A 230686-nucleotide genomic window follows, 5' to 3' on the forward strand; every position below is an offset into this window, starting at 1 on the left:
GCCAATTATATTAAAGAACGTTTGCACGGACATTACAACAGTTTATACACTGGAGAAATGAACAGAGCAGCTCACGAAATGATTATTGATTGTCGTGATTTTAAACAAAACGGAATTGAAGTAGTAGACATTGCAAAGCGTTTAATGGATTATGGTTTTCACGCACCAACCGTTTCTTTCCCAGTTGCTGGAACCATGATGATTGAACCTACAGAGTCTGAATCTATTGCAGAATTAGATCGTTTTTGCGATGCTATGATTTCTATTCGTGAAGAAATTAAGAACGCAACAAAAGAAGATGAAAACAATCCTTTAAAAAACGCTCCTCATACGCAAGAAATGTTAACTGCAGATGAATGGACCTTACCATACACTAGAAAACAAGCGGCATTTCCTTTACCTTATATTGCTGAAAATAAATTTTGGCCTACAGTAAGAAGAGTTGATGATGCTTTTGGAGATAGAAACTTAATTTGTTCTTGCAACCCAATTGAAGATTATATGTAGAATACACAGTATTCTTTTTAATATTTTAAAAACCGTTTCTTTTAGAAACGGTTTTTTTATGTTTATAATAACCTAGATGTCTTTTATCTTTTGTAGTTCTTTTCCCCCTCATTCTTCGGAATAATAGAACGAATGCCTTTTCGAAATGAGCTTTTTTTTCTGAAAATAATTAGGAATCACTAAAACCTAAAAAGACAGTTAAGAAACCTTGCTAAATTAGAAATGATTAATATCATAAAAACCTATAAATAGTCTATTTTACTTAAATTTAAAAGCATTATAAATTAACTTTAGCAGCTTAAATTTAACTTATAAAAAACACTATAAACTGTCCATTTTCCTTACTTTTAATACTATAAAATCAAAAAAATTATGGAACATATATATAGTAAATGGCATCATCCTTACAAACCAGCTGCAAAATATAAAAAGAAAGTCGCATATTTTAGTATGGAGTTTGGTATAGATCAAGCTTTTAATATTTACTCTGGAGGACTCGGTTTTTTAGCAGGCTCTCACATGCGTTCTGGACTTGAGTTAAAACAAAATATGATTGGTATTGGTATGCTATGGAAATATGGCTATTATGACCAAGCAAGAAACGATGACCAAACATTAAAGACTGAATTTAATGAAAAGCACTTCGATTTTTTAGAATATACAGGTATTGAAGTAACCATTAAGCTTCACGACAATCCGAATGTAAAAGTAAGAGCTTATGTTTTAAAACCAGAAGTTTTTGGTACCGTACCAATGTATTTTCTAAGCACAGATGTAGATGGAAACGATCACTTATCTAGAACCATCACAAATCATTTATACGATCAAAACCCAGTAACAAGAATCTCACAAAGTATTGTATTAGGAATTGCTGGCGCTAAGGTTGTAGAAGCTTTAGGAGGCGCAGATACCTATCATTTAAATGAAGGACACGCTTTACCTGCCTTTTATTATTTAAGAGATAAAGGAGTAACCAAAGAGCAAATGGTATTTACAACACATACACCTGAAAAAGCAGGAAATGAAGAGCGAGATGCACGTCATTTAAACAGATGTGGTTTCTTTGGTAGAACCTATTCAGAACAAGAACTGCAAACCGAAATGGTAAACGGAGGCATGATCAACTATACGATTTCTGCGCTGCGAATGGCTAGAAAAGCAAACGGAGTATCTAAACTGCATGCCATAGTTGCCAATGATATGTGGAAAGATTACGAAGGAATCTGTGAAATTATTCCGATTACGAATGCTCAAAATCAAAAATTTTGGCAAGATGAAACCATCAAAAAATCTTGGCAGAAAGACAATGCTACCGCCTATAAAAAGAGAAAATTAGCTTTAAAAAGTGAACTTTTTGACGAAGTATATAAACAAACCGGAAAAAAACTAGATCCTACTGTTTTAACAATTGTTTGGGCAAGACGTTTTGCCGCCTATAAAAGGGCCGATTTACTTTTACATGATTACGATCGTTTTAAAAAATTAATTCATAATGAGAAGTATCCTGTACAAATTATCTGGGCAGGAAAACCATATCCGTTTGATTATGGTGCTATAGACACCTTTAACCACTTGGTACATCAATCTAAACAAGAACCCAATTTAGCCGTACTTATTGGTTATGAAATAGATTTGTCTAGAAAGTTAAAATGTGGTTCTGATGTTTGGTTAAATACTCCTAGAATTACGCGTGAAGCTTCTGGTACAAGTGGTATGACAGCTGCAATGAATGGTTCTGTAAATGTTTCTACGGATGATGGTTGGATTCCTGAATTTAAAAAAGACGAAGAAAACTGTTTTGTATTACCTGCATTAGATTATCAAAAACCAACCTACGAGCAAGACAAATTAGATACTGATAATTTATACAATATTTTAGAAAACAAAGTACTGCCTACATATTATGATGCTCCTAAAAAATGGCAGAAAATAGTATTTACTGCCATGAATGATGTAATCCCTGAGTTTACAACTCAAAGAATGGCAGCTGATTATTACAAGAAATTATTTTAGAAAAACTTAAACTCAATTCGCCAAAGATTTATTGAAAAAAGCCCAAACAATTAACTGTTTGGGCTTTTTTTAATTCATATCACTTTACTTATACGCTTTCCTTTAAAACATTTGAAATAATCATTTTTGCATGGATTCTTGAGTTTTCTATAAACCACTTGTGCGTATCCATTCCACCACAAATAACGCCAGCTAAATAAACACCATCAATATTGGTTTCCATTGTTGCTTCGTTATAAGTTGGTATTTTCCTTTTATCCGCAGAAAAGCCAACACCTATTTCATTTAAAAGATTAAAGTTTGGTTTATATCCTGTTAACGCCAAAACAAAATCGTTTGCCAAAGTTTCTTCTCCATTTGCTGTTTTTATAACAACAGAGTCTTTAGAGATCTCTTTAACATTCGCATTATAAAAAACATCAATACTTCCTTCTTTTAATCTATTGATAATATCTGGTTTTACCCAGTATTTTACACGTTCACCAACTTCTGCCCCTCTAATAACCATAGTAACTTCTGCTCCTTTTCTATAACATTCTAAAGCAGCATCTACAGAAGAGTTACTTGCACCAATAACGACTACTTTTTGTCCAGAATAAAAATGCGGATCATTATAGTAGTGAGAAACTTTAGGCAAATCTTCTCCAGGAATATCTAACGTATTCGGAATATCATAAAAACCAGTTGCTATAATTATATTTACAGATTTATAAGTATTTTTTTCAGAAACAACAGTAAACTCATTTTCTGTTTTAGAAACAGAAGTAACTTTTTCAAACAGCTTAATATTTAATTTATTTGAAGTTGCAATTCTTCTGTAATACTCTAAAGCTTCACTTCTTCTTGGCTTATTTTCTTTACTAATAAACGGAATTTCATCTATCTCTAACTTTTCTGAAGAAGAGAAAAATTGCATATTTACTGGATAATTGTATACAGAATTTACAATAGGCCCTTTTTCTAAAATAACATAACTTAAACCCTTTTTTTGAGCTTCTAATCCGCAAGCAATACCAATAGGACCGCCACCAATAATAACAATATCTAAAATCTTCATAAAACTGTGTCTTCTAATTATGTATACTAAATAGTTTCTAAGCTACTGATGTTAAAAACCAGGAACTAAAATGTTCTTAAAAAAATTAATAATAAAAAACTCCAACAATTGAATGTTGGAGTTTTAAATATATTGAAAATTCTAAAAGAATTAGTCTTTTTTGAATTTTGCGTATTTTGTTTTAAATTTATCGATACGTCCTGCAGCATCAATAAGTTTAGATTTACCAGTGTAAAATGGGTGAGATGTTCTAGAGATCTCTAATTTTACTAAAGGATACTCAACACCGTCAACTTCTAATGTTTCTTTAGTGTCTACAGTAGAACGTGTTAAAAATACATCTTCGTTAGACATGTCTTTAAATGCTACCATTCTATAATTTTCTGGATGAATTCCTTTTCTCATTTTATTATATTTTAATACTTTAATGTTATGTTTGCATGAGTGAAGTTGGTAAAGCTTACTCTTATCTCTAAATAGTTGTTTTTTACTATTTTGAGGATGCAAATTTAACTATATTTTTTAATTAACAAATAAATATTTCGTTTTTATTTGGTCTAACAACCACAATAGTTACTTTTACACCTAATATTGTTGATGAACAGCGGTTTTCATCACTTTTTTTAAAAGTAAAAAGACTAAAAATAAATATAAAAAATCACAAAAAAATGAAAAAGAATACACTACTTGTTACTTTTTTAGCGTGTTTTCTGCTAATTACATCTTGTTCTGACGTCTATAAATTTAGCTTAGATCATAAAAAACAAGTGCCTTTAAATTCTAAGATTGAAGTTACTTTAAAAGAAGATGAAAGCAAGCCTATAAATAATGTCCAATTTTTTATAAATGGAAATGAAGTTTCTTCTGAAGGAAACAATATTTCTATCAACACAACTGAATTAGGCGTTGGAAAGCACCAAATTTCTGCCTTAATTTTTTATGCTGAAAAAACTAAAAAAGAAAATAGTTTCTTTGAAGTTTTAGCAAACAAAGCACCTGTTGTATATGATTATAAAATTATAAATGAATATCCGCATGATAAAAACGCTTACACTCAAGGTTTAGAATATCATGATGGCTTTTTATATGAAACAACAGGACGTAGAGGAGAATCTACCTTAAGAAAGGTAGAAATAGAAACAGGTAAAGTTTTACAAAAAATAGATTTAGATAAAAAATATTTTGGTGAAGGTGTAACCATTTTTAAGAATAAAGTCTATTGGTTAACTTGGCAAGCCAAAAAGGGCTTTGTCTACGACTTAGAAACTTTTAAACAAGAAAAAGAATTTACATATAACAACAGTAAAGAAGGTTGGGGTTTTACTCATAACGGAACCCAATTGATTAAATCTGATGGTACTTCTAAAATCTGGTTTTTAGATCCAGAGACATTGCAAGAGCAAAAATCAATTCAAGTTTACACCAACAAATATGAGGTAGGTGACCTAAATGAGTTAGAATTGATTAATGGAAAAATCTATGCAAATAAATACCAGCAAAATGCAATTGTTATTATAGACCCAAAAACGGGTGTTGTAGAAGGCATTGCAAACTTAAAAGGCTTGCATACAGAAATGGAGAAAACACAAAAATTAGTTCCTCAAGATGAAGTTTTAAACGGTATTGCTTACGACGAAGAGAATAACCGTCTTTTTGTAACGGGTAAACATTGGGGTAAATTATTTGAAATTGAATTGATTAAAAAACAATAATTGAACTCATAAAAAGTTCTATTATTATATAAATAAAATGTTAGGTCGAGCGCAGTTAAAGCCTAATAATTAACTTCTCGACTGCGCTCGGGAAGTCAGAAATTTAAATTATGCGTTACTTTATTACATTTATTATTTGTGTCGTTCTTGTTTCTGTAAGCTCTTGTAGAAAAGATTTTAATACCACACCAAGTTTTGGGGCATTAGAATTCTCTAAAGACACCGTATTTTTAGACACCGTATTTACAAATATTGGTTCTGCAACTTATAACTTAAAGGTTTATAATCGAGGAAGCAACGCTGTTACCATTCCTGAAATAAAATTAGAAAACGGAACCAATTCTAGTTACCGATTAAATGTAGACGGAATACCTGGTAAAGACTTTAAAAACATTGATATTCTTGCAAAAGATAGTATTTTTATTTTTGTAGAAACCACAATTGACGCTAACAATGTTGTAAACCCATTATACACAGATAAAATTTTATTTGATACTGGAAGCAACCAACAAAATGTAGATTTAGTAACTCTAGTACAAGATGCAAACTTTATTTATCCTGGTAAAGATGCAATCTCTATGAAAATTGATAGCTTAACTTTAAACGGAGAACCAACAACTTTAAAAGGTCGTTTTTTAACCAATACCGAGTTAACTTTTACAAATGCAAAACCAACTGTTATTTATGGTTTTGCCGCAGTACCTGCAAACCAAACATTAACTATTGAAGCTGGTGCAAAAGTTTATTTTCATGATAACTCTGGTCTAATTGTCGATGATAAAGCAACTTTAAAAGTAAACGGAACACTTTCTGAAAAAGTAATTTTTGAAGGAGACAGACTAGAACATTCATTTAGTGAAACTGCAGGACAATGGGGAACTATTTGGATGCGTGCAGGAAGTAAAGACAATGAAATAAACCACGCCATTATTAAAAACGGAGTTATTGGTGTTTTAGTTGATAGCATTGGCTCTACCTCTACTCCCACTTTAAAATTACAAAACACAGAAATTTACAACCATTCTAGTTATGGAATTTTAGGTAGAGAAACAAATATTGAAGGCAACAATGTAGTTATTGGTGCTGCAGGTCAAGTTTCTTTAGCGGCAACTATTGGAGGTACGTATAATTTTACACATTCTACTTTTGCAAACTATTGGAACAATGGACTACGTCAGTTACCTGCTGTTTTAGTCAACAATTTCTTTGCATACACCAATGAAATTGGACAAGAAGTTATTGAGACAAGAAACCTACATGCTGCTAATTTTACCAATTGTATTTTTGATGGAAATAACAACATAGAATTTATCTTAGATAAAGTTGATGGAGGCGGTACTTTTAACTATAACATTAGCAATTCTCTAATTAAATTTACAGATAATAATGATTCTTATAAAGACAATGCAGAACTAGATTTTACAAGTTCTTTTTACCAAGACAATATTATAAACGGAAACGTTCACTTTAGAAATACTCAAAATAGTGATTTTATAATTGGAGAAGAGTCTGATGCAATTAATAAAGCAAAAGCAACCTCTTTCACTACAGATATTTTAGGCATTGACAGAAGTACAAATCCTGATATTGGTGCCTACCAACATGTTATTTTTGAAAAAGAAGATTAACGTCTTTTCTCAGAATTTTATCCTAATAATTTTAAGTAAATTACTTCTTTAAACTTTTACAAATGAAAAATGTAGTTATTACCGGAACAAGCAGAGGAATTGGTTTTGAGCTAGCTAAACAATTTGCAGAAAACGGACATCAAGTTTTAGCGTTATCTAGAAACACAAAACCGCTATCAGAGTTTAATCATAAAAATATTACTTTAATTTCTGTTGATTTATCTGTGAATTCAGATTTAGAAAAAGTGACAGATTATATTAAAAATAACTGGCAACAAGTTGATATTTTAATCAATAATGCAGGTAAATTAATCAACAAACCATTCACAGATTTATCTTCGGATGATTTCTTAGAAGTCTATAAAGTGAATGTTTTTGCCGTTGCTGAAATCACTAAATTAATGATTCCGTTTCTACAAAAGGGAAGTCATGTGGTAACGATTAGTTCTATGGGAGGAATTCAAGGAAGCTTAAAATTCCCTGGTTTAGCAGCATATTCATCCGCCAAAGGCGCAGTAATTACTTTATCAGAATTATTAGCAGAAGAATACAAAGAACAGCAAATATCATTTAATGTTTTGGCTTTAGGAGCTGTACAGACAGAAATGTTAGAAGAAGCTTTTCCAGGATATGAAGCACCTACATCTGCCACAGAAATGGCTAATTATATATTTGACTTCTCTTTAACAGGGAATAAATATTATAATGGAAAAGTATTACAAGTCTCATCTACAAACCCGTAAAAGTTTATAAATTGAGTTCAGATTATCAAAATTACGTTCCTTTAAAAGCAATTCCGTTTATCGAATTTCTAATAAGCGAGCATTCTTTTACCCTAAAAATTGTAAATCAAAGAGAAACAAAACACGGTGATTTTAGGCAGTTACAAGACGGAAGGTTTCAAATTACAGTTAATAACAACCTTAATAAATATCAGTTTTTACTAACTCTAGTTCATGAAATTGCACATCATGTTACGCATCAAAAATTTGGAAGAGTACAACCACATGGAAAGGAATGGAAAATGGTTTTTCAGCATTTAATGCTGCCTTTTTTAAGTCCAGAAATTTATCCTATGGAAATGCTACCGTTTTTAGCAAGGTATTTTAAAAACCCAAAAGCAAGTACAGATGCAGATGCAGACTTATCTTTAGCTCTAAGAGGAAATACTGCAGAAACTGGCAAGCATTTTATTTTTGATATTCCTTTTGGTAGTTTATTTGTATTTAAAAACACCATCTACAAAAGAGGTAACAAACGTAGAACTCGTTTCGAATGCATGAACATGAGTAATAAAAAAGTATACCTATTCAATCAGAATGTAGAAATAGAATTTTATAAAAACGGCTAGCGTTTATTTACCTTACTAATTCCTACTAAATAATAATTTGTTTTAATTAATAATGATAATCGAAGCTGTCTAAAAAGCTTTTTCAATCTGAATTTATTTCAAAGAATCCAGATACTAAAACGAGTTCAGTGTATAACAAGATTTAAAACTTTTTAGACAGCCGCTTTCAATTTACTTTTCTCTTTTAATAAATAACGTATCTAATTCCATTTCTTTTTGTAACCAAGTACGTAATTGTCCTTCTTTTACACGAATAATAGTATCTGACACCTTTAAATTCCATTTAACCGTTGCCGTAGGAATTGTATCTATATTAATAAAATCTTTTGAAAATAAAACTTTAGAAAACCCTATTTCTTCAATTTCATTATATAAAATTTTAGCCTCTTTGGAAATTCTACTAAAGGCAATTGCTTTTTTATTATTATGAAGCGCATCATTTTCAATTCTTATATTTAAACCAGAAATAATACCTTCTAACTCAGTAATCTTGTCTTGAAGTTCTTGTATTAATCTCTTACTCTCATTTAATTCTTCTCTCTTCTCCTTATAAGCTGTTGTTATTAATTCAAAACTTTTAGTATCACTACCTTTAATGCTAATTTTCACTTCCTTTAAACGATCATATCTTGGATCATTAATCAAGCTACTTTCTAACATATTTTTTTCGACAGCAGTTACTTCATTAAAAAAATTAAGTTTTAAAACCTTTGTATCAACATCGTAATCTTTATCAATTAATTGATAGTTCTCAATAGTCATTACTTCATTTTTAACAAAAGTTTTTAACTGTGCATTTACCCTACTTTCTTCTAAAGCGTGTAAAAAAGTATAAACAGCAGGAATCATAACAGCAATACCTACTACCGTTGCAATAGTAGCATAACGTTTTCTTCTTGCTGCATTTGCATATTTATGCATTGGAAAACTTAACAGCTTTAATACGATAAATGTTGCTAAAGCAATAAAAATAGTATTAATTGTAAATAAATACATGGCTCCTAATGCATAAGTAAAACCAACAGGATCTCCAGAAAAACCTTTTGCTAAACCAAACCCTGCAGTACACAAGGGCGGCATTAATGCGGTAGCAATAGCAACTCCAAAAATAACAGAAGCTACTGTTCCCTTTTTTGTTCTTGCAACCATTAAAGCCAAACCACCAAAAAAGGCAATTAATACATCTCTAATATCAGGTCTTGTTCTTCCTAATAATTCGGATGTATCTTCACTTAAAGGAAAGAAATAGAAAAAAACAAATGATGCAAGCAAACTTAAGGTAATCATTGTTGCCAAACTGACTAATGATTTTTTAAACACCTCGATATCATTAATAGCAAATGCGCTTCCTATACCCAAAATAGGCCCCATTAAAGGAGATATTAACATGGCTCCAATAACAACTGCAGTAGAATTAGCATTTAACCCTATAGAAGCCACAAAGACCGCAAAAATAAGAATCCAAGCAGTAGCACCTTTAAAAGGTATATCTGCTTTAATAGCCTCCATGGTAGCTTCATGATCTGTATCATGTCTAAAATCTAAAAGTTCGGTTAAATATTTTCTTATACTAAAGAGCAACCCTCTAGCTTCATCCTTCATTCCCTGCTTAGATTGATCTACATTTTCCTCAGCTCCCTTATTTTCTTCCATCAAATTTAAGTTTCAATTATTGTTGGAAAGATACAAAAATTTAAAATTGACAATAAAACTGATTATAATATTTTTTTGCATAAAAAAAGCTTCACATTTCTGTGAAGCTTTTAATCTAATGTGACCGGGCTGGGGCTCGAACCCAGGACCCTCTCCTTAAAAGGGAGATGCTCTACCAACTGAGCTACCAGGTCATTTATTTTTATCTTAATGACTAAAAAGATATTTTTACTAATTAGAGAAACGACTTTCTCTTTTCAATTACTTGAATAAAAAACTTCACATTTCTATGAAGTTTTCTAATTTTTTGTGACCGGGCTGGGGCTCGAACCCAGGACCCTCTCCTTAAAAGGGAGATGCTCTACCAACTGAGCTACCAGGTCAATATATTTGCTTTTAAGCGGCTGCAAAGATATACTTTATTTTAGATAAAACAAATCTATTTATATTTTTTTTCATTTAAATATGCTTCTCTTACTTTCTTAAATAAATTAGAAGAATACACAAAGTCTACAACTGCTTCATTATCAGTTTTAAATATATCTTCACTGGTACCTTCCCAAGCTTTTTGACCTTCTTTTAAAAAAATTATTTTTTCTCCAATTTCCATGACAGAATTCATATCATGTGTATTAATTACGGTTGTAATTTTATATTCATCTGTAATTTCTTGAATTAAATTATCAATTACAATTGCAGTTCTTGGATCTAAACCAGAGTTTGGTTCATCACAAAAAAGGTATTTAGGGTTCATAACAATTGCTCTAGCAATAGCAACTCTTTTCTGCATACCTCCAGATAGTTCTGCTGGTAACTTTTTATTAGAATTTTCTAGATTAACTCTATTTAAAACAAAATTTACGCGCTCTAGCATTTCTGCTTGCGATTGATCTGTAAACATTTTTAATGGAAACATTACATTCTCTTCTACCGTTTGAGAATCGAATAATGCACTTCCTTGAAAAACCATACCAATTTCTTGCCTCCATTGCTGCTTTTCATTTTCTGTAAATTTGGTATTTATTCTACCATCAAAAGAAATAGTTCCTTCTTCTGGTGTATGCAAACCTATTAAAGATTTAATAAAAACCGTTTTACCAGAACCACTTTCTCCAATTATTAAACTGGTTTCTCCCGGAAGAAAAGTGGCTGTTATACCTTTTAATACTTTTACCTCTCCAAAACCTTTGTGTAAATTATCTACTTCAATCATATTTTAGGTTAAAAGCATTTGAGTTAAAAAATAGTTCGCTATTACAATTAAAATAGTCGTCCAAACTACAGCCTGAGTACTTGCTTTACCCACTGCTATAGAGCCTCCTTTAACATAATAACCATGATAAGAAGGTACTGTAGAAATTAAAAATGCAAAAACTAACGTTTTAATAATTGCATATGATAATAAAAAAGGATCAAAATCTGTTTGAATACCTTCTATATAATCTGCTCCAGAAAAAAGACCAGATAAAACACCAGTAACCCATCCTCCTAAAATTCCTAAAAACATTCCTAATGATATTAAAAAAGGATAAAAGAAAACAGTTGCTAGAACTTTAGGCAATACTAAATGGCTTAAAGCATTTATCCCCATTACTTCTAATGCATCAATTTGTTCTGTAACACGCATTGTACCTATACTAGATGTTATATAAGAACCTACTTTACCTGCTAAAATAATTGAACAAAAAGTTGGTGCAAACTCTAAAATAATAGAACGCTTTGCAGCAAAACCTATTAAAGATTTCGGAATAAAAGGGTTGTCTAAATTTAAAGCCGTTTGTAACGCAATGACACCTCCAATAAAAAAGGAAATAAACATAATAATCCCTAAAGATTTTAGACCTAATTCATCTATTTCTTTTATCAAAGCTTCATAAAAAACTTTTCTTTTTTGCGGTTTTTTAAAAACACGCCCTAACATCATAAAATATTTACCAATATGTTCTAGGCAACCCATTCATTTTAATTTTATGCTAAAGTATTAAATTATCATTAATACTAAGTTAAATTGGCAAAATCAAAACAAAATAATTACTTTTGACTTATTAATATATACATGTACTTATGAAATTCAAATTACTTTTTAGTTTTATCTGCTTATTTATTTTTTTAGGAAATAGCAAACTAACAGCACAAAATGAAAAACCTAAATTGGTGGTTGGTATTGTTATTGACCAAATGAGATATGATTATTTAACTAAATATTCTGACAGATACGGAAAAGATGGATTTAATAGAATTTTACAAAATGGCTTTTCTTTAGAAAATGCTCATTATAATTACATACCAACTTACACTGCAGTTGGCCATACCTCTATTTACACAGGGACTACACCTAGTGAACACGGAATTATCTCTAACAATTGGTATGACAAATACCAAAAAGAATCTATTTACTGTGTAGATGACAACAACTATAAAACTGTTGGTAACAATGGTAAATATGGGCAGAAATCACCAAAAAGACTTTTTACATCAACCGTAACAGACCAATTACATTTGGCTCAAAATATGCTTGGTAAAACCATTGGAGTTTCTATTAAAGATAGATCTGCAATTTTACCTGCTGGTCACACAGCAAATGCTGCATATTGGTATGATGGAGGTAATTTTAATACTTGGATTACAAGCACATTTTATATGAATGAACTCCCTAAATGGGTAAAAGAGTTTAACAGCAATAATAAAGCTGATGAATATCTTAACGCACCTTGGGAAACACTTTATGATATAAAAACATATACAAGTAGTAGAGCCGATAATAATATTTTTGAAGGAAAATTAAAAGGACAAAAAACACCAACTTTTCCAAAAGATTTAAAAGCCTTACGTTCTAAAAATGGTAATTTCGACTTAATAAAAACAGTACCAGCTGGTAATACTTATACAACAGATTTTGCTAAAGCTGCAATTATTGGTGAAAATTTAGGTAAAAGTGAATACACAGACTTTTTAGCGGTTAGTTATTCTTCTACAGATTATATTGGTCATAAATACGGCGTTTCTGCCATAGAAACAGAAGACACTTATTTACGTTTAGATAAAGATTTAGCAGATTTATTTCAATTTTTAGATCAACAAGTAGGAAAAGATAATTATACCTTATTTTTAACTGCAGATCACGCTGCAGTGCATGTACCTGCTTATTTACAGTCTTTAAAAATACCTGCTCATTATTTAGAGATGACAAAGTTTAAAGAATTTATTTTAGAAACGACTAAAAAGTATTTTAATTCTGTAGATTTAATTGAAAACGTTTCTAATTATCAAATATTTTTAGATAAAGATACAATAGAGTCTTTAGGTTTAGAAGTAAACACTGTAGCTCAAAAACTAGCTGACGAAGTCCTTAATTTTGATGGAATATATAAAGCTGTAACCGCAAGAACTTTACAAACAACACATTTTTCTTCAGGAATATTAAGTTCGCTTCAGAAAGGTTATAATCAAAAATTATCTGGAGATGTTTTAATGATTCCTAATCCAGCTACTTTAACTGGCGGAAGAACTGGTACTAGCCATGGATCTGGATATTCTTATGACACACATGTACCAATTATTTTCTATGGAAATGGTATAAAGCAAGGTTCATCTTCAAAAAGATATAACATTACAGATATAGCACCAACAATTGCTAACTTATTAAGTATAGAATCTCCAAACGGAACAAACGGAGTTGTAATTGATGAAGTTTTAGAGAAATAAAACAACGTGTAAAATGGTTTTTTAAAGATCATTTTAAAACAAATAACATTTTAAAACAAGCCCGAAGTTAAACTTCGGGCTTATTTTTTTATATCTTAAACACAGAACTATTTTGATGTCTTTTTATCGCCTTTTTAGAAAGTACAATTCCAATAATTAAAGAAATAAAGGCTCCCACGGAAATCCCTGGAATAAAGTTGATAAACAGAAAAAAGTCATATGCACCATGAAACAGCGTTGCAAAAAACAAACCTGTTAAATTTAAAACAATTCTATTTTTAGAAAACTTAGCTTTTCCCATAAAGTACCCCATTAAAATGGCAAATGTAGCATGTGCAGGAACCGCTGTAAAAGCTCTTAATATTCCTGTTGAAACTCCATGTTGAAAAACATACAAAACATTTTCTAAAGTTGCAAATCCCATAGAAACCATTACAGCATATACAATTCCATCAAAAGGCTCATTGTATTCTTTATTTCTTTGCGCATAATATTTTACAATTACATATTTAGAAAACTCTTCTACCAAAGCAACCACTATAAATGCCTTTATAAACTGCTGAAATATATTGTTTGCTTCTGTAACAGGCAGAAATCTAGCTGCAAAACCACCAAGAATTACGGTAATCAATACACTTGCAGTTGCACCTAAAAGAAAATTTTTAAATAAAAAAGGAATTGGTTCTTTTTCAAACTTGTCTTTAAAATAAATATATAGTATAATAATAGTTGCAGGAGCAATAGCAAGAAGAAGTAAATGCATGGAGAAATTTAAATAGTTTTTTTTTTATAAGATGAAACAAACGCAAAGTTTTGAAAAGAAGATTTTTACAATTCCTTTACCAACCTTGCGTTTGCCTAGTATTTTTGTGCTTAATTATTTGCTAACTTTATTTTTTAGGCAAGAAAACTTCAGCCATCATGCAACGTGCACTTCCTCCTCCACAAAATTCAATAGTATCTAATGGACTAGAAATAATTTTACAATGATTGTTTATTTGTGCTTTTTGAGATTGTGTTAAACAATTAAAAGCAGCCTGACTCATTACTAAGAAATGCTCATTATCTTTACCAAGAACCTCTAACATATTCCCTGCAAAACTGTTAACTTGTTCCTCTGTAATATCAATTACTTTTTTACCATCTTCTTTTAAATGCTTCAATAGATTTTTACGCTCTGCCTTATCATCAATAGAAGCCAAACACACTATAGCCAAAGTTTTTCCAACACACATCATAACATTGGTATGATAAATTGCTTCTCTTTTACCATTTACTGTTTGATTTGCCGTAAAAACTACTGGTGTGTATTCAAAGTCTTCACAAAACTCTATAAACAACTCTTCATCTGCCCTAGGGGAAAGTGCGCAATATGCCTTATTATTACCTCTATCTAAACAGATACTACCTGTTCCTTCTAAAAAAACGCCCTCTTCTTCTGCAGAAGTATAATCTACAATATTCTCTATTAAAAAACCTTCTTTCTCTATTTGTTCTAAAATATCCTCACGTCTTTCTAATCGTCTATTCTCTGCAAACATGGGGTAAATAGCAACAGTACCATCTTTATGAAAAGAAATCCAATTATTAGGAAAAACTGCATCTGGTGTATCCGTTTCCTTTGCATCAGAAACAACAATTATATGAATACCAAAACTGCGCAATTTCTCTACAAAAGCATCAAACTCATTCTGTGCTTTTACGTTAATAGTAGCTGGCAATGCATCATCAATATTATGTTGATAGTAATTATTAACAGCAGTTTGCTCATTCATCCTAAAATTAGCAGGACGAATCATTAAAATTGTATTTGTCGTTTGATTCATTTAAATGATTTATTTAAAACAAAATTAGACTTTTTTTTAATCACTATAGATTTGAATCATTTTATTTTCTGATATACCATCATTCTAAAAGTTTACTAATGTATTTTTATTTATTTTTACTTCATGAAAAAAACACTTTCCTTTTTTATATTCTTTATTACTCTTTTTTCTTTCGGACAAAATCTTCCTGATGGTTTTGTATATTTATCTGATGTTGATAAAACAATTCAAAAAGAATTACGCTATTTCAGTAACAATAACTTTATAGGAAAACCGATTGATGGGTATCACAAAAACTGTATTATAGTTACCCAAGCATCTGCTAATGCTTTAGTTAAAGTACAAGAAAGTTTACTAAAAGAAGGTTTGAGCCTAAAAATATTTGATGCATATAGGCCTCAACAAGCAGTGAACCATTTTGTACGTTGGGCAAAAATTTTGGAAGATACTTTAATGAAAAAACAATATTACCCAAGTGTACCAAAATCTCAATTATTTAAAAGAGGATATATTGCATCTAGATCTGGGCACTCTAGAGGAAGTACTGTTGACTTAACCATTGTAAGTACTAAAACAGGTAAAGAATTAGATATGGGAAGCTCATATGATTTTTTTGGGATACAATCTCATTACATACCTAAAAACATCAGCAAAGAACAACAAAAAAACAGGTTGTTACTCCGTAATATAATGACACAAAATAATTTTAGACCTTATAAAAACGAATGGTGGCATTTTACTTTAAGAAATGAACCTTACCCTACTACCTACTTTAATTTCCCTATAGAATAATCAGTTTTAACAAAATAGAAACAACTTCACTAAGAATCGGCATTATATTTGCATAATTTCTTGAAAGTATTATATAAAATGAAAACAAAAATTAATTCCCTTCTTTTTTTCACAATTTCATTATTCTCTGTTTTACAACTATCTGCACAGTTAGATTCTAATTCAGGAACCCAAGAAAAAGGCAAAACAAAAGGCCTTGTTTTAAATAATTCTAAAGAAGTAACAAAGCCAAATGCACTAGAATTAGAAGGAAACGATGGTTTTAAAAATGCTTTTGATAAAGAAAATGATAAATTAAAAAAACAAAAAGAAGAAAATGACCTGAATAATAAAGGCATTTTAACCATAGAAAAGCAAAGAGAAGAGACTTTTTTAAAAGCATTTAAAAAAATAAACGGACAATATCTTTATCCTGTAATAGACCAAGATTTAGGTAGTTTTAGAACAGATTCTAAAAGCGTTAACATTATATGTAGAGATTTTCAATACCCAGACGGAGATGTAGTTACTATACTTGTAAATGATATCCCTGTAATTCACAACATAACGCTTAAGCGAAGTTATCAAAAGTTTAACATCCCTTTAGAAATTGGAATTAATAAAATTGCTTTTAAAGCGCTAAATCAAGGTTCATCCGGACCAAATACAGCTGCTTTTAAGGTCTATAATGATGAAGGTACACTACTCTCTTCTAATGAGTGGAATTTAGCAACTGGTGCTAAAGCCACGATAGTAATAGCTAAAGACAAATAATCCTCTTAAAATATTTTGTTATATTTTAAACTAATCTAGTTTTTTTATTCTATCAAAAACAGTTATTTTTGTGACTGGTTATTAAAAGAGTAAATTTTAATAGTCTTAAAACAAACAATATCACTAAAAATGAAAAAAATCACCAAACAAACCTATTTAGATTGGTACAAAGACATGCTTTTTTGGCGTAAGTTCGAAGACAAACTTGCCTCTGTTTACATTCAACAAAAAGTTAGAGGTTTCTTGCACTTATACAATGGACAAGAAGCAATTTTAGCAGGTGCATTGCATGCAATGGACTTATCTAAAGACAAAATGATTACGGCTTATAGAAACCACGTACAACCAATTGGTATGGGAGAAGATCCTAAACGTGTAATGGCAGAATTATATGGAAAGGCAACTGGAACTTCTAAAGGAATGGGTGGTTCTATGCATATTTTTTCAAAAGAATTCCGTTTTTATGGAGGTCATGGTATCGTTGGAGGTCAAATTCCTTTAGGTGCAGGTCTTGCTTTTGGTGATAAATACAATAATACTGGTGGTGTAACATTAACATGTTTTGGAGATGGTGCTGCAAGACAAGGTTCTTTACATGAAGCTTTTAATTTAGCTATGTTATGGAAATTACCTGTAATTTTTATTTGTGAAAATAACGGTTATGCAATGGGTACTTCTGTAGAAAGAACTGCAAACCATACAGATATTTGGAAACTTGGTTTAGGATATGAAATGCCTTGTGGACCAGTTGATGCTATGAACCCTATTAAAGTTGCAGAAGCTATAGACGAAGCTTTAGATAGAGCAAGACGTGGTGACGGACCAACTTTCTTAGAAATGAAAACATACAGATATAGAGGTCACTCAATGTCTGATGCACAACACTACAGAACGAAAGACGAAGTAGAAGAATACAAAAAAATAGATCCTATTACGCAAGTAAAAAATATTATTTTAGAGCAAGGCTATGCTACTGCAGAAGAATTGGCTGTTGTTGACAAAGAAGTTAAGGTAATGGTTAAAGAATGTGAAAAATTCGCAGAAGACTCTCCTTATCCAGAAACTCAACAAATGTACGATATGGTTTATGAACAAGAAGATTATCCTTTTATAAGTTAAGATATGGCTACAATTATAAATATGCCCAGACTAAGTGACACCATGGAAGAAGGTGTTGTGGCAAAATGGTTAAAAAATGTTGGAGATAAAATTGAAGAAGGAGATATTTTAGCTGAAATAGAAACTGACAAAGCAACAATGGAATTTGAGTCTTTCTACGAAGGAACTCTTTTATACATTGGTATTCAAGAAGGAGAAACTTCTCCTGTTGATGTTTTATTAGCTATTATTGGTGAAGAAGGAGAAGACATTTCTGCAATTATAAACGGTGAAAGCTCTGAACCTGCAAAGGAAGAAGCTGCTACCGAAGAAGTAAAAGAAGAAACAACAACTAAGGCAGATACTGCAGATAGTGTTGCTATTCCAGAAGGTGTTCAAGTAATTACAATGCCTCGTTTAAGTGATACAATGACTGACGGTACTGTGGCAACATGGTTAAAGACAGTTGGAGATGAAGTTTCTGAAGGTGATATGCTTGCTGAAATTGAAACAGATAAAGCAACAATGGAATTTGAATGTTTCTACGAAGGAACCATCTTATACATTGGTGTACAAGAAGGAGAAACTGCACCTGTAGATAGTTTATTAACTATTATTGGGCCTGCCGGAACAGATGTTTCTGCATTGGTTGCTAACGGTGGCGCTGCATCAGCTCCTGCTGAAAACACACCTGCTCCTGCTGCTAAAGCTCCAGAAAAGGCTGCAACAAAACCTGCTGCTAAAGTAGAAGAAGCTGGGCCTGTTGCTACTTCAAATACTTCTAACGGTCGTATTTTTGCATCTCCTTTAGCTAAGAAGATTGCTTCTGATAAAGGAATTAATTTAGCAGATGTTAGTGGTTCTGGTGAAAACGGAAGAATCATTAAAAAAGATATAGAAAACTATACTCCTGCTGCTAAAGTAGAGGCTGCTCCTGCTGCTGCAAATGTAGCTGCTGCTAGTGTAGAAAACTCAGAAGAAGTTAAGAATTCTCAAATGCGTAAAGCAATTGCTAAGTCTTTAGGTAACTCTAAATTCTCTGCTCCTGATTTCAGTTTAAATATTGAAGTTGATATGGACAACGCAATGGCTTCTAGAAAAATAATAAATGCAATACCAGACACTAAAGTATCTTTTAACGATATGGTAGTTAAGGCATGTGCAATGGCATTAAAAAAACATCCACAAGTAAATACTTCTTGGTCAGAAGCAAATACAATTTACCACAGTCACATACACGTAGGTGTAGCGGTAGCGGTAGATGATGGTTTATTAGTACCGGTAATTAAACATACAGACGGTTTAAGTTTAACTCAAATTGGTGCTGGTGTAAGAGATTTAGCAGGTAAAGCTAGAAATAAGAAATTAACTCCTGCAGAAATGCAAGGAAGTACTTTTACTGTTTCTAACTTAGGTATGTTTGGTATTGGTAGCTTTAACTCTATTATAAACCAACCTAACTCAGCTATTTTATCTGTTGGAGCAATTGTACAAAAACCAGTTGTAAGAGACGGACAAATTGTTGTTGGCAATACAATGAATTTAACTTTAACATCAGATCACAGAACTGTAGATGGTGCTGTTGGAGCTCAATTTTTACAAACATTAAAAACATTTATAGAAAACCCGGTTACAATGTTAGCTTAAGGTTTACCTTAAATATTACAATAAAAACCATTTCAATATCTTTTTGAAATGGTTTTTAGTTTTTATAAAAAGAAGAATTATGAAACAAAAAACTACATTATTATTCGTATTAGTATTGGTAATATTTAATACAACCTTTAGTCAAGAAAAAATAAAAGGAAATAAACTAATATCAAACGTAAAAACAGCTTTACCTCCTTTCCACACCGTGGTGGTAAATAATGATTTTAAAGTTGAGTTGGTAGTCTCTAATATTTCATCATCAATAGACATAGAAACAGATAAAAATCTACACGAATATATCAGTTTTAACGTTACAGACTCTATCTTAACAATAGCAACTGATAAAAAATTAAAAGCAAAAAAATTAAACATTGCTGTAAATTATAAAAATGCATTAAAAGAAATCATATTAAATGACGATGCCGAAATAGAATCTATAGGTACCATAAAAACCACCTCTTTGTTACTTAAAATAAATGATTACGGAATAGCTGATTTAGCAATAAAATCTGATAATTTTAAGCTGTTAAATAGTAATAAATCTCGCATTCAATTAAGATCTAAAAGCAAATTAAATATAGACAGTAAAGATGTTGATCTAGATTTAAGCGAATCTTGTAAGGTAGATATGATCATTAAAACAGAAAACTTAAACACTAGAATGATTGGTAATTCTGGTTTAAATATTGAAGGAACTGCAAATCTATTTAATGCAATTACATTAGAATCATCAGAATTAAAGGGTGCAAAATTAAGTGTTATAACTTGTACAAGTACTATAAAAGACTCAGCTGCTATTATTGTAAATGCTTCAGAAAACATTACAATAGAAGCATCGGATAAAAGTAAAACAGAAGTATATGGTGATGCCCAAATAATTTTAAGTCAGTTTACAGGTAACGCTAAACTGTTTAAAAAAGAATTATAATACAATTTTAATTGCAAGAAAAATAAGCTCGCAATATGTGAGCTTTTTTAATATAATTATTTCTGATGACCACCTTAGAACAAAAACTTAAAAACCCTGTTTGGTACTCATTAAATGAAACCCATAACACCTCTTTATTAAAGTATGATGGCGTACAATTTTATCAGCCTAATACTTGCTCTTTTGGAGCTTTTTTTGATTCCGAAAAAACACCTATTGCTTTAACTGAACATTCTAAAATTGTCGAAAAATTCTTTTTAGTTTCTGAAAATGGTATTCCAAAAATAGATGACAACTATGTAATTCTTGAGAAGAAAATTAATGGATGCCAAATGGTTTTAAACAATCTGATAGATATAGATATTACAGAAAATATTGTTTTATTAACGAACGAATACATCGATGAAGTCTATAATTTAATTTGGTTGGTGATGCCTGGTTTTTATCAAAAGAAAGGTTTTGAAATGGGAAAATTCTTTGGTATCTTTAAAGATAATAAACTAGTTGCAATCACAGGCCAAAGAATGCAAACTGATGATTTTATTGAAATTAGTTCTGTAGTTACTCACCCAGATTACACAAGAAAAGGTTTTGCCAAACAACTCATCTACCACACAACTAAAGAAATTCTAAAAGAAAAAAAACTTCCTATCTTGCACACCAATAAAGGTAATGCTGCAATTCCTCTTTATGAGAAATTAGGTTTTAAATTAACTAGAGATATGAATTGGTGGCTATTCCGCCGAAAATAACACACTTTATAACTTTACAAGATGCCAAAAAAAGGGAAAGGAAAAGCTAAAAATTCCGTTAACAAAGCAAAACACACTAAATTAATGAATCAGAAAATTAATAAGGTGAAACTAGAAAAGCAATTAAATAAAGAACGTTTAAAAGCAATCATTAAAAAAATGAATGATGCAAAAAAGGATAAAGAATAAAGTAAAGTATTTTTTAAGTATAATTGCATCAGTACCTTTATTACCTTTTATATACTTCCAAGGAAAAAACATCAGAAAAAAGGTACCAAAACTTCCAGAAGCTAAAGAACCAAAAGGATCTACAAATGGTCCTTTTAATAAAACTTTAAATATACTTTCAATTGGAGAAAGTACTATTGCAGGAGTTGGTGTATATTATCATAAAAACGGATTTACAGGATCTTTATCAAATACACTTTCTATCAACTTAAAAAGCAATATAAACTGGCGTGTATATGCTAGAAGTGGTTATACGGTAGCTCAAGTTTGTAAAAAAATTATTCCTAAAATAGAAGAAACAACTACAGATATTATTGTTGTTGGAATGGGAGGCAATGATGCTTTTACTTTAAATTCTCCTAAAAAATGGGCTAATTCAATAGAAAATCTTATCACTTTATTACAAAACAAATTCCCTGATACTCCAATTTTCTTTACAAACATGCCTCCTATAAAAGAATTTCCTGCCTTTACAAAACCAATAAAGTTTGTAATAGGTAATTTGGTCGAACTTTTAGGAGAAAGACTACAAGTTATAACAAAAGACAAAAAGAATGTTTTTTACTACAATGAAGTAATTACCTTAGAAAAATGGAGTAAAAAGTACTCTTTATCGAATAATAATTCCGAAATTTATTTTAGCGATGGTGTGCATCCATCTGAATTGACTTATAAAGTTTTGGGAGAGGAAATGGGGAATTTTATCACAAAAAAAATCCCAAGTTAAATACTTAGGATTCTTTTATCATACTTTCCTAAACTTCAATTTAGGATGTTTTTTAGTAATTTCTTTCTATTTAGGGTCTAAAATAAGATCAATCCTTTTTATCAAGTCCCGTAAATGGTATTTAGAAATAGTATTTATAGAACTATTTAATGCTCTATTTGCATCTCTTTTTATTCTATTAAGCTCACCTCTTACTACCGGTTTAATATCAGAAATATCTGCATCAACAGCTGTAACTTTTAAAATACCAATATTTATAAAGCCTTGTTTTTTAGCATCCATTAAAGAAGCTAATTTAATAATATAAGTTCTTTGAAGGTTTCTTCTGTAGGTATCTATCGATTTTCTAGAATAAAGCTCTGTAAATATACCTTTTCTAAAATCTGTCATTAAATCCATAAACGTATACGCTTTGTCCCCGTTTAACGCTTCATTCTCTAATAACCTAGCAATTCGACCTGTTCGCATTACTCTATTAAAAGAAATAATTTGTAAATCTCTAATTTTAACATCAGATCCAGAAAATTGAATTTTATCTAAAATATCTGTATCTAACAACCAAGTTGGCGTTGTAAAAACCTGATTTATTAGAAATTGTACTGCTCTTTTCTGCTTATCTTTAGTTACATAGGTATAAACAGCTCCTTCTTGTTCTGCAGTTTTAAAGTTTTCATAAACTCCTCCAATATTCGAAGAAACATGTCCAATATATCTGTTAAATTGGCTTGTTAATTCTTTGTACATGGTTGCTAATTCATCATAATTTTCACCTTCTTCTGTTGTCCACTCCTTTAACTTAGGCATTATTCTCTTTAAATTTTTAATACCATATAAACTCGCTTTCATAGCATCATCACCTAAATCTTCTGTTAGAGAACTTGGATCTAAATTATTTAAAACTTGCTGACTTCCAAAGCGATATACAGGATCACCAGCATGCTTTAAAATCCACTTATTTAATGTTTCCTTTTCACCTTTAGCTGTTGTGTTTAAAATTGGTCTATATCCCCAAGAAATAGAGTATTTATCATAAGGACCAATTTCTGGCATAAGCGCAACCCCTTTATCTTCTGGCTGTGCAACATAGTTAAAACGTGCATAATCCATAATTGAAGGAGCAGTACCAAATTTTTTTGTAAAAGTTGCAGAACGTAACGAATCTACAGGGTAGGCAACAGAACTCCCCATATTATGTGGCAAACCTAAAGTATGTCCCACTTCATGAGAAGAAACAAAACGAATTAAACGCCCCATTGTTTCTGTTTTAAAAGAAGTACTTCTTGCTTCAGGGTTAATTGCTGCAGTCTGAATAAAAAACCAATTACGTAATAATGTCATTACATTATGGTACCAATTTATATCTGATTCTAAAATTTCACCAGATCGAGGATCACTTACATGAGGGCCATTTGCATTTGGAATAGGAGAAGCTAAATATCTTACCACAGAATAGCGAATATCTTCTGGACTCCAATCTGGATCCTCTTCTTTTGTTGGCGGAGTTTTTGCTATAATTGCATTTTTAAAACCTGCAGCTTCAAAAGCAACTTGCCAGTCCTCAATTCCTTGTTTAATGTACGGAACCCACTCTTCTGGCGTTGCTCTATCTACATAATAAACTATTTGCTTTTTCGGCTCTACTAGCTCCCCTCTTTTAAATTTCTCGATATCTTCATCCTTTACTTCCAATCTCCATCTATCTAAATAAGTAACTCTCTTACTTTTTTGAGCTTTTAATCCATAGTCTGTTTGTCCACGTGAAAACCAACCAACTCTCTGATCAAAATACCTTCTACGCATAGGCTCTTTTGGTAATAAAACCATAGAATTACTCATTTCTACAGATATAGCACCTACGGTTGAAGCTGTTGCTGGCGCTTTATTAGCAGTATACGTTTTTACATGTCTAACCTCAATATTTAGAGGATAACTATTCAACCTTTGAATATAAGAACGGTCTTTCTCTAACCTTGTAATCTGATATAACTTTCTTTGAGATACAGGGAAACCAATTGTTTTAACATCTTCTGTAAACAAAGCTGTTGCATCTATAACAGTAGCGGTAGAATCTTTGCTAAATGCTTTAATTGGAAATGCAAATAAAATAGGTTCGAAATTAGAATTTACAACTGCCTCATGTACCGGTAAAATAGAATCTGCAACTACATTATGAGAAACAACACGTAGTAATATTTTTTTACCTTGCTTTTGCCATCTTAATACTTGCGTGTTTGTTTTACCTCCACCAAAACCAATACCACTTGCAGTTTTAGCTATTCTTGTTACCATTAACACTTCTCTATTCAGTAAAGAGTCCTCTATTTCAAATAAATATTCTTCATCTTTTTGATGTACTTTAAACAAACCTTCATCTGTTTTATGTTCTTTAGTAACAACTTTATCATAAGCTAGTATGCCTCCTTTTTTAGATTTCGGTTTTACAGTATCTTTAGAATCTTCTTTTTTCTTTTTTTTCCAAAACTGGGCTTTTACCTCTCCTGAAAAGGCAAAAATAAAGGTCAATAAAAGTAAATTTGATATTATTTTTTTAATCATAATAAATTATTTGTTTCTGTTTTTCTAATTATGTGTATTAAAAAATAGGTCTATTATTTTTTCTTATCCTATTTCTATGTAAGTAAAATAAATGGTTATTCGTACCCCGGATTTTGATCGTCTAAATTAACTTCTCCATTTCCTATAATTTCCTCCTCAGGAATTGGTAAAATGTATTGATTGCTAGATATTACTGAAGATTTTAAAGACATAATTTTATCAAAACGAATGGACGCAGCCCAAACCGAACCATTTTCATATGCTAATTCTTTTACATATTCTTCAAAAATATCATCTTTTAAAGCTGCTATAGTTGATGCAGGAGAATCTCCTGTACCGGCTCTATTTCTAATAATATCTAATGCCGCTTTACTATTTAATAAAGATTCACCACTATTAGCCAATCCTTCTGCTTTTATCAAATACATTTCTGCTAAACGCAAATAATACGTTGGTCTAAATGTAGAAGTTTGATTTACTTTATTAATAGCTGTGCCACTATACGTAAAACTTTCTCTTGGATCTCCTGTTATTAAAGTCTTAAACCACCCCGTAGAAATTGCTCTACCAGAATAGAAGCGCTTTCTGTTATTCTGATCTATATCTGAATTAACATCTCTATAGGTCATTAAAATCATTTCTGTAGAGCTTATGCCCTTCGTAAATGCTTCTTCAAACGTTGGTTCTAAAGACCTAGTACTTTCTGTAATTACCATATCTGCAACAGAAGCAGCTTCTGAGTACTTACCATTATAAAGTAAAACTCTAGCTTTTAATGCTTTTGCCGCTGTTTTTGAAGCTCTGTAAGAAACAGAAAAGTCTGGTGCAGTTGCAATGGCTTCTTCTAAGTCTGAATAGATCTGACTATAAGACTCTAACACGGTACTTCTAGCTTTAGATCTTGTAACAAAATTAGATGGGGATGTTCTAAGTACAATACCATAAATACTTGATTCATCCCAATATTGTCCAAAATAACGAAGAATATCAAAACTTGCCATTGCTCTCAAAAATTTAGCCTCACCAAGAACCTTTGCTCTATTGGCCTCCGAAATTTCTTCTTCAGATAAAATATTTGCTTGCTCAATAACATTATTAGCCTGATTTACTACTTGATAAACAATATTCCAATAATTTTTAACGACTGTGTTTTCAAAATCGACAGTATTGTCTCTAATATCATCATTTGCAGCTCCAAAACCACTTTGTGACATTGTTCCTACTAAAGCACTTGGCATTGTTTCAAATTCATGATAATAATAAGATGTTGTTCTAGAAACTATGGTACTATAAACCCCATTAAGGAGCGCTTCTAGATCTGTCTGGTTTTTAACCACATTTTCTGGAACTAAATTATTTGGCGGATCATTATCTAATACCTCTGTTAATTCACAAGATGTGGTAACAAATATGATTGTAATTAGTATATAATATATTTTTTTCATGTTATGTATTTTTTATTAAAATCCAATTCTAACTCCAGTTGTAAAAACTTTTGCTAATGGATAACGGTTATTATCTCTTCCTGAACTAATATCATTATTATATAAATTAGAAGCTTCTGGGTCTGCACCAGGGTAACTTGTAACTGTCCATAAATTTTGAGCAGAAAACTGAAGAGACAAACTTTTAATATATTTAAATTTATCTAACACTCTTTTAGAAAACGAATATGATAAATTAACATTCTTTAGACGAATGTAAGAAGCATCATATACATAATGACTAGATATTCTATCATTATCATTAGGGTCTCCGTAAACAATTCTTGGAATTGAACTACCTGTATTTTCTGGTGTCCATGCATTTAATACTGAAGTTACTTTATTCTCTCCAATATATGTACTTGAAAAATTGGTATCTCTTGCAAGGTTAAACGCTTGTAAATCGTTACCAACAGAGTAGGTAAAGAAAGTAGATAAAGTAAAGCCTTTATATCTAAAATTAGATGAAATAGAACCAAAGAAATCTGCTTGAGCATTCCCTATTACTTCTTGATCTAAATTTGTAATAATTCCATCAGGTACTCCATTGGGCCCAGTTAAATCTTTAAACCTTAAGTCTCCTGGTGATGTATTTGCTTTTTGATAGATTCCTGTTGAAGATGCTGTATTTAAAGCATCAATATCTTCTTGGTTTTGAAAAATACCTTCCGCTCTATATCCATAAATTAACCCTATAGCACTACCTTCTTTTAAAATTCCTCCACCAGGAAAACCTGTTAAAAAACCATCTTCGTTTTTAAAGTCGTCTACAATTCTTACCAACTTATTTTTATTAGAAGAGACGATTAAACCCATATCCCAACTAAAATTATCATTCTCAACTATAACGCCATTTAACTTTAGTTCTAAACCTGAGTTTCTTGTATCTCCAATATTTGCAATTGTTCTACTCTCTCCAGAACTTCCTGGAGAATACGTGGTAAACAATGCATCTATAGTCTTTTTAGTATAGTACCCCATTTCTCCTGTTAATTTCCCTTTAAAAAGAGAGAAATCTAAACCTAAATCAAATTGATTACTTGTTTCCCATTTTAATTTATCGTTTCCTAATTGAGATAAAATAATTGCAGATTCTCCTCCATAAAAAGAAGTATCAAACAAAGTTCTCCATGCATAAGGACCAAAATCTTGCTGCCCAGTTTTACCTATACTTGTTCTTAACTTAAGCTCATCTATAAAATCTGCATTTTCTAAAAAAGATTCTTTAGACAACCTCCATGCTAATGCAGCTGAAGGGAAAAAAGCATATCTATTGTCTACAGCAAATTTAGATGAACCATCTAACCTTCCTGTTAGTGTTACATAATATTTACTTGCAAAATCATAATCAAATCTACCAATATAAGATTCTAAACCATAATTTGTACTATAAGAGGAACCACCTGTAGAAACTGTAGCACTAATTACATTAGATAATACATCATTAGAAAAACCTGTTCCAAAAGCTTTTGTAAAATCACTTTTTTGCTTTTCAAAAGATACTACAGCCAAACCTGTAAGATGGTGCTTATCATCAATATTCTTCGTATAAGTTAATTCATTCTGAAAAAGTGTACTAGAAATCTCACTTCTACTATCTTGTGCGTAACCGTCTCCATCTCCACCTGTTCTTCTCCATCCACCTGTAAAAGTAAATTTTGGATAAAAACTATATTGATGGCCTGCATTATAATTTACAGAAACTGATGTTTTAAATTTTAAATCTTTCATCAATTCTAATTCAGAGAAAAATGAACCTAAAACAAATAAAGTTGAATTGCTATTTTTTGATTTAGAAAGTGCTACTGGATTTTCTGAGTTATATTGTGGAGAAAACGTATAGTTACCGTCTTCATCAAACACAGGTAAATCTGGTCTAAAGCTATAAGATCTTTGGGTAATACCTCCATCTACAGATTCTTGATCAGAATAAGAAAGTGAAACCCTAGAACCAAACTTCCAAATATCACTTACCTCTGTATCTAAATTTAAATTAAAAGAATAACGATCAAAACCAGAACCTTCATAAACTCCTTCTTGCTGATTAACTCCTAGCGCAGTATTATATTTTGTCTTTTCAGTACCTCCAGAAACATTAATATTAAAATTTGTAGACATCGGGCTTCCCGGACCAACTTCATCTTCCCAATTTGTATCTGTATCACCAAAATAAGAACCATCTAAAACACTTGCGGTATAAGCGTTATTTGTAGTCCCTTCTGAAACAGCTGTGGTCCATACATTTTTAAATTGTGCCGCATTTAAAACATTTAGAGTTTGAGCATTTTGAAAACTATTTGTTAAACTAACATCAAAAACAGGTTTTTTATTATAACTACCTCCTTTTGTTGTAATTATAATAACCCCATTAGCAGCTCTAGACCCATAAATTGCAGCTGCAGAAGCATCCTTTAATATACTTATAGATTCTATATCTGCTGTATTAATATTACCAATTGGAGTACTAATACCTTGTTGATCTAAAGACCTACCTAAGTTCCCTCCTTCAGTCCCTCCAACAGGGATATTACTTGATGTTACAACAGGAATCCCATCAATCACATATAATGGTTGGTTTGACCCTAATAAAGAAGTTGTTCCTCTAATCCTTATTCTAGCCGCCGCACCTGGTTGCCCATTTGCACTAGTTACATTAACACCAGCAACCTGCCCTTGTAAAGCATTGTCTAAATTAACTGTAGGTGCCTGAGAAACTATTTTCTTCATATCTACAGTACCAACAGAACCTGTTAATTCTTCTTTTTTTACTTTCCCGTAACCAATAACTACAATTTCATCTAATCCAGTTTCGTCTTCTTGCAACAGAACATCTATTTTTGTTCTGTTTCTTATTACGACTTGTTTTTCTCTAAAACCAACGTAAGTTATAACTAGCGTTGTTGCTTTGTCTGTTAAATTAATAGTATATTTTCCATCAAAATCTGTACTTGTAGCAATTTTAGTTCCTTTAATTAAGATAGTTGCTCCATATAGTGGAGTACCATATTGATCTGTAATAGTACCTTTAACTGTTTTTTGCTGAACTACAATTTTGTTTGACACTTTAAATGTCGTTGGATTTTTTAAATCTTCTCTAAGTATAACTTGTTTATTAAATGTTTCAAATTTTATATTAGAGTCTTTAAAAAGTAATTCTAGTATTTTTTTTACACTTACCTTGTCAGCTTTAATATCTATTTTTTCACTTAAATTAAGTTCTGAATTTTTAAAGAAAAAATTAATATCTGTTTTACGTTCTATCTCCTCAAGAACATCTTCTATAGTACTGGATTTTAGTTCTAAAGATATCTTTTTACTTTGTGAATACGTGTCATTTGCATTCATTTGAAACAAAGTAAATAAGAGTAGTATTCCTGTGAGTTTCATTTTTAAATCAAATTTAAAAGAGATTGTGTATAAGCCACAAATCGTGCTAATTTTTTTCATATTTTTGTTATGATTAAAAAGTTGGTTTCTAATTTTTTAGTTATTCATTTTCGAGGAATGTTGCCGCATTTCTCGATTTTTTTTAGCTATATGTCAAGTCATATGTATCAGGTTAAGGGTTAATAATTATTTGATTGTTATTTTTTGTATACTTAAAGTTGAGTACTTTATTTATTGTATTTAACACTTCTTCAATAGATTCTACTTCAAATCTTCCTGTGAACCGTACGTTTGTAAAGTTTTTAGTATTATCTATAAACTCAACTCCATAATGTCTTTCTAATTTTTTTAGAATAACACTAAATTTTTCATTTTTAAATAACAGCACGTTATCAATCCATGCTATATGGCTATCTATATCTACAAAATCAACCTTCATTTTATGATCTATTTTAGAATAAGAAGCTATTTGATCGGGTTTTAATTTACGCTCTTTGTTGTTGTTTGATTTATTATAAACTCCAACACTACCTTCTACTAAAACAACGTTTACCTTTTCTTCATTCTCGTAAGAGGTAATATTAAATTCTGTTCCGTAGACTTGTGTGCTTACTTTATTTGTATTTACAATAAAAGCTTCTTCTTTGTTTTTTGAAATTTTGAAATACCCTTCCCCTTCTAAATACACTTCTCGTTTTTGTCCTTTCATAAATTCTTCAGGATATTTTAAAGAAGATCCTGAATTTAGATATATTTGAGATCCATCTGAAAGTACAAGTTGAAACTTTTTACCATAAGGAACAGATAACTCGTTGTAAGCTAATTCTTTAGATTTATTAATCTTATCTTTTGTAAAATAGATTAATTTATTTCCTTTTAATGTTGCTATTTTATCTTTGCTTCCTCTTAACGTATCGATGTTATTTTTTATCTTAAACGATTTTATAGAACCATCTGATAATCTAATTTTAACAAACTCTTCTTTTCTACTGTTCTCTTTTAATTTTGTAGAATTATAAACATAAAAAACGGTACTAATAACACCAATTAAAATTGCAGCGTATTTTAGCAACATAAGCAAGCGGTATTTAACTGAAGTCTTTAAAAACTTAGTATCTTCTTTTTCCACTATTTTACCTTTTAATTTATTCCAAACAATATCTTCTTTTAATTTTAATGAAACTTCTTCATCTTTAGAATTCCAGGTTTCTAAAAACTCTTTATCAAGCTCTTTTATTTGTTTTCCCTTAAAAAAATCATTTAAAATAGAAATTTCTTCAGGAGAACATTCTCCCTTCAAAAATCTTTCTATCAATCGATTTATTTCCATAGCTTTATTGTGAATTAAATTTCTTGTACATATATAATACACTCCTCAAAATAAGAAGTACTAGTTTTTATTTAAAAAAAAATAAAGATTTAACGTTTTTAACAAGTTTTAATCAATAAAACAAGCTTTTTATTGATTTTACAGCGTTCAAAAAGAAGATATTATAAGCAATCTTTCTTAAGAAAACTCATTGCAGAATTTAAATGAGATGAAACTGTATTCTTAGAAATATTTAATGAAGTTGCTATTTCATCATATGTCAGGCCATCAAAACGATACATTTTAAAAATAATTTGCTGTTTTTTAGGAAGCCTACTTACACTTTTATTAATTTTAATCAGCCTATCTAGAGAAAGATCATCTGCTTGAATTGCATCATTTACTTTTTCGACTTTAAATTTTGACAATAATTTTTGCCGATTCACCTTCTCTCTTAACAAATTAAAAACCAAGTTCTTAGATATTACAAATAGTTGATGTTCTAATGAAATTTCGACACTAATTTTATCTCTATTTTTCCATAATTTAATAAACACCTCTTGTACAACATCTTCTGCATCTACACCATTACCAGCGTATTTTTTAGCTACAGAATATACTTTTTTGAAATGCAAACGGTATGCTTTCTCTAAAGCATTTTTATCACCATTTATAATTTCAACTTCTAAAGACATCTTAAAATTTATATGAGACTAAATTATAAAAATTAATTAATTTTAAGATAATCATTAATTACTTATTTTTATTTAAAAAATTATTCAAGCAATCTTACTAAATTATTTAGTTTTTAAACAAAAAAAATCCCAAGTTAAATACTTAGGATTGTACATAAAACTGTTAAGTTTATTATTGGTCTATAGAACCTAAAACGCGTTTCATAAATGTATTTAACGCTTCTTTTTTGGGTGTTCCGTCTTTTACCATTTTATCAACCTCAAGAGCACCATACATATTAGAAATCAACTCGCCAATAACATCTAATTCTTCATCTTTTAATGACGGAACTTCTGTTAACGCTTCTAGAGTTTCAATAGTTTCTAACACATAATCTTGATCGTTTTCTTCGATAAAATTAGTAAGATGTTTAATTACTGGTAATTTCATAATCTAATTAAATTACTTCGTTAACTAATTCTTTTAACACCTCAAACTTGTTTGTTTGTGTTTGATTTTTAAAACTACCACCTTCAAAAGTTGCAAAAGTTGGTAAGTTACTTACATCTGCTAATTTTCTACTTTCAGGAAATTTTTCTGCATCTGCAATTACAAAAGTTACGTTTTCATTTTCTGAAGCTAACTTTTTAAATTTTGGTTTCATAATTCTACAATTCCCACACCATGTAGCAGAATATTGTACAACTACTTTATCATTTCCATTTACAATTTCTTGTAAATTATCTTCTGTTAATTCTTGTACCATTTTAATTATGAATTTAAAATTATGAATTACGAATTTAAAATCCGTAATTCATAACTTGTAATTAATATTTAGTGAGAAGCTAAATAAGCTGCAGTTCCTTTTGCATTTGGAGACATAGCATCTTTTCCTTCTTCCCAGTTTGCAGGACAAACTTCACCTTTTTCTTGTACATGCGTTAAAGCATCTACTAAACGTAAATATTCACCTACATTTCTACCTAAAGGCATATTGTTAATACTTTCGTGTTGTACAATACCATCCTCATCTATAATATAAGTAGCTCTATACGTTACGTTATCTCCTTCTACTTGGATTGTTTGAGAAGCTTCATCAAAAGTTTCACTTGTAATATCTAAAATACCTAAAATTGATGATAAGTTTCTATTACTATCTGCTAAAAGTGGGTATGTAACACCTTCAATTCCTCCATTATCTTTTGCTTGACTTAACCATGCAAAATGTACTTCTGGAGTATCACAAGAAGCACCAATAACAATAGTATTTCTTTTTTCGAACTCACCTAAAGCTGCTTGAAAAGCGTGTAACTCTGTAGGACACACAAAAGTAAAGTCTTTTGGGTACCAAAATAATACTACTTTTTTCTTATTATTAACCGCTTCTTCTAATACATTAACTTTAAATGTATCACCCATTTCATTCATTGCGTCTACATTTAAATCTGGGAATTTTTTTCCAACTGCTGTTGCCATTCTATATAAGTTTTATAATTATTAATGTTCAATTTATTACTGATGCAAAGATAAAAATAAAGCAAAAAAAAAGGTAGCGTTTTAATGGTAACTTTCGATATTGCTATAGTTTTTAATTATACATAAAATAAAAATAAATAGATTTTTGCTATTCACAAAAATATCCCTAAGAAAATTCGTATTTTTAAATAATTACTTTGAATAATTTTTAACTATATTAAAATAAAAACAATAGATAAAAATTATCTAAAAACATATTATAGTTTTGTCAAAAATTAAAACATAAAATTTAAAATATATACATAATGGAAAACTTAAAACACGGCTCTGGAGACATTTCAAAATGCCCATTTCACGGAGGAAACACAACGAATGAAACAAATAATGATTGGTGGCCAAATTCTTTAAATTTAGATATTTTACATCAGCATGACACAAAGGTAAACCCATTTGGTAAAGAAATTAATTATCATGAAGCTCTTAAAAGCTTAAATGTTGAAGCTCTTAAAGAAGATGTTACTAAGTTAATGACAGATAGTCAAGAATGGTGGCCAGCAGATTGGGGACACTACGGAGGCTTAATGATTCGTATGGCATGGCACTCTGCAGGTTCTTATAGAATTAGTGATGGACGTGGTGGTGGTGGAACCGGAAACCAACGTTTTGCTCCTTTAAACTCTTGGCCAGACAATGCGAGTTTAGATAAGGCGAGACGTTTACTTTGGCCAATTAAGAAAAAATATGGAGACAAATTAAGTTGGGCAGATTTAATAATTTTAGCGGGTACTATTGCTTATGAATCTATGGGGTTAAAAACCTATGGTTTTGCTTTTGGTAGAACTGATGTTTGGCAACCAGAAAAAGATACCTATTGGGGTAATGAAAAAGAATGGTTAGCACCTAGTGATGAACGCTATAATGATGTAGAAGATGCTAGCACTATGGAAAACCCATTAGCAGCAGTACAAATGGGATTAATTTACGTAAACCCAGAAGGTGTAAACGGAAAATCTGACCCAGCAAAAACAGCGCTACACATTAGAGAAACTTTTGCACGTATGGCAATGGATGATGAAGAAACGGCAGCTTTAACCGCAGGAGGTCATACCGTTGGAAAAGCACACGGAAATGGAGATGCAAGTATTTTAGGCCCAGAGCCAGAAGCTGCTCCTGTTGAAAACCAAGGTTTTGGTTGGTCTAACCCTACCGGATCTGGTGTTGGTAGAGATACTGTAACAAGTGGTATAGAAGGCGCATGGACAACAGAACCTACAAAATGGGACAATGGCTTTTTCGACCTTTTATTTGGATATGAATGGGAACTTACAAAAAGTCCTGCAGGTGCTACACAATGGGCACCAATCAATATTAAAGAAGAAGATAAACCTGTAGATGTAGAAGATCCTTCTATTCGTTTAAATCCAATGATGACAGATGCAGATATGGCTATGAAAGTAGATCCTATCTATCGTAAAATCTGTGAAAAATTCAGCAACGATCATCAATATTTTTCAGAAACTTTTGCACGTGCTTGGTTTAAATTAACACACCGTGATATGGGACCAAAAGCTAGATACTATGGCCCCGATGTACCTTCTGAAGATTTAATTTGGCAAGACCCAATTCCTTTAGGAAATAAAGAGTATGATGCAAACCTTGTTAAAGAAAAAATTGCAAAAACAGATCTAAGTATTGCAGAGTTAGTTGCTACTGCTTGGGATAGTGCTAGAACTTATAGAGGTTCTGATATGCGTGGTGGAGCAAATGGTGCTCGAATTCGTTTAGCTCCTCAAAAAGATTGGGCTGGTAACGAGCCTGAAAGACTAGCAAAAGTTTTAAATATTTTAACTCCTATTGCCACAGAATTTGGAATTAGTATTGCAGATACTATTGTCTTAGCTGGTAATGTTGGTATAGAAAAAGCAATTAAAAACGCAGGCTTTAACACAACTGTTCCTTTTACTCCGGGTCGTGGTGATGCTACTGATGAAATGACAGATGCAGACTCTTTTGAACCTTTAGAACCGGTTGCAGATGGATATAGAAACTGGTTAAAACAAGAATATATTGTAAGTCCAGAAGAACTGATGTTAGATAAGACGCAACTTTTAGGTTTAACCGCTCCAGAAATGACCATTTTAGTTGGAGGAATGAGAGTTTTAGGCACTAATTACGGCGGAAGTAAACATGGAGTTTTTACAGATAATGAAGGTGCTTTAACCAATGATTTCTTTGTAAACCTAACAGATATGGCAAATACTTGGAATTCTGTTGGCGAAGGTCTATATGAAATTCGCGATCGTAAAACAGATGCTTTTAAATGGTCTGCAACGAGTGTAGATTTAGTCTTTGGTTCTAATTCTATTTTACGTTCTTATGCAGAAGTATATGCACAAGATGATAATAAAGAAAACTTTGTAAATGCATTTGTAAACGCTTGGACAAAAGTGATGAATGCTGACAGATTTGATATCAAATAATTAATTTAAAAAGGGTAAGCTTTTTTATAAGCTTACCCTTTAAAGAATACCCTACTTATGAATATCTTAAATACTTTTTTTGAAGCAATTCAAACTGTAAACATCAATGTAATAGAAACACTCTTAAAAAGGTTTCCTAAACTTGCTAATGCAAAAGATAAAAGAGGTTTTACTCCTTTAGTTTTTGCTACCTATTTTGATAAAAAAGAAATTGCAGCAACCTTAATTCATCACAATGCAAATGTAAATCATAGAGATGCAAAAGGAAACACAGCTTTATTAGGTGTTGCCTTTAAAGGAAATGTAGAAATAGCTGAACTTCTTTTAAAGAATAACGCAAATATTAACGCGAAAAACAACCTTGGATATACATCTTTAATTTTTGCAACCATATACAATCAACAAAAAATGGTGGCCTTTTTATTAGAACAAAATGCAGATTCATCACTTAAAGATAAAGAAAACAAATCTGCTTTAGAATATGTTAAAGAAAAAGATTTTACAGAGATTATTAGCTTATTAGAAACTAAGGAAGCTACTTACTTGCAAACATTTTAATATCGTTTGCAGAGACTTCCTTTTCTCCCAATATAATTAAACGTTCTACAACATTTCTTAATTCACGAATGTTCCCTGTCCAATCATATTCTTGCAACAATTTAATTGCTGCAGATGAAAATGATTTTTTAGGAGTTCCTTGTTCTACAGATATTTTTGCAGTAAAAAAATCTACCAATAAAGGGATATCTTCTCTCCTATCATTTAAAGACGGAACTTGAATTAAAATAACTGCTAATCTGTGGTATAAATCTTCTCTAAATCTGCCTTCTTCTATTTCAACTTTAAGATTCTTATTTGTAGCTGCAACAATTCTAACATTTACCTTTATATCTTTATCAGAACCTACACGCTGAATTTTATTTTCTTGTAAAGCCCGTAATACTTTTGCTTGTGCAGACAAGCTCATATCTCCTATTTCATCTAAAAAAATAGTTCCTCCATTTGCAGCTTCAAACTTACCGGCTCTATCTTTATTTGCCCCCGTAAAAGAACCTTTAACATGCCCAAATAATTCGCTTTCTATTAATTCTGATGGAATTGCAGCACAATTTACCTCAATTAAAGAACCTTTAGATCTATCTGATTTTTCGTGTAACCAATGCGCAACCAATTCTTTTCCTGTTCCATTTGGTCCTGTAACTAAAACTCTTGCATCGGTTGGTGCTACTTTTTCAATCATCTCTTTTATCTGAGATATTGCAGTACTTTCACCAATCATTTCATAGTTTTTACTAACTTTCTTTTTTAATCTTTTATTCTCTACAATTAAAACTTTTTTATCCAAAGCATTTCTAACAGTATTTAAAAGTCTATTTAAATCTGGTGGCTTAGAGATATAATCGAAAGCTCCCAAACGCATTGTATTTACAGCAGTATCCAAATCTCCATGACCAGAAATCATAACAATCGGAATTTCTGGTTTTATTTTCTTAGCCTTTTCTAATACCTCAACACCATCCATTTTTGGCATTTTAATATCACATAAAACCAGATCATAGTCGTTATTCATAATCATTTCTATTCCTAACAAACCATCTTCTGCTTCTTCTACATTATAAGATTCATTTTCTTCAGAAATGATTTTTGTTAAAACCCTTCTAATAGCAGCTTCATCTTCTATAATTAATATTTTTGACATTATATTTTAAATTTAATACCTGTTCTTAAATAAAACGCATTTACATCATCTAAAGTATATACATTCTTTCTGTCTTTATCTCTTAATACATTGCTTAATCTTACTGTGTATCCACTGTACGCAAACAATACTAAATGTTTTGTAAATTGATATTCATACCCCAAACCTGCCACCAATACAGATAAAGATATATTGTCTGCTTCTTTATTATCTATAATTATTGGCGTTTTTAAATGTGCAAAATAACCATCTAAACCAACAAAAGATTGTAAACTATTTACTGGGTTTATTTTATATTTTAAATTCATTTTAGGCACCCCAATTGTATAAGACCATTTATCATCTACTTGCCTAAAGTAATTTATTAAAGGTAACGGAAAAGGAACCCCCGCAGTTGTGTTGTAGGTTAAACCTAACGTTAATCTATATGGTTTTGCTAAACTTTTATCTTTTGTTCTGTCTTTTATAAAGAAAAGCCCTCCGTTGATAAAAAAGTCTTCATTTGTTATTTTTTTGGTTAAAGTTGCCGCTAATCTTGGAGTAAAACTATAAGCAACTCTCCAATTATCACTTATTTTATGCGTAAAGGCTAAATTAAAATCAATAACATTAATATTTTCTAAAAGTGATGTATCAAAAGGATATTCGTCTTTTAGGTTTAAAAAAATTCTATTAAATTCTGATCCAATGATTAAATAACTGTCTTCTTTAATTTTAATTGGATAATTAAACAAAGCTCTAAGTCTAGTATACTGATCATCCGATTTTTTTTTAGGAATAAAAGAATATTCTATCCTAGCTAAATCTGTTAATTGAGCATTTGCTAAAAAGCTTATAAATAATATTAAAACAATAAGACACTTCTTCATTTTTTTATATTATTTAACCTGTCTACTTACCTCAGAATACACATGAACATCTCTTTGAGGAAATGGAATTGAAATATTGTGTTCTCTAAAGAGTTTATCTATTTCAAAACGAATATCACTTTGCGTAAATTGTGTTTTAAAACTATCTGCTAGTGTAAAAACTACTTTAAAATTTAACGAACTATCTCCAAAATCTTCAAAAAGAACAGAAACTGGTGGACTAATTAAAACACTTGGGTGAGATTTTGCCGCTTTAATCAATAACTCTTTTACCAATTGTACATCGCTACCATAAGCAACCCCCACTTTTACAGATTCTCTTGTTGTATTTCCGTTTTGCGTCCAATTATACAAACTGTTGGTTAAATATAAATGATTAGGAATTATCATCACTTTATTACTTAACGTTACTGCTCTTGTAGTTCTTAATTTTATTTCTTCTACTCTACCAACTTTACCGTCAAGTTCAATAACATCTCCGGCATGTACAGATTTATCAATCATTATAAATATACCAGAAATAATATCTTGAAATAATGTTTGTAATGCCAAACCAACACCAATTAAAAGTGCAGCAGATGCGGCAAAAAGTGCCGTTAAATTTACACCCATTTTATTCATCGTTACTAAAAAAATAACGACATAAATAATCCAACTGAAATAAGAAAATATACTTCTAATTTTTAGTTCATTCTCTGGTAGTAATTTTCTGTTAACTATTTTTTTTAACAACTTTAGCACTACAGAAGCAGTTGCCAAAGTAATTGTCAAAACAATAATATCCATAATACTTAAGCTAAAAGTATCGGTTATTTTATAGTTCGCATTTAAAAAGTCTAAAATTTCTCTCATTTAAATGCTTATTACCCTTTATATTTTAGCCATTTATACAAATCTTTATAGGTAGGTTTTTTACCATACATTAAGATACCTACTCTATAAATTTTAGCAGCTAACCAAACCATAAAAACAAAGGTAACCAACAATAATGCCATAGAAATAGCCAATTCATACCAAGAAACTCCAAAAGGGACTCTCATTAACATTACAATAGGACTTGTAAATGGAATATGTGAAAATAGTACCGCAATAGATCCATGAGGATCGTTTATAACGGTTGCAAAACCAACATACACCCCTAAAATTAAAGGCAACATAATTGGCAACATAAATTGTTGTGTATCGGTCTCGTTGTCTACTGCCGCACCAACAGCTGCAAATAAAGAACTGTATAACATAAACCCCCCTAAGAAGTAAAAAATAAATAATACAAACATTTTTAAAATTGGTAGTTTTAAAATTTCTTGTACAATCATCTGCCCTTTATCTCCAGCAGTGGCTTGCTTTACAGCTTCCATTTGTTCTGGAGAAACTCTTGCAGATTGTACTTCTACCATATCTACTCCAAATACAGAAGACGCTACTATAGAAATTACAAAAAGTATAATTCCCCATATTAGAAACTGCAACAATCCTGCTGAGGCATTTCCTAAAATTTTACCCAACATCAGTTGGAATGGTTTTACAGACGAAACAATAATTTCTATAATTCTACTTGTTTTTTCTTCAATAACACTTCGCATTACCGAAGTACCATAAATCATTACAAACATCATTAATAAATAACCAGCAATGGCACCAACACCAATTTTTAACCCGTTAATTAATTTAGAAGATTCTTCACCAGAAAAATTATACATTTTAATATCTGTATTAATCTTAGAAGATTCTATTTTTTCTATATCAATACCAAAATTATTAAGTTTTACATGCCTAATTTTTGTTTCAATTTTATTTTCTATAGAACTCACAACAGACATCCCTGGAGAGTCGGTAGAATAAAATTCTATAGATTTTGCTAACAATTCTAAACTATCCTGTTTCGGAATTATTAAAGCTCCATAATAATTACCTTCTTCTACTTTATTCTTTGTTTCTTCAATTCCTAAAGCTGTATAATCGGTATAATGAATGGTTTTAGAATCTTTAAAATCTTCTTTAGAGAATAATCCAGAATTATCTACATAGACAATTTCCTTTACCTTCTCATCATTTTTTTGCATCAGAAAATAAACCAAGGCTCCCATACCAACCATTAACAGCGGACTTAAAAAAGTCATCATTATAAATGATTTATTACGAACCTTTGCAATAAACTCTCGTTCTATAATTAGTTTTAATTTACTCATTTTCTTAACTGTTTTTATTTATTGCTTGAATAAAAATATCATTTGCACTTGGTATCAATTCTACAAAATGCTGTACTTCTCCTTTACTTGTTAAAAAAGATAATAAATCGTTTGCAGAATTCCCTTCTGTCAATTTTACATTCATTGTTAAACTATCATTCAATAATTTAAAATTTGATGGAGAAACTTCAAAGTTTTCTTTCAATTTCGCCTCTACTTCCTTAGGGTGATCGGTATTTAATCCTACTTGAAAAGTATGTGTTCTAAACTGACGTTTGATATCATCTAACTTTCCGTCTAAAATTTTATTCGATTTATCAATCAAAGCAATTTCATCACACATTTCTTCTACCGATTCCATTCTGTGGGTAGAAAAAATGATTGTTGCTCCTTCATCACGAAGTTGTAAAATTTCTTTGGCTATTAATTGTGCGTTAATAGGATCGAACCCAGAAAAAGGTTCATCAAAAATTAATAATTTAGGATTGTGCATCACCGTTACAATAAATTGTACTTTTTGCGCCATTCCTTTAGACAGTTCTTCAATTTTCTTGTTCCACCAAGCAGAAATATCAAACTTATCAAACCAATATTTTAAACGTTTTTTTGCTTCGGCCTTACTTAATCCTTTTAATTGTGCTAAATAGAGTGCTTGCTCCCCTACTTTCATAGATTTATACAAACCACGTTCTTCTGGTAAATAACCTATTTGAGCTGTATGATGTGGTGCCAATGCTTCGCCATCTAAAATGATAGAGCCGCTATCTGGCATTGTTATTTGATTGATGATTCTAATTAAAGATGTTTTTCCTGCACCATTAGGGCCTAACAATCCAAAAACACATCCTTTAGGTATATGTAATGAAACATCATTTAATGCTCTAAAATCTCCATAATTTTTTACAACATTATTAACTTCTAATAAATTTTTCATTGCCTCTTTATAATTTTTCTGAAAGTTCTCAGTAATCACAAACTTACATATTTTAATAATATTAGTATAAAAACTTCATAAAACGTTACAATATAATTTAAAAGACTTCAATTAATTATTACAATAAGACTACTCTTTTAAACCTAATTACTATATGATTACCTCCTAAAACAGAAAAAACTAAACCAAAATATCTATATTTTCTGTTAAATTTTACTATGCATGCATAACTTTTTCTGAATTTACTATGCATGCATAATAAATTTTTATATATTTGACATAATGGATAAATACAAATCAATAGATCACGAACTTAGGGCAACGTGGCAAGCTGTTGCAAAAGTATATAATGAGCAAGCAGTAAAACACGATAGCACAATGGCAACTGCTTTTGTTTTATTAAATATTGATAAACAAAAAGGAACCCCATCTACGGCTTTGGGGCCTTTAATGGGAATGGAGCCAACAAGTCTTTCTAGAATTTTAAAAACAATGGAAGATAAAGGTGCTATTTGCAGAGAAAAGAACCCAGAAGATGGTAGAAGTGTTATAATTAAATTGACAGACTATGGTAGAGAAATGCGTAAAGTATCTAGAGGCCATGTTATTCAGTTTAACGATACAGTAAGAAATAATGTTTCTGAAAAAGATTTAGCAGGATTTTTTAAGGTAACATCAACAATTAATAAATTAATTGCAGATAAAGATATTTATGAAAATGTCAACAATAAAGCAGTTTAACAAAAATGACTAAAGACTGAATGACCTAAGATAATTAGACTGAATGCAAAAGTCTTACGTCTTACGTCTTTTTAAATCATACGTCAAATAATTTTAAAACAAATGACTAGAAGAATTAAAAAAGTAGCAATAGTTGGCTCTGGAATTATGGGAAGTGGAATTGCATGTCATTTCGCAAACATTGGAGTTGAAGTTCTATTATTGGACATTGTGCCAAGAGAATTAAACGACAAAGAGAAAGCTAAAGGATTAACCCTTGAAGACAAAGTTGTACGAAATCGCTTAGTAAATGATGCACTTACAGCTTCCCTTAAATCAAAGCCCTCACCTATTTATAATCAGAAATTTGCAAACAGAATTACCACTGGTAATTTAGATGATGATATTGCAAAGGTTGCTGATGTAGATTGGATTATGGAGGTGGTTGTTGAGCGATTAGATATTAAAAAAAATGTTTTTGATAAACTAGAGAAATACAGAACTCCCGGAACTATTATTTCTTCTAATACTTCTGGTATTCCTATCAAGTTTATGAATGAAGGAAGAAGTGAAGATTTTCAAAAACATTTTGCAGTAACTCACTTTTTTAATCCTCCTAGATATTTAAAACTTTTTGAAGTTGTTCCTGGTCCAGATTGTAAACAAGAAGTTACAGACTTTTTAATGATGTATGGTGAAAAATTCTTAGGAAAAACATCTGTTTTAGCGAAAGATACGCCTGCATTTATAGGAAATAGAATTGGAATTTTCGGAATTCAATCTTTATTTCATCAAGTAAAAGAATTAGGTTTAACGGTAGAAGAAGTTGATAAGTTGACAGGGCCAGTAATTGGTCGTCCAAAATCTGCTACTTTTAGAACTGTTGATGTTGTTGGTTTAGATACTTTGGTACATGTTGCTAATGGTATTTATGAAAACTGCCCTAATGATGAAGCGCATGATTTATTTAAGCTTCCTGGTTTCATCAATACAATGATGGAAAATAAATGGTTAGGAAGTAAAACAGGTCAAGGTTTCTACAAAAAGACAGTTGTTGATGGTAAGAAAGAAATCTTAACATTAGACTTAGACACTTTAGAATATCGTGCTTCTAAAAGAGCAAAATTTGCAACTTTAGAACTTACGAAAACGATTGATAAACCAATTGATAGATTTAAAGTATTAGTTGGTGGTAAAGATAAAGCTGGTGAATTCTATAGAAAAAACTTTGCAGCCATGTTTGCGTATGTTCAGAATAGAATTCCAGAAATTTCTGATGAAATCTACAAAATTGATGATGCAATGAAAGCTGGTTTTGGTTGGGAGAATGGTCCTTTCGAAATTTGGGATGCCGTTGGTGTAGAAGCAGGAATAGAATTAATGAAAGCAGATGGAGTAGCACCTGCAACTTGGGTTACAGAAATGTTAGCTGCTGGTTCTAAATCTTTTTACTCTGTTAAAGAAGGCGCAACTTATTTTTATGATATTCCTTCTAAATCTCAGGCTAAGAAACCGGGTCAAGAATCGTTTATCATTTTAGATAACATTAGAAAATCAAACGAAGTTTTTAAAAACTCTGGTGTTGTAATAGAAGATATTGGAGATGGAATTTTAAACCTAGAATTTCAATCTAAAATGAATACCATTGGTGGTGATGTTTTAGCAGGTATTAATAAAGGGATTGATATTGCACAAAAAGATTTTCAAGGTTTGGTTATTGGTAATCAAGCAGCAAATTTCTCTGTAGGTGCAAATATTGGTATGATTTTTATGATGGCTGTAGAGCAAGAATATGATGAATTAAATTATGCTATTAAATATTTTCAAGATACTATGATGCGTATGCGTTATTCTTCTATACCAACTATTTCTGCTCCTCATGGAATGGCTTTAGGTGGTGGTTGTGAAATTTCTTTACACGCAGATAAAGTGGTTGCAGCAGCAGAAACGTATATGGGATTAGTAGAATTTGGAGTTGGTGTAATTCCTGGTGGTGGTGGTTCTAAAGAAATGGCTTTAAGAGCATCAGATTCTTTTCAGAAAGGAGACGTAGAGTTAAACATTTTACAAGAAAACTTTTTAACTATTGGTATGGCAAAAGTATCTACTTCTGCTTACGAGGCTTTCGATTTAGGTTTACTTCAACAAGGAAAAGATGTAGTAGTTGTTAATAAAGACAGACAAATAGCAACTGCAAAAGCACATGCAAAACTAATGGCAGAAAGTGGGTATACACAACCTGTAAAACGAAACGATGTTAGAGTTTTAGGTAAGCAAGCTTTAGGGATGTTCTTAGTAGGTACAGATTCTATGCAAGATTCTAAATACATTTCTGAACATGATATGAAAATCGCCAATAAACTAGCATACGTTATGGCTGGTGGAGATTTATCTGAACCAACATTGGTTACAGAACAGTATTTATTAGATTTAGAACGTGAAGCGTTTTTATCTCTTTGTACAGAACGTAAAACATTAGAAAGAATTCAACACATGTTAAAAACGGGGAAACCTCTTAGGAATTAAGTACTAAGTATACAGTATTAAGATTGAGCAACTTTAACAAAATGATTTCACAGAATAATACTTAATACTAAAATCGAAATACTATTATTATGCACAGATTTGAAGATTTAAAAATATGGCAGAAAGCAATGGATATAACAGAGAAATGTTATATCGCTTCTGAAAATTTTCCTAAAGAAGAAAAATACGGATTAACATCTCAACTTCGAAGAAGTGCAGTTTCTATACCTTCAAATATTTCTGAAGGAGCTGGAAGAAATACAAATGGAGAATTTAAGCAGTTTTTAGGAATTGCAAATGGTTCTTCTTATGAATTATTAACTCAATTATATTTATCAAAAAGATTAAATTTAATTACTGAAGAAAATGTAAGGCCTATTATTAATGAAATACTTGAAGTAACAAGAATGAATTTTTCTCTTCAAAAATCATTAACCAAATCTTAATTCTTTATACTAAAATCTTAATACTAATGACAAAACAAGCATATATAGTAAAAGCATATAGAACCGCAGTTGCAAAAGCTCCAAAAGGTGTTTTTCGCTTTAAACGTGCAGATGAATTAGGTGCAGAAACCATTCAGCACATGATGAAAGAATTACCAAATTTAGACGTAAAACGTATAGATGACGTAATTGTTGGTAACGCAATGCCAGAAGGTGCACAAGGTTTAAACATGGCACGTTTTATTTCTTTAATAGGATTAAATTCTGTCGATGTACCTGGAGTTACTGTAAACAGATTCTGTTCTTCGGGACTAGAAACAATTGCAATGGCAGCAGCTAAAATTCAAGCAGGAATGGCTAGTTGTATTATTGCCGGTGGAGCAGAAAGCATGAGTTCTGTACCAATGACAGGATTTAAACCAGAATTAAATTATGATACCGTAAAATCTGGTCACGCAGATTATTATTGGGGAATGGGAAATACTGCAGAAGCAGTTGCAAATCAGTTTAAGGTTTCTAGAAAAGACCAAGATGAATTTGCCTTTAAATCTCATATGAAAGCTTTAAAAGCACAAGCAGAAAATCGTTTTCAAGATCAAATTGTTCCTATTGAAGTGGAGCAAACTTATCTAGATGAAAACGGAAAGAAAGCAACAAGAAAATATACCGTAAATAAAGATGAAGGTCCTAGAAAAGGAACTAGCATTGAAGCTTTAACAAAACTGAGAGCAGTATTTGCTGCTGGAGGAAGTGTAACAGCTGGTAATTCATCTCAAATGAGTGATGGAGCTGCCTTTGTTATGGTAATGAGCGAAGAAATGGTAAAAGAATTAAATCTAGAACCAATTGCAAGAGTCGTAAATTATGCTGCTGCTGGTGTAGAACCAAGAATTATGGGAATTGGGCCTGTTGCTGCAATACCTAAAGTTTTAAAACAAGCAGGTTTACAACAAAACGATATTGAGTTAATTGAATTGAATGAAGCTTTTGCTTCTCAATCTTTAGCTGTAATGCGTGAGTTAGATTTAAACCAAGATATTGTAAATGTAAATGGTGGTGCCATTGCATTAGGTCATCCATTAGGTTGTACAGGAGCAAAATTATCTGTACAATTATTTGATGAAATGCGCAAGCTCGATATGAAAAACAAATACGGAATGGTAACGATGTGTGTAGGTACTGGTCAAGGTGCTGCAGGTGTGTTTGAATTCCTTTCATAATAAAAGTATAACTATAAAAAAATTGAAGAAGTAATAGAAGAATTCCAAAAGATAACAATGGAATTTCAGAATTGCCAACAAAAGCAGTCTATTTTTATATTCTTTCTTCTATAACCTAATAAAACAATTAACAAAATGGCAGAATTATTAAGAGGTGGTCAATTTCTTGTAAAAGAAACAAACTGTGAAGATATATTTACTCCAGAAGATTTTTCTGAAGAGCAACAAATGATGAAGGAAGCTGTGATGGAATTTAATGATCGAGAGATCATTCCTCACAAAGCTCGTTTTGAAGCAAAAGATTATGCACTTACAGAAGAAGTAATGCGTAAAGCCGGTGAATTAGGATTTTTAGGAGTAGCAGTTCCTGAAGCTTATGGAGGTTTAGGAATGGGATTTGTTTCTACCTTACTAACTTGTGATTATATTTCTAGTGGAACAGGTTCTTTTAGTACGGCATTTGGTGCACATACCGGAATAGGTACAATGCCAATTACATTATACGGAACCGAAGAACAAAAGCAAAAATACGTTCCTAAATTGGCTACTGGAGAATGGTTTGGAGCTTATTGTTTAACGGAACCAGGTGCTGGTTCTGATGCAAATTCAGGAAAAACTACCGCAGAATTATCTGCTGATGGAAAAACATACAAAATTAACGGTCAAAAAATGTGGATTTCAAACGCAGGTTTTTGTAAATTAATGATTGTTTTTGCCCGTATAGAAGATGATAAAAACATAACTGGTTTTATTGTTGAGTTTGATAAAGAAAATCCAAACGGAATTACATTAGGAGAAGAAGAACATAAATTAGGTATTAGAGCATCATCTACAAGACAAGTATTTTTTAACGATACAGTGGTACCTGTAGAAAATATGTTAGCGGGTCGTGGCGAAGGTTTTAAAATTGCCATGAACGCTTTAAATGTTGGTCGTATTAAATTAGCGGGTGCATGTTTAGATTCTCAACGTAGAATTATTTCTCATGCCGTAAATTATGCAAACGAACGTAAACAATTTAAAACCCCTATTTCAGATTTTGGAGCTATTAAAGTAAAACTAGCAGAAATGGCTACCAATGCTTATGTTGGTGAATCTGCAACTTATAGATCTGCAAAAGATATCGAAGATAGAATTGCGTTAAGAGTGGCTGCAGGAAATACACATCAAGAAGCAGAATTAAAAGGTGTAGAAGAATATGCTATTGAATGTTCTATTTTAAAAGTAGCAGTTTCTGAAGATGTACAAAACTGTGCTGATGAAGGAATTCAGATTTTTGGTGGAATGGGATTCTCTGAAGAAACACCTATGGAATCTGCTTGGAGAGATGCAAGAATTGCTCGTATTTATGAAGGTACCAATGAAATTAACAGAATGCTTTCTGTAGGTATGTTAATTAAAAAAGCAATGAAGGGACATGTCGATTTATTAGGCCCTGCAACAGAAGTTGCCAATAGTTTAATGGGGATTCCTTCTTTTGAGACACCAGATTTTTCTGAGTTATTTTCTGAAGAAAAATTAATGATTTCTAAATTAAAGAAAACATTTTTAATGGTTGCAGGTGCAGCACTTCAAAAATATGGTCCAGAAATAGAGAAGCACCAACAGTTATTAATTGCTGCTTCAGATATTTTAATAGAAATCTATATGGCAGAATCTGCTATCTTAAGAACAGAGAAAAATGTAAAACGTACTAGTGAAGCAGCACAATCTGTACAGATTGCAATGTCTAAACTATACTTATATCATGCAGTAGATATTATTGAAGAAAAAGGTAAAGAAAGTATTATTTCTTTTGCTGAAGGTGATGAGCAACGTATGATGTTAATGGGCTTAAAACGTTTTACTAAATACCAAAACTATCCAGATATCGTAGATTTACGTAACGAAATAGCAGAAAAAGTAAAAGCAGAAAATCAATACTGCTTCTAAAAATCTCTTGATGTCAAATTGAGTTTGTTAAAGTTACCAAATTCTTTTTCAAACTCAACTGACTATCAAAAAAGATAATTATCGTTTTTATATTATAGTTAGTTGTTGTTTTAAGAAACCATCATATTTATGATGGTTTTTTTATGCTTAAATTCTTAATAAAATAATTAAATTAGATTAATTTTGAGGTTCTTTAGGCTTACATAAAAATATTCCATAATGAAAAATAAAATTATTATTTCTCTTTTTACTGTCTTTATCTTTTTAGGATGTAAAACTCAAATTACAACTATAAAACAAAAAAACATCCGTAAAACATCTCTTCAAGATCATGCTATTCAAGCCGTATTATGGCAACAAAATGCATCAGAATATAAAGCACTCACTTATCAAGCATACAATTTAGCACAACTTAGGTTAGATCAAATTCTGGCTAATAATAATTCACAAAAACCAATTGCTATTGTTACAGATATAGATGAAACTCTTTTAGATAATAGTCCTTACTCTGGTAAGCAAATTGAATTAGATGAAAATTACACTTCAGAAAGATGGGCAGAATGGGTAGCACAGAAAAAAGCCAATGCAATACCTGGGGCGCTCGCTTTTTTTAATTACGCTAAAAGTAAAAATGTAGCTGTATTTTATATTTCTAACAGATCTGCAGAACAAACAAAAGAGACAATAGAAAACTTAAAGTTAAAAGGGTTTCCTTTTGCTGATGAAACTCATGTACTTTTAAAAACGAACAGCAGCGAAAAAGGAACAAGAAGAAGTATTGTTAACCAAACCCATGAAATTGTATTACTACTTGGAGATAATTTATCTGACTTTTCATCTATATTTGAAAATAGCACTACTACAAAAAGGAATAAAAACACTGATAGTTTAAAGACTTTCTTTGGAAATAAATATATTGTTTTACCAAATCCTATGTATGGAGATTGGGAAACAAAAGGGGTTTTAGAAGGAAATTATAATTGGACAAATTCTCAAAAAGATTCTATCCGTCGTAAAAAAATCACTTCTTATTAAATTGATTTTTAGATCAACCTTATAAAAAGTGATTTACATCCCCACTTAAAAATATTAATTATCAACAGAATACCTATTAAACAAACTTCTTTGTATTACTTTTTTGGCATTACTTAGAAGTTTTTCAATTTCAGGAATCGATTTTTTCTGTATTTCTGCAATTTCTTCAATTTTTAATTTCTGATTTGTAAATAAATAGAAAACAATGCGCATAGCAGCTGGCATATTGTGCAACACTAATTCTATATGCTCATTTACTTTATCTTCACCTAATTGCATATCTAATTTATCTACCAAATCTTTCTCATCATTTTCTACAAATACATGGTCTAAATTATACTCAACCTGTTTATAGGCTACATCATCTAACTCTTCTAGCAACATCAAATCTCCATCACCGTCCGTACTAAACTCCTCTTGCATTTCATCCCATTCTAGCTTAGAGTAATCATCAATATTCTTAAAAAACAATTCATTAAACTCCTCCTCAACAATAACATCTTCTAACAAATCATTTGTTTTTTTAAACAACCATAAATAGAAATTACTTTCACTTTCTACCTCATCAATAGCATCGTAAATGGTGATAAAAAGCTGATCGATAATATCGTCTGCTTTGTATTTCTTTTTAGAAAAGTGCCCCTTTTTTATAGCAGTATTCAATCTTTGGTTTACATACTTTCTAATTTCTGGTAAGATTTTTAAGACCAATTCATTAAAAGAGGTTTGATTTGCTTCTTTTTTTAATTCTACTAAACTAGAAAATGACTTTGTTACAAACAGACGAAACTCGGTTTGGGTTTCAAAATAAGAAATGCTCGTTTTCATAATAAAATACTTTAGAGATATTTCTAAAGGTGCAAAATAAGTTGTAAAAATAAAATGATAAAAGTCAGTTAACCTTTAAAACCATCTATTTTATATAAATCTAAGTTTCATCTAATTAAATGAAATTAGGGTTTAAAAAAATCCAATAAAAATTTAATAAATTTTTATTGCACTACAATCCATTTAATATCAGTACTTTTGCACGCAATTTGAAAACACACAAATGAAACGTATTAAAGAATATAAAAAACTTTTTAAAGTAGAAGGACCTATCGATTTAAAAGATTTAAAAAAGGCTTATAGAGGTTTAGTAAAAGAATGGCATCCAGATAAGTTTACTGATGAAGCTAAAAAGGAGGAAGCAGACCTTATGAGTACTCAAATTATTGATGGGTACCATTTCTTGGTAAGTATAGCTCCAGAAACTAAAGAAGCTAATTTAGATGCTTATAAAAAAACGATAACAGAATTTCAGGTTGCAGATTGGCACCACAAAAGTATGTTATTAGAAGTTACTTTTACAGACGGAAATAAATACGAATACTTTGGTGTTAGTAAAATACTTTTCGGAAAATTTGTAAACGCAAAATCAATGAACAACTTTGGTAAAAGAAATATTTTTAATTCTTTTACTTACAGAAAATCAATGAAAGCTTCTGTAACTGTTTAAAGACTTTTCTTATAAAAACAAAAAAGAGATTGCTATTTGCAATCTCTTTTTTGTTTTATATAAAACGTACTTATTTCTGATTTAAAACTAAATTAAAATGAATATTTATCATTTCAGAAACTACAATTAACCCTAACATCTTTTTGGGTGCTTTGATATTAAAATCTTCTATATTTAGATTTAAATTTCCCGAAACTAAAAACTCATCATCTTCTTCAATCGTTACCGGAACTTTGTATTTTTTAGAAACACCAGCAATTGTCATTTCTACCAATGCCTCTGTTATTGTTTCTTCTTTTTCTACTTCTTTTAAGTTTAATAAAATTTTTGGAAATTCTTCTGATTTTAATAACTTAAAAAAATCCTTATTCATTACCTTGTTACCACAATCAAAACCAGAATTTTTCAATTCTAAAACAGCCTTTTCAAAATAAACTTTATTTCCTACCTTTTTAAAAGACAATGGAATTGTTTTATCAACTTCATAGAAATTAAAATTACATGCAAACTTATTTACATTTGTAGAACCTAAAATTTCTAATTTACTTTCTGACGCTATTTTAATTATTGTATTGTTATTTAATACATTTATTTTAGTGAAAGAAAATAAGATTAATGAAATTATGATTAAAATAATATTTTTACTCATAGTTTTTCTTCTTTCTGATTATCTTAACTATTTAAAAAAACAAACCCCTTATCTTTTTTACATTTCATAAGGGGTTTGTTAAATTATTAAAAAATAATTTTTAGGTAGGTAACTTAAAAACTAATTGCTGCTTCTAAGATTACTCCATTAAATTTACCTTCGTTTAAAGTGCTTGTTGCTCCAAAACCTTCATATTTTTGATTCACATATTCCATTTTCATTAAAATATTGTTTGTCATAAACCAACCAGCAACTAATTGAGATCTTTTAATTGCAATATCTCCATGTGTCATGTCTTCTGAATCTACAGCATTATAACGGCCACCAATATACAAATTTTCGTTTTTTCCAAATCTATAAATAAGTTCTGCAGCAAGTTGATTTGCTGTTCTGTCTTCTAATTCTGCTGTTGCTTTCCCAGAAGCTGTTTCTATAGTTCCAAAGAATTCTAATCCTTTATATTTTATAAATGGATTGAACATAATTGCAGAAATACTATTTTTTAAATTTGGGTTATATCTACCAGATCTAAAGTCGTCTCCAGCTGCATCTGCAGCAATCATTACACCATAATATCTAGAACCTGCTCTATCCGCAGCATATAAATAAGAATTTGGTACATACCCTGTGTTATAAATAGATCCTGTAATTCTTACTCTTAAATCTGAATTGATTTGTTTATCATATCCTAATTTTGCTAAGAAAGAAGCACCTCCAGAACTCCCTTCCTCATATATCCCAGGGCTTAACTCTTCTTCTGATTTATCTACAGATTGATTTAGTTTACCATTGGTAATACCTAACATTCCTATAAAACCATTCTTTTGAACAAGTACCTCTGCTCCTACTTCTGTTGTATAAGAATCCATAATTAAATTTCCAACAAATGGGTTGTGCATCGTTTGTGCATTATCACTTCTTCTAAAGTGAGCATCACCATAATTGTTTTCCATATGACCTATTTTTATAGTAGTATAGTTCATAAAGTCTTCCATGAAACCTTCTTTAATGAAATCTAATTTATCTATTTGAAAATACCCTCCTTTTACATAAGTTTCATGATGATGACGAGATGATAAAAAAGTACGTAAGTGCATTCTAACTCCATCATATAAAGCAACATCTATATCTAAATTTGCAGTTGCCAAATTAAAGTTAGACCCAATTGGTTGTAATCTTACGCTTTCTGAGTTTTCATGACTTATTCCTTGAAACTGAAGCGTAGAAGCTCCTCCAAATCGAACCTTTAAGCCATCAAAACCAGACTCTGTAGTTTTTGGTGCTTCAAATACATTTACACCTCTTTTATCTGTGTATCTATAATTATCTAAATCTCTATTACTCTGAGCTGAAACTCCTATACTTCCTAAAATTAAAGCTGTTGCTAACGTTTTTTGAAAAATTTTTCTCATTACTTTTGAATTTGAATTGAATTTGAATTTGAATTTGAATTATTTTAAAATTGTATTGAATTTGATTGTTACCTCATCACCTGTTTTAATAGTACCTAGTAATGCTGTAGGAGGAGAAACTTTGTAATCCGTCATTTTTAGTGATTTTTCTCCTACAAGTTTTACTGTTCCTTCATTAATATTTAAATTAAAATCTAATGAAATTCTTTTAGTAACTCCTGCTATCTTTAAATCTCCCTTTGTTTTTACTTTGAAATTTCCATCTTTTAAATCTGTAATTTCTTCTGTACTTACAAGTTGAAATTCAATCGTTTTATATTTTTTGGTATCTAAAGCTTTATAAGTGTTTTTATCCATTCCGTTTTTTCCACTTTTTAAACTTTCTACTTCAACTGTAAAATTTAGTTTTTTAATTTGAAGTTCATTTGCAGTTTCTAAAGAGATAACTCCAGATTGGTTTTCTGTTTCAATTTCCCAATCATGAATATTTGAAGTCCCATAAACTAATAATGAAGAATTTTGAGTATTTACTGAAAACTCTTGAGCATTAAGCTTAATTGATGTACATAAAAACATAGCAAACATTCCTAAAATCACTACGTTTAATCTTTTCTGATAAATCATATTTCTATCGTTTTTTAATTATAATGCAAATATATTTTATTAAAGAAGCTCTATATATGAGGAATATCATCCTTGTAAAAAACAGAAGAGAGGCTACATAAATGTAGCCTCTCTTTTTTAAAAAATTGTATTTCCTATTGTAAATGTACTTTATTCTAATGCACCTAAATAACGTTCTGCATCTAAAGCCGCCATACAACCTGTACCTGCAGCTGTAACTGCTTGTCTGTATTCTTTATCCTGAATATCACCAGCAGCAAATACTCCTGGTAAATTTGTTTTTGTAGATTTCCCTTTGGTAATCAAATACCCTGTTTCATCCATATCTAAAACACCTTTAAATAAGTCTGAATTTGGTTTATGACCAATTGCAATAAAAACTCCAGTAACTGCAATATCCGTAGTTTCTTTTGTTTGATTGTTAATTGCTCTTACACCTTCTACCACATTAGATCCTAAAACCTCATCTATCTCAGTATTGTATAAAACTTCAATATTTTTAGTTTTATTAACCCTATGTTGCATCGCTTTAGAAGCTCTCATAAAATCTTTACGAACTAAAATAGTAACCTTACTACAAATATTTGATAAATATGTAGCTTCTTCTGCAGCAGTATCTCCTGCACCAACCACAACAACATCTTGTCCTTTATAGAAAAATCCATCACAAGTTGCACAAGCTGAAACTCCACCACCAATTAAACGCTGCTCACTTTCTATCCCTAAATATTTTGCAGTAGCTCCTGTAGAAATAATAATTGTTTCTGCTTCAATATGTTTGGTTTCATCTACAATAACTTTATGAATTCCACCAACTTTATCACTTAAATCTACCTTTGTAACCAATCCAAAACGAACCTCTGTACCAAAACGCTCTGCTTGCTTTTTAAGGTCTTCCATCATTGCGGTACCATCTGTTCCTTCTGCATATCCAGGAAAATTATCAACTTCAGTTGTAGTTGTTAATTGACCTCCCATTTGCATTCCTGTATACATTACAGGTTTCATGTCTGCTCTGGCTGCATAAATTGCGGCTGTATATCCGGCAGGACCAGAACCAATAATTAAACATTTTATTTTTTCTATTGTATCTGACATTTTAAATTTCTTTGATTATGGATAACAAAAATATTCATTTTTATTCCTTTAGACCACTATTGTTTATAAGTTTTAACAATGGAAAAATAGGTTTATAACATTGAAATATTATTTTGGAAGTAATTTAATAATCCCTAAATTTTCTACACCAACATATATAAAACCATCTAAACCTTGTTCTATAGAGCGAACTCTCCCAATATCTTTTAGCATTTTTACTTCTTTAAAAACTTTATTTCCTTTTAAAACACATCTGGTTAAATATTGAAACTTTAAAGAGCCTATTAATAAATTACTTTTCCAATTACCATATTTATCACTGTTTATAAAAGCCATACCACTTGGCGCAATAGAGGGTGTCCAATAATAAATTGGGTTCTCCATATTAGGTAAACTAGTGTTATCTGTAAATTTAGTCCCACTATAATTAACACCATAACTTACTTTTGGCCAACCGTAATTCTTACCTTTCTTAATAATATTTATTTCATCACCTCCTTTTGGACCATGTTCATGAGACCAAATTTCTTTTGTTAAAGGGTTTATTTCCATCCCTTGCGGATTTCTATGCCCATAGCTATAAACGGCTTTTTTGGCATTACTAATATTTATAAAAGGATTGTTTTTCGGGATAGTACCATCATCATTTAATCGGTATATTTTACCGCCATCTTTTGTAAGATCTTGCGGATACTCGTCTCTATTACCTCTATCTCCCACACTAAAATACACATGGTTTTCTTCATCAAAAGTTATTCTAGAGCCAAAATGTTGTCCTTTAGTAGAATTAGGACTCGCTTTATACAAGACTTGTTGATCTATTAATTGATTGTTTTTTAATTTTGCTCTCATTAAAGTTGTATTCCCTCCACTCCCTTTTCCTTCGGATGAAGCATAGGTAAAATAAATCCAATTATTTTTTTGATAATTAGGATGCAACTCAATATCTAGAAATCCTCCCTGACCTCTATGGTAAATTTTTGGGACACCTTGCACCTCTCTTTTCACACCATTTTTAAAATGAATTAACTTTCCTTCTTTTTCTGTAATTAATAAAGCATTGTCTGGTAAAAAAGTAAAACCCCACGGATTTGTTAAATCTGGCACAATTAACTCATACTCTTTACTTTGAGAAAACCCAAATACAATAAAACTAAAATAGACGAAAATGATATAAAAAGATTGCTTCATTTTTTTAAAAATAAAATTAAAATTTCAATAAATATATAAATATTATTCTATATTTGCAGTCGCAAATTGATTTATCAATTTTCGGGGTGTAGCGTAGCCCGGTCATCGCGCCTCGTTTGGGACGAGGAGGTCGCAGGTTCGAATCCTGCCACCCCGACTTAAATTAATACCAATAGAAACTAAAACCTTGTAAATCATATGATTTATAAGGTTTTGTGGTTTTTAAGCTATCATAAGAATTGAATCAATATGGTTTAATTCGGTTCACAATGCGGTTCACAATGCGGTTCACACATTTAAAATTGTAAAAGTGTGAACCGTATAAAAACTTAAAAACCTGTAATTGAAATAGTTGATTTGACTTTCGTCTAAATAATGTTTAATTTAAAGACGACAACTATGAAAACACAAACCAATTTCAACCTATTATTCTGGGTTAATGCTTCACGTGCTAAAAACAATTTAGTTTCAGTTTATGCTAGAATAACAGTAAATGACAAAAGAGCTAACATTAGTTTAAAAAGAAAAGTAGCAGTTTCTGAGTGGAATTCTAACAAGGGAAGAACTAGGGGAACTAAACAAGAATCACGGTTATTGAATCGTTATTTAGACAATGTAAAAAATAGAATTTATGAAGCCCATCAAGAATTAGTTAAAGAAAAAGCTTTCATTTGTTCACAAAGCATCAAAGCTCGTTTTTTGGGAGAGGATAATGAAGAGTACTCATTATTAACATTAGTTGATTATCACAACACTCAAATGAGTGAGTCATTAACTTATGGCACATTAAAAAACTATTTTACAACTCAAAAATATATCAAGTTATTTTTAACCAAGAAAAGAAAAATTCAAGATATCTATTTAACACAATTAACTTATCGATTTATAGTTGACTTTGAAAAGTTCTTACGTTCTTATGTTCCAGAAGACCATCAAAAACAAATGGAAAATAACACGGTTATGAAACATATTCAAAGGCTGCGTAAAATGGTAACATTAGCTTATAAAATGGAATGGATTGACAAAGATCCTTTCATAAAATTCAAGCCTACTTATATTAAAAATGAACGCGAATTTTTAAGAGAAGATGAATTACAAGACATTATAGAAAAAGAATTTAGCATAAAAAGGTTAACCCTGGTTAAAGATTTGTTTATTTTTAGTTGTTATACTGGCTTGTCATATATTGATGTTATGCAATTAAATGAAGATAATATTGCTTTAGGAATAGATGGTGGCAGATGGATTATAACGAATAGACAAAAAACACATAATAAAGTAAAAATACCACTACTCCCTATTGCCGAAGAATTATTAATTAAATACAAAGATCATATTAAAACAAAGAAAACGAAAACACTTTTTCCAAACATTTCAAATCAAAAACTAAATTCTTACTTGAAAGAAATTGCTGATTTATGTGGAATAAAAAAGAATCTTACATTTCATATCGCTAGACATACTTTTGCAACAACTATTACATTAAGCAATGGAGTGCCTATTGAAACGGTTTCAAAATTATTAGGTCATACTAAAATTGCAACAACACAAATTTATGCAAAAGTTATTGAGAGAAAGGTTAGTGAAGATATGGCTCTATTAAAAAATGTAATATCGAAAAAAGAAACACAAAAAAAACATCAAATATTATTAAAGGAATTTACTAATATCTACAACTTAGGTTTATGTAAGTTAAAAAGTTAATGGGTGTAAATTTTGTAAAGTTATGCTAAATTGTAGAAGAAGAATAAGTAATTAGTACTAGAAACTTAAAATATTCAGAACTTAACCCACAAATTTCACTAAATTGTCTACCACATAAAACTTAATAATAATTAGATTTAGATAGTTTTTACCCATTAATTATTTTTGAAAAAAAAATCTAATAATACCATTTTGAAAAATCGTAAAATATTTTTATCCCTATTTTTAATCACTACTTTTTTTTATAAGATATGTGGTCAAACACAGCCAATATTTCAAAAAATTGATGAAGCTCAAGGTTTATCAAGTTCAAGAATTACAGGAATTATAAAAGAAAGTAATGGTTTTATTTGGATTAGCACTCAAAATGGTTTAAACAGGTTTGATGGATTTAGCGTAAAAATATACAACAAGCAAAATAGCAATATAGAATCGAACGATATTTCAAGTCTGTATTTAGACAGCAAAAATAGAATTTGGCTAACAACTTATGGAAGTGGGTTAAATTTATATGATAAAAAAAATGATAAATTCATTTCTTTTAAAAATTCTTTACGAGATGATTCTTCTGTTATTTCTAACAGAGTTAATACTATTATTGAAGACACCAAAGGTCATTTTTGGATTGGCACAGAAAAAGGATTGTGTTTATTTGATTATGATTTAAAAAAGTTTGTGAGTTATGCACATCCACAGAAAAAACAATTAAATATTACTAGTATTTATCAAGACAAAAAAGGAAACTTATGGTTAGGCACTTTTGCAAATGGTTTATTACTTTTTAACACAAAAGACAACGAATTTAAAACATTAAACAACGAAACTGAACAAATTACCAGTGCAATTAATGTAATTACAGAATTAAATCCTGATGCCATTTTGTTAGGAACTAAAGGTAGTGGTTTATTAACCGTCGATTTAAAAACCCAAAAAGTAGCTGACTTTTTTTACAATAATTTAGCTTTAAGCAATAAGGTTAAAATTATAAGATCTTTAAAAAAAGACAATAAAAATAATTTGTGGATTGGTACAGATGGCTATGGTTTGTTTGAATTACAATATCCAAATAGCAAAGAACCTATTGTTAAAAACTACATGTTCAATTCACAATTATCATCATCTTTAGCTGGTAATGCTATATATGTAATTTCCGATGACGGTGATTCTAATATATGGATTGGTACTGCTTGGAATGGAATTAGTGTTTTAGATAAAAAAAATCAAACAGAGATTATGGTTAGCGACTTTGTTGGTTTAAACCCAAATCCAGTTTTATCTATTTTTCAAAATGACACTAAAATATTCCTAGGTTTAGATGGTAATGGCTTAAATGTGTATAATAAAAAGACTAAAAAAATTCAACTTTATGATAAAGACAAAATCAAAGCCAAATACATCCAGAAGATAATTCAAACAAAAGACAACAACATCTGGATAGGTACTTTTGATAATGGTCTTATTAAATTTAATGAAAAAAGTGAAAAAGTAATAAAATATACCAATCATTTTAACGACAATCAATCATTGAGTTTTGATGATGTAAGAGATATTATAGAAGATGAAAAAAATAATTTATGGATTGCAACTTGGGGTGGTGGTTTAAATTATTTGGATGTAACTAATGGTAAATTTTCAAGGTTTAAATTACCAAATAACAATATTGTATCGATCTTAAAAGACAAAAATAAAATTTGGGTTGCATCTTTTGGTGGTGGTTTAAATCTTTTTGATAGTACTACAAAAAATATTAAAACTTTCAGTTATAAAGAGCTAGACTCAACAACTATAAGTAGCAATAATCTATTTTCTATCTTAAAAGATACTAAAGGATATTTGTGGATAGGGACTTCTGGTGAAGGTGTTAACAGAATGAACCTCAAAACAAATAAAGTAGAACGATTTCAAAATTTAGAAAACATAAAGTATAGAACCATTACCTCTATCATAGAAGATAATGAAAGTAATATTTGGTTTGGTACTAAAAAAGGAATTATTAAGTACAGTTATTTCACCAATACTTTTACTACTTATAATAATCTATCGGGTGATTTTCATATTAATTCTACTTTTAAAGATCAAGTAGGGTTTCTTTATTTTGGTGGAATTAATGGAGTTTTAAAGTTCGATCCAAAAGCAGTAACAAATACTGATTTACAACCAAAAGTTAGCATCAGAAATTTTAAAATTTTTAACAAAGAAGCCACTATTGGAGATAAAGGAATTTTAGATAGAAATATTGTAATGACTAAAGAAATTACCTTAGAGCACTTCCAAAATGTTATTACTTTCGAATTTTCTGCTTTAAAATTTCCAACCGCTAAAAATTGTGAATATGCTATTAAAATGGAAAATTTTGATACAGATTGGAGAGCTATTGGTAAAGACAGGACTGCTACTTACACTAATTTATCTCCAGGAGATTATATTTTTAAAGTAAAAAGTAAGGAAGTTAGCGCAAACTGGGGAGACAGTTTTACATCACTCCAAATAACAATTCAAAAACCATATTGGTTAACTTGGTGGGCATTTACGCTATACTTTTTGCTGTTTTTAATTTTTATATATTTCATAAGAAAATACATTATCGCTTGGGGAAAACTAAAATCTAGCTTAGAGTTAGAAAAATTAACTCATGAAAAAGATAACGAACTCTATAATGCAAAACAGCAATTTTTCACTAATATATCGCATGAAATAAGAACACCAGTTACTTTAATATTAAGTTCTATCAATCGATTATTTGACAACGATAAAACTAAAGACAACAAGCAAATTAAAGCAGCTCATACTATTAGTAGAAATAGTAATTTACTTTTAAGATTGGTTAACGAGCTTTTAGATGTTAGAAAATTAGAAACTAACGATATTGCTTTAAATGTCTCTAAAGGTGAATTTGTTGGTTTCGCAAAAGAAATTTATTTGTCTTTTTCAGACATTGCTTCCGATAGAAATATTAAGTATCGTTTTAAAACAGATGAAAGTACTATTTATTTGTGGTTTGATAATAACCAGTTAGAAAAAGTCATTTTTAATTTACTATCTAATGCTTTTAAATTTACAAATGATAATGGAGAAATAGATTTTAACATAGAAACCAATGATAAGGAGGTAATATTTATCGTAAAAGATACAGGAATTGGACTTTCTGTAGATGATAAAGAAAAAATTTTCAATAGATTTTATCAAGTAAAATATACTCATACCAAAAATAATAAAGGTTTTGGTCTTGGTTTATCTATTGTAAAAGATGTTATAAAATTACATAAAGGAGAGATAAGTGTTTCTAGTGAATTTAAAAAAGGAAGTTCTTTTGAAGTAAAATTATTAAAAGGAAACAATCATTTTAAAGACAGTTTAGAAGTAGAGGAAAACAATTTATTTGAAGAAAATGCCGTAGAAAAAATTCAAAAGAAAATTTTAGATAGAAAAGACAAAAAAGAAACTATTTTAATTGTTGAAGATCATGAAGAAATTCAAGAATCTTTAAAAGAACTTCTAGAAAACGAAAACTACGCTGTTATTCAAGCTTTTAATGGTCTTGAAGGATTACGATTAGCAACTACCACAACTCCAGACCTTATTATAAGTGATGTTATGATGCCAGAAATGGATGGACTTGAATTATCTAAAAAAATAAAACGAAATAGTACAAAAAGTCATATTCCAATTATCATTTTAACTGCAAGAACATCTACCAAAGATAAAATGGAAGGTTATGAAACAGGAGCTGATGAATATATAATAAAACCTTATAATGAGGAGTTTTTAATAAATAGAATTAAAAACCTTTTAGAGAGTAGAAAATTATTAAAGCAAAAATTTAATAACACTACTCTATTGAATCCAAAAGAAATAACAGTGAACTCTAAAGATCAAATATTTTTAGAAAAACTATATAAGTCTCTAGAAGAAAACCTACAGTCAAATAACCTGAAAGCTCAAATTATTTCTAAAAATTTAAATATGAGCCATTCTTCTATGTATAAAAAAATAAAGTCTTTAACAGGTCTTACTTATATGGAGTTTATTAGAGATTACAGATTATCAATTGCAAAACAACTAATAGAAGAAATGGGCTATTCAGTTTCAGATGCATGTTACAAAGTGGGCTATTCAGATAGAAAATACTTTAGCAAGCTATTTAAAAATAAGTTCAAACAAAATCCTTCTTATTATTTAAAATCTTAAATAGCAAACCTACATCAAATATCTTACCCTAAATATATGCTATTTTAATCTTTTTTATGAGTTATTAATACTCATTTACTGAAAATGACCCCTGTATAATTTTACGGATTATAATTACTTGCACTAGTAAAGTAAGCTATTTTTTTTACGAAGTAAAAATCTATTAATTTTAAAATTATATTAGCAATGTCTATTTTCTCAAAAAAGAAAAGTTTTTTTAATACCAAAAAAATACTTTTACCTTTATTATTCTTTTTTTCCATAGCAATTTCATATTCTCAAGAAATTGTTGTTTCTGGTTCCGTTAAAGAATCAAAAACAAATAGTCCAATTCCAGGAGTTAATATTATTATTAAAGGAAAAACAATAGGAATTACATCAGATTTTGATGGTCTCTATTCTATTAAAGCGTCCTTAAATGATATTTTAGTTTTTAGTTATTTAGGTTATGCACCTAAAGAGATTAAAGTTACATCAGCAACTATTAATGTTTTTTTAGAAGAAGATACCCAAAGTTTAGATGAAATTGTTATCATAGGTTATGGTACAACTACTGTTAAAGATGCAACAGGAGCTGTAACTGCAATAACCGAGAAAAACTTTAATAAGGGAAACATAACTACAGCAGAAAATTTATTAAATGGTAAAGTAGCAGGATTAACAATTAATACTGGTGGAGAACCAGGTGCAGGTTCTACCATTAGAATTAGAGGTGGAGCATCTTTAGGGGCATCAAACGATCCTCTAATCGTAATAAATGGTTTGCCTGTAGATAATAATGCTATTGGTGGTTCTCGTTCTATTTTAAGCTCAATTAATCCTAATGAAATAGCATCATTTTCAATTTTAAAAGATGCTTCTGCTACTGCAATTTATGGTTCTAGAGCATCAAATGGTGTTATTATAATAACAACTAAAAAAGGATCTAGAAATCTGAATGTGAATTTAGATATGAATTTCGGTATCAATACACTTCCTAATAAAGTTGATGTTTTTTCAGGTGATGAGCTACGTAATTTAGTAAGTAGTGTAAACCCTAGTTTAACTCCTTTGTTAGGCAATGCAAATACAGATTGGCAAGATGAAATTTATAATAATAGTGCAACTTCTATTATAAATGCTTCTGCAAACGGAATGTTACTCAATAAAATACCTGCAAGAATTTCTATAGGAAGAACTTTTCAAGAAGGATTGCAGTTAACATCTATATTTGAAAGAAATAATGCCTCTTTTAATCTAAACCCTAATTTCTTAAACAACAGTTTAAAAATTAGTGTTAATGGTAATGCCTCTTTTGAAAAAAATAGATTTGCATCAGGTCAAGCAGCAAATGCATTAACTTTCGATCCTACACAACCTGTTTATGATGAAAACTCACCATTTGGAGGTTACTTTCAGTATTATACAGATAATAATGATGGTGTAATTAATGAAGATGATTTAACTGCATTAGCTCCATTTAATCCTTTGGCAGAATTATTACAAAGAAGAAGTATAAGTAATATTCAGCGTTTCTATGGGAATGTTAAAATAGATTATAATTTTAATTTTTTACCAGAATTATCTGCAGTTTTAAATGTAGGTATGGATAAACAAAATGCTGATGGTACAGTAAGGGTTTCTGATAAAAATCCTTTAGCTCAAAATGATGGAAGTTTGGTAGGTTCTTATTCAGAATACACAAACAGTCAAAATAACACACTTTTAGACGGATATTTATCTTATAATAAAGAATGGAATAATTTTAATGTTGATGGAACTGCTGGGTATTCTTATCAAAAATTCACCAATAAAAGATATGTAAGTGGCGAATTGTTAGATGATGGTCCAGATTCTGAACCAGTAAACAATGTAGATCCTAATTTGGTACTAATTGGTTTTTTTGGTAGAGCAAATTTTTCATTTTACGATAAATATCTAGTTACACTTTCTTACAGAAGAGATGGTACATCAAGATTTAGTAAAGAAAATAGATGGGGTAATTTTCCATCTGCAGCAATTGCTTGGAAAATAAAAGAAGATTTGTTTCCAGAATCTGAAAACTTATCATCTTTAAAATTAAGATTAGGTTGGGGTATTACAGGTCAACAAGATATTGGTAGAAATAATTTAGATTTATTTTTATCAAGATATATAAGAGGTTTACCAAGTTCTCAATATATTTTTGGAGATACTACAACACCTGTTGGGATACCACAATTTAGAAATGAAGAACTAAAATGGGAAGAAACTACAACGTATAACATAGGTTTTGATTATGGTTTATTTAACGATAAAATTACAGGTTCTTTAGAAGGGTTTTATAAAGAATCTAAAGATTTATTATCTAATGCAGCTATTTCTGATGGTTCTAATTTTAGTAATTCTGGTTTTCAAAACATAGGGAATTTCACTTCTCAAGGTATTGAATTTTCAATTGGAGGTGATTTAATTACCAATGATGATGGTTTAAATATCGATTTTAATTTCAACACTACTTTTATCAAAACAGAAATTAAAAAGCTAGCATTAGATCAAGATCAATTAGTTGGTGGCGCAGATGGTGGAACAGGAAATACAGCCCAAATTCACAGAGAAGGTTTTACACCATTTTCATTTTTTGTATATAAGCAAGTTTACGATAGCAACAACAATCCTATAGAAGGAGCTTATGCAGATTTAAATGGAGATAATTTAATTACAGATGCAGATAAATATATTCATCATAATGGAGCTCCTTCTGTAACATTTGGTTATGCCTCAAACTTTTACTATAAAAACTTTGATTTATCTTTTAACTTAAGAGCCAATATAGATAATTACGTCTATAATAATGTAAACTCCTCTAGGGCTCAATATGATTTGCTAGAGAACAGTTCTGTTGTTGCAAATTTACCAACATCAGTATTACAATCAAATTTTAATACCACAGAAAACGTAATACTTTCTGATTATTATATAGAGAACGCTTCTTTTTTAAGGATGGACAATATAACTACTGGCTATACTTTTAATGAGATTTTTAGCAATAAATCTTCCATCAGATTATCAGCAAGTGTTCAAAATGTATTCGTAATTACAAATTACTCAGGTTTAGATCCAGAAGTATTTAGTAATGGAATAGACAATACTATTACACCAAGACCAAGAACTTTTACCATTGGTGCAAACATAAAATTTTAAATAAAAAAAGATGAAAAAAAGACAATTATTATTAATAACAAGCTGTTTTCTACTTCTTTTTATAGTAGGATGTACCAATGATTTAAACATACTTCCAGAAGATGAAAATACTTTTTTGGTCGATGATTTTTACAATTCTCCAGAAGCTTACAAACAAGGTTTGGCTGGTGTTTACGGTAATTTAACCTTAACAAGTTCTCAAGGTCCAGGAGAATCTAATATTACTGGTTTAGATGCTGGTACAAGTCAATATGGAAGAGGATTATGGAATTTACAAGAATTAACTACAGATGAAGCAAAATGGACTTGGGAAAATGATCCTGGTTTAAGAGATTTAAATAGAAATATTTGGACTTCAGAAAACGTAATTTTAAGAGGCTTTTTTGGAAGATGTATGACACAAGTGTCTTTTGCAAATGAGTATTTAAGACAAACTTCAGATGAAATATTACAATCTAGAGGTGTTTCTGAAACCTTAAAAAATGAAATCGTTATTTACAGAGCAGAAGTTCGTTTTTTAAGAGCTCTTGCCTACTATCATATGATGGATTTGTTTGGAAAAGCAGGCTTCATTACAGAGGAAGATCCTGTAGGCGCATATCAATCACCACAATATGACAGATTTGAATTATTTGAATATATAGAATCTGAGTTGTTAGCTATTTTACCAACTTTAAAAGATCCTTTACAAAACGAATATGCAAGGGTTGATAAAGGTGCAGCTTGGATGTTATTAGCAAAAATTTATCTAAATGCAAAAGTATATATACAAGAAGATAAGTATGCAGAATGTTTAGAATATTGCGAAAAAATTATTGCTGGTGAATATATCCTAGCTCCTAATTACTCAAATATATTTAAAGCAGATAACAATTCTAACAATGCCAGAAATGAAATAATTTTTCCAATAATTTCAGATGGAATCGTATCACAAAATTATGGTCCAACAACAGTCGCTGTTAATGGTCAAGTTGGTTCTTTAGAAAGCAATGGATCTGAATTTGGTGTAACTTCTGGTGGCTGGGGAGGCGCTTTGCGTGTAACTCGTCAATTTTCTGAAACGATGTTAAATGGTAATTATAATGCTGATGACAGAAATACCATTATAAGTGCCAACAGAACCATTGAAATAACAAACATTAGCAATAATGGAACTGGATATGTAATTACTAAATGGTCTAATAAAACTTCTTCTGGGGCAAATGGTTCTGCGAACGAAATTGTTGATACTGATTTTCCATTATTTAGATTGGCAGATGTGTATATGATGTATGCAGAATCTGTAGTTAGAGGTGGTGGTGGTTCTACAGCTACAGCCGTAAATTACATAAATCAGTTAAGAGCAAGATCTAATAACAACAATACTATTTCATCATCAGATTTAAATCTAGACTTAATTCTTAAAGAGCGTTTAGTGGAATTACATTGGGAAGGTCATAGAAGACAAGACTTAATCCGTTTTAATAAATATACTGGAGGTAGTTACAACTGGTCTTGGAAGGGTAATTCAGTTTCTGGAATTCCTTTAGACAATAGCAGAAGTGTTTTTCCAATTCCTAGTGCAAGTTTAGCTGCAAATCCAAACCTTACTCAAAATCAAGGTTATTAAATTAAAAATTATATAAAAATGAAAAAATTACTTTTAAAATCTTTAGCAATAATTATTCTTATCACATTTTATTCATGTGAAGAAGAAAACGCTCCAATTTTTGTTGCACAACCAGATGTAGATGGCATTATATTTACAAATTCTTTTGCATCAAATTATTTAATTTCTGAGGCTACAAAAGAAAATATTGGAGATCGATTAATCTGGGAATCTGCAGATTTTGGTGTAACCACTAACGTTACTTACGAGATTCAAGGTTCTATAGATCCTACTTTTAGTACGTTTACTATTATTGGTACTACAAATGAAAACAACTTTCCAGTTACCATTTCTAATTTTTTAGATTTTGCAAAAGAATTGGGTTTAGATGCAGATCCAAGTACCACAGATAGTGCTGGTTTAGCAAATAATGTTGGTCAATTTTTTGTTAGAATCAAAGCAAATGTGGGTACAACAGATAATTTAACTACATATTCTGAGTTCGAAACCATCAACATAACTTGGTTAGAAGATATCCCAACAAATACATGTAATTCTTTATATGTTTTAGGGGAAGGTATTACTGATATTGGATGGAACTTTCCAGGAATAGAACTTACTTGCGACACGAATGTTTTAAAAGCTAAAGCAAGATTAGGAAATGCTAATTTCAGGTTTTTTACAACTGTTGGAGATTGGGATTCTGGTTTAGATTACAAATACTTTGAAAATGAAGGGTATACTATTGATGCAAATTTAGAAAATGCAGGAGATAATTTTAGTTTTATAGGTACTCCTGGTATTTACACCATAACAATTGACGATGCTAACAAAACCATTCAATTAGAAGCATCATCTTCTCTTTGGGCAGTTGGAGATGCTGTACCTGGAGGTTGGAGTTTTAGTGGAGAAACTGTAGAATTTACAGAAAACACTCCAGATATATGGTCTGCATCTATAGAATTAAACAACAACATCTTTAGATTTTTCCAAACATTTGGCACTTATGATACCAATAACAATTTTCAATTTTATATAGATCAAGGGTTTACTATAGATTCTAATTTTGAAAGTGATGGTGGACCAGATGCAAATTTCAACTTTATAGGAACAGCAGGAACCTATAATTTAACTATAAATGCTGTAGAAAAAACGATTACACTAAATTAATAACCATAAATAGAGAGAGGCTATTCTACCTCTCTCTATTTTATTTTAAACTTCAAATTATGAAAAAAAAAATACTTTTTATTGCACTATGCATTTCTTCTTTTTTAAATGCACAATCAATTAGCTTTACTTCTGCAGCGTTAACAAATGCAGAAATAGGCAGTACAATTACTGTAGATTTCACATATTCTATATCTGCAGATGGTTATATTTATTCTGCTATAGAACTTCAAGATGATTTTACCTATCAATCTACTATTGTAGATGCCGAATTAAATCCAGCAGTTGCTGGCACAGATGTTACTGGCTCTTTTACGTTTACAATTCCAGAAAGTACAACACCAACAAGTGATTTAACAGGAAACTTAAATTATAAAATAAAAATTGAACTAAAAGATGCTAGTTTTAATTATTTAGCAGGACAATTCCCTGATACAGAAATAAATATAACTTCATCAAATCTTAGTGTTGATGATTTTAATAAAACTTTAAGTGATATAGAAGCATATCCTAATCCTGCTAAAAATAAAATTTATTTTCAGAATTTAAATAACGATGTAGATTATAAAGCATTTATTTTTAATATTTTAGGGGAAAATATAATATCAGTAAATCAATTAGAAAATGGCATTGATATTTCTAGTTTAAATGATGGTATATATTTGTTATCAATTAAATCAAACAATAAGGTAAAGAATTTAAAATTCATTAAAAACTAATTTAATAAAAAGGAAAAATTATAGATGAGCAAACAGAATATTTTAGTTATTATTTGCATAAGCTTTTTATTTTTAAGCTGTAAAGAAAACAAAACTTCGGTTATTGTTGATAAAATAAAATTTAATAACAATTGGGCGTTTAAACGTATTGAAAATCAAAATGTAGATAGTTTATTTTTTGAAAAAAAAATAGATACTAAAAATTGGGATGCTGTTCAATTACCACATACAACAAAGGTTGAGCCAAAAATTGTAAACAATCAATGGCAAGGTATTTCTTGGTATCGTAAAAATTTTAAGCTTACCAATGAAATGAAAAATAAAAAATTATTTTTCAAATTTGAAGGAGCAATGAATATTGCTGAAGTTTGGGTAAACGAAAAAAAGCTTATCAAACATCAAGGTGGCTATTTACCTTTTATGATAGACTTTACAGAGGTAGCTGATTTCGAAAACGAAAATACAATTGCAGTTAAGTTAAATAATGAAGACAATCCAGTTACTGGGCCAAAACCACTTAAAACATTAGATTTTAATACGTATGGTGGTATCTATAGAAATGTTTGGTTAATCGCTAAAAATTCACTGCATATTACAGATCCTATTTACGCTAATAAAAAAGCTAGCGGAGGTATTTTTGTTTCTTATCCAGAAGTATCAGAAGAATTGGCTAAAATTAAAATTCAAACTCATGTTAAGAATGAAGATTTGGGTAAAAATTCATTCATCATAAAAAATACTTTACTTAAAAATGATGTAGAAGTTATTTCTTTTGAAAGTAAAGAACAAATTTTAAACTCAAATCAAGAACAAGAATTCGTTAATAATTTAACGATAGATAATCCAGAATTATGGTCGCCAAATTCACCAAGTTTATATCTTTTAAAAACAGAAATTATTCAAGATGGTAAAACTGTTGATAAAGAAATTACTAGAATAGGTATTAAAACTGTAAAGTTTATTGACCAAGATTTGTATTTAAATGGGAAAAAAACTTTCTTGAGAGGTGTTAACAGACATCAAGAATATCCTTATATAGGGTATGCACTTTCAGATAATGCAAATTATAGAGATGCCAAAAAAATAAAAGAAGCTGGATTTGATTATGTACGATTATCTCATTATCCACAAAGCAACTCTTTTATGGATGCTTGTGATGAATTAGGTTTAGTTACTATTGATGCTATTTTAGGTTGGCAATATTTTAGCAAAGACAAAGAATTTCAAGAGCATGTTTTTCAAGCTTCAAAAAATTTGATACGAAGAGATAGAAATCATGCATCTGTATTAGCTTGGGAAGTTTCTTTGAACGAATCTTGGATGCCAGAATCATTTATAGATAAACTAACCCAAATTGCGCACGAAGAATATCCAGGAGATCAATGTTTTACTGCAGGTTGGCAATCTTATGGATATGATATTTACTTACAAGCGCGCCAACACAGATTGCAACATTATGACTCTACTTTAACAAAACCATACAATGTTTCTGAATATGGAGATTGGGAATATTATGCCATGAATGCTGGTTTAAACCAAGATGATTGGAGTGGTTTACTGCAAGAAGAACGTTCTAGCAGACAATTAAGATCTGCAGGAGAAAAAGCATTATTGCAACAAGCAAGAAATATTCAAGAAGCACATAATGACAATTTAAAAACGCCAGCATTTGCTGATGGTTATTGGGTGATGTACGATTATAACAGAGGATATTCTAACGATTTAGAAGCCTCTGGAATTATGGATATTTTTAGAGTTCCAAAACCTTCTTATTACTTTTATCAAAGTCAGAGAAATTACAACGATCCCTTTGGGAAACCTGTTTTATATATTGCCAACAATTGGCAAGAAAACAGCCCATTAGAGGTCTCAATTTTTAGTAATTGTGATGAAGTGGAGTTGTTTTTAAATGGCAAAAGTTTAGGACGTCAAAAACCAGATAGCAATCGAGTTTCAGATAAATTAAACCATCCACCATTTACATTTTCTATAGCAAAATTTGAAAAAGGAACATTAGAGGCGAAAGGTTATATTGATAATGAAATCATAATATCTGATAAAAGAGAAACTCCAGGCAAAGCATCAACAATAAAAATTAAGATTGATGATGATTATCAAAATTTAAAAAATGAAGATACAGACGTATTTTTTGTCCATGCTTATGTTACAGATGATAATGGTATTCTTGTAGCTGATTCTACTGATAAAATTCTTTTCAAAGTTGATGGTAAAGCAGAAATAATAGGTGAAGAATCTGTTATTGCAGAAGCAGGAATTGCATCAATATTAGTAAAAACAAGTGATATAAAAAACGTGAAAATCGAAGCTAATTTTCATAATTAAAAAGACTTTTAAAACTACTCAAAAAATGATATCAACAAAAAAAATAACACTAATTTTATCTTTAGTATTTCTATCTCAAACAACATTTAGCCAAGAATATATGGTGGGTGCAGATTTATCATTTGTTAAAGAAGCAGAAGATAAAGGATTTTCTTTTAAGGAAAATAACATCGTAAAACCAGGATTAGACATTTTTAGAGAACATGGTTATAATTGGATACGATTGCGATTATTTAACTCTCCAAAAGAGCTTCCAAACGATTTAGAATATACAATTTCTTTAGCTAAAGAAGCAAAAAAGAAAGGCTATAAATTTTTGTTAGATTACCATTATTCAGATACTTGGGCAGATCCACAAAAACAATTTGTACCAAAAGACTGGGAAGGAAAAACCCAAAAAGAAGTAGAACAGTTGGTCTATGAATTTACCAAAGAAACTATGATTGCTTTTAGAGAAGCAAACGTATATCCAGATATGGTACAGATTGGAAATGAAATAAGTAATGGAATGATTTGGCCTTATGGAAAATTACCAGAAAATTGGGATAATTTAGCTGCTTTACTAAAAGCAGGTATCAATGGTGTTTACGCTAGCATTGGTAACAATTCATCACCAAAAATTATGATTCATATTGATAAAGGTGGTGATAAAGAATTCACTAAATATTGGTTTGATAAATTACATACATACAATATAAAATATGATGTAATTGGCCAATCTTATTATCCTTGGTGGCATGGAAGTTTGCTAGATTTAAGAGAATGTTTAAACTTTACAGCGTTAACCTATAAAAAAGATATTGTTCTTGTAGAAACAGCTTACAACCATAGTCCTGCAGAATATATTAATAAAAAACCTCCTTTTCCTGAAACTGCAGAAGGGCAAAAAGAATTTTTAGAAGAAGTAAATAACATTATATTAAACATACCAGAAAACAGAGGAAAAGGTCTTTTTTGGTGGGAACCTGCAGCACCAAACAAAGGTTTTTCTTACAGAACGTATTTTGATGAAAATGGAAATGTGAAGCCTGTAATAAATGTTTTCGATAAATATGTTAGACATTAAAATACAACTAAAACTTATGTGTGTAATGAATAAATTTTTGTTTACAATAGTATCTCTTTTTTTTACCTGCTTACTAACAGGTCAATCTATAGAAATTATTTCTTATGGAGAAAACCCACTAGAAATTAATCCTTTATTAGGTAGTAATTTGAACATCAATTATAAGTATACAAGTGAATCTGGTTCTACAGGCAATCATATTTATATTGGCTTAGAAATTTTAGATGAAAATAACATCTATCAATCTACAGTAAAAGAAATTACGCTTAACAACCAACCTGTTGGTAATAATACCCAAAATTCGGTATCGTTTTTTATTGGGAGTATAAATACCTTATCAGAAAATTTACCAAGTGGAAATTACTATCAAGTAAAAGCTATTTTATACGCAAGTGGTGGTTGGTCAGAAAATGCATCAGCTGGTTATTGGAATACTCCTGCATTAGTTTTACAAGATACAAGCAATACTGTTTTAAGTACAAGCCCTATTGCTAAAGGCGCAGACATTAGTTGGATGACAGAAATGGAATCCAAAGGTTTTGAATGGAAAGATAACAATGGAGTAAAAAAAGAATTGTTACCATTACTAAAAGAATATCAACTAGATGCTGTAAGATTAAGAGTTTGGGTAAACCCAGAAAATTCTGATGCAAATGGCTGGTGTGATATTGAGGATTTACTAAAAAAAGCAGAAAAAGCTAAAGCAAATAATTTAGATATCATGATCTGTATTCATTATAGTGATTGGTGGGCAGATCCTGGAAAACAAAATAAACCTGCAGCTTGGTCTAGTTATTCTGTTTCTCAATTAGAAACGGCTGTAGCAAATCATACTACAGATATTTTAAACGCATTAAATGTAAAAGGAATCATACCAAAATGGGTTCAAGTTGGTAATGAAACGAGTGATGGAATGCTTTGGACAACAGGTAAACCTTCAACAGGTGGTTTTGCAAATTATGCTAAATTTATAAATGCTGGTTTAAATGCAGTTAAAAGTTTTAATACAAATATAAAAACGATACTACATCTTGCAACAGGAAATGATAATCCCTTATTTAGATGGAATATTGGAGGTTTAGTAAATAATGGTTTAAATACGAATAAACTAGATATTATAGGTATGTCCTTATATCCAAATGAAAACAATTGGAAAAATATGGTAGATGACACATACAATAATATGGTAGATTTAAAAACTCGTTATCAAAAAGATGTTATGATGGTAGAAATTGGGTTTAATGCAAATCAATCAGATATATCTCATCAATTTGTAAAATATATGATTGAAAAAACAAAACAAGCACAAGGTTTAGGTGTTTTTTATTGGGAACCAATCGCACATAATAATTGGAATTCATATTCCAAAGGTGCTTGGGATTCAGATGGAAGTCCATCTATTGTTATGGATGCTTTTAAAAATGAAACTACACTAAGTGTAGAAAATTTAATGGATAGAAATCAACAAGTGTTTTCTGTATTTCCAAACCCTAGTAATCATTCAATTACCCTAAAATCATATATATTAAACATAAAATCAATCAAAGTTTATGACATTAATGGTCGATTAATTAAAAATATTAAAGAAGAAAGTACTACTGTAACTATTGATATCTCTGAATTACTAACAGGTATTTATATCTTAAAAATCAATAATTCTAAATCAATAAAATTTCTTAAAAAATAATTATGCAAATACTTACATTTTTAGGATTTACAATTTTAGTAGCGGTAATTTCATATATAGCAACAAGAAAAACGACAGAAACGTCTTCAGATGGGTATTTTTTAGGAGGTAGAAGTTTAACTGCAGGTGTAATTGCAGGTTCATTATTATTAACAAATTTATCTACAGAACAAATTGTTGGGTTAAACGGATCTGCATATACGAGTGGTTTATCTGTTATGGTTTGGGAAACTTTAGCTGCGATTGCCATGATTGTTACAGCTGTTTATTTATTACCAAAATATTTAAAAAGTGGTCTAACAACGGTGCCTGGTTTTTTAGAAAAAAGATTTGATGTTACTAAAAAAACTCTAACATCCATATTATTCTTAACAGGTTATGTAGTTGTTTTGTTACCCGTAATTTTATACTCAGGTTCTTTAGCTACAAGTGGTATGTTTGATGTACCAAGTTTAATAGGTGTTACACATTGGACTACCTAATAAAAATGGGACTAATTTTTTAGGCCGCATTGTTGATAATTCGTTTTAGTTTTAGTTCCATTTCTAATGGTGTTAAATAATCCAGGCTTGAATGAATTCTCTTTGTGTTATACCAAGTAATGTATTGGCTTACTTTGTCAAATAATTGCAAGTAAGATTTAAATTTAAAGCGATACAGCCATTCGTGTTTAATAGTCTTGAAAAAGCTTTCCGCTACTGCATTATCCCAACAGTTCCCTTTCCTGCTCATGGATTGTGTTATATTGCTATTGAAAGAAAAGATATTAGTCATTGTATTAGCTGAATATTGAACCCCTCTGTCAGAATGAAATATGAAGTTATTTGAAATATCTCTTGTTCTTCTAGCATGAACCCAGGCTTTTAGTACTGTATTTTGAACCGTCATGTCTTCACTTAACGCCCATCCTACTACTTTTCTGTCAGCTAAATCTATAATAGTTGTTAGGTAATTCCAGCTGTTATTTACCCTAATATAAGTAATATCTGACACCCATTTTTCTCCTATTATTGAACTTGAAAATTCTCTATCCAGTTCATTTTTAGCCAATGGAAAGCTATGCTTGGAATCTGTTGTGTTTACAAACTTTCTTCTTAAAACACTTTTTAGTCCCATTTCTTTCATCAATATTGCGATATAAGAACGGCAATAATTCAGGTCTTCTCGTTCTAACATTTTTTGTATTCTACAGCTTCCATAAATCTCTTTACTGTCTTCAAAAATTGCCTTAATCCTTTCTTTTAGGAGTATTACGGAGTTTTTAGCTCTTACTAACCTCCTGTTCTTAAGCCAATTGTAATATGCATTTTTACTGACCCGCATACATTTACACATCTTCTCAACCACAAAATCTGTTTCATTTGATAATATGAATTGATATTTTATTGGTCGCTCTTGGAAAAGATGCTTACTGCCTTTTTTAAAATATCACGCTCCATTTTCACATCACGTAATTCTTTACGCAGCGCTTTAAGTTCTTGCTCTTCTTTAGTAAGTTCCCTTTTCGTGGAAAAGTCTCCAGATTTAGCCTCATAATCCTTTTTCCAACGACTTATAAGGCTGGGAGCAACAACATAGTCCTCGCTAATTTGTTTTGCCTTGATTCCTGATTGCAATAGTTCTACTATTGTAACCTTTAATTCGTTATCGTATCTTTTTGCCATAATTCAAATATATAATTTATGACCGTAAAAATTCGTCACATCTAAACTAGACAATCCATTTTGATAATTCTGATATTAACTCTTTATTTTCTGCAACATTAGTTATGTTACTATTTTCTTGCGGATCTGTTTTACGATCAAAAAAGTTCTCTGGTTGTAAAATCTCCTTTTGTTTTTTGATTACTACCAAAATAAATAATGAAACCTGTAATTTAATTTTCATCATAATTTAATTTATATTTTTAGGTAAAGCCCCTTTCCATCCTTTTGATAATTGAATAGATAAACTTTTTATTATTTCAGTTTTATCAGAAACCCCAGCAACATTTTCTGTTTCGTTAGGATCTACAAAATGGTCGTACAATTCTGTAGCTGCAAAATCTCCTTTTTCTTTTTTCACATTATCCCAATGATACCACTCTATATAATGGTATTGTTTTGTTTGCATTGAATACCCCATATATTCTTGCCCATCTTTAGATACTTTTGGTCTTCTTCTAAACTGAGTAAAAACAGCATCTTTCCATTCTAAATCCGGATTTTCAAAAACAGGCATTAAACTTGTTCCTTCAAAATAATCTGCTTTAGCAACACCTGTTAAATCGCATAGCGTAGGAAACATATCTACCAATTCAGAAAGTGCTTCAATACGTTTTCCTTCTTTCTGATATGCTCCTTTTATAATTAACGGCACATGAGTATCAATATAAAAATTAGTCATTTTTCCACAACCGTTATGATCTCCTAATTTCCAACCATGATCTCCCCAAAGAACAATTACTGTATTTTCATACAAACCACGTTCTTTTAATCCTGCTACCAATTTACCTACGCAAGCATCAATAAAACTTACACTTGCATAATATCCCCTTTTTAAAGAATCTGCATATTTCTCTGGTAAAGGTTCATCTTCTGGACGACCAATTTTGGTTGGATTTGTATATGCTCGTAATTCGTAATTTGCATTTGCAGACATTACAGGTGCATTTTTTGGTAACTTCGGATTTGCTGCAGGAGAAACTGATCCGGCAGGATATAAATCCCAATATTTTTTTGGAGCTACAAATGGTAAATGTGGTCTATAAAAACCTAAGCCTAAAAAAAAGGGTTCTTTTTTATCTTTAATTCTATCTATGGTTTTTAAAGCCAATGTTGTTTGCAGTGCATCATAGTATAAAGAATCTGGAGCGTCTGCACTTTCTATAGCAGGACCTCTGTTCCAACCATCACCATAAACTTTTCTTCCTTTTCTTTTCTCTAATAAACTAGCTCTTTTTACTTTTTGATCTTCTAATGCTGCTTCTGTATAGTAATAAGTTTCGGCATCTCTTTTTGCATACTCTTTAGTATTATAAGGAAAAGGCTTTAAATCCGGCTCGTCCCAAGAAATAGAATCTGGCATATAATTATGAAAAATTTTACCAATATTTACCGTGTAATATCCTGCCTTATTAAAGTATTGAGGCATGGTAACAGCATCGGGATTTATCTCTCTAAATTTATCGCCTAAATGCCAAACTCTTGTAGAATCTGGCCTATAACCCAACATAGCACTTGCTCTTGATGGCGCACAAACTGCCGCCTGTGCATGTGTATTTAACATTACCATAGACGTTGCTGCTAAAGCATCAATATTTGGTGTTTTTATTTCTTCATTTCCATAAACTCCTAGATCTGCTCTTAAATCATCTATTGATAAAAAAATGATATTCGGTTTTTGTGCAAAAACTTCTTTTTCTTTTTGATTACAAGACGTAAATAGAAAAGATAAAGAAATAAACAATAGTAAAATTCTCATATATTTTGTTTGTATTAGTACATTATTATAAGTTCTATCTATTTAAAACATAGACAAAAAACTTAAAAAAGCATCGATTAGAGACTTTAAGTTTCTTAATTTCCTTTACCTAATAGTTCAATCCACTGAGTTGTATACCCTGTATTTCTAACACCATTAGAATGTCCTTTTTTTCCTTCCGGAACGGGTAAATTAAACTTATAAATTTGATTTTCTGGAATCCCTAAAGCATCATACGTTTCTTTAATAACTTTTGCATTCGGTTCTTTTGCATGATATGTTCCGTACCAAAGATTATCAGGCGTTACACTTTTATTAGAATACCATGTTGCTATCTTTTTTCCTTCTGAATAATCCCATCCTCCAGAAAAGCCTACAACTCTTGCTACTAAATGTTCTTGAGCAATAAAAGCAGCCATTCCACCACCTTGAGACTGACCAGAAACAGCAATTTCACTCCATTTTGGAGCTCCATTCTCTAAGTAATAACTCCAATTTCCATTTTTATCATTATCAGAAAGATAAATTAACAACTTCGTTAATCTACTTACAATAGCATCTTGTGGTTCATCTTTAATTAATGAAAAATCATTATTACCATATATACGTCTTGTTCTAAACTCGGCTGTACAATTAGAGTTTTCTAACAAATTTGCTCCTCTGCATATTTGAGCAACTGCAGGTCTATTTATATAAGATATATTAATAACACGATATCCTTGAGAAACCGCAGTAGCAAATAATTTACGAGGTCCTCTTTAAGCAATTCCACCAGTTCCTGGCATAAAAAACAAAAGCTTTCCTTGTTTTGCCGCCGGATTATAAACAACTAGATGTGGCGAATCTGCTTCTTTAATTGTAGCATCTGTAATAGCTGGTTTTACATTTAGAACTTTATATTCTTTTGGAAACCCTTTAGAAGATTGAGCAAAAGTAAAATTGTAGCTAAGGAAAATAAAAGCAAGGGGAATTAAAAAAAACTTCATTATTTATTAATTTTGAATTAAATTTTAAAAATGGTTTAGCAATTTCCTTTTTCTTTAAGTATTTGACAAACTAACAATAGTTGTCATCGATTTATAAATATGCATTTTTATCAACAAAAACTCATTTTAAGCGAACTTTATTTAACGAAGTATTTAATTCGTTAATTTTTCTTTAGTAATTTTTCGTAAATTTTCTTCAATAAACTTTAACAAATGTTGTAATGAAGGGTTTTTGTTATTTTTATTCCAAATCACAGAGAGAGACGTTCTTTGCGTCATTTTATCTAGTACTATAAATTTCACTTTCTTATTATCCGTTAACGTTAAAGATGCTGGTACAATAGAAATACCCAAACCATTTTCTACTAAACTATATATAGAAGCTGCATGTATGGTACTATGAGAAACGATGGGAGAAAAACCACTATCATCAAAAAGTTGCATTACTTTTTCGTAATAAGAAGGGCTATCAGAAGAATCGAACATAATAAATGGTTCTTTTTCTAATTGAATTAAACTTTTAAAATTGTCGCTATTCAGCGGATGTTCTATGGGCAGCACCAAACAAAAAGGTTCTTTTAAAACTTCGCAAATCCCTAAACCAGTTGGCACTCTATCTAAACGAACAAAACCAACATCAATTTCATTAGAAAGCAATTGTTCTATTTGTTGTTGGTTGTTCATTTCCTTTAAATTAAAAACAACATTTTCATATTCTTCCTTTAACCTCAACAGTAATTGAGGTATTATTTTTTTCATGGCAGAACCCACGTATCCAAAATTCAAATTTCCCTCAATACCGTTATTTACCAATTTTGCAAAATCTAAAATTTCGGTCAACTCATTTAAATTACGAGTTAATTCTTTTCTTAAATATTCGCCAGTTTTTGTTAACTCAACTTTTCTATTATGACGATCAAATAGCTTTACGCCTAAATCATCTTCCATATTTTTAATCTGTCTTGTTAAACCAGGTTGAGAAATATATAATTTCTCTGCCGCCTTTCTAAAATGAAGTGTTTCTGCAACAGCTAAAAAATAACGAATGTGTCTATATTCTATTTGATTACTCATAGTTATCAATTGTTAGTAATTATAATATCAAAAGACATCAAATATAAAGATAACTTTGTATCAAAATACAAAATCACTATGTTTTTATACGGAATAGATAGACTTACAGTCGATAAAGTTATTGCCATTGCCAACGGAAGTTTAAAAGCTATTTTAAATGAGGAAGCAATCGACAACATCAATAAATGTAGAGAAAAAGTTGAAATTATGGCAAGTTCCGACAAAGCCATTTACGGAATTAACACCGGTTTCGGGCCATTATGTGACACACAAATATCACCAAAAGACACTAGTAAATTACAAACAAACCTACTGATAACGCACGCTGTTGGCGTAGGTGAACCGATACAGAAAGAACTCTCTAAAATAATGATGATTTGCAAAGTACATGCATTATCTCAAGGTTATTCTGGAGTTCGATTAACACTTATTGAGCGTATTATTTTCTTTATTGAAAACAATATTTTACCTGTTGTACCAGAAAAAGGTTCCGTAGGTGCTTCCGGAGATTTAGCGCCTCTATCTCACTTATTCTTACCAATAATTGGCGAAGGAGAATGTTGGGTTGGCAATACTATTATATCCACCAATAAAATATACGAAACACATCATTTAACACCATTAACACTCCAAGCAAAAGAAGGTTTAGGTTTAATAAATGGCACACAATTTATTTTAGCGCACGCCATTAAAGCATTACAAAGAATGGAGTATTTACTCGATTTAGCAGATTTATCTGGAGCAATGGTTTTAGAAGGTTTTCAGGGAAGTGCTTCTCCTTTTAGAAAAGAATTACACGAAATAAGACCTTTTGCAGGAAGCATAAAGGTAGCAAAACGTATGAGAATGTTTTTAAAGGATTCTCAGAATGTAGAAAACCATTTCGAATGTGATAGAGTTCAAGATCCGTATTCTGTAAGATGTATACCACAAGTTCACGGAGCCTCTAGAAATGCATTTCAGCACTTAAATGAATTGGCAGAAATAGAAATGAATTCTGTAACAGACAATCCTATTGTATTAAGTGATACAGAAGCTATTTCTGGAGGAAATTTTCATGGACAACCTTTAGCAATGGCGTTAGATTACACTTCTATTGCTGCATCAGAATTAGGAAACATTGCAGACAGAAGGTGTTTTTTACTTTTAGAAGGCAAATATGGCTTACCAAGATTACTTACAAAAAGTGGTGGCTTAAACTCTGGTTATATGATTCCGCAATACACAACAGCAGCCTTAGTTACAGAAAACAAATCGTTATGCTTCCCTCCTTCTGCAGACAGTATTCCTACATCTTTAGGGCAAGAAGATCATGTTTCTATGGGAAGTATTTCTGGACGAAAATTAAATCAAATTCTTAATAATGTAGAAATGATTTTAGCCATAGAGTTAATGTACGCAGCACAAGCAATGGAATTTAGAAGACCTAATCAATTTTCTACCATTATTGAAGAAAATTTTAAAATTGTAAGACAAAAAGTAGCGAAATTAGAAGAAGACCGCATACTTAAAGACGACATTAATGAAATGATATTGTTAGTAAGAAATAAGGCATTCATTGTAAAATAATTTAAAGATGACATTTAAAGAACAACTACAAGAAGGAATTCCGGCTACTTTACCAAACAAGAAAGAATATCCTAAAAACGTAAATAGAGCACCAAAAAGAAAGGATATTTTATCTTTTGATGAAAAAAAATTAGCCATTAGAAATGCATTGCGTTATTTCCCAAAAGAATGGCATCAAGAACTTGCGATTGAATTTGCAGAAGAGTTAAAAAATTATGGCCGTATTTATATGTACCGATTTAAACCCAATTACAAAATACACGCACGTTCCATAGAAGAATACCCAGCAAAATCGACGCAAGCAGCAGCAATTATGCTCATGATTCAAAATAACTTAGATCCTAAAGTTGCCCAACATCCAGAAGAATTAATTACTTATGGTGGCAATGGAGCTGTTTTTCAGAATTGGGCGCAATACCTATTGGTAATGCATTATTTATCAGAAATGACAAATAAACAAACGTTGCACATTTATTCTGGGCATCCGATGGGCTTATTTCCTTCTTCTAAAAAAGCTCCAAGAGTAATTGTTACCAACGGCATGATGATTCCTAATTACTCAAAACCTGACGATTGGGAAAAATACAATGCTTTGGGCGTTACACAATACGGACAAATGACCGCTGGTTCTTATATGTATATTGGGCCACAAGGAATTGTACACGGAACAACAATTACCTTAATGAATGCCTTTAGAAAAGTTTTATCAAAAGAAGAAACATCAAAAGGAAAAATATTTTTAACCGCTGGTTTAGGCGGAATGAGTGGCGCACAACCAAAAGCAGGAAACATTGCGGGTTGCATTACGATTGCTGCAGAAGTAAACCCAAAAGCCGCTACAAAAAGACATCAACAAGGTTGGGTAGATCTTTTAATTGATGATATCAATGATTTGATTAAAAGAGTGAAAATTGCACAACTAAAAAACGAAACAATTTCCATTGCCTATATTGGTAATGTGGTAGAAATATGGGAACGTTTTGATGAAGAAAACATTTTTATTCACTTAGGTTCAGACCAAACTTCTTTACATATTCCTTGGACGGGTGGTTATTATCCTGCAGGAATTTCTTACAAAGAATCGAACCGATTAATAAGTGAAGAACCTTTACTTTTTAAAGAGAAAGTACAAAAATCTTTAAGAAGACACGCAAAATCAATTAACAACCACACCAAAAAAGGGACTTACTTTTTCGATTACGGAAATGCCTTTTTATTAGAATCTTCTAGAGCCGGAGCAGATGTAATGTCAGAAAATGGAATCGATTTTAAATACCCTTCTTATGTGCAAGACATATTAGGGCCTATGTGTTTCGATTATGGTTTTGGTCCGTTTAGGTGGGTTTGTGCATCTGGAAAAGCAGAAGATTTAGATAAAACAGATAAAATTGCAGCCACGGTTTTACAAAAAATTATGGAAAATTCTCCCAAAGAAATTCAATTGCAAATGCAAGACAATATTACTTGGATTAAAGATGCAAAGAAAAACAAAATGGTGGTGGGTTCTCAGGCTCGTATCTTATATGCAGATGCAGAAGGACGCGCTAAAATAGCCACCGCTTTTAATAATGCTATTAAAAATGGAGAAATTGGACCGGTTGTTTTAGGTAGAGATCATCATGATGTAAGCGGAACAGATTCTCCATTTAGAGAAACGTCTAACATCTACGATGGAAGTAAATTTACTGCAGATATGGCAATCCATAATGTTATCGGCGATAGTTTTAGAGGCGCAACTTGGGTTTCTATTCACAATGGTGGCGGCGTTGGCTGGGGAGAAGTAATAAATGGCGGTTTCGGTATGTTATTAGACGGCTCTAAACAAGCCGAAAAACGTTTAAAAAGCATGTTGTTTTACGATGTAAATAACGGTATTGCGCGTAGAAGTTGGGCTAGAAATGATGAAGCCATTTTTGCCATTAAAAGAGAAATGGAAAGGTCGCCCAATTTAAAAGTAACTTTACCTAACTTAGTACAAGACAAACTATTAAACAACTTATTTTAATGGCTACATTATTTAAAAATATAAAAGAATTAATTCAAGTTAGAACAACTCCAATTTCTTTTGTTTCTGGTGATGAAATGAATATTTTACCTACTATTAAAAATGCTTTTTTAATAGTAGAAGATGGCTTGATTGCTAATTTTGGTGAAATGAAAGAGTGTCCGATTGATGATTTTACAAACGTGATTGATGCTACCGGAAAAATGATACTACCTACTTGGTGCGATTCTCACACACATCTCGTTTATGCAGGTAATAGAGAAGGCGAATTTGCCGATAGAATTAGCGGTTTATCTTACGAAGAAATCGCAGAAAATGGAGGCGGAATTATAAACTCTGCTAAAAAACTACAACAAACTTCAGAGGATGAATTATACAAACAAAGTGAGGTTAGATTAAAAGAAGTTATTCAACTGGGAACAGGAGCCATAGAAATTAAATCTGGCTACGGATTAACAGCAGAAGCTGAGTTAAAAATGCTTCGTGTTATTAAAAAATTAAAAGAAAATTACCCTATAGAAATAAAAGCAACCTTTTTAGGCGCACATGCAATTCCTTTAGAGTACAAAGAAAATAAAACAGGGTATATCGATTTATTGGTAAACAATATCATTCCTAAAGTAGCCCAAGAAAAATTGGCAGAATATATCGATGTTTTCTGTGAAACAGGATATTTCTCTGCTACAGACACCAAAAAAATTCTAGAAGCAGGAAAAAAGCATGGACTGACTCCTAAAATTCATGTCAATCAATTTACGGCTATTGATGGTATTCAGGTAGGTATACAATTCAATGCTTTATCTGTAGACCATTTAGAAGTTATGAGAGACATAGATATTGAATCCTTAAAAAAGACCAATACAATGCCTGTTGCATTACCAGGTTGTTCTTATTTTTTAAACATTCCGTACACACCAGCACGTAAAATGATTGATGCAGGTTTACCAATTGCTTTAGCATCTGATTTTAACCCAGGTTCTTCTCCTTCTGGTAACATGAATTTTGTGATTGCTACAGCATGTATTAAAATGAAAATGACTCCGCAAGAAGCAATTAATGCAAGTACTATAAATGGCGCTTATGCCATGGGGTTAGAAACTAAAACTGGAACAATTACCAAAGGAAAATTAGCGAATTTAATTTTAACCAAACCTATAAATTCTTATGCCTTTATCCCTTATTCTTTTGGAAGTAATCAGATTGAAAAAGTATATTTAAAAGGAATAGGAATCGATGGATAAGTTAAATATGACATACCAGCTTCCTGAAAAAAAATTCTGGACGGGCAGAAAATCAAACCCAGCATTAGAAAATCAATATTGGTATCAAGAAATTGAACTGCTTGCTATTAATGAGGCTGATAACAAACAAATTGACATCGCCTTAATTGGTTATGCTTGTGATGAAGGTGTAAAAAGAAATTTAGGCAGAATTGGCGCTAGTGAAAGTCCGAATGTTATAAGAGAGCGTCTGGCTAAACTCCCCATCCATTTTGAGGCTAAAAAAATTGTAGATGTTGGTACTATTGTTTGCATAAATGAAGATTTAGAAACGTGTCAATTAAGCTTTGCAAAGGCGATAAAAAAACTAATTTCTAATGGCATTTTTCCGATTGCAGTTGGTGGCGGACATGACATTGCTTATGGTCATTTTAAAGGTATTTATGAAAGCGTAAAATACGAACAAAAAAAGAACATTGCTATTATAAATTTTGATGCTCATTTCGATTTACGCCCAGTAGAAACCAAACCAAACTCTGGAACTCCTTTTAATCAAATTTTAAATGAGTTTAAAAATGTAAGTTATTTTCCTATTGGAATTCAGCAACAATCTAACACCAAAGAACTTTTTAATATTGCAAAAAGTAAAAATGTAGATTTTGTTATTAATTATGATTGTGAAACTAATTCAGAAAACATAAATGCTATCAAGAAAAGGCTACAACCAATTATTGATAAAAACGATTACCTATATATTACCATAGATATGGATGGTTTTTCATCTGCCTATGCACCTGGAGTGAGTGCTCCATCACCTTTAGGTTTTACCCCTAATTTTATTTTTAAAATACTTCACTATTTATTTGAAACAAAAAAAGTAATTTCTTGTGATATCGCAGAACTAAATCCATCTTTAGATATAGACAATACAACAGCCAATTTAGCTGCTAAACTTGTAGATTTTATTGTAATGGAACAAACAAAAAACTCCCTTTCATCAGATTGATAAAAGGGAGTTTCGTATTCATTTATAAATAATAGTCTTTATTATTTTGCCAACATTTCTTTAGTTGCCACCGTTCTAAAACCAATATGATCTGACCCTGAATTTGGCTCCATTCCCATTTTTGCAGAAATTCTAAAACTTGCACAGTAAGACGCATGACATAAGAAAGAACCACCTTTCATAACATACTCTACTTGGTACGGATTACTTGGTGTATATGATTTATCTGCTCCTATAGGATTTGTAAGTACAGCCGATGGATTTAAAGTTTGATAATAATTTACATTAAACAAATCTGACGTCATTTCCCAAACATTACCAGCCATATCATACAAACCAATATTATTTGCAGGATAAGATCCTACTGGTGAAATATATTCAAATCCATCTTCAGAAACATTTTCTGTTGGAAATTTACCTTGCCATGTATTTGCATTCGCATTTAAATCTTCAGCCTTATTTCCCCAAGTAAAAATATTATCCTCAAATTTACCTTGTGCAGCAGATTCCCATTCTGCCTCAGTAGGCAACCTTCTGTTAGACCATTTGCAATATGCTAAAGCATCTTCTTGAGCAATATGCACAACAGGATAATTGTCTTGCCCTTCTATAGAACTTCCTGGTCCTTCTGGTTGTTTCCAATTTGCGCCAATTTGCCATTTCCACCATTGTCCGTAGTTATCCATAGAAACAACTCCTTTGGCATGTTTATTAAAAATTAAACTTCCTGGTTGTAATATGGAGTCTGCAGGTTTTACTGTTCCTGCTGGTAAATCTTTTTTAATTTCATCCCAATCTATCGGTCTTTCTGCAACCGTAACATATTTAGTAGCATTTACAAATTTTCTAAATTGCTTGTTAGTAACTTCATGAACATCTATAAAAAATCCATCAACCTTTACTTTATGAGCTGGTTTTTCTCGCGGCATTGCATACTTATCTTCATCTTTAGCTCCCATTAAAAAAGTTTTTCCTGCAACCCATACCATACCTTCTGGAGCTTTAACGTCTTGGGTTAAAACTTCATTTTGTTTGTTTACCTTTTTGTCTGTTGTTGATTTCTTTTTATCACAACTACTAAAAATAACTGAGGACATTAGTACTGTAATTATTAATACTTTTAAATTAAAATTCATCTTTAATAAATTAGGATTTAACGCAAATATAGATATTCTATTGATGTTTATTTTTATAATTTAAAAGTCATCAATTTATTTTAACAAAAAATTATTGTTCAACAATATCGCTATTAAGTTAAACAAACGTATATTTACATAAATATCAAAAGATTATGGCTCGAAAGAAAAATATTACAAAAGACAACTTAATATCTTGGTACATGGAATTTGTACTAGAGAACAACCATCAACCAAAATCTGTTTATTCTTTTGCCAAAGAAAACAATTTTGAGGAAGCTGATTTTTATAAATTTTATAGCTCTTTTGAAACTGTTGAAGAAGCTATTTTTTCTGAATTTTTTAATCATACTATAACCATTTTAGCGAAAAGCGAAGATTACGAAAGCTTTGACGCAAGAAACAAATTACTAAGTTTTTATTTTACTTTTTTCGAAATACTAACCGCTAATAGAAGTTATGTTGTGTATGCATTAGAAAACAGTAAAAAAGATTTTAAGAAACTAAAATCATTAAAAAAATTACGAGAAAATTACCTCAACTATGTTAAGAATATTGGCATAGAAAAAATAGACTTAAAACACGAAAAATTAGAAAAAATTCAAGAGAAGTCTATACAAGAATCTTCTTGGTTTCATTTATTAGTAACCATGAAGTTTTGGTTAGATGATGTTTCTCCATCTTTTGAAAAAACAGATTTATTTATTGAAAAATCTATCAATGCTCGTTTTGATTTAATGGACATAAAGCCTTTACAAAGTATTATCGACTTCGGTAAATTTATTATCAAAGAAAAAGTAAATTTTAACTAAATAGCTTATGAAAACAATTGATTCTATACCAACTTCTAAAATTCAGAGAGCTTCTAAATTAGTTACTACTGGAGCTAAAATTGGCGTGAATTATCTTAAATATTATGGAGATAAAATCACAAAAACAGAAGAAGAAGCCAAAGCTAAATTAAATGAAAACAATGCAGAAGATATTTATGATGGCTTAAAAACATTAAAAGGAAGTGCTTTAAAAGTAGCTCAAATGTTGAGTATGGAAAAAAGTATTCTACCACAAGCGTATGTAGAAAAATTTTCGCTTTCTCAATTCTCTGTACCACCACTTTCTCCCGCTTTGGTAACCAAAACTTTTAAAAAATATTTTGGTAAAAACCCGAATGAAATTTACGATAAATTTAATACTGTTTCTGTAAACGCAGCTAGTATTGGTCAGGTTCATAAAGCAGAAAAAGACGGAAAAGAATTGGCTGTAAAAATTCAATATCCGGGTGTTGCACAAAGTATTGCTTCAGATTTAGCTTTGGTAAAACCTATTGCTATTAAAATGTTTAATATTAGAGGAAAAGATTCTGATAAATATTTTAAAGAAGTAGAAAATAAATTGGTTGAAGAAACTAATTATATTTTAGAAGTAGCACAAAGTAAAGAAATTGTTGCGGCCTGCAAACACATACCTAATCTAAAATTCCCTGAATATTATGCTGATTTATCATCAGACAGAATTATAACTATGGATTGGATGCATGGTGTGCATTTATCTGAATTTTACACAGACAAACAAGAGGTTGCTAATAAATTAGGACAGGCATTATGGGACTTCTACATGTTTCAGATTCACAAGCTACAAAAAGTACATGCAGATCCGCATCCTGGAAATTTTTTAATATCACCAGAAAACGAATTGATTGTAATTGATTTTGGTTGTATGAAAACCATACCGAATGATTTTTATATTCCTTATTTTGAATTGGCTAATAAAGAGAACATTTCTAATCCTACTTTTTTTGAAGAAAAACTATTTCAATTAGAAATCTTAAGAGAAGATGATTCTAAAGAAGAATTAGATTTCTTTAGAGCGATGTTTCATGAAATGCTAAGTTTATTTACACAACCGTTTCATCAAGAAACTTTCGACTTTTCTGATGAAGTATTCTTTGGTAAACTTTCTGACTTAGGTGCTAAATACGCAAAAAGCACTGAGCTTAAAGATATGAATGGAAACAGAGGTTCTAAACACTTTATCTACATTAACAGAACCTTTTTTGGTTTGTATAATTTAATGCATGATTTAAAAGCAAAAGATATAAAAATAAATAATTTTAAATCGCTCTAATGGCTTTTTTCAATAACAAAAACATCCAAGAACTAGAACATCTATATAAAATAAACCTTATAAATAGTTGTTCTGGTTTTAAATCTGCTAACTTAATAGCATCGATATCCAATACTGGTATTACCAATGTTGCTGTATTTAGCTCCGTAACACATTTAGGATCCAATCCACCAACTTTAGGTTTTATTTTAAGACCTACAACTGTACCAAGAAACACTTATAAAAACATAAAAGAAAATGGTATCTTTACTATCAATCATATTTATGAAGATATAATTGAAGATGCACATCACACATCTGCAAAATACCCAGAAGAGATTTCTGAATTTAATGTAACCAATTTAGAGGAAGAATTTAAAGGAAGTTTTAAAGCTCCTTTTGTAAAGAATGCTCCCGTACAAATGAGCATGAAGTTTATAGAAGAAATACATATTCCTTCTAATGATGTATTGCTGATTGTAGCTCAAATTGAAGAATTATACGTAGATGATGAATTGTTAGAAACTGACGGAATCATCAATCTACCTAAAGGAAACATTGTTACAATTAATGGTTTAGACACATATGCTGTACCTAAATTCAAGAAAAAATTACCGTATCAAAGACCTAAATAAAACCTATGAAAATTCTTGTAACAGGTGCAACTGGCTATATTGGCAAACGTTTAATTCCGTTATTATTAAATGACGGACATACTGTTATTTGCCCTGTAAGAGATAAAGAAAGAGCAGAAAGCTATTATAAAAACCAAAAAAAAGTTCAATTAGTTGAAGCTGATTTCCTTGATAAGAATAGCCTAAAAAACATTACAAAAAATATTGATATTGCATATTATTTAATTCACTCTATGACTAATTCTGCAAAAGAATTTCATGCTTTAGAAGAAAAATGTGCATTCAATTTTAAACGTTTTGCAGAAACAACTACTATAAGACAGGTAATTTATTTAAGCGGAATAACTAACGACACCAAACTTTCTAAACATTTACTATCTCGTAAAAATGTAGAAATCACTTTGGCTTCTGATACATACTCTTTAACCACTTTTAAAGCAGGAATTATTGTAGGCTCCGGAAGTTCTTCTTTTGAAATAATTAGAGACTTGGTAGAAAAATTACCAGCAATGATTGCGCCTAAATGGTTAAACACCAAAACACAACCTTTAGCAATTAGAGATGTTTTATCTTTTTTATACAAAGCGTTAGATAAAAAAGAATTATACAACACATCTCACGATATTTTTGGCCCCGAAATACTTACTTACAAAGAAATGCTATTGCAATTTGCTGAAGTAAGAAAATTAAAAAGGTACATTTTAACAGTACCCGTAATGACTCCTAAACTATCCTCTTATTGGCTCTATTTTGTAACCTCTACCTCTTACAAACTAGCAAGTTCGTTAGTGAACTCGATGGGTGTAGAAGTTATTGGAAACAAAAGCAACATTAATGCAATTTTAGATGTAAGCCCAATGTCTTACAAAGAAGCCGTAAAATTAGCATTTAAAAAAATTGAACAAAATAGCATTATTTCTAGCTGGAAAGACTCGTACATCAGTAGCGGAAAACTAAAAAACTTTGTTCACGAATTTGTGAACGTACCAGAATACGGGTGCTTTAAAGATCACAAAACTAGAGTTGTAAAAAATAAAAAAAGAACATTAGATAGAATCTGGTCGATAGGAGGAGAAACCGGCTGGTACTACGGTACTTTTTTATGGAAAATTCGAGGATTTTTAGATCAATTTTTTGGAGGTGCAGGATTGCGACGAGGAAGAAGACACCCTACAGAATTAAACGTTGGTGATGCCTTAGATTTTTGGCGAGTAATTTATTCTGATAAAGAAAAAGGAAAACTCTTACTCTATGCAGAAATGATCATGCCCGGTGAAGCTTGGTTAGAATTTAAAATTGATGGAGACAAACTACACCAAACCGCAACATTTAGACCTCATGGTTTAGCAGGAAGACTCTACTGGTATGCAGTAATGCCTTTTCATTGGTTTGTTTTTAACGGTATGATTAACAACATTAATAAATAAAAGGAACACAAACATATCTCTTACCAATATTTAAACAAGACTTATTACCCTTCTAAAAAAGGATTCAATCTTACAGAATTTAATCTAAATAAAAATAAAACTACATAAAACATTAATTTTGTTTAATTATTTAGATTATTTATTAAACATTTATTATATTTGAAATATCAATAGAAAGACTGTTAACATAAAACATAGTTTTCTAACTTATCTTTTTAAAGAATAGAAAATGGTCGTTTATTTTAATCTGATAATAGTTATTGAAAGCTATAATTAGATTAAAATAACAAAAAGTTACTTCTATGCAACTATAAGATAAATCTATGCATAAAGCAATTAAACGGCACACCTATTGATTGTATAATACAAATGACCTAGGAAGACAGAACCACATTTAAGGCAATAAAATATCAATTCAGTTTAAAAGAACAAGAAGTGATCAATTTAATGCAAATAGAAATGAAGCCTAAAAAGCTTTGTAATGTGGAGAAAAAGGTTAAAAGTAGAAAAACAAAACATTTAAAGTTAAGAAGTTTCCAAAAAGGAAGATTTAAATGTTCAATACAGAAAAATTAAATTATGGAGTTAATTAAAAAAGCGTTAGAGTTTGAAACAAGAAAAATGAGATTTCCAACTACAAGCGATCGTGTTTTAGCAGCTAGAGAAGCAAAATCTTTGATTTTAAGCTTAAATGAGGTATATAAAAAAAATAAAGATTCTGAGATTATGGATATTATGAAACGTTTAACTCTTATAAAACAGAGAATAGAGAGACGTTTAAAGGGAAAACCGTTAACTGCATAATAATTACAGATTTCTCTTGTTTTTCTAACTTTTATAATTATATTCACAAATTATAGATTAAAACAGAGAAACACAGAATGAATTTATTAGAAAGAGCGGAAGAATTTGAACATAGAAAGTTCTCATTTAAAACAACTAGTGATAGAATTGTAGCTTCTAGAGAGGTAAAAGCCTTAATATTAGAGCTAAATGAAGTATATAAAGCAGAAAAAGATCTTGAAATAATGGATCAAATGAAGCGCCTTACAGCAGTTAAACAAAAAATTGAAAAGCGCTTGAAAGGAAGACCTTAAAAGCAAATGAATAAAATTTTAGTTATTGGAGGAAGTAAAGGAATTGGAAAAGCAATTATTGATAGCTTAATTGAAGAGCATTCAATTATAAATATTAGTAGAACTGCTCCTTTACTTTCTCACACTAACCTCAATCACTTTACTTGTGATATCCTTACAGATGATTTACCTGAAATAGACACAATAGACACTTTAATCTATTGCCCAGGAAGCATCAACTTAAAACCAATTTCTAGACTAAAGTTAAATGATTTCAGAGAAGATTTTGAAATCAATGTAATTGGTGCTGTAAAAGCAATTCAACATTATTTACCCTATTTAAAAAAAGGGAATAAACCATCCATATTACTATTTAGCACTGTAGCTGCAAAATTAGGAATGCCTTTTCATGCAAGTGTAGCTACCGCAAAATCTGCCGTAGAAGGATTGACAAAATCTTTAGGAGCAGAATTAGCACCTTTAATTCGAGTAAACGCCATTGCACCAACTGTAACAGATACAGATTTAGCATCGAAGTTACTACGAAATGATCGGATGATAGAAAATATCAAAGAACGTCATCCTCTAAAAAAATATTTAGATCCAAAGGAAATTGCAGATTTGGCTACTTTTTTAATTTCAGAAAAAGCGAGCTCCATTTCTGGTCAAATTTTTGAATTAGACTGCGGAATTGTCAGTTTTAAAATATAAATAAATCAAAACCATATGAATATTTACGATATAGAGATTAATAGTCTCCAGAACTCCCCTATTCTTTTGTCAGATTTTAAAGGCAAGCATATTCTTTTTGTAAACGTTGCTTCTAAGTGTGGTTTTACACCTCAATACAAAGATTTAGAAGAGCTATATAAAACATATCAAGACAAAATAGTTGTTATTGGTGTCCCTTGTAATCAGTTTGGAAAACAAGAACCAGGATCTTCTGCAGAAATTGAAGAATTTTGTGAAGTAAATTATGGCGTTTCTTTTTTAATTACAGAAAAAATAGCTGTAAAAGGAGAAGACCAGCATCCTTTATATTCATGGTTGACATCAAAGAAGCTAAACAATAAAAAAAGCTCTTCTGTAAAATGGAATTTTCAAAAATACTTAGTCTCTCCAGAAGGCGAATTAGTTGATTATTATTTTTCAATTACAAAACCTTTGAGCTCAAAAATAACAAAACACTTAAAATCATAAAATTATGTTTGGCTTATTTAAAAAGAAAAGTGAAATAGAGAAATTGAAGAATCTTACAAGAAGATAATGGAAGAAGCCTTTAAACTGCAAGCTATCAATAGAACTAATAGCGATAAAAAATATCTAGAGGCCGACAACATTTTAAAAAAAATTGAATCATTACAATCTAAATAATTCATGTTATGAAACAAGCAAAACTTACGATATTATTTTTAATAATCAATTTTGGAGGACTAGCCATTGGAAGTTGGTTAATGAATAATGGTCCACTTTCTGACTGGTACACCAACCTTAACCAAGCTCCTTGGACACCACCTGGAATTGTTTTTGGAATTGCTTGGACCTTAATTATGATTTGTTTCTCTATCTATTTGGGTAAATTATTTACAATCAATTACAATTCAAAAATACTTTCATTTTTTATAATTCAATTTATCTTAAATGTAAGTTGGAACTATATTTTCTTTAACCAACACCTAGTTCTAATAGGCTTAATAACCATTGTATTATTAACAGCCACCCTATTTTATTTCTTTTTTAAACTAAGCCAGAATACTCAGTTTTACAAATACCTACTACTACCCTACATGATTTGGTTGTGTATTGCCACCTCATTAAACCTATACATTCTAATCTATAATTAAAATGAAAATCTATACATTCCAAAGAAAACAAAAACTGCCAATTACAGTAGAAAAAGCTTGGGAGTTTTTATCGAGTCCAAAAAACTTAAAGACCATTACTCCTACTTATATGAGTTTCGATATTCTTTCTGGTGCAGAAAAACCCATGTTTGCAGGTCAAATAATACAATATATTGTCACCCCAATTCTTGGGATAAAAACAAAATGGGTTACCGAAATAACACACGTAAAAGAAAATGAATACTTTGTGGATGAGCAACGTTTTGGTCCTTATGCACTTTGGCATCATAAACATTTTATCAAAGAAATTGAAGGCGGTGTAGAGATGGAAGATATTATAGATTATAAAGTTCCTATGGGAATTTTAGGCCAAATGGTCCATCCAATATTAGTTAAACCCAAACTAGAAGAAATTTTTGAGTACAGACAAAAAAAATTAATTGAACTTTTTGGACAATACTACCCACCAATTAAATAGATTTTTTGGATTTATAGAAATAAAATAAGGATAATAAATGAAGACAGAGATAAACATTTTTTGGTTTAGACGAGATTTACGGTTAGATGACAACTGCGGATTGTACCATGCATTAAAATCAGATAAAAAAGTACTTCCAATTTTTATTTTTGATGAAGAAATTCTAAGCAAACTAGACAAAGACGATGCTCGAGTTTCTTTTATTTATCAAGAAATAGAAAATATCCATAAAAAATTACTCACAATAGGAAGCGCATTAGAGGTACATTATGGGAAACCTCTGGAGATTTACAACTCTTTATCAGAAAAAAATATAATTGACACTGTTTACACAAATCATGACTATGAACCTTATGCTATTAAAAGAGATTTAGAGGTTCAAGAATTTTTAGCATTAAAAAGCATCCATTTTAAAACGTATAAAGACCAAGTAATTTTTGAAAGAAATGAAATTGTAAAAAAAGATGGAACACCGTATAAAGTTTACACACCATATTCTAAAAAATGGTTAGAAGCTTTTCATTTTAAGGGAATTCAATTTTATCCTTCGGAAACACTTTTAGAGAACTTTATAAAAAACAAAAATCAAACTATTTTAAAACTAGATGCTATTGGTTTTAAAAAATCTACTATAAAAGTTGCTTCTTATAAAATATCTTCAGAGTTAATTGATACTTATGAAGAAACTAGAAACTTTCCGGCTAAAGACAGTACCTCTAAACTAGGCACACATTTACGTTTCGGAACCGTAAGTATCCGTAAAATGGTTGAACAAGCATCAAAAAGCAACGACATCACTTTCTTAAAGGAATTAATTTGGCGTGAGTTTTTTATGCAGATTTTATGGCATTTTCCACACACCGTTAAAGATAGTTTTAAACCAAAATACGATAGAATTCTCTGGAGAAATAATGAGGAAGAATTTAAAGCCTGGTGTAACGGTGAAACAGGTTACCCTTTAGTAGATGCAGGCATGAAAGAATTAAACCAAACAGGTTTTATGCATAATAGAATTAGAATGCTAGTAGGAAGTTTTCTATGTAAACACTTATTAATAGACTGGAGATGGGGAGAAGCCTATTTTGCGAAGAAACTGCACGATTACGAACAAGCCAGCAATATAGGGAATTGGCAATGGGTTGCAGGCACAGGCGTAGATGCCTCTCCTTATTTTAGAATCTTCAACCCAACAACTCAGATTAAAAAATTTGATAAAGATTTAAAATATATCAAAAAATGGGTTACAAACTTTCAAGAACTCACATACCCAACTCCAATTGTAGAACATAAGCTTGCTAGAGAACGTTGTTTAGCAACCTATAAAAAAGCATTAGTAGATTTTTAATTTAAATAATGTTTTTCTATTTAAAATAAAACGAACACAACAAACAGAAAAAAAGTACGTTTTTGAACTATGTAATAGAAATATTAGTCATAAAATTTTTCTATTCTATGTAAAATTATTCTTGTTTTAAAAGCTTCAAATTCTATTTGAAGCTTTTTTATTAAAAAAAAGTGAAATTTTATTTGGTAGATACTAATAATTGCCTTTAATTTGCGCTCTCAAAATAAAAGCCGATGTAGCTCAGCTGGCTAGAGCAGCTGATTTGTAATCAGCAGGTCGTGGGTTCGAGTCCCTCCATCGGCTCAATTTATTAAAAAGTCTCAAAAATATTTTTTTGAGACTTTTTTTATGTAAAAGACTAAAAACCAGTCTATATAATAATTTAATTTTTCTTTTTAAAAAAGCGAGTAATTAAAACTAGCTCTTTTTTTAAAATAGAAACTATTTAAGATTAAATAAATCCTAAATATTTGTAAATTCTTTATTATTTTAGACAATTAATTATCTAAATCATAATTACATGCTTATTATTGGAATTGCTGGAGGTACTGGGAGTGGAAAAACTACAGTTGTAAATCAAATAATTAAACAACTACCTACGGATGAAGTTTGTGTAATATCTCAAGATTCATACTACAACGAAACTGTAAACCTTTCTTATGAAGAAAGATCAAAAATTAATTTTGACCACCCAAGAGCTATCGATTTTGATTTAATTGTTAAGCATTTAAAAAAATTAAAATCAGGAAAAACAATAGAACAACCTGTTTATTCCTTTGTAACACACAACAGAACTACAGACACCATAAAAACTCACCCTAGAAAAGTGGTTATAGTAGAGGGTATTTTAATTCTAAACAACGAAGCATTAAGAGAATTATTTGATATAAAAATATTTGTACACGCAGATACAGATGAACGCTTAATTAGACGTATTAGAAGAGATATTACAGAAAGAGGAAGAGATATTGACGAAGTTTTAAATAGATATCAAGATACTTTAAAACCAATGCACCTTCAATTTATTGAGCCAACTAAAAATTTTGCAGATATTATTATCCCTAATAACAAGCATAACACCGTTGCAATTGACGTTGTTAGAACAGTAATTAACGATCGTTTATAATCTAATATGACTTTAAACAAAATTAAAAATAATAAGGCAGTAAAGATTCTAACAAATGTTTTTGTTTTAATCTTAATTCCATTTTTAATTTGGATGTTCTTTTTTGATGAAAACTCTTACTTAGTACATAGAAAATTTGACAACGAAATTAAAGACTTAGAAAGTACCATTTCATTTTATAAGAAGAAAATAGCAGAAGATAAAGCTACCATAAAAAAGCTTCAAGACTCTATTCAACTAGAACGTTTTGCAAGAGAAAAGTATTTAATGAAAAAAGAAAATGAAGAAATTTATTTAATAGAATTTGATACCATAAAATAACAAATGAAGACTCCTCTTTTTGATGATTTTCTAAAAACGACACCTGCTGCTTGGAAAAATAAAATTCAAGTAGATTTAAAAGGTGCCGATTATAATGACACATTGTTATGGAAAACTCAAGAAGGTATTGTTGTAAAACCTTTTTACACCAAAGAAGATCAATCAAGTCTTGAAATAGAAACACCAAAAGAAGGATTCAATATTTGTGAAACTATTTTTGTTGATGACGAAAAAATAGCAAATTTACTAGCTATAGACGCTTTAAAAAGAGGTGCAAATTCCCTACAGTTTACAGCCAATAAAACATTTAACTATAGAAAACTACTTCTTAATATTGATGTAAAAACGACTCTTATTTACTTTCAATTTTCATTTTTAGACGATTCTTTTCAACTTGAGGTTTCAAAATTTATAAATTCAGAAAAAACATATTTTCAAACAGATATAATAGGAAACTTAGCAGAAAGTGGTAATTGGTTTTTTAATTTAAAAGAAGATTTTATAAAGCTAGAAAGAATTCAAAAAAACACACCAAATTGCATTGGTATTTCTGGAGACCTATATCAAAATTGTGGCGCTACAATTACACAACAACTCGCTTACACATTAGCTCACGCTAATGAATACCTAAACAAATTTGGAAGCACAGTTGTAGAAAAAATAAATTTTTCTTTTTCTGTAGGTAGCAATTATTTTTTTGAAATTGCAAAATTAAGAGCTTTTAGAGTTTTATGGTCTGCACTTATTAAAGAATATGACACCGAAAATTTAGAAGCTCATATTTTTGTACAACCCAGTTTAAGAAACAAAACTATTTATGATTACAATGTCAATTTATTAAGAACAACATCTGAATGTATGAGTGCTATTTTGGGTGGGTCAAATACCATTTCTAATGTTTCTTATGATGCTATTTATCAAAAATCTAACGAGTTTGGAAAACGAATTTCTAGAAATCAATTATTAATATTACAACAAGAAAGTTACTTAAGAGAAGCTCAAAATTTTGCCGAAGGCTCTTATTATATAGAATCTATAACCCAACAATTAGCAGAAAACGCATTAACACTTTTTAAGCAAATAGAAAAAAGTGGTGGTTTTTTAAAACAACTAAAAAACGGCATCCTTCAGAAAAAAATTAAAGAAAGCGCATTAAAAGAGGAGAATAGTTTTATCGAAAAAAAAATTATACTTTTAGGTACAAATTTACAGCAAAATAAAGAGGATAAAATGCAACAAAAAATAGAGTTGTATCCTTTTGTTAAGCAAAGAAATATAAAAACTCTAGTCCCCCCATTAACTAGAAAACGACTTTCAGAATCATTAGAAAAAGATCGATTACATTCTGAAAAAAGTTTAAAAAACCTGAAAAATGGATAGAAACAAACAAATTCTCTTAAAACAGAAAAGGCAAAATGAATTAAAAATTGAAATACAACAATTAAAAAAGAAACTCCCTAAACTTATTTTAGGATTTATTTTTTTTGTTATTATAAGTCTTTATTTTTTAGAAGACAAGTTTTATCATTTTTTTGGAAACAGTGTTAACTTTATATTTGGCACCGTGATGCTATTATGTGTTTTCTCTTTAGCTTTTATCTTAAAGAATTACATTAAAATTAAGAAAAGGCAGAAAAAAGTAAAAAACATTGGAGTTGAATTGTATAAATTAATGAAATTAGAAGAGGGCAACCCTAAAAATGAGTAGAAAAGAAGTACAACATATAAAACTTAAAAATTCAGCCAAAAACACAAAACCTTCTTTTAATCAAGAAGGTTTTGTAGCTGGTATTGCGCCAAATTTACGTGGACCATATTCTACAATGTACGTTAGAAAACCATGGACTATTAGGCAATACGCAGGTTTTTCTACGGCTGAAGAAAGTAATGCTTTTTATTTAAAAAATTTAGAAGCAGGACAAAAAGGTTTATCTGTTGCTTTTGACTTAGCAACTCATAGAGGCTATGATTCTGATCATGAACGAGTACAAGGTGATGTTGGTAAAGCCGGTGTTGCTATAGATTCTGTAGAAGACATGAAAATTTTATTTGACCAAATTCCGTTAGATAAAATATCTGTTTCTATGACTATGAATGGAGCTGTCTTGCCCATTTTAGCTTTTTATATTGTTGCAGCAGAAGAGCAAGGTGTTGCTTTAGATCAATTATCCGGAACTATTCAGAATGATATTCTAAAAGAGTTTATGGTTAGGAATACCTATATCTACCCTCCTGCTCCATCCATGAAAATTATTGCCGATATTTTTAAATTTACAAGCATTAAAATGCCAAAATTTAATTCTATTTCTATTTCTGGTTATCACATGCAAGAAGCCGGTGCCACAGCAGAAATAGAATTGGCATATACTTTAGCAGACGGTTTAGAGTACATTAGAAAAGGAATTGAAGCAGGAATGGAAATAGATTCTTTTGCACCAAGACTATCTTTCTTTTGGGCAATTGGTATGAATCACTTTACAGAAATCGCAAAATTACGAGCCGCAAGAATGTTATGGGCAAAAATAGTGAAGCAATTTAATCCTAAGAATCCAAAATCGTTGGCTCTAAGAACACATTGTCAAACAAGTGGTTGGTCTTTAACCGCACAAGATCCTTTTAATAATGTAGCAAGAACTACCATAGAAGCTATGGCTGCGGCATTTGGTGGTACACAAAGTTTACATACCAATGCGTTAGATGAGGCGATTGCCTTACCTACAGATTTTTCTGCAAGAATTGCAAGAAACACACAAATACACTTACAACAAGAAACATACATAACCAAAACAGTAGATCCTTGGGCAGGAAGTTATCATTTAGAAAAATTAACAGAAGATATTGCCAACAAAGCTTGGGAGCTAATTAGCGAGATAGAGGAACTTGGTGGAATGACAAAAGCCATTGAAAAAGGAATTCCTAAAATGCGTATTGAAGAAGCTGCAGCTATAAAACAAGCAAAAATAGATAGCGAAAGAGATGTAATTATAGGCGTTAATAAATATCAATTAAAAAAAGAAGATCCTTTACAGATCTTAGAGGTTGATGACGAAGCTGTGCGACATTCTCAAATTAAAAGATTAAATCATCTAAAAAGTACACGAAATAATACAGCTGTTAAAACATCAATAGACGCATTAACAGAAGCTGCAAAATCTGGAGAAGAAAACCTATTGGACTTAGCTGTAAAAGCCGCTAAAAACAGAGCGACTTTAGGAGAAATTTCTGATGCTTTAGAAATTATTTTTGGAAGACACAAAGCAGTTCATAAAACAATTTCTGGCGTGTATAGCAAGGAAATAAAAGACGACAAACTCTATAAGGAAGCGGCAGAACTGTCTGATAAATTTGCAGAGTTAGAAGGAAGACGCCCAAGAATTATGATTGCAAAATTAGGGCAAGATGGTCATGATAGAGGCGCAAAGGTAGTAGCGACTGGCTACGCAGACTTAGGCTTTGATGTAGATATTGGTCCACTATTTCAAACACCACAAGAAGCCACAAAACAAGCCATAGAAAATGATGTTCATATTTTAGGAATCTCCTCTTTAGCTGCAGGACACAAAACCTTAGTACCACAAGTTATAGCAGAATTAAAAAAATACGGACGAGAAGATATTATGGTAATTGTTGGCGGAGTTGTACCCGTGCAAGATTATCCATTTTTATTAGATGCTGGAGCTTCGGGTATATATGGTCCTGGTACTAAAATATCTAAAGCAGCCATAGATTTGTTAACCATTTTAATTGATGGTACCGCCTAATAAAAAACACCTTTTATATAAATATATTTTCGTTATTGGTAACATTTTCTTTTGGAATTTCATTAAAAAATTCAGCAACCTCCGTATCTTTTGCTCCTCCATAAGATGCTAAGAAAGTTCCTTTAAAATCATTTTTTGTTACAATAATATATAAAATAGACATATCTGCAGGATTACTCATTCCTTCAAACCGATGTTCTGCGACAATAAAAACCTCACTAGGCTTGTACTTACTTTTAGTATTGTTATCTATTAGCAAGTTCTCTAAAACTCTAAAATTACTTGTATAGCCTTTTTCTTCGTATTTTTTAATTATTTCCAATTCGTTTGTATCAGTATTCATATTATATCAGATTTAAGTTCATCACAAAATAATAACAATTATAAATAGAAATGTACTGCTAATCAATTAGATTTTAACTCAAACCAAAATCTTAAAAACTCTAATGAACTCCTTTTTCTACGATACGAGCTAAACTGATACTTACATTATCTTGATCTTTGTATAAAAACAAAAATCATGGCAATCTTAGGAAATATTATTAAAGGAATTATCAACTTAACAGATACACTATCATCAGAAACAAACCACATTGAAGCTCAAAAAGAGGTTTTAAAAAACTTACTTGAAACAGCCAAAGAAACTCAATTTGGTACTTATTATAATTTTGAAGACATACTTACATCAGAAAATACTCAACAAATATTTGCAGATAAAATACCATATTTCGATTACAACTCTTTAAACGAAAAATGGTGGCATAAAATTCATAAAGGTGAAGAAAATGTAACGTGGGTTGGGAGTCCATCCTATTTCGCTCTAAGTTCTGGTACAACAGGAAAAACGAGTAAAAAAATTCCGGTTACGGATGAAATGATTGCTGCCATAAAAAGTTCTGGGATTAAACAAGTGACTTCTTTAAATAACTTTGATTTACCTGTAGATTTCTTCGAAAAGGATATTATGATGTTAGGAAGCTCAACAGATCTTGATGAGAAGGATGATCATTTTGAAGGAGAAATAAGTGGAATTAGTGCTAGCAATATTCCTTTTTGGTTTAAAGGCTATTATAAACCCGGAGAAGAAATTGCAAAGATTGAAGATTGGGACGAGCGTGTACAACATATTGCAGAAAATGCAAAAACTTGGGATATTGGTGCTTTAAGCGGAATACCTTCTTGGATAGAATTAATGATGCAGAAAGTAATTGATTTTCATCATTTAGAAAACATTCATGAAATTTGGCCAAATCTTCAAGTGTACACTTCCGGTGGAGTTGCTTTTGGTCCTTATGAAAAAAGTTTTAAAGCCTTATTAGGAAAACCCGTTACGGTTATAGACACTTATTTGGCTTCCGAGGGATATATTGCTACACAAGTAAGACCCGAAACCGATGCAATGCAGTTAAATACCGAGAATGGTATTTATTTTGAATTTGTTCCTATGAATCCAGATTATATAAATGAGGATGGATCTATCAAACAAAATGCACCTTCTTTAACTTTAGAACAGGTTGAAACAGACACCGATTATATTTTAATTATAAGTACCGTTAGTGGTGCTTGGCGTTATTTAATAGGTGATACCATTAAATTTACAGATGTAGAAAAGGCAGAAATCAAGATTACAGGACGTACTAAATTCTTTTTAAATACTGTTGGTTCTCAATTATCTGTTAATAAAATGGATGATGCTATTAAGCATATAGAAGAAAAATTCTCTACAACAATCACAGAATACACCATTTGTGCAAAACGATTTGAAGATGGTGAATTTTATCACTCTTGGTATTTAGGTTCCGATTTAAAAGATGACAATGATAAAATTGCAACAGCTTTAGATGATTTTCTTAAAGAAGCAAATAATAATTATAAAGTTGCAAGAAAAAAAGCATTAAAAGGTGTTAAGGTTGCCGTAATTCCTGTTGAAACATTTCATGACTGGAATGACAATAACAAGAAAAAAGGTGGACAGGTAAAAATGGAGCGTGTAATGAAGGAAGAAAAATTTGCCGATTGGGAAAAATTTGTTCAAAAAGCATAATTCAAAAAAAACTAAAAATTAACTTTTAAACTTACTAAAATGAAAACTTCCGATATTATCATACAATCTTTAGAAAATGAAGGCGTAGAATACATCTTTGGCTTACCTGGTGAAGAAAATTTAGACGTTTTAGAATCCATCAGAAAATCTGATCAAATAAAATTAATATTAACAAGACACGAACAAGGGGCAGGCTTTATGGCTGCAACTTATGGTAGATTAACAGGTAAACCAGGAGTTTGCATGTCTACCTTGGGTCCCGGAGCAACCAATTTAATGACACCCGCAGCTTATGCGCAATTAGGAGCAATGCCAATGGTTATGCTTACTGGTCAAAAACCAATAAAAGAAAGCAAGCAAGGTAGGTTTCAAATTGTAGACATTCTAGAAATGATGCAACCACTTACAAAATTTTCTAAACAAATAACGTATGGTAAAAATGCAACTGCTATAATTAGAGAAGCATTTAGAATCTCTAAAGAAGAAAGACCAGGTGCTGTACATATAGAAATTCCGGAAGACGTTTCTCAAGAAACTGTTGAGAATCCGCAGTATTTTAATGTGAATAGCGCTAAAATTCCTTCAGCAAATACAAGCTCCATATTAGAAGCAAAAGAGATGATTCTTTTAGCAAGAAAGCCTTTGTTATTAATTGGAGCTAGTGCAAATAGAAAAAGAGCTAGTGAAGCTTTAACGAATTTTGTAGATCAATTAGGAATTCCTTTTTTTAACACACAAATGGGAAAAGGAATTATCGATGAGAGAAATCCGCTTTATTTAGGAACTGCAGCACTTTCTTCAAATGATTTTTTACATGAAGCCATAGAAGCAGCAGATTTAATTATAAATGTTGGTCATGATACTATAGAAAAACCACCATTTGTTATGAATGCAGATGATAGTAGAAAAGTGATTCACATTAACTTTTTTGCAGCAGAAGTTCATGAAGTTTATTTCCCTCAGTTAAATGTAATTGGAGATATTGCAACAAGCATTCATCAATTAACAAAAGAGCTAAAATCGAATGCAAGAAAATGGAATATTGATTTTTTCTTAAAAGTGAAAAATAATGTATTACGTCATCTCTCTAAATATAAAGAAGATAATCGCTTTCCTATTCTACCGCAGCGTTTGGTAAAAATTACTAGAAATCTTTTACCAGAAGATGGAATTGTAACTTTAGATAACGGAATTTATAAAATATGGTTTGCAAGAAACTATCCCGCTTATGCACAAAACACCTTACTTTTAGACAATGCCTTAGCAACAATGGGTGCAGGTTTTCCTTCGGCAATTATGGCAAAAGAGTTATATCCTAATAAAAAAGTGGTTTCTATAAATGGTGATGGTGGTTTTATGATGAACTCTCAAGAATTAGAAACTGCCGTAAGAATGGAGTTAGATTTGACAATTATTATTTTAAATGACAATGCTTACGGAATGATTGAATGGAAACAAGAAGGAGAAGGATTCCCTAAATTTGGTTTAGAATATAAAAACCCAGATTTTATAAAATATGCAGAAAGTTTTGGAGCTATTGGCCACAGACCAGAGTCTGTATTGGAGTTTGAAGAAACTTTAACCAAAACATTAAACTTAAAAGGAGTACATGTCATTGATTTAGCCGTGGACTATTCATTAAATCATGAAATATTAAATGTATTGCTTAATGAAAATTCTAAAAAATAAAAGATTATGAAAACAACAACCAGTATCAATCCCGCTACAGAAGAAGAAATAGCCAATTACACCAGAATATCAGAAAAAACAACAAAAGATAAAGTTGCAAAAGCAAACGAAACTTATAAAACTTGGAAAAAAACAAGTTTTGATGAACGCTCTAAATTGATGCACAAACTTGCTACTATCTTTGATAACAACAAAGAAAAATATGCACAACTTATGACTGAAGAAATGGGGAAAGTAATTGACCAATCTCGTAAAGAAATAGAAAAATGTGCTTTAATATGTAGATATTATGCGGATAACATTGCAGATTTATTAGCTGATAAAATAGTAAAAACAGAAGCTAGTAAAAGTTATGTAACGTTTCAGCCATTAGGAGTTACTTTAGCTATAATGCCTTGGAATTTTCCTTTTTACCAAGTAATTCGTTTTGCCGCACCTGCGGTAATGACCGGAAATACAGGAGTACTAAAACACGCATCTAATGTACAAGGTTGTGCTTTTGCTTTAGAAGAAGCCTTTGCAGAAGCAGGTTTTCCTGAAGGAGTTTTTACAAACTTAAACGTATCATCGGACGTTATAAAGCCAATTATTGAAGATAAAAATATTGTTGCAGTAACATTAACAGGTAGTGAACCTGCAGGACGTTCTGTTGCTAAAATTGCAGGAGAAAACTTAAAAAAGACCGTTTTAGAATTAGGCGGAAGTGATGCTTATATTATTCTAGAAGATGTAGATTTAGAAAAAGCTACAGATTTAGCAACATTTGGACGCTTGCAAAATAACGGACAAACTTGTATTGCAGCAAAACGTTTTATTGTTTTAGAAGAAGTTTATGATGATTTCTTAAAACTATTTGCTAAAAAGATGAAAGCGGCAAAAATGGGGGCTCCAACTGAAGAAGATGTTTATTATGGTCCTATGGCACGAACAGATTTACGTAATGAAATTCATGAGCAAGTAGAAAAAACGATTGAGCAAGGAGGTAAACTAATTTTAGGAGGAAAAATTCCTGATAGAAAAGGTGCCTATTATCCGGCAACAATTTTAGCTGACTTAAAACCTGGAATGACAGCTTTTGATGAAGAACTTTTTGGACCAGTAGCATCTGTAATTAAAGCAAAAGACGAAGAAGAAGCGATTGAACTTGCAAATAATTCTACTTTTGGCTTGGGTTCTGGTGTAATTACAAGTAATTCTAAAAGAGGAGAAAATATTGCTTTACAATTAGAAGCTGGAAACAGCTTTGTAAATAAACTAGTTAGTTCTGATCCAAGGTTACCTTTTGGAGGTATTAAAAACAGTGGTTATGGTAGAGAACTTTCTAGCTACGGAATTAAAGAGTTTGTAAATACAAAGTCTATTTGGATTGATTAATTTTATCAGAAATTAAAACAACATAAAAACCATCACTTATGAGTGATGGTTTTTACTTTTAATTAAGAATATTTATTTAATATTCTCTAAATTTTCTTCCAATTTATTTCTATCTTCAACCAAAACCATAATTTCTTCTGGAGATAAATAGTATCTTTTAATTCGATTTTTATATGCTTCTGTTATATCAGCATGATTCAATATAAAATTTTTTGTTTTTATGATATACGATTCCATTTTGTGTTTTACAGCAAAACTATCTGCGGCTCTTTCTGCTTCAATAATATGAGTATCTGAAAACAAGTATTTAAGTCCGAACCAAATTAAATTTAACTTACTTCTATTTTGATAGTCCATAATATGACCTAATTCATGACCTATCCAACCAATAAAAATATCTTTAGGAATATTTCGTGTAGAAAATTCCTTATCAGAAATTTTAAATTTCTCACTAATTAAAATTAAGAATTTTCTATTTCTTTTTAATTTAAAAAAACTATCAAAAGTAGGTCTTGCTTGCATGGTAGATTTTTTAATATTCTTTTTAAACTTAAACTCTATGGGTATCTTTTTTAACTGCGGATAGTAATTTAACGCAGTTTCTACTTCATCTTTTATAGAATTAGGAATTACATGGTATTTAGACATAAATTTTATGATTTTTTTAAAACTTTAATACATAAATATACCCATATCTCGAAGTCCATTTGTGCTTTTATGCTTAAATTTGTAGCTCTTTTAAAAAAAGCATTTCATACAGATGAAAAAAATTATTAGCATTCTCTATTCAACTCGTTTAATGGCACTTTTATTTATCCTTTTTGCAGTTGCAATGGGAATTGCCACATTTATAGAAAACGATTATGGCACACAAACCTCAAAAGCTTTAGTTTACAATACCTGGTGGTTTGAATTAATAATGCTTCTTTTTGTCATTAATTTCTTTGGAAATATTTTTAGATACCGATTACATAAAAAAGAAAAATGGGCAGTTTTAATGTTTCATTTGTCTTTTTTATTAATCTTGATTGGTGCAGGAGTAACTCGTTATATTGGTTATGAAGGCATTATGCTAATTAAGGAAGGAGAATCTACCAATAAATTTTTATCTGAAACTACATATTTAAATGCAATTGTAGATAATAATAAAGTACAGAAGCCAGAAATTAACAAACCGATGTTATTATCTGCTTGGGGTAAAAACTCTTGGTCTTACACAGATCATTTTAAGACTGAAGACACTGAACAAGATTTTAGTTTTGAACTTGTAGAATATATTCCTTGGGCAGAAAGAAAATTAGTAGAAGATGAAAATGGAACTGATCATTTATTCTTTGTAGAATCTTCTGAAGGAACGCGTCATGAACATTGGATTCAAAAAGGAACAATTCAAAACATTCACGGAGTATTGGTTGGTTTCAATGCAGAAAGCGATAACCCATCTATAAACTTTATAGAAGAAAATGGAAACTTAAAAATGGTTTCTAAAGATTCTGGTGATTGGTTTCGAATGGCAGATCAAAAAAGAGGAAATATTGTAAAAGACTCTGTTCAAAACTTTCAATATTTAACCTTACACAATGTTTCTGGCTTACAGTTTGTAATTCCTAAACCTGCAGAAAAAGGTATCATGAAAACTACTAGCGGTCCAAAAGACGATCAAAAGTTAGATGTTATTGTTGTAGATATTAAGAGTAATGGACAAACAGAAAGAGTTGAATTAACAGGAGGTAAATTTAATTCTCAGGGTTCTAAAGAAATTACAGTTGGAGGATTAAATTTTAGATTATTATATGGTGCAAAAATTTTAGAAACACCTTTCTTAGTAAAGTTAAATGACTTTCAATTAGAAAAATATCCTGGTTCAGAAAGCGCTGCTTCTTATGCTAGTGAAGTAACCGTAATAGATGCAGACGAATCTTTTGATTATAGAATTTTTATGAACCACATTTTAGACCACAAAGGCTATAAGTTTTTTCAATCTAGTTACGACTTATCTGGCCCAGTAGAAGAAACACACCTCTCTGTAAACCATGATTTTGTAGGGACGTTTATCACTTATTTAGGGTATTCTTTCTTATATACAGGTTTAATCTGTATTCTTTTTGCTAAGAACACAAGATTTGATCATTTAAAAGAAAGTTTAAAAAAGATTAAAAAGAAAAAATTGACTCTATCTATTGTAGCAACGTTACTTCTTTCTTCTTTTAGTTTTGCACAACATGCTCCGCATGAAGAGAGTAAAATTACAAACCAGCAAATAGACTCTATATTACAAGCTAATTTAGTAGACATTCATCATGCTGAGAGTTTTAATAAATTAGTCATTCAGGATGCTGGAGGAAGAATGAAACCTGCTCATACCTTTGCTTCTGAATTGGTTAGAAAAGTAAGTAAAAAAGAGACTTTTAAAGGTATGAAACCTAGCCAGGTTTTATTATCTATTATAGAAAGCCCAAGACTTTGGTATGAAGTACCCGTTATTTATTTAGAAAAAGGAAATTCAAAAATAAGAGAAGTTTTAAGTCTATCTGAAACTACAGAATATGCTCGTTTATCAGATTTTATTACACCTACTGGTTCTTATAAAATAAAGAAAGATGTTGAAGAGGCACAGAAGAAAAATGTAAAAAATAAATTTGAGAACGATTTACTTAAAATTGATAAACGTGTAGGTTTATTATACAGTGCTATTGGAGGTGGAATCTTACGTATTTACCCAATTCCTAATGACGACAACAATACATGGGTTTCTCAACCAGAAACGTCAACGGCAGGTTTTAAAGCTACAGACTCTGTTTTTGTTAGACAATCATTGCCTGTTTACATTCAACTTTTACAGGAAGCTAAAAAAACAAATGACTATACAAAAGCAGATCAAATTTTAGATGGTATTAAGAAATTTCAGAAGAAATTTGGTGCAGAAGTGTATCCGTCAGAAGAAAGAATTGATTTAGAAATTACTTATAATAAATGGGAAATCTTTACGAAGACTTCAGTATTATATATGATTTTAGGATTGTTATTAATCTTTATTGAAATTTTAAAAATATTTTATTATAAATCTAAAGCGTTAAGTTTTATTGTTAAAGGACTTATTGTTTTAACAGTTTTAAGCTTTCTATTTCATACGTTTGGTTTGGCATCAAGATGGTACATAAGTGGTAACGCACCTTGGAGTAACGCTTACGAATCTATTATTTACGTTTCTTGGGCAACCATGTTATTTGGTTTATTTTTAGGAAAAAAATCTACTTTAACCATTGGAGCAACTACTTTTTTAGCTGCTATTATTTTATTCTTTGCGCATCAAAACTGGTTAGATCCTGCTATTGCAAACTTACAACCTGTTTTAAACTCATGGTGGTTAATGGTGCATGTATCTATTATTGTTGCAAGTTATGGACCTTTCTCATTAGCCATGATTTTAGGTATTGTTACTTTAATACTTATCGTATTTACGACCGAGAAGAATAGAAAAAGAATGGACATCAATATTAAAGAGTTAACCATTATTAACGAAATGGCAATTACTGTTGGTTTGGTTATGTTAACTATTGGTAACTTTTTAGGAGGTATGTGGGCCAATGAAAGTTGGGGACGTTACTGGGGTTGGGACCCTAAGGAAACTTGGGCTTTAATTTCAATTATGGTATATGGTTTTGTATTACACATGCGCTTAATACCTGGTTTACGTAGTAGGTTAGCGTTTAGTTTTGCTTCTGCTTTTTCTTATTTAGCCATAATGATGACCTATTTTGGAGTAAACTTCTATTTGTCTGGTTTGCATTCTTATGCAAGCGGAGACAAAGCTGTAACACCTAGAGAAGCTTATATTTATATTGGAGCATTAGTTTTACTTACTATTTTAGCTTCCTTTAAATACAAGAAATACTATAAAAAGTAATACATAATTTAGCAATAAAATGTACTTTTGCATCTGATTTAATAACAATAAAAAACAATATGTTTCATAAAAATATAAAATTAATTTTAGCAGGTTTAATTTCAGCTTGGGCAGTTTATCAATTTACCTTAGGAAATATAATGAACGGAATTTCTATCTTACTTTTGGCAGGAATTTTTGTATTATTTTATTTTAAAAACGAATTTATTTTACTTGCTTTTTTACAATTACGTAAGCAAAATTTTGAAGGAACTAAAAAATGGTTAGGATATATTAAAAACCCAGAGGCTGCATTAATTGTTAAGCAACAAGGTTATTTTAATTATTTACATGGTATTATATTAAGTCAAACGAATATTACACAAGCAGAAAAATTTCTACGTAAAGCTGTAAAATTAGGTTTACCTATGGATCATGATTTAGCCATGGCTAAATTACAATTAGCGGGTATTGCAATGACAAAAAGACGTAAACGTGAAGCAACCATTTTAATGGGTGAAGCTAAAAAATTAGACAAACACGGTATGTTAAAAGACCAAATGAAGATGATGAAAGATCAAATGAAAAAAATCTAATTCTTTTATTTTACTGATATAAAAAAAATCCGCTTTTCAGCGGATTTTTTTATGAACTATATTTACTCTATTTGAACTTCTGATAACCTTTAACAGGGAAGCTAACAAAATTGTCTAGCCCTGATTGAACGGTTTGTTTGAGCTCTTTTTTATTCCTTTTTCTGGATAAAAAAAGCGAGTAGTGAAAGTAGGAAATAGCTTCAAAAAAAGAAGAACAACTCCCTGCTAAAACTAAATCTCTTTCTATTTTAACCTCGTTAAACTTAGGTCTTTATTATACTTTACAATAAATAAGCCTTTGTTTTCTGAGATCCCTCCAGACTTACCCGTATAATCGAATTTACTTTCTATTCTAAAAGAAGCACCGTCTTTAAAAGTATCTTTTAAGTCGTCTCCGGAAGCCAATCTAATTAAAACATCGTAAGTAATATCAAAACCTTTGGTTGCAGCAAATGAAGGCAACGCGTTGTTTTTACCAGCATATTGATTGTTAAATTGCTGTGTGGAAACCGAAGCCTCACTTACATACTCATCACTAACATAGGTTAAATTAACTTTTGCTAACTTTAAATTTGCAATTTTATCAAAAGCTTCTCCTTTGTTATATGTAAATAATTGAACGTTTGTATTCTCTGGTAAGCTAATTAAACTATTTATAGCATCTGCCACTAAAATAGTGTTATTAGACGTTAAAACAACCCAATTTGGTTGATTTGGTTTTAAGATTTGTAAAAAACGATTTTTAGCAATATACCCATTAGTAGGTTTTAAAATATGGACAACAGAAATAGAATCATGAGATTGAAACGACTGTTTCATCACATTATTAGAAATATTTGACTCGTACTCTCCGTCTCCCACTAAAATCAAATTCCCTTTTGTAAAATTATCTTTTATATAAGTAGTTAATTCATCTCTAAAAACTTTTTTCTCTGGTGATGTTTTAATCAATTTTGAAGCAGTAAATTTAGATTGCTTGGTAGAATAAAAAGGAAAAACAACAGGTACATTTAACCTATTCGCCACCAATTCTGCCTCTTCCGAATACAAAGGACCAATTACTACATCATTCTTATTAAGGTTGTTTTCAGACAAAATTGTTTTAATCTTTGTACTATTACTTCCTGTATCAAAGACATTTAATTCGATGTTAATTCCTTGACTCCTTAATGAGTCTACGGCAATTTGTGCACCTAAATAAAAGTCTGTAACCATATCTGCCAATTTGCTCTTCTGAAAAATATCTTTTGATGTAGAAGATCTATATTCATCAGCTCTAAAAGGTAGTAATAACGCCGCTTTTAAATGAATTTTAGTATCAATTACATCTTCATAGATATTGTTTTCGATAACTACTTCCCCTTCTTCAATGGCTTTTATTTTAATAATCTGTCCCACTTTTAAACCTTCTGATAAAACAGGATTAAGTGTTGTCAACTCTTCTTGAGTCACATTATAAAAACGAGTTAAACTATAAAAAGTATCTCCTTTTTTTACTTCATAAACAACAAAGTTTTTCTTAAGTTCCTCTATAAGCTCGTCCTTTTTTTCTTTTAAAGCGGCATCTTTATCCATTCCTTCAATTACAACATCCTCTACCACATTATCTTGGGTAGAAGTTGTTGCTTTTAATTTTTTATTAGGAATTACAATAACAGAATTTGCTTCTGGATTTCTACTCACATTTGGGTTTAAACGAAGTAAATCTTTGGTATTCATATTTAACCTCTGCGCGATCCCCTTCATTGTTTCGCCCTCTTTCACTTTATACTGAACGTATTTATTCTGTTGACCGCAAGAAACGGTAAACGTTAAAATACACAGAAATACAAAAAACTTTACATGTTTCATATACATTATTCCCATTCTATAGTTGCAGGTGGTTTTGAGCTAATATCATATACAACTCTGTTTACACCTTTTACTTGATTTATTATTTTATTAGATGTTTTTTGCAAAAATTCATAAGGTAAATTTACCCAATCTGCCGTCATTCCATCTGTACTTTCTACAGCTCTTAAAGCAACTACTTTTTCATACGTTCTTTCATCTCCCATAACTCCAACAGAATCTACAGGAAGTAACATCGCACCTGCTTGCCAAACTTTGTCATACAAACCGTCTTCTTTTAAACCGTTGATAAAAATAGCATCTACTTCTTGTAAAATTCTTACTTTTTCTGCTGTAATATCACCCAAAATACGAATTCCTAAACCAGGTCCTGGAAAAGGATGACGCCCTAATAACTCTGGATCTATCCCCATAGAAGCACCTACTCTTCTTACCTCGTCTTTAAAAATCATTTTTAAAGGTTCTACTATTTTCAATTTCATATAATCTGGTAATCCTCCCACATTATGATGACTTTTGATTGTTGCAGATGGACCTCCATTTACAGAAACAGACTCAATAACATCTGGATAAATAGTACCTTGAGCTAACCAAGTTACATCTGTAATTTGATGTGCTTCATCATCAAAAACTTCAATAAAAGCATTACCAATTGCTTTTCTTTTTTTCTCTGGATCTGTCAAACCTTCTAAGGCTTTCAAAAAACGTGCCGATGCATCTACACCTTTAACGTTTAATCCCATGCCTTCGTATCTTTTTAATACAGTTTCGAACTCGTTTTTACGTAAAAGTCCGTTATTTACAAAAATACAATATAGGTTTTTACCAATTGCTTTGTTTAATAAAACTGCTGCTACAGAAGAATCTACACCTCCAGAAAGTCCTAAAACTACTTTATCGTTACCAACTTTTTCTCTAATTTCGGCTACGGTACTTTCTACAAAAGAATCTGGTGTCCAAGTTTGTGCAACACCTGCAATTTTAACTAAAAAGTTTTCTAATAATTGTTTACCATCTTTAGAGTGGTATACTTCTGGATGAAATTGAATTGCAAAAGTTTCTTCTCCTTTTATTTTATAAGCCGCATTTTCTACGTCTTTAGTACTTGCCAATAACTCTCCGTTGGTTGGCAATTCTTTTATAGTGTCTGAATGACTCATCCAAACCTGACTTCCTTCTGAAATATTATCAAAGAAAGTTTCTCCACTTTTTATATAGGATAAATTTGCTCTACCATATTCTCTCGTATTAGAAGGAGCTACTTGTCCGCCTGTAAAATGAGCCAAATATTGTGCTCCATAACAAACTGCTAAAACAGGTTTTTTTCCTCTAATTTCTGATAAATCTGGATGTAAAACATTTTCTCCCCTTACAGAGTTTGGGCTACCTGACAAGATAACTGCTTTAAATTCTGATTGATTTTTTGGTGGATGGTTATAAGGATGAATTTCACAATAAATGTTTAATTCTCTTACTCTTCTCGCAATTAACTGTGTGTATTGCGATCCGAAATCTAAAATAAGTACGTTGTGTTGTTGCATGCGCAAAAATAATATATTGATTTGAAATTAAACGCAAAGGATGCAAAGAATTTTCGGAAAGTGTACAAAGAAATAAAGATTACTGTAAAACAGTGTATCTCAATAATTTTTGATGTAATAATTTTTAATTCCATGTGTATACATGTAAAAAATATCCAAAATTATCAAACAAAGAAACCTAAAAAGAAGTCAAAGACAAAAAACACAAAGATTTTTTAACTAAATGAGGACATACAATTCAATTTTACTAATTGAATTTAATAAAAAAAAAAATCATAATCACATAGAAAATTGTGGTATGAATACATTAAAGAAGAAACATTATTCTCCCAAAGAAAATTACAACTATTTAAAAGTCGTTTGGTTTTTCTTTGGGAAATTTCGTGAAATAAATGACCTAAAAACGATAAACGATTGCATTTATATTCATTCCTGCACCAACAGAAGCAAAAATAACAACATCACCTTTATTCACTTCTTGATTTTCTAATTTACCTTTTAAAACCAAATCTAATAAAGTAGGTACGGTAGCAACAGAACTATTACCTAATTTGGTGATACTTAATGGCATTATTCCTTCTGGAACTTTCTTTTTAAACAATCTAAAGAAACGTTTCATAATGGCTTCATCCATTTTTTCATTAGCTTGGTGAATAAATATTTTTTTCACTTCATCTATTTCAACACCACTTTTATCTAAAGCAAATTTCATCGCCGCAGGTACATGAACCAAAGCAAACTCATAAATTTTTCTACCTAACATTTTAATATACTGCACATCTTGGTTTGCTTCTTTATTAAAAGAACTTCCGTAATGTAGATAAAAGGCTTCGTCTTTTGCAAAAGTTTGTGTTGCATGACTTAAAATACCAACATTCGTTTCTTCTGTAGCCTCTAAAATACAAGCTCCAGCTCCATCACTAAAAATCATAGAATCTCTATCATATTTATCTACAACTCTAGACAAGGTTTCAGAACCAATAACCAAACATTTTTTAGCCATACCAGCTTTAATAAATGCATGGGCTTGTATGGTTGCTTCTATCCAACCTGGGCAACCAAAAAGAATATCATACGCAACACAATTAGGATTTTCAATACCCAACTTATGTTTCACTCTTGTAGCCAAACTTGGCAACATATCGCTTTGTACTCCATCTACTTTTACATCTCCAAAATTATGAGCGATAATTATATAATCTAAATCTTCTTGATTGATATTAGCATCCTCAATAGCTTTTTGAGCAGCAAAGTAAGCCAAATCAGAAGAGGCGTATTCTGGTTTAGCGTAACGCCTTTCTTCAATACCAGTAATTGCTTTAAATTTCTCTATAATTACATCATTATCAGAGTCAAAAGTTGAACCATCCTCGTTTAAGAATTTTTCATTTAAGAAATCTTTATTTTCTTTAGTTATAGAAGGAATAAAAGTACCTGTTCCTGTTATTTTTGATGAAATCATAATTGATATTAAATATTATTTTGCTTAAAAAAATATTAGCCCTCTAAATTACAAATTTCACAATAAATAAAATTAAAATATCTTACAAAAAACGATATTCAAACCTACTTTTATAGAAAAATTATACAAAGAGAGAAATTATACGTATTCTATTGATAGACGCCTAGTTTTAACTCCATTACAGTAGCAATAGACCTTGCTCTATTCTTCATATTCTGTGCCCTTTCCCCATCAAAATTAGCATCAATAGTTTCAAAAAAATACGACATCCAAATACTAAAATGCTCTTTATTAAAAGCAACAAAAACATTTTTATCTAGATGTTTTTTCATAACATTATTAGAATACGAATTTGTATCAAAAAGAATATCATTCCAAAAGTCTGAAATCACCTCTAAATGTTCTTCTAAATGGTTTTTCGCAACAATTTCTTCGAAAAAAGGAATCATCTTTTTATCTGCCAATAGTAAATCGTAAAATTTTGTAATGATAAATTTTATATCATCTCTTGAAGAAATATCTGGATTCATTTTTTATTTTTTAGAGCGACTAAAAGGTGCTTTCAATACTATAAATGTATCTAAAATTACAATTTATTTGCATTGAGAACTAAGGTAACAATTATTAAAAGAATTAACCTTTAACTACTTTGAAAATAAACGCTAAGTCTATTAAAACGAACCTATGTTAAAAACAATTATAAATAGGTGCTATCAAAAGAAAAAGGTAATAATGAAAGTAGTGATTCTGTAACGACAACTTCACCTACTTCTCCCATAAATAGAACTTGAAATGGTGTTTTTTGATTGATTTCGTATTCAGATAATGTTTGTCTACAAGCTCCACAAGGTCCTATTGGTTTGTTAACTTTGGTTATTGTAGAACTTGCCGTAATTGCTAATTTTACAATTTTCATATCTGGGTAGGCAGAACCTGCTTTCCAAATAGCAACTCTTTCTGCACACATACCAGAAGGGTAAGCGGCGCTTTCTTGATTGTTTCCTAAAACAATTTCGCCATTATCTAACAATAAAGCAGCACCTACATGAAACTTAGAATATGGAGCATAGGCTTTATTTCTAGATTCAATTGCTTTCTGCATTAACATCTTGTCTTCTACAGAAAGTTCTGAAATATCATTATAAACAGTTGCCGATGTTGAAACTTCAATTTTTCTCATAAAAATCTATTGGTCAAAAAAAGCAGCCTTATTTGACTGCTTTTAAATATTGTTATAAAATTACTAAAAATAATCGACTTTTAATAATCGTCAAAAACTTCCCCTAAATCAAATGATAAAGAAAAACGTAAAGAGTTTTCTAACGGATTATTTACATCAGAAGAATTAATTAAATATGATAAATCTACATTTAAAGCATTGGTTTTAAACCCACCACCTAATGTAAAATATTGTCTATTTCCTTTGTCTTGGCTTTCATGAAAATAACCACCTCTTAAAGCAAAAGCATTATTGTACAAATATTCTGCACCAAATGCATAGGTAAACTCTTGTAATTCTTCACTAAATCCTCCAGGAGCATCTCCAAAAGATTGAAAAATTCCACTAACCCAACCAACATTATCATCTTCTCCTTCTACAATATCTCCATTAGTATCTCTAATTGGTGGAGTTGGTACTAATAATTTTGTGAATTCTATGTTGGTAGAAATGGTGTTATAATCATCTAATATAAAATCGAATCCACCACCTAATTTTAGGTTGGTAGGAATAAAATCTTCACTTCCTGGACTGTAAGAAACCTTCGGACCAATATTAGCAATATTAAAACCTAATCTGTAACGTCCATTAAAATCTCCATAATTTTCTTCGAAAGATTGGTAATATCCAGAGATATCAACTGCAAAAGAATTTATAGGTCTTAAAGTACTATTTGTTCCATTAAATGTTAAGTTAGATCTCACATACTTTAACCCAACCCCCATAGAAAATGTTTCACTTAACTTTAAAGAATAGGCACCTGTAAACGCTAATTCATTCGGGTTAATAGAACCATTATCTGTACCATCTGAATTTGTTAAGTCTATCTGACCTAAAGAAAAATATTTTAAATCTGCACCCCAAGCTGCATTTTCACTAAAACGATTCATATAAGAAGCACTTCCGGTAAAAATATCATCAGTTAAATTACGTAACCATGGAGAATATGTAATACCTGCTTTTACCTGCCTATTACTAAAGGTCATTTTTGCCGCATTATGAAAAAGAGAAAAAGCATCTGCAGATGTTGCTACACCTACATCTCCCATACCACCTGCTCTAGCATCTGGTGTTATTAACAAGAAGGGTACTGCAGTAGTAATACCACCAATATTGTCTGTGTTTATTTCTGTTTGCGCACTTGTTTTAATAGTTACAAACGCACATAATATAAAATAGATTCCTAATTTATTCATTTGTTTTCTTTATTCTTATTTTTATTTGACAAATATCTAATTTTTATTGAAGTATTACTAATTTTTCATATTTCTCTGAAACAAGGTTACTTGTAGTTGCTTTTACTTTTAACTTATAAACATAAACTCCCTTTCCTATTTTATTTCCAAAATCATCTAAACCGTTCCAAGAAACGCTTCTTACTAAAGTTTCTGCATTGGGTATATTCTGGTTAATGGTTTTTACTAATTTACCAGAAACCGTAAAAATCTGTACTTGTACCTCTAAACTTTCGTTTGGTTTATTGTGATTAAACCAAAACTCGGTATAATTTACAAAAGGGTTTGGGTAATTTAAAACATTTTCTAAATTTAGTATCGCATCACTAACAACCACAAAGTTTAACGTTAGTTCAGATGAATTATTATACGTGTCCCATGCTTTTATTTTTAAAGTATGTGGCCCTACTTCTAAATCTCTTAATTTATAGGTAACTTTTCCTTGCGTAAAATCGTTTAATTCAGTTTCATAGAAGTCATTTAATATAATAGGATTGGTCGTATCACCATCTAAAACCCCCACAATATCATGATCTACAGCGGTAATAGAAGTATTAATTCCGCTTAAATCAGATAAAACAGCAATTAAATTGGGTGATGCATTTGTGTTGCCTCCATCTATAAAAGACTCATCATTCATATAGAGTTTTATTTCTGGACCAACCGTATCATCTGGGGCATTTTCATTGATACCACCAACAATTACATCAAAATTAGAACCCGCTTTATCTAAAATTCCATTTTCCGCATAAAAACTTAATTTTCCATTACCATAAGCTATTTTCACATCCTTAGGTACAATAAAATCGAATTTAAAAACACCATTGGTTACAGTAGATTTACCGCTAAATAACTTACTATCTTGTGTATCAAAAGGCACTTTACTTCCGTTCCCATCATTTGCCAAGGTAGTTTTCTCTATTACTTTATCGAACACAACCGTAGATAAAGAACCATTAAAATCAGTTAAAACAGCATCTAATTCATCTACCACAACACCTTCAAAACTTACTTTAGACAATGCCTTTAAAGTATCTATTTTTGTCGGAATAAAATCAATTCCATTCATTTTAGTAATTCGAACACTTAGTTTAGGGATGGCAAGTTTCATTGCTGGATCTCCAAAAGAAAAAATAAAGAATTTCTGAGAGCTCGAAGATCTATTTTTAGCTTCTAACAGTGCTTCTGCAATCGATAAGTTTTTCGGAATCCCCGCTTCATCATACTCTAATAAAACCTTAAGCAGATCTTCATTAAAAGTTTGCCCTGTACTAATATAAACCTCTCTTGTTGTGGTAATCATACTTGCAGCTCCACCATTGGCATTCCACAAAGTAAGCTCACCGGCAGTAATTCTATTAGGATTATCGAATCTAGAAAAATCACAGGTAATTGTTATTAAAAGAGGTAATGTATTGGGGTTGTTAAAACCTTGTATTTGGGCTTTGTCTAAAATCTTTTCTTCAGCAAAACCATCCTCTCCTCCATGACCAAAATAATCGAATATTAGTGTTCCTTTTTCTATGGCATTGGTAATAGCCTCATTTACTTCTGGGTACCGTTCTCCTCCTGAAGAATTTTCTTGCACAAAAGCATCTGCATAAATTTTATTGATATTAAAACTAGGTTTATTGGTTTTTATAGATTCTGCAATTCTATCTAAACCAGGTTGCAAAGATGCGTCACTAGAAGCTTTATCAATATCATCCGCTAACATTGTAATGGTATTTCTCCAGTCTCCAAGCGAAGTTTCACCGTAATAAGATAAAATTTTATCTACTACATCTTTAGCTTGTGCTAAAGTATAAACTGGAACTCTACTAGAAACTACATCTATAGTATGATTCTGTCTTGTAGGAGTTTCAATACTATATATTGTTGGGTTCATAGTCCCTTCATGATCCTCTAACATTACATAAAAGTCATCGGTAACCCAAGAAGTCGCTAGGTTAAAACTTAAATCAGACAGTTTTATAGGTACAATATTATTGTTACTGGTAATTCTATCTTTATAATCATAAGAAGCATCCCCAAAAAAGCACACATATTTTAGTTTTGTCTCTTCGGATGAATTGTTTGTATACATATGTTTTAGAAAATCTCTTATTCCGGTGATGTCTTTAGAACCTGAAGAGAACTCATTATAGATATCATCTAAAATGACCACTTTTGTCGTTAATCCAGAGTTTTCTTGATGATAATCTGCCAATCTTTGCGCTTCAGTAGAAAGTGTTGTATTTGTAATTACAATATAGTTAAGGTCTTTTAAATTGTGTAAATTCTGATTAGCAACGCGCCCATTTTGTAAAGGTTTAGGCGTATAGTAATCATTCTGATTCAAAACTTGGTATTCTACCAACGATCCTCCATTAGCAATAAAACTAAAACTAGCAGCAGTACTCTTATTTTGTATTATTTTGGGTGATAAATGATCTGATACTTCCCAAACCTGAAAAATACTTGAATTATTTTGGATTTGATACTCCACAGTACCTACAGTATTTGCTTGCTCGAAACTTCTAAAAGAAAATTGATTTTCGGCTGCAATCAGTTCTTTCTGACCAACAACTTCTATATAATCTAAAAAAGCAGTTGCTGATGGATTTCCATTATTATTATACGTAATAGAAACATCTACTATATCTGAAGCGCTTAAAACATTTCCCGTCTTTAGAGAAGTTCTTGCTTTTTCTGTAGTGTTAGCAGGAGAAAAATTAAGACTATAAAGGTCTTGGCTGTTTACTTTTACATTCATTGCAGAAGTAGAAAGAGATGTAGAAACACCTCTAACGGTAACCGAAATTGTTGATCCAGCAACAGCGTTGGGAAATGGAATTTTAAAATCTTGAGTATTTTCTATGTTAAAATCTGTATTAAAAAACCATTGTGTACCTGCAGCAATTAGGTTTTTTTCATCCTTTTCATAAAAGATATAATCATCAAAAGTCACTATTTTCTTACTAGCAGCAGTTGTTATGGGTACTTCTTCTTGTATTCTTTTTCCGTCTTCATCAGATACAGTAATAAAGTAATATGCTTCATCCGAATAAATATTTTGCCTATGTGTTGCAGTTCCACTTGTTGAATTTACAATCCAATCATGCGGACCTTTGGCATAAAAAAGGATATAATCATTCGAGTCAAAAGAACCATCATCTTCACCTTCTATATATATGGCATTTTCTTGCAAATCATCATACCTAGCATCAGAATTTAAAACAGGTAAAAGACAACCTCCGTTGCCATAAATGCTTATTTTCTTAGGGTTTAAACCATTTGTAGAGATTCCTATTTGTTGTAATAAACTTCTATCAATTTTAAAGACACCAGTAGTATCAACAGAAAACTTAAACCAATCTCCTGTAGAAAGTACAGAATTGGTGGTTTGAGCGGAAATTACTTGAATTAAAAAAATAAAAAAAAGGGTTACGTAATGTTTTCTCATAATAGTATTCAAATAACGCTAATATTTTACAGATATTTTAAGTCTGACAAAGATAAACTATACTAAATTTAAAAAGCAATCGTTTAATTAAATGTAGGAAGAAAAATGCAGCGTTAAATTTTCTCTTTTACTTGTATGAATGTAGAATTATTGTAAATTGCATCGCTATAATAAAAACCTTAAACTAATTTTTAATTAGGAAATGAGAAACGTATTAAAAATATCTTTAGTTGTACTATCAGCCTTAAGCTTGGCTAGTTGCAGTAGATCAACTTCAGGAAAATCGACACTTACCGGATTGCCTTTTAACAATGCTAAGTATGGTAACTATATAAGAGGAAATGAAACTGCCGGACAAGAAATTCCTTTAGGAATGGTTGCAATTGAAGGTGGTTCGTTTACAATGGGACAAGTACAAGATGACGTTATGTTTGATTGGAACACGACTCCTAAAAAAATGCATATTCGTTCATTTTACATGGATGAAACAGAAGTTACCAATTCTGAGTACTTCTTATATGTACAGAATACAAAAGATGTTTTTCCTCCTTCAGAAGAAAAATACAAACACATTTACAACTCCGTTTTACCAGATACTTTAGTTTGGAGAAAGAGTTTAGGTAATACAGATATTTTATCTGAAAACTACTTAAGACACCCAGCTTATTCAGATTATCCTGTAGTTGGGGTTAGTTGGTTACAAGCCAACCAATACTGTAAATGGCGTACCAATGCTGTTAACTTAAAAAAGTTAATAGATAAAGGATACATTAAAAATATTTTTGAAAACGATAGTATTAGAAATTTCTTTGACACAGATGTGTTCTTAGCTGATTCTGATAATCTTTTTGATGGAGATACTACTGTTTACAAAAGAGGAATTAGAACAGGCGGGTCTGCAAAAGGTGGAAGAGATTCTTTTCAAGGAAGAAAAATTACACAAGCAGACGGTGTTTTAAGCCAGAAATACAGATTGCCTACAGAAGCAGAGTGGGAATTTGCAGCAAAAGCTAATATTGAAAATAGAGAATACAACAATATTAGAGGTAGAAAAAAATATGCTTGGGATAGTAAATATTCTAGAGAAACTAGTAAGAGATATAAAGGAGACCAAATGGCTAACTTTAAACAAGGAAAAGGGAACTATAGTGGTTTGTCTGGTTGGAGTTCTGATGGTTCTGACATTCCTATTAAAGTAAAATCATATCCACCAAATGCATTCGGACTTTATGATATGTCTGGAAATGTTGCCGAATGGGTATCTGACGTTTACAGACCTATTATTGACAATGAAGCAAATGACTTTAATTATTTTAGAGGTAATATTTTTACTAAAAAAATGATTGATAAAGATGGTAAGGTTGTTATTGTCAATAGCAATAGTTCTGCAGAAGTAGAATATGACACATTACCAAATGGTATAATAACTCCAAAAGAGTTACCTGGATCTATTAAATACATTCCTATTACAAAAGATGATGCTACTTTAAGAAGAAACTTTTCTGTTTCTGACAATACAGATATTGGTGATGGAGACTTAAATTCTTCTAGATTCTATGAAGATGAACAAGATCAGTTTGGTTCTAAACCAAGTATGTACAACTCTCCTAGAAACCCAACAAAGGAAATTGATCCAGAAACGGGTAGAGAGATTTTGGTAAATGATGATCAAAAAAGAACTACTTTAATTAGTAATAGAACAAGAGTATACAAAGGTGGTGCATGGTCTGATAGAGAATATTGGTTAGATCCAGCTCAAAGAAGATATTTACCTGAATATATGGCTACAAATTTTATTGGATTTAGATGTGTTACGGATAAAGTTGGTCCTATGTCATCTTCTAAAAATAAGAAAGCAAGAAATTCAGCGAGATAATACACAATTTATTAAAAAACACAACCTCACTGTATGTATTACAGTGAGGTTTTTTTTATTTTTAAAAGATGAAAATCGAAGACATTTACCAATTATATACAAAACATTTTCTTGTAGATACTGACACTCGAACTATTAGAAAAAACACCATATTCTTTGCTTTAAAAGGAGATAACTTTAATGGGAATGCATTTGCCATAGAAGCTCTAAACCAAGGAGCATCTTATGCAATTGTTGATGAAGAAAAATACAACAACCACACTAATATTATTTTAGTTGATGATGTTTTAGAAACACTTCAAAAGTTATCAAAACACCACAGACGCGTATTAAACATTCCTATAATTGGTTTAACAGGTAGTAATGGAAAAACAACTACCAAAGAATTGATAAATGCTGTTTTATCTACAACTTATAAAACCACAGCAACAAAAGGCAATTTAAACAATCATATTGGAGTACCACTTACACTACTCTCTATGACTCCTAAAACTGAAATAGGAATTGTAGAAATGGGCGCAAATCATAAAAAAGAGATTGCCTTTCTATGTACTATTTGTGAACCCGATTTTGGATACATTACCAATTTTGGAAAAGCACATTTAGAAGGTTTTGGGGGAATTGAAGGTGTTATAGAAGGTAAAAGCGAATTATATACGTACTTAAAAGAGCATCATAAAGTTGCCTTTATAAACCCACAAGATGTCTTACAAGTTGAAAAGACAAACAACATACAAACTATTCCTTTTAAGAAAGACTTGCAATTTATAGCGGTAAATCCGTTTGTAAAGTTATCTTATCATTCTAACATCATACAGAGTAATCTTATCGGGAAATATAATTATACAAACATAGCCATTGCTTGTACGATTGGGCTACATTTTAAGGTTTCTGATACAGCTATAAAAAATGGAATAGAAGACTATACCCCAGAAAACAATCGTTCTCAAATCATCAAGAAAACAGATAATAAAATTATTTTAGATGCTTATAATGCAAATCCTTCGAGCATGAAAGCTGCCTTAGAAAATTTTGATGAAATTAAAGAAGCAAACAAAACCGTTATTTTAGGTGATATGTTCGAATTAGGGAATACTAGCTTAGAAGAACATCAAAACATCGTAGATGTAGTAGAAGGTCTACATTTTAACAATTGTTTTTTTGTTGGCGAAAATTTCTATCAGACTAAAACAAAACATCTTTTATTTAAGACGTTTGAAGAGTTGTTAAGCCACTTAAAAAACAATCCTCTTAGACATCAATCAATACTGATTAAAGGTTCAAGAGGAATGCGTTTAGAAAGACTATTAGATTGTATTAGTTGATATTATTTATATGATATTCTAATAAGTTATCAATAGGTCTTTGTATGACATCTGTAATTACCAAATTATTTTTTGCTGCCATTTCTTCTAAAATATCTCTAAAGTAATGTGCTATAGAACCAATAAAGTAAATTGGTGTGTCTATCGTTTTGTTGTATGGTAAAATTCTATATTTAAAAAACTCTTGAAAACCTTCGGTAATTATTTTTTTTATATATTTTTCTTCTTTAAAGTCGAACATAAATTTAGCAAAAGAAGCTAAATACATATTAGGGTTTGGTTCTCTATATAAGTTTTTCTTTATATAATCTGGATCCAGATCAAATTCTTCTTTAAATTTCTCAGCAATTTCTGCTGGCATATTCTTATAGAAATAATCGATAATCAATTTTTTACCAAAGTAATTACCACTGGCTTCATCCATTAAAATATACCCAAGAGAAGGTACTAACATTTCCATGTTTTCACCATCATAATAACAGCTATTAGAACCTGTACCTAAGATACATACTAATGCTGGTTCTTTACCAGTAGCTGCATAAACAGCGGCTAACATATCTTCTGAAATAACAATTTTTGCATTTACAAAGATAGACTCTAAAATAGTTTTTAAAATCTGAATAGGCTTAGGAGTACCACAACCCGCTCCATAAAAATGAATCTCTTCTACATCATCTTTAACATTGATTAATTGAAACATGTTAATGATTCTGTTATAAAGTTCTTCTGCTGGAACTATAGCAGGATTTAAACCAAGTGTCCTTGTTCTAAAAGCCTCTTCTTTATTTTTATTTATAGCAATCCAGTCTGCTTTTGTAGAACCACCATCTGCAATTAAAATCATAATTATTTTGTTTTACCCAAAGATATTACAAGTAAAATTCATACACAATAGGAAATCAATATTCAATCGTTTTCGTATTAATTATTTTTTATTGAAATGGAATAAGGTTTATAAAGCATATTAAATTATTGTAAATTTGTAATAAATTTAATGACATGATCTTTTTTAAAAAGAAAGGAATCCCTTTAATCGATTTTTTCCCAAAAGGTTTTATAGATATTCATTCTCATTTACTACCAGGAATAGATGATGGTGCAAAAAATTTAGACACTTCTATTGCATTAATCACTAAGATGCGTTCTTATGGTATTAAAAATATCATTACAACGCCTCACGTGCTGGGAGATCTTTATCAGAACTCTTCGGATACAATAAAAAACAAACTTAAGGAAGTACAAGAAGAGTTACAAAGAAGAAATATTACAGATGTTTCTATACACGCCGCTGCAGAATACATGATGGATGAGCAGTTTTCTGAATTATTAGAAAAGAATGACATTCTTACATTAAAAGACAATTATGTTTTAGTAGAGATGTCTTATTTCAGTGCTCCCATTAATCTTTATGAAATTCTATTTGAAATACAAGTTAAAGGATACAAGCCCGTTTTAGCACACCCAGAGCGCTATAATTTTTTTCATAATGACTTTAACCATTATTATAAATTAAAAAAAGCAGGTTGTTTATTTCAGTTAAATTTATTATCCCTTACCGAGCAATATGGAAAAGGAGTACAAAAAATGTCTGAAAAGATTTTAAAAGAAAATTTATATGATTTTGCTGGAACCGATGCGCATCATAAAAACCATTTAGAACTTTTAAAAAAGATTGGAACTAAAAAGAATTTAGAAAAAATTAAGCATCTCTTAAGTAACAATAAAAAATTTAAATAAAAAAAAGCATCCAAATTGGATGCTTTTTTATTAACTTAATATTCTTTTATACCAAGGTTTCTTAACTGTTTCCACATAAGAATTTCCATAGCCATAGCCATAGCCATAGCCATAGCCATAACCTCTTGTCATGTCTGTATCATTTAAAACAATAGCCATATTTGGTAATTTCTTCTCATTGTACAATGTTTGAGCTACATTTAACATGCGTTTGTCTAAATAATTAGCTCTAGAAACATACAAGAACATATCTGCATACTTAGAAACTAAAAGTGTATCTGTAACTAAATTTACAGGAGCAGTATCTACAATAATAAAATCATAATCTTTCTTAACCTCTTCAAACAATTCTTTTACCTTAGAACTCAATAAAAGCTCTGCAGGGTTTGGCGGAATCACACCCGATGCAATAATGTCTAATCCTTTAATTTCAGGTATTGAAAATTTAATATCTTTTAAGGATAAACTATCATTAGTAATAAAATTGGTAACCCCTTTTCGTTCTGGAATCCCTAAGTATTCGGTAACTTTAGGAGCCCTAAGATCCAATCCTACTAATAATACTTTTTTATTCGATAGCGAAAGCGCTGCAGCAAGGTTAATAGATATAAATGATTTTCCTTCACCACTTGTAGTCGAAGTAATAAATATTGTTTGTCCTACATTGCTATCTCTATTAGGTAACATAAAATCTAAATTGGTTCTAATCAACCTAAAAGCCTCTGCCGTACTTGTTCTTGCATCATTTCCAATAACAATTTTCTCATTAGTTTCAGAATGTGGTACATCTCCCATAAAAGGCACAGTAGTTAATTCTTCCACATCTTTACGAGTATGAACTTTAGTATCTAAAAGATCTTTAACATAAATAATCATAAAAGGAATTAATACCCCTAAAAGTAAAGCTCCTAAAAATATGATTTTTCTTTTGGGAGAAACTGGTATTCCATCACTATAGGCAACATCAATAATTTTTGCATTTGGCACCGTTACCGCTAATGAAATAGCAGTTTCTTCCTTTTTCTTTAACAGGTATGAATACAAACCAGAAATAATTTCTTGCTCTCTACCAATGTTTATATACCCTCTTTCTAAAACAGGTATTGCAGATACTTTAGAGTTTATTTTGTTTGCTTCTCTGCTAATTTGATCGTATTGTGTTTCTAGTGAAGTGATTAAATTTGAAATACTATTCCTTAAATTTATTTTTAAAGAATTAATTTCTTTTTGATATTGTATTATTTGTGGGTTTTTATCCCCAGCATTTACACTTAACCGATTCTTATAAACTACCAACTCATTATACGCTTTTATAGATTCAGCAATAGAACCTTCAGAAAATCCTAAGTTTTGAGGTAATGTTTCATCTTTATTCGATTGCTTTTTTATATTATTTAAAACACCTTCAGCAATATTCAATTGTGTTTTTATATTAATTAATTTTTCATTATTCAAAGAAGCAGTTTCTAACGCTAACTCTCCCTCAGTGGAGAGACCAGTAATATTATTATCAATTTTATAATTCTTTACTCGATCTTGAATATCATTTAAATCTTTACCAATGGCATACAAACGCTCATCAATAAAGATTTTAGTTTTTTGAGAAACTTCACTTTTATCCTTAATCGCATCATAGTTGTATTGCTCAACTAGTTCATTTAAAAAATCTTCTGCTTTTTGTTTTATTGGCTGCTTAAGAGACAAGTTTAAAACACTAGAATTCTTATCTACTGCACTCACATTGACATCCATCTTATAGGCATCAATTACTTTACTTCTTTTTAAAATGGTTACATAAATTTTATGCTCTTCTTTAAAATTAAAATTTTCTGTTTTTATAACTTTAAAACCATTGATACCTGAATTTATAATTTCATTAAACTGATGATCGGAAACAAAGTTATCTTCTGCATCTTTTAATTCAAATTTATTTTCTGAAATAATATTAACAGTAAAAGAGGTGTCTTTTCTTTGTTCTATTAAAGATTCGTTATCGGTGTCATATATTACTCTAATAGGACTTTTGTGGTAAACCTCTGTTCTTTTCACTCTACCTTCTTGAAAATAAAGAGTAGTTAAATTTAATGTATCTACTACCGTTCCAATAATTTTACGCGATTTTAAAATCTGAATTTCGTTATCCGTATTGTTCGCAGAACCTCCACCAACAATTCCCATATCTTTAAAGGCTTCTAGTTCTTTTGAAATGCCTGACTTTTGATTGTCCTTTATCAATATAGAAGTGGATGCACTATACTGAGCTGTAGAATATCTTAAATACAAAAAAGCAATAATAAGTGAAATAACACTACCTAATACAAACCATTTCCAATGAAACAAATATTTCTCTAATTCTTCTCTAATATTCAAAGTATCAGAATTTTCATTACCATTAAAAACAGTATTTTCTTTATGTTCTTGCATTTTTTTATCTTGTTAAAATAGATACTAAAGTAATAATCAAACTTGTAACGGATATGAATAAAGTCGTGTTCGAATTTGAGGAAGCAGATTGGATTCTTGCTTTATTGTGTTCTACATACACCACGTCATTTTGTTGCAGATAAAATACGGGAGAAGTCAAAGTTTTATTAGACAATAAATTGACTCTATATTTTACTTTCTTATTATTTTCTTCTCTAACCACCAACACATTGTCTCTTTTCCCAGAAATATTTAAATCTCCAGCCAAACCTATAGCATCTAAGATGCTTACTCTCTCATTAGGAATGGTAAAAGTCCCTGGGTTTTTCACATCACCATATACTGTTATTTTAAAATTGGCTATTCTAATATTTATAGTTGGGTCGGCAACATAGTCTGGAGATAATTTTTCTTTTAATAATTGTAGTGCATCCTCCCGAGACAATCCTCCTAACTTTAATTTCCCTAACACAGGAAAATCTATTTCTCCCTTACTATCAATTAAATAAGATTGTTGTTGAGGCGTCCCTACTACTGAATTTGTTGTTGTAGCATATGTTACAGCAGGTAAATTAAAAGGTTTCGTTGCTTCAATATCATCTGAAGACACTGTTATCTGCAACAAATCATCTGGCTTAAAAATAGTTTCAAACTGATTACTTACCTTAGATTGTTCAATTTCATCAAATTGAAAATATGCAATGTCTTTGTTTGAAACACAAGACGTTGTTATCAATATTAAAAAAAGGATCGTTATTTTAACTCTAATCATTTATGTGTGCTTTTTTTTGCGAAAATACTATTTTATTTTAACTTCTTTAAGTTTAACATCTAATATCTCAAATTCAGAGTTATTAGAAACATATTCAGGCACTAATGTCTTCATTAATGCTACAAGCTCACTATTGTTTAGTTTATCAAAATTAAGAGATAAATCATCAATTTTAATTTTAACTATAGAATTATCAATCTTTTGCGTCTTCGCAATCATTATTTTATCATGGTAGGTTTTTGTGGTATTCTCTCCATCTGCTAATAACTCTTCATATAATTTTTCACCAGGTCTTAAGCCCGTTACTTTTATATCAATATCTTCTGGGTATCTTAATCCAGATAAGTAAATCATCCTTTTTGCAATTTCAAAAATCTTCACTGATTTCCCCATATCAAAAATATAGATCTCTCCTCCTTTCCCCATCGTACCTGCTTCTAAAACTAAGCTACACGCTTCTGGAATGGTCATAAAATACCTCGTAATTTTCTTATGAGTTACGGTTAAAGGACCTCCATTTTCGATTTGTCTTTTAAATAAAGGAATTACAGAACCATTAGATCCTAAAACATTTCCAAATCTAGTAATGGTAAACTTCGTTTTTTTAGAAGTTTTACTTACGCAACTAATATATAATTCGGCAATACGTTTAGAAGCTCCCATTACATTGGTTGGATTCACCGCTTTGTCCGTAGATACCATCACAAATCTTTCTATGCCATATTCATTAGACAAATCTGCTAAATTTTTAGTACCTAACACATTTACTTTAATCGCCTCGTAAGGAGATTTTTCCATTAAAGGCACATGTTTATAAGCTGCCGCATGAAAAACTCTTTGAGGCTTGTATTTTTTAAAGATACGCTCTACTTTAAATCGGTCTCTTACATCAGATACAATAGCCACAAAATTAGTAACACCTTTCTGAATTAACTCTTGCTGTAAATCATACAAAGGTGATTCTGCCTGGTCTATTAAAATAATCATTTTACAATTATATAAGCTTAACTGCCTAGAGATCTCACTACCAATAGAACCTGCTGCACCAGAAACCAACACTACTTTATTATTCACCTCTCTTTGTACGACTGGGTTGTCTATAATAATAGGAGCTCTATCCAATAAGTCTTCAATATTAATCTGTCTAATTTGATTTGCATTTAAGTCTCCATCAATCCATTTAGATAAAGGAGGTACTATTTTTACATCAATATCTAAATTTATAAACTTATCTGTAATGGCTAATAATCGATTTGGTTTGATATTCTGAATCGAAATAATAACCTGATCAACGGAATGTTTTTCTATAAATTTTTTATTTATTACATTAGAATTAAAGATCAATACTCGATCAATTTTCTTACCTATTTTATTTTTATTGTCGTCTATAAAACCTACAACATCATAATTGTATTTTTTATCCCTATTTAAAGCATTTAAGGCAATAATACCTGAGTCTCCTGCTCCATAGATTAAAACATTATGAATAGTTTCTATCTCTGTTGATAGAACTTCATAAAAGGCTTTAAAAATGAACCTACTTAAAATAAGTACTAACGTGGTTACAAGATAATGGATAATAATGATTGACTTAGGAATGTAAAAAGAATCGATGACTTTAAAAAAAACATTAAAGGTTACTGCTAACAGCAATAACAAACACACCAATGAACTTGCAATAAAAACATTAAAAGCATCTCGAACCCCCGTATGTCTTATAATCCCTTTGTAAGAACCTACAGTTAAAAAACTGATAAGAGAAAAACCTAAAACAAAAGGTATTTGATTTAATAAATTAGAAAAGTTAAAATTAAAACTTACATTAAACCGGATAAAATAAGCAATAAAAAAAGAGATAAATACCAATGATATATCTATCAATAAAACGAGCCATTTAGACGCATATTTATTTAATGTTCTTAGAAAAAAGTTTCTTATCATTTTTTAGTTTTCAAGTTTTTTTTTTACAAATCTACAAAAATTTCTTAATGGATTCTGAAATTCTCTTTAAATCATTCTTTATTAGATTAGACCCAGATGGTAAACATAGCCCATTTAGAAACAAAGACTCTGCTATTTTGTCTCCATAATACGGAAAATCATTAAAAACAGGTTGTAAATGCATAGGCTTCCATAAGAAACGAACTTCAATCCTATTTTTTTTAAAGAATTCCATCAATTCGTACTTGTCAGCATCAACAACTCTGTTATCAAAGTAAAAACAACTTAACCAATGGTTGGAGGTCACATTTAATGACGTTTCCTTTAAAAAACAAACTCCCGAAAACTCCTTAAAGTAATCTTTATAAAAATCATTAATAGCACGTCTCTTTTGTAAATATTCTTTTAATTTTTTAAGTTGAGAAAGTCCTATAAGTGCTCCAGCAGCGTTCATTCTATAATTATAACCTATTTCTTTATGCTCGTAATGACTTTCTTTTTCTTTGGCTTGTGTTGCATAGAAAAAGGCTTTTTCCTTTTCAGCCTTTGTATTACAGATCAATGCACCTCCTCCTAATGTAGTTACAATCTTATTGTTATTAAAAGAAAGTATTGCAAAGTCTCCAAATGAACCACATTTTTTTCCTTTGTATTCTGCTCCCAAAGCTTCAGCAGCGTCTTCAATCAACATGATATTGTATTTACGTGCAATACAAACTATTTCATCAATTTTGGCAGGCATTCCATACAAATGCACCAAAATTATTGCTTTTGGCTTTTTTCCTTTTAAAATTCTATCTTGTATGGCGAGTTCCAATTGAATGGGACACATGTTCCATGTATCTTTTTCACTATCAATAAAAACAGGACTTCCTTTTTGGTAAATAATTGGGTTGATCGTTGCTACATAAGTGAGTGATTGACAAAGTACTTCGTCTCCCTCTTCTACCCCACATAAAATTAATGCCAAGTGAATGGCAGAAGTTCCAGAATTTAATGCTAAAATACTTTTCTGATGCCCATAGTATTCTTCTAAAGACTTTTCAAATTTCTCTACCATACCAGTATCTATTGAAGAGAAAGAAGTATTCAAATCAATATTTATACGAGACTCCGATAAAGGAATTTTATCATGCATTGTTAACTTTTACTTTTTTAACAAGCAATCTAAAAAGAACAATATAAAGTGTGATAAAAAGTAGAATCAAACTAAAAAACACCATTAATTGAATTGATAGCTCTAATTTATATGTTTTCAAGATAATGAAATTCACCATTAATTGAAGTAAACCATACCCAATAGAAACTTTTAAATGTGATATTTTATACACATCAACTAGTTTTTGATACATATGATGTCTATGAGGATCTAAAATACTTTCATTGGTATATACAATTCTATATAACATTGTAAGGGCAGTATCTGCAGCATATATCAAAATCAATAGTAAAAACATTGGCGAATTTAACGTGTCCATGAACAGAAAACCGATAAAGAAAAACAACATTCCTAAAGCAATACTACCTATATCTCCAGCAAAAAATAATGCTTTTTTTCTAAAGTTATAAAAACCAAAAACAACTAAAGACAACGCTGTAAAAACAATTAAATCTGTATTTACAAAATGTTCATTTAAATTGATAAAATACATACCAGATAATACCACCAAACTATAAATACCTGTAATACCATTAATACCGTCCATAAAATTGAACATATTGATTACTGCAACACCTAAAATTAAACAAAGAATTGAATAATACAATGGAAAAATTGGAAATGCTGCTTGATATAGAATTAAAAAAATTGCTATGATTTGAAAAGGAAAACGAACCCTTGAACTTAAAGTGTATATATCATCTAAAAAACTAACAAATGAAATTAAAAACAGCCCTAAAACAAAAAATGGATATTGAAAATCATTCAAAAAGAAGAACAATAAAATTGCTATCGGAAAAATAATTCCTCCTCCTCTTATTGTTACTTTTGTGTGCGAACTCCTTTCATTGGGTTTGTCTACAATATTAAATTTATGCGCCAACTTTAAATACACAAAAGAGGCTGCAATTAATATACATAAAACGATTAAATTCTTCTCCATAAACTTAAAATGATGCGATTGTTTTTTTGATTCCTTCTTTTACTGATAAAGGTAATTCTTTTTGAAGTGCTTTTTTTATCTTTGAATTAGAAACTTCATAGTTTTCGGTCAGTTTTTGTAATCTTTCAGAATTTACAGGTAATGGCAATACATCTCCTATTTTAGCTAGAATATTGACAAAAAACTTTGGAATATTTAAAACTTTTGCAGGTTTTCCTATTCCATTACCAATTGTTTTAACCAATTCTGTTGTAGATAAAGAAGCATCATCGGCAACATTATAAATACCAGATGGTACTGCTGTATTATCTATCAATTCATTAATAACAAAGCATAAATTCTCTACAGAAACAAAAGATCTTTGATTTTCATATTTCCCAAAAGGATACGGAATTCCTTTAGAAACAAAACTATATAATAAATTTAAATTCCCTTTATTATTAGGTCCATGAATCATACAAGGTCTTAAAATATAAACCCTTTTGTTTTCTGGAATTTGTTTAGATAAGATATAATTTTCTGCAGCTAACTTAGATTTCCCATATACAGTTACAGGATTGGCAGTAACTTCTTCTGTTAAAACACCAACTACCTCATCTGCCGCAGCTTTTACAGAACTCATGTATATAAACACTTCACAATCGCTTTGTAAAAACTGATCGAAAAGTTTTTTTGTCAGATCAGTATTTACCTCAAAGTACGCTGAATCTTCCGAAGTCTTTTTTAAATCGTGTGCTTTACCAGCTAGATGGATACAACTTTTAGCTTTATTTAGTTCTTCTAAGTTTAACGTTTTATAACTAAGCTCAGTCTTTGATGGTTTTCTAGAAATGCCTTTTATTTCTTTATCTTGGTTATTAAGATACTTTACTAAGTTAAGACCTACAAAACCTTTGTTTCCTGTAATGATATGTAAATTACTATGCATCAATTACTTTTTCTTTAAAAATCCTATTATTTTCCAAAAACCTCTTAATTGTACTTTTAAATAACTAAATTTTATATTATTTCTAGACAATGCCTTCTTAATTTCTTTAGAAATTAATTGATAACTACTAAAGCCAGAGCTACTAACTCCACCAATTAACATAGAAGTAGTTGTAATATCAGAAAATTTCCAAGAAATATTATGCTGCAAGAAAAAACGAGTTATTAATTCATAATCTGCACCAATTTTAAAATCTAAATGATAATCTCCAAATTTATCAAATAATTCTCTTTTGAAAAAAATTGCAGGATGTGCAGGCATAAAACCTATTTTCAATTTTTCTGGATTCCAGTTTTTTGCAGAATATTTACGGACCGTTTTTCCTTCTTCATTAAACTGAATAATATTTCCTACAGAAGCATCAACATTATTTTGTAAATGAAAATTAGCTATATTTTCTAGAACATGGTCATCTGTAAAAATATCATCAGAATTTAAAATACCTACCAAATCTCCAGTAGCCATTTTAATTCCTTTGTTCATGGCATCATATAAACCTTTATCTGGTTCAGAAACAGATTTAGATACTATTTTTTCATATTTTTCTACAATCTCTAGAGTAGTGTCTTTAGAACCTCCATCTACAACAATATATTCTATATTATTATACGTTTGGTTTTCTACAGATTTAAAAGTCTTTTCAATTGTTTTAGCACTGTTGTAACAGACTGTAATTATGGAGATTTTCATAAATTTATTCTACTATATTTCGTTTTCTAATCTTAACTGCTGGATTACCTTGATAAATCGAATAAGAATCCAAATCTTTAGTAGCAATAGAACCTACAGCTAAAATTGCATGAGAATGTAGAGTAACACCTGGACAAACTACAGATTTTGCACCAACCCAAGAACCTTCTTCTAAAATAATTTCTCCTAATATTAAATCAAAACTAGATTTTTTATAATCATGATTTCCACAAAGTAGCATAGCTCCTTGAGAGATACAAACATTATCTTCTATTTTGACTTTAGCTAAATTATCTATCCAAACATTTTCACCAATCCAAACATCATTACCTATCTCAAGTAGCCAAGGATATTTAATATTTATATTATTTTTAAAAAAAACCCCACGTCCAATTTTAGCACCAAAAATAATAAGAATATATTTTTTAAGGAAATGAGGAAGAGGCAAACTACTTTTAAAGAACAAAATATTTACAAAAAACCAAATAAAAATTTTTAGCTTATTTCCTGGCTTGTAACTACTATTAGAATAATCCTTTAGATTTATTGATTTTGTATTCATTAATCTAAATGTATAAAATTTGGTTTGTCAGATTCTCCTAACACCCAAGAGTACATTTCTTTTGTATCCTCTGCAATTTTTTCCCAAGTAAACCTACTTTTGACTAATTCATACCCGTTAACTCCTATTTCTGATAATTCAAGATTTTCTTTTAAAAATAAGTCAATTAAAACCGTAGATATATCTTTTGCACTATGATTAATCTCAATAGCAGCATTATTCTCAAATCCTTCAGGTATATTGCATTCCTTGGTCATAACTACTGGTAATTTATAAGACCAAGCCTCAAGAATAGACATTGGTAAGCCTTCACTAAAAGATGGTAAAATAAAAGCATCAGCATTCATTAATTCTTGTTCTTTAATTTCTCCATACACAGAACCTATGAAAGTGACAACTTTTTCTAATTTGTATTTCACACACTTTTCCGTCAAATACTCCTGATGTTTTACTTGATTCCAACCTGCAATTCTTACCTCCCAATTATTTAACAACTCTGAATGAGTTTGATTTATAATATATAATGCTTCTATTAAACTGTCTAATCCTTTTTTAGGATGAATTCTTCCAATGAATAATAAAATTTTCTTTTCATTATTCATTATTCTTTTAAAAACTTGCTCTTCTGGAAGATTAATTCCGTTAGGAATAATTGCTATTGGAACTTTTAGCCCAAAATCACGAATTGCAAGATATTCAGATTTACATAAAGCTTGAATACAACTAGCATTTTTTAAGTTTTTATATTCAAACCAAGACCCTACAAGTTTCTTTTTAAATGATGAATTATTAATTGCCCAATAATCTAACATTCCTCTTGGAGTTATTATATTTACTGAATTATTTAATTTTAAAAACTTTAAAGCCATCTTAGAAGAAAACATCCAAATACCTTGTTGATGAATTATTTGGGGGTTCTTCTTTTTTAATAAATTAAATAAATCAAGTGAAAAACCAAAACTTAATGGACCTCTAACAGTGTAAATTAACATCTTTAAATCAGCCCATGTCTTTATATCTTCCGAGCTAAAAGCATCATTATGAGACAAAATAGAAAGGTCTGTTTGTTTATCTTTATCCAACTCTTTAGCAAGACTTTTTACACTATTAAATAAACCACCTGCATTTCTTGAGTTGGTTCCCATCAACAATAAAACATTAATTTTCATAAAAAAAATTTAATACCTATTTTATACAAATAGATGAAGTTGTAACAAATATATTAATTTGATGATAAAATATTTAATAAATACCCTTCAGTTGCATCATCTTTATTTATAATTTTTCCTGAAACAAAAATACTATTTGATGGTATATTTATATTAACGAATGAATTGGGCGCTATAAGAACATTATCTCCAATAAAGACACCTCCAACAACAACAGCATTTGAACCTATATAAACTTTATCACCTATAGTAGGAGCTCCCATCTTTTTCCCTCTTTTAGTATTCCCTAAAGTAACTCCTTGAAGAATATTACAATTGCTACCAATTACCGTTTTTGAATTGATAACAATACCTTCAAAATGAGGTAACATTAATCCACTACCTATTTTTACTGATAATGGAATTTGATAACCATATTTAAATGAATATTTAGAATATAAAAATTTTAAAACAATCCAAAATGGATTAAAAAAACTTGTAGTTTTTAACTTTCTAAAAATAAATGTAAATCTAAAACCTGGGGTTCTCATCATCTTTAAAAATGAAATAAAATCTATTCCTCCAGAATAACGATATAAATCAGCTTTTAATATATTTGTTAAAATCATATTTTAAATTATTTTAATAAAACATCTAAATACTCATTTATAAATCTTTCTTTAGAGAATAAATTTTCCGCAATTTCCCGACTATTAAGCTGAAAATTATTAAGCTCATCATTATTTAATTCCAACATATTTTCAATGGCCTCCAACATTTCTTTTTTACTAGATGGAGAAAATAAAAAACCATTAACACCTTCCTTTGCAAAATAAATATTATCACAAACATTACTAACTAACAAAGGTTTACCGCATGCAATTGCTTCTGACAAAGTGTTAGAAAAACCTTCATATATTGAAGGTAAACATATAGCATCAAATTTAGTAAACTCTTCAACAACATTAAAAACAAATGAATTAAAAAAAACATTACTTAATTTCATTTGCTTTCTTTTTTCTTCACATTTTAAATAATAAGCAGAATGTTTTGTTGCTTGATTATTTAAATCGAAAAATTTATTTCCAAACCAATGAAACTCTACATTATGACCCTTTTTATTTAATTCAGATACTACTTCCAAGAATAATAGTATATTTTTTTGAGAATGATATCTTGCAAAAATTCCAATTTTAAATTTCTTTTCTCGATCTTTTTTTTCAAAATTAAAGATATTAATATCTGTATAATTAGTAATTGTTTTTATTTTATTATTCAGAAAAGGCGCATTCTTATTAATAAAATCAGTTTGACTAATAGAATTAGGAATTATTTTATAAGCTAATCGGTATAAATTAAACCTGAATTTTGTAGATAAATTATAGTTTTGAGAAGTATTACGTTCTGATACTACTATCTTAGTTTTGTTTCTTAATATTTTAACTAATACTGAAATTATATTTGGAGTATCTCCAAATGACAATATAACATCTGGTTTTTCACTTAAAATACTTTTAATAATATTAATAACCTTTTTTATTTTACCTTTTTTATTAATAGAAATTCTATGAACTATTAAACTTTTATCATAATCTGTTTCTTCTGAATAGTATGTTAAGACGGTAGGTTTTATTGCGTGCTCATTCATTAGTTTTATTAGCATTACCATTTGTCTTTCTGCTCCACCTGTACCCAAAGATGGAATTAAACATAAAATTTTTTTATTTTTCATCACTAAATAACTTATTTAATATTTTCTTTATTTGTTTTGTTAAAAAAATTAAACATACATGAAAATCTTTGTCTTGAGCCAAATTATTTGCCCCCTCCGTATCACTCTTTCTGAACCACTGTATTTTAATAATGGAGTAAAAATGACACCACTATTTTGTAATAAATTTTTCGTCCGTCAATTTAAGTAAATACTTTTGTTTTTCAAGATTAGACATTGACTTAATGTTTAAATTATACTTTTCAACCCTAGAGTAAAGTTCATTTACATTTCCAACTACTTTACCGGGATTGCCTGCTAAAATACAATCATTCTGTACTGATTTAGTAACAACTGTTCCAGCTCCAATTATAACATTATTCCCAATGGTAACACCTGGCATTATTAATGCACAATTTCCAATATAAACATTATTTCCAACTTTAATTTTCCCAAAGTAGTCGAATTCAGGATTTACTTCACGAAACATCCAACTTCCACCATGATTAAAAAACCTTACATCCGCAGTAATTTGAACATGATTTCCAATCTCAATTAAATAAGGTTCACTCCCAAAGTAATTAATTGCAATACTACAATCTTTTCCAATTTTCACTCCTAAAGTACGAGCATAATCTACAGGGTGCAACACTTTAATTTTATAAAATCTGTATAAATATTTAAATACTCTAAAAACCATATTATTATTATTATTATTATTATTATCAATTTTTCTTAAAAGAATCTAAGTACCCCATTAATAAGCTTCAAAATAATTTATTATTTATATATGTATTCTTTTTAATTTTGATTTTAGCTATATTTACTATTACAAAATACACTTAATTCACATCCAAATTAGCAGAAGCATTTGGTACTATTAGTACACAATTCACTATTTTCATATTAGTAACTAAATTTGTATATGCAGTAAAAGTATACTTCATCTCTTGCAAAATCAATATACTACCTATTCTAGATTTACCACTCTATTTAGCACATAGTCTGTAAGAAAAATAAATTTAACACAGAACTTGCTAATAAATAATAAAAAAAACACTTATTCGTTACTCCAACAACATACCGGTATAAATCCATTTTTATCATATTATTATTTTATACCTTCCTTAAAATTAAAATTATTAAACAATGATAATACGATATATATATATACACACAACTTCAAATTAAACAATAACATAGAACGAGACAGGTATATTGAAAAACATAAATACACAATTATAAAAACATGAAAAAATAATGAAACATGATTCCTTTCCAACATACTTCTTTCGCATTTCCGTAAAAAGACCCCAAATACAAACATCCCCATAACAACACCTAATATACCCAAATCTAAATATAAATCTGCAATACAAGAAGACCCTAATTCATATGTATAAAACTCACCAAACACAGTCCATGTAATAAACTTACCCGAGTTAATATATTTATAGGAATTGTCATCAAAGATTAAGTTTTTTAAATTGGTACCAAACGGTATGGCTCCTAACACCAATTGACTCTGAAACTGACCATAAAAAAAATCATGTTTATCAGGAACAGTGGCTAAAGCAATATGAACCGTCTTTACAGAAGTTGCTAATTCTTTGGTAGAAGAAGAAATAGAATTTTCTGATTCTCTATTTAAATTTACGTAATCGCCACTTAATGCTATAAAGAAACGTTCGCTAAAAGAAAGTTCCTTATCCATTAGTCTTACTTGTCCTAAAACAGTAATAATAAAAGCACCAGTTATAAGTAAAAAGGTAATACTTTTAAAACTGTATTTCTTTTTAGTAAGAAAAATGTAGTTTGATACATAGCACAAAAAAACACTCATGATAGGTCCTCGATCACCACTAGCTAAAACTCCAATCAAATAAATAATAACTGTACTATTAAAAAGTAAGCCTTGTGCTTTTACGAAATTTAAAAAAGAGTATTTTTTTTCTAAAATATTGCCACTGTAACCTAAAATATTTCTAGTATTTTGTATTAATACAGCAAAAAGACATATTTGAAATCCAAATTCTGCGTAAATTGTAATAGGATCTAAAACAGCAGAAGCGTAAAACCCTGCTAAATACAAAGGATTAACAGTAGCATAAAATACAACTAAAAAAATTAATGCTAAATATGTTAATAATAAGGTACTAGATTTTTTATATATTTTATTTTTTGGTATTTTATGTTTTTTAAAAAAAAAAATAAAATACCCTAAAAAAAAAGCAATCAGACCAACCAGAGACAAGATAAAAGCCTTATTAATTACATTAATATCATACCAAACATATGTATTATTTTTTGTTGTGTTAGATAATAAATAATCCATATAAAACTGAAAGTGAACAATTACAAAACCTAATACAAATAAGTTTGAATGTTTTAAATATTGCTTTTTTAACGAATCAACCTTTTCTTTTCTAAGAATAAATATTCCTAAAATAATAAATAGTACACCAAAATTTATAATAAACAATTCCTTGTCCATACCATCAGGATAGATAAAATATAGAACGATAGCCCCAAAAAGAAGTATTACTAAAATAATGATTCTCAACATAACTCTTAAAAAATTTATTTTTTTATAAGAAATTTCAGTATTTTGTTTCCTCCAAAATATTTTACTAAAACAATTACAAGTAATAAAAAATAACTAATTTTAAATAGTAAATTATCTTCTAAAAGATACGTAAAAAGGCAGTATGTAAAAGAAATAATTGATAAAATAATTAATTCGTCTTTAAATTCTACAGGCAAACTAAAAAAGGAATTAACTTGTTTTCTAAAAACAATAGTTAACAATAAACGCCCTACAAATATTGATATAAAAATAGCTGTAATACTTGAATAATACCTATATGTTATAATACCTAATAAAAAGACTAAAACAGTGCCAATTGCACCATATATTACTTTCTTTTTAATATCAAGAGTTAAGTCTTTAATTTGACTATCATTTCTAAAAAGCAATAGCTGAATCATAATTAAAACCATTAAAAAATTATTAAAATCACCTAAATAATATTCTTTACCTACCCATAGTTCTACAAAAATATTATTAAATAAAATTATACCACATCCAAACGCTATGGCAATAATTCTTAGTGCTTGTTTAATATTACTTATCACTTTAGCTGCGTTAGAGAAATCTTTTTGTCCTACTAAATTACCTAAAGTAGGTATAAAAGCACTACCTGTTAGTAAAGCAACAGGAATAACTAATTGAACTACGTATGCACTAAAAGAATATTTAGTAACTTCAACTGGATTAATCAAGTACCCAATTAAGAAAATTTCTGTTGACAAAAATAACCTTTCAATAAAAACCCAAAGTAACACCCAAAAACTAAAATTAAAAAAAACATCTACCTCTTCTTTTTCAGGTTTTTTTATACCAAACCAAAGAATGTTTTTTCTGCAAATTATATAAATTATAAGGCCATTTAAGATTAAAATAAATGTTGAAACTCCAGCTAAGCCTATAATTCCATATCCTAAATAAGCTGTTAGTAAAAACAAACAATTCATTAATACAGTTGTAAAGGTCTGAACGAAATTTAATTTAAAAACATTGTTGGTTCCTATTAAAATTGAATCTGGAATAGTTAATAAAGGCGTTATTATTAAATTAATACCTAATATAAAACCCGTGATTCTTACTATAGAGACATATTCCTTTGGAATATCATTCATTAGACTCGGCAAATAATATACCATAAGTGCTACTACGACAAGAGTTAAAGGCATAAAATAGAAACTTACTTTAAGAGCACTTCCTATTAAACGTTTTTTCTTATCAAAGTCTAAATCTGACTCAGAATTAGCTATAAATGATTTTAAAGCTTGACTTGAACGACCATCTGCTACTGAAGTAATTGATAAAATTTTTTGAATCGATTTCCAAATACCAAAATTCATATCTCCTAGAAACCGAACCAATAGTGGGCTTATTATAAAAAGGACAAATGAATTGATAAATAAATTCAAATAAGCACTTAAAGCATTTAATTTAACCTTTTTTTTATAGTCTTCCATTGTCTATCTTTTCAATAAATATTATCAAACAAAACTGGAGTTTTTTATTTAGTAAATAAAAACTCACCAAACACCTAAGTGTGTATAAAACATACAGTTCTGTTAATTAAAAAAAATATTAGTAGATTTTTCTAAAAACTACTAACTATTATACTTTTTTATTTTAACCCTTTTTATTTATTTTGTAATAAATTATATATTGTGATAATTTTTAAACCATTCTACAAATTCCTGGACTCCTTTTTCTATCTTAATACTACTACTATAACCTAATTTTTCAATTTCAGAAACATCAGCCCAAGTTTGCGGAACATCTCCTGGTTGCATCGGTAAGAATTCTTTTTTTGCTTCTACACCAAAACTAGTTTCTATGGCTTTAATAAAATCTCCTAAAGATTGCGGACTACCATTACCTATATTAGAAACTCTATATGCTGGTTTATCTGCTGTTTTTTCTGGCGGATTTGCTAATAGTATTTCAATACCGTTTACAATATCATCTATATAAGTAAAATCTCTACTCATATTTCCATTATTAAATACCTTTATTGGACGTTCTTTAGAAATTGCATCTGCAAATAAATAAATTGCCATATCAGGTCTTCCCCAAGGTCCATAAACCGTAAAGAAACGAAGCCCTGTAGTAGGTACATTAAATAAATGGCTATATGTATGTGCCATTAATTCATTACTCTTTTTAGTTGCTGCATATAAACTTATTGGATGATCTACATTGTCATCTGTAGAGAAAGGTGTTTTTTTGTTGGTACCATACACACTAGAACTACTAGCATATAGCAAGTGTTGAATATTATTGTTTCTACAGCATTCTAAGATATTTAAAAAACCAACAACATTACTATCTATATACGTTTCTGGGTTTTCTATACTATAACGAACACCTGCTTGAGCTCCTAAATTTATAACTACTTCAAATTTTTCGTTCTTAAAAAGTTTAGGTAAATTATCTCTATCTTCTAGGTTCATTCGTACAAACTTAAACGATTGTTTATATGTACTACTTGCCGATTCTTTTAAATAAATTTCTGAATCTTCTTTAGAAATACCTAATTCATTTAATCTAGCATATTTTAAACTTACATCATAGTAATCATTAATATTATCTAGACCAACAATAGTGTGTCCCTTAGCTAATAATGCTTTAGATAAATGAAAGCCAATAAAACCTGCCGCTCCTGTAACTAATATTTTCATTTTCAATTCTAATATAATTTAATAATGTATAAAATAATCTTAATAACTATTTGATTAATGATTACTCTGCCTGTTTCAAAATCTCATGACCAGCTTTCAATAAATCAACATCTTTTCTCATTAATAAAACATCACCTTTCATCATGTCTTTTACCAAAGAAGCTAAATCGTGTTCTGGTACCCACCCTAATTGATTCTTTGCTTTAGAAGGATCTCCAATCAATAAATCAACTTCTGTTGGACGGAAGTAAGTAGGGTCTACAGATAAAACTTCTTTTCCTATTTCTACTTGAAAGTCTTTATGATTACATGCTACTACATATGCTTTTTCATCTACACCTTCTCCCTTAAATGCTACCTCTATACCCACTTCACTAAAAGCCAAACGTACAAATTCTCTTACAGTAGTGGTAACTCCGGTTGCAATTACCCAATCTTCTGGTTTATCTGCCTGTAAAATCATCCACATCATACGAACATAATCTTTCGCATGTCCCCAATCACGTTTTGCTTCTAAATTACCTAAGAACACTTTTTCTTGTAATCCTAATGCAATTTTAGCTACTGCACGTGTAATTTTTCTTGTTACAAAAGTCTCTCCTCTTCTTGGAGATTCATGGTTAAATAAAATACCATTACAAGCGTACATATTATATGCTTCTCGATAATTTTTTGTGATCCAAAAACCGTAAATTTTTGCGACTCCATAAGGAGAACGAGGATAAAATGGAGAAGATTCATCATAAAAACCTTTTTCATTTTTGTTTTCTGGCATTCCTCCGTATAATTCTGAAGTGGAAGCTTGATAAATTCTTGTTTTCTTTTCTAACCCTAAAATTCTTACTGCTTCTAAGATTCTTAAAGTTCCTAATCCATCTACATTACCTACATATTCTGGAGTATCAAAAGAAACTGCTACGTGAGACATCGCACCTAGATTATAAATTTCATCTGGTTGACATTCTTGAATAATACGCGTCAAGTTCATTGCATCTGTTAAATCTCCATAATGCAATTTTAATCTTTGATCAGGATCATGTGGATCTTGGTATAAATGATCTATTCTATTGGTGTTAAAAAGAGAAGATCTTCTCTTGATACCATGTACGATATATCCTTTTTCTAATAATAACTCTGCTAAATAAGACCCATCCTGTCCTGTAATTCCTGTAATTAATGCTACTTTTTTCATAGTTGTTTTTTGTTCGTTGTTCGTTGTTCTAAAAACAAACTACTTTAAAGAACTTATTAATTTATATAACATCATTTTTATTCTTGTGCAAAGGTCAAACAATTTAATATATTGTTCATTAGAAATATACTCTAAATCTTTTGCCAAAAACAATTGATAATTTGCTTCTTCTAAAGAGCCTTTAGCAATATATAAAAACTGAATAAATTCCTTTTTATATTGCCTCCCTTGCCCTTCTATTATATTTGTTGGAACACTACTAGAACTTCTTCTTACTTGATTGGTTAACCCAAATTTTTCTGAAGAAGGAAAGTTTTTTGAAACTTCGTATACATCAAGAGTTAACTGATGCGCTAATTTCCAAACCTGTAGTTTACATTCCATTTTTTTCGTTGTTCGTTACTCGATGTTCGTTTATCGATGGACGGTAAACGGCAAACGATAGACGATAGACGATTTTTAAAGCTTGACTTCTTTAAAGTTTTCTATATTTTCTAAAAACCAAGTATACGTTTTCTCGATTCCTTGTTTTAAATCAACTTTATGCTTCCAACCTAAGTTGTGCATTTTAGAAATGTCCATCAACTTTCTTGGTGTACCATCTGGCTTATCAGCATCCCAAACAATAGTACCTTGATGTCCTGTTACTTCTTGAATTGTTTCTGCTAATTCTTTAATCGTCAAATCTTCTCCAGTACCTATATTGTATAAATACTCTGGTAGTTTATTTTCTAAAGCGTAGACTACAGCCTCTGCCATATCATCTACAAATAAAAATTCACGCATTGGCGTTCCACTTCCCCATAAAACAACATCTGAATGGTTGTTGTTTTTTGCTTCGTGAAATTTACGAATCATTGCAGGTAACACGTGAGAAGATTTTAAATCGAAATTATCATGTGTACCATATAAATTTGTAGGCATTAAGCTTACATAATCTTTTTGAAATTGTTTTCTAATTGCCTGACAAGCTTTTACACCTGTAATTTTTGCAATAGCATACCATTCGTTAGTAGGTTCTAAAGAATCCGTTAACAAATACTCTTCTTTTAATGGCTGTGGTGCAAACTTAGGGTAAATACAAGAACTGCCTAAAAATATAAATTTATCAATTCCTGATTTTAATGCACTGTCAATTAAATTATTTTGAATTTGCATATTCTCCATCAAAAACTGGTATGGAAAATTATTATTCGCTAAAATACCACCAACTTTAGCCGCAGCATCAATAACAACTTCAGGTTTCTCTATATGATAAAAATCAAGAACTGCTTCTTGATTTTTTAAATCTAATTCTTTACTGGATCTCCCTATTAAATTGGTATACCCTTTCTTCTCTAAAGTTCTCCATACAGCAGAACCAACCATACCTCTATGACCAGCAATATAAATTTTTGTATCCTTATTCATATAATAACTATATTATTTTCCTATTTGAAAATATTCAAATCCTTTTTCTTCTAAATTAAAAGCATTGTATTGATTTCTACCGTCAAAAATAATAGGATTCTTTAATTGTTGTTTGATTTCTACAAAATCTGGAGAACGAAATTCTTTCCACTCTGTTAACAAAATCAATGCATCTGCATCTTGTAAAACTTCGTATTTAGAAGTACAATAAGTTATATTTTTTGCATCTTTTAAATAAAATTCTTTTGCTTCTTCTACCGCTTTAGGGTCATAAGCCTTTACTTTTGCTCCTCTTTTTTCTAATTCTTTAACAATGTAAATTGCCGGTGCCTCTCTCATATCATCTGTACCCGGTTTAAAAGCCAATCCCCATAAACCGAAAGTCATGCCTGATAAATCTTCTCCAAAACGTTTAACAATTTTATTTGCAATTACTAATTTTTGAGCATCATTCACGTTTTCTACAGACTCAATTAGGTTTGCTTTATATCCGTTTTCTTCTGCAATTTTCTTTAAAGCTTTTACATCTTTAGGAAAACAAGAACCTCCATAACCAGCACCAGGATAAATAAAACTATACCCAATACGTTTGTCTGATCCAATACCTATACGAACCATATTTGCATCTGCTCCTACTCTTTCACAAATATTAGCAATCTCATTCATAAATGAAATTTTTGTTGCCAACATGGTATTTGCTGCATATTTTGTCATTTCAGCAGAACGGATATCCATTGCAATAAAACGATCATGGGACATACAAAACGGGTGGTATAATTGTTTCATTAAATCCGTTGCATATTCATTATCTGACCCTACAACCACCCTATCAGGCTTCATAAAATCACCAATCGCAGCTCCTTCTTTTAAAAACTCAGGATTAGAAACGACACTAAACTCTATCGCTTCTCCTCTTTTATCTAATTCAGCTTGAATAGTCGCCTTTACTTTATCGGCAGTACCAATTGGCACTGTAGATTTATCAACAACTATTAATCTTTTTTGCATGGTTTCACCAATAGATTTAGCCACCGCTAAAACATATTGTAAATCTGCAGAACCATCATCTCCCATTGGCGTACCAACAGCAATAAAAACAATTTCTGCATCACTGATAGCTTCTCCTAAGTCAGTTGTAAAAAACAAGTTTTTATTTTTTACATTTTTTAAAACCATTTGTTCTAAACCTGGTTCAAAAATTGGCAAAACACCTTCTTTTAACTTTTGAATTTTCTTTTGATCTATATCTACACAAGTTACTTTATTCCCCATTTCGGAGAAACAAGTTCCAGACACCAACCCAACATAACCTGAACCAACTACAGTAATATTCATACTATTTTTTTTTAATTTATTTTTAATTTTCTTTCTTTTACTTATGATTGTAAACTATTCCTGTTAAAAAAATAACATTCAAATTTACTTTTAGGACAAATAAGTTTCACACAATATTTGACAACAATTAAAGCTATAAAAAAACACTTATAAATAAATGCTTCTTTTAACCTAATTATTTTTCAACAACCAAGATGAAGATTGTATTTTATCACCTAAACCATCAATTAAATCAATATTCAATTCTTTACAAATAGGTGCTTCTGGAATTGAATTATTATCTTGATCTCCACCATTGGCAAAACCTAATTGATACTCTTTTCCGTATTTCTCATGAATCGCACGTATAGAAGTACAAACTGTTCTATCGTTATCTACAGAAATCATCGCTTTATCTACAGATTTAATGTTCTCTACAATAAATAAACGCTCTTCTTCTTTTTGAAATTCTTTAGAACCTTTTAATCCTCTTTGAAGATCACTATTAACGATTACAAACAACTCATCTGCCAATGCCTTTGCATTATTAAAATACTCCAAATGTCCTTTATGAATTGGGTTAAAATATCCTGATACTATGATTAGTTTTTTCATATATTTTGCAAATATAAATTAAATTATTCCACGGTAAATAGGTGTTTTCACGCTATTATTGACGAAATATTAAATCATTCTAAAAATGAAATCTTTTCACCAGAATATGTAAAACACTTATTTCTCTTTCTTTTTTAAATTCTCTTTTTCTTGTACCTCTTTACGAAGCCCACTACTAGAAAAACGGTGTTCTCTTTTATTGAAGTATAAGTCAATTCCTTTTTCTTCACAATACTTTCTACCTGTAAATTGTTTGCTAGCGTACTCATCTCCTATAACTCTAACATCTATTTTAAAAGATCTTAAAATATCTTCTAAATCTTGTTCTGTTGCATAAGGAACAATCTCATCTACGTATTTACACCCTTTTAGTTGAATGTATCTTTCTACGACTGACTGTACTGGCATATTCTTTTCCGGACGATCTAAAGTAGGATCTGTCTGTATACCACAAATTAAATAATCACATTGTTCTTTTGCATCTTCTAACATTTTTACATGTCCTGCATGAAATAAATCAAAAGCACTAAAGGTTATCCCAACTTTCATAAGTTTCTTTTTTTTGAGCAAATATATGTTAATTATTTAAAAAAAAAAGGTTCTTCCTAAATAGAAGTAATTTCAACGTTAAATATAATAAAAATGAAATAAAACAATAAAAAAAACATAAAAACCTCATAAAAAGCGACTTATATTAAACATCTAACAAAATTATATTTATAAGGTAGTCAGAGAGTTCATACTTTCATAGTTCACCCTAAAAAAAACATTACATATAAAAAACATAAAACGAATTGTATAAAGAGAAGTAACCGCTTTACTTACCTGCTAATAAAAAAGTTTAAAAGAATCGCTCTTTCAAAAAAAAGAAAGTTTCAATAAATTATTTTTATTCAATATTTAATCATTTATGAACACCACAAAAATCTAAAATCACTTTATCTCCATCTACAGGCAATGTTTTAAATTCGTTATCCGCAACAAATTTGGTTTCATTAAACACAAATCGAAATCTGGAGTAATATCAAAAAAACTTAAAACCTGATCTAACATTTCTCTATGTTGCCCTGTAACGCAAACCTTTGTTTCAAACCTCTTATCGGCTAAAAACTGATTTACTAAAGGTGCCATTTTAATAGCTTCTGGTCTTGTTCCGAAAATGAATAGATTCTTTTTTTTCATTATTTTTATTCAAAATAATTTGATATAATAGTTCTAATTTTTAAGATGATACCTTAATCTTTAATAACGACTATATATTTTGTAAATAAACTGATTTTGAGCTATAAAACCCTTTTTACTTAACAAACAAGTGTTTTTCACCTAATGTGCTAATCGCTGTATTTCTAATATTATGAACAATTTTAATAGATTCTTCAGACTCTTTTAATCCAAATCCGTTTCCTTTTAAAATTTGCTCGTAACTCTTGGTGTGTAAATCTGTAAAACCAGCACTAAACTCTAATTCTTGATCATCTATAGTAATGGATCTAAAAGTTCTTTGTCCTTTTTCTTTAATTTCTTGCGGTAAATCTTCTTCATTTATTGATAAAAACCAACGCACTCTAGCATTTTTAAATTCTAAATACCCTGCTGATTTATCTTTCTCTCTAAGATGCACTATATTTTCTTGAATTTCTCCAAAAATCCATGAAAGCATGTCATAAAAATGAACTCCAATGTTGGTTGCAATTCCTCCTGATTTACTTTCATCTCCTTTCCAAGAAATATCATACCATTTACCTCTAGAGGTAATATATGTTAAGTCAACATCATATTTACCTGCTTTATTTTCTAACGCAACTTTGTTTTTTAAAGCAATAATACTTGGATGTAATCTTAATTGTAAAATTGTATTTATTTTTTGCCCAGATTCTTTTTCGATATCTTTTAAAGCATCAACATTCCAAGGATTTAAAACTAAAGGTTTTTCACAAATAGCATCTGCTCCTCTTCTTAAAGCCATTCTAATATGAGAATCGTGCAAATAATTTGGTGTACAAATACTTACATAATCTAAATGCGTTCCTCCTCTTTTTAACTTTTCTATATGACGATCGAACCTTTCGAATTCTACAAAAAAATCTGCTTTTGGAAAAAAACTATCCATTACACCAACACTATCAAACTTATCTAAAGCTGCTATTAGCTGGTTATCTGTATCTTTAATCGCTCTTAAATGTCTTGGCGCAATATATCCTGCAGCACCTATTAATGCAAAATTTTTCATTTCTTTATAATGACTTATCTACATGCTTAGAATCTAAAAAATTCTTTACATCGTATACAATTGATTTTTCTTTTTTTAGATCAGCAAATTCCAAACTAAGAAATTCTTTATGTGCCACCACTAAAATAACGGCATCAAATTTCTTTTTTGGTAAAACAATGCTAGATTCTAATTGATATTCTTTTTGAACTTCAGTTGAATTTGCATGAGGATCAAAAATAGTTACGTTTGCTCCATACTCTTTTAATTCATAAATAAGATCTACAGCTTTTGTGTTTCTAACATCGGGACAGTTCTCTTTAAAAGTGATTCCTAAAACTAAAACCTCAGCTCCTTTTACCTCAATATCTCTCTGAATCATCAATTTAGCAACCTCAGATGCTACATATTTCCCCATACCATCATTGACTCTTCTACCTGCTAAAATAATTTCTGGATGATAACCATATTCTTGAGCCTTTTGAGCTAAATAATAAGGATCTACACCAATACAATGCCCACCAACTAAACCTGGTTTAAAAGGTAAAAAATTCCATTTTGTTCCTGCTGCTTCTAAAACATCTTGTGTATTAATATCCATCAACCCAAAAATCTTAGCCAACTCATTTACAAAGGCAATATTAATATCTCTCTGAGAATTTTCTATAACTTTTGCTGCTTCTGCTACTTTTATAGAAGGCGCTAAATGTGTACCTGCTGTAATTACAGATGCATATAAATCATTCACTTTTTCACCAACTTCCTTGGTAGAACCAGAAGTAACTTTTAATATTTTTTCTACTGTGTGTTTTTTATCACCCGGATTTATTCTTTCCGGAGAATACCCTACAAAAAAGTCTTTATTAAAAACTAAACCAGATACTCTTTCTAAAATAGGCACACAATCTTCTTCTGTTGCCCCAGGATAAACCGTAGATTCATAAATTACGATATCTCCTTTTTTAATAACACTACCAACGGTTTCACTCGCTTTTATTAAAGGCGTTAAAACAGGTCTGTTATTTTTATCTACTGGCGTAGGAACCGTAACTACAAAATAATTACAATCTTTTAAATCTTCTAATTTTGATGTAAAAAACAATCCTAAATCGTTGTTATTCTCTTTAAGAACAACCTCATCTAAAAGTTCTTTAGAAATTTCTCTCGTAACATCTTTACCTTGCCCTAATTCTTCTATTCTTGTTTGATTGATATCAAAACCAACAACAGAAAATTTTGTTGCAAAAAGTCTCGCTAATGGTAAGCCAACATAGCCTAAACCAATAATACCTATTTTAATTTTACTCATTTATTTAAGTTTTCCCAATACCAATCTATAGATTCTTTTAAACCTTCTTTTAAAGAGAATTTTGGGTTGTAATTTAATAATTTCTTAGCTTTTGATATATCTGCGTGAGAATGTGGAATATCTCCAATTCTATTAGGTCCAAAGACCACTTCTACATCCTTTATTTTTGGATTATAATTCGATAAAAATTCTTTTAAAGAATCACATAAATCGATTAAAGTGTTTCTATCTCCAAATGCAACATTATAAATTTCATTTGCAGCTTCTTTGTCTGCAATTAAACTTAATAAGTTTGCCTGAATAACGTTGTCTATATATGTAAAATCTCTAGAAAAAGATCCATCACCATTTACAATTGGAGACTCTAAACTCATAAACTGATTTACAAACTTAGGTATTACCGCTGCATACGCTCCATTAGCATCTTGCCTTCTACCAAAAACATTAAAATATCTTAAACCAATTGTTTCTAAGCCATACGTTTTACCAAAAACATCTGCATACAATTCATTTACATATTTGGTAACTGCGTAAGGAGACAATGGTTTACCAATAACATCTTCTACTTTTGGTAACGATTCTGAATCTCCGTAAGTAGATGAACTCGCTGCAAAAACAAATCTTTTTACATTGTTATCTCTTGCTGCGACTAACATATTTAGAAAACCAGAAACATTTACATCATTTGTAGTAATAGGATCTTTTATAGACCTAGGAACCGAACCTAATGCTGCTTGATGTAAAATATAATCTACACCAGAAGCTGCCAACATACAATCTTCTAGATTTCTAATATCTCCTTCTATTAACGTAAAATTTGGGTTATCTATAAGCGAAACTAAATTTTCTCTTTTCCCTGTAGAAAAATTATCTAAACAGACTACTGTGTTATTCTTTTCAAGTAAAACCTCACACAAATTAGAACCGATAAAACCAGCACCACCTGTTACAAGTATTTTTTTTCCTGACAACTTTATTTCCATTAAGAAATCTTTTAGCTATTTTTTATAAAGAAACAAATATAACAAAAGAATCATTGGACTCTTAACCAAAAACCATTAAAAACAAAAAATCCTTCACATAAATGTAAAGGATTTTGCTTTGGTGGGCAATGAGGGATTCGAACCCCCGACCCTCTCGGTGTAAACGAGATGCTCTGAACCAACTGAGCTAATTGCCCTAAGCGGCTGCAAATATACAATACATTTTAAATCTACCAAACAAAAAATGAAATAATTTTTATTTATTTTTCAAAATCTATTAAAAATAAAAAATCCTTCACATAAATGTGAAGGATTTTGCTTTGGTGGGCAATGAGGGATTCGAACCCCCGACCCTCTCGGTGTAAACGAGATGCTCTGAACCAACTGAGCTAATTGCCCTAAGCGGTTGCAAATATACAACACATTTTAAATCTACCAAACAAAAAGACAATCTTTTTTTAAATAATTTCTGCAACAACAAATGTACTTCCACCAACATAAATGATATCTCCCTGATTAGCATCAAGTAACGCGTTTTTATAAGCAACTTCTACTGATGAATATTTTTTACCTATTAAACCAAATTCTTTTGCATTTTCTCGCAAAACAACCTCAGACATACCTCTTGGAATAGCTGGCTTACAAAAATAGTACGCTGCTTCCTTTGGAAAAAGTGGTAAAACCTCTTCTAATTTCTTATCAGAAACCACACCTAAAACAAAATGTATTCTTTTAAAGGTTTCTTTTTTTAATTGATCGAGTACAATACTCAACCCATCTTTATTATGGGCGGTATCACAAATTACTTTTGGGTGCTCTTGTAATATTTGCCATCTACCTTTTAAATTAGTGTTTCTCACAACATTTAGCAACCCATTTTCAATATTTTCTATTGATATTTTAAAACCTGTTAACTTCTTAATAGCAGCAACGGCTGTTTTTGTGTTTTTTTGCTGATAATCACCCAACAAGTCCGTCTTGTAGCTTTTATCATCATCTGAAGCAAAATAAATAGGCGCTTTGCTTTCATCCGCTTTCGCGATAAAAACACTTTTTACAGCTTCCTGCTCTTCTCCTATTACAACAGGAATCTTATTTTTAATAATCCCCGCTTTCTCAAAAGCTATTTCAGGTAATGTTTCTCCTAAAAACTGGGTATGATCTAAACCGATGTTTGTAATTACAGCAACTTCTGGCGTAATAATATTTGTAGAATCTAATCTTCCTCCTAAACCAACTTCAATAATAGCAATATCTACTTTTTCTTCAACAAAATAATCAAAAGCCAAACCAACTGTCATTTCAAAAAAGGACAGTCTTTGTGTTTCTAAAAAGTCTTTGTGTTTTTCTATAAAAGAAGAAACTTTCTTTTCGGAGATTTCAACTCCATTAATTCTAATTCTTTCGGTAAAGTTTTTTAAATGAGGAGAAGTATACAAGCCTACTTTATAACCCGCTTCTTGTAAAATAGAAGCCAACATATGACTCGTAGAACCTTTTCCGTTTGTACCACCAACATGAATTGATTTAAACTTTTTTTCTGGAAAATTTAATTCTTTAGAAAGCACTAAAGTATTAGTTAAGTCTTTTTTGAATGCTGTTTTACCTTCTCTTTGATACATCGGTAACTGTGCAAACATCCAATCTAATGTTTGTTGATAATTCATACGACAAAAATACGTGATTATTTAGACAAAGAAAACTTATAAATAATAGTCCCTACTTGGTTTGCAGGTGCTTTATCATCAGAATTCCATTTAGTACTTAAAGCTGCTTCTTTTGCAGCCTTCAATAAACAAGCCGCCGTATTGGTACTTCCTTTATGACCTGGTTTAGCAAAAATTACTTTTCCTTTTTTATCTACCTGAATTTGTACTACAACCGTACCTTCCTCTTGACAATCAGGTTGTACTTTTGGTTTAGAAAGCGCTCTTCTACCTGCTAAATTATAATCACCTCCATCACCACTTCCTGTATTCCCGTAGTAATTAGAAGATGCCGGATCTCCAGTTTCTTTTCCTTTTACACCTGGCTTAACATCATCTCCTTCTCCTTGTGGTTTTCCATCAGAAGAATTTCCATTCAATAAATTATTCAACGCATCTTGAGTTGCTTTGGATGGTTTTGGCTTTTCTTTCGGAATCTCTTTTACAACTTCCTTCTCTATAGGTTTTACAACTTCAACCTTTTTTTCTACCACCTTTTTTATAGGCTCTTTTACTACTTCTTTCACTTTTTCTACAACAGGCACATCTTTAGAAGTATCTTCTGTTATAATTTCTTCTTTAACTACTTCTTGCGGCGTTTCTTTTACAACTTCTTCTACCACCTCTTTTTCTACGACTTCCTCTTCAACTACTTCCGGAGCAGAAATTTTCTTTGTATCTTCCACAGGTTCTCCGCTTCCTACTTCTGAGGTACCAAAATTAATAGCCACACCATATTCTTCTGGCGGATCTAAATAACGCATTCCGTAATTTAGAATTCCGAAGATTATAAGCACCAGAATAACAGCTGTAATTACAGCAGATTTACGTTTATGTGTTGTATTTAGTATTTGCATTTTACTTGCCTTTTACAGCTAAAATCATTTTTAATTTATTCCTATTTGCAATATCAATTACTTGCATTACATTTTTATAAGGCACATCTTTATCACCTCTAATAACAATAGTCTTCTTTTTATCCGCTCCAACACTTTTTAATATTTCACTCTCCAAACTTGCAGAACTCACTTTTGTTTTATCAATATAAAACAACGATTCATTTGTAATAGATACAGCAACAGATTTATTATTCTCTGTCTTCCCTCCTGCTTTTGGCAATAAAACATCAATAGCACTTACAGTAACTAAAGTAGAGGTAAGCATAAAAAATATCAACAATAGAAAAACAATATCTGTCATTGATGACATATTGAATGTTGGATCTACCTTATTTCTTCCGCGTAAATTCATAAAATATTATTTTTCAAACGTTGAATTTAAATTTTAAACTTTTTATACTGGCTCGTTTAATAAATCTAAAAACTCAACAGATTTTGCTTCCATCTGATAAATTACTTTATCTGTTCTTACCACTAAATGATTATAAGTTATGTACGCAATAATCCCCACAATTAAACCACCAACTGTAGTTGTCATTGCTGTATACAAACCATCTGAAAGTAGTTTAATATCTATTTGACCACCAGCATTTGCAATTTCATGAATCGCAACAATCATACCGATTACAGTTCCTAAAAACCCAATCATTGGTGCTGCTCCTGCAATTGTTGCTAAAACACTCACATTTTTTTCTAATTGATACACTTCTAGCTTCCCTGCTGTTTCAATTGCTGTATTTATATCGTCTAAAGGTTTCCCTATTCTAGAAATTCCTTTTCCAATTAATCTTGCTGTTGGAGTATTTTTACTTTTACAAAGAGCGTCTGCAGATTCTAATTTTCCGTTAGAAACAAAATCCTTGATTTGATTCATAAAATTTTCATCTATTTTTGATGCTGCTTTTATAGCAAAGAATCTTTCAAAATAAATATACATGGCAATGGCCAACAACACAAAAAGTAGTGCTAAAATTATTTGCCCCCCTAAACCACCATCCATAATTAATTTATAGATAGAAAGTGTTTTTTCTTCTGAAACAACCTCTTCTAAAACCTCTTTATTCTCTTGAAAAAATAACAACATTTAATTCTATTTTTAAGTTCTATTTAAGTAACGACCTTTCTTTTTTTAAATTGTTCCAACTTAAAATAATCGTTTTTATTTTACATCAAAAAAAATGCCAAAACACAAATTGACATTCTTATACTTCTTTTATTTATACACCTTTACACATTGTAAAATTACCGTCTATAATATCAGTTCGAATGATTTTTATAAAAATCAAACCAAGAACTACATTAAAAGTTAAAACCCTTATACTCTACTCCAATTAGACTCAACTATACAGGCTACGCTTTATCAAAACGCAACCTATATTTATTATGATACAAATCTAACCATTAACTTTAAATTAATTGCTTTAAAGCTATTTCAAATGCCGTTGAACAAATTTTTGTTTTAGAGGCACTCTTTTTAAAAGTTCTCTGCAACGCTTTCTTTATAATATTAGAAGTATCATTAAAAATAGCTTTATCCTGCATTGGTAAATCTACTTTTGCTTCCATTAAATATGCAAATACTCTTGCAATACCACAATTTGAAATAAAATCTGGTAATAAACTTAAATGTTCATCTGTATATTCCATGATTGGCCCAAAGAATATCTCCTTATCTGCAAACGGAACATTTGCACCCGGAGAAATCACTTCTAACCCCGTATCTATCATTCGCTGAACCTGATCTTGAGAAACTAATCTAGAAGCTGCAGCTGGTACAAATATTTCAGCAGGCAGACTCCATATTTTTTCATTAACTTCATCAAAAGGAATCATATTCTCAGAAACTAACTGATTTCCGTTTTTAGATAAAAACAAAGCGGTCATTTCTTGCATCGTAAAGCCTTCTTCATTTATAACTCCACCGTCTCTATCTATAATTCCTACAACTTTAGCACCCAACTGAGTTAAATAATAAGCTGCCGCAGCACCTACATTTCCAAACCCTTGAATAATTGCTCTTTTGCCTTTTATTTCTCCTCCGTAAATAGCATAATAATGCTTCACAGCCTCTGCCACACCATAACCAGTTAACATATCTGCAATGGTATATTTTCTAGACAAATCTGGCGAAAATTCTTTATCTTCTATAACTTTAATCACCCCCAAACGCAATTGACCAATTCTATTTATTTTATCGGCTTCTGTTGGTTTAAAGTGTCCATTAAAGATTCCTTCTTGTGGATGCCAAACTCCGCAACTTTCTGTAATAGGAATTACATCCTTATCTGCATCAACATTTAAATCTCCACCTGTACCATAATAATGTTTTAACAAAGGTGTAACCGCTTTATACCAACGCTCTAAAACACCTCTTTTTCTCGGGTCGCTCGGATCAAAATTAATACCCGATTTTGCACCTCCAATTGCCGGACCAGAAACGGTAAACTTCACCTCCATGGTTTTAGCTAGAGACAAAACCTCGTTCATATTTAACCCCTTACGCATTCTTGTACCCCCGCCGGCAGCACCACCTCTTAAAGAGTTTATCACTACCCAACCCTCTGCCTCTGTTTCTGGATCTTTCCAATTAAAAACAATTTCTGGCTGCTTATTCTCGTATATTTTTAATAATTCTTTCATTCTAAAATTTTTAATAAATTAACTCTCCTTTTTGTTTTTTCAAACAATTTTAATTTTGCGATAAAATCCCCTTCAGGGGAAAAGTTAAAGTTGATTCATTTTAAAAATTTATAAATTTCTTATTAAACTGATACCTTACAAACTTACAGTAAAAAAATGGTTGTTCAAATTTTTTAATTTAAAAGAATTCTCTACTAAAACCCCTTTAAAACCAATCATTTTAAACAGACATATTTACTTCTTAGGATAAAAAACCTCACCAGAAGAATGATCTTTACTTACACCTGTTACAGAACTTAAACAATTTATTTTACCCTCACTTTTTAACAAGCCTAAAAAAGCAAAAATAAGCGCTTCTTTAAAATTTATCAATTGATGACCTGGCACAATAAGCGCTACCTCTTTTTCTTGTTGCACCTTATTAATTAAATATTCATTAAAAGCACCTCCACCAGTAACTAAAACCCTTGCATTTTTAGGTAAAACTTTTGCTATTGCCCAAGCAACATGATCTGTAAATGTTCTTAATAAGTCTTCAGGTTTTCTTTTTGACGATTCTAATCTTGGAAAAATTTCTTTTTGCACCCATTCTAAACCTAAAGATTTTGGCGGTTTTTGCTCATAATACTCAAGTGCTCGTAAATCTGACTCAAGTTGCATTAAATAAGTTCCCTTAGCAGCAATCATTCCTTTATCGTCATACTCAAAACCTAATTCTTTAGCATATCTATTCAGCACAATATTTACCGGACAAATATCATACGCAATTCTCTTACCATCCTCATGAAAGGAAATATTAGAAAAACCACCTAGATTTAAGCAATAATCATAATCAGAAAAAAGTAACTCATCCCCAATAGGCACCAAAGGCGCTCCTTGACCACCTAAATTAACATCTTGAGTTCTAAAATCGCAAATAACTTTTTGACAAGTTGCATCTGCAATTGTTTGCCCATCTCCCACCTGAAGTGTAATTCCGTTTTCCGGTTGATGCAAAACCGTATGACCATGAGATGCTATAAAATCGATGTTTTCAATCTGAAACTCATCAATAAAAGCACAAATCTCTTCACCCAGAAGCTTACCATAATTAATATCCAAAACCCTTAAATCATCCGAAGAAGAATGAATAGCATCTTGTAAAGTAGTTTTCCATTCTTCTGAATACGAAACCGTTTTTGAATGTAAAATACTAAAATCTTGATACGATTCTTTATCAAATCGAACATAAACCAAATCGATACCGTCTAGAGACGTTCCAGACATTAATCCTATTATAAAAACATCACTTTTATTCATATCTGTAAAAATAATAAATCCCTATTGATAATATGTTACGAAATCGATATCTTTGGAACAAGATTTTACGAATATAACAAAAAACATATATGGATTTTAGTTTAACAGAAGAACACATCATGATTCGTGATGCTGCAAGAGACTTTGCACAAACAGAATTATTACCCGGTGTAATAGAAAGAGACAACAAGCAAGAATTCCCAAATGAATTAGTAAAAAAAATGGGAGACCTAGGTTTTCTAGGAATTATGGTAGATCCAGAATACGGAGGAAGCGGCATGGACGCAATTTCTTACGTATTAATTATGGAAGAGCTTTCTAAAATTGATGCATCTGCCTCTGTAATTGTTTCCGTAAACAACTCTTTAGTTTGTTATGGACTAGAAGCCTACGCATCTGAAGAACAAAAACAAAAATATTTAACAAAATTAGCAACAGGAGAATTTGTTGGTGCTTTCTGCCTTAGCGAACCAGAAGCAGGTTCTGACGCAACATCACAAGCAACTACAGCAGAAGACAAAGGAGACCATTATATAATTAACGGAACCAAAAATTGGATTACAAGCGGCGGTCGTGCAGATGTTTATTTAGTAATAGCACAAACAGACAGAGATAAAGGACATAGAGGCATCAATGCTTTTATTGTAGAAAAAGGAACTGAAGGTTTTCACGTAGGCCCAAAAGAAGATAAATTAGGAATCCGTGGATCTGACACACACACCCTACAATTTAACGACGTAAAAGTACCGAAAGAAAATAGAATTGGTGAAGATGGCTTCGGATTTAAATTTGCCATGAAAACACTTTCTGGCGGAAGAATCGGTATCGCAGCACAAGCATTAGGCATTGCAGCTGGCGCTTATGAATTGGCTTTAAAATACTCGAAACAACGAAAAGCTTTTGGTACAGAAATTTGCAACCATCAAGCAATTGCTTTTAAATTAGCCGATATGCACACAGAAATTGAAGCTGCAAGAATGTTGGTTATGAAAGCAGCATGGGACAAAGACCAAGGCAACAATTATGACATGTCTAGCGCAATGGCAAAACTATATGCAAGTAAAGTAGCCATGGAACACACCGTAGAAGCCGTACAAATTCACGGAGGAAACGGTTTTGTTAAAGATTATCACGTAGAACGCTTAATGCGAGATGCTAAAATTACACAGATTTACGAAGGTACTTCTGAAATTCAGAAAATTGTAATTTCTAGAGAAATCATCAAAGGATAAACTACACCTATATATAATGTATAAAAAAATCCATCTTTCTATAAGGTGGATTTTTTCTTTTGGGCGTGTTTTTGAGAAAAACAAAAACCACGCTATTCACTATATCTTTTTAAACAGACCACTATAAAGCTTGCGCTCTACACAAACTAATTCAGAACTAAAGAAAACCACACTTACACATCTACACCTTAAAAAGGATGCCGTTTCTATCGTTCACACAAACCTACTTATACATCCAACTCGATATCATACAATTGCAAACCAGAAGAAGGTGCATTGTTTCTCATATACATTCTATCATTATCTTCTTTTAAAGAAGAATCAATAAACTGTAAATCTAAATTCCCTTTCCCAACCTCAAACAAGGTCGCCATCATCAATCTAATTTGATATCGTAAAAAACCTTTTCCTCTTACCTTTAATATATAAGACTCTTCTGGAAAGAAATTTGCCTTTAAAACATCATTTTCTACAATTTCACAAGAATTAATAATCCTCTTAAAAATAGTTTTATCTGACGGTTTAGTACAATATTTATGAAAATAATGCTCACCCTCAAACATTTTTGCTGCTTGTTGCATAGTCTGCAAATCTAAACTTTCATCAATATTCACAATAAAAGGAGCAGAAAAAGGATGGTTCTTACCCCCAAAAGAAAAGTAATAATGATACTCTTTAACCTTAGGAGCATTAATTACATTAAACCCCCTATCAACCCGCTGTATAGAAATAGCCCTAAAATCTGGCGAAAAATTAGCGTTTAACGAAGCTACAAAAGATTTTTCTTCAACTACTTTATCCGTAAACAACTGAATATAATAAGTATTCGCAGAAACCTTAGCATCCGTTCTCCCTACCCCAATTGTCTTATAATGAACATCTTCAAAAACAAAAGACAAAGTTTTATCTACCATATCATGCAATGTTTTTGCATTTGTTTGTTTTTGCCATCCAGAAAATCGAAAACCAAGGAATTGTAACTTAACTATATAAGAAAATGAATATTTCATAGGTGCAAATATACAATAATTGCATTTTTTTTTACAAAAGACACATTTTTATGAATATCCTAAAATTACGATACACATTTTTACATACCCGATATTTTAAACCCTTCAAAAACCTTAAAATGAAGTTATCTCAGTTTGACCCCTATTTTTTTAAGGGTAAGACACCTAAAATAAGCTATTTCAAAAAAACACCCCCTTGTCAGTTTAAATTTAATATTTACTTTTGACCAAGTTCAATTAATATAAAAATCAATTAACACTAAAAGAACAACATTATGAAAAAAGTAATTTGCACATTATTATTAGCTACTAGCTTAATAGCTACAGCTCAAGAAAACGAAGACAAAGGAACTTTCACATTAAGCGGAACAGTAGACGTATACGGAACAACAAACTTTACAAAAGACCCTGGAACTCCAGGAATATTAATCGCAAGCCCAGAAAACGCAAATGCATTTGGTTTAGGTTTTGCAAACACTGTATTCGCATACGAAAAAGGTAAAGCTGGTATTGTAGCAGATATCGCTTTTGGACCAAGAGCAGATGATGCAAATATGGCAGGAGCAATCAACCAATTATATGCATACTACAATGTAACTGATAAATTAACACTTACAGCTGGTCAATTCAACACCTTCTTAGGATATGAAGTTATCAACCCATCAGCTAACTTTAACTACACTGTATCTTATTTATTTAATGCAGGTCCTTTTTCTCACACAGGTATAAAAGCAGATTACGCAGTTTCTGAAGACTTATCTTTCATGTTAGCTGTAACTAACGCACACGGAATTTCTAGTGCTGATGGTAATCTTACTGACGACACTCAATTAGGTGCTCAAGTTGGATACAAAGGTCAATACTTAAACTTTATTACTGGTGCTGTAAGTGCTGGAGGAGCTACAGATTGGATCTTTTTAGACTATACAGGTGGTTTTGATTTAACAGACACTTTTTATGTAGGAATAAACGCAGCTTACGCAAACTCTAGCGATGCTGACGAAGGATACCAAGGTGTAGCACTTTACTTACAAAACACTTTTTCTGACACTTTTTCTTTAGGATTAAGACCAGAACTTTTTACAACTAACTCAGGAAGCACTGACAGTAATGTAACTGCATTCACTTTAACTTCAAACATCAACTTAACAAGCAACTTAAAGTTTATAACTGACTTAAGATTTGACTCTTCTGACGACTACATCATTGAAGCTTTTCCTACAGAAAAAAGTACATCTACCTTAACAATGGCAGCAGTATACTCTTTCTAAGAGAAGACTAAAATCAACAAAACACATTACTAACTAACACTTTATAAATATGAGTTTATTTTTAACATTATTTCAAGACACTCCAGTAACAGAAGTTTCAAAAGCTGTTGAACAAATAAATGGAGATATGGGAATGCTTTGGATGCTTATTGCAGGTATCTTAGTATTCTTAATGCAAGCAGGTTTTACCTTAGTAGAATCTGGAATGACAAGATCTAAAAATGCAGTTAACATTGCAATGAAAAATTTATTAGATATTTGTGTAGGCTCATTAACATTCTGGTTAGTTGGTTATTCTTTAATGTACGGAGACACTACTAACGGATGGTTTTTCTGGAGCGGTTTATTCCAAGGTGAAGGAGCAGATTTATTCTTTCAAACAATGTTTGCTGCAACAACTGCAACCATCGTATCTGGAGCAATTGCTGGTAGAACAAAATACTCAACATACATTATATTCTCTATTGTAATGACTGCTGTTATTTACCCTATATCTGGCGGATGGCAATGGCAAGGTAGTGGATGGTTAACAGAAATGGGCTTCATTGACTTTGCAGGTTCCTCAATAGTACACTCCGTAGGTGGATGGGCTGCTTTAGTAGCTGCATTTATGGTAGGTCCAAGAATTGGAAAATATGTAGACGGAAAAGTATTACCGATTCCTGGTCACAACCAAATCTTAGCAACTTTAGGGGTATTTATCCTTTGGTTTGGATGGTTTGGATTTAACGGTGGATCTCAATTAGCTTGGGGTGGAGCAGATTCAATAACTGCATCAAACGTAGTATTAATCACAAACTTATCAGCAGCAGCTGGTGGATTAGGAGCTTTAATCACTACATGGATCTGGTACGGTAAACCAAACTTAAGTCAAACATTAAACGGTGTATTAGCTGGTTTAGTTAGTATTACTGCAGGTTGTGGTAACATGACTGCCGGAGGAGCTGTATTAGCTGGTTTAATTGGAGGTATACTTGTTGTATTTGCAATTGAATTTATAGAAAAGAAATTAAAAATTGATGACGCTATTGGAGCTGCTTCTGTACACGGTGTTGCCGGTGCATGGGGTACTTTAGTTATCGGTCTTTGGGGTGTAGACGGAGACACAGCTATTGGATTATTCAATGGTGGTGGCGCTGCTCAATTAGGTGTTCAAGCAACTGGAGTATTAGCATACGCTGCATGGGCAATTGGTTTATCATTTATTGTTCTTGGAATACTAAAAGCAACCATGGGATTACGTGTAAGTAAAGAAGTAGAAATAGAAGGTTTAGACGTACACGAACACGGATCTATCGCTTACCCAGGAGTAAGACAAAGAGACTTTGACGATAAATAATACATAAAAAAAGCTTGATTATTATTCTTTTAAAAAAATCACATAACTTGGTAAACCAAGTTATGTGATTTTTACACGAAAGACTAACAAACAACAAAACGAACAATTAACAATTAATTTTATCATGAAAAAAATTGAAGCAATTATCAGAAAATCAAAATTCAGTGCTGTAAAAGAAGCATTGCATTCAGTTGATGTAAATTTTTTCTCTTATTGGGATGTTACTGGTTTAGGTAACGAAAAGGAAGGACACGTATATAGAGGTGTAAGCTATAGCACTAGCGATATACAACGTAGACATGTATCCATTGTAGTAAATGATGATTTTGAACAAATAACTATAGACGCCTTACTAAAATCTGCTGCTACAGGAGAAGTTGGTGATGGTAAAATATTTGTATCAGACATAACTGAAGTATACAGAATAAGAACTGGAGAAAAAGGAGGCGAAACTTTAAAGAAAATATCAAAATAAAAGACATGGAATTATTAACAATAAACAATGTATGGATGATGATCTGTACAGCACTAGTTTTCTTTATGCATTTAGGTTTTGCATTTTTAGAAATTGGTTTAACAAGACAAAAAAACACCCTTAACATACTTTTCAAAAATATTTTTATTATCACCACAGGACTACTATTATACGCATTAGTAGGCTTCAACTTAATGTACCCTGGCTTTGCTGATGGATCATCTGGAATTGTTGGTTTTGCAGGATTTGGATTATCATCTCCACTAACTGCAGAAGGCGCTCTAGATTTAGCATACAACGAAGGTTACACTTACTGGACAGATTTCTTGTTTCAAGGGATGTTTGCAGCAACTGCCGCTACCATCGTTTCTGGTGCCGTTGCAGAAAGAATGAAAATTCTTCCATTTATGATATTCGCCATAATATACGTAGGTATTGTTTACCCAATTGCAGGTTCTTGGAAATGGGGTGGTGGTTTTTTAGATCAATTATCAACACCTTTTTACGATTTTGCAGGCTCAACACTAGTACACTCTGTTGGAGGATGGGCAGCCGTAGTAGCTGTTTGCTTATTAGGCGCTAGGATAGGAAAGTTTAAAAAAGGAGAAATACAAGCAATTCCTGGTCACAACATACCACTAGCAACTGCAGGTGTTTTAATCCTTTGGTTAGGTTGGTTTGGATTTAATGGAGGTTCTGTTTTATCTGCAGACCCAGAACTAACATCATTAACATTAGTTACAACTTGCTTATCTGCAGCAGCAGGTGGAGTTATTGCCGCTATTGTATCAACAATAATGTACAAAAACTTAGATTTAACAATGTTCTTAAACGGTATTTTAGGAGGTTTAGTTGGTATTACTGCAGGTGCAGATCAAATGTCTCCTACAGATGCTATTATAATTGGAGCTATTGCAGGTGCAATAATTGTTTTTGCAGTTAGCTTAATAGATAAATTAAAACTAGATGACCCTGTTGGAGCTATTGCTGTTCACTTAATATGTGGTATTTGGGGAACTTTAGCAGTTGGTTTATTTGGTAACCTTGCAGGTGTAGATCAATTTATCAGCCAACTAATTGGTGTAGTTTCTTACGCTGTTTTTTGCCTATCAACTTCATTTATCATTATATATACCCTAAAGAAAACAATGAGAATAAGAGTTAGCGAAAAAGAAGAAGTAGAAGGCTTAGATGTTCATGAACATGGTATGGATGCATACCCTGACTTTCGTCTAAACGAACACTAGTCAATTAATTAAACAACCACAAAAGTCTGTAAATTTAAAAATTTACAGACTTTTTTTCTTATTTTATGAATATGATAATAAAAATCCATTAGATTGTCATAAGTAATCTTTTTGCATAGTTTTATTGATTTCATCATAAAAATCACATTAAAACAGCAAGAATACTGAATCCTTTTCAATAAAATACATAGCTTTGTATATATAATTGAACACAATATGGAGAAACAAGGATTATACTTACCAGAGTTTGAACACGAAAATTGCGGTGCTGGTTTTATCTGTAATTTGAATGGAGAAAAAACAAATCAAATTATACATGACGCCCTAGAAATTCTAGTTAAACTAGAACATAGAGGGGGTGTTAGTGCAGATGGAAAAACAGGAGATGGAGCCGGAATTTTAATAGACATACCTCACGATTATTTTAAAAGAGTTTGTAACTTCCCCATCCCCAAGCAAAGAGAATACGCTGTCGGAATGGTGTTCCTTCCTAAAGTTAGCAATCAATATAATTTCTGTAAAACTACGTTTGAGAATGAGATTAAAGAACAAGGACTAGCTATTTTAGGCTGGAGAGAAGTTCCTGTAGATCCATCTCAATTAGGAGAAATTGCATTAGCTTCAGAACCAAATATTGAACAATTATTTATAGGTAAAAATGAAGATATTGACGAAGCTACTTTTAAAGCTAAGTTATATGCTGCTCGTAAAATAGCAGAACATACTATCAGAAAATCTAAAATCTCCGAAAGTAAATATTTCTACATTCCAAGTTTATCAATAACCACTATCATCTATAAAGGTATTATTATGCCAGAAGATATTGGTCCTTACTATAAAGATTTACAAGAAATAGATTTAGTTACACGTTTAGCATTAGTGCACCAACGTTTTTCTACAAACACAATGCCAACTTGGGAGCTAGCACAACCATTTAGACACATGTGTCAGAATGGGGAAATTAACACTTTACGTGGTAACGTAAGTAGAATGCGTGTTCGTGAAGAAATCATGAAAAGTGATGTTTTCGGGCCACAAATAGACAAATTATTCCCTATTATTTTACCAGGAAAATCAGATTCTGCTTCTATGGATATGGTTGTTGAGTTATTAACACACACCGGTCGTTCATTACCAGAAATTATGATGATGATGATTCCTGAAGCTTGGGAAAAACACAAAACCATGTCTAAAGAGCGTAAAGCTTTTTACGAATACAATGGTTGTATTATGGAACCTTGGGACGGTCCTGCATCTGTACCTTTTACTGATGGAGACTATATTGGTGCCTTATTAGATAGAAATGGATTAAGACCATCTAGATATACAGTTACCAAAAGTGGTAGTTTAATTATGTCGTCAGAAATTGGTGTGGTAGATGTTGCACCAGAAGACGTAAAAGAACACGGTAGATTAGAACCAGGAAAAATGTTCTTGGTAGACATGAATGAAGGTAGAATCATTGAAGATGAGGAAATAAAAAGTAAAATTGTTTCCGAAAGACCTTACCAAGAGTGGTTAGACAAATCTCGTTTACACCTAAAGGACGTTCCATATAACGGTGAAACTTGCCCAATTGAAACTATTGATGTAAAAACGCGTCAACGTTTATTCAATTACACTTTCGAAGATATCCAAGAAGTAATTACCCCAATGGCAATTGTAGGTAAAGAAGCTTTAGGATCAATGGGAATTGACACACCTTTAGCTGTTTTATCAGACAGACCTCAATTAATATCTAATTATTTTAAACAATTATTCGCACAAGTAACAAACCCTCCTTTAGATGGTATACGTGAAGAAATTGTAACTGATATTAGTTTAAATTTAGGAAAAGACAGAAATATTTTTAGCGTTACAGATAGACAGTGTAGAAAATTAAGAATTCAGAATCCTGTTATCTCCAATGCCGATTTAGAAAAAATAAGAAATATAGATATTGAAAGTTTCAAAGCAAAAACTATTGAAATTTTATATCCAAAAGCACAAGGTTTAAATGGACTTGAAGACGCTTTAGACGCAATTGTTATTCAAGTTGAAAAAGCAATTGAGAACAAGAACAATATAATTATATTGTCTGACCGTGGTGTAAACCAAGAGTTTGCCCCTATTCCTGCTTTATTAGCATGTTCTTTTGTAAATCATCAATTAAACCGTTTACGTAAGCGTTCTTATTTCGATATTATCATCGAATCTGCAGAACCACGTGAACCTCATCATTTTGCAACTTTATTTGGCTACGGCGCAAGTGCTGTAAACCCTTATATGGTAAATGAAATTATCAGAATGCAAGTTAAAGAAGGCTTTATTACTGGTATGGATGAGCAAAAAGCAGTTGACAACTTCAACAAAGCTATTGGTAAAGGTATCTTAAAGGTGATGAACAAAATAGGAATCTCTACATTACACTCTTATAGAGGTTCTCAAATTTTCGAAATTGTAGGATTTAACTCTCAATTTGTAGAAAAATACTTCCCATATACCGCTTCAAGAATTGAAGGTATTGGTTTATATGAAATTGAAAAAGAAATAGATCAACGTTACAAACAAGCATACCCAGATAATCAAATTGACAAAAACCTAGGTTTAAATGTTGGTGGAGATTATAGATGGAGAAGAAATGGAGAGCGCCACTTATTTAATCCAACTACTGTTGCAAAATTACAACAAGCAGTAAGATTAAGTGATCAGGCTAGTTATGACGTTTATGCAAAAACCATCAACGAGCAGTCAGAAAGTTTAATGACAATTCGTGGTTTATTTCAGTTTGATAACCTAGACCCTATCCCTTTAGAAGAAGTAGAACCTTGGACAGAAATTGTAAAACGTTTTAAAACGGGTGCTATGTCTTACGGATCTATCTCTAGGGAAGCACACGAAAACTTAGCGATTGCTATGAACAGAATTGGTGGTAAATCTAATTCTGGTGAAGGTGGAGAAGACAGAAAACGTTTTCAAAAAGATATCAATGGAGACAGCAGAAATTCTGCAATTAAACAAGTAGCATCTGGTAGATTTGGAGTAACTTCTCATTATTTATCAAGCGCGAAAGAGATACAAATTAAAATGGCTCAAGGAGCTAAACCTGGTGAAGGTGGTCAATTACCTGGATCAAAGGTTTTACCTTGGATCGCATCAGCAAGAAACTCAACTCCTTTTGTAGGATTGATTTCTCCTCCTCCTCATCACGATATTTATTCAATTGAAGATTTAGCACAACTAATCTACGATTTAAAAAATGCAAATAGAGACGCAAGAATTAATGTAAAATTAGTTTCTGAAGTTGGTGTTGGTACAATTGCAGCAGGTGTTGCAAAAGCAAAAGCAGATGTTGTTTTAATATCTGGCTATGACGGTGGTACAGGAGCATCTCCACTAACCTCTCTAAAACACGCTGGTTTACCTTGGGAACTTGGTTTAGCAGAAGCTCAACAAACCTTAGTTCTTAATGATTTAAGAAGTAGAATTGTAGTAGAATGCGATGGTCAATTAAAAACAGGTCGTGATGTTGCTATTGCAGCATTATTAGGTGCTGAAGAATTTGGTTTTGCAACCGCCCCTTTAGTTGCTTCTGGTTGTATTATGATGCGTAAATGTCATTTAAATACATGTCCGGTTGGTATTGCAACTCAAGATAAAGAATTACGTAAAAACTTTAAAGGAACACCAGAGCACGTAATTAACTTCTTCTATTATATTGCAGAAGAATTAAGAACAATTATGGCACAACTTGGTTTTAGAACATTAGCTGAAATGGTTGGTCAAACTCACAAAATTAACGCTAATCACGCTATCAAACACTACAAAGCAAAAGGACTAGATTTATCTAGTATTTTACACAGACCAACTGCTTATAGAAGTATGACTGTTAAGAATACAGAAGGTCAAAACCATAATTTAGAAGGAGTTTTAGATTTTACTATATTAAAAGATTCTCACAGAGCTTTATATAGAAAAGAAAAAATGAATTTAGCATATCCAATCAAAAACACAAACCGTACTGTTGGAGCCATTGTTAGTCATGAAATTTCAAAAATATACGGTCATTTAGGTTTACCAGAAGACACTTTAAACATTAATTTCACAGGTTCTGCAGGTCAAAGTTTTGGAGCATTTGGTGCGCATGGTTTAACATTTATCTTAGACGGTAACACAAATGACTATTTAGGTAAAGGTTTATCTGGAGCAAAATTAATTGTTAAGAAACCAGCAAAAGCAGACTTTTTAGCAGAAAACAATATTATAGTTGGTAATGTTTGTATGTTTGGAGCCGTAGCCGGTGAAGCTTATATAAACGGAATTGCAGGAGAACGTTTTGCAGTTCGTAACTCTGGAGCAACCGCAGTTGTAGAAGGTGTTGGAGATCATTGTTGTGAATATATGACTGGTGGTAAAGTAGTTGTTTTAGGTAAAACAGGTAGAAACTTTGCAGCAGGTATGAGTGGTGGTATCGCTTACGTATATGACCCTAACAATAAATTTGTAAACGGACTTTGTAACACAGAAACTATTGAGTTTGAAGAAATCTCTGAGGAAGTAGCTGCAGAACTAAAAGCAACAATAGAGAAACACGTTTTATATACAGATAGTAAAAAAGGAGCTGAATTGTTAGCTGATTGGGAAACAAGTTTAAAAAACTTTGTAAAAGTAATGCCAACAGAATACAAAAAAGCTTTAAAACGTATAGAAACAGAAGAACCAATGTTCGAAGAATTAACAATAGCATAATGTCATGGGAAAAATAACAGGATTTAAAGAATTTGAAAGACAAGATGAAGCATATACTTCTGTAAAAGATCGTGTAAAAAATTACAAAGAATTTACAGTTCCTCTTTCCGAAGAAGAAAAAACAAAACAAGGATCTCGCTGTATGGATTGCGGTATTCCTTTTTGCCATAGTGGCTGCCCATTAGGAAATCTAATTCCAGATTTTAACCACATGGTTCATCAAGGTGAATGGAAAAAAGCTTCTTGGATACTACATTCAACAAACAATTTCCCAGAATTTACAGGTCGCTTATGCCCTGCCCCATGTGAACAATCATGTGTACTAGGCATTATAGAAGACCCTGTTTCTATAGAAAATATTGAAAAAAACATTGTAGAACGTGCCTTTAAAGAAGGATGGATAAAGCCACAACCTCCAAAAAATAGAACCGGAAAAACAATTGCTATTATTGGTTCTGGACCTGCAGGTTTAGCTACAGCACAACAATTAAACAGAGCCGGTCACACAGTAACCGTATTTGAAAGAGATGATGAAGTTGGTGGTTTATTACGCTACGGAATTCCTAATTTTAAATTAGAAAAAGGAATTATCGACAGAAGAGTTGCTATTTTAGAAGCAGAAGGAATCATATTTAAAACAAACATTAACGTTGGTGTTAATTATGATGTAAAAGACCTAAAAACTTTTGATAGTATCGTTTTATGCGGTGGCTCTACAGAAAGACGCAGCTTACCAACACCAGGTATTGATGCTGATGGTGTTGTACAAGCAATGGATTTCTTAACACAACAAACAAAAGTAGTATTTGGTAAAGAAGTAAAAGACCAAGTATTAGCTACAGATAAAAATGTAATTGTAATTGGTGGTGGAGATACAGGTTCAGATTGTATTGGTACTTCAAACAGACACGGAGCAAAATCTGTGGTAAACTTTGAAATTATGCCAAAACCTCCAGGGCACCGTTCACCAACAACTCCTTGGCCTTTTTGGCCTTTACAATTAAAAACATCTTCTTCTCACAAAGAAGGAGTAGAACGTAATTGGCTAATCAATACAAAGGAATTTGTAAAAGATGAAAACGGAAAATTAATTGCTTTAAAAACAGTTAATGTAGAATGGAAAATGGTTCCAGGAGAAAGACCTCAATTAATTGAAATTGCAGGAACAGAAAAAACTTGGCCATGTGACTTAGCTCTACTTGCATTAGGTTTTACAGGTCCAGAAAACACTCTAGCAGACAAGTTAGGCATTAAAACAGATGCACGTTCTAACTATAAAGCAGAATACGGTAAATACCAAACAAATGTAAAAAACATTTTTACCGCAGGAGATATGCGCCGTGGACAATCTTTAATTGTTTGGGCAATTTCTGAAGGAAGAGAAGCTGCAAGACAAGTAGATTTATTTTTAATGGGTAAAACAGAACTACCTACAAAAGATACTTCTGGCGATTTAGTTGCTATGTAAAACATCTAATTAAATAAAAACTCATCAGTAATACTGGTGAGTTTTTTTGTTTCCACTATTCACATTATTTAGGCGTACCCATTTTTTAAAAACAACATTTATAACAACAAACATTTAGCTCTAAAAATGGTCAGGCTATTCATTACAAGTCCTCGTTCATACCTCACTGTGGGCTTTTCATTTCTATCCTTCACGCAAAAAAATAATTTTTCAAAACACAATAAAAACCACCAATAACTTCAACCACTTAATCACCAACCGATAGATTTACATATTTTTTTAGAACATAAACACATTGCTAAGCTCTAAAACCTCACATTCTAAAGACCTACTCTCACAATTTCTAAATAATTCTCATTAAAATTTAGGCATAAAAAAAAGCCTTATCAATAAATATAAGACTTTTTTGCTCCCTCTCAAGGACTCGAACCTTGGACCCTCTGATTAACAGTCAGATGCTCTAACCAACTGAGCTAAGAAGGAGTTTGCTTCACATATAATGCGATTAGCGAGTGCAAATATAAATCTTTTTATGACTTGCACAAATGTTTCTTGATATTTTTTTAATACAAAAAGAAAGTATTTGAAATTCGACACAAACAAAGAGAAAAACAAGCAATTTTTCTTCTTAATTTTTTATAAAAAATATACTTATTTTAATGCACAACTTTTTTTTCCCTTATCTCTTTTTTTAATTTGCCTCCTACTCTTAATAACACGAAATCGAAAAAAAGTTTATAACAAAAAAAAAGTCTTATCAATAAAGATAAGACTTTTTTGCTCCCTCTCAAGGACTCGAACCTTGGACCCTCTGATTAACAGTCAGATGCTCTAACCAACTGAGCTAAGAAGGAGTTTGCGACACATAATTGTGTTTTTCGAGTGCAAATATACATCCTTTTTTAACTTCTCCAAACATTTTTTTAAAAAAGATTAAAAAAAACAAAAAAAAGTATTTTGTATTATTATCAATAAAAAAATACACGTTTAATACAAAATTTGTATTTTTGATTCTGCATTACATACTTTAAAAAAGTAGAAACTATAATATGGATAAATTTTCGTTCTTAAACGCAGCACACACAGGCTTTATAGCTGATTTATATGACAAATATTTGATAAACCCAGATGCCGTTGAACCAAGCTGGAGAAGCTTTTTTCAGGGATATGATTTAGCAAATGAAAATTACTCTTTAAAAGAAGAAGAAGAAATTTCAACAAAAATACCTCAAGAAGTTCGTAAAGAGTTCTTTGTTGTAGACTTAATTAATGGCTATAGAACACGTGGTCATTTATTTACAAAAACAAACCCGGTTAGAGATAGAAGACAGTATTACCCTACTTTAGATCTTGAAAACTTTGGACTTTCCGAAATCGATTTAGATAAAGAATTTTCGGCAGGTGAGGTTTTAGGCTTAGGAAAAGCAAAACTTTCTGAGATTATCAAAAACTTACAACGTATTTACTGTGATTCTATTGGTGTAGAATACATGTACATGCGTAACCCAGAAAAATTAAAGTGGTGGCATGAACGTTTTAATAAAAACGACAACCACCCTAACTATTCTATAGAAGCTAAAAAATATATTTTAGGAAAATTAAACCAAGCGGTAACGTTTGAAAGTTTTTTACAAACTAAATACGTAGGTCAGAAACGTTTTTCTCTAGAAGGTGGAGAAACCTTAATTCCTGGTATGAGCGTTATCTTAAGAGATGCCGCAGAAAAATACGGAGTTAAAGAATGTGTTTTAGGAATGGCTCACAGAGGGCGTTTAAATACGTTGGTTAACATCTTTAAAAAACCTGTAAGAGATTTATTTAGTGAATTTGAAGGGAAAGATTTTGAAGATGAAGACATCGATGGTGATGTAAAATACCACTTAGGTTTAACGTTAAGTAAAACTTTTAGAGATGGTAACGAAATTAAAATGAATTTAGTTCCAAATCCATCTCACTTAGAAACTGTAGCCGCAGTAACAGAAGGTATTACTAGAGCTAAAATAGACAGAAAATATGATGGTGATGCTAGTAAAATATTACCAATTATAATTCATGGTGATGCTGCAATTGCAGGTCAAGGTATTGCTTATGAGGTGACTCAAATGGCAAAATTAAATGGCTACAAAACAGGTGGAACCATACATATTGTTGTAAATAATCAAATTGGTTTTACAACTAATTATTTAGACGCACGTTCTAGTACCTACTGTACAGATGTTGCAAAAGTAACTTTATCGCCAGTATTACACGTTAATGCAGATGATACAGAAGCTGTTTGTCATGCAATGGAAATGGCATTAGAATTTAGAATGAAGTTTAAACAAGATATATTTATCGATTTATTAGGTTATAGAAAATATGGCCATAATGAAGGAGATGAACCTCGTTTTACACAACCAACATTATACAAAGCAATCTCAAAACATAAAAATCCAAAAGATATTTATGCTGCACAATTACTAGCAGAAGGTTCTATAGACAATTCATATTTAAAAGAAATTACTATGGAATTCAAACAAATGCTTGAAAAAGAATTTGATGAAGCTAAAAAAGTAGAAAAATCTATTGTTAGAGAGTTTATGCAATCTACTTGGGAAGGATATGAGCGTGAAGATTTAGACGCCATGTTACTTACCAACGACACAAAATATGATGAGGATAAATTAAAAAATATTGCAAAAGTAGTTTCTACAGTTCCTCAGAATGTAAAATTTGTTAGAAAAGCAGAACGTATTTTAGCAGGAAGAGCTAAAATGGTTTTTGAAACCAATAATTTAGATTGGGGAATGGCAGAAACACTTGCCTACGGAAGTTTAATGGAAGAAGGATATAATGTTCGTATTTCTGGACAAGACGTAGAAAGAGGAACTTTTTCTCACAGACATGCTATTTTACGTGATGAAATTACAGAAGAACGTATTAACTTACTAAATACAAACCCTCATAACAAAGGACAAATGACGATTTACAACTCGTTATTGTCTGAATATGGTGTATTAGGTTTTGATTATGGTTACGCTATGGCAAACCCAAACACCTTAACTATTTGGGAAGCTCAGTTTGGAGATTTTTCTAACGGAGCTCAAATAATGTTCGATCAATATATTTCTGCTGCAGAAGATAAGTGGAAATTACAAAACGGAATTGTTGTTTTATTACCTCATGGTTATGAAGGACAAGGATCTGAACATTCTTCTGCTAGAATAGAACGTTATTTACAATTATGTGCCATAGATAATATGACTGTAGCAAATTGTACAACGCCTGCAAACTTCTATCACTTACTTCGTCGTCAGATGAAACGTACATATAGAAAACCATTAATTGTATTTACTCCTAAGAGTTTATTACGTCACCCAAAAGCCGTAAATACAATTCAAGATTTAGCTACTAGCGAGTTTCAAGAAGTTATAGACGATACACTAGCACCTAAAAAAGTAAAGAAACTCGTTTTCTGTATGGGTAAATTCTATTACGATTTACTTGAAGAAAGAGAAACATTAGAAAGAGATGATATTGCTTTAGTAAGAATTGAACAATTATTTCCACTACATTTAGAGAAGATACAGAAAGTAATCGATAGATACCCTAATGTAGAAGAATATATATGGGCACAAGAAGAACCAAGAAACATGGGAGCTTGGAGTTATATGTTAGAGCGTATGGAGTTAGTTAAACTAACAGTTCGTTCTCGTAAATACTACGCAGTACCTGCAGCTGGTTCTAGTACAAGATTTAAAAAACGTCATAAAGCTGTTATAGACAGTGTTTTTGATACAGAGTAAGTCGCGTTAAGGATTGAAATGGCATCCTTTTTTACTGTCAGTTCAAGTCAATTTGCTCTTTTGCAAATTTGTATCGAGAACAGAAGTAAAAAAGATATAATGGAAAGCCTGTTAAAACGCCAAAATAGTTAAAAGAAAATATAAAATAATTAAATAGAGTACCGTATTAATTTTGGTATTAATAAATTAAGAAAGCATGAGTGTTTTAGAAATGAAAGTTCCTTCTCCAGGAGAATCAATTACAGAAGTAGAAATTGCAACTTGGTTAGTTGAAGATGGTGATTATGTTGAAAAAGATCAACCAATTGCAGAAGTAGATTCTGACAAAGCAACCTTAGAATTACCTGCTGAAGAAAGTGGAATTATCACTTTAAAAGCCGAAGAAGGTGATGCTGTTGATGTTGGTGCAGTTGTTTGTTTAATTGATACAAGTGCTGCAAAACCAGAAGGTGATGCACCTGTAAAAACAGAAGCGCCAAAAGAAGAAAAGAAAGTTGAAGTAAAAGAAGCGCCAAAAGCAGCTACTTACGCAACCGGAACTGCTTCTCCTGCTGCTAAAAAAGTATTGGCAGAAAAAGGAATTGCTCCTGCAGCCGTAACCGGTACAGGAAAAGCTGGTAGAATAACTAAAGATGATGCTGTAAAAGCAGTACCTTCTATGGGAACGCAACCTGCTAGTGGTTCTAGAGGAACAGAACGCAAGAAAATGTCTATGTTACGTAGAAAAGTTGCAGAACGTTTGGTAGCTGTAAAAAGCGAAACGGCTATGTTAACTACTTTTAACGAAGTAAACATGCAACCAATTTTTGACTTACGTGCAGAATATAAAGAAGCTTTTAAAGCGAAACATGGTGTAGGATTAGGCTTTATGTCTTTCTTTACTTTAGCAGTGGTTAGAGCTTTAAAATTATTTCCAGATGTAAACTCTATGATTGATGGAGATTACCAAATTAAGAACGATTTTCAAGATATTTCTATCGCAGTTTCTGGACCAAAAGGTTTAATGGTTCCCGTAATTAGAAATGCAGAAAACTTATCTTTTAGAGGTGTAGAATCTGAAGTAAAACGTTTAGCAATTAGAGCTAGAGATGGTCAAATTACTATTGATGAAATGACTGGTGGAACTTTTACAATTACCAATGGTGGTGTATTTGGTTCTATGCTATCTACTCCTATTTTAAATCCTCCTCAGAGTGGAATTTTAGGAATGCACAACATTGTAAACAGACCAATGGCAGTAAATGGTGGAATTGTAATTCAGCCAATTATGTACGTTGCTTTGTCTTACGATCATAGAATTGTAGATGGTAGAGAATCTGTTGGTTTCTTAGTGGCTGTTAAAGAGGCTTTAGAAAACCCTGTAGAATTATTGATGGACAACAATCCTGCAAAAGCATTAGAAATGTAAATTCGATTTCTTAATAATTAGAAATTTAGACTTTTAGATATTTAAAACCTTTTTGAGCAATCAGAAAGGTTTTTTTATTGGTAGCTATTTCCTGCTTTCACTACTCGCTTTTTTTTCGTTCCTCTAAAAAGAGCTCAAACAGGTCGTTCAATCAGGGCTAAACTTGTTTGAATATTCATTTATAATTATAACCTAATACAGACAGAGAGACCTAGTAACATCGAGAAGTCATTTTTCTTATAAGGTTTAAATAATAGAACTCCATTTTAATGTAATACTCAAAATTTAATCACGACAAAAAAAAGTAGTAATTAAAAGGCATAATCTTACTATTTCTATTTAATTTAGTAAAGAAGAATAGTCTTACAGTTTTAGGATTCTTAAATAATTAGTAATTATACATATTACCATGAAAGAAACATCAAAAGAAATTATTCTTAAAAATATAGCAGCACATAAAGCCTTTTTTTCTACACATAAAACAAAAGATTTTGGCTTCCGATTAACACAACTTAAAAAGTTGAAAAAAGCAATTTTTCAATATCAAGAAAAAATAGAAACTGCTTTATGGTTAGATTTACATAAATCGCCAGAAGAAGCCTATTTAACCGAAATAAGTATTGTTGTTGGTGAAATCGATAATCATATTAAACATTTAAAAAAATGGGCAGCACCTAAAAGAGTAACCTCTCCACTTCACTTAATTCCTGCATCTAGTAAAATTATTTATGAGCCTTTAGGTACAGCTTTAATTGTTGCTCCTTGGAATTATCCTTTTCAACTACTCATAAACACTTTAGTTGGCGCAATTTCTGCAGGTTGTTGCAGTGTCTTAAAACCATCTCCAGATACACCAACTGTTGCCAAGGTAATGGAAGACATGATTTCAGAACACTTTGATTCTAATTACATTAGTGTTGTGCATGGAGGTAGAGAAACCAACACCATATTATTTGCACAACGTTTCGATATTATTTTCTTTACAGGGAGTCCTAAAGTTGGTAAAGTAGTTATGAAAGCTGCAGCAGAAAACTTAACTCCTGTAGTTTTAGAATTAGGAGGAAAGAGTCCGTGTATTGTAGATGCAGATGCCAATATAGACATTGCTGCAAAACGAATTATTTGGGGTAAATTAATCAATGCCGGACAAACTTGTATTGCGCCAGATTACCTTTTTGCACACGCCTCTATTAAAGCCCAATTATTAGATAAAATTGCCGAAAACATCAAATTGATGTATGGTGATGATATTAAACAAAGTCGTTTTTATCCGCGTATTGTAAATGAAAAAGCAGTAGAACGATTGAGTGGATTATTAAAACAAGGAAAAATACATACTGGAGGTGAAATAAATCTTAAAGAAAAATTTATTGCACCTACTATAATTGATAATGTTGTGCCTGATTTTCTAATCATGCAAGAAGAAATATTTGGACCGATATTACCCGTAATGAGTTTTAACCATATTGAAGAAGCTATTAATTATATTAATAAAAATGAAAAACCTTTGGCTTTCTATTATTTTGGAAAAAATAAAAAAGCGAAAGAAGTTTTAGCAAAAACCTCATCTGGTGGCGCTTGTATTAATGATACTTTGATGCATGTAAGCAATCATAACTTACCTTTTGGTGGTGTAGGAAATAGCGGATTAGGAAACTATCATGGTCAAGACAGTTTTTTTGCTTTTAGCCATAAAAGAGCCGTTGTTACAAACCCTACTTGGATAGATTTACCTTTAAAATATGTGCCATTTAAGTATTTTAAAATTATAAAAAAACTTCTTTAAAAAAAGAACAACATATAAAATCTACTTAGTTCATACAAATAAATTGAAATCGTTTAATTTGTTTTAATGGCTATTTATTACCTTGCAACAAAAAGTAAAAATGTCAAAAAATCCTGAATTAGAACTTGCCTTACAATTTATAGATAAAACAGATAGAAATCTTTTTATCACCGGAAAAGCAGGTACAGGAAAAACTACTTTTTTACATCAAATTAAAAAGGAATCTTTAAAAAGAATGGTTATTGTTGCACCAACTGGTGTTGCGGCAATAAACGCTAAAGGGGTTACTATTCATTCTTTTTTTCAAATGCCTTTCGGTCCTATTCTACCAAATCAGATTGAAAACACCAATCAACAACGTAAATTTAGCAAGACAAAAATAGATATCATCAAATCGTTAGATTTAATAATTATTGATGAAATTTCTATGGTACGTGCAGATTTGCTAGACGGAATAGACCAAGTGATGCGTCGTTACAAAAACCGAAATAAAGTGTTTGGTGGTGCACAAGTTTTAATGATTGGAGATTTACAACAATTAGCGCCAGTTGTAAGACCAAATGAATGGAGCTTATTACAACAACATTACAATACGGTTTACTTTTTTAGTTCTAAAGCATACCAAGAAGCCGATGTTGTATCCATAGAATTGAAACATATTTACCGTCAGAAAAATGAAGATTTTATTACTATTTTAAATGAAATTAGAACTGATACCTTATCAGAAAAATCTGCTGAAATTTTAAATAGAAATTATGATCCTACCTTCTCTCCTACCAAAGATGATGGTTATATTACTTTAACAACTCATAATAACAGAGCCAATTTAATTAACAGTTCTGAATTAAATAAACTGAATACCAAAAGCTACTTTTTTAAAGCTGACGTTTCTGGAAAATTCAATGACAATGCTTTTCCTAATGATGAAAAATTAGAATTGAAAATGGGAGCACAAGTGATGTTTATCAAAAATGATTCATCACCAGATAAAAGATATTACAACGGAAAAATAGGAATTATAACTGATATTTCTCTACAAAATGTAACCGTACAATGTCCAAATGAAATTGATGAAATTGTTACAGAAAGAGAAACTTGGGACAATGTGAACTATTCCATCAACGATGAAACCAAGGAAATTAAAGAAGATGTTATTGGTTCTTTTTCTCAGATCCCTTTACGATTGGCTTGGGCAATTACCATTCATAAAAGTCAAGGATTAACTTTTGAAAAAGCCATAATAGATGCAGAAGCTTCTTTTGCCCACGGACAAACCTATGTTGCTCTAAGTAGATGTACTTCTTTAGAAGGTTTGGTTTTAAAAACACCAATTACAAGTAGTGCAATTATTAACGACAGAACAGTTAGTGTTTTTAATGAAAGTGTAGAGGAAAATCACCCAGATGAGCGTGTTTTAAACGAATCTGAAAAACATTTTCAACTGAATTTAATTTCTGAGTTATTCGATTACCAACCATTTTTATACCCAATTTCTAGATTAATTGATATTTTTTATAAAAATCATACAAGTATCAAAGGAGATGTTATAGATCATTTACAAACTATAAAAGATGATGGTGTTGTAGCTTTAATGAAAGTTTCTAACGGATTTAAAAATCAATTAGCACAAATTTGTGAAGACAATATACTGCCAGAAAATAGTTCTCAAGTTCAAGAACGTTTTACAAAAGCGGTTGATTATTTTGTAACACAAACCAAAGGTAATATTCTAAAACCTTTAAATGCCATTCAATTTTCTACAGATAATAAAACTGTAAAAAATGATTTTACAAAACAATTTGACAGCTTACAAGAAAAACTCTTAGAAAAACTATTTGCCCTTCAAAAAATAAATAATGGTTTTAAAGTACAAGACTATTTAAAAGTAAGAGCAAATGCCGTTTTACAAAAATCATCACCAACTAAAAAGAAAACAGTCGCTTCTAAACGCGACCCAATTTTAGCCTTAAAATTACGTGAACTGAGAGATGAAATTTCAAAAGATTTAGGAATCCCTCATTTTCAAATTTTTACGCAAGAAACGTTATACGCCATGTGCGATGAGTTACCTAGAACCGAAAAAGCACTTTTAGCCACTGTAGGAATGGGAAAAACTCGTGTTACAAAATACGGTGAACAAATTTTAGAAGCAATTGAAGATTACTGCAAAAAAAACGGAATAAATAAATTAAACGAGCAAAAAAAGGAAGACAAGAAACCTACCAAACAAATTACTTTTGAGCTGTTTAAATCTGGCCTTTCTATAAAAGACATTGCTAAAGAAAGAAGTCTAACTTCTGGAACCGTAGAAAGTCATTTGGCTAGTTATATTCCTTCTGGTGATATTGATATTTTAGAATTAATAGACATTGAAAAGTACAAGAAAATGGTAAATGCAATAGAAGACACCGAATTTAAAAGCTTAACAGACCTAAAAGAAAAAGTAGATAAATCATTCTCTTTCATGGAGTTAAGAATGGTTTTACTTTCTATGGAAAATTAATTTATTTTTTTTTGTAATAAAGTGCAAGTTTTATTAAAAAAGTACGTCTAAAGATATATGATAAGATACTTTCTTATCATTTTTCTTTTTCATAGCAATTTTCCCACTTCTAATTTAGGAGTGGGTTTTTTATTAAATAATATTTAGCTTAATTTATTAAAACACAGCATGTCATTCCGAGATGAGCTTATTTAAGCGATTGAAGATTCTAAAAACAACTGTAAAATCCATAGATTCCTCGTCGCTCCTACGTCTCTCTGTCTGAATAACATTGGAACGATAAATTAAACTTAAAAACTCAACATGTCATTCCGAAATGAGGCTTTTTTGCCGATTAACGAATCTAAATTATAATTACGAAAATTCTAGATTCCTCGTCGTTCCTTCGTCTCTCTTTCGGAATGACAATCGTTAAAAAAAATCATTATTTAAAAAATCCCAATTAGGATTAAAATCAGAAATAATTTTATTCTTCTTTTCTCTTCTCAATCCTTTTAATTGTTTTTCTCTTAAAATAGCTAAGTTGATATCATCAAAAGTTTCATAATACAGTAAATAATAACAATTGTATTTTCCTGCAAATGATTTCTTTGCATTCTGACTATCAAAATAATGTTGGGAAATTCTTTTTTGAATGTTGTTTGTAACTCCTATATATAAAACAGTTTTCTTCTCATTTGTAATTATATAGATAAAGTATTGTTTAAACATTCTTAAATATAATCAATTATATTAAAAACTCAGAATGTCATTCCAAAATGAGGCCTTTTTTCCGATTGAGGAATCTAAATCATAATTACGAAAATTCTAGATTCCTCATCGCTCCTACGTTCCTCTGTCGGAATGACATTGGAACGATAAATTAAACTTAAAAACTCAACATGTCATTCCGAAATGAGGCCTTTTTGCCGATTGAGGAATCTAAATTATAATTACGAAAATTCTAGATTCCTCGTCGTTCCTACGTCTCTCTGTCGGAATGACAATCGTTAAAAAACATCATTATTTAAAAAATCCCAATTAGGATTAAAATCAGAAATAATTTTATTCTTCTTTTCTCTTCTCAATCCTTTTAATTGTTTCTCTCTTAAAATAGCTAAGTTGATATCATCAAAAGTTTCATAATACAGTAAATAATAACAATTGTATTTTCCTGCAAATGATTTCTTTGCATTCTGACTATCAAAATAATGTTGGGAAATTCTTTTTTGAATGTTGTTTGTAACTCCTATATATAAAACAGTTTTCTTCTCATTTGTAATTATATAGATAAAGTATTGTTTAAACATTCTTAAATATAATCAATTATATTAAAAACTCAGAATGTCATTCCAAAATGAAGCTTTTTTGCCGATGGAGGAACCTAGATTATAAATACGAAAATTCTAGATTCCTCGTCGTTCCTACGTCTCTCTGTCGGAATGACATTGGAACGATAAATTAAACTTAAAAACTCAACATGTCATTCCGAAATGAGGCCTTTTTTCCGATTGAGGAATCTAAATTACAATTACGAAAATTCTAGATTCCTCGTCGTTCCTTCGTCTCTCTTTCGGAATGACAATTGCTATCTACTTCAAATCCTTCAACAACAATTGTATCGATTTATTTCCATTCCATACATTTTCATCTAAACCATAAACAATATCGAAATCATTTTGAACAAACTCCATTTTATCGCCTAAACCAAAACCTATTGAATTAAAAGTCTTTTTATTATCACCTTGAAAAACATTTAGCTTTAAATGTGTTTTATCTGCTCCAACTTGTTTTCCGTAACCATTGTCTCTAACACAACTCGTTTTAAAAGTTGGTTTCATATTCATTGGTCCAAAAGGAGCCATTTGCTGAATAATTCTAAAAAACTTAGGTGTAATATCTAACAAGTCTATTTCTGCATCTATAGAAATCTCTGGGGTTAGCAACTCTTTATCAATGGTTTGTTTAACAACTTCTTCGAACTTATTTTTAAAGTTCTCGTAATTTTCTGGTAACAAGGTTAAACCTGCTGCATATTTATGACCTCCAAATTGCTCTATAAACTCTTCACATGCATGCAACGCATTGTACACATCAAAACCTTTTACAGAACGAGCAGAAGCAGCTAATTTATCGCCACTTTTGGTAAAAACTAATGTTGGTCTGTAATATTTTTCTATCAACCTAGAAGCCACAATACCAATAACACCTTTGTGCCAATCTTCTTGATACACTACAGATGTAAACCTATTTTCTTCATCATTATCAATAATTTGAATTAATGCTTGGTCTGTAATTTTCTTATCTAAATCTTTTCTATCGGCATTAAAAATTTCTATAGCCGCAGCAAATTCAACTGCAGCATCAAAATCCATTTCAGTTAGTAATTCTACCGCGTAATTACCGTGTTTCATTCTACCTGCAGCATTTATTCTTGGAGCAATTGTAAAAACAACATCAGTAATCGTTAATTCAGATTTCTTAGTTTGATGAATAATGGCTTTAATTCCGTTTCTAGGACTTTCATTAATTACCTGTAAACCATGATAAGCTAAAACTCTATTTTCACCTTTCATAGGTACAATATCCGCAGCAATTGCGGTAGCAACCAAATCTAAATACGGAATAAAATCTTCTATTGTTTGACCTCTAGAAACACCTAAAGCCTGAATTAATTTAAACCCTACTCCGCAACCACAAAGCTCATCAAAAGGATATGTACAATCGTCTCTTTTTGCATTTAAAACGGCAACTGCTTTAGGTATTTCATCTCCTGGTTTATGGTGATCGCAGATAATAAAATCTACATTTTTTTCGGTTGCATAGGCAACTTTATCGATGGCTTTTATTCCGCAATCTAAGGCAATGATTAAAGAAAAATCATTGTCATGTGCAAAATCAATTCCCATATAAGAAACACCATAACCTTCGGCATATCTATCTGGAATATAAGTTGCAATATTTGGGTAAATCGTTTTTAAATAAGACGCTACTAAAGAAACCGCTGTTGTACCATCTACATCATAATCTCCAAAAACTAAAATATTTTCGTCATTCTCAATAGCCTTTTCAATTCTTGCAACGGCAAGGTCCATATCCTTCATTAAAAAAGGATCGTGGATTTCTGCTAAACTTGGGCGAAAATAATTTTTAGCATCTTCAAATGTTTCAATATTTCTCTGACAAAGAATAGACGCTATTGTTTTATCAACCTGAAGTTCATTAGCTAATTTTGCTACTTTTTCTTTATCTGATTTTGGTTTTAACGTCCACCTCATAGCTGATTCTTCAATTAGTTCGCTATTGTATGTAAATGAATTTCAATTTCTACCTCAGCAAATTGACGAAACATTTCCATTACACCACAGTATTTTGTTACAGATAAGTTTACAGCTTTTTGTATTTTTTCTGGTTTTAAATCTGCATCCGTAAAATGATAATCTACTTTTACTTTATTATAAAATTTTGGATGTTCGTCTGTTAATTCTGCAGTAATATCAATTTTAAAATCTGCAACTTCTGCACGCATTTTTGTTAATAAAGAAACTACGTCTAAACCAGAACAACCTGCTAAAGAAGCTAACATCAAGGCTTTTGGTCTGTACCCTTTTCCTTCTCCTCCACTTTCTTCGCCTGCATCCATTGTTAAATTTAATCCACTCGGATTATCAGATTCAAATTGCATGTTTTCTTTCCAGGTAGTTTTTACAATATTTGTAGCCATAGTATATGATGTTATTATCGATTTTTAAAAGTTAAAATAAGAGATTGTGCTTATTCTTACAAAAATAAGAAAACACACAGTAGTTAACACTTAAAATAAATAGAATGTTTCTTTTACTAAGTACAGTCTTTCAGGTAATTTCTAAAAACACTTAATCCAGGGCATCTTATTAGAAGATTCTCAATTTTTTATGAGTTTTTGCACACTTAATGCTGTTTTCTTTTTTTTCTTGCTGTTTTGTTATTTTTTTTAAAGGAATTATCTTTTTTTTTGCTAATTTTATAGAAATATTAACTAACAAAACATTTTTATGATAAAAAAACTATTTTTTACAGTTTCTATTATCTTTATGATTACATTAAATATTCAATCTCAAGAAATTAATGTAAAAGGTAAAGTTACAGATAACACGGGAGAATTACCAGGGGTAAGTGTGTTAATTAAAGGTACCAAAAAAGGTACCAGTACAGATTTTGATGGAATGTTTTCTATTAAAGCAGAAAAAGGTGCAACTATTGTTTTTACTTCTTTAGGTTATAAAAGAAAAGAAGTTAAAGTTAACTCTGCTACATTAAATGTAACATTAGAAGAAGATACTAATGTATTAAATGAAGTTGTAGTAACTTCTTTTGGTGTTAAAAGACAAAAAAAATCTTTAGGTTATGCCGCACAAGCATTAAAGTCTGAAGAACTTTTAGAAGGAAACCAAAACAACATGGTAAACACCTTACAAGGAAAAGTTTCTGGTGTAACCGTTACTAGTTCTGGTGGAGCGCCAGGTTCTTCTTCTGTAATTATGATTCGTGGTGGTACTTCTATTACAGGAAACAACCAACCTCTTATGATTGTTGATGGCTTACCAATAGATAACTCTACAGATTCTAGTTCTGAAGTTGCAAGTACAAATAGAGCTTCTGATTTAAACCCAGAAGATATTGAAAGTATTACTGTACTTAAAGGTCCTGCCGCTGCAGCATTATATGGTATACAAGCAGCAGAAGGAGCTGTTATCATTACGACTAAAAGAGGAAAAGAAGGAGTTAGTAAAGTTTTTGTTTCTTCATCACTTTCTGTTGATAATGTTATGGGAACTCCAGATATTCAACAAAAATATGGTCAAGGAGAACAAATTGTTCAAACTGATGGTAGTATTAATTATAATTTAGAAAGCCCACTTTCTTGGGGAGAAGCGATATCTCCTGGTACAAAAACGTATAACCATATAAAAGACTTTTATAAAACAGGAATTACGCAAAACTACTTTACAAGTTATACTGGTGGAAATGCGAAAGGAAACACTTATTTTTCTATCGGAAATTTAGATAATCAAGGAATAATACCAACCACCTCTTATAATAAAACTACTTTTAGAATTAATCAAAATTCTAAAATTTCAGAAAAACTTACTTTATCTGTTTTAGGTAATTATGTAAGAACAAATATTACAAGTACTCGTCAAGGAAATGCAACTGGTGGTAGTATTACTAGTTTACTAAACTATCCTTCTAATGTAAATGTTAATGATTATATAGATGCAGATGGAGCTCAGAAAGGTTTTTATACAGGACAACAATCAGACAACGTATATTGGAGTTTAGAGAATAGCCCTAATACAAATGAGTTAAACAGATTTATTGGTTCTATAGGATTGGATTATGCTATTAACGAAAACTTAAACCTTTCTTATAAGTTTGGTGCAGACATATACGATCAACATAGTAGACGAATTACCGCTAATGGTTCTTTAAATGAATCTAGAGAAGAAGGTTACATCTCTCAATACGAAAGATTATATAAAAAATATACTTCAAACTTTATTGCTACATATAGTAAGAAATTATCAGAAAAATTTGAATTAAACTTATTAGCTGGTAATACAATTGAAGATAGTAATGTTAGAACAGATTATTTAACAGGTGATGGTTTTTTAGCGCCAGGTATTTATAACATTAGTAATGTTTCTTCAGAAAATCAAACCATTTTAGAGCGTATTTCTAGAAAAAGAAATATTGGTGTTTTTGGAGAAGTAAAATTAGGTTATAAAGAAGCATTATTCTTGAATGTTACTGGTAGAAATGACTGGTCTTCTACACTTCCATCAAAGAGTAGATCTTTCTTTTATCCTTCTGTAGGAGCATCTGCTGTTCTTACAGATTTATTTGATATTAAGTCTGAAGGTAATGGTTTAAATTATTTAAAATTAAGAAGTACATGGGCACAAGTAGGTAAAGATGCTCCAATAGGTCAGTTAGAAAGTTACTTGGTTACTCAAATTAATGGTCTTGGTAGTACAGGTTACGCATACAACGGAGTAGATGTTGGTAACGCAGCTTTAGAACCAGAATTTACCAATAGTTGGGAGTTTGGTTTCGATTCTAACTTCTTAAACAACAGGTTAAGTTTTAATGCAACCTATTATAAGAGTATTTCAGATAATCAAATATTATCAGATATACGTGTTCCTCCAACAGCGGGTACTTTTTACGCAACTTTAAATGGTGGAGAAATAGAAAACAAAGGTATAGAAGCATTATTAGCTGTTAAATTAATGCCAAACACATCTGAATTTCAATGGGATATGAATTTTAACTTTGGAAGTAACGTAACCACAGTTATTGACTTACCAGGAGAACTAAATGAGGTGTATTTATCTGATTCTTGGACTTTTTTAAACTCTGCTGCAGGAGCAGGTGTTTTAGATGCTTCATTATTTTCACTTAGAGGTAAAAGAGCTATTAAAAATGAAAATGGAGAAGTTTTAATAGGAACCGACGGATACCCTACATTAACAGATGAAACTTATGCTGATGTTGATAGACAACCAGATTTTACATTAGGTATTTCAAGTACTTTAAGATATAAAAACTTTGGTTTATCATTTTTATTAGACATTGTAGAAGGTAATACAGTGTACAATGCTACTGCATCTGCATTGGCTTATTATGGTGTAGGAACATCTACTTTAGATAGAGGTACAACAACAATTATTCCTGGTATAAAAGCAGATGGAACTGCAAATGATATTTCGGTAACAAAGAATCAAGAATACTATCAAAATTATTATGCTTTAAACTCAGAAAACTTTGTTGAAGATGGTTCTTATACACGTTTAAGATATGTTAGTTTAAATTATAAGTTAAGTAAAAAATTATTAGACCGTTTACCAATCTCTAATTTAGAATTTTCTTTAACAGGTAGAAACCTTTTAACAATTACTAATTATAGTGGTGTAGATCCAGAAATAAATGCATTTGGAGGAGGAGTTCCTGGAGCTGGTTCTGTTGGTGTAGATAATCTTGGTACCCCAAATACTAAAGGTTTTGATCTTGGTCTTAAATTAACTTTTTAAAATATAACAAATGAAATATTTAAAATATACAACTTTTATACTATTAGTTAGTATCGTGTTTTTATCATGTTCAGAAGATTATTTCGATGTAAATAGTTCTGTAACTGCACCAACAACACAATCATTAGAGCCTCAATACCGCATAAAAGGTGCCATAGAAAACATGTTTACAGGTGTTATCTATAGAGGTAGTAGAGAAGTATTAGGAATTACACAAAATGGAGCGCAAAATGTTGCAAACTATTATTCAGAAACTTGGAGTAGCTTTTTAACTACAGGTAGCTATTTTTTATGGCAAAATGCATACGTATATTCCTTACCTAACACTGCAGATTTAATTGTTTTAGGAGAAAAACATAACTCTCCAAACTTTATAGCAGTAGGTAAAATTTTACGAGCGTATGGTTTTGGTACAACAACAGATCAATATGGTGACATTGTTTTTACAGAAACTTATGACGGAGTATCTTCTTTAAACTTAACTCCTGAATTTGAAACTCAAAAAGCAGTTTACCAAGGAATCATAGAAATGTTAGATGAAGCAATTGCACAAATTAACCAACCAAGTAACATTGAATTAAATGCTAATGGAGGTGATGTTTTTTATAATGGAAATAAAGAACAATGGACAAGATTAGCTTATGCTTTAAAGGCTCGTTATTTAAACCATTTATCTAAGAAGGCTTCTGGAGATATGGCTTACGATGCAGATGCAATTATAGAAGCATGTTCTAAAGCTTTACAATCTAATGCAGACAATGCGTTTAGATCTTATGGTGGTGGAGAAGCAGAAAACGATCGTCAGCCTTATGCAACAGGAGGTTACGGAAGCTCTAGAGTAGATTATTTTTCTCACTTTTTTGTAGAATTATTAAAAAACTCATTAGACTTAGATACTCCTTATGAGGATCCTCGTCTTAAAATTATTGTACCAGAAGCTGTAAATGGAGGATACCAAGGTGTTAGAATTGGAGAAGGCCCTTTACCTAATAATACAGATGGTGGTGATAATTATTCTGTTGGAAATGGTGGTTTTTACACCAGTCCTACTGCTCCAACTTACTTAATGACATATAGCGAGGTAAAATACATAGAAGCAGAAGCTAGATTAAGAAAAGGAGATAACTCTGGTGCTTATACTGCTTTAAAAGCAGGAATTCAGGCAGATTTTGAAAAAGCAGAAGCAACAGGAACTGAAACAGCAGCTTATTTAGCTAAAATGGATGCAGAAGTAGGAGAAGCTGGTATTACATTATCTCATATTATGATTCAGAAATACATTACATTACTTTTTGATCCTGAAACTTGGGTAGACATGAGAAGAATGGACTATAGCAACACAATTTACCCTGGATTAGAAAGACCGGTAAATGTAAACTTAAGTATTTTTCCAGGTTCTAATGATTGGATTCAAGCAATGGTGTATGAATACAATGAAGAAGATAGAAATTACGAAAACATGCCAGATAATACTGCAAATGTTAGGTTAACAACACCTCTTTGGTGGAATGTAGCTGAATAATCAACTATAATTTATTAGATCAAAAGAAAAGCATCAGAAATTATTTCTGATGCTTTTTTAATTCTATATTTTAAAAAAAAATTATTCTTTTACAGGAACTTCTTTAAACCCTAATTCTTTAGTAGCACTTTTAATTTTCATTAAAAAGTCTTTTCTTGGATCTGTTTTTAATGTTCTATACCCATTATCTTTTTCTAACCATAAATCATGGTTTTCAAAATTAGTATATTCATAATGACCGATAACGTAATCTATATCGTATTTCTTTTTTAAATAAGTAACAAGCCAGATATTCGCTTCCAATTGTTTTTCGGTTAAAGGTGTAGATTCTGTACCACCAACATTTTCTATTCCAATAGCACAATGATTTAAACCAATTACATGCCTTGCCATAAAATTTTCTGGCATTAATCTATAAATTGTACCGTCTAAATCAACTAAAAACTGAGAAGAAACATTTAACTGACTAGCAGTATTAATTTTTGTTCTGTGACTTCCTATTTTTGTATTTACAAATGCTCCAAAAGACTTTTCTAATGTTGGTATCGCAGTCCAATGTATTACCACCATCTTAGGAGTAATTATTGGAGCATCTTGAACAATACCATAATGAGATTCTAAATATTCTAATGTTAATTGTTCCCTTAACTCTCCAAATTCTATAGGTTTATCTATAATTTTAAGGTCTTCTTTACAAGCAACAATACTAATTAATAGTAGTAAAAGGTATATTTTTTTCATTTGTAATAATTTATATTAGTTATTAATTGAGTCGATTAAAACATCTAATTGTTCTTTAGTATGATTCGCGTTTAGAACAATTCTATTAAACTTTTTAGCACTTGTTGCGTAATAAAAAGAGGTAATCAGAATGTCTTTATCAAACAAAATTTGTTCTATTTGTTCATCAGAATGAAAGAAAACAGGATATGATTTATCAATAGTAATTGCAGTATTCTTTTTTAAGTGATCAAAAACATACTCCATATTACTTTTCAATTTTAATAATTGACTTCTATAAATTTGTTGAGCATTTACAAAAACCTCTAAAAAAGCAGGACTCATACCCGCACAACCAATAAAAAGATTGTCTTTTTTGATACGATTTATAAAACTTAAATCTCCAGCAATTACACCTCCGTTAATACCAAAAGCTTTGCCTAAAGAAGAAGTAATAATGAGTTTTATATTTTTCCTTTTTGGTACTAAGTTAGCTATTCCGTTTCCATTTTTACCCAAAACCCCTAAACTATGAGACTCATCGACAACTAAGTAAATAGTATTAGAAACATCTATTTTATCTAAAAAATCAAAAGAAAATGGCCCTGTTTCAAATGCTGCAATTCCGTCTAAAACAATACTTACTTTTTTATTTTTTAGCGTTTTTAAAGATTGATGTAACTTTAAATCATTAAAAACAGGAAAAGCATTTTTTGGTAAAATTGCAGGATGCGTTTTTGGCATAAAATAAAAATCATCTACAAACGAGCTTAATGTTTTTATAGCAAATTGCCCCGCTAAAGTTCCTGAAGAAAGGGTTACAGCTGTTTCTGTTTGTAAAAAATCAGCTAAAAAAGTTTCTCCTTTCTCATAAATAGCTAATTTTATATTGGCACTTCTAGAACTTCCGTAAGAAGTGCCCCATTTATCAATTGCTTTAAAAACCAATTCTTTAAATTCTGGTAAAAAAGCCACTCCTAAATAAGAAGTTCCGCTAAAATACAAATACTCTTTCCCATTTAAAGAAGCGGTTGTAGTTGGTGCTTTTTCTAACTGCATATTTACAATAATGAAGCACCTGTTCCGTTTTCATCAGCATAAGAAATTACACCGTCATTTATGGTAATTCCATTCGCAATATCTTTTTTTAACAACAAACCACCATCCATATCTACATAATCTAAAAGAGGCAATAAATGTGCAATTGCAGAAATACCAACCGTAGATTCTGTCATACAACCTACCATTGTTTTCATGCCTAAAGATTTTGCTTTTTCTAACATTCTTTTTCCCGGAGTTAAACCTCCACATTTTGTAAGCTTCACGTTAACACCATGAAATAAACCAAAACATTTTTCTACATCACTTTCTACAATGCAACTTTCATCAGCAATAATTGGTAAAGCAGAATTTTCGTATAATTTCTTTGCTCCTTCAATATCATTAGCTTTTAAAGGTTGTTCTAAAAACTCTACCCCTAATTCTTTTAATTTAAAAGAATTATCTATTGCTTCATCAGCAGTCCATCCGCAGTTTGCATCAATTCTAAAAATTGCATCAGAATGTTTTCTTAGTTCTGTTACTATTTCAATATCATTTTTAGTCCCTAATTTTATTTTATAAATTGGCCAAGGAAGTTCTTTCATCTTCTCTACCATTTTTTCAACAGAATCGATACCAATTGTATAATCTGTCATTGGGTTTTTATCAATATTTAAACCCCAAACTTCATATAATTTTTTGTTTTGTTTACGAGCATACAAATCATTAAAAGCAATATCTAAAGCACATAAGGCAAACATATTTTCTTTAAATAAGGGTTGTAACTTTTTCCAAAAATCTGCTGGTTTCTCGTTTGATAAAGACACTATAAAATTTTTGTTTTCTAAAACAATTTTCATCATTTTATCTACTGTAATACTATAGTAAGGGTTTGAAGTAGCTTCCCCAAAACCAGAAAATCCATCTGAAACTAACTCTATAACTAAACTTGGTTGAAAATCATGAGATTCTCTAGAAATTGTAAAAGTGTGTTTTAATTCAAGATTATAAGAATGTAGTTTTATTTCCATTTTTTTAAAGTTATATTTATGGTAAAGTTATAAAAATAGAATTCTATAAATAAATTTAAAATCATAAATATGCCATTAGTATCACCATTATCTGCAGAACACGATATAGAAACAAAAGAATTAGCACTTTTCTTTAATGAAACCTTAGGCTTTTGCCCAAATTCTGTTTTAACAATGCAACGCAGACCTGCAATTTCTAAAGCTTTTATAAATTTAAACAAAGCAGTTATGGCTAATGAAGGTAAGGTAACCTCTGCTTTAAAAAGAATGATTGCTTGGGTTTCTAGTAATGCCACAGGTTGTAGATATTGCCAAGCCCACGCCATTAGAGCTGCCGAACGTTATGGAGCAGAACAAGAGCAATTAGATAATATTTGGGAATACAAAACACATGCTGCTTTTTCTAACGCAGAACGCGCTGCATTAGATTTTTCTTTGGCTGCTTCTATGGTTCCAAATGCTGTGGATGAAAAAATTAAAGAAGAATTATATAAATATTGGGATGAAGGCGAAATTGTAGAAATGTTAGGTGTTATTTCTCTTTTTGGGTACTTAAATCGTTGGAATGATTCTATGGGAACAACTTTAGAAAAAGATGCTATTGAAAGCGGAGACCAATATTTAGGAAAACATGGCTTTAAAGTAGGCAAACATCAATAAAAAATAGTACATTTATTTTTCATAAAAAAGCCCCCTCATAAAAATGAGGAGGCTAAAATAAATTATTAAGGTCCCCCAACCTTGTCAAATTTAACATTCAAAAATAGTCAAATAAGATTACTTTAATATTGTAAATTATGCAAAATCTATTTATTTTTTTTGTGTAATTTAAGGTTTTAGCATTCCTATGAAAAAAGAAGAAGAAAAATTATTTAATTTAATTAAACTAAAACTCTCTAAAAACGTTTCTTTTATAGACGAAATTGCAGATGTTTTGGATTTAAGTTATGATGCTGCTTATCGCAGAATAAAAGGGAAAACCACTTTAAATTTAGCAGAAACATTAAAGCTTTCTAATCATTACAACATCAACTTAAACACCTTATTAGTTGAGGCTAAAAATGATGTTCAAAAAATCATTGTACAAAAGACACATAATGTCATTTCAGATAATTTTTTGCATATTTTTTTTGAAGAATCTGTAAAAGAAATTGAAAAATTATTAGAATCTAAAGAATCTAAATTAATTAATTCTCTTAAAGATTATCCTCTTTATCATGCTGGTGATGGTTATTTTTCTAAGTTTAGAATTTACGCTTTAATAAACATGTCTAGTAGCGATGTTACTATTAAAACACTTCCTTTTTCAGAATTTAATCCCTCTACAGAGGTTTTAAAAAAATATCATACTTTTTTAAGTAAATACGAAAAAGTTTCTCTTGTAGAAATTTGGAGTGATTCTACCATCGATAATATTTTAAATCAAATTCAATATTTTTTTGATATTGGACTCATATCAAAAGAAGAATCCTTAGAAATATCAGATAGCTTAGTTGATTCTCTATTATCAATTGAAGAACAAGCAAAGAATCAAAAAAGAAATAAAAGCGAAAATAGTTATCATCTGTACCATAATAACCTAGTTTCTTTATTAAATACGGTGCTAATGCAAACTAAAACTAATAAAAAAATATTTGTTCCTTATACAAATCTAAGTTATTTTAAAGTGAGCGATGAAAATACAGCCAACCAGTTTGGGCAACATCTAAAAACACAATTAGAGTTCTCTAAAAATCTTTCTGGTGATGCCGCTGTAGATAGAAAGAAGTTTTTTAACACACTTTATCAAAAAATTGAAAATAGAAAGACAAAACTGTCTGCCTCCTTTTTACCTAATAATTTCTCTAACTCTATTTTGTAAATTTGGAATTACATTTTTCTCAAACCAGGGATTTTTAGTGAACCAAAAACGATTTCTTCGTGATGGATGCGGAAGTGTAAAATACTTAGGTAAATACTCTGGATAATTATCTACTGTTTCTGTAAGCGTTCTTTTAGCTTTGTCTTTTAAATAATAGTTTTGTGCATACATTCCTATTAAAATAATTAATTGAAGGTTTGGCATTAACTCAAATAATTGATGATGCCATTTTGGAGCACATTCTTTACGTGGTGGTTTATCTCCACTTTTTCCTTTTCCGGGGTAACAAAATCCCATGGGAACTATTGCAAAATTTTCTACATCGTAAAAATCTTTCTCAGAAACATTTAGCCATTTCCTTAATTGCTTTCCGCTTGCATCGTCCCAAGGAATACCAGAGGCATGTACTCTGGTCCCTGGTGCTTGCCCAATAATAACAATTTTGGAGTTTTTATGAGCTGTAACCACTGGATTTGCGCCCAAATCTAAATGAGGTTCGCAAATGGTACATTGTTTTATTTCTGATAAAAGGGTTTGCATTAGCAAGAAAGAATTAAAAAATGAGATTTCTCAATCGTGAAAAAAACTCATTTCGAAATGACAACTGGACTCTAAAAACCGTTTTCTTATTTCAATTCTAAAGCATCACCTTCAAAAGACAAACCATCGAAACCTGTTTTCATAAAGTTTCTAATATTTTGATGAGAATCTCCATTTTCATCTTCTAAAACATTTTTATAATGTTCTCCAAAACAAGATAATGCTTCTTCTTTTGTTAATTTTTGAGCAACAGCAAAAGCAAATAATTTACAAGAACCAGAATTTTCCCCTGCGTTATTTTTAATATCTCCATTTGTAAAAGTGGTTGGCGTAAAATTGTAATTATCCTCAATTACTTGCATCGTGTCTGCAAAGTTAATTGATGTTGGATTTGATTTTAATTTTGTTATGAGTTCTTGAATGATCATTTAATCTATTTTTTATAAAAGTAATAATTCTAATTATTTTGAAAGTAAAATATTAAATTTACTTTATGAAAAAAATACTCTTTGTTTTTACTTTGTTTTTTGCATCATCACTGATTGCTCAGAAAGGGTATTGGCTTTGCAAAAATTATAAAATAATTGACTCTACAAAAGCCTGGACACCTGGGAGTGTAGGTTTAGTTTTAGATTTTAAAAATTCTAAAATTTTACATATAGCTAGAGACACTTCTGTAAATGTTCTTATTGATAAAAAAAATAAAACCATAAATCTAAAAAGTGACACATTACCTATAAGTTATAAGATTGTGAACAATATAATTGAAATGAAAGGTCACAACACCATTGACCTTTTTTATCCTTTTGAGTTTAAAAAAGATTTAAATTTTTCGGAAGAAGAAGTATCTAAATTATTAATTACAAAGAGAATTAAACCTATTGAAGATTCTTTAAGAATAACCTTTAGAGGTTACAAAATTAAAGGGCATAGAAATCCAAAAGCTAGAATCTTTCAAACAATATATACAGATAGAGATTTGTTCTTTAATTTTTGGTTTTTAGAAAAAATAAATAACAATTTATTTCTTTGTTTTTATACTGAACATGAACCTCATAAAATCAACTATCACAGAGTTCTAGAAGTAAATAAAAAATACATAGAACTAGAACCTGTAATTGAATATCCGAGAAGACCAAAATTGAGGCGTTTAGAATTTAAAGAATATTAAAAAACCTACTTCTTCCCTTCAACAATCACCACAATTTCACCTTTTGGTGGTTTGGCAGTATAATGTGCTAAAACTTCGGTTGCAGTTCCTCTAATTGTTTCTTCGAACATTTTTGTTAATTCTCTAGACACAGAAACTTGTCTGTCTGCTCCAAAATATTCTACAAAATGCCCCAATGTTTTTACTAATTTATGTGGAGATTCGTAAATAATCATCGTCCTTGTTTCTTCTGCTAATAAAAGAAAACGAGTTTGTCTACCCTTTTTTACAGGTAAAAAACCTTCAAAAATAAATTTATCATTAGGCAAACCAGAATTTACCAATGCAGGCACAAAAGCCGTTGCACCAGGTAAACAATCTACCTCAATATTGTTTTCTACACAGGCTCTTGTTAGTAAAAAACCAGGATCTGAAATTGCTGGTGTTCCGGCATCTGAAATTAATGCGCACGTTTCTCCGTTTTGTATTCTTTGCACAATTCCTTTTACAGATTTGTGTTCATTATGCATGTGGTGGCTATGCATTTGGGTAGCAATTTCAAAATGTTTTAACAATTTTCCGCTTGTACGCGTGTCTTCTGCTAAAATAAAATCTACTTCTTTTAGAATTCGTACTGCTCTAAAAGTCATGTCTTCTAAATTACCTATTGGTGTTGGTACTAAATATAATTTACTCATCTTATTTCAGTTATCAGATATCAATTATCAGTAATCAAAAAAGGATAACTGATAGTTGTTTTAATAAAATTGCATTGAGAAGTTTCTACTTCTTCTATACTACAAATTTACAAAGAATTGTACGGATTTTGCGTTACCGATTGTAGCATTTGTTTGAGCTCTTTTTTATTCTTTTTCGGAATAAAAAAAGCGAGTGCGGAAAGCGGGGCATTTCTCTTTAGAAATGAACGCCCAAAAAACTAATATTCAATAGAAAATGATTAATTTTGCAGCTTCAATTAATGATATTTCTACCTTCTAAGAAACGGTAGATACCAATATAAAAATAAAGAAATGTATAGAAGTCATTCTTGTGGCGAGTTAAGAGCATCGCATATAAATACAGAAGTAACCTTAGCAGGTTGGGTACAAAAATCTCGTGATAAAGGTTTTATGGTTTGGGTAGATTTACGTGATAGATACGGAATTACGCAACTAATTTTTGATGAAGAGCGCACGCCAAAAGAGATGATAGAAAAAGCAAAGTCTTTAGGTAGAGAGTTTGTAATACAGGTTACAGGTACTGTAATTGATAGGGAAGCAAAGAACTCTAAAATGGCTACTGGAGATGTAGAAGTGTTGGTTTCTAAATTAGAAATCTTAAACGCGTCTGTTACGCCTCCTTTTACTATTGAAGATAAAACGGATGGTGGAGAAGATATTAGAATGAAATATAGATATCTTGATATTAGAAGAAACCCTGTTAAAGACAGTTTAATTTTCCGTCATAAAGTGGCAATGGAAGTTAGAAAATATCTTTCTGACCAAGAATTTATAGAGGTTGAAACACCTTATTTAATTAAATCTACACCAGAAGGAGCAAGAGATTTTGTGGTGCCTTCTCGTATGAATGAAGGCCAGTTTTATGCGTTACCTCAATCCCCACAGACATTTAAACAATTGTTGATGGTTGGTGGAATGGATAAATATTTTCAGATTGTAAAATGTTTTAGAGATGAAGATTTACGTGCAGACAGACAGCCAGAATTTACACAGATTGACTGTGAAATGGCATTTGTGGAGCAAGAAGATATTTTAAATATTTTTGAAGGATTAACGCGTCACTTACTTAAAGAAGTAAATAATGTTGAAGTGGAGAAATTCCCTAGAATGTTATATGACGATGCAATGAAATTGTATGGAAATGACAAACCAGATATCCGTTTTGGAATGGAGTTTGCCGAGTTAAATGCAGTTACACAACATAAAGATTTTGGTGTTTTTAATAGCGCAGAATTGGTTGTTGGTATTGCAGTTCCTGGAGGAAATTCTTATACAAGAAAAGAAATAGACAATATTATTAAGTGGGTAAAAAGACCGCAAGTTGGTGCTTTAGGAATGATTTACGCACGTGTAAACGAAGACGGATCTTTTAAATCTTCTGTAGATAAATTCTACAACCAAGAAGATTTAGCGAAGTGGGCAGAAGCTACAGGTGCAAAACCTGGAGATTTAGTGTGTGTTTTATCTGGAGAAACAAATAAAGTAAGAGCTCAATTATCTGCTTTACGTATGGAATTAGCAGAACGTTTAGGCTTGAGAGATCCTAAAGTTTTTGCGCCTCTTTGGGTAATAGATTTCCCTTTATTAGAATTAGATGAAGAAACTGGGCATTATCATGCAATGCATCACCCTTTTACTTCTCCTAAACCTGGGCAAATGGAATTGTTAGACACAGATCCTGGTGCCGTAAAAGCAAATGCGTATGATTTGGTTTTAAATGGTAACGAAATTGGTGGTGGTTCTATCCGTATTCACGATAAACAAATGCAAGCAACTATGTTGAAGCATTTAGGTTTTTCTGACGAGGATGCTAAAGCTCAATTTGGTTTCTTAATGGATGCTTTTGAATATGGTGCGCCTCCTCATGGTGGTTTGGCATTTGGTTTGGATAGATTGGTTGCTATTTTAGGGGGACAAGAAACTATTAGAGATTTTATTGCATTTCCAAAAAATAATTCTGGTAGAGATGTTATGATAGATGCACCTGCATTTATTGATGATGATCAACTAAAAGAATTGAGTTTGAAACTTGATATTCAAGCATAAAATTTTAAATCCCGCTTTTGCGGGATTTTTTATTACATTTAAAGTATATGAAAAAACTGACTACATTTTTACTCCTTATTATATCAATCACTTCTTTTTCGCAAGAAATTACTGGTGATGAATTGTTAGATAAAGCAATTCAATTTCATGATCCTAACGGAAATTGGCCAACCTTTAAAGGAACGCTTTTCGTGACGATGGAAATTCCTGAAAAATCGAGTAGAAAAAGTGAAATCGATATTAACTTACCTCAAGAATACTTTTCTGTAAAAGCAATTAGAGATACAATTGCTACTAAATACACAGTAAATAAAGGCATTTCTAGTTTTAGTTTTAATGGCGATAAAAATCCGTCAGAAGAAATTAAAAAGAATTTTAACTTAAACCCTGAACGTGCAAAAATGTATAAGAATTATTATACGTTTTTATTTGGTTTACCGATGAAACTAAAAGATGAAGGAACAATTATCCACCAAAAAGTAGAAAAGAAAACCTTTAAAGGAAAAGAATATTTAGTTTTAAAAGCTACGTATTCTAAAGAAGTTGGTAAAGATACTTGGTACTTTTATTTTAATCCAAAAACGTATGCTATGGAAGTGTATCAGTTTTTTAAAGAGAAAAAAGATAGCGGAGAATATATTTTACTTTCTGATTTAGAAATAATAAATGGTGTGAAAATGCCTAAAACCAGAGCATGGTATTATAATAAAGATAATGGCTACTTAGGAACCGATATCTTATCTTCACAAAAATAAATAAAATCCTTTACTTTATTCTAATCATAGAAAAAACATGTTGTTAAGTATGGAAATAGTATTACTCATTTTTATCATTATTTATCTACTAATTACAAACAAAAATATTAGTTCTAAATTGAAAGATTTACAGACTTCTGTTTTTCAATTAGATGATAAATTACGAGACTTACAGCAAAAATCAACTTCTAAACAAGAAGTATTAAAAACTAAAAACGAACCTGTTTCTCAAAAAGAAACGGAGCCTTTAGAAAAAACAAGACCAATTGTTGTAGCAAAAGAAGAACCTATTATTTTTGTTTCTGAAGTACCAGAAGTAGTAAAACCTATTTTGAATACTGATGCTAAGATTACACAAATAGTTACTGATAAAAAAGCAAATACTAGAGAAGAGAAAAAGCAAGAAAAAGCGATTCCTAAAAAGTCTTGGCTAGCATCTTTTAAAGAGAAAAATCCAGATTTAGAGAAGTTTATTGGTGAGAATTTAATTAATAAAATAGGAGTCTTAATTCTTGTTTTAGGTATTAGTTTCTTTGTAAAATTCGCTATTGATAAAGATTGGATTAACGAACCTGCAAGAGTAGGAATTGGTGTTTTATGTGGGTCTTTAATTATGATGATTGCACATAAATTAAAAAAGAATTATGCTTCTTTTAGTTCTGTTTTAGTAGCCGGAGCAATTAGTGTTTTTTACCTTACTATTTATATTGCTTTTCATGAATACCAATTATTTAGTCAGACAATTGCCTTTTCTATTATGGCTGTAATAACAGCTTTTAGTGCATTGGTTTCTGTTTCTTATAACAGACAAGAATTAGCCATTTTATCTTTAACTGGTGGTTTTGCAGCACCATTTATGTTAAGTACCGGCGAAGGGAATTATGTAGTATTGTTTAGTTACATTGCTATTTTAAACTTAGGAATTCTTGCGATATCTTATTTTAAAAAATGGAAAATAGCAACCATATTAGATTTTGTTTTTACCTACATTTTATTTGGTGGCTGGTGTTTCTTAAACATCTACAAAGGCAGTTTCGAACACTTAGGTGCTTTAACTTTTGCAACCATATTTTACTTTATATTTAGCATTATCATTGTTTTAAATAACTTAAAAAATAAAGGAGTCTTCTCTAAAATTGAATATTTTATTTTAATAGCAAACACCTTTATTTTCTTCGGAATTGGAATGCTGATACTAAAAGATTTAGAGTCTAACTTTACAGGATTGTTCACCTTATTATTGGCTGTTTATAATGTAGCGTATGCAACAATTTTATACAAGAAATTTGGGTTAGATAAAAATGCCATTTATATTTTAATAGGATTGGCATTAACGTTTGTTACGCTTACCATTCCTATTCAATTTAACGGAAACCAAATTACTCTTTTCTGGGCAGCAGAAGTAGTGTTACTATTTTGGTTGTCTCAAAAATCTAAAATTGAATCTTTTAAATTAGGTGCAATTATAGTACAAGTTCTATCTATTATTAGCTTGCTTTTAGATTGGGAGTTATATGGGGATTCTGAAGAATTATCTGTAATTCTTAATCCGGTATTTATAGCTGGTTTTGTAGTTAGTATTTCTTTATTCTTAACCTATTGGTTGTTAAAAAAAGAAGGAAATATTGTAACTAAATACTTCACCTTAAAAATAAACATTTACAAAACAATTGTATTCATTGCATTTGTACTTGTAACCTATTTTACGGGTGTTTTAGAAACAAACTATCAAGCACATCAGTTTTTAGAAAACACGTCTTCTGCAACATCTTTTCCGGTAACGTATCATTTTGTATTTGTAGCTCTTTTATTATTTTTTACATCAAAATTAAAAAAGAACAACCTAGAAAAGGCAGTCATATTATTAAGTTGTATTTCTATCTTCTTTTATATTTTAAGGTTCTACAAGTTACCAATAGATGAACTTGCAGAAAACAATGCGTTTTCTTTACAGAGTAATTACGCTTTCTATTTACATTATATCATTTTAGCGTCTCTAATATATTTTGGCGTTCAATTATTTAAAAAGACCAGTACAATCTTTAAGATAAAACCAAAACATAGTAAATGGTTGCCTTGGATTTTTGTTTTTGCAATTGTATATACCTTAAGTAATGAAGTAATGGTACATGGAATTCATTTTTCTAGTCCTATAGAAACCGTTACGGATTTAGAAGCACAAGGCAATGAATATTTAAAATATTCTATTATAGAGAAAAGAATAGACGAGAAACAAGATCAGATAATTAAAATTGGGTATCCTATTTTATGGGGAGTTTTCTCTTTTATATTCTTAATTATCGGAATTAAAAAACAGTGGAAAAACTTACGAATTATAGCACTTTCTTTATTGGGAATAACCATTATAAAGCTATTTGCATACGATATTAAAAACGTTTCTGAAACAGGTAAAATAATTGCCTTTATATTATTAGGTGTTTTAATATTGATTATTTCGTTTGTGTATCAAAAAATAAAAAAATTAGTAAATGACGAAACTCCAGAGGATGAAAAAATATAGCTTTTTAATCGTTTTATTTATTGGCTTCACTTCTTTCGGTCAGAATTATAAAGGCGCTTTAAATAGTGTTAAAGAAGATGGTTTGCATAAAATAATGCTAACACCCGAAGTAAGATCTGCAAGTAAAAATAATTTTAGTTTTATCAGAATAAAAGACAGTGAGAATAAGGAAATTCCTTATGTATTAAAATATCATTCAGATCAATTATTCTCTACATTTTTACCTATCAAAATTGTATCAAACAAAAGAATTAAAGATTCTGTTACTACGGTTTTAATAGAAAATAAAACGAAGGAAAAATTAACGAACCTTACTTTAAAAATTGCGAACACAGATATTTCTAAAAAATATAACCTCTTTGGTAGTAATGATGCCAAAACATGGTTCGGAATTACCTCTAACAACACGTTATATCTTAATAATAGTGCAAATAAATCATCTTTAGAGAAAAGGATAAATTTCCCTACAACAACTTATCAGTTTTTAAAAATTGAATTTAACGATAAAAACTCTCTACCAATAAATGTATTGGAGGTTGGTAAATATATTAACAACTATTTTTCTGAAGCGCCAATTGCTATCACAGGTTATAGTCAGAAAATAACTCAGTTAAAAGAAAGAAAAGTAACTCAGATTAAATTTAGCTCTAGGAATGCTCATCTAATTAATAGTATTTCTTTTGATGTTGAAACTGCTTTTTATCTACGTAATGCAAGGCTTATCATAGAAAAAGAACGTAAAATTAAAAAAAGAGTTGAAAATTATGAGCAAGTAGTTGCTAGCTTTGAGTTGAATTCTAAAAACGAAAACACTTTAAGCTTACATAATTTTAATGAAAAAGAATTTATAATAGAAATCGAAAATAAAGACAATCCTAGTTTGTCTATTTCTAAGGTAACGCTATTACAAAAGCCTGTTTACATCATATCAAACTTAAAAACAGCGCAAAAATATCAATTTATAATAGATAGTACTCTTTCTAAACCTTCTTATGACTTGGGTAATTTTATATCAAAAAAGACTACTATAATAGATGAAGATGTATCCATTCAAAATTTTATAAAGACTAAAACAAAAGCGACAATTATAAAAGAGAAACCTTTTTGGGAAACGGCTGTTTTTATGTGGGTTTGTATTATTTTTGTGGGCGTATTAATAACCTACTTTGCGTTAGATTTATTAAAGGATGTAAAACATCAAGAAAAAAAATAATATTATACTATAATTTCTTATCAATAAAACAAGTGCCAACAACAAAAACGATATACAGAAAAATATTAATTTGGAGATATAAATATATTTCTGAAAGACAATTTATATATATTCTAAGTATTATTGTCGGTTTTCTCGCAGGTTTTGGAGCCGTAATCTTAAAAAACCTAACACACTTTTTTCAGCATCTATTAGAAGGAAATTTAGTGAGAGATTATCACCATGCTTTTTACTTTCTTTTTCCTATTATTGGTTTAACCATTGTATTTTTTATCATAAAATATGTTATTAGAAACAAAGTAAGTCACGGTATACCATCAACGCTTTATGCCATTTCTAAACGAAAAGGAATTATGAAACGTTACCAGATGTTTGGTTCTATTTTAACAGCTCCAATTACGGTTGGTTTTGGTGGTTCTGTTGGTTTAGAAGGACCTACAGTTGCAACAGGAGCTGCAATTAGCTCTAATGTTGCAAGACTGTTTCATTTAAATCAAACCTCAAGAACTTTATTAATTGGTTGCGCTTCTGCTGGGGCACTTTCCGCAATTTTTAAAGCGCCTATTGCTGCTATTATTTTTGCGATAGAGGTTTTTAGTTTAGACTTAACAATAGCTTCTATGTTGCCTTTACTTTTGGCTTCTTTATCTGCAATTATTACTTCTCGATTCTTTTTTGGATCTGATGTTTTACTTCCGTTTAAAACAGAAGATGTATTTACCATAAACAACATTCCTTTTTACCTTATTTTAGCTACTGCAACAGGTTTAGGTTCTATCTATTTTACAGAGGTTTATGATAGAATTCAGAAACTTTTTGATAAAATAGATTCTCCAATAAAACGCTTATTAGTTGGTGGTATTGGTTTAGGTATTTTAATTTTTTTAATTCCGCCTTTATATGGTGAAGGCTTTGAAGTAATTAATAATTTAATTGCCGGTAACCCAGAAGAAGCTTTAAAAAACAACTTTATGAACTTAGATTTATCTAATGTTTGGGTTGTTATTTTGTTGTTACTAGGCTTAGTTTTATTTAAGGTTATAGCAAGTGCTTTAACATTTGGAGCAGGTGGAGTTGGTGGTATTTTTGCACCTACTTTATTTATGGGAAGTCTTTTAGGAAATTGTGTTGCCAAAATAATTAATACCACAGGATTGTCTAGTGTTTCCGAGAGCAACTTTACTTTGGTTGGAATGGCAGGTTTAATGGCTGGTGTATTACACGCTCCTTTAACAGCTATATTTTTAATTGCAGAACTTACCGGTGGTTACGACCTTTTTATTCCGTTGATGCTAACAGCAACAATTGCTTATTTAATAGCTAAATATGTACATCCATATTCTGTTTATGCAATGCAATTAGGTAGAAAAGGAGAATTAATTACGCACAACAAAGATCATGCTGTTTTAACTTTAATGGACATTAATAGAGTTATTGAAAATAATTTTGTTCCTGTTTATTCTGATATGGATTTAGAGAGCATGGTTAAGCAAGCAGTTGTAAAATCTAACAGAAATATTTTTCCTGTAATTAATAAAAAAAATAACAAACTAACAGGTATCATTTTACTCGACGATTTAAGACCTATAATGTTTGATCAAACCTTGTATAAAACTGTTTTTGCAAGAGACATTATGCAACATCCTCCAGAAATTATAATTATAGGCATTGATAAAATGACTGATATTATGAGAAAATTCAAAGAAAGTGGTGCTTGGAATCTACCGGTTGTTAAAGAAGGACAATATATTGGTTTTATCTCTAAATCAAAATTATTAACTGCATATAGAAATAAACTAATAGAAGTTACTTCATAAAACTATAGAAGAAAATGAGAAAAAATAGTTTTTCAACAAACATGAGGTCAAAGTCTAACAAAGAGTTAGAAACAATTCTCCTAGAGAAAGATAAATATACAGAAGAAGCAATACAAGCAGTTACTTGGGAATTACAAGATAGAAACATCTTAGAAAGAACAGATGATTTTTCTGATGAAATTACCAAAGAAACCGTAACAATTGATGTAGCTGTCACTAACGAAAGTACAGAAAACAACAAGAGTCCTTTTGAAGAATTAGAAGTACCTGTTTTATATTCTAAAAAAGCAATATTAGGTTTTACCATTTTCTTTTCCACCATTTTTGGTGCCGTTTTACTGATGCAAAACTTAAAAGAAATGAACAAACCAAAAGCAAGAAATCAAGTGCTTATTTTTGGGTTGGTTTACACTGTTTTCTCTACCATACTTTTAAATTATTTACCTAAATCCATTTTTACAACTTTAATATTGAATATGATTGGATACACTGTATTGACAGGATATTTTTGGAACATTAATTTAGGCAAAGACATAGTACATAGAGATAAACAAATATGGAAAATATTAGGCATTTCATTACTAATTGTATTTGGGCTTATTTTTTTACTTTTATTAACTCAGAATTTAGAGCAATAACTTGACTTTTGCTAAATTAAATTCAAAGAAGAATGAAAATAATATTAGCACCAGATAAATTTAAAAACTCCTTAACGGGATTAGAGTTTTGTTCCATTGTAGAAAAAGTAATTTTAGACAAATCTCCCAATACCAAAATCTTAAAATTACCATTGGCAGATGGTGGCGACGGTACACTAGATATTATAAATTATTACCTTAAAGGAAATCTAATTTATCTAGAAGTAAACAATCCTTTTTTTCAAACCATAAAAGCTTCTTATTTATATGCAAAAGCATCAAAAACTGCTTTTATTGAAATGGCAGAAGCATCCGGAGTTAAATTACTAAAAGCAGAACAGTTAGATTGTAAAAACACAACCACTTTAGGTACTGGAGAGATGATTGTTGATGCTCTTCAAAAAGGGGCAAAAACCATTATTATAGGTATTGGAGGAAGCGCAACCAACGATTGCGGAATTGGAATGGCAACCGCTTTAGGCTATCGTTTTTTAGATAAAAAGAACAAAGTAGTAAAACCTATTGGTGCTAATTTATCAGATATAAAATCTATAGATACAACAAATGTTCATCCCGAATTAAATAACGTACATTTTAAAATTGCTTGTGATGTTACCAATCCTTTATTTGGGAAAAATGGTGCAGCTTATGTTTATGGAGCTCAAAAGGGAGCTTCTAAAGAAGACATTGTAATGCTAAACAAAGGGTTGCAAGATTTCTCTAAGGCTTTAAACAAAACTTTTACTATTGATGTGCAAACCATAAAAGGTGCAGGAGCCGCAGGCGGAATGGGAATTGCAACTCATTTATTCTTAAACGGAACTTTAGAACCAGGCATTCAATTAGTAAAAAAAATAGCCAATTTTGATACTCAGATTGAAGGTGCAGATTGGATTATTACCGGTGAAGGAAAATTAGACACACAAACCATGTCTGGCAAAACCATACAAGGAGTATTGACCTCCGCAATAGCAAAAAAAATAAAAACTGCTGCTTTTTGTGGCGCTATAGATTTAGAAGAAAAACATCCCGAAGAATTCGGAATTCAGTATACAGATGCCACTATAAATTATGCAAAAAACTTAAATGATTCGATAAAAAACAGCGGAAAGTATTTGAGTTTATTATCAAAAAAATTCGTTCTTAAACACCTTTAATATACTAACTCCAAGGTTCATCATTCGGTTCTAATTGTTTTTGACTGGGCATAATTCTTTTTGAATCTTGCTCTGTTTCGCCTATTTTTAAACAAGAAAATAACAAGAAACAAACAGGCAAATCTAACTTATCTAAAAGTTGTAATTTAATAGTGTCTTTATACTCTTTCTCTAAAAAAGAAGTGTCAATTTCAGCAATTTTATCGCCATTTTTTAAAATGGATATTTTCTTTTTAAAATGAATTTTAGTTTCATAAGTAACCTCATCAATATCTATAGAATAAATTGTTTTTCTATTATTCTGAGAAATTAACTCGGTTAAAACATCATGACTATTCTTTATAGTAAAAACCATTTTCCATTTCCAAAATTGAAATTGTTTTGTAATTCTATAAATTATCTTATCCTCTGAGTCAAACATTTCAGAACCAAACTTGCCAAAATCTAAAAACCATTTAGAAGAATATAATTTTCCTTCTGATGAAAAAAGATCTAAAGTGTTATTAAAATGTTTTATCTTATATAAATGGGTATTCATAGAATTATTTTTCTTTTAAAAAATTAACAACCAAATCGGGATAATCTGTAAAAGCACCATCAACACCTGCTTCCATTAAAAGTGTTTCCATCATCTCATCAAAGGTAGTAAACTCATCTAAAGAATCTGCTCTAAAAGTATATGGATGTACTTTTAAACCCAATTTATGAGCATCAGAAACTAAAGTAGTAAACAACCACTTACCTCCTACTTTCTTCTCTAAAACCTGTTTATACCAAGGCCCTATTCCGTCTGCATACGTTGCAAAATGTTCCAACTGCTTTGTTTCTTCTTCAAACTCCATTAACTGCACCAAAAATAAATCAGATTTTAATTCTAAACGAATTCGCTCTAACTCTTTTGCATCAAAACATTGTAAAATACAATTGTCTTTTTTAGTTTGATAGCCATAATCAGAAAGTATTTTTAAAACAATTTCTGTAATTTTTTTTCCTTCTTTTTGATGAAAAGCAGGGTCTTTAATTTCTGGATAAATTCCGATATTCTTTCCGGTACTTTTATTTAAACCTTGTATCAATTCAATTTCCTCTTCAAAAGAATGGAGTCTAAAGTTGCCTTTTCCTTTCGGATAACGATTTGGATAAAACTGTTCTCCCGTTTCTGGATTAAAACGCTCTGTTACTTTTAACATTTGTAACTCTGTAAATGTAAAATCTATCACGTAAAAACGATTGTCTTTTCTTTTTCTACCTGGGAATTTTGTAGCAACATCCGTTACATCGTCTAAATAAATATCATGAATTACAATAGGTACATTATCTTTACTTAACACTAAATCTTGCTCAATAAAATGAGGATTCATAGCGTATGCCATCGCTTTAGCTTCCATAGTATGTTCTGGCAAATAACCAGAAGCTCCTCTGTGGGCAATTACAATTTTAGTATTCATGTTGTTGTTGTCTTTTTTAGATGGATTGCAAGAAAGAAGTAACAAACCTATCAAAAATAATGAAATTGATTTCATTTTTATGAAAATTAGAAATTAAAGATATAACTTTTTGTAATTTTGCAATATGAAGTTAACCTTAAAAATAATGTTTGTCATCTTTTTAATTTGGATGGCAATTGGAATGTACCTTATAAATACAAGTCACGAAAAAGCACAAATTGTAATGGGTTTAGGTGTCTTTTACTTTTCTTTTCTATTTATGCCTTTCTTTATTTACTATAGATATAGAGACGGAAAATACAAGAAATATATTTTAAATGATGAAAAATTAAAGGCCGCTTTTAAAGATTTTGGAAAAGATTAATTAGTTCTCTTTTTAATAATTTTATCGCATATCATAATGAATGCGTTAAAAAAACAAGACAGCATCAGTTTTCACACGAGCGAGACGCTCGCGTTAACGAAAAGGGAACAAGACATAAATACTAGTGCGAGCGTCTCGCTCGTACTATAACAAGTTAATTTCAAAAACCAAAAAAACAGTATCAAAGAATACAAGAGTGGAAGATTATAATTATCATTTCATTTAATCTTCCTTTTTTAAATATAAATAAACCGGAAAATGGTCTGAAAAACCACCTTGATACCATGGACCAATATAGGTTCTAAACGGACTTCCTTTTAATTTTCCTTTAAATATTTTTAACCATTTTTTATTAAAAACCTCCGCGTGTTTAAAGTACAATTGACCTTCTTTTTTCTCTAAAAAGTTTTTAGTAATGATAATTTGATCAAATAAATTCCACTTACCCTCATAAGTTAAAGAACCAACAGCATCTCTATCTAATATCTTTTCCATAGGATTGTAAAAATCATCTGTCACTAAATATTCTTTAATAGATTTACTTGTTGGATCATCGTTAAAATCACCCATAATCAAAATTTTTGCATCAAAATTTTTAGCTTGTATTCCTGCTATAATTGCTCTTGCTAATTTTGCAGCATCAATTCTTTTTGGCTCAGACTCTTCTATTCCTTCTCTTCTAGAAGGCCAATGATTTACTAAAACATGTACTAATTCTCCGTTTAAATTACCAGAAACCACCAAAATATCTCTAGTATAATCTCGTTCACCTCTTTCATCTTCTAAATACAGCGGAAAATGTTCTGAGTCTATTAATTCGAATAATTCTTTATTGTATAAAAGGGCTACATCAATACCTCTATCATCAGGAGAATCATAATGAACAAAGCCATAATGATGCTTTTTTAAATCTTTAGAATTTACCAAGTCTCTAACAACTTTTGCATTCTCTACCTCTACCAACCCCACAAGTGCGGGCACATCATAAGATTTTTCTTTACCTAATTGAGAAATTACAGAACCTAATTTTTTAATTTTATCCCTGTAACGCTTATTATTCCAATGATTTTTACCATTGGTAGTAAAATCATCATCAAAGGTTTTTGGATCATCTACAGTATCAAATAAATTTTCTACGTTGTAAAATCCCACAGTAAAAATTTCTTTACTCCTTTTTGATGATGAAAAAAATGATATCATTTATAATTGTTTAGATGATTGGTAAAAGTATAAAAATTAACCAACGAAACTCTTAACTTAAATTATATGTTTTGTTAACACCAAACTATAATTACTTCTCTTTTTCTCTTGTAAATTTGTATTGATTAAAATCTGAATTAATTATAAACCTAAAAAAACCATTGCTATAAGAAGAAAAGTGTTGAATTTGAATTTGAATTATTTAATTAAAACTTCAAGTATCTTGAGGTTTTTTTTATGCTTTTACAAATCAAATCTTTGTATTTTTGCATCCTATGATAGACGAACGCGAAGTTATTTCTGAAAAAGCCGTTTTAATCGGTATTATATCTCAACAACAAAATGAAATTCAATCTACTGAATATTTAGATGAATTAGAGTTTTTAACGTTGACAGCAGGTGGTGTTGCCGTAAAACGTTTTGTACAGAAAATGGAAAAACCCAATCCTAAAACTTTTTTAGGAGTAGGTAAATTAGAAGAAGTTAGAGACTATATTGTCTCAAATAATATTGGAACAGCCATCTTTGATGATGAGTTGTCCCCTGCTCAAATACGTAATATTGAGAAAGTTTTAGATTGTAAAATTCTAGACAGAACCAATCTTATATTAGATATTTTTGCTCAAAGAGCACAAACAAGCTCAGCAAAAACACAAGTAGAATTGGCACAATGTCAATATTTATTACCACGTTTAACAAGACTTTGGACACACCTTGATAAGCAAAAGGGTGGTATTGGAATGCGAGGACCTGGTGAAACCGAAATTGAAACAGATAGACGTATTATTCGTGATAAAATTTCTGTGCTACAAAAGAAATTATTAACCATAGACAGGCAAATGGCTGTGCAACGTAAAAACCGTGGAAAAATGGTTAGAGTTGCCTTGGTTGGTTATACCAATGTTGGTAAATCTACATTGATGAATGTGATTAGTAAAAGTGATGTTTTTGCTGAAAACAAACTATTTGCAACATTAGATACTACCGTAAGAAAAGTGGTTATTAAGAACATTCCGTTTTTATTAACAGATACTGTTGGTTTTATTAGAAAACTGCCTACACAATTGGTAGAATCTTTTAAATCTACGTTAGATGAAGTTAGAGAAGCAGATTTATTACTACATGTAGTAGACATCTCTCACCCAAACTTTGAAGACCACATTGCTTCTGTAAATTCGGTTTTAGCAGATATTAAATGTGCAGACAAACCTTCTGTAATGGTCTTTAATAAGATTGATGCATATTCTCATGAAACTATTGATGAAGATGATATTGTTACAGAAAGAGGTAAAGAGCACTACACCTTACAAGATTGGAAAAAAACTTGGATGAATGACTATGATGTAGATTCTATTTTTATATCCGCCTTAAACAAAGATAATTTAGAAGACTTTAAAGAGAAAACATACGAAGAAGTAAAGAAAATACATATTCAGCGTTTCCCCTACAATGACTTTTTATATTATGAATATAAAGAAGAAGAGTAAATAGTTATGATTTAATAGACAAAACTTCATAAAATGAACAAAAGCTCCACAGAATTAGTTGACCACTTAGACAAACATTACATACATAGAAGTAATTGGTTAAGGGCAGTTGTTTTAGGAGCAAATGATGGAATTTTATCTACCGCAAGTTTAGCTATTGGAGTTGCAGCTGCTAGTGATTTAAGAGAACCTGTAATTCTAGCAACTTTGGCTGGTTTAGTTGCAGGAGCATTGTCTATGGCAGCTGGAGAATATGTTTCTGTAAGTTCTCAAACAGATATTGAATGTGCAGATATTGAAAGAGAAAAAGTAGAATTAGAAGAAATGCCAGAACTTGAGTTACAAATGTTGGCTAAAATTTACGAAAAAAGAGGACTTAAAAAAGAAACGGCTTTAATTGTAGCGAAAGAATTAACAGAAAAAGATGCATTAGCCGCACATATTAGAGATGAATTAGGGATTAATGAAATTAGTCAAGCAAACCCTATTCAAGCAGCAGTAGCATCAGGTGCTGCGTTTACTATTGGAGGACTATTGCCTTTTTTAGTAACGCTATTTCTTCCTTTAGAAAATTTAGAATACTACATTTATGCTTCTTCAATATTATTTCTAATGGCTTTAGGTGCCTTAGCCGCAAAAGCAGGTGGCTCTAATGTTGGAATAGCTGTTTTAAGAATTACTTTTTGGGGTACAGCTGCCATGGGCTTAACTGCTTTGGTTGGGTATTTATTTAACATCAACCTTTAAAAAAAGAAAAATAATTGTTTTAAAATGCTTAAAAAAGTAAAACTTCTACTCTTTTTTACCATCCATTACGCCTAATTTTTTAATCCTATTTTTCCAAGATTTTTTGGCATGTGCTTGCAAGTCTGCTACAGAATCACTCTCATCCATAATTTCTAAGCCTAATAAAGTTTCTATTACATCTTCTTGAGAGACGAGTCCGCTTACAGAACCATACTCATCTACCACCAATGCAATGTGTTCTTTCTCTTTAATCAATTTCTCAAATAAATCAGGAATTGACAAATCTCTGTCTGTGATTATAATATTTCGTTTAATAGAAGACAAGGTTTCATCTCCTTTACCATTAATAATAGCTTCAAATAAATTATCTTTTAGAAAATACCCTGTAATTTCATCTGGATTTTGAGCAAAAACAGGAATCCTAGAATAACGTAAACTTTTATGTTCCTTATAGAAAGTAGCTATCGTTTGGCTTTCATCTGCAATCTCTAATACAGATCTAGGTGTCATTACATCATTTACTTTAACCTCATTAAAGCCTAATAAATTTCTAATAACTTTACTTTCATTTTCATGAAAAACACCATCTTTTTCAGCCATTTCTGTCATCACCAAAAACCCTTCTCTACTTAAAACACTTCCATGTCCTTTTCCTCCAATCAATTTTGTAGTAAGTTGTAGTAGCCATAAAAAACCTGTCCATTTCAATGGGAAAATCATCACATTTAAAGCCTTAGAAGTAAAATTAGCTAACTGTCTCCAATAAGTAGCTCCAATTGTTTTTGGAATAATTTCTGATGCCACTAAAATTAAAATGGTCATTATAGTAGATACAACTCCTACCATAACATCTTCTGTTAATTGAACTCCTAAAATTGTTTTAACAGAATTTCCATACATTTCTGCATAAGCTACTTTTGCTTGCACACCAACTAAAATTGCTCCCACCGTATGTGCAATGGTGTTAATAGTTAGTATCGCTATTAAAGGCTTGTCTACATCTTTTTTTAAAGTTTCTAATTCAATAGCAAATGCATGTCCTTCATTTTTTTTCAGGTTGATAAATGTTGGCGTAATACTTAACAGTACCGCTTCTAAAATTGAACATAAGAATGAAAAGAAAATAGAAACCGTAGCAAAAATTATTAATAATGTCATCAATAAATGTTTAGAATGTAAAAGTAAGGAAAATAAAAAACCTCAAGAATTTCTTCTTAAGGTTTAAATAAAATATTATTTGATACTACTTAAAAAGCATAACTCAGACCAAGTAAATAATAAGATTGTAATTTATTATCTACATCATCAAATCCTGCTGTTGGGTTAGGGTTACTTTCTCTAGTCTGCAAGTCATTTAAAGCTTCTTGTTTATTTTTACGTAAACCTAATTCAAAACCAACTCCAATTCCTTTCCAGATTGTATACCCAAAAGAGTTTGTAAAAGTCCAGTTAGACAAATCTGATGTGTCATAGCTTTGAAACATAGATAAATTAGACTTTACACTTAATTTACCATATTTTTGTGTGTAATCTGCTACAACTTTAGCACCTAAAAAAGATTCAAATACAGTGTCTCCACTACTAAAAACAAAATTGTAGTTTCCTGGATGTATAACAACCACTAAATTATTTGTAGGTGTCCAAGTAGCACCAATACCTAAATCTAGATATCCTGGATCATTAAAATTATCTATAATAGTTGTTCTATATTCGGCTAAACCAGAAAGCGCCCATTTTTTATTTAATCTCTTACCATATAAAGAGCTAATTGTAAATACATCTGTAGTAGCTTCAAAATCTTCATCTCCAGATACTCCTTCTTCATCTAGTTTTACCCAACCTAAATTAACTGCAGCAGAGTTTCTCCAGAAAAAATCTTCTTTAATTAAATTTGCAAAACCATTTACTGTAACACCTATATTACCAGCAGTTGCCGTAGGTGCAGATCTAGAATACCAATTATTAAAACCAGAAAAACTACCTCCAATTGTACCAAAAGCACCTTTTCTCCACCCTGGAAGTGCATCAATTTTTGCTTGTAAAGCTTTTACTTCTCCTTGTAGTTTAGCAATTTGTGCTTTTTTAGGAGCTTGTTCTTTTTTTAACTCTTCTGCTGTTTGTCCATTAATTGAAACGGCAGTTAATACCAATAAAAATAAGATTGATAGTTTCTTCATCCTTTTATTTTTTTAAAATTTTAAGCGTGCAAAAATACACTTTTTCTTCTTTAGACAATAAAAAAATTAATAAGTCACTTTTTGATGAAATTTATAATTTATTCCCACACCAAATAATTGCCTAAATTGCACTTTACTAGAGGCATTATCATCCACAATAGTATGGAAAGTCATGTGCATTTTAATATTATTATTTACTTTAAAACGAATATTTGTTTGGTTTTCTACATCTAAATTTTCAGGTTGATCTAAGTAATCCGAATAAAGAGCAACAATGTTTTCCATTTCGATGTTTTCCATGATACTAAACTTAAAATAACCAGAAAGATTAAAACCTAAACTAAAAGCAGAATTATCTCCTTCATCTACACCATACTTTCCAGAAAAGAAATCACTAACCATAGTTAACCTAGCAGTAGCTGGAGCTATATTTATATTTGAATTATCAGACTTTTTCCATAACATACCCGGGCCTAAACTTAAATAGGCTGGTGAAAAAAGATCTGAAACAGGCTCTGCAGGTTCTACTTTATAATTATAACCTCTTGAATATTGAGTTTTAAAGTTAACAAATTGTGAGAGGAACCAGTTCTTACCCGATTTAATACCCAACAAGGAATTTAATTCAAATCTATCATTTGTTTTTCGATACCCTTTGTCATTTAAATGACTTGACCCATATGCTGTTAAAATTCTGGTATCCCAGTTAACATTGCCTTTTTTATAATTGAAATCGTAGTTCACATTAATATCCCCTGCAATCGTATTGTCTCCACCAGATGACCAATTAGAAAAAGTTGATTGATTGAAAATAAAACCAAACTTTCCGTTAATTTTCCATTTAGGAATAGGTAACGTATCTTTTTTCTTTTTTTGCGCAAAAAAAGAAGTGGAAAAAATAAGTAATAAAAGAAATAATGCTCTTCTCATTCTAAAAGTTATTTATAAAGATAATCGCCTAAATAAATTAGAGCTATCTTTTAGTTTTATATAAAGGTACTGTTGAGCAAGCCTCTCCAAACATAATAGATCTTGCTACAGGTTGTAATTTTTCTATTAAAAAAACATACGCAGAGTTAGGGATTGGCTTATCGGCACAACCTTTTATAATAACTGGCGCATTTGTAAATTCTTTAAAATCTAAAAAGCCAATTAATTCTTGATAAAGAACTGTTTCTAGCAATTCTAAATCTCCAATAACCACTTTACTTGCAAACGGAATTAATTCTGATGCAACTAACATAAAAGCCCAAGAAGGTATTATGGCATCTACAGAACAGGAAATAGCCACAAAAGTTTTTTGATACTGAGACCAATCATGGTTTTTTACAGATTCTCTAAAGTCTTTCTCTTTTAAAATCTGTTCTTGAAACAACCAATCTTTTACATCAAATAAAACACGCTTTCCTTCTGGATAGATTTCTTCTAAATCAAAGGTTTTAAGTTTACTATTTGTAACTCTATTTATAATTTCTTCTTGCATATATTAAGTTTCAAAAAATGTTTTCGAGTAATTTTGATTTTTAATCAAAATTACTCGAACTGACAGCTACTGTGTACTGCCTACTGAATACTTTTTATAGCATTCCTAATTCTAATTTTGCTTCTTCACTCATCATATCTTGCGTCCAAGTAGGATCGAAAGTAATTTCTACTTCACAGTTTTCAATTTCTTTTAAACTCTTTACTTTTTCCTCTACATCTGCAGGTAAACTTTCTGCAACTGGGCAATTTGGAGACGTTAAGGTCATTAATATTTTTGCATTATTATCTTCTGATACAAAAACATCATAAATTAAACCTAATTCGTAAATATCTACAGGGATTTCTGGATCGTAAATTGTTTTTAAAACGTTTACAATTTTATCACCTATTACTTCTAATTCTTTATCTGTCATTCTTAAATTCTTAATTTGCTAATTTAGTTTGTTGTGCAATTGCATACATTTTTATATACTTAATCATAGAAACTAAACCGTTTGCTCTAGTTGGTGATAAGTGCTCTTTTAGACCGATTTCATCAATAAAATCTGTAGTAGCACCTAAAATATCTACTGGTTTTTGATTTGAATAAACCCTCAATAATAATGCCACAATTCCTTTGGTTAAAATAGCATCACTATCTGCTGTAAACTTAATCGTATCATTCTCTAATTCTGAATATAACCACACTTTAGACTGACATCCTTTTATTAGATTTTCATCTAATTTATGTGTCTCATCAATAATAGGTAAAGACTTCCCGAGCTCTATAATGTACTCATAGCGTTCCATCCAATCATCAAACATTGAAAACTCATCTATAATTTCTTCTTGTATTTCTTTGATAGTCATTTTTAAAACTTATTTTTGCACTTTTAAAAAAGCATTCATATTGAATGCAAAATTACGTATAAAATCTAAGAAATGAGTAAATTATTAGCAGTTGGTACGGTAGCTTTTGATGCTATTGAAACTCCTTTTGGGAAAACCGACAAGATATTAGGTGGTTCTGGAACTTATGTAGGTTTGGCTGCAAGTCAATTTGGAGTAAAAACAGGCGTTGTTTCTGTTGTTGGTGGAGATTTCCCTGCCTCATATTTAGAAATGATGAACTCTAAAGGAATTAATACTGATGGAATTGAAGTAGACAAAGAAGGTAAAACTTTTTTCTGGAGTGGTAAATATCATAATGATATGAACTCTAGAGATACTTTAATTACAGAGTTAAACGTATTAGAAACGTTTACACCTGTTGTACCAGAAAGTTTTAAAGATGCAGGCATTGTAATGTTAGGTAACTTACACCCGCTAACACAAGCATCTGTATTAGATCAAATGACAGAAAGACCAAAATTAGTAGTTTTAGATACTATGAATTTTTGGATGGACATTGCTTTAGATGATTTACATACTGTTTTAAAAAGAGTAGATGTAGTAACTATTAATGATGAAGAAGCACGTCAATTATCTGGAGAGTATTCTTTAGTTAATGCTGCTAAAAAGATTCATGAAATGGGACCAAAATATGTGGTAATCAAAAAAGGAGAACATGGTGCTTTGTTATTTAATGAAGGAGATATGTTTTATGCTCCGGCATTACCTTTAGCAGAAGTTTTTGATCCTACTGGAGCAGGAGATACATTTGCTGGTGGTTTTTGTGGTTATTTAGCAAAAACAGAAGACATTTCTTTTAACAACATGAAAAATGCAATTATATATGGTTCTAACCTAGCATCTTTCTGTGTAGAAAAATTTGGTACAGAGCGCATGCAAGACCTTACAGAAGAAGAAGTTAAAAAGCGATTACAAGCTTTTAAAGAATTAACACAATTTGATATAAAAATATCTTAATTTTAATCCGCGGTTTTTTGCTGCGGATTTTTTTTTTCAACAACACAACAAAAAAACTATAAATACCAATGAGTGATGCTATTAAACATGAATGTGGAATTGCACTTGTTAGATTAAAGAAACCGTTACAGTTTTATAAAGACAAATACGGTTCAGCATTTTACGGAATTAATAAAATGTATTTATTAATGGAAAAACAGCACAATCGTGGACAAGATGGTGCAGGTTTTGCCAGCGTAAAATTTAATGTAGAACCAGGTACAAGATATATTAGTAGAGTTCGTTCTAACCAACCGCAACCAATACAAGATGTTTTTGCTCAAATTAACCAACGTTTAAATAGTGTTTTAGAACAAAACCCTGATAAAAAAGACGACGTTGCTTGGCAAGAAGAAAATATGCCCTATGTTGGGAATCTATTTTTAGGACACGTTCGTTACGGTACTTTTGGTAAAAACAGTATAGAAAGTGTACATCCGTTTTTACGCCAAAGTAACTGGAAACATAAAAACTTAATAGTTGCTGGTAACTTTAACATGACTAATTCTAATCAAATACTTGAAGAATTAATTGAGTTAGGGCAACATCCAAAAGAATTTACAGACACCGTAACTGTAATGGAAAAAATTGGTCATTTCTTAGAAGATGAAGTTGGCAAATTATACCAAGAAGCAAAGAAAAAAGGATTTAATAAAAGAGATGCCTCTCCTTATATAGAAGAAAATTTAAAACTAAAAAAAGTATTAAGAAGATCTTCTAGAAACTGGGATGGTGGTTACGCTATGGCAGGTTTAGTTGGTCATGGAGATGCTTTTGTATTAAGAGATCCAAACGGAATTAGACCTACTTATTTTTATGAAGATGATGAAGTTGTAGTTGTAGCTTCAGAAAGACCAGTTATTCAAACTGTTTTTAACGTAAAGATAGAAGACGTTCAAGAATTAGAAAGAGGGCACGCTTTAATTATTAAAAAAAGTGGTGTAACTTCTATTAAGAAAATTATGGAACCTAGAGAAAAATTATCTTGTTCTTTTGAACGTATTTATTTTTCTAGAGGAAGTGATGCTTCTATTTATAAAGAACGTAAAGACTTAGGAAAAATAGTATTTCCTAAAATTTTAGAATCTATTAATAGCGATATCTCTAACACCGTATTTTCTTTTATACCAAATACAGCAGAAACTTCTTTCTACGGAATGGTAGAAGCTGCTGAAGATTTATTAAATCAACAAAAAACAGCAAAGATTTTAGCTGGTGGTACAAAATTATCTGCTCAAAAGGTTACAGAAATTTTATCTGAAAGACCTCGTTTTGAAAAAATAGCAATTAAAGATGCAAAATTAAGAACTTTTATTGCGGATGATAGCAGTAGAGATGATTTGGTAGAGCATGTTTATGATATTACGTATGGTGTTGTAAAACCTACAGATAATCTTGTTATTATTGATGACAGTATTGTAAGAGGTACTACATTAAAGAAAAGTATTATTAGAATTTTAGATCGATTAAAACCTAAAAAGATAGTAGTAGTTTCTTCTGCTCCACAAATCCGTTACCCTGATTGTTACGGAATTGACATGGCTAGAATTGATGATTTTATTGCTTTTAAAGCTGCTTTAGAATTATTAAAAGACACCAATCAATATCATATTGTAGATGATGTTTATAAAAAATGTAAAGAGCAACAAGGTAAAGTAGATACTGAAATTGTAAACCACGTAAAAGACATTTATAGTCCTTTTAAAGCTGAGGAGATTTCTGCTAAAATTGCAGAAATGTTAAAAACAGCAGATATTAAAGCAGAAGTAGAAGTAATTTATCAATCTATAGAAGGTCTGCATGAAGCATGTCCAGATAATCTTGGAGACTGGTACTTTACAGGAAACTACCCTACTCCTGGAGGACGTAGAGTTGTAAACCAAGCTTTTATTAATTTCTACGAAGGAAACGACAAAAGAGCATATTAAATTTTGTGATAAGTTGGTTGTAGATAATACAAGGACTTAAATAAAGTTCAATTCTTATAATAATCTGAAATAAATTCAGATTTTCAAAAAGCATCCTATACTTTAGGATGCTTTTTTGTTACTACAATTTCACTTCCTTTAACATATCTTTAAGATTCCATCAAATAAGGTTTTACTAAATTGTCTCGTAATTCAAACAATATTTAATTATGATAAAAAGAATACTTACTAAATTACTTTTAGTAGCTTTTATTTTTGGTTTTTCAGCAGAAACTGACGCCCAATTTTGGAAGAAAAAAAAGAAAGAAACTCCTAAAGAAACCCCTAAAAAGAAACCTGAGAAAGGAGATATTCAACCTTACAGTAAAGTAGTTACCAAAGACCACAAAACAGACGAAGGTTTGTTTAAAGTTCACACAAAAAATAATTCTTACCTTTTTGAAATACCAGACTCTCTTTTATCAAGAGAAATGTTAATGGTAACAAGAATCGCAAAAACTGCAACCGGAATTGGTTTTGGTGGTGGAAAAACAAATACACAAGTATTACGTTGGGAAAGAAAAAACAAACAAATTCTACTAAGAATTGTATCTCATGACATTGTAGCAGATACTACTTTACCGGTTCATAAAGCCGTTGTAAACTCTAACCTAGAACCTATTTTATTTTCTTTTCCTATAAAAGCTATTAGTAAAGATTCTACTGCAACTGTTATAGATGCTACAGATTTATTTGCTACAGATATAAAACCTTTAGGTTTTCCAGATTTTTATAGAAAAGCTTATGGAGCAACAAGAATGGACAAAGACCGTTCTTATATAGACCGCGTAAGTAGCTACCCTAAAAACATAGAGATTAGACATGTAAAAACGTATTTTGCAAGTAAAGCACCTTCTAATAGTGCATTAGGATCTATTACTTTAGAAATGAGTAATTCTATGGTTTTACTTCCTAAAGTGCCTATGAAACGTCGTTATTTTGATGAACGTGTAGGATGGTTTGCTCGTGGACAAGTAGATTATGGCTTAGATGCTCAAAAAAGTAAAACAGTTACTTATTTAGACAGATATCGCTTAGAAGTAAAAGATGAAGATATCGAAAAATTTAAAAGAGGTGAATTAGTAGAGCCTAAAAAACAAATTGTTTATTATGTAGATAGCGCAACTCCAGAAGAATGGGTTCCTTACATTATACAAGGTGTAAATGATTGGCAAGTAGCTTTTGAAGCTGCAGGTTTTAAAAACGCTATTATTGGTAAAAGAGCACCAACTAAAGAAGAAGACCCAGAGTATAGCCCAGAAGATGTTCGTTATTCTGTAATTAGATATTTAGCTTCTCCTATTCCTAATGCAAACGGACCTCACGTTAGTGACCCTCGTTCTGGAGAAATCTTAGAATCAGACATTAACTGGTATCACAATGTAATGTCTTTATTACATAATTGGTTCTTTATTCAAACTGCAGCTATTAACCCAGATGCAAGAAGCAATAACTTTAAGACAGAAACTATGGGAGAATTAATCAAATTTGTTTCTTCTCATGAGTTAGGTCACACGTTAGGTTTACCACATAATATGGGTAGTTCTAATGCGTATCCTGTAGATTCTTTACGTTCTGCTTCATTTACAAAAAAATACGGAACAGCTCCTTCTATTATGGATTATGCTCGTTTTAATTACGTTGCACAACCAGAAGACAAAGGTGTTGCTTTAATGCCAAATATTGGTGTGTATGATAAATATGCAATCTCTTGGGGATATAGACCTATTTTAGATACTGATGCTAAAGATGAAAAACCAATTTTAGATTCTTGGATTTTAAAACATGCAGGAGACCCAATGTACAGATTTGGACACCAACAAGCATCAGGTGTTGTAGACCCAAGTTCTCAAACAGAAGATTTAGGAGACAATGCCATGAAAGCTTCTATGTACGGAATTAAAAACCTACAAAGAATTTTACCTAATTTAGAAGAATGGACTTCTGATAAAGGTGAAAATTATGATAACTTATCTACTATGTACGGACAAGTTTTAGGTCAGTTTAATAGATATATGGGCCATGTAACTGCAAATGTTGGTGGGGTATATGAAAACTATAAAACTACAGACCAAGAAGGTGCTGTTTACACTTATGTAGACAAAGCAACTCAAAAAGAAGCATTACAATTTGTTATTGATGAATTATTTAAAACTCCAACTTGGATGTTAGATCAAAATATCTTTAGCAAAACCGAATTTTCTGGTTCTGTAGAAAGAGTACGTGGTTTGCAAGCATCAACTTTAAATAATATTTTAGACGCTGGTAGAATGGCTCGTATGATAGAAAACGAAACTTCTAATGGAACTAAAGCATATTCTTTAATTAGCATGATGAGCGATTTAAGAAAAGGACTTTGGAGTGAAATTTATGCTGGTAAATCAATTGATACCTATAGAAGAAATTTACAAAGAGCTTATTTAGATAGATTAGATTATCTTTTAAATAAAGCATCAGACCAAAGAGGTTACAATAGAGGTTATAGAAAAACAACTGGTATTACAATTAACCAATCTGATGTAAAATCTGTAGCTAGAGGAGAGTTAAAACGTTTACAACGTGATGCAAAATCTGCATCTAACAGAGGAAACACATTAACTCGTTACCACTTACAAGATGTTGTAGATAGAATTGATACTATTTTAGATCCTAAATAATTTATTTAGAATTATAGCATATTAAAACCACGTCTGTAATTGACGTGGTTTTTGCTTTTTATACCATTACAAGCCTTATATTTTGAAACAAATAACATTCTTTTTTACTCTTTTATTTACGCTAGTAATCACCTCAACTTTTTCTCAAGAAAAATTTTATGTAGGGTTTTAGATGCAACCTCTAAAGAGCCAATAATATATGCTACCGTAATGCTTAAGAAAATAGAAAGAGGTACACATGCAGACTTAAATGGAGGTTTTGAAATTCCTACTAAATACAAAAGCAACGGAATTATAAAAATATCTTCCATCGGATATCTATCTAAAGAAATAAAGTTATCTCAACTAAATAGCAATAACATCAATATCATTTATTTATCCACTGCAAACAACCAATTAAACGAGGTAGTTATTAAAACCTCTAAAAAGAAAAAAAGAAAATTATTAGGCATCCAAATTGTTAAAAGAGCCATTGAAAACATATTGGATAACTATCCAACAGAACCACATTCTTATATTGGTTATTATAGAGATTACCAACAACCTGTTGGAGATTCTTATCAAAAAAACAGGCAATCTAAAGTAGCAATTAAATACTTAAATGTACATGAGGCAATTATAGAGTCTTTTGATGCAGGTTTTGATAGTGATAAATTAAAAGACAATAAAAATCAGTCTCTTTTATATAATTATAAAATAAACACAAAATTTATTAGAGATTCTACACTTACAATTCCTTATGATAATAAAAGCAAAAAATATTCTGAAAGTGTATATATCACTCCTTTAGGCGGAAATGAGCTCAACTTATTAAACCTCACAAATACGATTAGAAATTATGATAAAATGTCTTTTTCCTACAGCAATGTTTTTCAAAAAGATGTTGTAAAAAACCATAAATTCAGATTGAAAAACATTGTATTTTCAGACAGTATCCCTTTATATGAAATAACTTTTTCTTCTATTTTAGAAAAAACAAGTTTTGAATACTCTGCTTATGGCAGTATCTATATTTCTAAACAAGATTTTTCTATTTATAAATTGAACTACAATCTCTACTATAGGAACAAGAAAAACCCACAATATGCTGTTACCATAGAATACACGCCAAAAAAAGATAAAATGTATTTGAATTACATCACTTTTAATAATTTCTTTGAAGCAACTAATGGCAATTATTTTAAAATTGATAAAACTTTTTTCAATAGCAAACAAAAAACTTTTAAAATCTATTTTAACAGAAGCGTATCACTTACAAGTATTGATAAAAGAAATTTTAAAATCTATTACAAAAATAAAAGATTAAAAGTAACTGCTATTAGTCCTTTTGAAGGTAGTCTAAGAATTTTTAATGTTTTTATTAATGACAAATCTATTGCCGAAATAAATTTTGAAAACGAAAAAAACAACCCTAGATATACTTCTTTTTTTCAGTTTGATATTACCAAGTTAAAAGATCTAAGTGGTCATGAAATTGATGAAAGAGCGAGTATAAAGATGAATCAATACCGAGAATTCTTTGTACAAGAAACCTTTGAAAATAAAACAGCAACGCAACAAAACATGTTTATAGATAAAAACGCTCCATTATCTAGAGCCAAAATAACCAAGTTACAACTAGAACATGATTACTGGTCAAACACGCCTTTAAAATCTAGTAAAAATTAATTTTTAATTACAGATGAATATTAAAAAAAAGCTAAAACCTCGTCTTTATTGATGAGGCTTTTTGTACCTATTAATTTGGGTTGTTTCTAAACCTAAAAAATACTAATTTCGTTATCATCTGATATATCAAATTAAAACTCGCCATATCAATAAAGTTAGTGAGCATTGTAAACGACAAGAAAAGAAATGTATAGACAAAACAAAAGTCATTTAACATATCAAGCGGAAGGCAGACTTAGTTCATACCTTTCAGACATAGGCGACTGTGACGAATTTAGTTCTAATAGTAAGTCTGTTTTTAATAGAACTATGAAAATGACTGAATGTATTCATTCATTGCTTGAACATATAAGAGCTAACTGTATTTCGGACAATAAAAACTTGTTAATTAATAACTATTTGACAATTGACAAGGAAGTAGAAAATCAAATACAATACAACTTAACTTGGACACCTTTTAAGTCAACCAAAAAGATTTCAGGATTTCTTAAAATTACTTTTCTAACACCTGACTTAACTTTATGTAAAACTTCAAATTTTAAGAGTGACAGTATTGAAGGTTTGACAAACCTCATAATTGACTTAACAACATTGACATTTGCTAATCGGACTAGTAATTACGAACAGAACTTGTATGTAGTAAAAACAAAAGACATAGAAGAATTATCAAAAGACGAATTAAACTTATTAAAAAGTGAATTAGTAAGTTATTGTGATTACAATGGACTAAATCTTACTTTTTTATATATAAAACACAAGGACAATGTAGGACACTATCACAAACATTTTAGTAACTATGAATAGAAAAGAAAAACAATGCCCCGTTAACAATGTAAATAAAAAATAGGTATAATAATAAATTCAAAGGTTTAGGATCATCTCAATCTTTGTTCTTAACCGAAGGGGTTGTGCTTCGAAACCGCAACTTTCCATACCCTATACCGATAACAAAACTATCTCCCTACTTCAACTTAAAATAAGAAACTCGATAAACAATTTTATGAGTATTTATTATAATATCTGCTACTAAGTTTATCAAACGCATTAAAAAGTATTCTATATTTGCAGCACAATATTTTTTATGAGTCAGACACTTATATCTTCTCCCTTACAAGGATTTACAGATTACAAATTTAGAAACGCGTTCAATCATTTTTTTGGAGGAATAGACACATTCTATTCACCATATATCCGTTTAAACGGAAAACTAGTGATTAAAAATTCTTATAAGAAAGATATCCTTTTAGAGAATAATACCGAGTTAGAGGTAATTCCGCAAATTATTACCAATGATGTAGAAGAGTTTCTTTTTGTAGCTAAATACGTAAGAGAATTAGGATACAAAGAATTAAATTGGAATTTAGGTTGCCCCTACCCGATGGTTACCAAACGTGGAATGGGTTCTGGGTTAATTGCAGATCCTGAAAAAATAAATAGTATTCTTCATAAAATTCATAATGAATCGGATATTCTTGTTTCTATGAAAATGAGAATGGGCTATGAAACTCCAGAAGAAATTCTAGATGTATTGCCTATTTTAGATACTTATCCTTTAAAAAATATTGCCATTCACGCAAGAATTGGAAAACAACTATACAAAGGCGGAACTAATTTAGAGGCATTTCAAAAATGTTTAGATAATAGCAAACATAAAATGTATTATAATGGTGATATCACTTCTGTTGCTGCATTTAAAAAACTACAAGAACGATTTACATCAATAGATCATTGGATGATTGGACGAGGCTTAATTGCAGATCCTTTTTTACCAAGTATGATTAAAAACGACACCACAGAATATCCAAAAAATAGATTTGATATTTTTAATGAGTTTCACGATCGTATTTTTACAGAGTATGACGCTGCACTTTCTGGACCAACTCCTATAAAAATGAAAATGCTTGGTTTTTGGGAGTATTTTTCAAAGAGTTTTTCAAATCCTCAGAAAACGTATAAAAAAATTAAAAAAGCAAGCAACGTAAAAAACTACGAAATTGCTGTTAGAGAAATTTTTAAAGAAGCAAAAAACGGATAAATCAGTGCGTTATTGAAATATACAAAGCAATCTCCTTAATCTGTAAGCAGATTGCTTCGTAACCTCGCAATGACATTCTATTTTAAATTAAGTACTTTATGAACTAGTTTCCGAAGGATTCTCTTTATTAAAATCGCTTACTACACTAGTAATTACCGCATCAATTCTTTCTTTATCTATATTATACTTAGGATTTAACCCTTTTTTCTCTGGGAAATTCTCAATAGTAACCGTTGTAGAAGGAAAAGCAAAATCGACTCCTAATTCTTTCGCTAACTTTACAATAGCAATATGCAGCCTGTGTTTAGAAGATTGCTCTATTCCCCAAGTTAAACTCTTAAAATACACATTAACCATAACCAATAAGGCAGAATCTCCAAAACCTGTAAACTCTACATTGTAAGAATCAGAACGTGTTTCTGGGTGTGCAATAATAATTTCTCTAACCCCTTTTACAAAGGCTTCTATTAATTCTGGAGGTGTATCATAACGCAAACCTAAATTGGTATTGTATCGTCTAAATAAACGCAAACCTTTATTATTAATAACCAACTCAGACAGTTTACTATTTGGTATTTGATATATAGAAGTATCTGCTGCTCTTACTTGAGTAGATCTAAAACCTACTCTTTCTACAGTACCTACCACTTCTCCTGCCTCGATCCAATCTTCTATATGAAAAGGTTTGTCAAGAAAAATCATAATGGTTCCAATCAAGTTTTTTACAGTGTCTTGAGATGCTAACGCAAAAGCCAAACCTCCAATAGTTGCACCGGCTATCATTGCTGTTGTATCTACCCCAAAAAGTACTAATAACTTTAAAGCACCACCTACAATAACCAAACCTGTTAAAAGACTATGTAAAATAGGTACTAACTGATCATCTAACCTTCCGTGAGTTCTCTCTGTAAATTCTGCATAAATACGCATTACAACTTGCACTAATTTTAAGAAAACATAAATCCAGAAAACTGTTTCTGTAATATTTAAACCTAAAAAGACCCACGTATTAGTGGTTAAACCAAAATGTAATGAAGGAAAAGCTTTGTCTAAAAAAGTTAGCATAACCAATAAACTTATTGGATGTGCCAATTTTTTAATTACTTTATTCACTTCAAAATTGGTGTTCTTTGTTATTTGATGCTGCAATTTTAGTAATATAAAAAAAGCAACTCTTTTTGCTATTAAGAAAATAAGGTACCCTAAAACAAGCATTAAAAATAAGCCTGTTATTTGCCACAATTCTAAGTTTAGTATTTTTTTATGTCCAGAAACCGGAATTAATTTCTGTAATTTCTGAATATACCAAGGGTAAACCTCCTTGTATAAACTTTCTATTTTTGTAACCGTTTCTGTTGAATAATACCAATTATCTCCTATTTTTTCTACATAAATCTGAGGCATTCTTTCTGGAAATAATACGTATCTAAAATAAGAAGAGTACCCTATAGAATCTTTATAATTAGAATTTGTAGGCACCTTATTTAAATCTACAAATAACCCTTTACCATCTAAAACCTGCTTTATTTTAATAGCCTTTTCTATTGCTTTGTCTTCAGAAAGGCCTAAAATAGTTTTTGCTGCTTTTTTAGGTTGATAAGAGTCTGATTGTAAAAAATATAAGTGTGTATAAACAGTAGCATGAGGATTACTCATATCTACACGGATACTATCTTGTGCTATTGTAAATGTTGGTAATAATACAAGGAGCCACAAAAAATTTTTCATATTTATTTCTTAAAAACGTGTTAAACAGAAATACAAATTTAAACCTTTTTATTTTTTAAGTGTCAAAGAAGCGTAATTAAAAAATAACAAAAAAAACAATGAAAAAAATAGTAACCATTTTAGTACTTGTAATAGCATTTACATTTACTGCGCAAGCGCAAAGAAACGGAGGAAAACCTTCTACTGAAAAGATGTTGAAAAAAATGACAACAGATTTGAATTTAACTGCAGATCAGCAAAATGAGATTAAACCTTTATTAGAAGAACAGATGGCAGATAGACAAGCCTCTATGGAAAAAAGGAAAGCACAACAAGATTCTGGAGAAAAACCTAGTAAAGAAGAACGCCAACAATTAAATGCTGAAAGAAAAGAAAAAGCTGCTGCTTTTAATACTAAAATGGAAAGCATTTTAGACAAAGAGCAATTTGCTAAATTTGAAGCAATGGCAAAGGAGAAAAAAGGAAATACTGAAAAGAAAGGTAAAAAGAAAAAAAATTAAGAATAACTAGTTTTGGTTGATTAGTTTATTAAAAAACTCGGTTTCTTTATGGAAGCCGAGTTTTTACTTTTACAACACTCCTTCTATGTTAAATACTTGTTAAACATAAATTTAAATTAAACCTTTCTAGTTTTTATGGGTCAAAGAAGTATATATAAAAACATTAAAATTATAAAAATATGAAAAAATTAGCAAGCATCTTAGTATTAGTATTTGCAGTAACATTTACTACACAAGCACAGAAAAAAAGAGGAGGAAACGGAGAAAGAAACTCTAAATTAACAGCAGAACAACACGCTACTTTAGCAGTTAAAAAAATGACACTGACTCTTCTAGATTTATCTGAAAAACAACAAAACCAAATTAAACCTATTTTAGTGGCTAAAATGACAAAAAGGCAAGCTGCGATGGCAGAAAGAAAAGCTGACAGAAAAGATAAAAAAAGACCAACGGCAGATGAAATGTTTGCAATGCAAAACAAACGATTAGATGACAAGATTGCAATGAAAAACCGTATGAAAGACATCTTAAGCAAAGAGCAGTTTGACAAGTTTGAAAAAATGCATAAAAAGAGAAGCAAAATGGCAATGCATAAAACAAAAGGAAAAAAAGGATCTAAAAACAACAAAAGAGATCAAAGAGGTGATAGATCTTAAAAAATAAAAGTAAACTAGTTTTGGTTGATTAGTTGATTGAAAAAACCCGATTTCTTAATTGAAATCGGGTTTTTGTTTTTATAACGAATTTGTTTTGCGTTAGGGATAGAGCCTTTCGACTTCGCTCAAGACAGGCTATTTGTTTGAGCTCTTTTTATGCAGAACTTTATTCTCCATAAAAAAGCGAGTAATGAAAGCCCGACTTTGTGTAACGCCCAAATTCTATTCTTTAAACCAACTAGAATATTTTAAATAATTATTGGCTATTCTGTCAATCTCACCAGATATTAGTTCTTCTGAAATATCTTTTACTTTCTTAGCCGGAACTCCTGCGTAAATACTACCACTTTCTACTCGCGTATTTTTGGTAACAACCGCACCTGCTGCTATAATTGAGTTAGATTCTACCACACAATCGTCCATAATAATAGAGCCCATCCCCACCAAAACATTATCATGAATTGTGCAACCATGTACAATTGCATTGTGCCCAATAGAGACATTATTACCAATTGTTGTAGGCGATTTTTGATACGTTGCGTGAATTACCGCACCATCTTGAATATTGACCTTATTACCTATTTTTATGTAATGTACATCGCCTCTAAGCACTGCATTAAACCAAATACTACATTCTGTACCTAAAGAAACTTCCCCAACAATTGTTGCATTTTCTGCTACGTAACAATCTTCTGGAATTTGTGGGTGATTACCTCGTACTGCTTTTATAATTGCCATAATTTATAAATTTAAATTGTCTATTTTATTATAATTACATTTATGATTTACACTAGTTTTTACTAAAATTATCAGAAAAAACTGAACTTATACTTCTATTGAAACTACCAAACCTTCATTGCTTCTTACATTAAAAACAGTTTCATCTTCAAAAATTAAATACTGTCCTTTTATTCCAACTAATTTACCTGTGTATTTTGGCGTTTTAATCAAGTTTAAACTTTTGGGTTTTTCAGGATATTTTACTACCGGAAAATTAATATGTGTCTCAACATTATCATCAATAAAATATTCTTTAGCTTCTTCTGGGATAAATGCTTTTAATTTATCTCGCCATGCAACTAAATCTACATCTTCAATATCGTTTTTTAGCATTTTACGCCAATTGGTTTTATCTGCCACATAATCTTTTAAAGCAACCTCGGTAATTCCTGCTAAATATCTGTTTGGAGCTTCCAAAATTTCTATTGCTTCATGTGCTCCTTGATCTATCCAACGTGTTGGCACTTGTTGTTTTCTAGTAACACCAACTTTTACATTGCTAGAATTTGCTAAATACACAATATGTGGTTTTAATTGCACTGCTTGCTCATACGCCAAATCTCTATCTTCTATGCCTAAATGTGCTTTACTTAATTCTGGTTTCATAATCCAATCTGCAGCACTTGGAATCTCAAAAAAACAAGATTTACAAAAACCTTGTCTATAAATTTTCTTTTCTAAATGGCAGTTTAAACATTCATAAGTAACAAAATTGATTGTTATCTCTTTATTTATTAGCTGATTCATGTTTATAAAATCAGTATTCATATCTAAATAATACAGAATTTCAGCTGCATTCTCAGTCATCATTTTTTTTAAAACTCCTTGGTAAATCATCGCACAAATTTTGTATTTTTAAACTTCGGTTTTAAAACAATATTTGTTCTAAAATCATTCTAAACAAACTTACGAATTTCTATGGCTTTTCAAATTATCAATTCTATAATTTCTTGGTTTTTAAAGAAACGTAAACACCAAATTGAACTGTTTTTAAAATACCCTATTGATGTACAAGATGAATTACTTTTAAAACTTGTAAATACAGCTAGAAACACAACATTTGGAAAGGAAAAAAACTTTTCTAAAATAAGAAATCATACGGATTTTACAAAAAATGTTCCTATCCAGAAATATGAAACTTTTGAACCATTAATAGAAAGATGTAGAAAAGGCGAACAAAATTTATTTTGGCCAACAGATATTAAATGGTTTGCAAAAAGTAGCGGAACCACCAACGCAAAAAGTAAATTTATACCTGTTTCTGATGAAGCTTTAGAATATTGCCACATGAAAGCAGGTAAAGATATGTTGTGTTTGTACATTAATAATAATGAAGATACGCAGCTTTTTACTGGAAAAGGATTACGCTTAGGCGGAAGTTCTGATGTGTACCAAGACAACAAT

At 30.6% G+C, this 230686-nt stretch carries 191 protein-coding genes, 8 tRNA genes and 4 pseudogenes (2 of these 203 cut by a window edge); 100 read left to right on the forward strand and 103 right to left on the reverse strand.

Translation table 11 applies throughout. The annotated features are described in order from the left end of the window. Both gcvP and glgP read left to right on the forward strand, forming a co-directional pair. A protein-coding gene (gcvP, locus tag WG945_RS06105; RefSeq protein ID WP_068450612.1) for an aminomethyl-transferring glycine dehydrogenase crosses the window boundary here: on the forward strand, nucleotides 1-507 show its 3' portion. 2373 nt of this gene lie to the left of the window's left edge; only the last 507 of its 2880 coding nucleotides appear in the window; the start codon falls outside the window, past its left edge; it ends in the stop codon at nucleotides 505-507. A 372-nt stretch (nucleotides 508-879) separates the two neighbouring features. Beyond that, nucleotides 880-2520, forward strand: coding sequence for an alpha-glucan family phosphorylase (gene glgP / locus WG945_RS06110; RefSeq protein WP_068450610.1), 1641 nt, complete (start codon nucleotides 880-882; stop codon nucleotides 2518-2520). Nucleotides 2521-2608: 88 nt separating this feature from the next. Here glgP and WG945_RS06115 read toward each other — a convergent pair whose 3' ends face one another. Together WG945_RS06115 and WG945_RS06120 are read right to left on the reverse strand one after the other, a co-directional pair. Next, nucleotides 2609-3577 carry a YpdA family putative bacillithiol disulfide reductase gene (locus tag WG945_RS06115; RefSeq protein ID WP_068450605.1) on the reverse strand — a complete coding sequence of 323 codons (969 nt, stop codon included), beginning with the start codon at nucleotides 3575-3577 and terminating at the stop codon, nucleotides 2609-2611. Between the two features lie 150 nt (nucleotides 3578-3727). Further along, the gene (locus tag WG945_RS06120; protein ID WP_068450603.1) at nucleotides 3728-3982 is read right to left on the reverse strand and encodes a type B 50S ribosomal protein L31; all 255 of its coding nucleotides are present in this window, start codon (nucleotides 3980-3982) and stop codon (nucleotides 3728-3730) included. 263 nt (nucleotides 3983-4245) lie between these two features. Between WG945_RS06120 and WG945_RS06125 the strand changes: the two genes are divergently transcribed. The 4 genes from WG945_RS06125 (at nucleotide 4246) to WG945_RS06140 (ending at nucleotide 8268) form a co-directional block, all read left to right on the forward strand. After that, a complete protein-coding gene (locus WG945_RS06125; protein ID WP_068450601.1) occupies nucleotides 4246-5289 on the forward strand; it encodes a glutaminyl-peptide cyclotransferase in 1044 nt (347 codons plus the stop codon). Between the two features lie 110 nt (nucleotides 5290-5399). Next, entirely contained in the window at nucleotides 5400-6917 is a 1518-nt protein-coding gene (locus WG945_RS06130; protein ID WP_068450599.1) for a hypothetical protein, read from the forward strand. A gap of 62 nt (nucleotides 6918-6979) precedes the next feature. Next, on the forward strand, nucleotides 6980-7660 hold the full coding sequence (locus tag WG945_RS06135) for an SDR family NAD(P)-dependent oxidoreductase (RefSeq protein WP_068450595.1): 681 nt from the start codon (nucleotides 6980-6982) through the stop codon (nucleotides 7658-7660). A gap of 11 nt (nucleotides 7661-7671) precedes the next feature. Beyond that, nucleotides 7672-8268, forward strand: a complete 597-nt coding sequence (locus tag WG945_RS06140) for a SprT-like domain-containing protein (protein ID WP_068450593.1) — start codon at nucleotides 7672-7674, stop codon at nucleotides 8266-8268. A 171-nt stretch (nucleotides 8269-8439) separates the two neighbouring features. Here the strand turns inward: WG945_RS06140 and WG945_RS06145 are convergent, their stop codons facing one another. The 5 genes from WG945_RS06145 to WG945_RS06165 form a co-directional block, all read right to left on the reverse strand. Beyond that, on the reverse strand, nucleotides 8440-9921 hold the full coding sequence (locus WG945_RS06145; protein WP_068450591.1) for a DUF389 domain-containing protein: 1482 nt from the start codon (nucleotides 9919-9921) through the stop codon (nucleotides 8440-8442). Between the two features lie 121 nt (nucleotides 9922-10042). Beyond that, a tRNA-Lys gene (locus WG945_RS06150) sits at nucleotides 10043-10115 on the reverse strand. A 116-nt stretch (nucleotides 10116-10231) separates the two neighbouring features. Next, nucleotides 10232-10304 (reverse strand) — tRNA-Lys (locus WG945_RS06155). 56 nt (nucleotides 10305-10360) lie between these two features. Beyond that, nucleotides 10361-11134 carry an ABC transporter ATP-binding protein gene (locus tag WG945_RS06160; RefSeq protein ID WP_068450590.1) on the reverse strand — a complete coding sequence of 258 codons (774 nt, stop codon included), beginning with the start codon at nucleotides 11132-11134 and terminating at the stop codon, nucleotides 10361-10363. A gap of 3 nt (nucleotides 11135-11137) precedes the next feature. Continuing rightward, complete coding sequence (locus WG945_RS06165) at nucleotides 11138-11878, reverse strand: MlaE family ABC transporter permease (protein ID WP_068450589.1); 741 nt, start codon at nucleotides 11876-11878, stop codon at nucleotides 11138-11140. Between the two features lie 107 nt (nucleotides 11879-11985). Here WG945_RS06165 and pafA point away from each other — a divergent pair, with 107 nt between their 5' ends. Then, on the forward strand, nucleotides 11986-13626 hold the full coding sequence (pafA, locus tag WG945_RS06170; RefSeq protein ID WP_068450587.1) for an alkaline phosphatase PafA: 1641 nt from the start codon (nucleotides 11986-11988) through the stop codon (nucleotides 13624-13626). An 88-nt stretch (nucleotides 13627-13714) separates the two neighbouring features. Here the strand turns inward: pafA and WG945_RS06175 are convergent, their stop codons facing one another. Together WG945_RS06175 and ctlX are read right to left on the reverse strand one after the other, a co-directional pair. After that, nucleotides 13715-14389: a PrsW family intramembrane metalloprotease gene (locus WG945_RS06175; protein ID WP_068450585.1), complete on the reverse strand. Its 675-nt coding sequence runs from the start codon at nucleotides 14387-14389 to the stop codon at nucleotides 13715-13717. 127 nt (nucleotides 14390-14516) lie between these two features. Next, the gene (ctlX, locus tag WG945_RS06180) at nucleotides 14517-15452 is read right to left on the reverse strand and encodes a citrulline utilization hydrolase CtlX (RefSeq protein WP_068450583.1); all 936 of its coding nucleotides are present in this window, start codon (nucleotides 15450-15452) and stop codon (nucleotides 14517-14519) included. A 123-nt stretch (nucleotides 15453-15575) separates the two neighbouring features. On the opposite strand from ctlX, the gene WG945_RS06185 reads away from it, so the two are divergent. The 8 genes from WG945_RS06185 (at nucleotide 15576) to WG945_RS06220 (ending at nucleotide 22380) form a co-directional block, all read left to right on the forward strand. Next, complete coding sequence (locus tag WG945_RS06185) at nucleotides 15576-16244, forward strand: M15 family metallopeptidase (RefSeq protein WP_082864257.1); 669 nt, start codon at nucleotides 15576-15578, stop codon at nucleotides 16242-16244. 78 nt (nucleotides 16245-16322) lie between these two features. Further along, nucleotides 16323-16997: a hypothetical protein gene (locus tag WG945_RS06190; RefSeq protein ID WP_231874673.1), complete on the forward strand. Its 675-nt coding sequence runs from the start codon at nucleotides 16323-16325 to the stop codon at nucleotides 16995-16997. Between the two features lie 129 nt (nucleotides 16998-17126). Beyond that, nucleotides 17127-18116: a pyruvate dehydrogenase (acetyl-transferring) E1 component subunit alpha gene (gene pdhA, locus WG945_RS06195; RefSeq protein WP_068450582.1), complete on the forward strand. Its 990-nt coding sequence runs from the start codon at nucleotides 17127-17129 to the stop codon at nucleotides 18114-18116. Between the two features lie 3 nt (nucleotides 18117-18119). Beyond that, complete coding sequence (locus WG945_RS06200; protein WP_068450581.1) at nucleotides 18120-19742, forward strand: pyruvate dehydrogenase complex dihydrolipoamide acetyltransferase; 1623 nt, start codon at nucleotides 18120-18122, stop codon at nucleotides 19740-19742. A gap of 79 nt (nucleotides 19743-19821) precedes the next feature. After that, nucleotides 19822-20673 (forward strand): GIN domain-containing protein, encoded by an 852-nt coding sequence (locus WG945_RS06205; protein WP_068450580.1) that lies wholly within the window; start codon nucleotides 19822-19824, stop codon nucleotides 20671-20673. 65 nt (nucleotides 20674-20738) lie between these two features. Then, the gene (locus WG945_RS06210) at nucleotides 20739-21425 is read left to right on the forward strand and encodes a GNAT family N-acetyltransferase (protein ID WP_068450579.1); all 687 of its coding nucleotides are present in this window, start codon (nucleotides 20739-20741) and stop codon (nucleotides 21423-21425) included. A gap of 21 nt (nucleotides 21426-21446) precedes the next feature. Further along, nucleotides 21447-21614 carry a hypothetical protein gene (locus tag WG945_RS06215; protein ID WP_197482094.1) on the forward strand — a complete coding sequence of 56 codons (168 nt, stop codon included), beginning with the start codon at nucleotides 21447-21449 and terminating at the stop codon, nucleotides 21612-21614. Then, nucleotides 21592-22380, forward strand: a complete 789-nt coding sequence (locus WG945_RS06220; RefSeq protein WP_231874672.1) for an SGNH/GDSL hydrolase family protein — start codon at nucleotides 21592-21594, stop codon at nucleotides 22378-22380. The genes WG945_RS06215 and WG945_RS06220 overlap by 23 nt, the downstream gene beginning before the upstream one ends. 66 nt (nucleotides 22381-22446) lie before the next feature. Here WG945_RS06220 and WG945_RS06225 read toward each other — a convergent pair whose 3' ends face one another. The 8 genes from WG945_RS06225 to WG945_RS06260 form a co-directional block, all read right to left on the reverse strand. Next, the gene (locus WG945_RS06225) at nucleotides 22447-24936 is read right to left on the reverse strand and encodes a zinc-dependent metalloprotease (RefSeq protein ID WP_068450573.1); all 2490 of its coding nucleotides are present in this window, start codon (nucleotides 24934-24936) and stop codon (nucleotides 22447-22449) included. Between the two features lie 95 nt (nucleotides 24937-25031). After that, a complete protein-coding gene (locus WG945_RS06230; RefSeq protein ID WP_068450571.1) occupies nucleotides 25032-26381 on the reverse strand; it encodes a RagB/SusD family nutrient uptake outer membrane protein in 1350 nt (449 codons plus the stop codon). A 15-nt stretch (nucleotides 26382-26396) separates the two neighbouring features. Beyond that, complete coding sequence (locus WG945_RS06235; RefSeq protein WP_231874671.1) at nucleotides 26397-29807, reverse strand: SusC/RagA family TonB-linked outer membrane protein; 3411 nt, start codon at nucleotides 29805-29807, stop codon at nucleotides 26397-26399. Between the two features lie 172 nt (nucleotides 29808-29979). Continuing rightward, on the reverse strand, nucleotides 29980-31137 hold the full coding sequence (locus WG945_RS06240) for a FecR family protein (protein ID WP_068450566.1): 1158 nt from the start codon (nucleotides 31135-31137) through the stop codon (nucleotides 29980-29982). A 161-nt stretch (nucleotides 31138-31298) separates the two neighbouring features. Then, a complete protein-coding gene (locus tag WG945_RS06245) occupies nucleotides 31299-31811 on the reverse strand; it encodes an RNA polymerase sigma factor (RefSeq protein WP_068450563.1) in 513 nt (170 codons plus the stop codon). 172 nt (nucleotides 31812-31983) lie between these two features. Further along, nucleotides 31984-32241 (reverse strand): DUF6952 family protein, encoded by a 258-nt coding sequence (locus WG945_RS06250; RefSeq protein WP_068450561.1) that lies wholly within the window; start codon nucleotides 32239-32241, stop codon nucleotides 31984-31986. Nucleotides 32242-32248: 7 nt separating this feature from the next. Continuing rightward, a complete protein-coding gene (locus tag WG945_RS06255; RefSeq protein WP_068450559.1) occupies nucleotides 32249-32557 on the reverse strand; it encodes a thioredoxin family protein in 309 nt (102 codons plus the stop codon). Between the two features lie 68 nt (nucleotides 32558-32625). Continuing rightward, nucleotides 32626-33267 (reverse strand): peroxiredoxin, encoded by a 642-nt coding sequence (locus WG945_RS06260; RefSeq protein WP_068450557.1) that lies wholly within the window; start codon nucleotides 33265-33267, stop codon nucleotides 32626-32628. A 305-nt stretch (nucleotides 33268-33572) separates the two neighbouring features. Here WG945_RS06260 and katG point away from each other — a divergent pair, with 305 nt between their 5' ends. Then, complete coding sequence (katG, locus tag WG945_RS06265; RefSeq protein ID WP_068450553.1) at nucleotides 33573-35747, forward strand: catalase/peroxidase HPI; 2175 nt, start codon at nucleotides 33573-33575, stop codon at nucleotides 35745-35747. Nucleotides 35748-35804: 57 nt separating this feature from the next. Further along, nucleotides 35805-36305, forward strand: a complete 501-nt coding sequence (locus WG945_RS06270; protein WP_068450551.1) for an ankyrin repeat domain-containing protein — start codon at nucleotides 35805-35807, stop codon at nucleotides 36303-36305. Here the strand turns inward: WG945_RS06270 and WG945_RS06275 are convergent. The 5 genes from WG945_RS06275 to WG945_RS06295 are packed head-to-tail and all read right to left on the reverse strand — an operon-like array spanning nucleotide 36283 to nucleotide 41438. Next, nucleotides 36283-37446, reverse strand: a complete 1164-nt coding sequence (locus tag WG945_RS06275; RefSeq protein WP_068450549.1) for a sigma-54-dependent transcriptional regulator — start codon at nucleotides 37444-37446, stop codon at nucleotides 36283-36285. The genes WG945_RS06270 and WG945_RS06275 overlap by 23 nt on opposite strands. Further along, nucleotides 37446-38315 (reverse strand): DUF6268 family outer membrane beta-barrel protein, encoded by an 870-nt coding sequence (locus WG945_RS06280; protein ID WP_068450547.1) that lies wholly within the window; start codon nucleotides 38313-38315, stop codon nucleotides 37446-37448. The genes WG945_RS06275 and WG945_RS06280 overlap by 1 nt, the downstream gene beginning before the upstream one ends. Nucleotides 38316-38324: 9 nt before the next feature. Further along, nucleotides 38325-39167: a mechanosensitive ion channel family protein gene (locus WG945_RS06285; RefSeq protein WP_068450545.1), complete on the reverse strand. Its 843-nt coding sequence runs from the start codon at nucleotides 39165-39167 to the stop codon at nucleotides 38325-38327. 11 nt (nucleotides 39168-39178) lie between these two features. Next, complete coding sequence (locus WG945_RS06290; protein WP_068450543.1) at nucleotides 39179-40504, reverse strand: ABC transporter permease; 1326 nt, start codon at nucleotides 40502-40504, stop codon at nucleotides 39179-39181. Between the two features lie 4 nt (nucleotides 40505-40508). Continuing rightward, entirely contained in the window at nucleotides 40509-41438 is a 930-nt protein-coding gene (locus tag WG945_RS06295; RefSeq protein ID WP_068450875.1) for an ABC transporter ATP-binding protein, read from the reverse strand. Between the two features lie 282 nt (nucleotides 41439-41720). Here WG945_RS06295 and WG945_RS06300 point away from each other — a divergent pair, with 282 nt between their 5' ends. From WG945_RS06300 to WG945_RS06325, 6 genes are all read left to right on the forward strand, one after another. Next, complete coding sequence (locus tag WG945_RS06300; protein ID WP_068450541.1) at nucleotides 41721-42179, forward strand: MarR family winged helix-turn-helix transcriptional regulator; 459 nt, start codon at nucleotides 41721-41723, stop codon at nucleotides 42177-42179. Nucleotides 42180-42281: 102 nt separating this feature from the next. After that, the gene (locus tag WG945_RS06305) at nucleotides 42282-44684 is read left to right on the forward strand and encodes a 3-hydroxyacyl-CoA dehydrogenase/enoyl-CoA hydratase family protein (RefSeq protein WP_068450539.1); all 2403 of its coding nucleotides are present in this window, start codon (nucleotides 42282-42284) and stop codon (nucleotides 44682-44684) included. Nucleotides 44685-44773: 89 nt separating this feature from the next. Beyond that, a complete protein-coding gene (locus WG945_RS06310; protein ID WP_068450537.1) occupies nucleotides 44774-45130 on the forward strand; it encodes a four helix bundle protein in 357 nt (118 codons plus the stop codon). Nucleotides 45131-45156: 26 nt separating this feature from the next. Then, a complete protein-coding gene (locus WG945_RS06315) occupies nucleotides 45157-46350 on the forward strand; it encodes an acetyl-CoA C-acyltransferase (RefSeq protein WP_068450535.1) in 1194 nt (397 codons plus the stop codon). Between the two features lie 135 nt (nucleotides 46351-46485). Continuing rightward, nucleotides 46486-48282: an acyl-CoA dehydrogenase family protein gene (locus WG945_RS06320; protein ID WP_068450534.1), complete on the forward strand. Its 1797-nt coding sequence runs from the start codon at nucleotides 46486-46488 to the stop codon at nucleotides 48280-48282. Nucleotides 48283-48501: 219 nt separating this feature from the next. Further along, nucleotides 48502-49317 (forward strand): 5'-nucleotidase, lipoprotein e(P4) family, encoded by an 816-nt coding sequence (locus WG945_RS06325; protein WP_068450533.1) that lies wholly within the window; start codon nucleotides 48502-48504, stop codon nucleotides 49315-49317. A gap of 54 nt (nucleotides 49318-49371) precedes the next feature. Here the strand turns inward: WG945_RS06325 and WG945_RS06330 are convergent, their stop codons facing one another. Continuing rightward, nucleotides 49372-50145, reverse strand: a complete 774-nt coding sequence (locus WG945_RS06330) for an RNA polymerase sigma factor (RefSeq protein WP_068450532.1) — start codon at nucleotides 50143-50145, stop codon at nucleotides 49372-49374. 223 nt (nucleotides 50146-50368) lie between these two features. Between WG945_RS06330 and WG945_RS06335 the strand changes: the two genes are divergently transcribed. Next, complete coding sequence (locus tag WG945_RS06335) at nucleotides 50369-50815, forward strand: KTSC domain-containing protein (RefSeq protein ID WP_068450531.1); 447 nt, start codon at nucleotides 50369-50371, stop codon at nucleotides 50813-50815. A 70-nt stretch (nucleotides 50816-50885) separates the two neighbouring features. Here WG945_RS06335 and WG945_RS06340 read toward each other — a convergent pair whose 3' ends face one another. The 5 genes from WG945_RS06340 to WG945_RS06360 all read right to left on the reverse strand — a co-directional run bounded on the left by WG945_RS06340 (nucleotide 50886) and on the right by WG945_RS06360 (nucleotide 55789). After that, nucleotides 50886-51464, reverse strand: coding sequence for a YceI family protein (locus WG945_RS06340; protein WP_068450529.1), 579 nt, complete (start codon nucleotides 51462-51464; stop codon nucleotides 50886-50888). Between the two features lie 113 nt (nucleotides 51465-51577). Then, nucleotides 51578-52876 carry a hypothetical protein gene (locus WG945_RS06345; RefSeq protein WP_068450527.1) on the reverse strand — a complete coding sequence of 433 codons (1299 nt, stop codon included), beginning with the start codon at nucleotides 52874-52876 and terminating at the stop codon, nucleotides 51578-51580. Between the two features lie 39 nt (nucleotides 52877-52915). Next, nucleotides 52916-53500, reverse strand: a complete 585-nt coding sequence (locus tag WG945_RS06350; protein ID WP_068450525.1) for a YceI family protein — start codon at nucleotides 53498-53500, stop codon at nucleotides 52916-52918. Nucleotides 53501-53650: 150 nt separating this feature from the next. Beyond that, nucleotides 53651-54598, reverse strand: a complete 948-nt coding sequence (gene trxB, locus WG945_RS06355; RefSeq protein WP_068450523.1) for a thioredoxin-disulfide reductase — start codon at nucleotides 54596-54598, stop codon at nucleotides 53651-53653. Nucleotides 54599-54706: 108 nt separating this feature from the next. Next, on the reverse strand, nucleotides 54707-55789 hold the full coding sequence (locus WG945_RS06360; RefSeq protein ID WP_068450521.1) for a PQQ-dependent sugar dehydrogenase: 1083 nt from the start codon (nucleotides 55787-55789) through the stop codon (nucleotides 54707-54709). 82 nt (nucleotides 55790-55871) lie between these two features. Here WG945_RS06360 and WG945_RS06365 point away from each other — a divergent pair. The 11 genes and pseudogenes from WG945_RS06365 to WG945_RS06415 form a co-directional block, all read left to right on the forward strand. Next, nucleotides 55872-55946, forward strand: a tRNA-Pro gene (locus WG945_RS06365). A gap of 242 nt (nucleotides 55947-56188) precedes the next feature. Continuing rightward, entirely contained in the window at nucleotides 56189-57493 is a 1305-nt protein-coding gene (locus WG945_RS06370) for a site-specific integrase (protein ID WP_068450520.1), read from the forward strand. Between the two features lie 192 nt (nucleotides 57494-57685). After that, nucleotides 57686-61681, forward strand: a complete 3996-nt coding sequence (locus WG945_RS06375; RefSeq protein ID WP_197482093.1) for a hybrid sensor histidine kinase/response regulator transcription factor — start codon at nucleotides 57686-57688, stop codon at nucleotides 61679-61681. Nucleotides 61682-61867: 186 nt separating this feature from the next. Next, nucleotides 61868-64843, forward strand: coding sequence for a SusC/RagA family TonB-linked outer membrane protein (locus tag WG945_RS06380; RefSeq protein WP_068450517.1), 2976 nt, complete (start codon nucleotides 61868-61870; stop codon nucleotides 64841-64843). A 10-nt stretch (nucleotides 64844-64853) separates the two neighbouring features. Next, nucleotides 64854-66452 (forward strand): RagB/SusD family nutrient uptake outer membrane protein, encoded by a 1599-nt coding sequence (locus WG945_RS06385; protein ID WP_068450516.1) that lies wholly within the window; start codon nucleotides 64854-64856, stop codon nucleotides 66450-66452. A gap of 18 nt (nucleotides 66453-66470) precedes the next feature. Next, nucleotides 66471-67601, forward strand: coding sequence for a SusE domain-containing protein (locus WG945_RS06390; RefSeq protein ID WP_068450515.1), 1131 nt, complete (start codon nucleotides 66471-66473; stop codon nucleotides 67599-67601). Between the two features lie 59 nt (nucleotides 67602-67660). Further along, complete coding sequence (locus WG945_RS06395) at nucleotides 67661-68320, forward strand: T9SS type A sorting domain-containing protein (protein WP_068450513.1); 660 nt, start codon at nucleotides 67661-67663, stop codon at nucleotides 68318-68320. Between the two features lie 24 nt (nucleotides 68321-68344). Then, nucleotides 68345-70663 (forward strand): glycoside hydrolase family 2 TIM barrel-domain containing protein, encoded by a 2319-nt coding sequence (locus WG945_RS06400; RefSeq protein WP_068450511.1) that lies wholly within the window; start codon nucleotides 68345-68347, stop codon nucleotides 70661-70663. A 25-nt stretch (nucleotides 70664-70688) separates the two neighbouring features. Then, complete coding sequence (locus WG945_RS06405; RefSeq protein ID WP_082864256.1) at nucleotides 70689-71729, forward strand: glycoside hydrolase family 53 protein; 1041 nt, start codon at nucleotides 70689-70691, stop codon at nucleotides 71727-71729. A 25-nt stretch (nucleotides 71730-71754) separates the two neighbouring features. Beyond that, nucleotides 71755-73416: a glycoside hydrolase family 53 protein gene (locus tag WG945_RS06410; protein ID WP_197482092.1), complete on the forward strand. Its 1662-nt coding sequence runs from the start codon at nucleotides 71755-71757 to the stop codon at nucleotides 73414-73416. Between the two features lie 2 nt (nucleotides 73417-73418). Then, a pseudogene (locus WG945_RS06415) lies at nucleotides 73419-73886 on the forward strand (sodium:solute symporter family transporter); the annotation flags it as partial. Nucleotides 73887-73917: 31 nt separating this feature from the next. On the opposite strand, the gene WG945_RS06420 reads toward WG945_RS06415, so the two are convergent. The 6 genes and pseudogenes from WG945_RS06420 to WG945_RS06445 form a co-directional block, all read right to left on the reverse strand. Next, nucleotides 73918-75080 (reverse strand): IS3 family transposase gene (locus tag WG945_RS06420; RefSeq protein ID WP_340867061.1). Its coding sequence is split into 2 segments (ribosomal slippage): nucleotides 73918-74840 and nucleotides 74840-75080, totalling 1164 coding nucleotides; the frame shifts between segments, so codons are not numbered across the junction. Between the two features lie 46 nt (nucleotides 75081-75126). Further along, nucleotides 75127-75306: a hypothetical protein gene (locus WG945_RS06425; RefSeq protein WP_157603557.1), complete on the reverse strand. Its 180-nt coding sequence runs from the start codon at nucleotides 75304-75306 to the stop codon at nucleotides 75127-75129. Nucleotides 75307-75309: 3 nt separating this feature from the next. Then, entirely contained in the window at nucleotides 75310-76878 is a 1569-nt protein-coding gene (locus tag WG945_RS06430; RefSeq protein WP_068448576.1) for a sulfatase, read from the reverse strand. A 95-nt stretch (nucleotides 76879-76973) separates the two neighbouring features. Continuing rightward, nucleotides 76974-77618 (reverse strand): annotated as a pseudogene (locus tag WG945_RS06435) (BPSS1187 family protein); the annotation flags it as partial. An 18-nt stretch (nucleotides 77619-77636) separates the two neighbouring features. Continuing rightward, entirely contained in the window at nucleotides 77637-77864 is a 228-nt protein-coding gene (locus tag WG945_RS06440; protein WP_068448578.1) for a hypothetical protein, read from the reverse strand. 153 nt (nucleotides 77865-78017) lie between these two features. Continuing rightward, a complete protein-coding gene (locus WG945_RS06445; RefSeq protein WP_068448579.1) occupies nucleotides 78018-78938 on the reverse strand; it encodes a LysR family transcriptional regulator in 921 nt (306 codons plus the stop codon). Nucleotides 78939-79016: 78 nt separating this feature from the next. Here WG945_RS06445 and hutH point away from each other — a divergent pair, with 78 nt between their 5' ends. Genes hutH through hutG form a run of 4 tightly spaced genes read left to right on the forward strand, consistent with a single transcriptional unit; the run spans nucleotide 79017 to nucleotide 84738 of the window. Continuing rightward, on the forward strand, nucleotides 79017-80507 hold the full coding sequence (gene hutH / locus WG945_RS06450) for a histidine ammonia-lyase (RefSeq protein ID WP_068448580.1): 1491 nt from the start codon (nucleotides 79017-79019) through the stop codon (nucleotides 80505-80507). 7 nt (nucleotides 80508-80514) lie between these two features. Continuing rightward, nucleotides 80515-82512, forward strand: a complete 1998-nt coding sequence (locus tag WG945_RS06455; RefSeq protein WP_068448581.1) for a urocanate hydratase — start codon at nucleotides 80515-80517, stop codon at nucleotides 82510-82512. Further along, on the forward strand, nucleotides 82512-83753 hold the full coding sequence (gene hutI, locus WG945_RS06460; protein WP_068448582.1) for an imidazolonepropionase: 1242 nt from the start codon (nucleotides 82512-82514) through the stop codon (nucleotides 83751-83753). The genes WG945_RS06455 and hutI overlap by 1 nt, the downstream gene beginning before the upstream one ends. Next, nucleotides 83746-84738, forward strand: coding sequence for a formimidoylglutamase (hutG, locus tag WG945_RS06465; protein ID WP_068448583.1), 993 nt, complete (start codon nucleotides 83746-83748; stop codon nucleotides 84736-84738). Before hutI ends, hutG begins: the two co-directional genes overlap by 8 nt. 41 nt (nucleotides 84739-84779) lie before the next feature. On the opposite strand, the gene WG945_RS06470 is transcribed toward hutG, so the two are convergent. After that, nucleotides 84780-85874, reverse strand: coding sequence for a formylglycine-generating enzyme family protein (locus WG945_RS06470; protein WP_068448584.1), 1095 nt, complete (start codon nucleotides 85872-85874; stop codon nucleotides 84780-84782). A gap of 155 nt (nucleotides 85875-86029) precedes the next feature. On the opposite strand from WG945_RS06470, the gene WG945_RS06475 reads away from it, so the two are divergent. The 18 genes and pseudogenes from WG945_RS06475 (at nucleotide 86030) to scpA (ending at nucleotide 99990) form a co-directional block, all read left to right on the forward strand. Continuing rightward, nucleotides 86030-86686, forward strand: a complete 657-nt coding sequence (locus WG945_RS06475) for a TetR family transcriptional regulator C-terminal domain-containing protein (RefSeq protein ID WP_068448585.1) — start codon at nucleotides 86030-86032, stop codon at nucleotides 86684-86686. A gap of 7 nt (nucleotides 86687-86693) precedes the next feature. Continuing rightward, nucleotides 86694-87998, forward strand: a complete 1305-nt coding sequence (locus WG945_RS06480) for an ABC1 kinase family protein (RefSeq protein ID WP_068448586.1) — start codon at nucleotides 86694-86696, stop codon at nucleotides 87996-87998. Continuing rightward, complete coding sequence (locus WG945_RS06485; protein WP_068448587.1) at nucleotides 87998-88612, forward strand: flavin reductase family protein; 615 nt, start codon at nucleotides 87998-88000, stop codon at nucleotides 88610-88612. The genes WG945_RS06480 and WG945_RS06485 overlap by 1 nt, the downstream gene beginning before the upstream one ends. Nucleotides 88613-88617: 5 nt before the next feature. Further along, complete coding sequence (locus tag WG945_RS06490) at nucleotides 88618-90039, forward strand: SDR family oxidoreductase (RefSeq protein WP_068448588.1); 1422 nt, start codon at nucleotides 88618-88620, stop codon at nucleotides 90037-90039. 390 nt (nucleotides 90040-90429) lie between these two features. Continuing rightward, nucleotides 90430-90615, forward strand: a pseudogene (locus WG945_RS06495) (DUF2805 domain-containing protein); the annotation flags it as partial. A 3-nt stretch (nucleotides 90616-90618) separates the two neighbouring features. Further along, nucleotides 90619-90843, forward strand: coding sequence for a hypothetical protein (locus WG945_RS06500; RefSeq protein WP_068448589.1), 225 nt, complete (start codon nucleotides 90619-90621; stop codon nucleotides 90841-90843). Between the two features lie 77 nt (nucleotides 90844-90920). Next, on the forward strand, nucleotides 90921-91136 hold the full coding sequence (locus WG945_RS06505; RefSeq protein WP_068448590.1) for a hypothetical protein: 216 nt from the start codon (nucleotides 90921-90923) through the stop codon (nucleotides 91134-91136). Nucleotides 91137-91142: 6 nt separating this feature from the next. After that, nucleotides 91143-91826 (forward strand): SDR family NAD(P)-dependent oxidoreductase, encoded by a 684-nt coding sequence (locus tag WG945_RS06510; protein ID WP_068448591.1) that lies wholly within the window; start codon nucleotides 91143-91145, stop codon nucleotides 91824-91826. Nucleotides 91827-91841: 15 nt separating this feature from the next. Further along, nucleotides 91842-92315, forward strand: a complete 474-nt coding sequence (locus WG945_RS06515; protein ID WP_068448592.1) for a glutathione peroxidase — start codon at nucleotides 91842-91844, stop codon at nucleotides 92313-92315. A 66-nt stretch (nucleotides 92316-92381) separates the two neighbouring features. Beyond that, nucleotides 92382-92489, forward strand: coding sequence for a Lacal_2735 family protein (locus WG945_RS06520; protein ID WP_317039175.1), 108 nt, complete (start codon nucleotides 92382-92384; stop codon nucleotides 92487-92489). 8 nt (nucleotides 92490-92497) lie between these two features. After that, complete coding sequence (locus WG945_RS06525; RefSeq protein WP_068448593.1) at nucleotides 92498-92959, forward strand: TspO/MBR family protein; 462 nt, start codon at nucleotides 92498-92500, stop codon at nucleotides 92957-92959. A 1-nt stretch (nucleotide 92960) separates the two neighbouring features. Further along, on the forward strand, nucleotides 92961-93437 hold the full coding sequence (locus tag WG945_RS06530) for an SRPBCC family protein (RefSeq protein ID WP_068448594.1): 477 nt from the start codon (nucleotides 92961-92963) through the stop codon (nucleotides 93435-93437). Nucleotides 93438-93474: 37 nt separating this feature from the next. Next, nucleotides 93475-94782, forward strand: a complete 1308-nt coding sequence (locus WG945_RS06535; RefSeq protein WP_068448595.1) for a cryptochrome/photolyase family protein — start codon at nucleotides 93475-93477, stop codon at nucleotides 94780-94782. Nucleotides 94783-95011: 229 nt separating this feature from the next. Then, nucleotides 95012-95085, forward strand: a tRNA-Thr gene (locus tag WG945_RS06540). 217 nt (nucleotides 95086-95302) lie between these two features. Continuing rightward, the gene (udk, locus tag WG945_RS06545) at nucleotides 95303-95908 is read left to right on the forward strand and encodes a uridine kinase (RefSeq protein ID WP_068448596.1); all 606 of its coding nucleotides are present in this window, start codon (nucleotides 95303-95305) and stop codon (nucleotides 95906-95908) included. Nucleotides 95909-95914: 6 nt separating this feature from the next. Beyond that, nucleotides 95915-96229 carry an FtsB family cell division protein gene (locus tag WG945_RS06550; RefSeq protein ID WP_068448597.1) on the forward strand — a complete coding sequence of 105 codons (315 nt, stop codon included), beginning with the start codon at nucleotides 95915-95917 and terminating at the stop codon, nucleotides 96227-96229. A 3-nt stretch (nucleotides 96230-96232) separates the two neighbouring features. After that, nucleotides 96233-97609, forward strand: a complete 1377-nt coding sequence (locus WG945_RS06555; RefSeq protein WP_068448598.1) for a methylmalonyl-CoA mutase subunit beta — start codon at nucleotides 96233-96235, stop codon at nucleotides 97607-97609. A 320-nt stretch (nucleotides 97610-97929) separates the two neighbouring features. Next, nucleotides 97930-99990: a methylmalonyl-CoA mutase gene (gene scpA / locus WG945_RS06560; RefSeq protein ID WP_068448600.1), complete on the forward strand. Its 2061-nt coding sequence runs from the start codon at nucleotides 97930-97932 to the stop codon at nucleotides 99988-99990. 13 nt (nucleotides 99991-100003) lie between these two features. Here the strand turns inward: scpA and WG945_RS06565 are convergent, their stop codons facing one another. Beyond that, entirely contained in the window at nucleotides 100004-100333 is a 330-nt protein-coding gene (locus tag WG945_RS06565; protein ID WP_068448601.1) for a hypothetical protein, read from the reverse strand. Nucleotides 100334-100510: 177 nt separating this feature from the next. Between WG945_RS06565 and WG945_RS06570 the strand changes: the two genes are divergently transcribed. Genes WG945_RS06570 through WG945_RS06580 form a run of 3 tightly spaced genes read left to right on the forward strand, consistent with a single transcriptional unit; the run spans nucleotide 100511 to nucleotide 105097 of the window. Further along, nucleotides 100511-102034, forward strand: coding sequence for a GH3 family domain-containing protein (locus WG945_RS06570; protein ID WP_068448602.1), 1524 nt, complete (start codon nucleotides 100511-100513; stop codon nucleotides 102032-102034). A 39-nt stretch (nucleotides 102035-102073) separates the two neighbouring features. Then, entirely contained in the window at nucleotides 102074-103723 is a 1650-nt protein-coding gene (locus WG945_RS06575; protein WP_068448603.1) for an acetolactate synthase large subunit, read from the forward strand. Between the two features lie 6 nt (nucleotides 103724-103729). Next, complete coding sequence (locus WG945_RS06580; protein WP_068448604.1) at nucleotides 103730-105097, forward strand: NAD-dependent succinate-semialdehyde dehydrogenase; 1368 nt, start codon at nucleotides 103730-103732, stop codon at nucleotides 105095-105097. Nucleotides 105098-105169: 72 nt separating this feature from the next. On the opposite strand, the gene WG945_RS06585 is transcribed toward WG945_RS06580, so the two are convergent. Beyond that, a complete protein-coding gene (locus WG945_RS06585) occupies nucleotides 105170-105745 on the reverse strand; it encodes a hypothetical protein (protein ID WP_068448605.1) in 576 nt (191 codons plus the stop codon). Between the two features lie 112 nt (nucleotides 105746-105857). Between WG945_RS06585 and ccsA the strand changes: the two genes are divergently transcribed. Together ccsA and WG945_RS06595 are read left to right on the forward strand one after the other, a co-directional pair. Then, nucleotides 105858-109004, forward strand: a complete 3147-nt coding sequence (gene ccsA, locus WG945_RS06590; RefSeq protein ID WP_068448606.1) for a cytochrome c biogenesis protein CcsA — start codon at nucleotides 105858-105860, stop codon at nucleotides 109002-109004. Nucleotides 109005-109063: 59 nt separating this feature from the next. Continuing rightward, the gene (locus WG945_RS06595) at nucleotides 109064-109579 is read left to right on the forward strand and encodes a hypothetical protein (RefSeq protein ID WP_068448607.1); all 516 of its coding nucleotides are present in this window, start codon (nucleotides 109064-109066) and stop codon (nucleotides 109577-109579) included. Nucleotides 109580-109822: 243 nt separating this feature from the next. On the opposite strand, the gene WG945_RS06600 is transcribed toward WG945_RS06595, so the two are convergent. The 7 genes from WG945_RS06600 to porU form a co-directional block, all read right to left on the reverse strand. Next, nucleotides 109823-111298 carry a PBP1 and LysM peptidoglycan-binding domain-containing protein gene (locus tag WG945_RS06600; RefSeq protein ID WP_231874578.1) on the reverse strand — a complete coding sequence of 492 codons (1476 nt, stop codon included), beginning with the start codon at nucleotides 111296-111298 and terminating at the stop codon, nucleotides 109823-109825. Between the two features lie 137 nt (nucleotides 111299-111435). Then, a complete protein-coding gene (gene guaA, locus WG945_RS06605; protein ID WP_068448609.1) occupies nucleotides 111436-112971 on the reverse strand; it encodes a glutamine-hydrolyzing GMP synthase in 1536 nt (511 codons plus the stop codon). 397 nt (nucleotides 112972-113368) lie between these two features. Beyond that, nucleotides 113369-114433, reverse strand: coding sequence for a 3-oxoacyl-ACP synthase III family protein (locus tag WG945_RS06610; protein ID WP_068448610.1), 1065 nt, complete (start codon nucleotides 114431-114433; stop codon nucleotides 113369-113371). Nucleotides 114434-114582: 149 nt separating this feature from the next. Continuing rightward, nucleotides 114583-114963 carry a group III truncated hemoglobin gene (locus tag WG945_RS06615; protein WP_068448611.1) on the reverse strand — a complete coding sequence of 127 codons (381 nt, stop codon included), beginning with the start codon at nucleotides 114961-114963 and terminating at the stop codon, nucleotides 114583-114585. Between the two features lie 167 nt (nucleotides 114964-115130). Continuing rightward, nucleotides 115131-115613, reverse strand: coding sequence for a cytidine deaminase (locus WG945_RS06620; RefSeq protein ID WP_068448612.1), 483 nt, complete (start codon nucleotides 115611-115613; stop codon nucleotides 115131-115133). Between the two features lie 80 nt (nucleotides 115614-115693). Next, the gene (gene porV / locus WG945_RS06625) at nucleotides 115694-116848 is read right to left on the reverse strand and encodes a type IX secretion system outer membrane channel protein PorV (RefSeq protein WP_068448613.1); all 1155 of its coding nucleotides are present in this window, start codon (nucleotides 116846-116848) and stop codon (nucleotides 115694-115696) included. A gap of 43 nt (nucleotides 116849-116891) precedes the next feature. After that, on the reverse strand, nucleotides 116892-120332 hold the full coding sequence (gene porU / locus WG945_RS06630; protein ID WP_068448614.1) for a type IX secretion system sortase PorU: 3441 nt from the start codon (nucleotides 120330-120332) through the stop codon (nucleotides 116892-116894). 202 nt (nucleotides 120333-120534) lie between these two features. Between porU and gldJ the strand changes: the two genes are divergently transcribed. Together gldJ and WG945_RS06640 are read left to right on the forward strand one after the other, a co-directional pair. Continuing rightward, on the forward strand, nucleotides 120535-122208 hold the full coding sequence (gldJ, locus tag WG945_RS06635; RefSeq protein ID WP_068448615.1) for a gliding motility lipoprotein GldJ: 1674 nt from the start codon (nucleotides 120535-120537) through the stop codon (nucleotides 122206-122208). Nucleotides 122209-122276: 68 nt separating this feature from the next. Next, a complete protein-coding gene (locus WG945_RS06640; RefSeq protein ID WP_068448616.1) occupies nucleotides 122277-123533 on the forward strand; it encodes a UDP-N-acetylmuramoyl-tripeptide--D-alanyl-D-alanine ligase in 1257 nt (418 codons plus the stop codon). Here WG945_RS06640 and WG945_RS06645 read toward each other — a convergent pair. After that, nucleotides 123526-124377, reverse strand: a complete 852-nt coding sequence (locus WG945_RS06645; protein WP_068448617.1) for an N-acetylglucosamine kinase — start codon at nucleotides 124375-124377, stop codon at nucleotides 123526-123528. The two genes, WG945_RS06640 and WG945_RS06645, sit on opposite strands and share 8 nt — an antisense overlap. A 155-nt stretch (nucleotides 124378-124532) precedes the next feature. On the opposite strand from WG945_RS06645, the gene WG945_RS06650 reads away from it, so the two are divergent. Continuing rightward, entirely contained in the window at nucleotides 124533-125270 is a 738-nt protein-coding gene (locus WG945_RS06650) for a tyrosine-protein phosphatase (RefSeq protein WP_068448618.1), read from the forward strand. A gap of 30 nt (nucleotides 125271-125300) precedes the next feature. Here the strand turns inward: WG945_RS06650 and WG945_RS06655 are convergent, their stop codons facing one another. From WG945_RS06655 to WG945_RS06815, 33 genes and pseudogenes are all read right to left on the reverse strand, one after another. After that, on the reverse strand, nucleotides 125301-127694 hold the full coding sequence (locus WG945_RS06655) for a GumC family protein (RefSeq protein WP_068448619.1): 2394 nt from the start codon (nucleotides 127692-127694) through the stop codon (nucleotides 125301-125303). A 4-nt stretch (nucleotides 127695-127698) separates the two neighbouring features. Continuing rightward, nucleotides 127699-128466: a polysaccharide biosynthesis/export family protein gene (locus WG945_RS06660; RefSeq protein ID WP_082864176.1), complete on the reverse strand. Its 768-nt coding sequence runs from the start codon at nucleotides 128464-128466 to the stop codon at nucleotides 127699-127701. A gap of 27 nt (nucleotides 128467-128493) precedes the next feature. Further along, nucleotides 128494-130407 (reverse strand): polysaccharide biosynthesis protein, encoded by a 1914-nt coding sequence (locus WG945_RS06665; RefSeq protein ID WP_068448620.1) that lies wholly within the window; start codon nucleotides 130405-130407, stop codon nucleotides 128494-128496. Between the two features lie 31 nt (nucleotides 130408-130438). Beyond that, nucleotides 130439-131545, reverse strand: a complete 1107-nt coding sequence (locus WG945_RS06670) for a DegT/DnrJ/EryC1/StrS family aminotransferase (protein ID WP_068448621.1) — start codon at nucleotides 131543-131545, stop codon at nucleotides 130439-130441. Then, a complete protein-coding gene (locus WG945_RS06675) occupies nucleotides 131538-132509 on the reverse strand; it encodes an MraY family glycosyltransferase (RefSeq protein ID WP_068448622.1) in 972 nt (323 codons plus the stop codon). Before WG945_RS06675 ends, WG945_RS06670 begins: the two co-directional genes overlap by 8 nt. 4 nt (nucleotides 132510-132513) lie before the next feature. Beyond that, nucleotides 132514-133437: an NAD-dependent epimerase/dehydratase family protein gene (locus WG945_RS06680; RefSeq protein WP_068448972.1), complete on the reverse strand. Its 924-nt coding sequence runs from the start codon at nucleotides 133435-133437 to the stop codon at nucleotides 132514-132516. 3 nt (nucleotides 133438-133440) lie between these two features. Next, on the reverse strand, nucleotides 133441-134187 hold the full coding sequence (locus tag WG945_RS06685) for a glycosyltransferase family 2 protein (RefSeq protein ID WP_068448623.1): 747 nt from the start codon (nucleotides 134185-134187) through the stop codon (nucleotides 133441-133443). A gap of 4 nt (nucleotides 134188-134191) precedes the next feature. Further along, nucleotides 134192-134749, reverse strand: coding sequence for a WcaF family extracellular polysaccharide biosynthesis acetyltransferase (locus WG945_RS06690; protein WP_068448624.1), 558 nt, complete (start codon nucleotides 134747-134749; stop codon nucleotides 134192-134194). After that, nucleotides 134749-135918 (reverse strand): glycosyltransferase, encoded by a 1170-nt coding sequence (locus WG945_RS06695; protein ID WP_068448625.1) that lies wholly within the window; start codon nucleotides 135916-135918, stop codon nucleotides 134749-134751. The genes WG945_RS06690 and WG945_RS06695 overlap by 1 nt, the downstream gene beginning before the upstream one ends. A gap of 53 nt (nucleotides 135919-135971) precedes the next feature. Further along, the gene (locus tag WG945_RS06700; RefSeq protein WP_068448626.1) at nucleotides 135972-136526 is read right to left on the reverse strand and encodes a serine acetyltransferase; all 555 of its coding nucleotides are present in this window, start codon (nucleotides 136524-136526) and stop codon (nucleotides 135972-135974) included. An 8-nt stretch (nucleotides 136527-136534) separates the two neighbouring features. After that, complete coding sequence (locus WG945_RS06705; RefSeq protein WP_068448627.1) at nucleotides 136535-137629, reverse strand: glycosyltransferase; 1095 nt, start codon at nucleotides 137627-137629, stop codon at nucleotides 136535-136537. A gap of 151 nt (nucleotides 137630-137780) precedes the next feature. After that, a complete protein-coding gene (locus WG945_RS06710; protein WP_231874583.1) occupies nucleotides 137781-138260 on the reverse strand; it encodes an acyltransferase in 480 nt (159 codons plus the stop codon). Between the two features lie 459 nt (nucleotides 138261-138719). Beyond that, the gene (gene wzy, locus WG945_RS06715; protein ID WP_082864177.1) at nucleotides 138720-140174 is read right to left on the reverse strand and encodes an O-antigen polysaccharide polymerase Wzy; all 1455 of its coding nucleotides are present in this window, start codon (nucleotides 140172-140174) and stop codon (nucleotides 138720-138722) included. A 14-nt stretch (nucleotides 140175-140188) separates the two neighbouring features. Next, nucleotides 140189-141649, reverse strand: coding sequence for an oligosaccharide flippase family protein (locus tag WG945_RS06720; protein WP_068448630.1), 1461 nt, complete (start codon nucleotides 141647-141649; stop codon nucleotides 140189-140191). A 192-nt stretch (nucleotides 141650-141841) separates the two neighbouring features. Next, nucleotides 141842-142864 carry an NAD-dependent epimerase gene (locus WG945_RS06725; protein ID WP_068448631.1) on the reverse strand — a complete coding sequence of 341 codons (1023 nt, stop codon included), beginning with the start codon at nucleotides 142862-142864 and terminating at the stop codon, nucleotides 141842-141844. Between the two features lie 61 nt (nucleotides 142865-142925). Next, on the reverse strand, nucleotides 142926-144056 hold the full coding sequence (gene gmd / locus WG945_RS06730) for a GDP-mannose 4,6-dehydratase (RefSeq protein ID WP_068448632.1): 1131 nt from the start codon (nucleotides 144054-144056) through the stop codon (nucleotides 142926-142928). 39 nt (nucleotides 144057-144095) lie between these two features. Beyond that, nucleotides 144096-144440 (reverse strand): four helix bundle protein, encoded by a 345-nt coding sequence (locus WG945_RS06735; RefSeq protein ID WP_068448633.1) that lies wholly within the window; start codon nucleotides 144438-144440, stop codon nucleotides 144096-144098. 75 nt (nucleotides 144441-144515) lie between these two features. After that, entirely contained in the window at nucleotides 144516-145466 is a 951-nt protein-coding gene (locus tag WG945_RS06740) for a GDP-L-fucose synthase family protein (RefSeq protein WP_068448634.1), read from the reverse strand. 12 nt (nucleotides 145467-145478) lie between these two features. Next, the gene (locus WG945_RS06745) at nucleotides 145479-146801 is read right to left on the reverse strand and encodes a UDP-glucose dehydrogenase family protein (protein WP_068448635.1); all 1323 of its coding nucleotides are present in this window, start codon (nucleotides 146799-146801) and stop codon (nucleotides 145479-145481) included. A 171-nt stretch (nucleotides 146802-146972) separates the two neighbouring features. Continuing rightward, on the reverse strand, nucleotides 146973-147395 hold the full coding sequence (locus tag WG945_RS06750; RefSeq protein ID WP_068448636.1) for an adenylyltransferase/cytidyltransferase family protein: 423 nt from the start codon (nucleotides 147393-147395) through the stop codon (nucleotides 146973-146975). Nucleotides 147396-147512: 117 nt separating this feature from the next. Beyond that, on the reverse strand, nucleotides 147513-147944 hold the full coding sequence (locus WG945_RS06755; protein WP_025562360.1) for an adenylyltransferase/cytidyltransferase family protein: 432 nt from the start codon (nucleotides 147942-147944) through the stop codon (nucleotides 147513-147515). Between the two features lie 435 nt (nucleotides 147945-148379). Beyond that, nucleotides 148380-148577: pseudogene (locus tag WG945_RS06760) on the reverse strand (UDP-N-acetylglucosamine 2-epimerase (non-hydrolyzing)); the annotation flags it as partial. A gap of 115 nt (nucleotides 148578-148692) precedes the next feature. After that, a complete protein-coding gene (locus WG945_RS06765; RefSeq protein ID WP_068448638.1) occupies nucleotides 148693-149625 on the reverse strand; it encodes a Gfo/Idh/MocA family oxidoreductase in 933 nt (310 codons plus the stop codon). 4 nt (nucleotides 149626-149629) lie between these two features. Further along, nucleotides 149630-150913, reverse strand: a complete 1284-nt coding sequence (locus tag WG945_RS06770; RefSeq protein WP_068448639.1) for a nucleotide sugar dehydrogenase — start codon at nucleotides 150911-150913, stop codon at nucleotides 149630-149632. Next, a complete protein-coding gene (locus tag WG945_RS06775) occupies nucleotides 150910-151896 on the reverse strand; it encodes an SDR family oxidoreductase (RefSeq protein WP_068448640.1) in 987 nt (328 codons plus the stop codon). The genes WG945_RS06770 and WG945_RS06775 overlap by 4 nt, the downstream gene beginning before the upstream one ends. Before the next feature lie 119 nt (nucleotides 151897-152015). Then, nucleotides 152016-152093, reverse strand: a tRNA-Val gene (locus tag WG945_RS06780). A 124-nt stretch (nucleotides 152094-152217) separates the two neighbouring features. Further along, a tRNA-Val gene (locus WG945_RS06785) sits at nucleotides 152218-152295 on the reverse strand. Between the two features lie 59 nt (nucleotides 152296-152354). Continuing rightward, on the reverse strand, nucleotides 152355-153563 hold the full coding sequence (locus tag WG945_RS06790; RefSeq protein WP_068448641.1) for a bifunctional folylpolyglutamate synthase/dihydrofolate synthase: 1209 nt from the start codon (nucleotides 153561-153563) through the stop codon (nucleotides 152355-152357). A 17-nt stretch (nucleotides 153564-153580) separates the two neighbouring features. Further along, nucleotides 153581-154459 (reverse strand): energy transducer TonB, encoded by an 879-nt coding sequence (locus tag WG945_RS06795; RefSeq protein WP_068448642.1) that lies wholly within the window; start codon nucleotides 154457-154459, stop codon nucleotides 153581-153583. 1 nt (nucleotide 154460) lies between these two features. Next, nucleotides 154461-154853: an ExbD/TolR family protein gene (locus WG945_RS06800; protein WP_068448643.1), complete on the reverse strand. Its 393-nt coding sequence runs from the start codon at nucleotides 154851-154853 to the stop codon at nucleotides 154461-154463. Between the two features lie 42 nt (nucleotides 154854-154895). Then, a complete protein-coding gene (locus WG945_RS06805) occupies nucleotides 154896-155585 on the reverse strand; it encodes a MotA/TolQ/ExbB proton channel family protein (protein ID WP_068448644.1) in 690 nt (229 codons plus the stop codon). Between the two features lie 323 nt (nucleotides 155586-155908). Then, nucleotides 155909-157141 (reverse strand): Glu/Leu/Phe/Val dehydrogenase dimerization domain-containing protein, encoded by a 1233-nt coding sequence (locus WG945_RS06810; protein ID WP_068448645.1) that lies wholly within the window; start codon nucleotides 157139-157141, stop codon nucleotides 155909-155911. Nucleotides 157142-157375: 234 nt separating this feature from the next. Beyond that, nucleotides 157376-158440 (reverse strand): anhydro-N-acetylmuramic acid kinase, encoded by a 1065-nt coding sequence (locus WG945_RS06815; protein WP_068448646.1) that lies wholly within the window; start codon nucleotides 158438-158440, stop codon nucleotides 157376-157378. Between the two features lie 89 nt (nucleotides 158441-158529). On the opposite strand from WG945_RS06815, the gene WG945_RS06820 reads away from it, so the two are divergent. After that, a complete protein-coding gene (locus WG945_RS06820) occupies nucleotides 158530-159672 on the forward strand; it encodes an acyl-CoA dehydrogenase (protein ID WP_068448647.1) in 1143 nt (380 codons plus the stop codon). A 227-nt stretch (nucleotides 159673-159899) separates the two neighbouring features. Here the strand turns inward: WG945_RS06820 and WG945_RS06825 are convergent, their stop codons facing one another. Further along, on the reverse strand, nucleotides 159900-160682 hold the full coding sequence (locus WG945_RS06825) for a pseudouridine synthase (protein ID WP_068448648.1): 783 nt from the start codon (nucleotides 160680-160682) through the stop codon (nucleotides 159900-159902). A gap of 275 nt (nucleotides 160683-160957) precedes the next feature. Here WG945_RS06825 and WG945_RS06830 point away from each other — a divergent pair, with 275 nt between their 5' ends. From WG945_RS06830 to WG945_RS06855, 6 genes are all read left to right on the forward strand, one after another. Then, nucleotides 160958-161953, forward strand: a complete 996-nt coding sequence (locus WG945_RS06830) for an outer membrane beta-barrel protein (RefSeq protein ID WP_068448649.1) — start codon at nucleotides 160958-160960, stop codon at nucleotides 161951-161953. 49 nt (nucleotides 161954-162002) lie between these two features. Continuing rightward, the gene (locus WG945_RS06835; RefSeq protein ID WP_068448650.1) at nucleotides 162003-163292 is read left to right on the forward strand and encodes an ammonium transporter; all 1290 of its coding nucleotides are present in this window, start codon (nucleotides 162003-162005) and stop codon (nucleotides 163290-163292) included. Between the two features lie 124 nt (nucleotides 163293-163416). Further along, nucleotides 163417-163767: a P-II family nitrogen regulator gene (locus WG945_RS06840; RefSeq protein WP_068448974.1), complete on the forward strand. Its 351-nt coding sequence runs from the start codon at nucleotides 163417-163419 to the stop codon at nucleotides 163765-163767. 5 nt (nucleotides 163768-163772) lie between these two features. Continuing rightward, entirely contained in the window at nucleotides 163773-165014 is a 1242-nt protein-coding gene (locus WG945_RS06845; RefSeq protein WP_068448651.1) for an ammonium transporter, read from the forward strand. 216 nt (nucleotides 165015-165230) lie between these two features. Next, a complete protein-coding gene (gene gltB / locus WG945_RS06850; protein ID WP_068448652.1) occupies nucleotides 165231-169742 on the forward strand; it encodes a glutamate synthase large subunit in 4512 nt (1503 codons plus the stop codon). A 4-nt stretch (nucleotides 169743-169746) separates the two neighbouring features. Next, on the forward strand, nucleotides 169747-171210 hold the full coding sequence (locus WG945_RS06855) for a glutamate synthase subunit beta (RefSeq protein ID WP_068448653.1): 1464 nt from the start codon (nucleotides 169747-169749) through the stop codon (nucleotides 171208-171210). Nucleotides 171211-171619: 409 nt separating this feature from the next. Here the strand turns inward: WG945_RS06855 and WG945_RS06860 are convergent. Further along, nucleotides 171620-171693: transfer RNA gene (locus tag WG945_RS06860), tRNA-Asn, on the reverse strand. Between the two features lie 297 nt (nucleotides 171694-171990). Continuing rightward, nucleotides 171991-172064: transfer RNA gene (locus WG945_RS06865), tRNA-Asn, on the reverse strand. A gap of 195 nt (nucleotides 172065-172259) precedes the next feature. On the opposite strand from WG945_RS06865, the gene WG945_RS06870 reads away from it, so the two are divergent. The 4 genes from WG945_RS06870 to WG945_RS06885 all read left to right on the forward strand — a co-directional run bounded on the left by WG945_RS06870 (nucleotide 172260) and on the right by WG945_RS06885 (nucleotide 180692). Further along, nucleotides 172260-174995 carry a 2-oxoglutarate dehydrogenase E1 component gene (locus WG945_RS06870; RefSeq protein WP_068448654.1) on the forward strand — a complete coding sequence of 912 codons (2736 nt, stop codon included), beginning with the start codon at nucleotides 172260-172262 and terminating at the stop codon, nucleotides 174993-174995. Between the two features lie 196 nt (nucleotides 174996-175191). Further along, nucleotides 175192-176403: a 2-oxoglutarate dehydrogenase complex dihydrolipoyllysine-residue succinyltransferase gene (gene odhB, locus WG945_RS06875; protein ID WP_068448655.1), complete on the forward strand. Its 1212-nt coding sequence runs from the start codon at nucleotides 175192-175194 to the stop codon at nucleotides 176401-176403. Between the two features lie 409 nt (nucleotides 176404-176812). Next, on the forward strand, nucleotides 176813-178189 hold the full coding sequence (locus WG945_RS06880) for an aldehyde dehydrogenase (RefSeq protein ID WP_068448656.1): 1377 nt from the start codon (nucleotides 176813-176815) through the stop codon (nucleotides 178187-178189). Nucleotides 178190-178289: 100 nt separating this feature from the next. After that, complete coding sequence (locus tag WG945_RS06885; protein ID WP_068448976.1) at nucleotides 178290-180692, forward strand: helix-turn-helix domain-containing protein; 2403 nt, start codon at nucleotides 178290-178292, stop codon at nucleotides 180690-180692. 411 nt (nucleotides 180693-181103) lie between these two features. Here WG945_RS06885 and WG945_RS06890 read toward each other — a convergent pair whose 3' ends face one another. The 4 genes from WG945_RS06890 to WG945_RS06905 form a co-directional block, all read right to left on the reverse strand. Continuing rightward, entirely contained in the window at nucleotides 181104-181403 is a 300-nt protein-coding gene (locus WG945_RS06890) for a GIY-YIG nuclease family protein (protein WP_068448657.1), read from the reverse strand. Nucleotides 181404-181681: 278 nt separating this feature from the next. Then, on the reverse strand, nucleotides 181682-181981 hold the full coding sequence (locus WG945_RS06895) for a GIY-YIG nuclease family protein (RefSeq protein WP_282071681.1): 300 nt from the start codon (nucleotides 181979-181981) through the stop codon (nucleotides 181682-181684). 282 nt (nucleotides 181982-182263) lie between these two features. Next, a complete protein-coding gene (gene recJ, locus WG945_RS06900; protein WP_068448658.1) occupies nucleotides 182264-183949 on the reverse strand; it encodes a single-stranded-DNA-specific exonuclease RecJ in 1686 nt (561 codons plus the stop codon). 14 nt (nucleotides 183950-183963) lie between these two features. After that, on the reverse strand, nucleotides 183964-184395 hold the full coding sequence (locus tag WG945_RS06905) for an OsmC family protein (protein WP_068448659.1): 432 nt from the start codon (nucleotides 184393-184395) through the stop codon (nucleotides 183964-183966). Nucleotides 184396-184705: 310 nt separating this feature from the next. Here WG945_RS06905 and WG945_RS06910 point away from each other — a divergent pair, with 310 nt between their 5' ends. Together WG945_RS06910 and WG945_RS06915 are read left to right on the forward strand one after the other, a co-directional pair. Continuing rightward, nucleotides 184706-187744 (forward strand): SusC/RagA family TonB-linked outer membrane protein, encoded by a 3039-nt coding sequence (locus WG945_RS06910; protein WP_068448660.1) that lies wholly within the window; start codon nucleotides 184706-184708, stop codon nucleotides 187742-187744. Between the two features lie 10 nt (nucleotides 187745-187754). After that, a complete protein-coding gene (locus WG945_RS06915; protein ID WP_068448661.1) occupies nucleotides 187755-189266 on the forward strand; it encodes a SusD/RagB family nutrient-binding outer membrane lipoprotein in 1512 nt (503 codons plus the stop codon). Nucleotides 189267-189347: 81 nt separating this feature from the next. Here WG945_RS06915 and WG945_RS06920 read toward each other — a convergent pair whose 3' ends face one another. Genes WG945_RS06920 through WG945_RS06930 form a run of 3 tightly spaced genes read right to left on the reverse strand, consistent with a single transcriptional unit; the run spans nucleotide 189348 to nucleotide 192058 of the window. Further along, on the reverse strand, nucleotides 189348-190007 hold the full coding sequence (locus WG945_RS06920; protein WP_068448662.1) for a peptidoglycan recognition protein family protein: 660 nt from the start codon (nucleotides 190005-190007) through the stop codon (nucleotides 189348-189350). Between the two features lie 15 nt (nucleotides 190008-190022). Then, a complete protein-coding gene (locus WG945_RS06925) occupies nucleotides 190023-191045 on the reverse strand; it encodes an aminotransferase class I/II-fold pyridoxal phosphate-dependent enzyme (protein ID WP_068448663.1) in 1023 nt (340 codons plus the stop codon). A gap of 2 nt (nucleotides 191046-191047) precedes the next feature. Next, a complete protein-coding gene (locus WG945_RS06930; protein WP_068448664.1) occupies nucleotides 191048-192058 on the reverse strand; it encodes a dipeptide epimerase in 1011 nt (336 codons plus the stop codon). A gap of 69 nt (nucleotides 192059-192127) precedes the next feature. Here WG945_RS06930 and WG945_RS06935 point away from each other — a divergent pair, with 69 nt between their 5' ends. Both WG945_RS06935 and WG945_RS06940 read left to right on the forward strand, forming a co-directional pair. Beyond that, nucleotides 192128-192718, forward strand: a complete 591-nt coding sequence (locus WG945_RS06935; RefSeq protein ID WP_068448665.1) for a carboxymuconolactone decarboxylase family protein — start codon at nucleotides 192128-192130, stop codon at nucleotides 192716-192718. Nucleotides 192719-192905: 187 nt separating this feature from the next. Then, entirely contained in the window at nucleotides 192906-193919 is a 1014-nt protein-coding gene (locus tag WG945_RS06940; protein ID WP_068448666.1) for a helix-turn-helix domain-containing protein, read from the forward strand. Here the strand turns inward: WG945_RS06940 and WG945_RS06945 are convergent. Both WG945_RS06945 and WG945_RS06950 read right to left on the reverse strand, forming a co-directional pair. Next, complete coding sequence (locus tag WG945_RS06945; protein WP_068448667.1) at nucleotides 193887-194459, reverse strand: uracil-DNA glycosylase family protein; 573 nt, start codon at nucleotides 194457-194459, stop codon at nucleotides 193887-193889. The two genes, WG945_RS06940 and WG945_RS06945, sit on opposite strands and share 33 nt — an antisense overlap. 86 nt (nucleotides 194460-194545) lie before the next feature. Next, nucleotides 194546-194887, reverse strand: a complete 342-nt coding sequence (locus WG945_RS06950) for a HopJ type III effector protein (RefSeq protein WP_068448668.1) — start codon at nucleotides 194885-194887, stop codon at nucleotides 194546-194548. A gap of 65 nt (nucleotides 194888-194952) precedes the next feature. Between WG945_RS06950 and WG945_RS06955 the strand changes: the two genes are divergently transcribed. Next, nucleotides 194953-195630, forward strand: coding sequence for a hypothetical protein (locus WG945_RS06955; protein ID WP_068448669.1), 678 nt, complete (start codon nucleotides 194953-194955; stop codon nucleotides 195628-195630). A 5-nt stretch (nucleotides 195631-195635) separates the two neighbouring features. On the opposite strand, the gene rsmI is transcribed toward WG945_RS06955, so the two are convergent. Next, nucleotides 195636-196307 carry a 16S rRNA (cytidine(1402)-2'-O)-methyltransferase gene (gene rsmI, locus WG945_RS06960; protein ID WP_068448670.1) on the reverse strand — a complete coding sequence of 224 codons (672 nt, stop codon included), beginning with the start codon at nucleotides 196305-196307 and terminating at the stop codon, nucleotides 195636-195638. A 333-nt stretch (nucleotides 196308-196640) separates the two neighbouring features. On the opposite strand from rsmI, the gene aspS reads away from it, so the two are divergent. The 7 genes from aspS to WG945_RS06995 are packed head-to-tail and all read left to right on the forward strand — an operon-like array spanning nucleotide 196641 to nucleotide 206496. Next, nucleotides 196641-198395, forward strand: a complete 1755-nt coding sequence (aspS, locus tag WG945_RS06965) for an aspartate--tRNA ligase (RefSeq protein ID WP_068448671.1) — start codon at nucleotides 196641-196643, stop codon at nucleotides 198393-198395. Nucleotides 198396-198442: 47 nt separating this feature from the next. Further along, nucleotides 198443-199150 carry a DUF6503 family protein gene (locus WG945_RS06970; protein ID WP_068448672.1) on the forward strand — a complete coding sequence of 236 codons (708 nt, stop codon included), beginning with the start codon at nucleotides 198443-198445 and terminating at the stop codon, nucleotides 199148-199150. Nucleotides 199151-199199: 49 nt separating this feature from the next. Further along, entirely contained in the window at nucleotides 199200-201671 is a 2472-nt protein-coding gene (locus WG945_RS06975; RefSeq protein ID WP_068448673.1) for a DUF2339 domain-containing protein, read from the forward strand. Next, on the forward strand, nucleotides 201658-202884 hold the full coding sequence (locus tag WG945_RS06980; protein WP_082864178.1) for a hypothetical protein: 1227 nt from the start codon (nucleotides 201658-201660) through the stop codon (nucleotides 202882-202884). The genes WG945_RS06975 and WG945_RS06980 overlap by 14 nt, the downstream gene beginning before the upstream one ends. Nucleotides 202885-202916: 32 nt before the next feature. After that, nucleotides 202917-204701 carry a chloride channel protein gene (locus WG945_RS06985; protein ID WP_197482062.1) on the forward strand — a complete coding sequence of 595 codons (1785 nt, stop codon included), beginning with the start codon at nucleotides 202917-202919 and terminating at the stop codon, nucleotides 204699-204701. 14 nt (nucleotides 204702-204715) lie between these two features. After that, nucleotides 204716-205339 (forward strand): hypothetical protein, encoded by a 624-nt coding sequence (locus WG945_RS06990; RefSeq protein ID WP_068448675.1) that lies wholly within the window; start codon nucleotides 204716-204718, stop codon nucleotides 205337-205339. Between the two features lie 32 nt (nucleotides 205340-205371). Next, the gene (locus WG945_RS06995) at nucleotides 205372-206496 is read left to right on the forward strand and encodes a glycerate kinase (RefSeq protein ID WP_068448676.1); all 1125 of its coding nucleotides are present in this window, start codon (nucleotides 205372-205374) and stop codon (nucleotides 206494-206496) included. A gap of 4 nt (nucleotides 206497-206500) precedes the next feature. Here the strand turns inward: WG945_RS06995 and WG945_RS07000 are convergent, their stop codons facing one another. Then, nucleotides 206501-207034, reverse strand: coding sequence for a hypothetical protein (locus WG945_RS07000; RefSeq protein ID WP_068448677.1), 534 nt, complete (start codon nucleotides 207032-207034; stop codon nucleotides 206501-206503). 4 nt (nucleotides 207035-207038) lie between these two features. Further along, complete coding sequence (glpQ, locus tag WG945_RS07005) at nucleotides 207039-208019, reverse strand: glycerophosphodiester phosphodiesterase (protein ID WP_068448678.1); 981 nt, start codon at nucleotides 208017-208019, stop codon at nucleotides 207039-207041. A gap of 70 nt (nucleotides 208020-208089) precedes the next feature. On the opposite strand from glpQ, the gene WG945_RS07010 reads away from it, so the two are divergent. After that, on the forward strand, nucleotides 208090-208308 hold the full coding sequence (locus tag WG945_RS07010; protein ID WP_282071650.1) for a hypothetical protein: 219 nt from the start codon (nucleotides 208090-208092) through the stop codon (nucleotides 208306-208308). A 222-nt stretch (nucleotides 208309-208530) separates the two neighbouring features. Here WG945_RS07010 and WG945_RS07015 read toward each other — a convergent pair whose 3' ends face one another. Next, entirely contained in the window at nucleotides 208531-209508 is a 978-nt protein-coding gene (locus WG945_RS07015) for an endonuclease/exonuclease/phosphatase family protein (RefSeq protein WP_068448680.1), read from the reverse strand. Nucleotides 209509-209783: 275 nt separating this feature from the next. Here WG945_RS07015 and hflX point away from each other — a divergent pair, with 275 nt between their 5' ends. After that, nucleotides 209784-210995 carry a GTPase HflX gene (gene hflX, locus WG945_RS07020; RefSeq protein WP_068448681.1) on the forward strand — a complete coding sequence of 404 codons (1212 nt, stop codon included), beginning with the start codon at nucleotides 209784-209786 and terminating at the stop codon, nucleotides 210993-210995. Between the two features lie 33 nt (nucleotides 210996-211028). Beyond that, the gene (locus WG945_RS07025; protein WP_068448682.1) at nucleotides 211029-211742 is read left to right on the forward strand and encodes a VIT1/CCC1 transporter family protein; all 714 of its coding nucleotides are present in this window, start codon (nucleotides 211029-211031) and stop codon (nucleotides 211740-211742) included. A gap of 45 nt (nucleotides 211743-211787) precedes the next feature. Here the strand turns inward: WG945_RS07025 and WG945_RS07030 are convergent, their stop codons facing one another. The 6 genes from WG945_RS07030 to WG945_RS07055 all read right to left on the reverse strand — a co-directional run bounded on the left by WG945_RS07030 (nucleotide 211788) and on the right by WG945_RS07055 (nucleotide 216253). Then, the gene (locus WG945_RS07030; RefSeq protein ID WP_068448683.1) at nucleotides 211788-212900 is read right to left on the reverse strand and encodes a CNNM domain-containing protein; all 1113 of its coding nucleotides are present in this window, start codon (nucleotides 212898-212900) and stop codon (nucleotides 211788-211790) included. 89 nt (nucleotides 212901-212989) lie between these two features. Next, the gene (locus tag WG945_RS07035) at nucleotides 212990-213919 is read right to left on the reverse strand and encodes a DUF3078 domain-containing protein (protein WP_068448684.1); all 930 of its coding nucleotides are present in this window, start codon (nucleotides 213917-213919) and stop codon (nucleotides 212990-212992) included. Nucleotides 213920-213985: 66 nt separating this feature from the next. After that, nucleotides 213986-214849, reverse strand: a complete 864-nt coding sequence (locus WG945_RS07040) for a DUF3078 domain-containing protein (RefSeq protein ID WP_068448685.1) — start codon at nucleotides 214847-214849, stop codon at nucleotides 213986-213988. Between the two features lie 43 nt (nucleotides 214850-214892). After that, on the reverse strand, nucleotides 214893-215402 hold the full coding sequence (locus tag WG945_RS07045) for a DUF2480 family protein (RefSeq protein WP_068448686.1): 510 nt from the start codon (nucleotides 215400-215402) through the stop codon (nucleotides 214893-214895). 94 nt (nucleotides 215403-215496) lie between these two features. Next, on the reverse strand, nucleotides 215497-215817 hold the full coding sequence (locus WG945_RS07050; RefSeq protein ID WP_068448687.1) for a DUF59 domain-containing protein: 321 nt from the start codon (nucleotides 215815-215817) through the stop codon (nucleotides 215497-215499). Nucleotides 215818-215827: 10 nt separating this feature from the next. Next, the gene (locus WG945_RS07055) at nucleotides 215828-216253 is read right to left on the reverse strand and encodes a SufE family protein (protein ID WP_068448688.1); all 426 of its coding nucleotides are present in this window, start codon (nucleotides 216251-216253) and stop codon (nucleotides 215828-215830) included. Nucleotides 216254-216325: 72 nt separating this feature from the next. Here WG945_RS07055 and WG945_RS07060 point away from each other — a divergent pair, with 72 nt between their 5' ends. From WG945_RS07060 to WG945_RS07085, 6 genes are all read left to right on the forward strand, one after another. Next, nucleotides 216326-217252 (forward strand): PfkB family carbohydrate kinase, encoded by a 927-nt coding sequence (locus WG945_RS07060; RefSeq protein WP_068448689.1) that lies wholly within the window; start codon nucleotides 216326-216328, stop codon nucleotides 217250-217252. Between the two features lie 68 nt (nucleotides 217253-217320). Then, nucleotides 217321-219219: an amidophosphoribosyltransferase gene (locus tag WG945_RS07065; RefSeq protein WP_068448690.1), complete on the forward strand. Its 1899-nt coding sequence runs from the start codon at nucleotides 217321-217323 to the stop codon at nucleotides 219217-219219. Nucleotides 219220-219428: 209 nt separating this feature from the next. After that, nucleotides 219429-221915 carry a zinc-dependent metalloprotease gene (locus tag WG945_RS07070; RefSeq protein ID WP_068448691.1) on the forward strand — a complete coding sequence of 829 codons (2487 nt, stop codon included), beginning with the start codon at nucleotides 219429-219431 and terminating at the stop codon, nucleotides 221913-221915. Between the two features lie 39 nt (nucleotides 221916-221954). Continuing rightward, the gene (locus WG945_RS07075; protein WP_068448692.1) at nucleotides 221955-223583 is read left to right on the forward strand and encodes a carboxypeptidase-like regulatory domain-containing protein; all 1629 of its coding nucleotides are present in this window, start codon (nucleotides 221955-221957) and stop codon (nucleotides 223581-223583) included. Nucleotides 223584-223769: 186 nt separating this feature from the next. Further along, a complete protein-coding gene (locus WG945_RS07080; protein WP_068448693.1) occupies nucleotides 223770-224387 on the forward strand; it encodes a hypothetical protein in 618 nt (205 codons plus the stop codon). A 277-nt stretch (nucleotides 224388-224664) separates the two neighbouring features. After that, nucleotides 224665-225618: a tRNA dihydrouridine synthase gene (locus WG945_RS07085; RefSeq protein ID WP_068448694.1), complete on the forward strand. Its 954-nt coding sequence runs from the start codon at nucleotides 224665-224667 to the stop codon at nucleotides 225616-225618. A 96-nt stretch (nucleotides 225619-225714) separates the two neighbouring features. Here the strand turns inward: WG945_RS07085 and WG945_RS07090 are convergent, their stop codons facing one another. After that, nucleotides 225715-227346 carry a mechanosensitive ion channel family protein gene (locus tag WG945_RS07090; RefSeq protein WP_068448695.1) on the reverse strand — a complete coding sequence of 544 codons (1632 nt, stop codon included), beginning with the start codon at nucleotides 227344-227346 and terminating at the stop codon, nucleotides 225715-225717. Between the two features lie 98 nt (nucleotides 227347-227444). On the opposite strand from WG945_RS07090, the gene WG945_RS07095 reads away from it, so the two are divergent. Both WG945_RS07095 and WG945_RS07100 read left to right on the forward strand, forming a co-directional pair. After that, entirely contained in the window at nucleotides 227445-227846 is a 402-nt protein-coding gene (locus WG945_RS07095; protein WP_068448696.1) for a hypothetical protein, read from the forward strand. Nucleotides 227847-228025: 179 nt separating this feature from the next. Continuing rightward, the gene (locus tag WG945_RS07100) at nucleotides 228026-228502 is read left to right on the forward strand and encodes a hypothetical protein (RefSeq protein WP_068448697.1); all 477 of its coding nucleotides are present in this window, start codon (nucleotides 228026-228028) and stop codon (nucleotides 228500-228502) included. 222 nt (nucleotides 228503-228724) lie between these two features. On the opposite strand, the gene WG945_RS07105 is transcribed toward WG945_RS07100, so the two are convergent. Together WG945_RS07105 and WG945_RS07110 are read right to left on the reverse strand one after the other, a co-directional pair. Further along, on the reverse strand, nucleotides 228725-229240 hold the full coding sequence (locus WG945_RS07105; protein WP_068448698.1) for a gamma carbonic anhydrase family protein: 516 nt from the start codon (nucleotides 229238-229240) through the stop codon (nucleotides 228725-228727). Nucleotides 229241-229327: 87 nt separating this feature from the next. Continuing rightward, entirely contained in the window at nucleotides 229328-230119 is a 792-nt protein-coding gene (locus tag WG945_RS07110; RefSeq protein ID WP_068448699.1) for a DUF2797 domain-containing protein, read from the reverse strand. A gap of 81 nt (nucleotides 230120-230200) precedes the next feature. On the opposite strand from WG945_RS07110, the gene WG945_RS07115 reads away from it, so the two are divergent. After that, nucleotides 230201-230686, forward strand: partial view of a GH3 auxin-responsive promoter family protein gene (locus WG945_RS07115; RefSeq protein WP_068448700.1) — the start only. 1032 nt of this gene lie beyond the right edge of the window; 486 of the gene's 1518 nt are visible here — the first part of the coding sequence; the start codon lies at nucleotides 230201-230203; its stop codon lies off the right edge, out of view.

The organism is Polaribacter atrinae (assembly GCF_038023995.1).
Classification (GTDB): Bacteria; Bacteroidota; Bacteroidia; order Flavobacteriales; family Flavobacteriaceae; genus Polaribacter; species Polaribacter atrinae.

Excerpts from the sequence above, each read along its gene's own strand:
- WG945_RS06440 (WP_068448578.1), bottom strand. The coding sequence starts at position 77,864 with ATGAAGTTTTTTTTAATTCCCCTTGCTTTTATTTTCCTTAGCTACAAT.
- WG945_RS06565 (WP_068448601.1), bottom strand. The coding sequence starts at position 100,333 with ATGAATACTGATACAAACGAATTGGAAATAATTAAAAAATACGAAGAA.
- WG945_RS06895 (WP_282071681.1), bottom strand. The coding sequence starts at position 181,981 with ATGTTTAAACAATACTTTATCTATATAATTACAAATGAGAAGAAAACT.
- WG945_RS06430 (WP_068448576.1), bottom strand. The coding sequence starts at position 76,878 with ATGAGAATTTTACTATTGTTTATTTCTTTATCTTTTCTATTTACGTCT.
- wzy (WP_082864177.1), bottom strand. The coding sequence starts at position 140,174 with ATGTTGAGAATCATTATTTTAGTAATACTTCTTTTTGGGGCTATCGTT.
- WG945_RS06555 (WP_068448598.1), top strand. The coding sequence starts at position 96,233 with ATGAAGACTCCTCTTTTTGATGATTTTCTAAAAACGACACCTGCTGCT.
- odhB (WP_068448655.1), top strand. The coding sequence starts at position 175,192 with ATGAGTGTTTTAGAAATGAAAGTTCCTTCTCCAGGAGAATCAATTACA.
- WG945_RS06475 (WP_068448585.1), top strand. The coding sequence starts at position 86,030 with ATGGCTCGAAAGAAAAATATTACAAAAGACAACTTAATATCTTGGTAC.
- ccsA (WP_068448606.1), top strand. The coding sequence starts at position 105,858 with ATGAAAAAAATTATTAGCATTCTCTATTCAACTCGTTTAATGGCACTT.
- WG945_RS06680 (WP_068448972.1), bottom strand. The coding sequence starts at position 133,437 with ATGCATAGTAATTTACATATCATTACAGGAAACAAAGGTTTTGTAGGT.
- WG945_RS06955 (WP_068448669.1), top strand. The coding sequence starts at position 194,953 with ATGAAAAAAATACTCTTTGTTTTTACTTTGTTTTTTGCATCATCACTG.
- WG945_RS06290 (WP_068450543.1), bottom strand. The coding sequence starts at position 40,504 with ATGAGTAAATTAAAACTAATTATAGAACGAGAGTTTATTGCAAAGGTT.
- WG945_RS07095 (WP_068448696.1), top strand. The coding sequence starts at position 227,445 with ATGAAAAAAATAGTAACCATTTTAGTACTTGTAATAGCATTTACATTT.
- WG945_RS06165 (WP_068450589.1), bottom strand. The coding sequence starts at position 11,878 with ATGGGTTGCCTAGAACATATTGGTAAATATTTTATGATGTTAGGGCGT.
- WG945_RS06825 (WP_068448648.1), bottom strand. The coding sequence starts at position 160,682 with ATGAAATATTCATTTTCTTATATAGTTAAGTTACAATTCCTTGGTTTT.
- WG945_RS06300 (WP_068450541.1), top strand. The coding sequence starts at position 41,721 with ATGGATAAATACAAATCAATAGATCACGAACTTAGGGCAACGTGGCAA.
- WG945_RS07035 (WP_068448684.1), bottom strand. The coding sequence starts at position 213,919 with ATGAAGAAACTATCAATCTTATTTTTATTGGTATTAACTGCCGTTTCA.
- WG945_RS06735 (WP_068448633.1), bottom strand. The coding sequence starts at position 144,440 with ATGGAATGTAAACTACAGGTTTGGAAATTAGCGCATCAGTTAACTCTT.
- WG945_RS07055 (WP_068448688.1), bottom strand. The coding sequence starts at position 216,253 with ATGACTATCAAAGAAATACAAGAAGAAATTATAGATGAGTTTTCAATG.
- WG945_RS06305 (WP_068450539.1), top strand. The coding sequence starts at position 42,282 with ATGACTAGAAGAATTAAAAAAGTAGCAATAGTTGGCTCTGGAATTATG.
- WG945_RS06665 (WP_068448620.1), bottom strand. The coding sequence starts at position 130,407 with ATGATAAGAAACTTTTTTCTAAGAACATTAAATAAATATGCGTCTAAA.
- WG945_RS06235 (WP_231874671.1), bottom strand. The coding sequence starts at position 29,807 with ATGAAACTCACAGGAATACTACTCTTATTTACTTTGTTTCAAATGAAT.
- WG945_RS06200 (WP_068450581.1), top strand. The coding sequence starts at position 18,120 with ATGGCTACAATTATAAATATGCCCAGACTAAGTGACACCATGGAAGAA.
- WG945_RS06425 (WP_157603557.1), bottom strand. The coding sequence starts at position 75,306 with ATGATGAAAATTAAATTACAGGTTTCATTATTTATTTTGGTAGTAATC.
- WG945_RS07000 (WP_068448677.1), bottom strand. The coding sequence starts at position 207,034 with ATGAATACCCATTTATATAAGATAAAACATTTTAATAACACTTTAGAT.
- WG945_RS06370 (WP_068450520.1), top strand. The coding sequence starts at position 56,189 with ATGAAAACACAAACCAATTTCAACCTATTATTCTGGGTTAATGCTTCA.
- WG945_RS06535 (WP_068448595.1), top strand. The coding sequence starts at position 93,475 with ATGAAGACAGAGATAAACATTTTTTGGTTTAGACGAGATTTACGGTTA.
- WG945_RS07040 (WP_068448685.1), bottom strand. The coding sequence starts at position 214,849 with ATGAGAAGAGCATTATTTCTTTTATTACTTATTTTTTCCACTTCTTTT.
- WG945_RS06695 (WP_068448625.1), bottom strand. The coding sequence starts at position 135,918 with ATGAAAATTAATGTTTTATTGTTGATGGGAACCAACTCAAGAAATGCA.
- WG945_RS07015 (WP_068448680.1), bottom strand. The coding sequence starts at position 209,508 with ATGATATCATTTTTTTCATCATCAAAAAGGAGTAAAGAAATTTTTACT.
- WG945_RS06580 (WP_068448604.1), top strand. The coding sequence starts at position 103,730 with ATGAAAACAACAACCAGTATCAATCCCGCTACAGAAGAAGAAATAGCC.
- WG945_RS06995 (WP_068448676.1), top strand. The coding sequence starts at position 205,372 with ATGAAAATAATATTAGCACCAGATAAATTTAAAAACTCCTTAACGGGA.
- WG945_RS06575 (WP_068448603.1), top strand. The coding sequence starts at position 102,074 with ATGAAAACTTCCGATATTATCATACAATCTTTAGAAAATGAAGGCGTA.
- WG945_RS06805 (WP_068448644.1), bottom strand. The coding sequence starts at position 155,585 with ATGTTGTTATTTTTTCAAGAGAATAAAGAGGTTTTAGAAGAGGTTGTT.
- WG945_RS06390 (WP_068450515.1), top strand. The coding sequence starts at position 66,471 with ATGAAAAAATTACTTTTAAAATCTTTAGCAATAATTATTCTTATCACA.
- WG945_RS06190 (WP_231874673.1), top strand. The coding sequence starts at position 16,323 with ATGAAAACAAAAATTAATTCCCTTCTTTTTTTCACAATTTCATTATTC.
- WG945_RS06915 (WP_068448661.1), top strand. The coding sequence starts at position 187,755 with ATGAAATATTTAAAATATACAACTTTTATACTATTAGTTAGTATCGTG.
- WG945_RS06325 (WP_068450533.1), top strand. The coding sequence starts at position 48,502 with ATGAAAAATAAAATTATTATTTCTCTTTTTACTGTCTTTATCTTTTTA.
- WG945_RS06115 (WP_068450605.1), bottom strand. The coding sequence starts at position 3,577 with ATGAAGATTTTAGATATTGTTATTATTGGTGGCGGTCCTATTGGTATT.
- WG945_RS06790 (WP_068448641.1), bottom strand. The coding sequence starts at position 153,563 with ATGAATTATCAACAAACATTAGATTGGATGTTTGCACAGTTACCGATG.
- WG945_RS07065 (WP_068448690.1), top strand. The coding sequence starts at position 217,321 with ATGAGTGATGCTATTAAACATGAATGTGGAATTGCACTTGTTAGATTA.
- WG945_RS06500 (WP_068448589.1), top strand. The coding sequence starts at position 90,619 with ATGGAGTTAATTAAAAAAGCGTTAGAGTTTGAAACAAGAAAAATGAGA.
- WG945_RS07080 (WP_068448693.1), top strand. The coding sequence starts at position 223,770 with ATGTATAGACAAAACAAAAGTCATTTAACATATCAAGCGGAAGGCAGA.
- katG (WP_068450553.1), top strand. The coding sequence starts at position 33,573 with ATGGAAAACTTAAAACACGGCTCTGGAGACATTTCAAAATGCCCATTT.
- WG945_RS06510 (WP_068448591.1), top strand. The coding sequence starts at position 91,143 with ATGAATAAAATTTTAGTTATTGGAGGAAGTAAAGGAATTGGAAAAGCA.
- WG945_RS06620 (WP_068448612.1), bottom strand. The coding sequence starts at position 115,613 with ATGAGAAAAATTGAAGTTTCAACATCGGCAACTGTTTATAATGATATT.
- WG945_RS06275 (WP_068450549.1), bottom strand. The coding sequence starts at position 37,446 with ATGTCAAAAATATTAATTATAGAAGATGAAGCTGCTATTAGAAGGGTT.
- WG945_RS06530 (WP_068448594.1), top strand. The coding sequence starts at position 92,961 with ATGAAAATCTATACATTCCAAAGAAAACAAAAACTGCCAATTACAGTA.
- WG945_RS07110 (WP_068448699.1), bottom strand. The coding sequence starts at position 230,119 with ATGATTTACCAAGGAGTTTTAAAAAAAATGATGACTGAGAATGCAGCT.
- hutG (WP_068448583.1), top strand. The coding sequence starts at position 83,746 with ATGGATAAGTTAAATATGACATACCAGCTTCCTGAAAAAAAATTCTGG.
- gldJ (WP_068448615.1), top strand. The coding sequence starts at position 120,535 with ATGAGAAACGTATTAAAAATATCTTTAGTTGTACTATCAGCCTTAAGC.
- WG945_RS06950 (WP_068448668.1), bottom strand. The coding sequence starts at position 194,887 with ATGATCATTCAAGAACTCATAACAAAATTAAAATCAAATCCAACATCA.
- guaA (WP_068448609.1), bottom strand. The coding sequence starts at position 112,971 with ATGCAACAACACAACGTACTTATTTTAGATTTCGGATCGCAATACACA.
- recJ (WP_068448658.1), bottom strand. The coding sequence starts at position 183,949 with ATGAGGTGGACGTTAAAACCAAAATCAGATAAAGAAAAAGTAGCAAAA.
- WG945_RS07085 (WP_068448694.1), top strand. The coding sequence starts at position 224,665 with ATGAGTCAGACACTTATATCTTCTCCCTTACAAGGATTTACAGATTAC.
- WG945_RS06395 (WP_068450513.1), top strand. The coding sequence starts at position 67,661 with ATGAAAAAAAAAATACTTTTTATTGCACTATGCATTTCTTCTTTTTTA.
- aspS (WP_068448671.1), top strand. The coding sequence starts at position 196,641 with ATGTATAGAAGTCATTCTTGTGGCGAGTTAAGAGCATCGCATATAAAT.
- WG945_RS06905 (WP_068448659.1), bottom strand. The coding sequence starts at position 184,395 with ATGGCTACAAATATTGTAAAAACTACCTGGAAAGAAAACATGCAATTT.
- WG945_RS06970 (WP_068448672.1), top strand. The coding sequence starts at position 198,443 with ATGAAAAAACTGACTACATTTTTACTCCTTATTATATCAATCACTTCT.
- WG945_RS07010 (WP_282071650.1), top strand. The coding sequence starts at position 208,090 with ATGTTTGTCATCTTTTTAATTTGGATGGCAATTGGAATGTACCTTATA.
- WG945_RS06505 (WP_068448590.1), top strand. The coding sequence starts at position 90,921 with ATGAATTTATTAGAAAGAGCGGAAGAATTTGAACATAGAAAGTTCTCA.
- WG945_RS06585 (WP_068448605.1), bottom strand. The coding sequence starts at position 105,745 with ATGTCTAAATACCATGTAATTCCTAATTCTATAAAAGATGAAGTAGAA.
- WG945_RS06870 (WP_068448654.1), top strand. The coding sequence starts at position 172,260 with ATGGATAAATTTTCGTTCTTAAACGCAGCACACACAGGCTTTATAGCT.
- WG945_RS06230 (WP_068450571.1), bottom strand. The coding sequence starts at position 26,381 with ATGAAAAAAATATATTATATACTAATTACAATCATATTTGTTACCACA.
- glgP (WP_068450610.1), top strand. The coding sequence starts at position 880 with ATGGAACATATATATAGTAAATGGCATCATCCTTACAAACCAGCTGCA.
- WG945_RS06700 (WP_068448626.1), bottom strand. The coding sequence starts at position 136,526 with ATGATTTTAACAAATATATTAAAAGCTGATTTATATCGTTATTCTGGA.
- scpA (WP_068448600.1), top strand. The coding sequence starts at position 97,930 with ATGAGTAGAAAAGAAGTACAACATATAAAACTTAAAAATTCAGCCAAA.
- WG945_RS06350 (WP_068450525.1), bottom strand. The coding sequence starts at position 53,500 with ATGATTTATCAGAAAAGATTAAACGTAGTGATTTTAGGAATGTTTGCT.
- WG945_RS06775 (WP_068448640.1), bottom strand. The coding sequence starts at position 151,896 with ATGGAAATAAAGTTGTCAGGAAAAAAAATACTTGTAACAGGTGGTGCT.
- WG945_RS06935 (WP_068448665.1), top strand. The coding sequence starts at position 192,128 with ATGCCATTAGTATCACCATTATCTGCAGAACACGATATAGAAACAAAA.
- ctlX (WP_068450583.1), bottom strand. The coding sequence starts at position 15,452 with ATGAATCAAACGACAAATACAATTTTAATGATTCGTCCTGCTAATTTT.
- WG945_RS06845 (WP_068448651.1), top strand. The coding sequence starts at position 163,773 with ATGGAATTATTAACAATAAACAATGTATGGATGATGATCTGTACAGCA.
- WG945_RS07030 (WP_068448683.1), bottom strand. The coding sequence starts at position 212,900 with ATGACATTATTAATAATTTTTGCTACGGTTTCTATTTTCTTTTCATTC.
- gmd (WP_068448632.1), bottom strand. The coding sequence starts at position 144,056 with ATGAAAAAAGTAGCATTAATTACAGGAATTACAGGACAGGATGGGTCT.
- WG945_RS06720 (WP_068448630.1), bottom strand. The coding sequence starts at position 141,649 with ATGGAAGACTATAAAAAAAAGGTTAAATTAAATGCTTTAAGTGCTTAT.
- hutH (WP_068448580.1), top strand. The coding sequence starts at position 79,017 with ATGTTTTTATACGGAATAGATAGACTTACAGTCGATAAAGTTATTGCC.
- WG945_RS06755 (WP_025562360.1), bottom strand. The coding sequence starts at position 147,944 with ATGAAAGTTGGGATAACCTTTAGTGCTTTTGATTTATTTCATGCAGGA.
- WG945_RS06840 (WP_068448974.1), top strand. The coding sequence starts at position 163,417 with ATGAAAAAAATTGAAGCAATTATCAGAAAATCAAAATTCAGTGCTGTA.
- WG945_RS06490 (WP_068448588.1), top strand. The coding sequence starts at position 88,618 with ATGAAAATTCTTGTAACAGGTGCAACTGGCTATATTGGCAAACGTTTA.
- WG945_RS06410 (WP_197482092.1), top strand. The coding sequence starts at position 71,755 with ATGAATAAATTTTTGTTTACAATAGTATCTCTTTTTTTTACCTGCTTA.
- pdhA (WP_068450582.1), top strand. The coding sequence starts at position 17,127 with ATGAAAAAAATCACCAAACAAACCTATTTAGATTGGTACAAAGACATG.
- WG945_RS06600 (WP_231874578.1), bottom strand. The coding sequence starts at position 111,298 with ATGAATACCAAAGATTTACTTCGTTTAAACCCAAATGTGAGTAGAAAT.
- WG945_RS06340 (WP_068450529.1), bottom strand. The coding sequence starts at position 51,464 with ATGAGTAAAAATATTATTTTAATCATAATTTCATTAATCTTATTTTCT.
- WG945_RS06330 (WP_068450532.1), bottom strand. The coding sequence starts at position 50,145 with ATGAAAACGAGCATTTCTTATTTTGAAACCCAAACCGAGTTTCGTCTG.
- WG945_RS06940 (WP_068448666.1), top strand. The coding sequence starts at position 192,906 with ATGAAAAAAGAAGAAGAAAAATTATTTAATTTAATTAAACTAAAACTC.
- WG945_RS06520 (WP_317039175.1), top strand. The coding sequence starts at position 92,382 with ATGGAAGAAGCCTTTAAACTGCAAGCTATCAATAGAACTAATAGCGAT.
- WG945_RS06745 (WP_068448635.1), bottom strand. The coding sequence starts at position 146,801 with ATGAATATTACTGTAGTTGGTTCAGGTTATGTTGGGTTGGTGTCTGGA.
- WG945_RS06315 (WP_068450535.1), top strand. The coding sequence starts at position 45,157 with ATGACAAAACAAGCATATATAGTAAAAGCATATAGAACCGCAGTTGCA.
- WG945_RS06945 (WP_068448667.1), bottom strand. The coding sequence starts at position 194,459 with ATGCAAACCCTTTTATCAGAAATAAAACAATGTACCATTTGCGAACCT.
- trxB (WP_068450523.1), bottom strand. The coding sequence starts at position 54,598 with ATGTCAGATACAATAGAAAAAATAAAATGTTTAATTATTGGTTCTGGT.
- WG945_RS06685 (WP_068448623.1), bottom strand. The coding sequence starts at position 134,187 with ATGAAAATCTCCATAATTACAGTCTGTTACAACAGTGCTAAAACAATT.
- WG945_RS06185 (WP_082864257.1), top strand. The coding sequence starts at position 15,576 with ATGAAAAAAACACTTTCCTTTTTTATATTCTTTATTACTCTTTTTTCT.
- WG945_RS06480 (WP_068448586.1), top strand. The coding sequence starts at position 86,694 with ATGAAAACAATTGATTCTATACCAACTTCTAAAATTCAGAGAGCTTCT.
- WG945_RS06515 (WP_068448592.1), top strand. The coding sequence starts at position 91,842 with ATGAATATTTACGATATAGAGATTAATAGTCTCCAGAACTCCCCTATT.
- WG945_RS06215 (WP_197482094.1), top strand. The coding sequence starts at position 21,447 with ATGCCAAAAAAAGGGAAAGGAAAAGCTAAAAATTCCGTTAACAAAGCA.
- WG945_RS06360 (WP_068450521.1), bottom strand. The coding sequence starts at position 55,789 with ATGAAGCAATCTTTTTATATCATTTTCGTCTATTTTAGTTTTATTGTA.
- WG945_RS07100 (WP_068448697.1), top strand. The coding sequence starts at position 228,026 with ATGAAAAAATTAGCAAGCATCTTAGTATTAGTATTTGCAGTAACATTT.
- WG945_RS06645 (WP_068448617.1), bottom strand. The coding sequence starts at position 124,377 with ATGATTTTAATTGCAGATGGTGGTTCTACAAAAGCAGACTGGATTGCT.
- WG945_RS06385 (WP_068450516.1), top strand. The coding sequence starts at position 64,854 with ATGAAAAAAAGACAATTATTATTAATAACAAGCTGTTTTCTACTTCTT.
- WG945_RS06130 (WP_068450599.1), top strand. The coding sequence starts at position 5,400 with ATGCGTTACTTTATTACATTTATTATTTGTGTCGTTCTTGTTTCTGTA.
- WG945_RS06525 (WP_068448593.1), top strand. The coding sequence starts at position 92,498 with ATGAAACAAGCAAAACTTACGATATTATTTTTAATAATCAATTTTGGA.
- WG945_RS06765 (WP_068448638.1), bottom strand. The coding sequence starts at position 149,625 with ATGAAAAATTTTGCATTAATAGGTGCTGCAGGATATATTGCGCCAAGA.
- udk (WP_068448596.1), top strand. The coding sequence starts at position 95,303 with ATGCTTATTATTGGAATTGCTGGAGGTACTGGGAGTGGAAAAACTACA.
- hutI (WP_068448582.1), top strand. The coding sequence starts at position 82,512 with ATGGCTACATTATTTAAAAATATAAAAGAATTAATTCAAGTTAGAACA.
- WG945_RS06975 (WP_068448673.1), top strand. The coding sequence starts at position 199,200 with ATGGAAATAGTATTACTCATTTTTATCATTATTTATCTACTAATTACA.
- WG945_RS07090 (WP_068448695.1), bottom strand. The coding sequence starts at position 227,346 with ATGAAAAATTTTTTGTGGCTCCTTGTATTATTACCAACATTTACAATA.
- WG945_RS06795 (WP_068448642.1), bottom strand. The coding sequence starts at position 154,459 with ATGCAAATACTAAATACAACACATAAACGTAAATCTGCTGTAATTACA.
- WG945_RS06270 (WP_068450551.1), top strand. The coding sequence starts at position 35,805 with ATGAATATCTTAAATACTTTTTTTGAAGCAATTCAAACTGTAAACATC.
- WG945_RS06980 (WP_082864178.1), top strand. The coding sequence starts at position 201,658 with ATGAAAAAATATAGCTTTTTAATCGTTTTATTTATTGGCTTCACTTCT.
- WG945_RS06770 (WP_068448639.1), bottom strand. The coding sequence starts at position 150,913 with ATGAGTAAAATTAAAATAGGTATTATTGGTTTAGGCTATGTTGGCTTA.
- WG945_RS07025 (WP_068448682.1), top strand. The coding sequence starts at position 211,029 with ATGAACAAAAGCTCCACAGAATTAGTTGACCACTTAGACAAACATTAC.
- WG945_RS06405 (WP_082864256.1), top strand. The coding sequence starts at position 70,689 with ATGATATCAACAAAAAAAATAACACTAATTTTATCTTTAGTATTTCTA.
- WG945_RS06800 (WP_068448643.1), bottom strand. The coding sequence starts at position 154,853 with ATGAATTTACGCGGAAGAAATAAGGTAGATCCAACATTCAATATGTCA.
- WG945_RS06885 (WP_068448976.1), top strand. The coding sequence starts at position 178,290 with ATGTCAAAAAATCCTGAATTAGAACTTGCCTTACAATTTATAGATAAA.
- WG945_RS07105 (WP_068448698.1), bottom strand. The coding sequence starts at position 229,240 with ATGGCAATTATAAAAGCAGTACGAGGTAATCACCCACAAATTCCAGAA.
- gltB (WP_068448652.1), top strand. The coding sequence starts at position 165,231 with ATGGAGAAACAAGGATTATACTTACCAGAGTTTGAACACGAAAATTGC.
- WG945_RS06570 (WP_068448602.1), top strand. The coding sequence starts at position 100,511 with ATGGCAATCTTAGGAAATATTATTAAAGGAATTATCAACTTAACAGAT.
- WG945_RS06740 (WP_068448634.1), bottom strand. The coding sequence starts at position 145,466 with ATGAATAAGGATACAAAAATTTATATTGCTGGTCATAGAGGTATGGTT.
- WG945_RS06925 (WP_068448663.1), bottom strand. The coding sequence starts at position 191,045 with ATGCAGTTAGAAAAAGCACCAACTACAACCGCTTCTTTAAATGGGAAA.
- WG945_RS06255 (WP_068450559.1), bottom strand. The coding sequence starts at position 32,557 with ATGGTACAAGAATTAACAGAAGATAATTTACAAGAAATTGTAAATGGA.
- WG945_RS06335 (WP_068450531.1), top strand. The coding sequence starts at position 50,369 with ATGAAACGTATTAAAGAATATAAAAAACTTTTTAAAGTAGAAGGACCT.
- WG945_RS06990 (WP_068448675.1), top strand. The coding sequence starts at position 204,716 with ATGAGAAAAAATAGTTTTTCAACAAACATGAGGTCAAAGTCTAACAAA.
- WG945_RS06810 (WP_068448645.1), bottom strand. The coding sequence starts at position 157,141 with ATGAAAGAATTATTAAAAATATACGAGAATAAGCAGCCAGAAATTGTT.
- WG945_RS06220 (WP_231874672.1), top strand. The coding sequence starts at position 21,592 with ATGCAAAAAAGGATAAAGAATAAAGTAAAGTATTTTTTAAGTATAATT.
- WG945_RS07060 (WP_068448689.1), top strand. The coding sequence starts at position 216,326 with ATGAGTAAATTATTAGCAGTTGGTACGGTAGCTTTTGATGCTATTGAA.
- WG945_RS06615 (WP_068448611.1), bottom strand. The coding sequence starts at position 114,963 with ATGAATCCAGATATTTCTTCAAGAGATGATATAAAATTTATCATTACA.
- WG945_RS06660 (WP_082864176.1), bottom strand. The coding sequence starts at position 128,466 with ATGATTAGAGTTAAAATAACGATCCTTTTTTTAATATTGATAACAACG.
- WG945_RS06345 (WP_068450527.1), bottom strand. The coding sequence starts at position 52,876 with ATGAGAAAAATTTTTCAAAAAACGTTAGCAACAGCTTTAATTTTAGGA.
- WG945_RS06455 (WP_068448581.1), top strand. The coding sequence starts at position 80,515 with ATGACATTTAAAGAACAACTACAAGAAGGAATTCCGGCTACTTTACCA.
- WG945_RS06650 (WP_068448618.1), top strand. The coding sequence starts at position 124,533 with ATGATCTTTTTTAAAAAGAAAGGAATCCCTTTAATCGATTTTTTCCCA.
- WG945_RS06445 (WP_068448579.1), bottom strand. The coding sequence starts at position 78,938 with ATGAGTAATCAAATAGAATATAGACACATTCGTTATTTTTTAGCTGTT.
- WG945_RS06610 (WP_068448610.1), bottom strand. The coding sequence starts at position 114,433 with ATGATTTCATCAAAAATAACAGGAACAGGTACTTTTATTCCTTCTATA.
- WG945_RS06310 (WP_068450537.1), top strand. The coding sequence starts at position 44,774 with ATGCACAGATTTGAAGATTTAAAAATATGGCAGAAAGCAATGGATATA.
- WG945_RS06125 (WP_068450601.1), top strand. The coding sequence starts at position 4,246 with ATGAAAAAGAATACACTACTTGTTACTTTTTTAGCGTGTTTTCTGCTA.
- WG945_RS06320 (WP_068450534.1), top strand. The coding sequence starts at position 46,486 with ATGGCAGAATTATTAAGAGGTGGTCAATTTCTTGTAAAAGAAACAAAC.
- WG945_RS06815 (WP_068448646.1), bottom strand. The coding sequence starts at position 158,440 with ATGAATAAAAGTGATGTTTTTATAATAGGATTAATGTCTGGAACGTCT.
- WG945_RS06835 (WP_068448650.1), top strand. The coding sequence starts at position 162,003 with ATGAGTTTATTTTTAACATTATTTCAAGACACTCCAGTAACAGAAGTT.
- WG945_RS06820 (WP_068448647.1), top strand. The coding sequence starts at position 158,530 with ATGGATTTTAGTTTAACAGAAGAACACATCATGATTCGTGATGCTGCA.
- pafA (WP_068450587.1), top strand. The coding sequence starts at position 11,986 with ATGAAATTCAAATTACTTTTTAGTTTTATCTGCTTATTTATTTTTTTA.
- WG945_RS06640 (WP_068448616.1), top strand. The coding sequence starts at position 122,277 with ATGAAAATCGAAGACATTTACCAATTATATACAAAACATTTTCTTGTA.
- WG945_RS06595 (WP_068448607.1), top strand. The coding sequence starts at position 109,064 with ATGTTTCATAAAAATATAAAATTAATTTTAGCAGGTTTAATTTCAGCT.
- WG945_RS06210 (WP_068450579.1), top strand. The coding sequence starts at position 20,739 with ATGACCACCTTAGAACAAAAACTTAAAAACCCTGTTTGGTACTCATTA.
- WG945_RS06225 (WP_068450573.1), bottom strand. The coding sequence starts at position 24,936 with ATGATTAAAAAAATAATATCAAATTTACTTTTATTGACCTTTATTTTT.
- porU (WP_068448614.1), bottom strand. The coding sequence starts at position 120,332 with ATGAGAAAACATTACGTAACCCTTTTTTTTATTTTTTTAATTCAAGTA.
- WG945_RS06670 (WP_068448621.1), bottom strand. The coding sequence starts at position 131,545 with ATGCATGATAAAATTCCTTTATCGGAGTCTCGTATAAATATTGATTTG.
- WG945_RS06890 (WP_068448657.1), bottom strand. The coding sequence starts at position 181,403 with ATGTTTAAACAATACTTTATCTATATAATTACAAATGAGAAGAAAACT.
- WG945_RS06160 (WP_068450590.1), bottom strand. The coding sequence starts at position 11,134 with ATGATTGAAGTAGATAATTTACACAAAGGTTTTGGAGAGGTAAAAGTA.
- WG945_RS06245 (WP_068450563.1), bottom strand. The coding sequence starts at position 31,811 with ATGTCTTTAGAAGTTGAAATTATAAATGGTGATAAAAATGCTTTAGAG.
- WG945_RS06175 (WP_068450585.1), bottom strand. The coding sequence starts at position 14,389 with ATGCATTTACTTCTTCTTGCTATTGCTCCTGCAACTATTATTATACTA.
- WG945_RS06705 (WP_068448627.1), bottom strand. The coding sequence starts at position 137,629 with ATGAAAAATAAAAAAATTTTATGTTTAATTCCATCTTTGGGTACAGGT.
- WG945_RS06295 (WP_068450875.1), bottom strand. The coding sequence starts at position 41,438 with ATGAAAAATTTATTAGAAGTTAATAATGTTGTAAAAAATTATGGAGAT.
- WG945_RS07045 (WP_068448686.1), bottom strand. The coding sequence starts at position 215,402 with ATGCAAGAAGAAATTATAAATAGAGTTACAAATAGTAAACTTAAAACC.
- WG945_RS06260 (WP_068450557.1), bottom strand. The coding sequence starts at position 33,267 with ATGGCAACAGCAGTTGGAAAAAAATTCCCAGATTTAAATGTAGACGCA.
- WG945_RS07050 (WP_068448687.1), bottom strand. The coding sequence starts at position 215,817 with ATGACAGATAAAGAATTAGAAGTAATAGGTGATAAAATTGTAAACGTT.
- WG945_RS06920 (WP_068448662.1), bottom strand. The coding sequence starts at position 190,007 with ATGAAAAAAATATACCTTTTACTACTATTAATTAGTATTGTTGCTTGT.
- WG945_RS06285 (WP_068450545.1), bottom strand. The coding sequence starts at position 39,167 with ATGAGAGAAATTTTAGACTTTTTAAATGCGAACTATAAAATAACCGAT.
- WG945_RS06675 (WP_068448622.1), bottom strand. The coding sequence starts at position 132,509 with ATGGAGAAGAATTTAATCGTTTTATGTATATTAATTGCAGCCTCTTTT.
- WG945_RS06250 (WP_068450561.1), bottom strand. The coding sequence starts at position 32,241 with ATGAAATTACCAGTAATTAAACATCTTACTAATTTTATCGAAGAAAAC.
- WG945_RS06880 (WP_068448656.1), top strand. The coding sequence starts at position 176,813 with ATGAAAGAAACATCAAAAGAAATTATTCTTAAAAATATAGCAGCACAT.
- glpQ (WP_068448678.1), bottom strand. The coding sequence starts at position 208,019 with ATGAAATCAATTTCATTATTTTTGATAGGTTTGTTACTTCTTTCTTGC.
- WG945_RS06380 (WP_068450517.1), top strand. The coding sequence starts at position 61,868 with ATGTCTATTTTCTCAAAAAAGAAAAGTTTTTTTAATACCAAAAAAATA.
- WG945_RS06690 (WP_068448624.1), bottom strand. The coding sequence starts at position 134,749 with ATGAATACAAAATCAATAAATCTAAAGGATTATTCTAATAGTAGTTAC.
- WG945_RS06485 (WP_068448587.1), top strand. The coding sequence starts at position 87,998 with ATGGCTTTTTTCAATAACAAAAACATCCAAGAACTAGAACATCTATAT.
- WG945_RS06400 (WP_068450511.1), top strand. The coding sequence starts at position 68,345 with ATGAGCAAACAGAATATTTTAGTTATTATTTGCATAAGCTTTTTATTT.
- rsmI (WP_068448670.1), bottom strand. The coding sequence starts at position 196,307 with ATGAGTAAATTATATTTAGTACCAACACCAATAGGTAATTTAGAAGAC.
- WG945_RS06930 (WP_068448664.1), bottom strand. The coding sequence starts at position 192,058 with ATGGAAATAAAACTACATTCTTATAATCTTGAATTAAAACACACTTTT.
- WG945_RS06240 (WP_068450566.1), bottom strand. The coding sequence starts at position 31,137 with ATGGAAATAAATCGATTGATAGAAAGATTTTTGAAGGGAGAATGTTCT.
- WG945_RS06725 (WP_068448631.1), bottom strand. The coding sequence starts at position 142,864 with ATGAAAATATTAGTTACAGGAGCGGCAGGTTTTATTGGCTTTCATTTA.
- WG945_RS06120 (WP_068450603.1), bottom strand. The coding sequence starts at position 3,982 with ATGAGAAAAGGAATTCATCCAGAAAATTATAGAATGGTAGCATTTAAA.
- WG945_RS06550 (WP_068448597.1), top strand. The coding sequence starts at position 95,915 with ATGACTTTAAACAAAATTAAAAATAATAAGGCAGTAAAGATTCTAACA.
- WG945_RS06855 (WP_068448653.1), top strand. The coding sequence starts at position 169,747 with ATGGGAAAAATAACAGGATTTAAAGAATTTGAAAGACAAGATGAAGCA.
- WG945_RS06830 (WP_068448649.1), top strand. The coding sequence starts at position 160,958 with ATGAAAAAAGTAATTTGCACATTATTATTAGCTACTAGCTTAATAGCT.
- WG945_RS06750 (WP_068448636.1), bottom strand. The coding sequence starts at position 147,395 with ATGAAAAAACTAATCATAGTATCAGGATATTTTAACCCAATTCATAAA.
- WG945_RS06910 (WP_068448660.1), top strand. The coding sequence starts at position 184,706 with ATGATAAAAAAACTATTTTTTACAGTTTCTATTATCTTTATGATTACA.
- WG945_RS06135 (WP_068450595.1), top strand. The coding sequence starts at position 6,980 with ATGAAAAATGTAGTTATTACCGGAACAAGCAGAGGAATTGGTTTTGAG.
- WG945_RS06655 (WP_068448619.1), bottom strand. The coding sequence starts at position 127,694 with ATGCAAGAACATAAAGAAAATACTGTTTTTAATGGTAATGAAAATTCT.
- hflX (WP_068448681.1), top strand. The coding sequence starts at position 209,784 with ATGATAGACGAACGCGAAGTTATTTCTGAAAAAGCCGTTTTAATCGGT.
- WG945_RS06280 (WP_068450547.1), bottom strand. The coding sequence starts at position 38,315 with ATGAAGAAGTGTCTTATTGTTTTAATATTATTTATAAGCTTTTTAGCA.
- porV (WP_068448613.1), bottom strand. The coding sequence starts at position 116,848 with ATGAATAAATTAGGAATCTATTTTATATTATGTGCGTTTGTAACTATT.
- WG945_RS06205 (WP_068450580.1), top strand. The coding sequence starts at position 19,822 with ATGAAACAAAAAACTACATTATTATTCGTATTAGTATTGGTAATATTT.
- WG945_RS06470 (WP_068448584.1), bottom strand. The coding sequence starts at position 85,874 with ATGAATTTTAATTTAAAAGTATTAATAATTACAGTACTAATGTCCTCA.
- WG945_RS07070 (WP_068448691.1), top strand. The coding sequence starts at position 219,429 with ATGATAAAAAGAATACTTACTAAATTACTTTTAGTAGCTTTTATTTTT.
- WG945_RS06145 (WP_068450591.1), bottom strand. The coding sequence starts at position 9,921 with ATGGAAGAAAATAAGGGAGCTGAGGAAAATGTAGATCAATCTAAGCAG.